General features: G+C 48.2%; 213 protein-coding genes and 3 tRNA genes. 125 read left to right on the plus strand and 91 right to left on the minus strand.

What is annotated here, in order from left to right:
• A partial coding sequence (locus J3999_RS06795) for an immunoglobulin-like domain-containing protein (protein ID WP_208127166.1) occupies nucleotides 1-2,788 on the plus strand: 2,788 nt, incomplete at its 5' end.
• A gap of 478 nt (nucleotides 2,789-3,266) precedes the next feature.
• On the opposite strand, the gene J3999_RS06800 is transcribed toward J3999_RS06795, so the two are convergent.
• Nucleotides 3,267-3,749 (minus strand): nucleoside deaminase, encoded by a 483-nt coding sequence (locus J3999_RS06800; protein ID WP_208127167.1) that lies wholly within the window; start codon nucleotides 3,747-3,749, stop codon nucleotides 3,267-3,269.
• Between the two features lie 290 nt (nucleotides 3,750-4,039).
• Between J3999_RS06800 and J3999_RS06805 the strand changes: the two genes are divergently transcribed.
• The 5 genes from J3999_RS06805 (at nucleotide 4,040) to J3999_RS06825 (ending at nucleotide 9,555) form a co-directional block, all read left to right on the plus strand.
• A tRNA-Arg gene (locus J3999_RS06805) sits at nucleotides 4,040-4,116 on the plus strand.
• A gap of 228 nt (nucleotides 4,117-4,344) precedes the next feature.
• Nucleotides 4,345-5,514, plus strand: coding sequence for a N(2)-acetyl-L-2,4-diaminobutanoate deacetylase DoeB2 (gene doeB2 / locus J3999_RS06810; protein WP_208127168.1), 1,170 nt, complete (start codon nucleotides 4,345-4,347; stop codon nucleotides 5,512-5,514).
• A gap of 87 nt (nucleotides 5,515-5,601) precedes the next feature.
• Complete coding sequence (locus J3999_RS06815) at nucleotides 5,602-6,858, plus strand: aspartate aminotransferase family protein (RefSeq protein ID WP_208127169.1); 1,257 nt, start codon at nucleotides 5,602-5,604, stop codon at nucleotides 6,856-6,858.
• An 18-nt stretch (nucleotides 6,859-6,876) separates the two neighbouring features.
• Entirely contained in the window at nucleotides 6,877-8,157 is a 1,281-nt protein-coding gene (gene doeA, locus J3999_RS06820; RefSeq protein WP_208127170.1) for an ectoine hydrolase, read from the plus strand.
• 9 nt (nucleotides 8,158-8,166) lie between these two features.
• Nucleotides 8,167-9,555, plus strand: coding sequence for an NAD-dependent succinate-semialdehyde dehydrogenase (locus tag J3999_RS06825; protein WP_208127171.1), 1,389 nt, complete (start codon nucleotides 8,167-8,169; stop codon nucleotides 9,553-9,555).
• A 42-nt stretch (nucleotides 9,556-9,597) separates the two neighbouring features.
• Here J3999_RS06825 and J3999_RS06830 read toward each other — a convergent pair whose 3' ends face one another.
• The 5 genes from J3999_RS06830 to J3999_RS06850 form a co-directional block, all read right to left on the minus strand.
• The gene (locus J3999_RS06830; RefSeq protein WP_208127172.1) at nucleotides 9,598-10,215 is read right to left on the minus strand and encodes a DUF2238 domain-containing protein; all 618 of its coding nucleotides are present in this window, start codon (nucleotides 10,213-10,215) and stop codon (nucleotides 9,598-9,600) included.
• A 96-nt stretch (nucleotides 10,216-10,311) separates the two neighbouring features.
• The gene (locus tag J3999_RS06835; protein ID WP_208127173.1) at nucleotides 10,312-11,109 is read right to left on the minus strand and encodes an anti-sigma factor domain-containing protein; all 798 of its coding nucleotides are present in this window, start codon (nucleotides 11,107-11,109) and stop codon (nucleotides 10,312-10,314) included.
• The gene (locus J3999_RS06840) at nucleotides 11,096-11,659 is read right to left on the minus strand and encodes a sigma-70 family RNA polymerase sigma factor (protein WP_208127174.1); all 564 of its coding nucleotides are present in this window, start codon (nucleotides 11,657-11,659) and stop codon (nucleotides 11,096-11,098) included. The genes J3999_RS06835 and J3999_RS06840 overlap by 14 nt, the downstream gene beginning before the upstream one ends.
• A gap of 236 nt (nucleotides 11,660-11,895) precedes the next feature.
• Entirely contained in the window at nucleotides 11,896-13,170 is a 1,275-nt protein-coding gene (locus tag J3999_RS06845; protein ID WP_208127175.1) for a 6-phosphofructokinase, read from the minus strand.
• Nucleotides 13,171-13,313: 143 nt separating this feature from the next.
• Nucleotides 13,314-14,525: a ribonuclease D gene (locus tag J3999_RS06850; protein ID WP_208127176.1), complete on the minus strand. Its 1,212-nt coding sequence runs from the start codon at nucleotides 14,523-14,525 to the stop codon at nucleotides 13,314-13,316.
• Between the two features lie 150 nt (nucleotides 14,526-14,675).
• Here J3999_RS06850 and mpl point away from each other — a divergent pair, with 150 nt between their 5' ends.
• The gene (mpl, locus tag J3999_RS06855) at nucleotides 14,676-16,037 is read left to right on the plus strand and encodes a UDP-N-acetylmuramate:L-alanyl-gamma-D-glutamyl-meso-diaminopimelate ligase (protein ID WP_208127177.1); all 1,362 of its coding nucleotides are present in this window, start codon (nucleotides 14,676-14,678) and stop codon (nucleotides 16,035-16,037) included.
• A gap of 84 nt (nucleotides 16,038-16,121) precedes the next feature.
• On the opposite strand, the gene J3999_RS06860 is transcribed toward mpl, so the two are convergent.
• The 4 genes from J3999_RS06860 to J3999_RS06875 all read right to left on the minus strand — a co-directional run bounded on the left by J3999_RS06860 (nucleotide 16,122) and on the right by J3999_RS06875 (nucleotide 19,021).
• The gene (locus J3999_RS06860; RefSeq protein WP_208127178.1) at nucleotides 16,122-16,418 is read right to left on the minus strand and encodes a hypothetical protein; all 297 of its coding nucleotides are present in this window, start codon (nucleotides 16,416-16,418) and stop codon (nucleotides 16,122-16,124) included.
• A gap of 249 nt (nucleotides 16,419-16,667) precedes the next feature.
• Nucleotides 16,668-17,201, minus strand: a complete 534-nt coding sequence (locus J3999_RS06865; RefSeq protein WP_208127179.1) for a DinB family protein — start codon at nucleotides 17,199-17,201, stop codon at nucleotides 16,668-16,670.
• 192 nt (nucleotides 17,202-17,393) lie between these two features.
• The gene (locus tag J3999_RS06870; protein WP_208127180.1) at nucleotides 17,394-17,927 is read right to left on the minus strand and encodes an elongation factor P hydroxylase; all 534 of its coding nucleotides are present in this window, start codon (nucleotides 17,925-17,927) and stop codon (nucleotides 17,394-17,396) included.
• Between the two features lie 212 nt (nucleotides 17,928-18,139).
• Complete coding sequence (locus tag J3999_RS06875) at nucleotides 18,140-19,021, minus strand: DUF6502 family protein (protein WP_208127181.1); 882 nt, start codon at nucleotides 19,019-19,021, stop codon at nucleotides 18,140-18,142.
• Nucleotides 19,022-19,332: 311 nt separating this feature from the next.
• On the opposite strand from J3999_RS06875, the gene hrpB reads away from it, so the two are divergent.
• Complete coding sequence (gene hrpB, locus J3999_RS06880; protein ID WP_208127182.1) at nucleotides 19,333-21,831, plus strand: ATP-dependent helicase HrpB; 2,499 nt, start codon at nucleotides 19,333-19,335, stop codon at nucleotides 21,829-21,831.
• A gap of 109 nt (nucleotides 21,832-21,940) precedes the next feature.
• On the opposite strand, the gene hemL is transcribed toward hrpB, so the two are convergent.
• From hemL to J3999_RS06915, 7 genes are all read right to left on the minus strand, one after another.
• The gene (gene hemL / locus J3999_RS06885; protein ID WP_208127183.1) at nucleotides 21,941-23,221 is read right to left on the minus strand and encodes a glutamate-1-semialdehyde 2,1-aminomutase; all 1,281 of its coding nucleotides are present in this window, start codon (nucleotides 23,219-23,221) and stop codon (nucleotides 21,941-21,943) included.
• 65 nt (nucleotides 23,222-23,286) lie between these two features.
• A complete protein-coding gene (thiE, locus tag J3999_RS06890) occupies nucleotides 23,287-23,934 on the minus strand; it encodes a thiamine phosphate synthase (protein WP_208127184.1) in 648 nt (215 codons plus the stop codon).
• Nucleotides 23,935-24,003: 69 nt separating this feature from the next.
• On the minus strand, nucleotides 24,004-24,507 hold the full coding sequence (locus tag J3999_RS06895) for a TlpA disulfide reductase family protein (RefSeq protein ID WP_173285369.1): 504 nt from the start codon (nucleotides 24,505-24,507) through the stop codon (nucleotides 24,004-24,006).
• Nucleotides 24,508-24,590: 83 nt separating this feature from the next.
• Complete coding sequence (gene rpiA, locus J3999_RS06900) at nucleotides 24,591-25,253, minus strand: ribose-5-phosphate isomerase RpiA (protein WP_208127185.1); 663 nt, start codon at nucleotides 25,251-25,253, stop codon at nucleotides 24,591-24,593.
• Between the two features lie 177 nt (nucleotides 25,254-25,430).
• Nucleotides 25,431-25,910, minus strand: a complete 480-nt coding sequence (locus J3999_RS06905; protein ID WP_208127186.1) for a hypothetical protein — start codon at nucleotides 25,908-25,910, stop codon at nucleotides 25,431-25,433.
• A gap of 91 nt (nucleotides 25,911-26,001) precedes the next feature.
• Nucleotides 26,002-26,502, minus strand: a complete 501-nt coding sequence (locus tag J3999_RS06910; RefSeq protein WP_208127187.1) for a copper chaperone PCu(A)C — start codon at nucleotides 26,500-26,502, stop codon at nucleotides 26,002-26,004.
• Between the two features lie 18 nt (nucleotides 26,503-26,520).
• Nucleotides 26,521-27,126, minus strand: coding sequence for an SCO family protein (locus tag J3999_RS06915; RefSeq protein ID WP_208127188.1), 606 nt, complete (start codon nucleotides 27,124-27,126; stop codon nucleotides 26,521-26,523).
• 539 nt (nucleotides 27,127-27,665) lie between these two features.
• Between J3999_RS06915 and ilvA the strand changes: the two genes are divergently transcribed.
• Nucleotides 27,666-29,195 (plus strand): threonine ammonia-lyase, biosynthetic, encoded by a 1,530-nt coding sequence (ilvA, locus tag J3999_RS06920; protein ID WP_208127189.1) that lies wholly within the window; start codon nucleotides 27,666-27,668, stop codon nucleotides 29,193-29,195.
• A 103-nt stretch (nucleotides 29,196-29,298) separates the two neighbouring features.
• Here the strand turns inward: ilvA and gshB are convergent, their stop codons facing one another.
• The 5 genes from gshB to purM form a co-directional block, all read right to left on the minus strand.
• Nucleotides 29,299-30,342, minus strand: a complete 1,044-nt coding sequence (gene gshB / locus J3999_RS06925; RefSeq protein ID WP_208127190.1) for a glutathione synthase — start codon at nucleotides 30,340-30,342, stop codon at nucleotides 29,299-29,301.
• A gap of 182 nt (nucleotides 30,343-30,524) precedes the next feature.
• Entirely contained in the window at nucleotides 30,525-31,151 is a 627-nt protein-coding gene (gene dcd, locus J3999_RS06930; RefSeq protein WP_208127191.1) for a dCTP deaminase, read from the minus strand.
• A 32-nt stretch (nucleotides 31,152-31,183) separates the two neighbouring features.
• Nucleotides 31,184-31,963 carry a DUF3108 domain-containing protein gene (locus J3999_RS06935; RefSeq protein ID WP_208127192.1) on the minus strand — a complete coding sequence of 260 codons (780 nt, stop codon included), beginning with the start codon at nucleotides 31,961-31,963 and terminating at the stop codon, nucleotides 31,184-31,186.
• A 27-nt stretch (nucleotides 31,964-31,990) separates the two neighbouring features.
• The gene (purN, locus tag J3999_RS06940) at nucleotides 31,991-32,671 is read right to left on the minus strand and encodes a phosphoribosylglycinamide formyltransferase (RefSeq protein ID WP_208127193.1); all 681 of its coding nucleotides are present in this window, start codon (nucleotides 32,669-32,671) and stop codon (nucleotides 31,991-31,993) included.
• 131 nt (nucleotides 32,672-32,802) lie between these two features.
• Nucleotides 32,803-33,852: a phosphoribosylformylglycinamidine cyclo-ligase gene (gene purM, locus J3999_RS06945; protein ID WP_208127194.1), complete on the minus strand. Its 1,050-nt coding sequence runs from the start codon at nucleotides 33,850-33,852 to the stop codon at nucleotides 32,803-32,805.
• Nucleotides 33,853-34,049: 197 nt separating this feature from the next.
• Between purM and J3999_RS06950 the strand changes: the two genes are divergently transcribed.
• The 8 genes from J3999_RS06950 to J3999_RS06985 all read left to right on the plus strand — a co-directional run bounded on the left by J3999_RS06950 (nucleotide 34,050) and on the right by J3999_RS06985 (nucleotide 40,630).
• Nucleotides 34,050-35,231: a DUF2066 domain-containing protein gene (locus J3999_RS06950; protein WP_208127195.1), complete on the plus strand. Its 1,182-nt coding sequence runs from the start codon at nucleotides 34,050-34,052 to the stop codon at nucleotides 35,229-35,231.
• A 77-nt stretch (nucleotides 35,232-35,308) separates the two neighbouring features.
• Nucleotides 35,309-36,022 carry a DnaA regulatory inactivator Hda gene (gene hda, locus J3999_RS06955; RefSeq protein WP_208127196.1) on the plus strand — a complete coding sequence of 238 codons (714 nt, stop codon included), beginning with the start codon at nucleotides 35,309-35,311 and terminating at the stop codon, nucleotides 36,020-36,022.
• A 208-nt stretch (nucleotides 36,023-36,230) separates the two neighbouring features.
• On the plus strand, nucleotides 36,231-36,749 hold the full coding sequence (locus J3999_RS06960; protein ID WP_208127197.1) for a TlpA disulfide reductase family protein: 519 nt from the start codon (nucleotides 36,231-36,233) through the stop codon (nucleotides 36,747-36,749).
• 166 nt (nucleotides 36,750-36,915) lie between these two features.
• Entirely contained in the window at nucleotides 36,916-37,452 is a 537-nt protein-coding gene (locus J3999_RS06965; protein ID WP_208127198.1) for a thioredoxin fold domain-containing protein, read from the plus strand.
• 19 nt (nucleotides 37,453-37,471) lie between these two features.
• Nucleotides 37,472-38,890, plus strand: coding sequence for a TolC family protein (locus tag J3999_RS06970; RefSeq protein WP_208127199.1), 1,419 nt, complete (start codon nucleotides 37,472-37,474; stop codon nucleotides 38,888-38,890).
• Nucleotides 38,891-38,926: 36 nt separating this feature from the next.
• Nucleotides 38,927-39,454, plus strand: coding sequence for an efflux RND transporter periplasmic adaptor subunit (locus tag J3999_RS06975; RefSeq protein WP_208127200.1), 528 nt, complete (start codon nucleotides 38,927-38,929; stop codon nucleotides 39,452-39,454).
• Between the two features lie 18 nt (nucleotides 39,455-39,472).
• Nucleotides 39,473-39,736, plus strand: coding sequence for a hypothetical protein (locus tag J3999_RS06980; RefSeq protein WP_208127201.1), 264 nt, complete (start codon nucleotides 39,473-39,475; stop codon nucleotides 39,734-39,736).
• Nucleotides 39,737-39,769: 33 nt separating this feature from the next.
• Nucleotides 39,770-40,630, plus strand: a complete 861-nt coding sequence (locus tag J3999_RS06985) for a PilZ domain-containing protein (RefSeq protein WP_208127202.1) — start codon at nucleotides 39,770-39,772, stop codon at nucleotides 40,628-40,630.
• 119 nt (nucleotides 40,631-40,749) lie between these two features.
• Here the strand turns inward: J3999_RS06985 and J3999_RS06990 are convergent, their stop codons facing one another.
• The 7 genes from J3999_RS06990 to J3999_RS07020 all read right to left on the minus strand — a co-directional run bounded on the left by J3999_RS06990 (nucleotide 40,750) and on the right by J3999_RS07020 (nucleotide 50,930).
• Nucleotides 40,750-42,054 (minus strand): OprD family outer membrane porin, encoded by a 1,305-nt coding sequence (locus tag J3999_RS06990; protein WP_208127203.1) that lies wholly within the window; start codon nucleotides 42,052-42,054, stop codon nucleotides 40,750-40,752.
• 270 nt (nucleotides 42,055-42,324) lie between these two features.
• The gene (locus J3999_RS06995) at nucleotides 42,325-43,242 is read right to left on the minus strand and encodes a helix-turn-helix domain-containing protein (protein ID WP_208127204.1); all 918 of its coding nucleotides are present in this window, start codon (nucleotides 43,240-43,242) and stop codon (nucleotides 42,325-42,327) included.
• Nucleotides 43,243-43,786: 544 nt separating this feature from the next.
• The gene (gene ylqF / locus J3999_RS07000; protein ID WP_208127205.1) at nucleotides 43,787-44,731 is read right to left on the minus strand and encodes a ribosome biogenesis GTPase YlqF; all 945 of its coding nucleotides are present in this window, start codon (nucleotides 44,729-44,731) and stop codon (nucleotides 43,787-43,789) included.
• Between the two features lie 149 nt (nucleotides 44,732-44,880).
• Nucleotides 44,881-45,594, minus strand: coding sequence for a DUF3581 domain-containing protein (locus tag J3999_RS07005; RefSeq protein ID WP_208127206.1), 714 nt, complete (start codon nucleotides 45,592-45,594; stop codon nucleotides 44,881-44,883).
• A gap of 35 nt (nucleotides 45,595-45,629) precedes the next feature.
• A complete protein-coding gene (locus tag J3999_RS07010) occupies nucleotides 45,630-47,345 on the minus strand; it encodes a proline--tRNA ligase (RefSeq protein WP_208127207.1) in 1,716 nt (571 codons plus the stop codon).
• Between the two features lie 253 nt (nucleotides 47,346-47,598).
• Complete coding sequence (locus J3999_RS07015; RefSeq protein ID WP_208127208.1) at nucleotides 47,599-48,120, minus strand: DUF2062 domain-containing protein; 522 nt, start codon at nucleotides 48,118-48,120, stop codon at nucleotides 47,599-47,601.
• 317 nt (nucleotides 48,121-48,437) lie between these two features.
• Nucleotides 48,438-50,930 (minus strand): AsmA family protein, encoded by a 2,493-nt coding sequence (locus J3999_RS07020; protein ID WP_208127209.1) that lies wholly within the window; start codon nucleotides 50,928-50,930, stop codon nucleotides 48,438-48,440.
• Nucleotides 50,931-51,270: 340 nt separating this feature from the next.
• Here J3999_RS07020 and J3999_RS07025 point away from each other — a divergent pair, with 340 nt between their 5' ends.
• A complete protein-coding gene (locus J3999_RS07025; protein WP_208127210.1) occupies nucleotides 51,271-52,629 on the plus strand; it encodes an anti-phage deoxyguanosine triphosphatase in 1,359 nt (452 codons plus the stop codon).
• Nucleotides 52,630-52,636: 7 nt separating this feature from the next.
• Here J3999_RS07025 and queG read toward each other — a convergent pair whose 3' ends face one another.
• Entirely contained in the window at nucleotides 52,637-53,860 is a 1,224-nt protein-coding gene (gene queG / locus J3999_RS07030; protein WP_208127211.1) for a tRNA epoxyqueuosine(34) reductase QueG, read from the minus strand.
• A gap of 107 nt (nucleotides 53,861-53,967) precedes the next feature.
• On the opposite strand from queG, the gene tsaE reads away from it, so the two are divergent.
• Nucleotides 53,968-54,480, plus strand: coding sequence for a tRNA (adenosine(37)-N6)-threonylcarbamoyltransferase complex ATPase subunit type 1 TsaE (tsaE, locus tag J3999_RS07035; RefSeq protein ID WP_208127212.1), 513 nt, complete (start codon nucleotides 53,968-53,970; stop codon nucleotides 54,478-54,480).
• Between the two features lie 149 nt (nucleotides 54,481-54,629).
• Nucleotides 54,630-56,240, plus strand: a complete 1,611-nt coding sequence (locus J3999_RS07040) for an N-acetylmuramoyl-L-alanine amidase (RefSeq protein ID WP_208127213.1) — start codon at nucleotides 54,630-54,632, stop codon at nucleotides 56,238-56,240.
• Between the two features lie 17 nt (nucleotides 56,241-56,257).
• On the opposite strand, the gene J3999_RS07045 is transcribed toward J3999_RS07040, so the two are convergent.
• Together J3999_RS07045 and J3999_RS07050 are read right to left on the minus strand one after the other, a co-directional pair.
• The gene (locus tag J3999_RS07045; RefSeq protein ID WP_208127214.1) at nucleotides 56,258-56,857 is read right to left on the minus strand and encodes a 5-formyltetrahydrofolate cyclo-ligase; all 600 of its coding nucleotides are present in this window, start codon (nucleotides 56,855-56,857) and stop codon (nucleotides 56,258-56,260) included.
• Nucleotides 56,858-57,344: 487 nt separating this feature from the next.
• Nucleotides 57,345-57,656: a cell division protein ZapA gene (locus J3999_RS07050; protein WP_208127215.1), complete on the minus strand. Its 312-nt coding sequence runs from the start codon at nucleotides 57,654-57,656 to the stop codon at nucleotides 57,345-57,347.
• A 231-nt stretch (nucleotides 57,657-57,887) separates the two neighbouring features.
• On the opposite strand from J3999_RS07050, the gene J3999_RS07055 reads away from it, so the two are divergent.
• The 6 genes from J3999_RS07055 to J3999_RS07080 all read left to right on the plus strand — a co-directional run bounded on the left by J3999_RS07055 (nucleotide 57,888) and on the right by J3999_RS07080 (nucleotide 64,634).
• Entirely contained in the window at nucleotides 57,888-58,478 is a 591-nt protein-coding gene (locus J3999_RS07055; RefSeq protein WP_173285337.1) for a UPF0149 family protein, read from the plus strand.
• 38 nt (nucleotides 58,479-58,516) lie between these two features.
• Complete coding sequence (locus tag J3999_RS07060) at nucleotides 58,517-59,836, plus strand: aminopeptidase P N-terminal domain-containing protein (RefSeq protein WP_208127216.1); 1,320 nt, start codon at nucleotides 58,517-58,519, stop codon at nucleotides 59,834-59,836.
• A gap of 37 nt (nucleotides 59,837-59,873) precedes the next feature.
• A complete protein-coding gene (locus tag J3999_RS07065; RefSeq protein ID WP_208127217.1) occupies nucleotides 59,874-61,109 on the plus strand; it encodes an FAD-dependent monooxygenase in 1,236 nt (411 codons plus the stop codon).
• Between the two features lie 56 nt (nucleotides 61,110-61,165).
• Entirely contained in the window at nucleotides 61,166-62,422 is a 1,257-nt protein-coding gene (locus tag J3999_RS07070) for a UbiH/UbiF/VisC/COQ6 family ubiquinone biosynthesis hydroxylase (protein ID WP_208127218.1), read from the plus strand.
• Between the two features lie 151 nt (nucleotides 62,423-62,573).
• Entirely contained in the window at nucleotides 62,574-63,548 is a 975-nt protein-coding gene (locus J3999_RS07075; protein WP_208127219.1) for a potassium channel family protein, read from the plus strand.
• 132 nt (nucleotides 63,549-63,680) lie between these two features.
• Nucleotides 63,681-64,634, plus strand: coding sequence for a LysR family transcriptional regulator (locus J3999_RS07080; protein WP_208127220.1), 954 nt, complete (start codon nucleotides 63,681-63,683; stop codon nucleotides 64,632-64,634).
• A 103-nt stretch (nucleotides 64,635-64,737) separates the two neighbouring features.
• Here the strand turns inward: J3999_RS07080 and J3999_RS07085 are convergent, their stop codons facing one another.
• Both J3999_RS07085 and J3999_RS07090 read right to left on the minus strand, forming a co-directional pair.
• Nucleotides 64,738-66,144 carry a PhoH family protein gene (locus J3999_RS07085; protein WP_208127221.1) on the minus strand — a complete coding sequence of 469 codons (1,407 nt, stop codon included), beginning with the start codon at nucleotides 66,142-66,144 and terminating at the stop codon, nucleotides 64,738-64,740.
• A 77-nt stretch (nucleotides 66,145-66,221) separates the two neighbouring features.
• On the minus strand, nucleotides 66,222-66,689 hold the full coding sequence (locus J3999_RS07090) for a peroxiredoxin (RefSeq protein WP_208127222.1): 468 nt from the start codon (nucleotides 66,687-66,689) through the stop codon (nucleotides 66,222-66,224).
• Between the two features lie 283 nt (nucleotides 66,690-66,972).
• Here J3999_RS07090 and dapA point away from each other — a divergent pair, with 283 nt between their 5' ends.
• The 5 genes from dapA (at nucleotide 66,973) to J3999_RS07115 (ending at nucleotide 75,988) form a co-directional block, all read left to right on the plus strand.
• A complete protein-coding gene (gene dapA, locus J3999_RS07095) occupies nucleotides 66,973-67,848 on the plus strand; it encodes a 4-hydroxy-tetrahydrodipicolinate synthase (RefSeq protein ID WP_208127223.1) in 876 nt (291 codons plus the stop codon).
• A gap of 88 nt (nucleotides 67,849-67,936) precedes the next feature.
• Nucleotides 67,937-69,055 carry an outer membrane protein assembly factor BamC gene (gene bamC, locus J3999_RS07100; protein WP_208127224.1) on the plus strand — a complete coding sequence of 373 codons (1,119 nt, stop codon included), beginning with the start codon at nucleotides 67,937-67,939 and terminating at the stop codon, nucleotides 69,053-69,055.
• Nucleotides 69,056-69,118: 63 nt separating this feature from the next.
• Entirely contained in the window at nucleotides 69,119-72,988 is a 3,870-nt protein-coding gene (gene purL / locus J3999_RS07105) for a phosphoribosylformylglycinamidine synthase (RefSeq protein ID WP_208127225.1), read from the plus strand.
• 298 nt (nucleotides 72,989-73,286) lie between these two features.
• On the plus strand, nucleotides 73,287-75,200 hold the full coding sequence (locus J3999_RS07110) for a 5'-nucleotidase C-terminal domain-containing protein (RefSeq protein ID WP_208127226.1): 1,914 nt from the start codon (nucleotides 73,287-73,289) through the stop codon (nucleotides 75,198-75,200).
• Between the two features lie 158 nt (nucleotides 75,201-75,358).
• The gene (locus J3999_RS07115) at nucleotides 75,359-75,988 is read left to right on the plus strand and encodes a hypothetical protein (RefSeq protein ID WP_208127227.1); all 630 of its coding nucleotides are present in this window, start codon (nucleotides 75,359-75,361) and stop codon (nucleotides 75,986-75,988) included.
• Between the two features lie 7 nt (nucleotides 75,989-75,995).
• On the opposite strand, the gene J3999_RS07120 is transcribed toward J3999_RS07115, so the two are convergent.
• Nucleotides 75,996-76,421, minus strand: a complete 426-nt coding sequence (locus J3999_RS07120; RefSeq protein ID WP_208127228.1) for a tautomerase family protein — start codon at nucleotides 76,419-76,421, stop codon at nucleotides 75,996-75,998.
• A gap of 512 nt (nucleotides 76,422-76,933) precedes the next feature.
• Here J3999_RS07120 and J3999_RS07125 point away from each other — a divergent pair.
• A complete protein-coding gene (locus J3999_RS07125) occupies nucleotides 76,934-78,991 on the plus strand; it encodes a hypothetical protein (RefSeq protein WP_208127229.1) in 2,058 nt (685 codons plus the stop codon).
• A 288-nt stretch (nucleotides 78,992-79,279) separates the two neighbouring features.
• Here J3999_RS07125 and J3999_RS07130 read toward each other — a convergent pair whose 3' ends face one another.
• From J3999_RS07130 to ettA, 3 genes are all read right to left on the minus strand, one after another.
• Complete coding sequence (locus J3999_RS07130; protein WP_208127230.1) at nucleotides 79,280-79,771, minus strand: DsrE family protein; 492 nt, start codon at nucleotides 79,769-79,771, stop codon at nucleotides 79,280-79,282.
• A 77-nt stretch (nucleotides 79,772-79,848) separates the two neighbouring features.
• Entirely contained in the window at nucleotides 79,849-80,763 is a 915-nt protein-coding gene (locus tag J3999_RS07135; RefSeq protein WP_173285322.1) for a GGDEF domain-containing protein, read from the minus strand.
• A gap of 80 nt (nucleotides 80,764-80,843) precedes the next feature.
• Entirely contained in the window at nucleotides 80,844-82,514 is a 1,671-nt protein-coding gene (gene ettA / locus J3999_RS07140; protein ID WP_208127231.1) for an energy-dependent translational throttle protein EttA, read from the minus strand.
• A gap of 267 nt (nucleotides 82,515-82,781) precedes the next feature.
• Between ettA and glyA the strand changes: the two genes are divergently transcribed.
• From glyA to thiL, 8 genes are all read left to right on the plus strand, one after another.
• Nucleotides 82,782-84,053: a serine hydroxymethyltransferase gene (glyA, locus tag J3999_RS07145; protein ID WP_208127232.1), complete on the plus strand. Its 1,272-nt coding sequence runs from the start codon at nucleotides 82,782-82,784 to the stop codon at nucleotides 84,051-84,053.
• A gap of 225 nt (nucleotides 84,054-84,278) precedes the next feature.
• Nucleotides 84,279-84,749: a transcriptional regulator NrdR gene (nrdR, locus tag J3999_RS07150; RefSeq protein WP_173285319.1), complete on the plus strand. Its 471-nt coding sequence runs from the start codon at nucleotides 84,279-84,281 to the stop codon at nucleotides 84,747-84,749.
• A 44-nt stretch (nucleotides 84,750-84,793) separates the two neighbouring features.
• Entirely contained in the window at nucleotides 84,794-85,954 is a 1,161-nt protein-coding gene (ribD, locus tag J3999_RS07155) for a bifunctional diaminohydroxyphosphoribosylaminopyrimidine deaminase/5-amino-6-(5-phosphoribosylamino)uracil reductase RibD (protein WP_208127233.1), read from the plus strand.
• 27 nt (nucleotides 85,955-85,981) lie between these two features.
• Nucleotides 85,982-86,632, plus strand: coding sequence for a riboflavin synthase (locus J3999_RS07160; protein WP_208127234.1), 651 nt, complete (start codon nucleotides 85,982-85,984; stop codon nucleotides 86,630-86,632).
• Nucleotide 86,633: 1 nt separating this feature from the next.
• Nucleotides 86,634-87,752, plus strand: a complete 1,119-nt coding sequence (gene ribBA, locus J3999_RS07165; RefSeq protein WP_208127235.1) for a bifunctional 3,4-dihydroxy-2-butanone-4-phosphate synthase/GTP cyclohydrolase II — start codon at nucleotides 86,634-86,636, stop codon at nucleotides 87,750-87,752.
• Between the two features lie 161 nt (nucleotides 87,753-87,913).
• On the plus strand, nucleotides 87,914-88,375 hold the full coding sequence (gene ribE / locus J3999_RS07170; RefSeq protein WP_173285315.1) for a 6,7-dimethyl-8-ribityllumazine synthase: 462 nt from the start codon (nucleotides 87,914-87,916) through the stop codon (nucleotides 88,373-88,375).
• A complete protein-coding gene (nusB, locus tag J3999_RS07175) occupies nucleotides 88,375-88,857 on the plus strand; it encodes a transcription antitermination factor NusB (RefSeq protein ID WP_208127236.1) in 483 nt (160 codons plus the stop codon). Before ribE ends, nusB begins: the two co-directional genes overlap by 1 nt.
• Nucleotides 88,858-88,960: 103 nt before the next feature.
• Complete coding sequence (thiL, locus tag J3999_RS07180) at nucleotides 88,961-89,971, plus strand: thiamine-phosphate kinase (RefSeq protein ID WP_208127237.1); 1,011 nt, start codon at nucleotides 88,961-88,963, stop codon at nucleotides 89,969-89,971.
• A 68-nt stretch (nucleotides 89,972-90,039) separates the two neighbouring features.
• On the opposite strand, the gene J3999_RS07185 is transcribed toward thiL, so the two are convergent.
• On the minus strand, nucleotides 90,040-91,110 hold the full coding sequence (locus J3999_RS07185; protein ID WP_208127238.1) for a 3-deoxy-7-phosphoheptulonate synthase: 1,071 nt from the start codon (nucleotides 91,108-91,110) through the stop codon (nucleotides 90,040-90,042).
• A 329-nt stretch (nucleotides 91,111-91,439) separates the two neighbouring features.
• Between J3999_RS07185 and J3999_RS07190 the strand changes: the two genes are divergently transcribed.
• Nucleotides 91,440-91,754: a DUF3579 domain-containing protein gene (locus tag J3999_RS07190; RefSeq protein ID WP_208127239.1), complete on the plus strand. Its 315-nt coding sequence runs from the start codon at nucleotides 91,440-91,442 to the stop codon at nucleotides 91,752-91,754.
• 76 nt (nucleotides 91,755-91,830) lie between these two features.
• Here the strand turns inward: J3999_RS07190 and J3999_RS07195 are convergent, their stop codons facing one another.
• The 3 genes from J3999_RS07195 to J3999_RS07205 all read right to left on the minus strand — a co-directional run bounded on the left by J3999_RS07195 (nucleotide 91,831) and on the right by J3999_RS07205 (nucleotide 94,198).
• Nucleotides 91,831-92,646 (minus strand): A24 family peptidase, encoded by an 816-nt coding sequence (locus tag J3999_RS07195; protein WP_243755363.1) that lies wholly within the window; start codon nucleotides 92,644-92,646, stop codon nucleotides 91,831-91,833.
• Between the two features lie 159 nt (nucleotides 92,647-92,805).
• A complete protein-coding gene (gene queD, locus J3999_RS07200) occupies nucleotides 92,806-93,189 on the minus strand; it encodes a 6-carboxytetrahydropterin synthase QueD (RefSeq protein ID WP_208127240.1) in 384 nt (127 codons plus the stop codon).
• A 127-nt stretch (nucleotides 93,190-93,316) separates the two neighbouring features.
• Complete coding sequence (locus tag J3999_RS07205; protein WP_208127241.1) at nucleotides 93,317-94,198, minus strand: polyprenyl synthetase family protein; 882 nt, start codon at nucleotides 94,196-94,198, stop codon at nucleotides 93,317-93,319.
• A 236-nt stretch (nucleotides 94,199-94,434) separates the two neighbouring features.
• Between J3999_RS07205 and J3999_RS07210 the strand changes: the two genes are divergently transcribed.
• From J3999_RS07210 to J3999_RS07290, 17 genes are all read left to right on the plus strand, one after another.
• Nucleotides 94,435-95,070 (plus strand): HPP family protein, encoded by a 636-nt coding sequence (locus J3999_RS07210; protein ID WP_208127242.1) that lies wholly within the window; start codon nucleotides 94,435-94,437, stop codon nucleotides 95,068-95,070.
• A 234-nt stretch (nucleotides 95,071-95,304) separates the two neighbouring features.
• Nucleotides 95,305-95,973 carry a DUF502 domain-containing protein gene (locus J3999_RS07215; protein ID WP_208127243.1) on the plus strand — a complete coding sequence of 223 codons (669 nt, stop codon included), beginning with the start codon at nucleotides 95,305-95,307 and terminating at the stop codon, nucleotides 95,971-95,973.
• A 133-nt stretch (nucleotides 95,974-96,106) separates the two neighbouring features.
• Nucleotides 96,107-97,891 (plus strand): aspartate--tRNA ligase, encoded by a 1,785-nt coding sequence (aspS, locus tag J3999_RS07220; RefSeq protein WP_208127244.1) that lies wholly within the window; start codon nucleotides 96,107-96,109, stop codon nucleotides 97,889-97,891.
• Between the two features lie 8 nt (nucleotides 97,892-97,899).
• Nucleotides 97,900-98,976 (plus strand): quinolinate synthase NadA, encoded by a 1,077-nt coding sequence (gene nadA / locus J3999_RS07225; RefSeq protein WP_208127245.1) that lies wholly within the window; start codon nucleotides 97,900-97,902, stop codon nucleotides 98,974-98,976.
• A 58-nt stretch (nucleotides 98,977-99,034) separates the two neighbouring features.
• Nucleotides 99,035-99,556, plus strand: a complete 522-nt coding sequence (gene ruvC, locus J3999_RS07230) for a crossover junction endodeoxyribonuclease RuvC (protein ID WP_208127246.1) — start codon at nucleotides 99,035-99,037, stop codon at nucleotides 99,554-99,556.
• Between the two features lie 24 nt (nucleotides 99,557-99,580).
• Complete coding sequence (gene ruvA / locus J3999_RS07235) at nucleotides 99,581-100,243, plus strand: Holliday junction branch migration protein RuvA (protein WP_208127247.1); 663 nt, start codon at nucleotides 99,581-99,583, stop codon at nucleotides 100,241-100,243.
• Nucleotides 100,244-101,257, plus strand: a complete 1,014-nt coding sequence (gene ruvB, locus J3999_RS07240) for a Holliday junction branch migration DNA helicase RuvB (protein WP_208127248.1) — start codon at nucleotides 100,244-100,246, stop codon at nucleotides 101,255-101,257.
• A gap of 153 nt (nucleotides 101,258-101,410) precedes the next feature.
• Entirely contained in the window at nucleotides 101,411-102,142 is a 732-nt protein-coding gene (gene tolQ, locus J3999_RS07245; RefSeq protein WP_208127249.1) for a protein TolQ, read from the plus strand.
• A gap of 12 nt (nucleotides 102,143-102,154) precedes the next feature.
• On the plus strand, nucleotides 102,155-102,616 hold the full coding sequence (locus J3999_RS07250) for an ExbD/TolR family protein (protein ID WP_243755364.1): 462 nt from the start codon (nucleotides 102,155-102,157) through the stop codon (nucleotides 102,614-102,616).
• Between the two features lie 3 nt (nucleotides 102,617-102,619).
• Complete coding sequence (gene tolA, locus J3999_RS07255) at nucleotides 102,620-103,825, plus strand: cell envelope integrity protein TolA (protein ID WP_208127250.1); 1,206 nt, start codon at nucleotides 102,620-102,622, stop codon at nucleotides 103,823-103,825.
• A gap of 16 nt (nucleotides 103,826-103,841) precedes the next feature.
• Entirely contained in the window at nucleotides 103,842-105,140 is a 1,299-nt protein-coding gene (tolB, locus tag J3999_RS07260) for a Tol-Pal system beta propeller repeat protein TolB (protein WP_208127251.1), read from the plus strand.
• Nucleotides 105,141-105,213: 73 nt separating this feature from the next.
• On the plus strand, nucleotides 105,214-105,834 hold the full coding sequence (locus J3999_RS07265) for an OmpA family protein (protein ID WP_208127252.1): 621 nt from the start codon (nucleotides 105,214-105,216) through the stop codon (nucleotides 105,832-105,834).
• A 36-nt stretch (nucleotides 105,835-105,870) separates the two neighbouring features.
• Complete coding sequence (gene ybgF, locus J3999_RS07270; protein ID WP_208127253.1) at nucleotides 105,871-106,794, plus strand: tol-pal system protein YbgF; 924 nt, start codon at nucleotides 105,871-105,873, stop codon at nucleotides 106,792-106,794.
• A gap of 125 nt (nucleotides 106,795-106,919) precedes the next feature.
• Nucleotides 106,920-107,612 carry a 7-cyano-7-deazaguanine synthase QueC gene (queC, locus tag J3999_RS07275; protein ID WP_208127254.1) on the plus strand — a complete coding sequence of 231 codons (693 nt, stop codon included), beginning with the start codon at nucleotides 106,920-106,922 and terminating at the stop codon, nucleotides 107,610-107,612.
• Nucleotides 107,613-107,795: 183 nt separating this feature from the next.
• Nucleotides 107,796-107,871: transfer RNA gene (locus tag J3999_RS07280), tRNA-Lys, on the plus strand.
• A 51-nt stretch (nucleotides 107,872-107,922) separates the two neighbouring features.
• Nucleotides 107,923-107,998 (plus strand) — tRNA-Lys (locus J3999_RS07285).
• 281 nt (nucleotides 107,999-108,279) lie between these two features.
• On the plus strand, nucleotides 108,280-110,937 hold the full coding sequence (locus tag J3999_RS07290) for an HD domain-containing phosphohydrolase (protein ID WP_208127255.1): 2,658 nt from the start codon (nucleotides 108,280-108,282) through the stop codon (nucleotides 110,935-110,937).
• Nucleotides 110,938-110,976: 39 nt separating this feature from the next.
• Here the strand turns inward: J3999_RS07290 and upp are convergent, their stop codons facing one another.
• Nucleotides 110,977-111,600 carry a uracil phosphoribosyltransferase gene (gene upp / locus J3999_RS07295; protein ID WP_208127256.1) on the minus strand — a complete coding sequence of 208 codons (624 nt, stop codon included), beginning with the start codon at nucleotides 111,598-111,600 and terminating at the stop codon, nucleotides 110,977-110,979.
• A gap of 224 nt (nucleotides 111,601-111,824) precedes the next feature.
• Entirely contained in the window at nucleotides 111,825-112,592 is a 768-nt protein-coding gene (locus tag J3999_RS07300) for a hypothetical protein (RefSeq protein WP_208127257.1), read from the minus strand.
• A 158-nt stretch (nucleotides 112,593-112,750) separates the two neighbouring features.
• On the opposite strand from J3999_RS07300, the gene J3999_RS07305 reads away from it, so the two are divergent.
• The 5 genes from J3999_RS07305 to J3999_RS07325 all read left to right on the plus strand — a co-directional run bounded on the left by J3999_RS07305 (nucleotide 112,751) and on the right by J3999_RS07325 (nucleotide 119,207).
• A complete protein-coding gene (locus J3999_RS07305) occupies nucleotides 112,751-113,005 on the plus strand; it encodes a hypothetical protein (protein WP_208127258.1) in 255 nt (84 codons plus the stop codon).
• Nucleotides 113,006-113,213: 208 nt separating this feature from the next.
• Nucleotides 113,214-114,299: a nitrogen regulation protein NR(II) gene (gene glnL / locus J3999_RS07310; protein WP_243755366.1), complete on the plus strand. Its 1,086-nt coding sequence runs from the start codon at nucleotides 113,214-113,216 to the stop codon at nucleotides 114,297-114,299.
• 3 nt (nucleotides 114,300-114,302) lie between these two features.
• Nucleotides 114,303-115,736, plus strand: coding sequence for a nitrogen regulation protein NR(I) (gene ntrC / locus J3999_RS07315; protein ID WP_208127259.1), 1,434 nt, complete (start codon nucleotides 114,303-114,305; stop codon nucleotides 115,734-115,736).
• A 14-nt stretch (nucleotides 115,737-115,750) separates the two neighbouring features.
• Nucleotides 115,751-116,521, plus strand: a complete 771-nt coding sequence (locus tag J3999_RS07320) for a class I SAM-dependent methyltransferase (protein ID WP_208127260.1) — start codon at nucleotides 115,751-115,753, stop codon at nucleotides 116,519-116,521.
• 214 nt (nucleotides 116,522-116,735) lie between these two features.
• Entirely contained in the window at nucleotides 116,736-119,207 is a 2,472-nt protein-coding gene (locus J3999_RS07325) for a Lon protease family protein (protein ID WP_208127261.1), read from the plus strand.
• Nucleotides 119,208-119,223: 16 nt separating this feature from the next.
• Here the strand turns inward: J3999_RS07325 and J3999_RS07330 are convergent, their stop codons facing one another.
• The 3 genes from J3999_RS07330 to asd form a co-directional block, all read right to left on the minus strand.
• On the minus strand, nucleotides 119,224-119,658 hold the full coding sequence (locus J3999_RS07330) for a YqaA family protein (protein WP_208127262.1): 435 nt from the start codon (nucleotides 119,656-119,658) through the stop codon (nucleotides 119,224-119,226).
• Between the two features lie 99 nt (nucleotides 119,659-119,757).
• Nucleotides 119,758-120,096, minus strand: coding sequence for a P-II family nitrogen regulator (locus J3999_RS07335; protein WP_208127263.1), 339 nt, complete (start codon nucleotides 120,094-120,096; stop codon nucleotides 119,758-119,760).
• A 70-nt stretch (nucleotides 120,097-120,166) separates the two neighbouring features.
• Nucleotides 120,167-121,039 carry an archaetidylserine decarboxylase gene (gene asd, locus J3999_RS07340; RefSeq protein ID WP_208127264.1) on the minus strand — a complete coding sequence of 291 codons (873 nt, stop codon included), beginning with the start codon at nucleotides 121,037-121,039 and terminating at the stop codon, nucleotides 120,167-120,169.
• A gap of 175 nt (nucleotides 121,040-121,214) precedes the next feature.
• On the opposite strand from asd, the gene J3999_RS07345 reads away from it, so the two are divergent.
• The 4 genes from J3999_RS07345 (at nucleotide 121,215) to J3999_RS07360 (ending at nucleotide 124,487) form a co-directional block, all read left to right on the plus strand.
• On the plus strand, nucleotides 121,215-122,426 hold the full coding sequence (locus J3999_RS07345) for an argininosuccinate synthase (protein WP_208127265.1): 1,212 nt from the start codon (nucleotides 121,215-121,217) through the stop codon (nucleotides 122,424-122,426).
• A 195-nt stretch (nucleotides 122,427-122,621) separates the two neighbouring features.
• Complete coding sequence (locus J3999_RS07350; protein WP_208127266.1) at nucleotides 122,622-123,452, plus strand: YitT family protein; 831 nt, start codon at nucleotides 122,622-122,624, stop codon at nucleotides 123,450-123,452.
• A gap of 142 nt (nucleotides 123,453-123,594) precedes the next feature.
• Nucleotides 123,595-123,648, plus strand: coding sequence for a hypothetical protein (locus tag J3999_RS11880; RefSeq protein WP_371811872.1), 54 nt, complete (start codon nucleotides 123,595-123,597; stop codon nucleotides 123,646-123,648).
• 257 nt (nucleotides 123,649-123,905) lie between these two features.
• Nucleotides 123,906-124,487: a carbonic anhydrase gene (locus J3999_RS07360; protein ID WP_208127267.1), complete on the plus strand. Its 582-nt coding sequence runs from the start codon at nucleotides 123,906-123,908 to the stop codon at nucleotides 124,485-124,487.
• 225 nt (nucleotides 124,488-124,712) lie between these two features.
• On the opposite strand, the gene J3999_RS07365 is transcribed toward J3999_RS07360, so the two are convergent.
• The 5 genes from J3999_RS07365 to J3999_RS07385 all read right to left on the minus strand — a co-directional run bounded on the left by J3999_RS07365 (nucleotide 124,713) and on the right by J3999_RS07385 (nucleotide 127,672).
• The gene (locus J3999_RS07365; protein WP_243755367.1) at nucleotides 124,713-124,907 is read right to left on the minus strand and encodes a zf-HC2 domain-containing protein; all 195 of its coding nucleotides are present in this window, start codon (nucleotides 124,905-124,907) and stop codon (nucleotides 124,713-124,715) included.
• The gene (locus J3999_RS07370; protein WP_208127268.1) at nucleotides 124,904-125,503 is read right to left on the minus strand and encodes a sigma-70 family RNA polymerase sigma factor; all 600 of its coding nucleotides are present in this window, start codon (nucleotides 125,501-125,503) and stop codon (nucleotides 124,904-124,906) included. The genes J3999_RS07365 and J3999_RS07370 overlap by 4 nt, the downstream gene beginning before the upstream one ends.
• Nucleotides 125,504-125,532: 29 nt before the next feature.
• Complete coding sequence (locus J3999_RS07375; RefSeq protein WP_371811870.1) at nucleotides 125,533-126,153, minus strand: DoxX family protein; 621 nt, start codon at nucleotides 126,151-126,153, stop codon at nucleotides 125,533-125,535.
• A 93-nt stretch (nucleotides 126,154-126,246) separates the two neighbouring features.
• Complete coding sequence (locus J3999_RS07380) at nucleotides 126,247-126,528, minus strand: low-complexity protein (protein WP_208127269.1); 282 nt, start codon at nucleotides 126,526-126,528, stop codon at nucleotides 126,247-126,249.
• 124 nt (nucleotides 126,529-126,652) lie between these two features.
• Complete coding sequence (locus tag J3999_RS07385; protein WP_208127270.1) at nucleotides 126,653-127,672, minus strand: hypothetical protein; 1,020 nt, start codon at nucleotides 127,670-127,672, stop codon at nucleotides 126,653-126,655.
• A 287-nt stretch (nucleotides 127,673-127,959) separates the two neighbouring features.
• On the opposite strand from J3999_RS07385, the gene J3999_RS07390 reads away from it, so the two are divergent.
• The 4 genes from J3999_RS07390 (at nucleotide 127,960) to J3999_RS07405 (ending at nucleotide 131,422) form a co-directional block, all read left to right on the plus strand.
• Nucleotides 127,960-128,892 (plus strand): HEAT repeat domain-containing protein, encoded by a 933-nt coding sequence (locus tag J3999_RS07390; protein WP_208127271.1) that lies wholly within the window; start codon nucleotides 127,960-127,962, stop codon nucleotides 128,890-128,892.
• Between the two features lie 154 nt (nucleotides 128,893-129,046).
• Nucleotides 129,047-129,550, plus strand: a complete 504-nt coding sequence (locus J3999_RS07395; RefSeq protein WP_208127272.1) for a phosphatidylglycerophosphatase A — start codon at nucleotides 129,047-129,049, stop codon at nucleotides 129,548-129,550.
• Nucleotides 129,551-129,785: 235 nt separating this feature from the next.
• Nucleotides 129,786-130,079, plus strand: a complete 294-nt coding sequence (locus J3999_RS07400; protein ID WP_173285278.1) for a rhodanese-like domain-containing protein — start codon at nucleotides 129,786-129,788, stop codon at nucleotides 130,077-130,079.
• Nucleotides 130,080-130,159: 80 nt separating this feature from the next.
• A complete protein-coding gene (locus J3999_RS07405) occupies nucleotides 130,160-131,422 on the plus strand; it encodes a dicarboxylate/amino acid:cation symporter (RefSeq protein ID WP_208127273.1) in 1,263 nt (420 codons plus the stop codon).
• Between the two features lie 119 nt (nucleotides 131,423-131,541).
• Here the strand turns inward: J3999_RS07405 and J3999_RS07410 are convergent, their stop codons facing one another.
• The 3 genes from J3999_RS07410 to J3999_RS07420 all read right to left on the minus strand — a co-directional run bounded on the left by J3999_RS07410 (nucleotide 131,542) and on the right by J3999_RS07420 (nucleotide 133,672).
• On the minus strand, nucleotides 131,542-132,288 hold the full coding sequence (locus J3999_RS07410; protein WP_208127274.1) for a UDP-2,3-diacylglucosamine diphosphatase: 747 nt from the start codon (nucleotides 132,286-132,288) through the stop codon (nucleotides 131,542-131,544).
• Nucleotides 132,289-132,544: 256 nt separating this feature from the next.
• Nucleotides 132,545-133,048 (minus strand): peptidylprolyl isomerase, encoded by a 504-nt coding sequence (locus tag J3999_RS07415; RefSeq protein WP_208127275.1) that lies wholly within the window; start codon nucleotides 133,046-133,048, stop codon nucleotides 132,545-132,547.
• A gap of 36 nt (nucleotides 133,049-133,084) precedes the next feature.
• Nucleotides 133,085-133,672 carry a peptidylprolyl isomerase gene (locus J3999_RS07420; protein ID WP_208127276.1) on the minus strand — a complete coding sequence of 196 codons (588 nt, stop codon included), beginning with the start codon at nucleotides 133,670-133,672 and terminating at the stop codon, nucleotides 133,085-133,087.
• 230 nt (nucleotides 133,673-133,902) lie between these two features.
• Between J3999_RS07420 and cysS the strand changes: the two genes are divergently transcribed.
• Nucleotides 133,903-135,270 (plus strand): cysteine--tRNA ligase, encoded by a 1,368-nt coding sequence (cysS, locus tag J3999_RS07425; protein WP_208127277.1) that lies wholly within the window; start codon nucleotides 133,903-133,905, stop codon nucleotides 135,268-135,270.
• 315 nt (nucleotides 135,271-135,585) lie between these two features.
• Here the strand turns inward: cysS and J3999_RS07430 are convergent, their stop codons facing one another.
• The 3 genes from J3999_RS07430 to gloB form a co-directional block, all read right to left on the minus strand.
• Complete coding sequence (locus J3999_RS07430; protein WP_208127278.1) at nucleotides 135,586-137,454, minus strand: transglycosylase SLT domain-containing protein; 1,869 nt, start codon at nucleotides 137,452-137,454, stop codon at nucleotides 135,586-135,588.
• A 264-nt stretch (nucleotides 137,455-137,718) separates the two neighbouring features.
• On the minus strand, nucleotides 137,719-139,626 hold the full coding sequence (locus J3999_RS07435; RefSeq protein WP_208127279.1) for a LysM peptidoglycan-binding domain-containing protein: 1,908 nt from the start codon (nucleotides 139,624-139,626) through the stop codon (nucleotides 137,719-137,721).
• Nucleotides 139,627-139,654: 28 nt separating this feature from the next.
• Nucleotides 139,655-140,452: a hydroxyacylglutathione hydrolase gene (gene gloB / locus J3999_RS07440; protein WP_208127280.1), complete on the minus strand. Its 798-nt coding sequence runs from the start codon at nucleotides 140,450-140,452 to the stop codon at nucleotides 139,655-139,657.
• Nucleotides 140,453-140,582: 130 nt separating this feature from the next.
• On the opposite strand from gloB, the gene J3999_RS07445 reads away from it, so the two are divergent.
• Both J3999_RS07445 and rnhA read left to right on the plus strand, forming a co-directional pair.
• Complete coding sequence (locus J3999_RS07445) at nucleotides 140,583-141,398, plus strand: bifunctional 2-polyprenyl-6-hydroxyphenol methylase/3-demethylubiquinol 3-O-methyltransferase UbiG (RefSeq protein WP_208127281.1); 816 nt, start codon at nucleotides 140,583-140,585, stop codon at nucleotides 141,396-141,398.
• Complete coding sequence (gene rnhA, locus J3999_RS07450) at nucleotides 141,395-141,856, plus strand: ribonuclease HI (protein ID WP_208127282.1); 462 nt, start codon at nucleotides 141,395-141,397, stop codon at nucleotides 141,854-141,856. The genes J3999_RS07445 and rnhA overlap by 4 nt, the downstream gene beginning before the upstream one ends.
• Nucleotides 141,857-141,874: 18 nt before the next feature.
• Here rnhA and dnaQ read toward each other — a convergent pair whose 3' ends face one another.
• Nucleotides 141,875-142,573, minus strand: coding sequence for a DNA polymerase III subunit epsilon (gene dnaQ / locus J3999_RS07455; RefSeq protein ID WP_208127283.1), 699 nt, complete (start codon nucleotides 142,571-142,573; stop codon nucleotides 141,875-141,877).
• A gap of 77 nt (nucleotides 142,574-142,650) precedes the next feature.
• Between dnaQ and J3999_RS07460 the strand changes: the two genes are divergently transcribed.
• Nucleotides 142,651-143,076 carry a peptidylprolyl isomerase gene (locus J3999_RS07460; RefSeq protein ID WP_208127284.1) on the plus strand — a complete coding sequence of 142 codons (426 nt, stop codon included), beginning with the start codon at nucleotides 142,651-142,653 and terminating at the stop codon, nucleotides 143,074-143,076.
• 168 nt (nucleotides 143,077-143,244) lie between these two features.
• Here the strand turns inward: J3999_RS07460 and J3999_RS07465 are convergent, their stop codons facing one another.
• The gene (locus J3999_RS07465; protein ID WP_208127285.1) at nucleotides 143,245-143,940 is read right to left on the minus strand and encodes an MBL fold metallo-hydrolase; all 696 of its coding nucleotides are present in this window, start codon (nucleotides 143,938-143,940) and stop codon (nucleotides 143,245-143,247) included.
• Nucleotides 143,941-144,148: 208 nt separating this feature from the next.
• Here J3999_RS07465 and hrpA point away from each other — a divergent pair, with 208 nt between their 5' ends.
• The 6 genes from hrpA to J3999_RS07495 all read left to right on the plus strand — a co-directional run bounded on the left by hrpA (nucleotide 144,149) and on the right by J3999_RS07495 (nucleotide 150,789).
• Nucleotides 144,149-148,126 (plus strand): ATP-dependent RNA helicase HrpA, encoded by a 3,978-nt coding sequence (gene hrpA, locus J3999_RS07470; RefSeq protein ID WP_208127286.1) that lies wholly within the window; start codon nucleotides 144,149-144,151, stop codon nucleotides 148,124-148,126.
• Nucleotides 148,127-148,313: 187 nt separating this feature from the next.
• The gene (locus J3999_RS11885) at nucleotides 148,314-148,883 is read left to right on the plus strand and encodes a c-type cytochrome (protein WP_243755369.1); all 570 of its coding nucleotides are present in this window, start codon (nucleotides 148,314-148,316) and stop codon (nucleotides 148,881-148,883) included.
• A 132-nt stretch (nucleotides 148,884-149,015) separates the two neighbouring features.
• A complete protein-coding gene (locus J3999_RS07480) occupies nucleotides 149,016-149,357 on the plus strand; it encodes a hypothetical protein (RefSeq protein WP_208127287.1) in 342 nt (113 codons plus the stop codon).
• Nucleotides 149,358-149,377: 20 nt separating this feature from the next.
• The gene (locus J3999_RS07485; RefSeq protein ID WP_243755371.1) at nucleotides 149,378-149,686 is read left to right on the plus strand and encodes a hypothetical protein; all 309 of its coding nucleotides are present in this window, start codon (nucleotides 149,378-149,380) and stop codon (nucleotides 149,684-149,686) included.
• Nucleotides 149,687-149,787: 101 nt separating this feature from the next.
• A complete protein-coding gene (locus tag J3999_RS07490; RefSeq protein ID WP_208127288.1) occupies nucleotides 149,788-150,222 on the plus strand; it encodes a hypothetical protein in 435 nt (144 codons plus the stop codon).
• Nucleotides 150,223-150,336: 114 nt separating this feature from the next.
• Nucleotides 150,337-150,789, plus strand: coding sequence for a peptidylprolyl isomerase (locus tag J3999_RS07495; protein ID WP_208127289.1), 453 nt, complete (start codon nucleotides 150,337-150,339; stop codon nucleotides 150,787-150,789).
• 15 nt (nucleotides 150,790-150,804) lie between these two features.
• Here J3999_RS07495 and J3999_RS07500 read toward each other — a convergent pair whose 3' ends face one another.
• Entirely contained in the window at nucleotides 150,805-151,047 is a 243-nt protein-coding gene (locus tag J3999_RS07500; RefSeq protein ID WP_208127290.1) for a PP0621 family protein, read from the minus strand.
• Between the two features lie 232 nt (nucleotides 151,048-151,279).
• Here J3999_RS07500 and sucC point away from each other — a divergent pair, with 232 nt between their 5' ends.
• From sucC to J3999_RS07515, 3 genes are all read left to right on the plus strand, one after another.
• Nucleotides 151,280-152,440: an ADP-forming succinate--CoA ligase subunit beta gene (gene sucC / locus J3999_RS07505; protein ID WP_208127291.1), complete on the plus strand. Its 1,161-nt coding sequence runs from the start codon at nucleotides 151,280-151,282 to the stop codon at nucleotides 152,438-152,440.
• A gap of 15 nt (nucleotides 152,441-152,455) precedes the next feature.
• On the plus strand, nucleotides 152,456-153,337 hold the full coding sequence (sucD, locus tag J3999_RS07510; protein ID WP_208127292.1) for a succinate--CoA ligase subunit alpha: 882 nt from the start codon (nucleotides 152,456-152,458) through the stop codon (nucleotides 153,335-153,337).
• 187 nt (nucleotides 153,338-153,524) lie between these two features.
• On the plus strand, nucleotides 153,525-155,150 hold the full coding sequence (locus J3999_RS07515; RefSeq protein ID WP_208127293.1) for an NAD+ synthase: 1,626 nt from the start codon (nucleotides 153,525-153,527) through the stop codon (nucleotides 155,148-155,150).
• Between the two features lie 104 nt (nucleotides 155,151-155,254).
• Here J3999_RS07515 and J3999_RS07520 read toward each other — a convergent pair whose 3' ends face one another.
• Complete coding sequence (locus tag J3999_RS07520; protein ID WP_243755372.1) at nucleotides 155,255-156,094, minus strand: outer membrane protein assembly factor BamD; 840 nt, start codon at nucleotides 156,092-156,094, stop codon at nucleotides 155,255-155,257.
• 200 nt (nucleotides 156,095-156,294) lie between these two features.
• Here J3999_RS07520 and rluD point away from each other — a divergent pair, with 200 nt between their 5' ends.
• Both rluD and pgeF read left to right on the plus strand, forming a co-directional pair.
• A complete protein-coding gene (gene rluD / locus J3999_RS07525; RefSeq protein ID WP_208127364.1) occupies nucleotides 156,295-157,329 on the plus strand; it encodes a 23S rRNA pseudouridine(1911/1915/1917) synthase RluD in 1,035 nt (344 codons plus the stop codon).
• Nucleotides 157,330-157,419: 90 nt separating this feature from the next.
• Nucleotides 157,420-158,151 (plus strand): peptidoglycan editing factor PgeF, encoded by a 732-nt coding sequence (pgeF, locus tag J3999_RS07530; protein WP_371811873.1) that lies wholly within the window; start codon nucleotides 157,420-157,422, stop codon nucleotides 158,149-158,151.
• Nucleotides 158,152-158,218: 67 nt separating this feature from the next.
• Here the strand turns inward: pgeF and J3999_RS07535 are convergent, their stop codons facing one another.
• Complete coding sequence (locus J3999_RS07535) at nucleotides 158,219-160,231, minus strand: monovalent cation:proton antiporter-2 (CPA2) family protein (protein WP_208127295.1); 2,013 nt, start codon at nucleotides 160,229-160,231, stop codon at nucleotides 158,219-158,221.
• 28 nt (nucleotides 160,232-160,259) lie between these two features.
• Entirely contained in the window at nucleotides 160,260-161,105 is an 846-nt protein-coding gene (gene nadC / locus J3999_RS07540; RefSeq protein WP_208127296.1) for a carboxylating nicotinate-nucleotide diphosphorylase, read from the minus strand.
• Nucleotides 161,106-161,314: 209 nt separating this feature from the next.
• On the opposite strand from nadC, the gene ampD reads away from it, so the two are divergent.
• On the plus strand, nucleotides 161,315-161,878 hold the full coding sequence (gene ampD, locus J3999_RS07545) for a 1,6-anhydro-N-acetylmuramyl-L-alanine amidase AmpD (RefSeq protein ID WP_208127297.1): 564 nt from the start codon (nucleotides 161,315-161,317) through the stop codon (nucleotides 161,876-161,878).
• A 96-nt stretch (nucleotides 161,879-161,974) separates the two neighbouring features.
• Here ampD and J3999_RS07550 read toward each other — a convergent pair whose 3' ends face one another.
• The gene (locus tag J3999_RS07550) at nucleotides 161,975-162,214 is read right to left on the minus strand and encodes a uracil-DNA glycosylase (protein WP_243755376.1); all 240 of its coding nucleotides are present in this window, start codon (nucleotides 162,212-162,214) and stop codon (nucleotides 161,975-161,977) included.
• A 156-nt stretch (nucleotides 162,215-162,370) separates the two neighbouring features.
• On the opposite strand from J3999_RS07550, the gene J3999_RS07555 reads away from it, so the two are divergent.
• The gene (locus tag J3999_RS07555) at nucleotides 162,371-162,886 is read left to right on the plus strand and encodes a flavodoxin (protein ID WP_173285250.1); all 516 of its coding nucleotides are present in this window, start codon (nucleotides 162,371-162,373) and stop codon (nucleotides 162,884-162,886) included.
• Between the two features lie 99 nt (nucleotides 162,887-162,985).
• On the opposite strand, the gene J3999_RS07560 is transcribed toward J3999_RS07555, so the two are convergent.
• On the minus strand, nucleotides 162,986-163,642 hold the full coding sequence (locus J3999_RS07560) for an HAD family phosphatase (protein WP_208127298.1): 657 nt from the start codon (nucleotides 163,640-163,642) through the stop codon (nucleotides 162,986-162,988).
• Nucleotides 163,643-163,906: 264 nt separating this feature from the next.
• Between J3999_RS07560 and J3999_RS07565 the strand changes: the two genes are divergently transcribed.
• The 11 genes from J3999_RS07565 (at nucleotide 163,907) to J3999_RS07615 (ending at nucleotide 176,028) form a co-directional block, all read left to right on the plus strand.
• Nucleotides 163,907-164,389, plus strand: coding sequence for an RNA pyrophosphohydrolase (locus J3999_RS07565; RefSeq protein ID WP_208127299.1), 483 nt, complete (start codon nucleotides 163,907-163,909; stop codon nucleotides 164,387-164,389).
• 387 nt (nucleotides 164,390-164,776) lie between these two features.
• Nucleotides 164,777-167,437 (plus strand): pyruvate dehydrogenase (acetyl-transferring), homodimeric type, encoded by a 2,661-nt coding sequence (gene aceE / locus J3999_RS07570; RefSeq protein WP_208127300.1) that lies wholly within the window; start codon nucleotides 164,777-164,779, stop codon nucleotides 167,435-167,437.
• Between the two features lie 138 nt (nucleotides 167,438-167,575).
• Nucleotides 167,576-168,892 carry a dihydrolipoyllysine-residue acetyltransferase gene (gene aceF, locus J3999_RS07575; protein WP_208127301.1) on the plus strand — a complete coding sequence of 439 codons (1,317 nt, stop codon included), beginning with the start codon at nucleotides 167,576-167,578 and terminating at the stop codon, nucleotides 168,890-168,892.
• Nucleotides 168,893-168,901: 9 nt separating this feature from the next.
• Nucleotides 168,902-170,680: a dihydrolipoyl dehydrogenase gene (gene lpdA / locus J3999_RS07580; protein WP_208127302.1), complete on the plus strand. Its 1,779-nt coding sequence runs from the start codon at nucleotides 168,902-168,904 to the stop codon at nucleotides 170,678-170,680.
• Nucleotides 170,681-170,895: 215 nt separating this feature from the next.
• Complete coding sequence (locus J3999_RS07585; protein WP_208127303.1) at nucleotides 170,896-171,621, plus strand: hypothetical protein; 726 nt, start codon at nucleotides 170,896-170,898, stop codon at nucleotides 171,619-171,621.
• Complete coding sequence (locus tag J3999_RS07590; RefSeq protein WP_208127304.1) at nucleotides 171,611-171,973, plus strand: hypothetical protein; 363 nt, start codon at nucleotides 171,611-171,613, stop codon at nucleotides 171,971-171,973. The genes J3999_RS07585 and J3999_RS07590 overlap by 11 nt, the downstream gene beginning before the upstream one ends.
• Before the next feature lie 97 nt (nucleotides 171,974-172,070).
• Nucleotides 172,071-172,778 carry a transposase gene (locus J3999_RS07595; RefSeq protein ID WP_208127305.1) on the plus strand — a complete coding sequence of 236 codons (708 nt, stop codon included), beginning with the start codon at nucleotides 172,071-172,073 and terminating at the stop codon, nucleotides 172,776-172,778.
• Nucleotides 172,779-172,811: 33 nt separating this feature from the next.
• The gene (locus J3999_RS12035; RefSeq protein ID WP_208127306.1) at nucleotides 172,812-173,120 is read left to right on the plus strand and encodes a DUF3820 family protein; all 309 of its coding nucleotides are present in this window, start codon (nucleotides 172,812-172,814) and stop codon (nucleotides 173,118-173,120) included.
• 211 nt (nucleotides 173,121-173,331) lie between these two features.
• Nucleotides 173,332-174,366, plus strand: coding sequence for a ribosome small subunit-dependent GTPase A (rsgA, locus tag J3999_RS07605; protein ID WP_208127307.1), 1,035 nt, complete (start codon nucleotides 173,332-173,334; stop codon nucleotides 174,364-174,366).
• Nucleotides 174,367-174,495: 129 nt separating this feature from the next.
• Nucleotides 174,496-174,705 carry a DUF3820 family protein gene (locus J3999_RS07610; protein ID WP_208127308.1) on the plus strand — a complete coding sequence of 70 codons (210 nt, stop codon included), beginning with the start codon at nucleotides 174,496-174,498 and terminating at the stop codon, nucleotides 174,703-174,705.
• Between the two features lie 204 nt (nucleotides 174,706-174,909).
• Nucleotides 174,910-176,028 carry an ADP-ribosylglycohydrolase family protein gene (locus tag J3999_RS07615; RefSeq protein ID WP_243755377.1) on the plus strand — a complete coding sequence of 373 codons (1,119 nt, stop codon included), beginning with the start codon at nucleotides 174,910-174,912 and terminating at the stop codon, nucleotides 176,026-176,028.
• A 67-nt stretch (nucleotides 176,029-176,095) separates the two neighbouring features.
• Here J3999_RS07615 and J3999_RS07620 read toward each other — a convergent pair whose 3' ends face one another.
• On the minus strand, nucleotides 176,096-177,265 hold the full coding sequence (locus J3999_RS07620; protein ID WP_208127309.1) for a DEAD/DEAH box helicase: 1,170 nt from the start codon (nucleotides 177,263-177,265) through the stop codon (nucleotides 176,096-176,098).
• Nucleotides 177,266-177,663: 398 nt separating this feature from the next.
• A complete protein-coding gene (locus tag J3999_RS07625) occupies nucleotides 177,664-178,065 on the minus strand; it encodes a DUF3617 family protein (RefSeq protein ID WP_208127310.1) in 402 nt (133 codons plus the stop codon).
• 126 nt (nucleotides 178,066-178,191) lie between these two features.
• On the opposite strand from J3999_RS07625, the gene J3999_RS07630 reads away from it, so the two are divergent.
• A complete protein-coding gene (locus J3999_RS07630; protein ID WP_208127311.1) occupies nucleotides 178,192-179,253 on the plus strand; it encodes a hypothetical protein in 1,062 nt (353 codons plus the stop codon).
• Nucleotides 179,254-179,440: 187 nt separating this feature from the next.
• On the opposite strand, the gene J3999_RS07635 is transcribed toward J3999_RS07630, so the two are convergent.
• The 5 genes from J3999_RS07635 to J3999_RS07655 all read right to left on the minus strand — a co-directional run bounded on the left by J3999_RS07635 (nucleotide 179,441) and on the right by J3999_RS07655 (nucleotide 183,880).
• Nucleotides 179,441-180,331: an SMP-30/gluconolactonase/LRE family protein gene (locus J3999_RS07635; RefSeq protein WP_208127312.1), complete on the minus strand. Its 891-nt coding sequence runs from the start codon at nucleotides 180,329-180,331 to the stop codon at nucleotides 179,441-179,443.
• Between the two features lie 307 nt (nucleotides 180,332-180,638).
• A complete protein-coding gene (locus J3999_RS07640; RefSeq protein ID WP_208127313.1) occupies nucleotides 180,639-180,848 on the minus strand; it encodes a cold-shock protein in 210 nt (69 codons plus the stop codon).
• 323 nt (nucleotides 180,849-181,171) lie between these two features.
• The gene (locus tag J3999_RS07645) at nucleotides 181,172-181,834 is read right to left on the minus strand and encodes a methyltransferase (protein WP_208127314.1); all 663 of its coding nucleotides are present in this window, start codon (nucleotides 181,832-181,834) and stop codon (nucleotides 181,172-181,174) included.
• A gap of 184 nt (nucleotides 181,835-182,018) precedes the next feature.
• Entirely contained in the window at nucleotides 182,019-182,582 is a 564-nt protein-coding gene (locus J3999_RS07650; RefSeq protein WP_208127315.1) for a DUF2058 domain-containing protein, read from the minus strand.
• A 227-nt stretch (nucleotides 182,583-182,809) separates the two neighbouring features.
• Nucleotides 182,810-183,880, minus strand: coding sequence for an alkene reductase (locus J3999_RS07655; RefSeq protein ID WP_208127316.1), 1,071 nt, complete (start codon nucleotides 183,878-183,880; stop codon nucleotides 182,810-182,812).
• A 373-nt stretch (nucleotides 183,881-184,253) separates the two neighbouring features.
• On the opposite strand from J3999_RS07655, the gene J3999_RS07660 reads away from it, so the two are divergent.
• The gene (locus J3999_RS07660; RefSeq protein ID WP_208127317.1) at nucleotides 184,254-184,727 is read left to right on the plus strand and encodes an HAD family hydrolase; all 474 of its coding nucleotides are present in this window, start codon (nucleotides 184,254-184,256) and stop codon (nucleotides 184,725-184,727) included.
• Between the two features lie 346 nt (nucleotides 184,728-185,073).
• Nucleotides 185,074-185,733, plus strand: coding sequence for a rhodanese-like domain-containing protein (locus J3999_RS07665; protein WP_208127318.1), 660 nt, complete (start codon nucleotides 185,074-185,076; stop codon nucleotides 185,731-185,733).
• A 39-nt stretch (nucleotides 185,734-185,772) separates the two neighbouring features.
• Here the strand turns inward: J3999_RS07665 and J3999_RS12040 are convergent, their stop codons facing one another.
• Nucleotides 185,773-186,207: a thrombospondin type 3 repeat-containing protein gene (locus tag J3999_RS12040; protein WP_208127319.1), complete on the minus strand. Its 435-nt coding sequence runs from the start codon at nucleotides 186,205-186,207 to the stop codon at nucleotides 185,773-185,775.
• Between the two features lie 18 nt (nucleotides 186,208-186,225).
• Nucleotides 186,226-186,894: a DUF2202 domain-containing protein gene (locus J3999_RS07675; protein ID WP_208127320.1), complete on the minus strand. Its 669-nt coding sequence runs from the start codon at nucleotides 186,892-186,894 to the stop codon at nucleotides 186,226-186,228.
• 481 nt (nucleotides 186,895-187,375) lie between these two features.
• Here J3999_RS07675 and J3999_RS07680 point away from each other — a divergent pair, with 481 nt between their 5' ends.
• The 4 genes from J3999_RS07680 to J3999_RS07695 all read left to right on the plus strand — a co-directional run bounded on the left by J3999_RS07680 (nucleotide 187,376) and on the right by J3999_RS07695 (nucleotide 191,615).
• The gene (locus J3999_RS07680) at nucleotides 187,376-188,104 is read left to right on the plus strand and encodes an MBL fold metallo-hydrolase (RefSeq protein WP_208127321.1); all 729 of its coding nucleotides are present in this window, start codon (nucleotides 187,376-187,378) and stop codon (nucleotides 188,102-188,104) included.
• A gap of 104 nt (nucleotides 188,105-188,208) precedes the next feature.
• Entirely contained in the window at nucleotides 188,209-189,840 is a 1,632-nt protein-coding gene (locus J3999_RS07685) for a hypothetical protein (RefSeq protein WP_208127322.1), read from the plus strand.
• Nucleotides 189,841-190,099: 259 nt separating this feature from the next.
• Entirely contained in the window at nucleotides 190,100-190,738 is a 639-nt protein-coding gene (locus tag J3999_RS07690) for a hypothetical protein (RefSeq protein ID WP_208127323.1), read from the plus strand.
• Between the two features lie 91 nt (nucleotides 190,739-190,829).
• Entirely contained in the window at nucleotides 190,830-191,615 is a 786-nt protein-coding gene (locus J3999_RS07695; RefSeq protein ID WP_243755378.1) for a peptidyl-prolyl cis-trans isomerase, read from the plus strand.
• A 175-nt stretch (nucleotides 191,616-191,790) separates the two neighbouring features.
• Here the strand turns inward: J3999_RS07695 and J3999_RS07700 are convergent, their stop codons facing one another.
• Entirely contained in the window at nucleotides 191,791-191,976 is a 186-nt protein-coding gene (locus J3999_RS07700; protein ID WP_208127324.1) for a hypothetical protein, read from the minus strand.
• Between the two features lie 196 nt (nucleotides 191,977-192,172).
• Here J3999_RS07700 and J3999_RS07705 point away from each other — a divergent pair, with 196 nt between their 5' ends.
• The 3 genes from J3999_RS07705 (at nucleotide 192,173) to J3999_RS07715 (ending at nucleotide 194,616) form a co-directional block, all read left to right on the plus strand.
• Nucleotides 192,173-192,970: a class III extradiol ring-cleavage dioxygenase gene (locus J3999_RS07705; RefSeq protein ID WP_208127325.1), complete on the plus strand. Its 798-nt coding sequence runs from the start codon at nucleotides 192,173-192,175 to the stop codon at nucleotides 192,968-192,970.
• A gap of 142 nt (nucleotides 192,971-193,112) precedes the next feature.
• Complete coding sequence (locus tag J3999_RS07710; protein WP_208127326.1) at nucleotides 193,113-194,081, plus strand: AEC family transporter; 969 nt, start codon at nucleotides 193,113-193,115, stop codon at nucleotides 194,079-194,081.
• A 187-nt stretch (nucleotides 194,082-194,268) separates the two neighbouring features.
• Nucleotides 194,269-194,616 carry a carboxymuconolactone decarboxylase family protein gene (locus J3999_RS07715; RefSeq protein ID WP_208127327.1) on the plus strand — a complete coding sequence of 116 codons (348 nt, stop codon included), beginning with the start codon at nucleotides 194,269-194,271 and terminating at the stop codon, nucleotides 194,614-194,616.
• Nucleotides 194,617-194,708: 92 nt separating this feature from the next.
• Here the strand turns inward: J3999_RS07715 and J3999_RS07720 are convergent, their stop codons facing one another.
• Nucleotides 194,709-196,007: an FAD/NAD(P)-binding oxidoreductase gene (locus J3999_RS07720; RefSeq protein ID WP_208127328.1), complete on the minus strand. Its 1,299-nt coding sequence runs from the start codon at nucleotides 196,005-196,007 to the stop codon at nucleotides 194,709-194,711.
• 13 nt (nucleotides 196,008-196,020) lie between these two features.
• Nucleotides 196,021-196,353, minus strand: coding sequence for a c-type cytochrome (locus J3999_RS07725; RefSeq protein ID WP_208127329.1), 333 nt, complete (start codon nucleotides 196,351-196,353; stop codon nucleotides 196,021-196,023).
• A 650-nt stretch (nucleotides 196,354-197,003) separates the two neighbouring features.
• Here J3999_RS07725 and nfsB point away from each other — a divergent pair.
• Nucleotides 197,004-197,657: an oxygen-insensitive NAD(P)H nitroreductase gene (gene nfsB / locus J3999_RS07730; RefSeq protein WP_208127330.1), complete on the plus strand. Its 654-nt coding sequence runs from the start codon at nucleotides 197,004-197,006 to the stop codon at nucleotides 197,655-197,657.
• 157 nt (nucleotides 197,658-197,814) lie between these two features.
• On the opposite strand, the gene J3999_RS07735 is transcribed toward nfsB, so the two are convergent.
• A complete protein-coding gene (locus J3999_RS07735) occupies nucleotides 197,815-198,279 on the minus strand; it encodes a CopD family protein (RefSeq protein WP_208127331.1) in 465 nt (154 codons plus the stop codon).
• 378 nt (nucleotides 198,280-198,657) lie between these two features.
• On the opposite strand from J3999_RS07735, the gene J3999_RS07740 reads away from it, so the two are divergent.
• The gene (locus tag J3999_RS07740; RefSeq protein WP_208127332.1) at nucleotides 198,658-200,979 is read left to right on the plus strand and encodes a diguanylate cyclase; all 2,322 of its coding nucleotides are present in this window, start codon (nucleotides 198,658-198,660) and stop codon (nucleotides 200,977-200,979) included.
• Between the two features lie 298 nt (nucleotides 200,980-201,277).
• On the opposite strand, the gene J3999_RS07745 is transcribed toward J3999_RS07740, so the two are convergent.
• The 4 genes from J3999_RS07745 to J3999_RS07760 form a co-directional block, all read right to left on the minus strand.
• Nucleotides 201,278-202,477, minus strand: a complete 1,200-nt coding sequence (locus J3999_RS07745; protein ID WP_208127333.1) for a methyl-accepting chemotaxis protein — start codon at nucleotides 202,475-202,477, stop codon at nucleotides 201,278-201,280.
• Nucleotides 202,478-202,630: 153 nt separating this feature from the next.
• On the minus strand, nucleotides 202,631-203,242 hold the full coding sequence (locus J3999_RS07750) for a DUF938 domain-containing protein (RefSeq protein ID WP_208127334.1): 612 nt from the start codon (nucleotides 203,240-203,242) through the stop codon (nucleotides 202,631-202,633).
• Between the two features lie 13 nt (nucleotides 203,243-203,255).
• A complete protein-coding gene (locus tag J3999_RS07755; RefSeq protein ID WP_208127335.1) occupies nucleotides 203,256-204,680 on the minus strand; it encodes a DEAD/DEAH box helicase in 1,425 nt (474 codons plus the stop codon).
• 326 nt (nucleotides 204,681-205,006) lie between these two features.
• Nucleotides 205,007-206,326, minus strand: coding sequence for a patatin-like phospholipase family protein (locus J3999_RS07760; protein ID WP_208127336.1), 1,320 nt, complete (start codon nucleotides 206,324-206,326; stop codon nucleotides 205,007-205,009).
• A gap of 525 nt (nucleotides 206,327-206,851) precedes the next feature.
• Between J3999_RS07760 and J3999_RS07765 the strand changes: the two genes are divergently transcribed.
• On the plus strand, nucleotides 206,852-207,436 hold the full coding sequence (locus J3999_RS07765; protein ID WP_208127337.1) for a hypothetical protein: 585 nt from the start codon (nucleotides 206,852-206,854) through the stop codon (nucleotides 207,434-207,436).
• 94 nt (nucleotides 207,437-207,530) lie between these two features.
• Here the strand turns inward: J3999_RS07765 and J3999_RS07770 are convergent, their stop codons facing one another.
• From J3999_RS07770 to J3999_RS07790, 5 genes are all read right to left on the minus strand, one after another.
• The gene (locus tag J3999_RS07770) at nucleotides 207,531-208,808 is read right to left on the minus strand and encodes an O-acetylhomoserine aminocarboxypropyltransferase/cysteine synthase family protein (protein ID WP_208127338.1); all 1,278 of its coding nucleotides are present in this window, start codon (nucleotides 208,806-208,808) and stop codon (nucleotides 207,531-207,533) included.
• Nucleotides 208,809-208,943: 135 nt separating this feature from the next.
• Nucleotides 208,944-209,573, minus strand: coding sequence for a LysE family translocator (locus J3999_RS07775; protein WP_208127339.1), 630 nt, complete (start codon nucleotides 209,571-209,573; stop codon nucleotides 208,944-208,946).
• A gap of 54 nt (nucleotides 209,574-209,627) precedes the next feature.
• Entirely contained in the window at nucleotides 209,628-210,368 is a 741-nt protein-coding gene (locus J3999_RS11900) for a DUF4395 domain-containing protein (RefSeq protein WP_371811871.1), read from the minus strand.
• 310 nt (nucleotides 210,369-210,678) lie between these two features.
• Entirely contained in the window at nucleotides 210,679-211,116 is a 438-nt protein-coding gene (locus J3999_RS07785) for a host attachment protein (protein ID WP_208127340.1), read from the minus strand.
• Nucleotides 211,117-211,505: 389 nt separating this feature from the next.
• A complete protein-coding gene (locus tag J3999_RS07790; protein ID WP_208127341.1) occupies nucleotides 211,506-213,104 on the minus strand; it encodes a Na/Pi symporter in 1,599 nt (532 codons plus the stop codon).
• Nucleotides 213,105-213,285: 181 nt separating this feature from the next.
• On the opposite strand from J3999_RS07790, the gene J3999_RS07795 reads away from it, so the two are divergent.
• From J3999_RS07795 to J3999_RS07810, 4 genes are all read left to right on the plus strand, one after another.
• Entirely contained in the window at nucleotides 213,286-213,972 is a 687-nt protein-coding gene (locus J3999_RS07795; RefSeq protein WP_208127342.1) for a dUTP diphosphatase, read from the plus strand.
• Between the two features lie 5 nt (nucleotides 213,973-213,977).
• Complete coding sequence (hxpB, locus tag J3999_RS07800) at nucleotides 213,978-214,631, plus strand: hexitol phosphatase HxpB (RefSeq protein WP_208127343.1); 654 nt, start codon at nucleotides 213,978-213,980, stop codon at nucleotides 214,629-214,631.
• A gap of 179 nt (nucleotides 214,632-214,810) precedes the next feature.
• Nucleotides 214,811-215,977 (plus strand): PQQ-dependent sugar dehydrogenase, encoded by a 1,167-nt coding sequence (locus tag J3999_RS07805; RefSeq protein WP_243755380.1) that lies wholly within the window; start codon nucleotides 214,811-214,813, stop codon nucleotides 215,975-215,977.
• The gene (locus tag J3999_RS07810) at nucleotides 215,974-216,417 is read left to right on the plus strand and encodes a YaiI/YqxD family protein (RefSeq protein WP_208127344.1); all 444 of its coding nucleotides are present in this window, start codon (nucleotides 215,974-215,976) and stop codon (nucleotides 216,415-216,417) included. Before J3999_RS07805 ends, J3999_RS07810 begins: the two co-directional genes overlap by 4 nt.
• A 53-nt stretch (nucleotides 216,418-216,470) precedes the next feature.
• On the opposite strand, the gene J3999_RS07815 is transcribed toward J3999_RS07810, so the two are convergent.
• Together J3999_RS07815 and J3999_RS07820 are read right to left on the minus strand one after the other, a co-directional pair.
• Nucleotides 216,471-217,076: a flavin reductase family protein gene (locus J3999_RS07815; RefSeq protein ID WP_208127345.1), complete on the minus strand. Its 606-nt coding sequence runs from the start codon at nucleotides 217,074-217,076 to the stop codon at nucleotides 216,471-216,473.
• Between the two features lie 137 nt (nucleotides 217,077-217,213).
• Nucleotides 217,214-217,834 (minus strand): FKBP-type peptidyl-prolyl cis-trans isomerase, encoded by a 621-nt coding sequence (locus J3999_RS07820; RefSeq protein ID WP_208127346.1) that lies wholly within the window; start codon nucleotides 217,832-217,834, stop codon nucleotides 217,214-217,216.
• Between the two features lie 157 nt (nucleotides 217,835-217,991).
• On the opposite strand from J3999_RS07820, the gene J3999_RS07825 reads away from it, so the two are divergent.
• The 6 genes from J3999_RS07825 (at nucleotide 217,992) to J3999_RS07850 (ending at nucleotide 221,617) form a co-directional block, all read left to right on the plus strand.
• A complete protein-coding gene (locus tag J3999_RS07825) occupies nucleotides 217,992-218,204 on the plus strand; it encodes a hypothetical protein (protein ID WP_208127347.1) in 213 nt (70 codons plus the stop codon).
• Nucleotides 218,205-218,227: 23 nt separating this feature from the next.
• On the plus strand, nucleotides 218,228-218,923 hold the full coding sequence (locus J3999_RS07830; RefSeq protein ID WP_208127348.1) for a hypothetical protein: 696 nt from the start codon (nucleotides 218,228-218,230) through the stop codon (nucleotides 218,921-218,923).
• Between the two features lie 29 nt (nucleotides 218,924-218,952).
• The gene (locus tag J3999_RS07835; RefSeq protein WP_208127349.1) at nucleotides 218,953-219,357 is read left to right on the plus strand and encodes a hypothetical protein; all 405 of its coding nucleotides are present in this window, start codon (nucleotides 218,953-218,955) and stop codon (nucleotides 219,355-219,357) included.
• Nucleotides 219,358-219,484: 127 nt separating this feature from the next.
• Nucleotides 219,485-220,165, plus strand: coding sequence for a DUF4386 domain-containing protein (locus J3999_RS07840; RefSeq protein ID WP_208127350.1), 681 nt, complete (start codon nucleotides 219,485-219,487; stop codon nucleotides 220,163-220,165).
• 174 nt (nucleotides 220,166-220,339) lie between these two features.
• Complete coding sequence (locus J3999_RS07845) at nucleotides 220,340-220,816, plus strand: hypothetical protein (protein ID WP_208127351.1); 477 nt, start codon at nucleotides 220,340-220,342, stop codon at nucleotides 220,814-220,816.
• A gap of 84 nt (nucleotides 220,817-220,900) precedes the next feature.
• Nucleotides 220,901-221,617: a DNA alkylation repair protein gene (locus J3999_RS07850; RefSeq protein WP_208127352.1), complete on the plus strand. Its 717-nt coding sequence runs from the start codon at nucleotides 220,901-220,903 to the stop codon at nucleotides 221,615-221,617.
• Nucleotides 221,618-221,633: 16 nt separating this feature from the next.
• Here the strand turns inward: J3999_RS07850 and J3999_RS07855 are convergent, their stop codons facing one another.
• Nucleotides 221,634-222,011, minus strand: a complete 378-nt coding sequence (locus J3999_RS07855) for a SirB2 family protein (protein WP_208127353.1) — start codon at nucleotides 222,009-222,011, stop codon at nucleotides 221,634-221,636.
• 299 nt (nucleotides 222,012-222,310) lie between these two features.
• On the opposite strand from J3999_RS07855, the gene J3999_RS07860 reads away from it, so the two are divergent.
• The 3 genes from J3999_RS07860 to J3999_RS07870 all read left to right on the plus strand — a co-directional run.
• Nucleotides 222,311-223,204 carry a hypothetical protein gene (locus tag J3999_RS07860; RefSeq protein ID WP_208127354.1) on the plus strand — a complete coding sequence of 298 codons (894 nt, stop codon included), beginning with the start codon at nucleotides 222,311-222,313 and terminating at the stop codon, nucleotides 223,202-223,204.
• A gap of 141 nt (nucleotides 223,205-223,345) precedes the next feature.
• Nucleotides 223,346-223,690, plus strand: a complete 345-nt coding sequence (locus tag J3999_RS07865; protein ID WP_208127355.1) for a DUF4156 domain-containing protein — start codon at nucleotides 223,346-223,348, stop codon at nucleotides 223,688-223,690.
• A gap of 538 nt (nucleotides 223,691-224,228) precedes the next feature.
• A partial coding sequence (locus tag J3999_RS07870; protein ID WP_208127356.1) for a retention module-containing protein occupies nucleotides 224,229-225,541 on the plus strand: 1,313 nt, incomplete at its 3' end.

Genomic DNA, 225,541 nt, shown 5'->3' on the forward strand with positions numbered 1-225,541 from the left:
TATTCTGGCCAATCAGTTCTCTGGCAGTACCTCCGTTACTATTGATGAATCAGAGTTCGAAGATGTGTATGTGGACAGTGACAGTATTGATGTCAATGTAAGCGGCACGACTGGCGGTAATTATGAAAATGTTGATTACAGCGGTGCCAGTGCCTCAACGCTGATTGTTGATTCAATTGACACAACAACTGTGAGTATTTCCGGTCCTGCCTCTGTGGTAGAAGGTGAAGCAGCCGTCTATCATTTGAGCGTTGATAATCCTCCGGAAACAGACATGACGGTTACAGTGGTGAGCAGCCATATCGATACGGATTCAGGCGATCTTGTCACCGAATCTCAGAACTTTGTCATCAAAGCCGGCGATACCTATCCGACAGATGGAAATGGTGACGAGGTGACTTTCAGCGTACAGACGCTGGATGATCCGAATTCGGAAAATCCCGAAGACTTTATGGTGAGTATTTCGGATGCCTTTGGTGGTAATTTTGAAAATGTCTCCATCGGCAGCCCGGTTACGACAACCATATTGGATGATTCGGACAATCCATCCGTTACGGCTGAAGCTGTTTCTGTTGATGAAGATGATATTGGCACTATCGGTAATCCGGGTGGGGTTGGCGATATTATTCCGGATACAACGGGGTCACTGGCTTTCGTCTTGGGTAACGATACGCTAGGCAGTGTTGCTCTTTCAACAACTTACGCCAGTGAGCTAAATGCGACCGGCATTATGACGCTGGATGGTGCTCGTGTTCTGACTACTTGGGATGAAGTGAGCCATACTCTAATCGGTTATAAAGAGGGCGCCAGCCCGGGTGATGAAGGTTACCTGGTCTTTACGATTGAGTTGTACAACATTGATAACTCCGGCGCTGACTATGAGGTTTCACTCTATCAGGCGGTTCGTCATCATGATGTAAATCTGGCTGATGATACCGAAGAACTGAATCTACTTGTTCCTATTGATGTCTTGGTTGAAGATTCCGACGGTTCTCCGGCGACAACATCATTCGATCTGACGATTAATGATGATACACCAATTGATTTTATGCCGGAAATCTCCGTAGTAAGCCCAGGCGAAACGGTTGCAGACGTATCCTTGAACTTCTCAGCCGGTGCCGATAGAGCTGCTGTAAACGGCTATAACCTGGATATCAGTAACTACAGTGACGGTGGCCAGGTGACAACTGCGGATGGTCAGCTGCTATATTTTGGTAATGACTTTGATCCGGTAATGTGGAATCAGGTGAGTGCGACCGAGGTTCAAGGGATAGCTGACGGCTCGGTTGTGTTTACGCTCTCGATTGATTCAAGTGACGGTACTTATGATTTCTATGCAGTAGATGGCTTATTTGTGGTGCAGGATGACGATGTACCGTTTGAAAATAATCAGGATGTTTCCGGTGGTAACGCCGATTACTTCGGTCTAACCAATTTGGGTAGCACAGACACTGATCCTATCGGTTCTGGAGTCGATGTTATCGTCAGCGCGAGTTCGACAGTTAATACCGACTCACACGAGTTTGGTGCAGGTAGCGGTCAATCGTTAAATAGCGGCGAATGGCTGCAATTCGACTTCTATGAAAACTCCGGACTCAACGGTTCAAGCAATACGGTTATCGATGATCTTGGGGTTACCGTTGCGTCTCCTGCGGATTTGACAGAGAGTGTGATCAATAACTTTGCGTTCATCATTCCGGGCGGCCCTTCGATTGCAAGCGATCTGAACGGCGCAACCTTTACGGTTGAAGCCTATGATTTGGACGGCAATTTGGTAGATGTTGACGTTCGGATCGAAGATACTTTGGGGAATGTCTCGATTGATACCGACGGAGCAGGTATCTTGGTTGCAGCAGATTACATCTACACGGTAATAGGTGAAGATAACTACGCTTACGTTCGAGTAATCGCCGATACCGGTGTCGGTAATGTCACCGGTAAAAACTTCGGTATCGTCGTGGACGGCTTTAGTGCACTGTATCCGAGTGATGTCGCTTTGGGCTTCGATGCGACTGGAACGGATCAGGATGGCGATAGCGCCAGCGGTACGATATTGGTCGGTATTGACCAGGTCAATGAAGACAATGACGATACGATGTTCGAAGACATCGGTGAATCTGTTATTGTTGAAGAAGGTACTGTTTTGACGGGTAATCTACTGGACAATGTCATTGATAACGATAGTGACCAAACTCATGAAGTAAGTGACTTTACCGTTGAAGGAACCACCTATGATGCAGGCGATACTGCGGTAATGAGCGGTTACGGAACAGTGACGGTCGAGTCCGACGGTAACTACAGCTTTACGCCGGAAGCCGGCTATGTCGGCGATGTGCCTGAAATCAGCTACAGCGTGGTTGATGTGAATGATGCTTCGCCTCAAGACACGGATACTTCGATACTGAGCATCGAAGTCATTTCGAGTGCAGATGCAGCCATGATGGCGATGGATGAATCCTTTGATTTCGAAGCGCTTGCCGGGGCCGAAGCGATGATGGTTCCTCAGGCCAGTGTCAGAGTTGAAAGTGTTTCTATGGAAGATCTGGTTCAGGCTGAAGGCGAAGGAGATGTTTCGGTATCCGCTGAAGTTCCGGTTGAAGAAACGCCTGATGAAGCCGGTCAAGATCTTCTTGCCGAAGAGTCTGGCGGCAGTACGCCTGAGGCAACACCTGATGGTGTTACTGGGGAAAATGCTCCAGAGGGCGTCGTTGTCGAGTCTCCTGTACCAGATGAAACTCTGAAAGAGATTATCGAAAGCGAACTGGAAGATGACTTAACAAATAAATAACGGATTTTGCTTAAGTTATAACGTTTAAGCCTCGACGTAAGTCGGGGCTTTTTTGTGGACGCTTGAAATGCCCCGCAGAAAAATAAAAAGCCGCGCATAATAGCGCGGCGGTTGAGTAACGTTATTGTGATTGGCACAAAAAATATCGTTCGATCAGTGTGGCTTAACCATCTTGGTTGATCTTGATATTTTCAGCCCGGTGTAGATATGGCCGGAGCAGTTATTATTAAACTGTTTTCGGCAGCCTATTAAGGCTTAATTAGGGCTGAATTCGTGCCTCAATAACTTTGTAGCCAGCTTACCCATATATTGCTTTATTTGGATCAATTCCGTTGAAAGCGATCCTTTTAAATCACTATATTATGCGCGGCTTTTTAAAAGTAAAGGAATTTTACAAGTAAATTCTAATAATTTTTATATTAGGTGAATTTAGTATTTGCCTCCATGTGTTTTTAACTATGGAGAATGCTGAAGTTTTTTAATAAAGAACTTTATCCGGTTTGTTCTGCCACTCTTTAAAAGCTTCGAGTCCTTGTTCATGACCAATCTGTATACAAGGGATGCTTCTCTGTTCAATGGGCGTGCAAACCTCTTTATAAAAGTAGGCATCGTCAAAACCGATTTTCGCCGCGTCTTGTCGCGTATTGGCGTAGTAAATTTTGTTGAGACGAGCCCAATAGATTGCGCTTAAGCACATCGGGCAAGGCTCACAACTGGTATAGATTTCGCAGCCGGACAAGTCAAAGGTGTTTAATGCTTCGCACGCGCTGCGGATAGCCGTGATTTCGGCATGTGCGGTCGGATCCATTAGAGAGGTGACTTGATTGTAACCCTGCGCAATAATTTTATTGTCTTTGACTATAACAGCGCCAAAAGGCCCGCCAAATCCGGCATTCATTTTTTCAAGCGATAAATCGATCGCTTTCTGCATCCATTTATGGTGATTGCAATCTCGACACATTTTGATTCCATTGCTGATTGTTTCGCTGACTTACTCGCACTATCGCATTTTTACCTGAGTTTTGCCAATCGTACTGTCCGTTTTAATTTACAAAAGTTGTTCATAGCCGTCTAAGTAACTCTTGGTCGAAGGGTGATTGTACTGTGTTAGGCTTCTTGAGAATTGCTCTGACAGCGATAAAGTGCAGCTGGTTGGCCGTAATCAAGTGAAAGGGAGTGGCCGATCTTACTTTTCTGAGAAAAAAATTTTAAACCAACCGGCAAACCCTTATAATACTGGCTTCTTTATTCGCGCCCGTAGCTCAGCTGGATAGAGCGTCCCCCTCCGGAGGGGAAGGCCGGGAGTTCGAATCTTCTCGGGCGCGCCATTTTAGCTTTGCTTGTAAAGCTTCCTTTTCTTTTTTGAATCACTTTGCATCCTGCTTTCTATTTTTTCTCGGTTTCTGTATTAATCCGCCGCCGAAAGTTTTTCCTTTATCGCCTTTAAACTGAGGTTGTTAAAAGATAGGATGGGTTTAATATCTGGCTGTTATTTGGTGATTGATCACCCTCTTGTCTCCATTGGCAGTTCGTAACTCTATCGAAAGGAGGAATCTGTGGATTGGAAAGATGCTGTCCAACAAGCGGTTCAATTGCGTCACTGGTTTCATCAATACCCGGAATTGACCTGGGAAGAAGAACAGACTGCTGAAAAAATTCGCAGCTTTCTTGATGAGTGGGGGATAGCCTGGCGATCCTGCGCGACTTTAGGTACTGTCGCCACTCTAGGAATCGATTGTTCCGGTAAGCACATTGCGCTTCGAGCCGATATGGACGCCTTGCCGATCGCTGAACAAGCCGAGTCGGACTTCTGCTCAAGTCATCCGGGTAAAATGCATGCATGCGGTCATGATGGTCATATGGCGGCTCTGCTGGGAACGGCGCTCTGGTTGAAGAGCAAAGAAGCCGAGCTCAAAGGGCCGGTCAGCCTGATTTTCCAACCCGCCGAAGAGGGCGGGCACGGCGCCCAAAAAATGATCGAAGGCGGGGCTTTAGAGGGGGTCGACAAGATTTTCGGCTGGCATAATTGGCCGGCAATTCCTTTCGGCCGTGCAGTCTGCCCGGATGGCGCAGTGATGTCCGGTAATGGCAGTTTTCATATTAAGGTGCTGGGTGTCGGTGGACATGCATCTCAGCCGGAAGTGTGCCGAGATCCGGTTCTTGCCGCGGCGGCAATCACTTTAAACCTCCAGCAGATCGTCAGTCGACGATTGCCTCCGCAGGCCGCAGCGGTTGTCAGTGTTACCGGTTTAAACGCTGCTGAAGGCGGCGTAACAGTAATTCCTCAGACAGTACAACTTTCGGGAGGGATTCGGATTTCGGAGCCTAAATGGCGTCCGCTGATCAATCGCCTGATCCGGCAGATTGCTGAAGATACTGCGGCCGCTTATGGCGTTGCTGCCCAAGTTGAGATTTTCCCTCGCTATGAAGCCACCATTAACCATGCTCATGAAGCTGCTGAGTTTCGTCATGCGTTGAAGGAAGAGTTGGGAGAAGAGTTCGATCGCACCGATTTACTTGTCCCGATAATGGCTTCCGAAGACTTCAGTTACTATCTGCAGCAGTGTCCCGGTGCATTCGCTTTGATCGGTATGAGCGAAGATTTTAATGACCAGCAAAAGTATCATTTTCCCTGCCACAATCCGTATTACGAATTTAATGATCGCCTGATTGAAATGGTAATGCGTCTGTTCTCGAAAATCGTCGGAATCAATTCCGGCGTCTAATCTATATTTTTACCTGGTATGTAGCCTGCTTGTTTAAATTTATTCGCACTAAAGCGAATAAATTTTTCCAGAAAACTAGGGGGTTATATGGACTGGTTTGAAACCTACGAATCCGATATACGTGCCTACAGTCGCGCCTATCCATCAGTATTTGTCAAAGGAGACAATGCCCGTCAGATTGACGAAGAGGGTAAGGTCTATATTGATTTTTATGCTGGTGCAGGTGTGCTCAATTTTGGACACAACAATCCAAGAATGACGAAAGCTATGGTGGACTACTTACATGACGGAGGCGTGATTCACTCTTTGGATATGATGACGCCGCCAAAGCGAGATTTCATTCAAGCTTTTGTCGAAACGATTTTAAAGCCCAGAAAAATGGATTACAAACTCCAGTTTATGGGGCCGACAGGAACCAACGCTGTCGAGGCCGCGCTTAAGCTGGCGAGAAAGGTTACGGGTCGTGAGCTCGTGGTTGCTTTTACCCAGGGATTTCACGGTATGACCTTAGGCGCCTTGGCCTGCACGGCAAACCGTTATTTTCGCGATGCTGCGGGCGTTTCTTTGGAAAATGTCTTTCGCTGGCCTTTTGAGACGCATCCGGGTGGAGGCGAGGCGAGCCTTAAAACTTTGAAAGCCTTGTTCGACAACGCGTCCGGAGGTATCGGCATGCCGGCGGCTTTTGTTGTGGAAGTCGTACAGGCCGAGGGTGGGGTAAATGTTGCCAGTGCCGAATGGATGCAGTCTTTGCAGGCGATGGCGAAAGATCTCGGAGCCCTGTTGATTATTGATGAAATTCAGGCCGGTTGCGGACGAACAGGGCGTTATTTCAGTTTCGAAGACATGGATATTGAACCGGATATTGTCACCCTGGCGAAAGGAATAGGGGGAATCGGTACTCCTATGGCTATGAACCTGGTCAAGCCGGAACACGACTGCCATTGGCAACCCGGCGAGCACACCGGCACCTTTCGCGGTCAGAACCTCTCGTTTATTGCCGGACGCGAAGCCTTGCGCTATTTCGAGGATGAGTCTCTGCTTGAGGCGGCTCGTGAGAAAGGTGAAGTCATGCGCTCCGAACTGCAGCAGATTGCCGACGCCTATCCCGATCAGGAGTTTAGCGTCCGTGGAAAAGGCATGATGCAGGCTCTGGATATCGGAGACGGGCAACTGGCTAAAAAAATCGCAAAAGATTGTTATGAAAACGGCATGCTTCTCGGGCCCTGCGGCGTGGGCGGAGAAGTCTTGAAATTAATCCCGCCGCTGACCATTCCCAAGGAGGATTTAAATACCGGACTGACCATTCTCAAAGAATCGATCGAACGTCAATTAAAGGCCGCTTAAGCTGCCAAAGGAAGAACTATGCGAGAAAGAGATGATATGACATTTCCGTTTGCGGAATATCAGCGCCGGATTGGCGAACTGCGCACCCGAATGGCCGAGCGTCTGCTGGATGCGGTGATTATTTCCGATGCGGAAAATATTATGTATCTGACTGATTATCAGACGACCGGATACTCCTTTTTTCAGGCATTAGTGGTTCCGCTGGAAGGCGAGCCCTTTATGGTGACACGTAAACTTGAAGAATCGAATGTGATTCATCGTACCTGGGTGGAAGTCACCCGCCCGTATCCTGATACCGGCGATGCGATTCAGATGCTGATCAGTTCTCTGGTGGAGTTCGGGCTGGCCGGCGGAACCATCGGTTATGAACGAAACTCCTATTATTTCAATGCCTACCATCAGGACGTTTTCCGTACCTCCTTTGTGCGTAGCCGCTTAATGGATTGCTTCGGCATTGTTGAAGAGAGCCGTGTGTGCAAGTCCGAGTATGAGCTTGAAGCCATGAGAAAAGCGGCGGTTGCCACCAAAGCCGGGATGCAAGCTGGTCTAGACGCGGTACAGGCCGGCGTGACCGAAAATGAAATCGGCGGAGCGATCAGTCAGGCGATGTTTGCCGCTGGCGGGGAAATTCCAGCGGTAATGCCTTATGTCACATCCGGCCCGCGAACCATGATCGGTCATGCTTCCTGGGAAGGTAAAACCGTTCAGCCGGGTGAGCATGTTTTTCTGGAAGTCGGCGGCTGCTACCGCCGTTACCATACGGCGATGATGCGTACCGCAATCTGCGGTGAAATGTCCGATAGTATGTATCAGGCGCAAGAAGTGATGAAAAAAGCTTTGAGTTGGCTTCAGGCGGAACTGCGTCCGGGTATGACCGTGTCGGATGTGGATCGTATGGTGCGCAGCATTTTGCATGAAAACAAAGTCGGTGCACGTTTGATTACCCGTTCGGGTTATTCCATCGGTATCGCCTTTCCTCCGTCATGGGATGAAGGCTATATTCTCAGCCTGAATCAAGGGCAGGCGGATATTCTCAAGCCGGGAATGACGTTCCACATTATTCCATGGTTGTGGGGAATCGATGGCGATAAGACCTGCGGTATTTCCGACACTTTCTATATCACCGAAGACGGTTGCGGTTCTTTCTTTCATGATTTTGGCCGCGATTTTGTGGTCAAACCGGCTGGTGAAAAACCAAAGGAGAAAATCGTAACCCCGATTGTCGGCAGCAAAGCTAGCGGCAAGGAGCCCTCAAAGAGCGGTAAACAGAACGATACAAGTGCCAGCAAAGCCAAATAGGACTGTTTTATGTTAATTTCCACCAACCCTTTTAATGGCGAAGAAGCGTATCGATTTGATTCAATGAACGAGATGCAGGTTTACACTGCGATTGATCAATCCGTTGAGGCGTTTAAAACCTGGAAACAGACGGATTTTGCTCAGCGAGGCAAGCTGTTAAAACGCGTTGCTGAACGTATGCGCGAAGATAAAGAGCGCTTGGCGATGCTTATGACGATTGAAATGGGGAAACCCATCAATGAGTCTTACGGCGAATTGGAAAAAGCAGCCTGGTGCGCCGAACATTATGCCGAGCACGGCGAAAGTTATTTGTCTTCGGTTGATTTGCCTTCCGATGCGACTCATAGCTATGTTCAGCACCTTCCTCTGGGTACGATTCTGGGCATACTGCCATGGAATGCGCCTTTCTGGCTGGCGTTCCGTTTCGCCGCTCCGGCGATTATGGCCGGAAACACCTGTTTGATGAAACATGACGAGCATGTTCCGGCCTGTGCTCAGGCTATTGCCGATGTGTTCGCCGAAGCCTGTGAGGAATTGGGCGCGCCACAGGGATTGTTGCAAAATTTGCCGATTCACCGTGAGCAGGTTGAAGCGGTTATCAAGCATGATGCCGTGCAAGCGGTTTCACTGACCGGATCCAGTCGTGCCGGCAGCCAGGTCGCATCGCTTGCAGCCTCACTGATCAAGCCAGCCGTTCTTGAACTCGGCGGTTCCGACCCCAGTCTGGTATTTGCTGATGCCGATCTGGATGCCGCGGTCGAGGCCTTAAGCATTTCGCGGATTATTAATGCCGGACAATCCTGTATCGCGGCCAAGCGCTTGATTGTTATGCAGGAGGTTTATGACGAGTTTGTCGCGAAGCTGAAGTCCCGTCTTGCGAGTCTTAAAATGGGCGATCCGAGCGATCCGCAAACTCAGGTGGGGCCTATTGCTCGTCCCGATCTGCGTGATGGATTGCACCGACAGGTGCAAATGACCATCGAACAGGGCGGGAAGTGTCTGCTGGGCGGAGAGATGCCGGATGGCCCGGGATATTTTTATCCGGTCACGCTTTTGGTGGATATCACCTCGGAGATGCAGGCTTCCTGCGAAGAGACCTTTGGGCCGATTGCAGTGGTGATGAAAGCCTCTTCGGAAGAAGAAGCATTGGAAATCGCCAATGATACGCCCTATGGATTGGCAGCGTCTATCTGGACTGCGGATACCGATAAGGCGATCAGAATGGTCTCTCGGATTGAGGCGGGGCAGGTAACCATCAATGGCTTGGTGAAAACCGATCCGCGTCTGCCGAGCGGGGGGATTAAACGCTCCGGCTACGGCCGCGAACTCGGGCCGCACGGCATTATGGAGTTTGTTAATGTTCAGCAGATCTGGATAGGCCCTAAAGTTGGAGCTTGAGCAGAGCGTCATCTTCTGAAGATCGAACGATGGCGTTTCAATCTATTCTTTATCGTTTTTTAATAGTCTCTGTAACTGTCGGTCGTGGGGTTTGCCAAGTAAAACGAGTGCAATGATCGCTCCGATCAGTGCGTAAAACATGTCGGATTGGGTATCCCATACATAGCCCTGTGTACCCAAAAAGGACTCGGCGGCCTGTTCCGAGAGCAGGGCAACCCACCACTCGATCAGTTCGTAGAAGGCACTGATGGCCAGACAGACGCTGACGATCAGAAAATTACGCCAGGCATTTTTCAGAGGGTCGACGATTTCCAGGCGGATAAAGAGTTCGCGAGCGACCATCGCCGGCACAAACCCCTGTACAAAGTGCCCTACCTTGTCGTAATGATTGCGACTCCAGTCAAACCACTCCTGCATCCAGTTAAACAGCGGAACTTCGGCATAGGTGTAATGGCCGCCGATCATCAGAATAATGCAGTGCACCAGAATCAATTGGTAGATTAACGGCGTCAATGGAAAACGCCGGTAAGTGTATGCCAGTATCACCAGCGCAATGAGAGCCGGAGCAACTTCAAGCCACCATGTATAGCGATCGGCCGGATTGATCGCCGACCAGATCAGCACACTAAAAAAAATCGTCAGCCAGATAAGTTTGCCCATAAAAGCTCCAAGTTCGACCTGTGAATTCGTCATCACCAATAATAACGGTTTTCGGCCCTGCTAAGAAACTAAACGCTCCTGAGCGCTATGAATGGTTTAATGATCTTTTGCCGGGTGAATCAAATCACTTGGTAGCAGTTTCCCTAAAAAAATCGGGGCCGTTGAGGGGGCTCCGCTGGGGGAACCTCCGGCCGGCTCAATGGTGACGGATAAGTAGGTGGCATCATGCAACAGTTCGATTTCATACTGGCTTAAGGTTCGCTCATAATGCAGGGTTTCCGGCATAAACCCGAGAGATTTGAGTAATTGCCCAGAGTCAGTAAGAAGCCATAACTGATAGGTGTGGTTACTGTCCAGAGGGGCGGCTTGAAGCATATAGATTCGTAAACTGCGGTTAATTTCGCTCGTTTCCACCAGCCAGCCCGGTCCTTTGATTGTGGAGGAGAGTACGCAAAGAGAGTGATGATGAGGACTCGCTCCTTTTACTATGGCGTCCGAACCGACAGCAATATAGTGTTGGTAGAGGGTATACGGAAGCAGCGCGACCAGACTCAAAGTAGCGATCAGGCTCCATGCAATAAGCCAGCCTGCGGGTTTACGCGGCTGAGCTTCGGACAAGGAACCTAAATTATTTCTGAGGAAGGTAATCTCGTTCTGTTCGCTTTCTTCGAATAGGCGCTCGGAAACCCGCAACCAGACCATCTTGGGTGGAATTTCATCCGGCACGGCGAGACCTAGGTTGTTCCAGAGCGCTTCACTTTTTTGCAGGGCTTCTCTCAGCAAGGGGTCTGTATGCAGTCTTTTTTCAAAGTTTCGTCGGGTTGCCGCTGTCATTAGACCGATCACATAGTCGTCTGCTAGCCTTTGACGTAATTCGGGGTTATTGATCTGCATCGCACTCGCTCCGAACTCTTTTTATCCCGCGACGAATCCAGGCTCGAAGCGTACCGACGGGATGCTTGAGTTTATTGACCATCTCATATTGCGAGTAGCCGTAATAATAGGAGAGCAGGATAGCGTGTCTCTGCGAGGGTTCCAGCTCATCCAGGCATCCCTGTAACTCCCTTAAAAGCGGATTGCTCCTGGCCTGATATTCATCAAAAAAACGGTCATTGCGCATATAGACTTCCCGTTCGCCGAGCAGAGAGTGATGACGCTTTTGTTGCGAGGTTTCCAGACGCATCAGTCTTAATGCCTGATTGCGGACAATACTGGTCATCCAGGCAAAGGGCCTGCCTTGATCCGGAGTATATTCAAAGGCTCGATACCATATATAGACAAAGGCTTCTTGCAAAGCTTTAGCTGCCTGATGATGACTTTGCAGCAGGCGACGGGCGACACCGTAGAGTTTGGGAGAAGTCAGCGTATAGAGTTCACTTAAAGCGGCTTGGCGCTGTTCGGCGCATTCGAATAGAAGTTGCTGGAGTTTATTTTCATCAAGCATGATTTATCATTCCCGCGAGGTTTAGATATTCATTGTATGAATTTTTTACCAAAAAATAATGTCACATAATGACTATTTTAGTTACAAATTATCTAAGGGTAATATTTGCATACTGTTTTCGGGGTTTTTGCAGAGAATGCGGAAAAGGGGCGGGGCGGCGTTACGAGGTCGTTGCAGACGGGGTCGAGACACCGCAGGAGCGGTTATTCAATCCGCTCACAAATAGGTTCGTGGTTTTATTTGACTGCTTTAAACACAGACAGGCAAGGTTCGACAGGCGTAAAGTCAATCGGGCTGATTTCCGGAAGCCCGTTGCGGTAGTCGGGACGATGCTCTCCTTGAATCAGCGGGCGCAGGTAGTTCAACCCGGCTTCGCTGATATCCATACCATCTTCGCTGATAAACTCATCCGGCACTCTGAGTTCAAGGTTGGCAACCTCTTCCAGAGTCACCGACTCAAAAGTCCAGTTAAACGGGCTGTCGGAGGTTTTTACCACCACCGGCAAGGTGCCATGTTCGCCTTCAAGCGCAGCAAGTACGGCGGCTTCTCCCGCTCCGTATGCGATTTCCCAGTCGGTTAGAGAAACGCAGTGGCTGGCAGATCGCTGCAGATAATCCGGAATTGCGCAGTGGGTCTTACAGTCCAGATGATCGGCGGCAATTTGGGCGATTACTTGTCCGACGCCACCCAGTTGCGTGTAATCCTGTTCAATGGTGTGTTCCACGGCAGTGATATTGACATAGTTACCGTTTTCATCCTGTAAACCTTCGGAAACCATACAGACACAATAACCTTTCTCTTCGACTAACTGTTCAAGGCGCTTGAGAAAGGCTTCACGTCGGAAAGGACGTTCGGCTGGCAATAACAGCAAGGGCGCGTCCGGAATCACCTCTTTGACCAGTCCGGCGGCCAGCGTTAGCCAACCGACGTTGCGTCCCATCGCTTCCATGACGAAAAACTTGGTCGAGGTATCGTGCATCGAGAGAATGTCGATCGTTGCTTCGATGAAACTGGTTGCCAGGTATTTGGCGGCGCTTCCGTATCCGGGGCTGCAATGTGACAAGGCCAAGTCGTTATCAATGGTTTTGGCGACGCCGATACAGATCACTTCATGTCCCTGTTCGCAGCAGTAGTCGGAAACTTTTTGCGCAGTGACCATTGAGCCGTTGCCGCCGTTATAGAAAAAATAGCCTATGTCGTAGTGTTTGAAAATTTCCAGAACGCGCTGGTACTGCTGAGGGTTATGTTCCAGCGGATCGAGATCAAAGCGGCAGGCTTTGAAGGCGGCTCCCGGCTGATATTTCAATTTTTCCAGTGTCGCCAGATCGATTTCGCTCAGATCGACCAACTCCTCTTCAAGGACGCCTTTAATACCATTTATGGCGGCGTAGGTTTTGCCAAAGGTTTCGGGATGTTTCTGTACGGTTTCGATGACCGCTGCCGCACTGGCATTAATGACGGCGGTCACTCCGCCGGCTTGAGCATAAAGCACGTTTTTCGCTTTAGGCATGATTTTCAACTCCCGAAATTTAGCTGATCAATGATTAGAGATTACTTAAGTTCCATTCTAATGCAAAATCTTTATAAAAATATTAAATGGCGTTAATTAATAAAGAATTGGATACCGTTCTGTGAACGATTTTTGCAGAGAACTTATTGAATCCGGATTTCTTGGCCTTCAAGTTTCAGGACGGAGCGGCCCTCCAGAAGCTTTTGTAGTGGAATTCCGATAAGCAGATGGCGCCAACCTGACCACGGCGAGTGATGTGGGTTGCGAATCAGCGCCAGCAGTTCTTCTTTATTTGTCAGGTTCGAGAGTTGCACCTTGTACTGCAAGCTGATTTGCTGACAGACCGACTGGGTTAAGGCAAGCAGAATCTCTTCCTGTGGCGACGGGTGTTTATCGGCTTTTGGCAGAGTCGGGTAATTTTCCGGATGCTGTTCGAACACTCGGTCAATCAGAGCGATCCAGTTCTCGCCAAATTCTCGAACGCTGGAAGTTTTGATATTCGGTACCTTGTAGAGTGCCTGAACGGTTTTAGGCGGGCGCTTGGCAATCTGCAACAAAACCTCATCGCTAAGCGTCCACTTTTTAGGTTGATTATGTTTGATGGCGAACTCTTCCCGCCACTGAGCCAAAGCCTGCACGATGGCCAGCTGTTTCGGGTTGAAGCGTTTGAGGCCCTTGAGTTTCAGCCATGCCTGCTTCGGTTCGAGGTCGTACAGCTGAGGTTGCAGCAGTTGCTGACAGTCTTCCGTGACGGCGTGTAACTCGTCAGCGCTGAGTGTTTGCAGGCATTTTTGATAAAGAGAGGCCAGATAATCGACATCGTCCAGAGCATATTCGATCTGTTCTTCGCTGAGTGGACGGGCGTGCCAGTTGGTACGTGTCTGGCTCTTCGGCAACTTAATTTTCAGCTCTGCTTCGATAACTCTGGCGAAGCCGGCCAGATCGCCATGGCCCAGAAAAATCGCGGCGATCTGCGTATCGAAAAGATTTTCCGGCATGCGGTTTTCCAGCTGATAGAGCACTTCAATATCCTGTCGGGCGCTATGAAACACCTTGCAGATACGTTCGTTCTGCAAAAGGTCGACAAGCGGGCGGAGAGCGGAAGCTTGATTCGCGGAGGCGTCCTGATATGACGTTTCGATGGCGAGAGGGTCGATCAGATAGAAATCGCGCTCCTGGGTCGCAATCTGTACCAGACTGAGCTGCGGGTAATAAGTGTCGACGCGGACAAACTCGGTGTCGATCGCCAGCCAGGTGAGATCGCTCTGATTACTTAAACGGGAACAAAGCTCCATCAACTGTTGGTGGCTGTCGATATATCGATAGGCGCGGGATTTTCTGTCTTGATTTGTCATACAGCGAAGTTTAGCCAGAAGTCTGCTGCGGCGCAATTGCCTGATGCTGTTTTAATACGTATTTCATTCCACCGGTATCACTCTTTAACGGCTTTGCGTACAATAGCCCTTTGATTATTTTTCAGTATAAATGGATTAGGACGCACTCTGGTGAAGATTCATATTCTCGGAATTGCCGGTACTTTTATGGGCGGCATTGCGCAGCTGGCGAAAGCCAAAGGCGATCAGGTCAGCGGTTCGGATAAGGCGATTTATCCCCCGATGAGCACGCAGCTGGAACAGGCCGGTATCAACGTCGTCGATGACGAAGATACGGCATTTCTGCAGGAAGAACCGGATTGCGTCGTAATCGGTAATGCCAAAAGCCGTGGTCAAACAACGGTAGAAGCCACATTGAACGCTCAGCAGAAATACCTGTCAGGTCCGCAGTGGCTGGCGGAAAATATTCTGCAGGATCGCTGGGTTGTCGCCGTTGCTGGTACCCATGGCAAGACTTCAACTTCTTCGATGGTCGCCTGGATTTTGCAAGACGCGGGATTGGACCCGGGCTTTCTGATCGGCGGCGTTCCTGAAAATTTCGGTGTCTCGGCTCGACTGGGATCAAGTCCGTTTTTTGTGGTTGAAGCCGACGAATACGACACGGCTTTTTTTGATAAGCGTTCCAAGTTCGTTCATTACCATCCGCGAACCTGTGTGCTGAATAATCTGGAATTTGACCATGCGGATATTTTTGATTCGCTAAAAGATATCCAGAGACAATTCCACCATCTGGTCCGCACCGTTCCGCAGAACGGACTGATTGTCATGCCCAAAGAGGATCAGGCTTTGCAGGAAGTCATCGACCAGGGGTGCTGGACACCGATCGAGCGGCAGGGCGGTGGCGCCGAATGGAGCTTCCGGCTCTATCAGGAAGATGGCAGCGAATTCGAGGTTTTGTATAAAGGAAGCTGTCTCGGCAGCGTGAAATGGCCTTTAACCGGATTGCATAATGTCCGCAATGCTTTGAGTGCGATCGCGGCCGCTGTTCACTGCGGCGTGCCGGCACGTATTGCGGTTGAAGCGCTGTGTCGTTTCAAAGGTATCCGGCGTCGCATGACTCTGGTTGGGGAGACTTGTGGAATTCGCATCTACGATGACTTTGCGCATCACCCGACTGCGATTGAGACGACCCTTAAAGGGGCCAGGCAGTCGATGCTTAAGGAATCCGAAGATGGTCGTCTGATTGCGGTTTTCGAGCCGAGATCAAATACCATGCGTATGGGAATCCATGCTCAGACACTGCCAGATGCTTTTGCCGATGCCGATGCGGTGTTTGCATTTATCGATCCGCAGTGGAACTGGCAGCTTGCCGCAGAGAATTTTTCCCAGCCGTTACAGGTTGCCGACTCTTATCAAGCGCTGCTTCAGAAATTGCAGCGTTTTCTTGAGCCGGGTGACCGGGTGGTGATTATGAGTAACGGGGCTTTTGACGGTATTCACCAGAAACTGTTGGATGCACTCGGACAGTCCTGATGTGGGCCTTGCTTGAAGTTGGGCTGCTGGCGATACTGGTTATTGTGGTTTGGTGGCTGATTAAGCCACCAAAAACATAGATGTTTAACAGTCGTCGCTATAACCGGTGCCTCTATCCATAATGGTGAAGATCAGGTCTTTCTCGATCTGTTTGAGCATAATTTTGTTAATGCCGGTGATATCGAGCAAATCTCGCGGTTTTCGGCAGGTGATATATTGGCAGTGAATGGATATTCGTTCCGCCAGTCGTTGCTCGACGTGAAGGGATTCGGCAATTTCGTAGGAGGTTGCCAGATTGACGTTTACCGGAGTTGCCAATAAAACGCTTGAGAAGCTCAGCAGGCAGCTGCCAGCCAATGTTTGGAAAGAATGTTGGGACATATTCAACTCCTGATATCTAAAGCCCAAAGGCTGTAAATGAACCGGAATTGAAGGGGTTGATTCCTCCAACCAAGATAAGTGCCGTCGACACTGTTATCTGAATTCGTCCCTGAATAACGACAATTGCATAAAAATTCAGCTTACTGTAAGTTGGTGTTTTTTTAAAGGGTAAACTCTTTTGCTGTTACGGGAATGCCTTGCTCTGATGTGTTTCCACAGGCGAAATTTCTGCGATGCAGCCAGCCGCCCTCAACATTCAGCAATCAATTCAATCAGATCGGTTTCGCCAAAGTCGACACCACATTGCGACAGCAAAGTCGTCACTTGCCCCCGGTGATGCACTTGGTGCAGGAAGAGGTGGGTGATCAGGCATGGCAAAGGTTTTGAAAAACGCTCTCCTGCCATATTGGTATAGGAAATACATTCCCGCATTGCCTCTTCGTCCAGGTTGCCGATCCAATCAATAATGACGGCATCTATTTTTTTCCGCTCTTTATGAAGTTTACTTAAATCTGCAAACAAACAGCTGTCCAATGACGCTGGTTTAGCCAATTGATTGACGTAAGCGAGCGCTTTTTGCGAAGATGGATGGGCGCCGAAACGTTTTAACCAAATAATGTCACCGACGAGAATATGATTCAAAGTCCCCAGGATGGATTTGAAAAAAGCCCCTTGATCTTGCTTCAATTGCGCTGCGGATAAGTTTGCACAGGCTTCGTATTGACGTTGATTCATTAAACGGTTGTAGTCGGCCTGAAGGGCAAATTCGTTTAGTTGTGACATGAGGGAATCCTTGTAGGCAAGAGGTGAGCTCGTTGTTTTTGTCTAAAATGCCCTGACCTTGAGGTTTGCCATGTGGCGCTTAAAGAAGTTAAGAATCCATTCTAACAAGAGACGGTTGTGTATTTTGCAATCCCCGAAGGAATACTTTAATGGCAAGACTCCTTCATCTCTGGTCGCCAGATTTGGCAATGCTCAAAATTCGTTAAGCTGGAGAGTGCTGTTATGCGCACGATAGTGTTTGACGAGTGCATTTTTCCAGATTTCCGCATCACGCGGTAAGCCACCGGAAAGATAAGTTTCCACTTGTTTGCGAACGTTTGTCGTAAATTCTTCAGAAATCGCAAGACCGGCTTCCAAGTTGTCCGCACTGAAATGGAACTGATGATTGCTGGCAACCGAAAATATCCATTCCAAAGCTTGCGGTTTGACTTCTACGCGTTCAAATTCGGCCTGACGTTCGACTGTTCTTCCGTCCGGTTCGTACCAATAGCCGAAATCTTCTAATAACCGGCGTTCGTCCCCGGCAATGCACCAATGCGCTATTTCATGCAGCGCCGAAGAGAAGAATCCGTGGGCAAACACTATCCGGTGATGGGGATAGCTCTGATCCGCTGGTCGGTATATGGGTTCTGGCTCGCAGCAGACCAGTTCGGTGTTATGCGTCTCGAGAAAGGTTGTATTAAACAGTTTGATGAGCGTTTTGATATCGCTTGATGTGTTGTTCATAAGATAAGTTATAAAAAAAGAGAATTTAGATTAATCCGTTCAGCTTTGCCTGGGTTTTGGGTTCAGTTTATCCGCTTGTCCAGATATCGCTGTTTCAAGGCGTAATGGTCATCTTCTAACCGGGTAATCCATTCAAAGCGCGTAGACGTGCGGACTTCTGATAGGCCTCGACTCCTTCACGAGTCTTTCTCGACACCAGAACGGACGCTATTTTAGCGATCCGGTGTTTTGAGCTTACGGTAGAAATAGCTGCCGAAGTGCATTTGTGAAACGGCATCTTCCTGTCCCTGGTCTTTCTGCTGCAACTGGCTTGCCATCTGATTAATTTCCAGCAGGGTATTCAGGGCGCTTTCCTTGGCTTTGTTTTCGAGTATTTCCACCGATTTCGGGGTCAGATTTTTGTAATATACCGAACGATCGAACATTGGCGCCGCTGCTGCAGCTTGCAGAGGATCTATCGGTTCATTGCTGTTCAGGCGCTGCAGATGCAGGTTGTGGTTGATGATTTCGATGTGATAGTGGATATTGCGACCGGCGAAAAAGATTTTCTCATCTTCGTCCTTGTCCGGAATAAAACTTTCAACACACAGGCTGACCTGGTTGTTCTTATCCTGTGTTACCAGACCTTGATGGAGCCAGTCATCGAGAACGGAACGGAAGTGCTTATCCTTGGACACATCGTAAACCAGACTTTCAAAAGAGGGCTTGTCACCGCTGCGTGGCAGAACCCGCGGTTTATGGTTTTCATCGGTATAATCTTCGGATGCCTGCCACAATGCAATGATCGCCGCACTGACTCCGGCTTTGATTTCCGGTTCACTGAGTTCGTCGGAGAGATTTTCCCGCAGACGTTTGACTTCTTTACGGTGAATTCCGGTCAAGAGACTGATGCGACTGTCCGTTAAGCGTTTTTCTTCCAGCTTGAAGGACTCTTCTGCAACCTCAATATAGATCTGTTTGAGCGCCTCGAGCAATGACGTGTAGGTGATTCCTTTACTCAGAAGTAACTTGATTAAAGGCTTCAAAATGCTCTTTAGGGCGTGTTTAAAAGCACTGCTCAGTAAGGTTGGAGTTGCAGCTGTCTGTTGAGGCATATAGATTTCAAAAAAATGTAAAAATTATTCTTATTTTAGCGTGTTGTAGATCGGGTAAGGTTAAATAAAATCTTATTGTGATACAAGTTTTTTTAATGCCTGAAACTTAAGTACCTGTAATGGCTGAAGTTTGTTTCCGGAAACGGTGACGGCAATTTCGCCGATGACGCTAAAAAGTGGTTTTCAGGTTAATTAAGAGGGCTTTGAGATAACAAAAAATCGAAATCCTGACCCTCTTGAAGTCATTAAAAAGTAAAATCACCGCGCAGAAACAGCCAAATTTCCCATTTTACAGCGATTACCCGATTGTTATGAATCTACCGATTGACGCCATTATCCCAGATTTACTTGAACAGCTTAAAGGTGTTCAACAGCTTGTGTTGCAGGCCGAACCCGGGGCCGGTAAGTCGACTCAGGTGCCTTTGGCTCTGTTAGCGTCGCCGCTCTTCGAGAACAAGAAAATTCTGATGTTGGAACCGCGTCGTCTGGCGGCAAAACGACTGGCGGAATTTTTGGCTCAGCAGCTCGGTGAAGACGTCGGTCACAGAGTCGGCTATCGGATTCGCAACGAGAATAGGGTTTCAAAACAGACCCGTCTGGAAGTACTGACCGAAGGGGTGTTGACGCGTCTGATCCAAAAAGATCCTGAAATGGAAGGCGTCGGTCTGGTTATATTCGATGAATTCCACGAGCGAAATCTGCAGGCTGACTTGGGATTAAGTCTGTTATTGGAGATACAGCAGGGATTGCGCGATGATCTGAAATGCCTGATTATGTCGGCTACGCTGGATCAGGAAGAAATCGGGCGCTTCTTGCCGGTCGCCGGCTTCATTTCCTGTCCCGGGCGGACTTTTCCGGTGGACATCTTCTATCATCCCGCGCCATCGCAAACCCCATTGCATCGTTTTCCGCAGCTTCCAGGTGTGCTCTCGCGAGCATTACAGGAATCGGATGGAGACATATTGCTATTTCTGGCCGGGCAGGGCGAGATTCTCAAGGCGATACAGGAATGCGAATCGATCTGTAACCGGTTTGAAGCACTTGCTCTGCCTCTGTACGGGAGTCTGAACAGTAAACAGCAGGACGAGGTTTTTAAGAAGACCGCGCAACGAAAAGTGATTTTCAGCACTAATATTGCCGAAACATCAATTACCTTGGAAGGTATTACGGCAGTGATCGATTCTGGGTTGCAGAAAATAGTGAATTATGACCCGAACGTCGGCATGAGCCGTCTGCAATTACAGCGCGTCAGTAAAGCGTCGGCGACTCAGCGAATGGGACGCGCCGGGCGTGTTCGAGCAGGTCGCTGTTATCGTCTTTGGAGCGAAACCCAACAGCAGGGACTGAATGAGCACGATGCTCCGGAGATTTGTCGCGCGGATCTGGCGAGCCTGCGAATGGAATTGGCGCAATGGGGGGGGGCGACAGCTGAGGAAATCGACTGGCTAACCCCTCCTCCCAAAGCACATATTGCTGCGGCGGAGACGACTTTGCTGCAACTGCAATTACTGACCGAGCAGGGCCGGCTGACTGCACAAGGGGAGGCGGCAATAGCTCTGCACCCGGAACCGCGTTTGGCTAAATTACTGTTAGTAGCACGGGAAAAAGAGTGCCTCGCTTTAGGTTGCGATCTGGTGGCCCTGTTACAAGAGGGCGATCCTGCTCGGGATCGTAATCAAGCGGATACAGTAGATATTGAATTGCGATTGCATTGGCTGTGGCAGGCGATGAAAGATAAGACGGCTGCTAAGCGACTGCATTATGCCCGCTGGCAGAATTTTCAGCGCACCAGAAATCGTCTGTACCGTCGTTTTGATTTGGATGAGAACCTTTCCGGCGAAACACAGGTTGATCAGGCAGGTGTTCTGCTGGCGTTGGCATTTCCCGATCGAATCGGTAAGCAGAGAGGGCGAAGCGGTCATTACAAGCTGGCTAATGGGCGCGGTGTGGCTTTGCCGGAGAACGACGCTTTGCAGAGTGAGTATATTGTCGCTTTACAGGTCGATGCCGCCACTGATAGTAGAACTCAGCAAGGAAGAGTCTTCTCTGCCGCCGCATTAGATTGGCTGAGCGTTGCTCCTGAATTGCCGTTGCACGAAGAATGTTCGGTGTATTTTGATTCTCAAAAACAGCGGGTTGTCGCGCAGCAGGCGCTTTGGCTGGGTCAGCTGCTGGTTAAATCCCGCGAGTCCCGGGAGGTTCCAAACGATGCAGCGCAAGCCTGTTTATTACAGGCGGTGCAGAAAGATCTGAGTCTGCTTCCCTGGAAAAAATCGGCACAGTCGCTGCTCGAAAGAGCAGGGTGGCTGGCACAGTTTCCCGGATTTGAGTCGCTGGATGTATTAAGCGAGAAAGCGTTGAGCGAGTCGATGGAATGGCTCGAACCTTATACGCTAGGTATGAGCAGCGTGGCCGAATTGCAAAAACTCAATCTGGCGCAGATTTTACAATCGATTCTGGCGTACAGCGATTTGCAACTTTTGGAGAAGGAAGCGCCGGAGCACTATACTGCTCCCACGGGGCGTGATTACGTTATTGCTTATTCGCAATCTCAGGCCAAAGTCTCTTTACAACTGCAACAGTTATTCGGTGAACTGGCTTCGCCAAGGCTGGCCGACGGACAAGTCGGGCTGACGTTTGAACTGCTTTCTCCGGCGCAGAGACCGATTCAGACTACGGCGGATCTGGCCAATTTCTGGCAAACTTCCTACTTCGAGGTGGCTAAAGAGATGCGTGGCCGCTATCCGAAGCATCGCTGGCCGGATGAACCTTTAAAAGAAAAAGCGGGCGCTTCAATTAAAAGAAAGTAGGCGAGCCATTGCGGTTTGCAATGTCATTAAAGATGGGCAAAAAAAGAGCCGCTTCCCGGAGAGAGAAACGGCTCTTTGAGCATAATAGCGATTAACTTTTTAAGCGCAATTACAGCGTTTTCATTACTTTGGCTGCGGCATCGATGGTTGCCTGAATATCTTCTTCGCTGTGCGCCAGAGAGACGAATCCGGCTTCGAAAGCGGATGGTGCCAGATAAACGCCTTCGTTCAGCATGCCGTGATAGAACTTTTTAAAACGTTCCATATCACCCTGTGCAACCTGAGCGAAACGGGAAATGTTTTTCTCGTTGCTGAAGAAGTAACCGAACATGCCGCCAACCTGATTGGTTGTGAACGCAATGCCTGCATCATCTGCCGCCTTTTGCAGTCCTGCGCAAAGTTTGGCGGTTTTCGCGCTTAAATCTTCAAAGAAGCCTGGAGCGGAAATCAATTCCAGCGTTTTCAGGCCGGCCGCCATGGCCAGAGGGTTACCGGAAAGGGTTCCGGCCTGATAAACCGGGCCAAGCGGTGCGATGTGCGACATAATCTCTTTTTTACCGCCGAAGGAACCGACCGGCATTCCGCCGCCGATAACTTTACCGTAAGTGGTCAAGTCCGGAGTAATCCCGTAATAGCCTTGCGCACCTTGCAGGTGAACGCGGAAGCCGCACATAACTTCGTCGAAAATCAATACACTACCGTGCTCGTCGCATACCTCGCGCAAGGTCTGTAGAAACCCTTCTTCCGGTGGAATGCAGTTCATATTCCCGGCAACCGGCTCAACGATAATACAGGCGATCTGGTCGCCGATCTCGGAGAAGACTTTTCGGACTTCATCGGCGTCGTTATGGGTCAGCGTCAAGGTCGATTCTGCCAATGCTTTTGGCACGCCCGGCGAGGACGGAACGCCCAATGTCAGGGCTCCGGAACCTGCTTTTACCAATAGCGAGTCGGAGTGACCGTGGTAACAGCCTTCGAATTTAACGATTTTGTCACGCCCTGTATAACCACGCGCCAGACGGATTGCCGTCATGGTTGCCTCGGTTCCCGAGCTGACCATGCGCACCATGTCGATTGACGGAATCAGGTCGCAGACCAGATCCGCCATAGTGGTTTCGATTTTGGTCGGTGCGCCGAAGCTTAAACCGTCAACCGCGCGTTCCTGGACAGTCTGGATCACTTCCGGATGTGCGTGCCCCAGAATCGCCGGACCCCATGAGCCGACATAGTCGATGTATTGCTTGTCGTCTTCGTCGGTCAGATAGGCGCCTTTTGCCGCCTTGAAAAAGACCGGATCTCCGCCGACGCTCTTGAAAGCGCGAACCGGAGAGTTGACGCCGCCGGGAATATGTTTCTGGGCTGCAATAAACAGGTCGTGTGATTTGCTCATAAAAATATCCTTTGTTAGTTGCGCTGTCCGGAAGTCGGGCGCGGCAGATTTCTGAAGTGGCGCTATTATAACGTGAATTGTGCGCTGATTTGTCGGCTTGCCTCGGTAATCGCTGTTTGTGTGCCGTGTGCAAAGACAGCTTGAATAACGGCAACCGAATCGGCGCCGTTCCGGATTGCCTGACGAGCGTTATGCCGGTCGATACCGCCGATGGCGACAATCGGGATTGTCAGTAGTTCTCTGGCCTGGATTAAAGTGTCTAAGTCGGCCTGAGGGGCGCTGGGTTTGCTCTTGGAAGGAAAGAAACGGCCAAAAGCGACATAATCCGCACCGGCCAGCTGCATCTGTTGCGCGCGCTGCAGACTGTTGTAGCAGGAGATGCCGATAATGGCGTTTGGGCCGAGAATCTCTCTGGCCGATTCGATGGCCGAATCGTCTTTACCAAGATGAACACCGTCCGCCTGCACGGTTTTCGCCAACTGAATGTCATCGTTAATAATAAAACAGACGTTATGCTGCCGACACAGGGTGGCCAGACGGTTGGCCATTTTGATCTGAACTTCGGCACTTTGCGTTTTGTCGCGATATTGGAGGACTCTGGCTCCGCCCTCAATGGCGGCTTCAGCTTTGGCAAGCAGCAGGTTGTTCGGGCAGAGCGCCGGGTCGGTGATGGCATACAGCCCTTGAATTTGAGGTTTGCTATCTGTGTTCATGGAATTCTTTACAGAGACTTTAAATAAAAAAAGCCTCAGTTGCGAGGCTTTTCGGCGTTAAGCAGCAGCTTAAAACTGCGGGCTCATCTGTTTTATACGTTCGGTGACATCCGCAAAATGCAGCTCACCAACCTGTTTGTAGACGATTTTGCCGTTAGGGGCGATCAGAAAGCTGGTCGGAGTCAGAAGGACGTCACCAAAGGATTTGGCGATTTTACCGTCTTTATCCATCACGAAAACAAACGGGTAGGGGTTGGCCTGAACGAATTTCTGTACCTGCTCCTGCGGATCATACTCCATAGAGATGGCAATCAATTCGAAACGGTCGCCCAGCTCCTGTTTCATTTTTGCCATATCCGGCATTTCCTGAATACAGCTTGGACAAGAGGTCGCCCAGAAATTGACCAAAACCGGTTTTTTCGGTTTGTTAAGGGCAATCTCCTCGCCTTGGTTATTAGTGACCATGACTTCCGGGGCTTTTCCGAGACCGTCGGAAAAAACCGTGACGTAAACCAGAGTCGCTAAAAGGCCGATTACGACCACGCCAAATAGCTTACTACCAATATTCTGCATTTTTCACTCCTTAAAGCGGAAGGGACGCGAGTAATCCGCGGACCTCACTCTGGGTTGTACAGCTATTATATTTCTCTGCTCAATTAAGCGGTGATGGTTTCAACGCCGTCTTTGGTTCCGCATAGGAAAATATCCGCTTTGCGAGCGGCAAACAGTCCGTTGGTAACTACGCCGACGATGCTGTTCAGTTCGGTTTCCATTGCGACCGGGTCAACGATTTGCAGACCGTGGATGTCCAGAATGACATTGCCGTTGTCAGTGGTGAAACCGTCACGCAGAACCGGTTCGCCGCCGAAACGCTTGACGATTTCACGCGCAACATAGCTGCGAGCCATCGGAATAACTTCGACCGGAAGCGGGAATTTACCCAATACGTCGACTTTTTTCGAATCATCAGCGATACAGACAAATTTATCGGCTACCGCCAGCACGATCTTCTCGCGGGTCAGCGCGCCGCCACCACCTTTAACCAGGTGCAGGCCAGGATCGGCTTCGTCCGCGCCGTCGATGTATACCGACATTTGATCTACACTGTTCAGATCAAAAACCGGAATGCCATGACCTTTCAAGCGTTCAGCCGTTGCTTCCGAACTGGCAACCGTACCTTTGATTTGCCCTTTGATCTTGGCCAGCTCATCGATAAAGAAGTTGGCAGTTGAACCGGTACCGACGCCGATAATGGTGTCCGGAACGACATATTCAATGGCTGCCTGTGCGACTTTCAATTTCAATTCATCTTGTGTCATGGTCGAGAATCCTTCATCAAAGTTATTATTTTATTTTCGTGTTTTTTAAAGCTAACTGGCTATTGTAATCAAATCCGGATGCATTGTATAGCGCCTGATCGAGGTGCAATTTTTATCCGGATATAAAAAAAGCCGGTAATTTCAATGGATTACCGGCTTTATCGAAGCAAACGCAGTTTAATGGTGCTTCAGAGTCGGTGATGGCTCAACCTCAGGGGCTGCAACTTCCAGCTCAGGAGGCAAAGCGCCCGGCTTACGTTCGTAAGTGGCAACCACCATTCCGGATTGCGTTACAAGGTACATATCTTCGTAGACATGCACTGTTTTGAATGTCATCGGACGGATCTGGCGTGACTGTTCGGCCATCGGTTTACCTTTGGCCATATACATTCCGCACATGGTCATACTGTTTTCCACTTTGCCCTGTGATACCAGCTTATGATCTTTAACGCTTAGCTGTCCGCGGATTTCCAACTCTTTGAAATACGCCTGACGCTGTTCGTCATTTGCTAGTGTTGAATACTCTACGCAAAGATCAAGCGTTTTTTTCTGTGGCAGTTCGCCGCCGCGATTCATTGGCGAATTTCCTGAAGCCATTGCCGACCCCATCGTGAAAGAGCCGATTAAAAGGGCAGTTGAAAGAATGCCGTTTTTCATAATGCTTATCCTTGTTTTATGCAGGCAGTTGATTTTAAAGACTTTTAAAATATCAGTAAAGCCTTATTTAATTATCTCCCGATAATTCCGATTAATGCATGCCGCTACCGCAGCGGTGCTGGCCCTTTTGCTGATTCTGCATGCCCATTCCCATAAAAGATTTTACCGGCATATCGACCTTTTTATGACTGCCGTCGGCGAATTTCAGGTCGACTGTGACGGTCTGTCCGACCTTGATCGGATTGTGCGGACCGATCAGCATAATGTGCAGACCGCCGGGTTTGAGCTCAGCGGTGCCGTTTGCAGGGATGGTGATTTTGTCAATCTGACGCATACGCATGACACCATTATCGTTGGTGTGGGTATGCAGCTCTACCGCTCTTGCGACTTCCGAGTTCGCCTGTACCAGATTAATATCTTCCGCGGAACTGTTTTTCAGTGTCATAAAGCTGGCCGATGCAGGTGCCGTTGGCGGAACTTCACGGGCAAACGGGTTTTCGACAGTGATGTTATCCGCCTGTGAAGCCAGAGCGGCAAATGATGACAGGCTTGTGATAACACCGAAGGAGAGTGCGGCAAGTGTTTTTTTCATAAAAAGAGTTCTCGCTTTTTAGTTCAAATATTTTTCGATGGTTGCGACAAACTGCTGCGGAGATGTCGCGTGCGGCAATTGCTCCTGAAGCACGCCTTTCTGATCGACCACATAGGTAAATGCGCTGTGATCGACCGCGTAATTGGTACCGTTGTTCGGATCGTCCACCTTATGGTAGACCACTCCGTAACGCTTTGCTATCTCGCGCAAGGTTTCCGGTGAACCGGTCAGGCCGAGAATATTGGCTTCGAAATAGTTGGCATACTGTTGCAGACGTTCCGGTGTGTCGCGTTCAGGGTCAACCGAGACAAACAGAATCTGCAGCTGGTCTTTCTGCTCTTGAGTCAGGTTTCGGTAAGCAACGGAGAGATTTCCCAGATTAGTCGGGCAAATATCCGGACAGAAAGTGTAGCCGAAATAGACCAGTACCAGTTTGTTTTTAAACTCGCTGAGAGCGTGTTGCCCATCGTACGCGGTTAATGTAAAGTCACCGCCCTGCGGTTTGTCATCGAGTACCAGATGAGCCTGCGAATGGGTGCCGCTCTCTTGCATTGGCGTACTCAGGAGCACGAAGCCGAGAAGGGCGCCGATTAAAACAATAGCCAGTGTCAGTTTGTTGCTCATATTATTTCACGTCGTTTTTTGTATGATTTTTGAATCGGTTCACACTCGTTCAAAGTGCGCTCAAAATTTCTCTGGATGACTACAGACAGGCGAATGTAGGTCCGACGCGAGTATATTGACTCCGATAAGAGAACAGAGCGTTGAGATTTCCTTGAGAATTATATATTCAATACAAAACAGTGTTTTAAGTATTCTTAATCGTGATTTTTATGTAGTTGTTGATTTAAATTTTCAGGGTCTAATTTTCTGTTTTATATGATGTTATAAACGATGCTCCATTTCTCCGATAAACACCCTTAATTGAATCCTTGATGAAAAGCTCTATGCAAGAGGTGTGAAAACGGATTGCACTGGGATTTTCATTGCTGCCTTCTCTGCTAGCAGCGCAGGGGTTTTATTGCCGTAAAACAAGGAGGCTTTAGGAATGAGAATTTGCCAATACTTTGGCTTAATCGCTTGTCATTTCTATATTCGGGTATTGTGATGTTCTATAATGGTCGCTTGTTTGATTTTTTTAACCGTAACCCTAATGGATTCTCATGCCCGAACAGATTTTACGACGTGTTTTAAGTGCTCCGGTTTACGATGTGGCTCAGGAAACGCCCTTTGAACCGGCTCCGTTATTGAGCAAGCGCTTTCAAAACCAAGTATGGCTTAAACGCGAAGATTTACAGCCGGTTTTCTCTTTTAAGTTGCGTGGTGCTTACAATTGTATGATCCACCTGAGTGAAGAGCAGAAAGCGCGTGGTGTGATTGCAGCTTCGGCGGGAAACCATGCGCAGGGGGTGGCTCTGTCGGCAGCGAAACTTGGGGTCGAGGCGACGATTGTTATGCCAAATACGACACCGCCGATCAAATACAATGCGGTTGAGCGTCTTGGAGGAAAGGTTGTCCTGCACGGTGACTCTTTTGACGAAGCGTCCGCTTACGCTCAAGAACTGATGCAGGAAAAGGGGCTGACGTTTATTCACCCATACGATGATATGGATGTGATTGCCGGGCAGGGAACCATTGCCTTGGAAATTCTTCGTCAGCATCCGAAGCCTTTGGATGTGATTTTTGTAGCCGTTGGCGGAGGGGGGCTTATCGCAGGGGTTGCCGCTGTGATTAAACAGGTATGGCCGAAAACGCGAATCGTCGGGGTCGAGCCGGAAGATGCCGCTTGTCTGACTGCGGCCTTACAACATAACGAGCGTGTCACCCTTAAACAGGTTGGTTTATTTGCTGACGGTGTCGCGGTAGCTCGGGTCGGTGAAAAACCGTTTGAAATCGCCAAGAGCTGTGTCGATGAAATGATTAATGTCACCACGGATGAAATCTGCGCCGCGGTTAAGGATATTTTCGAAGATACCCGAGCCATTTCCGAGCCGGCCGGTGCTTTGGCGGTCGCGGGGATGAAGCGCTTTGTCGAGAAGTATAACTTCAGCGGCTTGAGTCTGGGGTGCATTGTGTCCGGAGCCAATATGAATTTCGATCGCCTGCGACATATTTCCGAAAGAACCGAGCTCGGAGAGAAGCGCGAAGCGATCTTTGCCGTTACGATCGACGAACGTCCCGGCAGCTTTAAGCAGTTCTGCGATATTCTTGGCGGTCGCCGTTCGATTACCGAATTCAATTACCGCTTTTCCGATGATAATCAGGCAGTGGTGTTTGTCGGTGTTCGCACCGAAGGCGGCAAGCCGGAGAGAGAAGCGATCGTTCAGGAACTTCGGGAACGGGGTTATCCGGTAGAGGATATGACCGATAACGAAATGGCCAAGCTGCATTTGCGGCATATGGTCGGCGGGCATGCCAACGGTTTGCCTGACGAGTTGTTATACCGTTTTGAATTCCCGGAACGACCAGGTGCGCTTCTGAATTTCCTGACGCATATGAGCGAAGAGTGGAATATCAGCCTGTTCCATTACCGGAATCACGGTGCGGCCTATGGCCGGGTTTTGGTCGGGATTCAGGTGCCTTCGCACGAGCAGCAGGATTTTGAAGTGTATCTGGAAAATCTGGGGTATCCTTATGCGAACGAGTCCGGAAATCCGGGTTATAAACTGTTTTTAAAACCGCTTAATGGCTAGCGGTGAGAAGATGCCGCTCTTTCGGAGACGTCGACCAGCGTTTTAAGCGGAAAATAAAAAAAGGGGCTCTTTCGAGCCCTTTTTATTTTGTCTGAGATCCGCGTTACTGGTCGTTTTGGCGCAGATCGCTTAGACGCTTAAGCAGGTATTCCAGTTCGGCGTGTTTTTCCTGCTTTTCATGAACTTTTTCTTCAATAAAATCAACAACCTGAATCTGTAATTTAGATTTGTCCAGTTTGTTGATATTGCTGATTCCACCCGGATTCAGAACATTCACTTCCAGAATCTTGTCGCCGATCATATCGACCCCGACAAAATACAGCCCGTCGGCAGCGAGACGGGGACCGATCTTACGGCACACCTTCATCTGGGATTCGGTCATAGTGTATTTATGCGCAGTACCGCCGACCTGAATATTCGCGCGGATATCGCCTTCCGGAGGGCGGCGGTTATAAGCGCCGAGGAATTTGCCGTTAAGCATCAGTACACGAACGTCGCCCTGTTCCGCACCTTCGATATATTCCTGAATAATGATGTAGTTACTGTCGCCTTTACCGGAAATATAGAAGTCCAGAATCGAGCTGATATTCGATTGGGCATTTTTCTCTAGTACGATTACACCATGCCCGCCGGAACCAACCAGCGGTTTGAGGATAACCTTGTCCCCCGGCATTTCGTTGATTGTCTGGCGAATATAGTCCTTGTCTTTGGAAACATGGGTGATCGGCAGATAGTCGTTGTTCGGGTCGCTGAAGGTAGTGGTGAACAGTTTATTGTTCGCTTTGCGAATGCCGTCGATTCCGTTAATGATGACGCATTCGTTTTTGATCGAATCCAGGAAGTTAAAGACAATCGGATCGATCGGTGGATCTTTACGAATCATCAGGCTGTCCAGACTGTGCAGTGGAGAGCTCAGCGTTTTGAATTCTACTTTTTTATAGAATTGGGTAATGTTTTCCGGAATCTTCTCCATCGTCTGAATGCGCAGAAGACTGCCGTAAACGACATTGTTTTTCACCCTTAGGTTCTCGGGATAAAGTATCGATACTTTATGTCCGCGGCGAAGACATTCCCGAATGACTAGGATTGTCGAATTTTTACTCGGAGTCAACTCCGACCAGTTTGCGATCATAAATCCGATATGCATGCTGACTCCTTAGGCAACCAGGGCAAAAAAAGGGTGGATAAACGCTTGGTACTTTTTCGTAACAGTGAACTTATTTATAAGCGCGAATTATCGATTTTTTCGCGTGCTTGGTAAAGGGAATTTTGTGCTTAAACGGCAAAAAAATGCGCATAAATAAATTATGCGCCTGTTGCGGGGATTCTTCAATCCGAAAGGAGGTCAAGTTGCGGGGAGTTGGTCTGTTCTTGCTGATCTTGATTGATTCGGCTGGCAGTAGGCCCTTTCTGATTGCGGTATTTGGCATCGAGACGCTTGTTGTATGGCGTGGTTGAAGCGCTGGAAAGGGTTTCAAAGTTGATTGCGCAGATATCCATGCCCGGACGCAGTGCCAAAGGTAATTTTCCGCTGTTGAATATTTCCAGAACGATCTGTCCCTGCCAGCCCGGATCAATACGGTGTGCGGTGACGTGAACCATCAGTCCGAGGCGGGCAAGGCTCGATCGGCCGTCAAGCCAGCCGACCAGATCATCCGGAATGGTTACCGATTCAAAAGTGGCGGCAAGAGCCAGTTCACCGGGATGCAGGAAAAAGGCTTCGCCTTCAGCGATCTCGATTTCATCGCCCATCACGGTATCCATTATGCGTTGAACTTCGTCTTTTGGTCCACTCAGGTCGATAAAAGGTGCAGTATGATCGTTGAATACGCGGAATTTATTGTCGAGGCGTAAATCGACGCTGATCCCTTTGATTTTGCTCTCGGGTGGCTGAGGATCAATACTGATCTTACCGGATTCAAGTTGTTTTTTTATATCGCGATCGCTTAATTTCATGTTGTTTGTCTTTGATAATTAAATAAGGCAAATTAGGAGGTCCGCAGTTTTGGCGCTTTTTCCAAAACAAGTACGATGGTTTTGTCTTCTTCCCGATCATAGATGCGAAGTTTGCCGGGGAAATAGTGTTTTTCCGGCAGCAGCCATAAGTCTATCTCAAAACGCTGATTACCAAAACGATATTTCTGGCTCGGCTCTTTGCCGTATTCCAGCTTGAGAGTTTCAGGGTGCGCCAGAATGCTGAATTTAATCGGGTACTGTTCCTTTGTGGTCTGCAGGATCAGTTGCGCGGTCGCCAAATCTTTGTGATTAAGCGCATACCATTGAATTGCATAAGCAATCGAAGTGGCGTCGAAAACGCCCGGATGCCACGGCCATTGGCGTTTTTTCTCAAGATAAACGATCTGTTGGCCGCTGGATTCCAGCTCGAAAGTGGTTGATTTGATTTTTGCATCGTCGCCTTTATGGCGAGTCGCCTGTTTTTGATAGCCTTGCCACAGGATGCTCTGCGCAGTCTGCTGTAATTGAATTTTTTCTTGAGCACTGTCTTTAAAAAAGATCTTTACCCAACCTTCCGGTTTGGAGAGCGTCTCCAAGACGCAATCCCGTTGTTCGCAATGCAACTGGTGCCGACTTTTGCCGAGGTCGACGCCATAAGCATGGACGAGAAAGGTTGCGTCGAAATCGGGGATCGGCTGTGCCTGTTCCGAGGCAAACGCCTTGTTTAGCAGAAGTGGGAGGCTAAGCAGTAGGGCACCAATAATATAGACGAACTTTCCTGCGCGGCTTTTTGGATAGAGTCGATGCTTCAAAGGTGCCTCCACAAACTTGTTTACGTTTTACTGGTCCCGGCTTTGATCAAGCTGGATCGGTTCCTGTAAAGTTTTGTTCTGATATTGCACGTGATTATCCTGCAGTGCTATTTTTCCTTCGCAGAACCAGCGCACCGCCAATGGGTAAGCGATATGTTCCCGCTGATGGATTTTCTGCTGCAGGCTCGCGGCGGATTCGCTCGGCTCGATATTGACCTTGTCCTGCAGAATTACCGGACCACCGTCCAGTTCCGGAGTGACAAAGTGAATGCTCAAGCCATGCTCCGAATCCCCTGCGTCAATCGCGCGCTGATGAGTGTTCAATCCGGTGTATTTCGGTAACAGCGAAGGATGGATATTGAGCATCTTACCAAGAAAATGCTGCGTAAAACCTTGAGTCAGAATGCGCATAAATCCGGCAAGAACGATCAAGTCGACGTCGCTTTGATCCAGCTGTCGCTGTAACTCGGCATCGAAACTTTCCCGATCGGTATAGTCGGTGTGGTCGATAACAAGCGTTGTGATGCCGGCCTGCTCGGCTCTTTTGAGGCCGTAAGCGTTTGGGCGGTTGCTGACGACCAGTGCAATCCGGTATAGCTGGGGGTGTTTTTGCTGATCATCGATGATCGCCTGTAAGTTTGAACCGTTGCCGGATATCAAAACGGCGATTTTTTTAGGTTGGTGTTCGGAAGGGGTCTTTAGGGTCATTTACAGAAATGCTCCAGAAAGCAAATTGGTCGGCTTGATAAGCCGGGTTTGAATATAGAGGGACTGAAGTTGTGTCTGCCGTAGCCGGGCCGGGCGGCCGGTTACGACATTATCGAATGCAAGAGGACTGCTTATTCCGCAGTCAGCTGAACGCTCGGTTCTTCCTGTTCAGAAGATTCGATGGTTCCGATTACCGAAACCGTTTCGCCTGCGGCTTCAAGCGATTGAATCGCTTTGTCTTTATCGTTGGCGTCTACAACGATTACCATCCCGATTCCGCAGTTTAGGGTACGGTGCATCTCTTCATAGTCAACGTTGCCTTTTTCGGCAATCCAGTCAAATACCGCCGGACGGTTCCAGGCGTTAGTGTTGATTTTCGCACGCGTATTGTTTGGCATAACGCGAGGCAGGTTTTCCAGAAGTCCGCCGCCGGTAATGTGCGACAGAGCGTGGATTTCAATCTCTTTCATCAGTTCAAGCAGAGGCTTGACATAGATGCGGGTCGGGGCCATCAGTGCGTCGATCAGCGGCTGACCGTCGATTTCCTGATTAATGTCGGCATTATTGACTTCAATGATTTTACGAATCAGCGAGTAGCCGTTCGAGTGAGGGCCGCTTGAGCTTAAACCCAGCATGACATCGCCGGCTTTTACTTTAGAGCCGTCAATCAGATCCGACTTTTCGACAATCCCGACGCAGAAACCGGCCAGATCGTAATCGCCTTGCGGATACATACCCGGCATTTCTGCGGTTTCTCCGCCGATCAGTGCGCATCCGGCCTGAAGGCAGCCGTCACCGATACCTTTAACGACGTCGGTCGCAACGTCCAGCTCCAGTTTTCCAGTGGCATAATAATCCAAGAAGAAAAGCGGTTCTGCGCCTTGGACAATCAGGTCGTTGACACACATTGCAACCAGATCAATTCCGACTTGGTCATGTTTTCCGCTGTCGATCGCCAGGCGAAGCTTGGTGCCGACACCATCGGTACCTGAAACCAGAATCGGGTTTTTGTACTTTGCCATGTCCAGTTCAAACAGCGCACCGAAACCGCCAAGAGAGGCAGGTACTTCAGGACGGGTTGTAGCTTTGGCAATCGGTTTGATTGCTTGGACAAGGGCGTTACCGGCGTCGATATCGACACCGGCGTCTTTATAACTAATCGATTGGTTGTTCGTGGTCATAACTTTTACTAACTCTAGATAGTCTGTTACCCGCTATAATTGCGGGAGGTAAATTGAGTTTTGAATTGGCGTTTTTATGTGCTGTGCTTCGGTGTATCACGTTTCCCGGAAACGGGGTGTCTACACTGCCGACAAAAAACGCCAAAGGCTTCCTAAAAAAATATTATGATATTGTAACGAAATTTTTAGGTCGCCATATGAGAAGTTTTCAGCAAATACTACTCTATTCCGCTATGGCTTTGTCAGCCAGCGGGCTTACGGCTCAGACTGCTTTAGCCGTTCCGGAAGATTCCACCCAGTCAAGCGTCTCAGATAATGTTGTTCCGACGGTTCTTGAAAAAGACCTCTATGCGGTAGAGTTGGATAATCCAAATCCGGAAGCCACCACTGAATATAAATTGTCCGAACCAGTTTTGAATCAGCTGGCCGAAGAGGGGATGCGTTTGTTGTTGGTACGTTTGACCGGCAAACGTTCGTTACTTTCGTCACCGCGTACAGAGTCGCTGTTGAGTAATTCCCGACGCTGGTTGAAGAGCTATGCCTATGTTCCTGTAATGCAGGAAGGGGTTAAGGTCGGTCTGAAAATCCGTCTTAAATACGATGAAGTATTACTGAAGCAGGCTCTGGCCGAAATGCAGATTAAAGTCTGGCCGCTGAACCTGCGTCCGAAACTGTTGGTCATGGGGACGCTTGTAGAGAGTAATACCATTACAAAACTCGATCAGGAAGCGCTCGGCTATCGCGTCGATATCAATTTGCAGGATTACGCGAAACAGTTAGCCTTGCCGGTTTCGTGGCCGCAGGAAACCATGCCGTGGATCTATCCGATCAACCCGGTAAACAATATCACTCCTTTGCAGGACGTGTTGGTACAGTCGGATCAGAACAATCTGCTGAGTTTCAAATTGGTTCGACGTGAGCAGGGGTATGAGTTGAGCTGGCATCTGTTTGCCGATAACGGTTCGATTCTGGCAAAAGGTAAAACGCTTGATGGCGAACGACAGGTGCTGTTGCACAATATGCTGGATATGGTGATGGCGCGGCTGGTAGAGATTAACCGGCAGATACTGGACAGTCGCGATCAAATCAGTATCAACCTGAGCAATATCGGCGATATTAAATCTCTGCAACAGGCAAAGACTCAGCTGCAACAGGCGTTGCCGACAGTGACTGAGATTCAGCTGGTAACGGTCGAGCAAGATTCTGCGCGTCTTGAAGTCGCCTATCGCGGGGATTACGCAAACTTTATCGGCTGGTTGGAACGCCTGTCGCAATTTTCCATTACTTCGTCTTCCGAAATGTTGCGCCAGATCGATATGCGTTTCCAATATGTCGAGCCGGTGGAAGAGGTTCCGGATTTGCCGGAAGTCGCACAATAAATGCAATGTTTAAGCATCTTAAACATTCCTCTCAATAATTAAAAAATGCCTGTAAAAAGCTTTAGGAGACAGTAAACGTGTATGTTCAAATGCCATTAAAAATGGGGTTGCGAGACGACGCCAGTTTTGAGACTTTTGTTGCCGAACAGGAGTCTGTTGCTTTGGCATTGAATGTGTTGCAGAAGAATCTTTCCCAGCCGCGCGGAAGTGCATTTTATCTGGGCGGAGAGCAGGGGGTTGGTAAGACGCACATCCTTCAGGCGGCTTGCCGTTATATGACTGAGCGCAATCAGGACAGTGTTTATCTGCCCTTGGGGGATGCCAGTCTTCCGCTGATTCCGGATGTCCTGTACGGATTGGAGCAAACTTCACTGGTCTGTTTGGATGATGTCGATTCGATTATCGGAAAAAAGGCTTGGGAAACCGCTTTAGCCAATCTGATTACCAAATCCAGCGTGCAAGGGAATACATTATTGTTCGCCGGCAATACGTCGATCGGAAAGTGGCAGATCGCTTTGCCGGAATTGGCTAAGGCTCTGGTGAGTGTTCTGCCGGTTGAACTGTTGCACTTGAGTGATAAAGACGAGCTGATTACGGCACTGCAGCGACACAGCGTCAAACGCGGATTCGAACTGCCGGACAATGTCGGCGAGTTTCTGGTTAAGAACGTTTCCGGCGAATTGCCACAGTTGATGAATGTTCTGCGTATACTCGAAGAGGCTTCGCTGGTGGAGAAACGACGTCTTACTCTGGCATTTGTGAAATCCATTCTGTCCGATGCCGGGGCGTAATCGCTTTTCGGAGTGACGGCGCTTGCCGCCGTCGCGATCCCTTTTTCCTCCCTTGTTAAGAAATCCTTTCCGTTAACTATGGCTAAACTCTGGCTTGATGGTTTAAGAGGTTCGTTTTGGGCCGTGATTTGGATACAATGCCGACAGTTTCGGCATAGTGTGGCATTAAATTGAACCTGCTTGAATCAATATTAATTTGGACTGAATTATGAAGTATTTACAAAATCGACTATTAAAACAACTGGTTACCGTTTTTTTGGCCTCGGCGGTATTTTTAGGCTTCAGTGCACCGGTGCAGGCCGAAGAGAGCAAAGAGATTACATTTATTGATCTGGACGGAAACAAAAGCAAATTATCCGACTATCGCGGTAAATGGGTAGTCGTTAACCTTTGGGCGACCTGGTGTCCGCCATGTTTGAAAGAGATTCCGGACCTGGTGATGTTCCATGAAGCGCATGCAGAGAAGGACGCAGTGGTTATCGGTGTGAACTATGAAGATATCGATCCGCAGAAAGTCAAAAACTTCGCCGAATCGCAAATGGTGAACTATCCGATCGTTCGTTTTGAAGGAAAACCGGATGGCAAGACCTCGCCGTTCGGTAACTTGCGCGGACTGCCGACGACTTATATGGTGACGCCGGAAGGACAGATTGTCGCCGCCCGTACCGGAATGGTTGACGGCGCAATGCTTGAGGATTTTATTAAAAACTTCAGTCAGTCCCGCTAAACGCCAGCTAATCGAGGGAGAATGGGTTTTGCCGGGAACGGAAAGTCCGTTCCACTCCCTTGGTTTTTAATACTACAGAGTACTTTTACTTAGTTTCAAAGCCTGCTATATTGCACCGGTCCTGTTACAAAAAATAGATACAAAAGGACTCTAAAGAGGAGGTATTATGCAGTTGTTCAGATCTGCCGCACTGCTGGCAGCCGTTTCCATTTTCAGTGTTTCTCTATTCAGCACTTCCGCTCAAGCGCAAGATCCGTTTTTTGACGAGTCCTTCGGTAACTATCAAGAAGATTTGGTTACTGCCGAAGAGGACGGCAAAAAAGGGATTTTCATGTTTTTCTATATGGATGAATGTCCGTTCTGTCATCGCATGCGAACCACAATTATGCAGGAACCGGATGTCATTAAGTTGTATCGGGATAATTTCCTGACTTTTATGCACGATATCGAAGGCAGTAACGAAGTGGTCGATTTCCAGGGGAATCGGATGACTGCGCAAGAACTGGCGGAAAAAGTCTTTCGGGTTCGCGCGACGCCGGTAATGATTATTTTCGGTTTGGACGGCAAGCCGATTGTACGTTATACCGGTCCGACCAGAACCAAAGAGGAGTTCAACTGGCTGGCGGAGTATGTTCTGGATGGAAGTTACCAGAAACAGTCTTTTACCGCCTATAAACGCGAACGCAAGAAAGCCGCCCGTTAATCAGCTTGAGGTGAAATGAATGAACAAGCCATTTAAGCTGAAACTGTATTCTTTATTTGCTGCTCTACCGTTGACTCTGGGATCGGTTGTCGCGGCACAGGATTCGGCTAATGAGTCCGTTCAAGGGCCGCAAAAACCGGCGGTTGAGAACTGGTCCGTGCACAGCCAGACTTTGCAGGAGCCGTTGCCGAATCCTTTGACTTTGCAATATCTATTGAATGATTTTCCACTGAAGTCGGGTGCCAATCTGCTGTCTGAAGCGCAAAGCAGAGTGGCTTTGGCGCAAGCGCAGACGCTGAATTCAACCAACGGTTTCAAACTCGATCTGGAAGGGCGTTTAACGCGTCGCGAATTTACAGAAGAGCCGCAAAACCACAACCTTCTGGCGTTGCACTTCGGGAAAGTTCTGTATGACGGCGACTTGAACCGAATTTATCAGGAAAGTTTGTATGCACTTTCCGATGCAGCACAGATCAAACAGCAGGCACAGCTGGAAAACCATAAACTTCAGGTGATGAGTGCTTTCTTCGATGCGTTGCTGGCCGATTTTCAATACCGCATCGACAACGAAGCGATGGCGGTTGAGTATATCGCTTTCGACAAAAGCAAGGATCAGCATAGCTTGAGTCGTCTTTCCGATGTACAGCTTCTCGAAGCGGAAAATACCTATCAAAAAGCGTTATTAAAACGTTCCCGATCCGAGCAGAATCTGTTGAAAATGCGTCTTTATCTGGCCAATATTATCGGCTATGCCGATGCTCGACCGGACAAACTGGCATTTCCCGACCTTTCCTCTTTTGATCAACGCGATCCAAAATCGCTTGCTTTGACCGAACTACAGCAACAGGTAGAGCAGCATCCTTTGCTGCGTGCGCTTAAGACTCAGTGGGACGGACAACTCAAGCAAGTTCAAGCGGCGCATCAATTGAATCGTCCAAAATTACGTGCAGACGCTTGGGTTGGCCAGCTTTCCAGTCATCCTGAGTTGCGCGAGGGTCGTTGGCGTGCCGATTTGAGTCTTGCGATGCCGCTTTACGATTCGGGTCTGCAGCAAGCCCGAGTCGAAGAGGAAAAGGCAAAGTTGATTTCTTATCAGGCGCAGTATGAAGAGCTCGCACAGGCATTGCGTCAAGAAGTGACCGATCTGTATTTCCAGATTCAAATGCTCGCCGCTGAGGAGAAATCCAATAATTTATTTGCCGACTATGCGGACCTTTATCTTGACTACAGCCGTGCCTTGTATGAAAACGAATCCGCTACGGATTTAGGGGATTCGATGGTGCGTCTTTCTCAGGCGAACTACAATCAGGTTGAGTGGCAGTTCCGAAAAGCGCTGCTGTGGGCGAAACTGGATTATCTGCTTGGTAAACCGCTTGAGTCCTTTAGCACCAAAGCGGCTAAGGGAAGTGATACCTTGTCTCAGGCGACGCAGATGTAAAGTGTTGCCTAAAGAATTTTAAAGAGAGTTTGTGTTATGAATCATTTTTCGAAAACCCCTTTCCGTTCTTTGTCGCCTTGGGTTCTGGGCGTCAGTCTGGGCCTGGTTTCTTGTGCGGGATGGGCGCAGAATGTTGTCATCGGTTCGCTGGTTAGCAGTCAGGTCAATAAGCTCTACGTCAGTGAAGGGCAGCAGGTGAAGGTCGGTCAGAAGCTGCTTGATCTGGATGCGAGTCGATATCACGCCAAATTGAAGTCGTTGCAGGCGCAGGTCGGCATGGCGCGAGCCAAACTGGCCGACGCTCAAATTGAATTGGATCAGGCACAGGATCTGTTTGATCGTACGGTAAGCACCCGTCGTGCTTTGGATGCGGCCAAGTTGGCGTTTGATCTTGCCAAGTCGGAAGTCGATTACGCCGCAGCTCAGGTTGCGATGCATCAGTCCTGGAGCAAGTACCTGTATATAAAGTCGCCGATAAACGGTAAAATCAGTAAAATCCACGCGCCGGTCGGCACGACGGTGTTTAAAGAAAACACGCCGATGATCGAACTGGCGCCAAACTAAACGCTTCGGGAGAATTTTATGTGGTCGACTCGCATAAAGTACGGGATGAAATATTGGCGTCTGGCCGTTCATCTGATTTTTAAGACCAAACACTTCGGCGTCAATAATCTTTGGTGGGCTTCTCAGCCTTCTTCGATCGGTTGGCATTGGTATCAGATTCTGTGGGGCGTCGTGACGATTCTGCCGATACTGCGAAATTATCAGTCACTTAAAGTCCGCAGTTGTCTGGGCTGGCTACCTGAAGCGGAATGTCTGGCATTAGGCTTCAAGCCTAAGTCCTGATGATTAGTTGACAATCCTTCTACAAGGAATCGCATGTTTCAACTGGAAATGGATCAACGCCAGTCCTGTCGTGTCGAACGACGTTTTCTGGTTACCGATTTCGACGATCTGGCGTTTTCCGAACCGTTTGACGGCCATGATGTTAATTTAACCGGGCTGGGTTTCTGGATAAACGATGCAGACTGGTTTCTGCCCGGGCAGGAAATCAGTCTGCGGGTGCGAAATCTGGACGACGGTGAAATCTATAGTCTGAACTCTGTAAAGGTCGTTCATATCCAGCAGGAAGGTGAGCGCTTTCTTTGTGGTTGTCATATTGTGCAGATAACCAGTTCTCAACTGCTCAGCCATCATCGTCTGGTGATAACCGATGCGGCTACGGCGGAATCTTCGCTTAACAGTAGCGAAATGGATGAATTCAATTTCATTGAAGAGGGTTCTCCTCTGTCAACTGATCCGTCCGATCTGCAGGAAGCCTCTTTGGCGTTGGATCTGGCTGTAGCGGAAATGCAGGCTCAGCAAAGCGATGGGGATCAAGTTGTCGCAGATCTGGTGCAGCAGCTCAAGTGGCGTCTGCAACCGCAAGCGGAACCTTTAAGTGCTTCACAACAGCAGGATTTATTGCGCTATATTATCGAGCAAATTGAAAGTTTCGGACTCTTTTTTAAGCATTCGGGCCAATCTGCAATGGCGCTAAGTATTCTGGCGAAACTCATTGCTCATACGCCGCTCAAAGTCGAGGACAGAGAGGACTGGAAAACAATGCTCAGTGATTTTGAGCGCCGTTTTATTTCCGAAAAAATGCAAGTGGCGTTTGATTTTATGCATCAGGGTGTTGCGCCGCACGATGCGATGCTGATGGCAGAAAAATATTTGCAGGATAAGAAGATAGACTAAATAAAATTTGGCTAAAGACAGCTTGTGTGGAAGGTGGTCAAAGAGACGGTTCAGGAATTCTGAACCAAATAAAAAAGGCAGAGAATTTCTCTGCCTTTTTTATTTGCACTGGATGCGGGTTAGAATTTAACCACGGCCGCCAGACGGGTATGGGCCTGAGTACGGTCATTGCTATCCGTGTCGTATTCGCTGGTACGGCTTGAATGGAATAGCTTGAAAAGGGTGTTTTTGTTCATTTTCCAAACCAGCGTGACGTTCGCTTCCGTTGCATCGGATGATGGCGTCAAAGTCGCCGTTGAAGTATCGGACTGACCGTAATCGGCATAGCTTGCAGACAGAATCCATTTCGGCGTGATTTTATACTGTGCGCCGATTTTATAGGCGGTCACGTTTTCACGATAAGCGTTGCGCGAGAAAATGCTACTGGTATAAGCCGGATCTCCGCCCCAAGCATTAAGCATTTTCGTATCGCCAAAGCTGTTGTTCGCTGCAACATAGGCAGACCATTTCGGCGTGATATAGGTCGCTTTGGCACCGGCAAGACTGTAGTCCAGATCACCGGCCAGATCGGCACCGACGTTTGTCTGGTTCAGATATTGCAACTCGACTTTGATCGCTCGCTTGTCAGCCAGCGGGAATTTATTATCGGCAGAAAGATAAACGTTGTTGCTGATATCTTCCGCATAGTAGTTCCAGACACTGATGTTCGCGTTTTTCCCAAGCTTGTAACTTGCGTTTAAAGTGGTGATGCCATTGGTACTTTCAGTGTTGTTAGTAATGGTTGCATCGGCAATATCAAGGAATTCGGCCTGTTTATCAAGCGGGTTGATTGCTGTGCCCGCGGTTCCGGTACCTTCCCCTATGAGACCCCATTCTGTCGCAGCACGTGCGCCAAAGGCGATTTGGGTGATTTGCGCCAGACCGACTTTAAAACTTTCGTTGACTTTAAAGGTGGCACCGGCCCCGGTATGGAAATTCGGCATGGTGCTGACTGCAGCGGTGGTCAATGGAGAATCGTAGATGACGCGACCGGCAAACCAGTCAAACGAACCGTGTTGACCTTTCAAGTGCAGTTCGCCCAGAAGTTGTTCTGCGGACTGATCGTTTGTGACATACATGCCTCGCGCCAGCTTCTGGTCGGCATCAAGAGTGTTGTCGTTCGTGCCCAGAAGGTCGCCGGTGATGTAGGATCCAGCAGAGAAGCGTACACCGTTAAAAGACGGAGTGGTGTACTTCATTTTCAATAATTCGGAGGTCCCGTAGTTCGGATCGAAACCGTTATCTTTACCATCGACAATCGTCATTACCTTGAACATCAGATCAAGGTTGCCTTTGTCCTCACCGTCAATTGTGATGTTTTTTGCATAGGCGATATTACTTACCAGGCCAAGTGCGACTGCCGCTATAACAGGTTTCAATTTCATCAATAAGTTCCTTGTTCAAAAGAGAAAGTTATCAGCAAAGTATAGAGTAAACCCTGTGCTTTTGCTCGGAAATGCGGTGTTTCCGCATTCAAAACTTTTGATATTCAAACTAAAAAATTGTTTATAACTATGTTTTATTTATGGATAAGTAAAAATAAGTCGTGCTTTGTTACGGTCGATGGGGGGTTGAATTTTTGACTGTCTAAATTACCGGAATGCGGCTCCCTTCACTTTTTTGTATAAGTCTCCTTGTTTGGCGTCCATTAGCGCTTAGCTTTGTTCCGGACAACTTTCCGGGTTGAACAGCATTTTGACGATGTTTTCGGTAATCAGCATCTGTGCCGGTGTCGCCTGAAAGCTGCTGATCGTTTGCCCGTCAACTTCGATACTGCAGGTGTTTTCGGTATTCATGTTCTTGGCGATGGTTTCGCCTTCTTTGGTGACGATGGTTGCGCCCAGGTTTCGGACCCGTTTTTGTTCTTTTATCAGATGGGTATAGAAGTTGATCCAGATAAGCGAGATGACTACTTCGCCGATACTAAAGAAGCCGAAATAGTAATAGCTGCCTACTTCATCCTGAGCAGCGATATCGTTCAATGTCAGCTGATCGATAGTGATCGAAAAGTTAATGACTTTTTCGAAGGCTGGCGCCGTGAGTTTCAAAGCAAAGAAGTGCCCGTAGTAGTCGCCCATGTAGTCGCAGATTGAAAAATAATTTGCGGGATGTTCAGCCAGCATCTGATGCTGCTGTTCGCTGAAATTGGAACCATAGAGTTCTTTAAGAATAAGGTAGTTTTTTCTGACGGCGGTCTGTTGATGGCAGGAGTCCTGAAAAAGCTGAATCCGAAAGAGGTTGATATCCATGCTCTGGGTCGGAAAATCCATGACCATTTTATGCCGACCAAGCAGTTTGGAGAAACCGATGGCACAGAAGCTTTTTTCGATTTTGATCGGCTCCGCTTCTTCCAGAAAGGGGTAGACTCTTCCAAAGTAGTTGGAAAAGTATTTGATGATTAAGGTTTGCTTGCTTAAGGCAGGCTTTGATACACCGCGTTCCCAGCGACTTAATGTCGTGGCGTCCAGGGAATGGAAAACTGAATCTGCTGCGATTAATTCGTCCACTAATTCAGTTTGCGTTACCCCTTTGTTTTCACGGCATATGCGTAGATAGTCACTAAATCTAAACACTCTGATTGCCCCGTCTTTTTGTAACTTGACTGAATTGTAGCTGTGGTACAGAACAACTCTGTGCCTTCTTATTTTGCCTGTTCAGTAGGAATATTACTATTTTTTGCACCCCGCTTAGAGCGGGTTGTCGGGTGATTAGGCATATTTTTTCAAAAAAAATTTTTTACATGCCCTTTCGTCCGAGGTGCGTACTTCCTACAATAGTTTGCGTAGTTAAGAAGGCTTCTTTTGCATGACAGAGTATGGCAAAAGCAGACATCTGGCTATGTCGAGAAGAGTAATTGAAAGATTAATCAACTCGAACTCGCTTTGATTAGTGAGTGACCCGGTTTCTCGTAAGCTAGTCTTATTGGCGTTTGAGTGGCTTAAGTGGGCTAGGTCGATCCAATTTGTTTATTTCCCAAAAGGCTTTGCGCCTGATTGATACCTGAGTATCACTTTTCTGATTTGGAAGAGTGACTCAGGTTTTTTTATGCCCGTGTTTTTTTATGTGATATTTATTTTAAGGACTTAAAGGGCGCATATAAAATTAAAACGGCAGTTACTAACGCTTATTTTTTTTGTGACGGGATCTACGCGCTTTCTTTTGCTCTTCTTTGGCTTTACGCTTTTCTTCCTTGATCTGGCGCTGGATTTCGACCTGTTTTAATTCTTCGAGCATCATTTCAGGTGTTTCCAGTGTGATGTCGCCGAAATAACGGTCACGATATTCCATAATGAACAGACGCGATACCTTTTCCAGGTCAACCATTCCTCCTGAGCGCAGGCAACCGCGTTTACGTCCGATAATTTCCAGCAGTTCGATATCGGTATGCGGTAATTCATCGAGTTCGAAACGATTCATAAGGGCATCCGGATAAGCCTGCATCAGGTACTCGCAGGCATAGGATGCAATATCCGGAAGCTCGAATGCAGTTTCCTTGATGCCGCCGGTAATCGCCAGACGATAGCCGCTGTTCTCATTTTCGATATTCGGCCACAGCATCCCCGGAGTGTCGATCAGAATAATATTCTCTTCCAGCTTGATTCGCTGTTGTTGTTTGGTGACGGCGGGTTCGTTACCGGTTTTAGCGATCGTTCGGCCCATAATGTTATTGATCAGGGTCGACTTACCGACGTTCGGTATACCGATAATTAAGGCATGAATGGTTTTGATGGTATCGGCTTTAGTTGGCGCCATTTTCTTGATCAACTGGATGATCTGTTCGCGCTTATCGGATTGCTGGGCGTTAAAAGCCAGAGTTTTTACGCTCTGTTCCTGCTCAAGGTATTCCTGCCATTGTTCGGTTTTTTGCGGGTCGGCCAAGTCGGTTTTATTGAGAATTTTGATGGTCGGCTTGTCACTGCGGATCTGTTCGATAAGCGGGTTTTGGCTGCTGAAGGGAATTCGCGCATCGAGCACTTCGATAAAGACATCAACCTGATTGAAAATCTCACGGACTTCTTTTTGTGCCTTATGCATATGGCCCGGATACCATTGAATACCCATAAATTTCTCCCTAATCGAATGCAGGGCTGATTATAGCTGTTTTCGTGCTGGTTTGCCTTATGAAGGGTGAGGAAGGGAGGTGGTTTTGAGAAGGGGGTACAGAGGGTAGAAGGTCCGTAGAGGCACGGACCAGCTTTTAGATGAAGGAATCAGGCGACTTCAAGGTAATCCTGTTTGGATTGCTCATAAAGATCGATCAAACTCTGCATCTTGACCTTGTCATACTCGCGAAGCCCGCCAAGCGTCATAGTTTTTCGGCCCGTACCGACTAGAATGTCGTTTTCCAGAATGTCGAAGCTGAGTGTGACCAGACCGCGTTTGCCGTCTACCTGAAGACTGCTGTCGGTCAATTTAAGCTGTGGCTTGTCCAGATTCAGATCATGCAGCTCAAATGCCATGCTTTCATAAATCACCATCGGACGCTCCGGATTGATCATGACCTTGTTTTTTTCCATCAGCGGCACAAGGATGTGCGGGAAGCTGAGTCCGGAAAAAGCGACATAAGCGCGTGCGAAATTTTCAATCAGCGTTTGATCGTCCGAGGTTGCGCCGGAACAGCTGACTTCAAGATAGCTTTTGTCGTTCAGGTCGCAGATGGCAAATTCGCCGTCTCCGGCTTGCGGAAATTTTAAAGCGGCGCCTTTGCCGACCATTCCGGTATATTTGAAGGTCATGTTCTGCGATAAGCCCATGGTGCTTAAAACCAGAGAGAAAAGCAGATCGCCGGGCACGCAGAAACGTTTGGCATCCGGATTGTGCAATGGATTGAAGTCATTGGCGACTTCTTTAGCAAAGCGACTTCCTTGTTCCGGTGTAATGGTAATCAAGCCCTGATCCATTTGATAAAAACTGTCTAAAAACATATTTGTTGTCTCGTCTTTTTCTTCTATTTCGGGGCTTAGTTTTTTAACTGCGCTAGCAGGAAGTCCATGAATTCAGCTTGCGCGATGTCCTGCGCCTTCTCGTCACGACGGTATTTATATTCAATCATGCCATTATCCAAACCGCGTTCGCCAATCACGACACGGTGCGGGATACCGATCAGATCCATATCGGAGAACATTACACCCGGACGTTCCGGGCGATCATCAAGCAGCACGTCGATGCCTTTGGCCATTAAATCGTCATACAGCGCCTGTGCCGCTTCGGCGACGCGTGGCGATTTATGCATCTGCATCGGAACAATACAGACTTGGAACGGGGCAATCGAATCTGGCCAGATGATTCCGCGATCATCGTGATTCTGCTCGATGGCTGCGGCCACAACACGAGTGACGCCGATACCGTAACATCCCATCTCCAATACCTGAGAGCGGCTGTTCTCGTCCTGGACGGTTGCATTCAATGCTTTTGAGTATTTATTGCCGAGCTGGAAGATATGACCGACCTCGATTCCTTTGAAGATTTCCAGTTTGCCTTGACCACATGGGCTAGGGTCGCCTTTTACCACGTTGCGCAAGTCAATGACTTCGCTGATTTGAGCGTCGCGTTCCCAGTTGGCGCCTTTATAGTGATAGCCGTCTTCGTTTGCACCACAGATAAAGTCGGCACTGGCCGCGGCAGTGCGGTCAACCAATACCGGAATTTGCAATCCGACCGGTCCTATTGAACCAGCATTACAACCCGCAGCAGCCTGGATCTCTTCATCGGTTGCCAGAGTGAAAGGCGTTGCAATCAGAGGGTGTTTTTCGGCTTTAAGTTCATTTAATTCATGGTCTCCGCGAACCACAAGTGCAATAACCGGTTGCTCTTCGGTTGCACCCTTGACCAGCATGGTTTTAACGGTTTTCTTGCGTTTGACCTGCAGATAGTCGCTGACTTCTTCAATCGAGTGCTGGTTCGGCGTGGCGACTTTTTCCAGTGCTTCGCTTGCCTCTGCACGAGGTTTTCCTGGCGCAACCGCTTCGGCCAATTCGACATTGGCGGCATAGCCGGATTCTTTACAGATGGCAATATCATCTTCACCCGAATCAGCCAATACGTGGAATTCATGCGATCCTTCTCCGCCGATGGCTCCGGTATCCGCCTGTACCGGACGGTACTCAAAACCGATGCGGCTAAAGATACGGTTATAGGCCTCGAACATGGTGTCGTAAGTTTCTTGCAGAGATTCCTGCGACAGATGGAAAGAGTATGCGTCTTTCATAATGAACTCGCGCGAACGCATTACGCCGAAACGTGGTCGGCGTTCATCGCGGAATTTAGTCTGTACCTGATAAAAATTAGCCGGTAGCTGTTTGTAGCTGCGAATTTCGCGACGTACCAGATCGGTGATAATCTCTTCATGCGTCGGACCGAGTACGAAAGGGCGGTCGTGGCGGTCAGTAAAACGCAGCATCTCCTGTCCCATATCTTCGTCGCGCCCTGACTCTTCCCATAGTTCCATCGGTTGCACTACCGGCATCAGCAATTCTTGTGCGCCGGCGCGATTCATTTCGTCCCGTACAATCGCTTCCACTTTGCGCAAAACTCTAAGCCCCATCGGCAGCCAGTTATAGAGTCCTCCGGCCAGAGAGCGGATCATGCCGGCACGGATCATTAGCTGATGGCTGGCGACTACGGCGTCAGAAGGGGTTTCACGCGTTGTTGCAAGAAGTAGATTAGAGGTTCTCATCTTGGGCAGTTACCTTCAAAATTCATGGTTCAAATCGGCGTATTTTAGCATGACACTGAACGAAGTTGCCGAGGAAGTTAGCTAGCAGATTAAGCATTGTGCAGCAGGGCGCTTGTCTGACATCGGAAAAGCCGCGATTCCGCTTGTGATCGAGAGTCCGTAGCTTGTTTACGGTTGGGGGGAGTTTGCGGGGGCGGCCCGTTTCGCTTGTTATGGGCCGCCTGACTTAAGGTGTTGTTAAAGTGCCGTTGGCTTAGGCGCGGTTTTTCTTGCTGAAGAGGTTGCGCAGGTAATGCCAGTTAAAGTGACCGATAATGACATATAGAGTTGTTCCGAAAATCAGGCCCAGCGTCGAATTACCGATAAAGAACGGTTGCCAGATATACGGAAAGACGTTTTCAAACCATTCCGTAGAGCCGATGACAATTCCCTGAGAAGCGTGGAAAAGATCCGGTGTGCCAAGTATCCAGGTTCCGAAAATGTAGCCGCCATACCAGATTGGCCACATGGTTAAAGGGTTGGTAATCCACGCCAGGGCCGTTGCCAAAGGGATATTGGCTCTGGCGTAATAGGCGAAAATGGAGCCGAGCACCATTTGAAAAGGCACCGGAAGCATCATGCAGAAAGCGCCGATAAATCCGGCGCGGGCAAAAGAGGCCCGGTCCCCGGCCCAATAGACGCGATCGCGGAAACGGGGGAAGTATTTATTTAGAAACGTCGAGCGTTTCGTGGCGCGACCGATCTGATGTAGTTTTAATCGAAGATAACGAATCATTTCTTCCTGGAAACCTCGGTAGTTTATCCGGAAATCAATATAGTGGAGTTGAGTATTTTTTCCGGTTTTATGCGATCTATCTTACGAAACGATCTAATGAAATCGCAAAGCGATTATTGCAATAACGCAATAAAACGATATTTTATAACGAATTGATAATATTAGCGTATTTTGATTTTCTGTGTCTGTTTTTCCTCAGGCGTGCGAGTACATACGTAAGTCAGGGACAGTGGCTAAAGAAAGGACGGAGTGACTGCAGAGATAAAAAAGCCCCGGCATTGCAATACACGGGGCTTTTGAGGAGGGGATAGTTTGTTTTAGAAGCCGAAGCCTTTAAGCGCGTCTTTCAGCTTGTCTTCAACTTTTTTCTTGGTGTCTTCAATGACTTCTTCTTTTTTCTCCTCGACTTGCGCCTTAGCTTTCTCTACCGCTTCGGCTTTTTTCTTTTCCAGCTCCATTTTGGCTTTCTCTTCAAACAGCGATTTCAGATCCAGTGAAATATTCGGATCAAGCCAATTTCCCTTGAGGCGGACCGGAATCGTCAGACCCTTCAAGTCGTCGAGCTCTTTCCCTCCCTGACCCTTATCGGTGCCGACAATTTTGGTATTGACCAAATAGTCGAGCTGTTCCTTGCCGAGGTTGATGGTACCTTCGCCGTTGATGCGCATATAAGGCGCCAGCGCACTCAGCGTTTCAGTGGTCACCAAACCGTTGACAATATTGGCTTTGGCGATCAGCGAGCTGAAATCGGTTTGTTTCGGTTCGTTGCTTTCAGGCAAGGTTTCGCCTTTAAGTTTTGCGCGTGCTTCACGGATGCTTTGCGCCAGGTTAAAACCTTTAACAGCTCCGTCGGTCAAATCAACATCGGAGCGTCCGTTGAGATTAGCCATAAACTGTTTGATGGTTTTTCCCTGCGTATTCAGATCGAGATTTACGCTTCCCAGACCACTCAGTTTGTCGTCGCCGGTAAAGGCCAGAAGGACATCGCCGACCGGGACTTTAGGGGCTTGAGTCTGCAGGCTGTATTTAGGGGTATCTCCGGTGACATCCAATCCGGCTTTGGCATTTACGGTGGTTTTAAAGATGTCTGCTTTAAGCGGGGTGATATTGACCTTGCCGTCTTTCGCCGTGACGGTCACCAGAATATTTTTCGGATTCAGTTTATCGACGATCAGGTCTCCGACCTTAAGTGTGCCTTTGATATCCAGAGAACGGATCAGCTCGTTAGGCAGTTCGATAACCAGTTCTTCATCGCTTTGAGTACCACCTTCAGCGGTTTCGGTTTTAGGCGGAAGATAGGCGTTCAGATCGATTTTATCTAAAGCCAGATCGTAGCGGATCTGCGGTTTTTCAAAATTCGCCAGCGAACCGTTCCCTTTAATCGTGCTGTCGTCAAGGGTGAGGTTTTTCAGGTTAAGTCGAGCGGACTGTTTGCTCGCATCGAAGTTGACGTCCATAGCAGCGGCGACTTTTTGCAGACGGTCGCTTCCCGACATCGCCGGCAGTTCAACGCCCATCGCCGTCAAAAGCTGTTTTAGATTGAATTCCGCGATTTGCAGGCTGCTGCTGATAACCGGTTCGGCAAGGATCTGCTGTCCTTTAAGCTGTCCCGAAGCCTGCAACCCCATGGCCTGTAATTGCAGCTGCTCGATATTAAGTGTCTGTTGCAGAAGGTCGAGTTGGATCCGGCTGTTGAGTTTCGCTTGCTTGATGCCTTTTGGCAGGGCAGGGCCACTGGCGTCGGTGCTGCTATTTACGGATGCACTCAATTGTTGTTTGTTGATATCGAAGCTCAAGCCTTCAATCGTTTGCTGGCTGTTCAGATCGGCAATGGCAAAATCGGCTTGACCCTTCGCTTGGGTGGTAATGGCGATTTGCGGGATCTGCAGCAGCATGTCGTTCAGGTTGAGTTGCAGTTGGCCCATTTTGATCTGGTTGTTGATCGTTGCCAGAGGGAAGTCTTTGGCTCCGCTTGTTTCAACGTCAAGCGTCATATCGGACAGCTTGATCCGATTCTCCTGTAGCGCGAGATTCAGTGACGGGATATTGAGTTGTGCGATAACCTGCTGAACAGGCAGTTCCGAACTTTGCGTCTGGTTGTTCAGCTGCAGATTGCGTAACTCGTAGGAACCGTTTTTTTCGACTTTGGCTTCGATGCTCAGATCGACCGTGGTTTTCAACTGCGGTTGTTTCAGACTGGTCGAGGCGTGAACATTGATCGGGAAGTAGCTGCCGAAGCTGACTTCGCCCGTGGCAATATTGAGGTCCTGAACGGAAATATCCTGACCGGTTGTTGCATCCTGCCAGGTGATCTGCCCATTTTGAATATCCAGACCGCCGAAACTAAGTGCCGCCAGATCCATTGCGTGCTCGGAGTCGTGCTTTTCCTCATGCTGATCGTCTTGATCCTCGGTGCCAACCAGATCGTCCCAGTTAGTTTTACCGTTTTCGTCTTTCTGCAGATGCAGTTTTAAATCTTTCAGCGTAAGGGTGTCGATTTCAAGACGTTTCTGTAGCAGCGGCAGGATTTCCGCGCCGACACTGATAACTTCGGCCTGCAACATCTCTTTTTGCGAGAAGCCCGGTGCATTACTGAGTTTTGCCTGCTCGAGATTGATTCCGATATGCGGGTAGATCGAAAGGCTCATATTGCCAATGGTCAGTTCCCGTCCGGTCTGCTTTTTGACCAGTTCGGTGATCTCCTGGCGATAATCGTTGGGCTCGACTAAGACGAACAAGGCTCCGATGCCGATAACCAGCAGAAGTATCAAGGCTAAAAGGATTTTCAAGAGCGTTTTAATCAGGTGCATGCTACAACTCCAAGGGACAATCAGTGGGGGATGCGCGACAAGTGATCTCTTTGCCCGTTATAGGGGCAGGAGCAATTGACAGCGATTCAGATATTTTTCTGAAAGGTTAAGTATAAAACAGCATTCTGCAAATCGCGAAGTCTTGTCCTTCAAGAGGATAACTTTTTCGCCTTTATTTTGATTGATATCGGTTTTTGCTTCCTGTAGAAGGCTTGTTTTGTGGAAATAGTGACTTTTTTTACCTTTTTAGGGGGAAATAGTTGGAATATGTTTTAGAAAATTATTTAATATGTTTGATTTTAAAGAAGTTTCTAACCCTTTTACCAAGAGTGTGCCTCCGATGTTAGAGCAAATGGAATGGACTCAGCGTTACACCGATTTTCTTTCCGGAAAAGATTCCCGCCCGGCCAGAATCGTCTATCAACGAGATCGGGCCAGAGTGATTCACTCCGCTTCTTTTAGACGACTACAGGCGAAAACGCAGATATTCGGTCTGAATGAATCCGATTTTTTCCGCACACGTCTGACCCATTCCATGGAAGTAGCGCAGATCGGTTCCGGCCTGGTTGAGCAACTGATTACGGTTGGAACAGACGAGTCAGGCCGCGAAAAAGAGTATGTTCAGTGGCTGCCGTCAATGTATCTGATTGAAGGGATCTGCCTGGCGCATGATCTCGGTCATCCTCCGTACGGGCATGGCGGAGAGGTTGCGCTAAATTATATGATGCGCCATTACGGTGGTTTTGAAGGTAATGCGCAGACTTTGCGGATACTGTCCAAGCTGGGTGAATACACGCGGGAAAACGGTCTGGATCTTTCGCGCAGAGCGACATTGGGGGTAATGAAGTACCCGGCGGTCTATGAAGATGTCCTCTCGAAACATGCGGACTATCAGAAAAAATTGCAAAGTCCCGAAACCAGCGATTTCCGGGTTCTGGACTTCAATAGCTGGCTGCCTCCGAAAAGCATTTACAAAGAGGAACTGCCGATTCTGGAATGGGCTCTGGAGCCTTTCAACGAATCGGATCGAACGCTGTTTACCAGAGCGATCGAGAGTGACGGCGGGCATAGCCGAACGCAATATAAAGCGCTGGATACCACGATTATGGAGTTGGCAGACGATATCGCTTACGGCATCCATGACCTGGAAGATGCTGTGGCGATGAAGATGGTCGGTCGCGAAATCTGGCAAAAGGAAGTTATGGATAGTGACGAGTTGAAGCGCTACCCTTTGTGGGGTGATGAAATGACTGAAAGACTGTTCAGTAACTCTTCCAAAGGACGTAAACACGCGGTCAGCCAAATGGTGGGGATCATGGTCGAAGCCATTTATATGGATGAAAATCCGAATTTCAGTCACCCGCTGCTTGCTTATCAGGCTCGACTTGAAGAGGGCGCGATGGCGGTTCTGGAATTGCTTAAGCGATTTGTCTTTAAAAACGTGATTACTATCGCGGAGGTTAAGCAGATGGAGTACAAAGGGCAATTGATTGTTCTTGAACTGTTTAAATCTTTGCGTGCAAATCCGGGCGCGCTTCTGCCGGCCAAACATTTTGCCAAGTATCAGGCACAGAAAACCGAGCAGGAGAGGCAAAGGGTGATTTCCGATTATATCGCAGGTATGACCAATACCTATGCCTCGCGACTTTATGCCAAGCTATTTACCGCGACGCAGGGATCGATTTTCGACATGTTGTAAACCTTGGTCAGTTTGATTTGCGGTTTTGCGGGTAGTGGTATTTACGGACTTTGAAAGGACGGATATCTTCGGCGGGCTTGAGTTCGACGGCAATCGACTCCAGTGGTTGTTTTTCGGCGAGACGTTGTTGTAGACCGATACGGAGACGCTCGGAGGCCCAGCGCAGGTGAATATCGACTGTCTCGTTGAGTAGGCCGATTTTACCGTCGACCGCTTGTTGGGCGTTTTGCAGAACTTGTGTCGAGACGGCGTTATGATGCGTCTGCACCAGATTGCCAAGGGCGATGGCGAGGTTGCGAGTCCATTTTGCATAACCGATACGCCGGATCGGAGAGCCCTCGAAATGCTTTAGAAATTGGGCTTCGCTCCAGGAAAAAAGCGGTAGTAGTTCGCTGTTGTCCAAAGGAGCTCGATGGGCAAAAGCCGCTTCATCGGTAAAGGTGCTGAAACGGTTCCATGGACAGACCAGTTGACAGTCGTCGCAGCCGTAGATGCGATTGCCGATCAGTGGGCGTAGCGATTCGTCGATAACGCCGTCGTACTCAATGGTCAGATAGGAGATGCAGCGCTGCGCATCGACCTGATTGTTGTCTATGATCGCCTGGGTCGGGCATTCACGGATACAGGCGTCGCAAGGGCCGCAGCCTTGCTTTTCGAAAGGGGCGTCAACGGGAAGAGGCAGATTGACATAAAGTTCGCCGAGAAAGAACCAGGAACCTGCACGTGGATGAATGATCAAACTGTTTTTGCCGATGAAGCCCAGACCGGATTTTTCGGCAATCGCCTGTTCAAGAACTGGAGCGCTGTCGGTAAAAGCTCTGAATTGTAAATCGGGTACCTGGAGACGAATTTTTTCGGCCAGCTGCTGCAGTCGCTTACGAAGGAGTTTGTGGTAGTCCTTGCCGAGTGCATAGCGGGATATATAGGCCCGTTCAGGCGCGTGAAGCTGTTGCAGGGCATTGGCGGCCGTACCGTCGAAATAATTCATGCGGACTGAAATCAAACGGAGAGTGCCCGGTACCAGTTCCTGAGGGCGAGTGCGCTTGGTTCCATGAGCCTGCATATAGTCCATTTCGCCGTGAAAGTGCTTGTCCAGCCAGCTAAAATAGCCGCCTTCGTAGGCGCTTAGATCGCAGTCGGTAATGCCGACATCGGCAAAACCGAGTTCGGTTCCCCAGGTTTTGATCTTCCTGGCGAGTTGTTCAGGGTCGTAAGCGGTCAAATTATTCATTGCGAGACATAAAAGCGATTAGGGCGTTTTGGTTTTGGGCCGATGAGAAATCGGGTACGTAACCGATATTCTATCAGAGACGTCCTGGTGCAGATAAAGGAGTTGGTATGACGCAGAGCGCGAATCTCGTGCAGCGGTTTTTAGAGGATGAGGCGGCTTCCGTCTCTTTTGCCCAAAAGTTGGCGCAAGCGCTCAAGGATGTGCTTGGCTGCGAGAAAGAAAACGGAATTGTCGTTTATTTGAATGGCGATCTTGGGGCCGGAAAATCTTTCCTTTCCCGAGCGTTGATTCAATCTTATGATTCGCGGTTAAAGGTTAAGAGCCCGACCTATACGCTGGTCGAAAGTTATGAGGTGGATTTGGGACTTTGGCCCGCGCAGGTTCATCATTTTGACCTTTACCGTTTATGTGATCCGGAGGAGCTGGAGTTTCTTGCTATCCGGGATCTGTTTCAGGGGCGTTATATCGCTTTGGTCGAATGGCCGGAAAAAGGTCAGCCAGTTCTTCCGGCTGCCGATATTGTCATTGACCTGCAACATCAGGAATCCGGTAGGAACCTGAATTTGCAAGCCTATACGGCAATTGGTCGCGAAATCGTTAAGCACCTTAGATCAGCATAGGTCAAAAACTGGCAAGCAGTTTGCTTAAGCTTTTTTAATCGGCTTTTAAAACCCGAAAAGCCGGGTGCATTGAAATGCAATGGAGTGACGATTGACGGGTTGCTGTTATTCGGAGGTCGAAAATGATACCGACATCAGGAGTTTGCGAAATGTTATTTAGATCGATAAAGCAGGTAAAGCGACAGGCGGAGTTACTGACTTCCGCTGTTTTGCTGTGCGCGCTTTTAGGATCTTCTTCGGTCTGGGCCAAGGGGGCCATCGATAAGATTCGCGTCGGTCAGGATTCGCATAAAACCCGTGTGGTTTTTGATCTTAAGGATCGTGTCGATTACAAAGTCATGCGTCTGAGCAACCCGTCCCGTGTAGAAGTGGTGTTTAAGCAGGCCGAAAGCCGGATTAGTTTCGAAAACAAAACTCTGAATGATCCTCGGTTGTATCAGCTGAATGTCGATTCGAACCCGCAGGTGACGAAGGTTACCTTGAAATTGCACCGATCTTTGGATGTTTCCAGTTTTCATTTGGCTGAAAATGCGCAGGGCTTTGAACGTCTGGTGGTCGACTTGCGCGAGGCAAAACCAAATAAACAGCCTTCTTTGGAAGTGGCTGAGAAAAGTGTCAAAAAAACGACAGGCTCTTCGGGGCAAGTCGCCAAGCAAAGTGAAGCGCGTGGTGATGTGAGTGAATTTGCAGCGCAAAGCGTGAAATCTTCACCAAAGAGCGTTAAATCCAACGAAGTGACACAGAAAAAAGCGAGCGTTGTCGAACGTAAGACGTCCGATACGGTGGCAGAAAAAACGCTGCAGCAATTAGCCCGAGAGCTGTCCGATCAGTTGACAAATCCGCTTCACCTTCCTGAAAAAGGCGTTAAAGAAGTGGTGATCGCTCTGGATGCCGGTCATGGTGGTAAGGATTCCGGTGCGATAAATCGTCAGAAAAAAATAATGGAAAAAGACGTTACCTTACAGCTGGCGAAGCAACTGAAAAAGAAAATTGATGCCGAGCCGCATATGCGTGCCGTTTTAACGCGTGATCGAGATGTTTTTATTCCTTTGCATGAACGGGTTAAGATTGCCAAAGAGCAAGGGGCCGATATTTTCATTTCCATTCATGCCGATGCTTTCAGTGATCACCGCGTTCGTGGCGGTTCTATCTACGTCCTGTCCCGCCGGGGAGCAAGCAGTACCATGGCGCGACTTTTGGCAAAGCGGGAAAACGCTTACCTGCAGGATGTCAGTTTGAAAGGGTTCGATAATGATGTTGCTTACGCTTTGAGCGACTTGTCGCGTCAGGCAAATGTTGAACACAGCCGAAAACTGGCGAATTCCGTATTGGCGGAGATGAAAGGGCGAGTGTCGCTGCATAAAGAGCAAGTTCAATCGGCTGGATTCGCAGTGCTTAAATCGATTGATATTCCGTCCATGCTGATCGAAACCGCTTTTATTTCCAATCCGCATGAAGCGCGAAATCTGGTAAATCCCAAGTTCCAGAAAAAAATGGCTTCGGCGATTGTGAAAGGCTTGAACCGTTATGTTGTCGACAACATCAATAATTCGCCGGACACTATGCCTGATACGCTGTTTGTACGCTACAAAGTCCAGTCAGGCGACACGCTGAGCGGTATTGCACGCCGTTTTAACGCCGAGGTTTCCCGTATCAAACAGGTAAACCGAATTAAAAATGCCGATCACCTTTATCGCGGTAAGGTGTTGCGTATTCCGGTTACAGAGCAGCTGTTAGCTCGTCTGGATAATATGACCTGATATGACAGGTGAGACGCTTAAAACCACAGGGTTTCTTTTTCGCTAATAATTGCATTGAGAGGCACGTCCCACGGTTGACTGTCTAGGCGGTCAACCTCCTGACAGGCGTGTGCCCAGCCGATCAGATAAGGTGATTCTTCTTTGTATTCGTGTTTGAACGCGAAGGTTCGATCATAAAAACCTCCTCCCATACCCATACGGTTCCCGCAACGGTCAAAACCGACTAAAGGTGTTAGAACCCAATCCAGCTCATTTGCGCATATAACCGTTTCATTTACCGGTTCCGGAATCCGGAAACGATTGTCCTGAAGTTCGGTTTCAGGGCGGTATTCACCGAAAAGCATATGATTGTCCTCGTCCAGAATCGGCAAGAAAACTTTGTGTTCGGTTTGCGACCACAGGTACTCGATTACTTTCCCTGTGCCAAGTTCACCATCCTGACTAAGAAAAAGTCCTATATTGAGCGGTGTTTGCAAGGCTTTCTGCGCCAGAAGTTTTTGAACCTGAAGCAAAGCTTTCTCTTCGTTCTGTTTCTGTTGTTGGTGTGAAAGACGATTGCGACGCTCTCGCAGAGAGGTTCGTATAAGTTTTGCAGGGGCTGCGGTTAAATCACTCATGGTTTTCGGAAGCAAAGCTGATAAGTCGGAAAGTCATTATACGAGTGAAGGAGGGGAAAGAGAAAGCATGCAGTCCGGGCTAAAATCCCTGAACCGTGAAGTTCAGGTGGCAGCCTCCTTAAGAAACTTAGGCTTCTCGGGCTAGCAGAGCTAGCGAGATGCGCACCGTTTCAAATATCTGGCCCCAAAGTCGTAATTATCGGAACGGGGTTTGAGCCCGTGACCACATGCCGTAGGTACATTATAGCAAAATAAGACTTTGGTGAAATGAGGTTTAAGGCGTGATTGTGAAAAATTGTCCGATAAGACGAAGGCGCGGATTGAAAAGTGATTAGATGGTAATGAAAATCTCAATATAACTACGCGTTTAAAGGCGTTGAGCACTATTTACGGCAATTTTATTTAATTGAGTTATACCGTCGGATAAAAAGAATTTTGAGGATAAGGGCAACCAATGATTGAATCCCGGCGAATTCGCCGCAGCAGTCTAATTTTGACTTGAAGAGGCTTTGTTCTGCCCGTCAGATTCTTTTTCCTGAATGGCGTTGGTCAGAATCTTGTGGATAGCTTCAACCTTGGTTTTCAAATCGGAGCTGTTATGCATGGCTTCTTCTTTCAGCTGCAATAAGTCATAGGCGATATTGATCGATACCATGATCAGGTGGCGTTCGTTGCGACTTCCTTTAGGCAGTTCATTCATCTTCTGCTCAATCAGATTGGCGGCTTCTTGCAGACGCTTTCGTTCATCATCTTCGCATTGAAAGTTAAACCGATGCCCCATCACGTTGATTTCAACCATGGGTGTAGCTCCTAAATGTTCTCGAACGCAAAATCCCTTGTCTCCAAAATCTGTTGAGAAAGGGGGTGGAATAGCTTGTGCTGCGGGGCCGGAGGCGTGTCCGGCTTCGATTTGCCCAGGCTTCGAGTATTTTATCTTGCCGAGCGTTTTTATTTAAATAGATGGCGTTTTGTATAACAGCAGATATGGTATTATTCCCCAATTAACCCGCTTTAACAAGAGATATTAAGTATGGATTTTCAAAGCATCAATGAAGCCGTCGCGCCGTATCCCGAGTTGGAATCGCCCTCGTTTTTGCAGGGGATGCTGATCGGCTTGCTGTGTGTTGATAACGAAATTCAGGAAACCGTTTGGATTAAAAAATTGCTTGAAGAGGCGCAGGTTAAATCGATCAAGGAATCTTTTCTGATCGCCTTGCACGAAATGTATAACGAGACTAATAAAGGATTGAACGGGTCCGGTTTTGAATTGTCTTTGTGCTTACCTGACGATAATGAAGACATGGTATTGCGTGCCGCTATGCTGGGGCAACTGTGCGAAGGTATTCTGTACGGTATCGGCTTGGCCGGCGGGCTTAACGAGATGGAAAAAACGCTTGGCGAAGAAGTCCGTGAGGTCATTAACGACCTGAGTGAAATCGCGCGCATTGACGTCAGTACACTTATCGACTTGGAAAAGGAAACGACCGAGCAGGTCGAGCAGGATTTGACGGAACTTTACGAGTTTGTCAAAGTCGGTGTGATTATGCTCAATGAAGAGCTGAATCCGACGCAGGCCGCACCGATTATGGATCCACCGCAAGGACAGCATCAGATTCATTGATTCCGAATTCATGTGCACAAATTTAATATGGAGTTTAAATGCACGAACCTCTACACGGACCTTTAGAAAATCGTCAGAAACTGTTTGCCCAGCTGCCTGATAACAGTGCCGCTTTGGTTTTTTCCGGGGAAGAACAGATTCGCAACCGTGATGTCGAATTCCCGTTCCGTACGCACAGTGATTTCTGGTATCTGAGCGGCTTTGCCGAGCCTGACGCAGTTCTACTGTTGCTTAAGAATAACGGTAAAGAGGAAACCGCTATTTTTCTGCGCCCTAAAGATCTCGAGCAGGAAATCTGGCAGGGACGACGCCTTGGTGTTGAAGTCGCCGCAGAAAAATTGGGGCTGGATCAGGCATTCGAAATCGAGTCGTTGTTGGAACACTTGCCTGAACTGATTGGCGGCGTTGAAACCATTCTGGTCAGCTTTTCGGATTTTGCTCACTGGACAGAGGTTCTTACACCTTTGCTGGCGAGTCTCAAGGCTCAAGTCCGTAAAGGCATTGCCAGTCCGGCCGCAATTGCCGATCTCGATCAACTGTTGCACGAGCAGAGACTGATTAAAAGTGAGTCGGAAATAGAGGTAATGCGTCAAGCGGCGCAAATCAGCGTTAAAGGTCATCTGGCGGCAATGCGTGCGGCGGCGCTCTATACCACGGAGTCGGCGGTTCAGGCGGATCTTGAAGCGGAGTTTATTCGTCAGGGCGCGCAGCGAGTTTCCTTTAATACCATTAGTGCCAGTGCGGAGAACGCCTGTATCCTGCACTATACCGAAAACAGTGATGAGCTGAATCGAGAGGCGTTATTGTTGGTCGATGCCGGAGCCGAGTATCAAGGCTACGCCGGCGACATTACACATACATTTCCTCCCGGCGGTAAATTTTCGCAGGAACAGGCCGTACTCTATCGCCTGGTTCTCAAGGCACAAAGACGTGTTATTGACGCAGTGAAGCCCGGCGTAACCTATGATGAACTACACCAGACCACCTTGCAGGTTTTGACCGAAGGCTTGGTTGAATTGCAGATTTTGCAGGGGGATGTGGACGACCTTGTAAAAAGTGAGGCTTATAAAGATTTCTTTATGCACGGCACCGGGCACTGGCTTGGGCTGGATGTACATGATGTCGGGCGTTACAAAATAGATGGCGAATGGCGTCCTTTGCAGCCGGGTATGGTGCTGACCGTGGAGCCGGGGCTTTATATCTCCAGTCGCCATGCTCATGTGGATGCCAAATGGCATAATATCGGGATTCGTATCGAAGACGATGTGCTCGTGACTGCGGAAGGACATGAAGTTCTTACCAAAGGCTTGCCGCGAACGGTCGAAGAGATCGAAGCCTGGTTTGCAGAGAACGCATAACATCGTTTCAGTGGCACTTTAACCTTAAGGAAAGCTAATGAAGAGTGATCAATCGGTTCAAGGCGCGTCGCAAATTATGATCGTAGGCGGTGGTCCGGTCGGACTTCTGCTGGCACTGGGGTTGGCTAGACAGGGAATTTCCGTTCAGTTACTGGAGTCTCAACCGCCCACACAGCAAAAAAACACCGACACGGAAAAAACTGAAAACGCATTCGACGGTCGCGTTCTGGCACTCTCTTTCGGGTCGATAGAAATTCTCCAGGATCTTGGCGTCTGGCAGGCGTTAAAACCGTTTGCGACTCCGATAGAGCATGTTCATGTTTCGCAGAAAGGGTTTATGGGAATTACCACGATCGATGCCGATGAAATGGATGTCAATGCGCTTGGCTTCAGTGTTCAGGGGCGTGATCTTGGTCAGATCCTGTGGCAGACGGTTCAGAATCACAAAGACCGGATTGAGGTTCTGGCGCCTGCGAAACTGGAAGATTTCACCGAGGATCAAGACGGAATTCAGGCTCAGGTAAGCATCGACGGAGAAGTTAAATCCTTTAAGGTTCAGTTACTGATTGGCGCCGACGGCACCGATTCTCAGGTTCGCAAGTCGCTCGGTCTGCCGTTGCAGAAAAAATCTTACGGCGCCCACGCGATTCTGGCGCAGATCGAAACGGCTGAACATCCTCGGGGATGGTCGTATGAACGCTTTACGACCGAAGGGCCGGTAGCGCTTTTACCGATGCAGGGGCATTTTCATAAGGCTGTAATGGTCTGTCCGGATGAAAAGCTTAAAGACGTTATGGCATTGGACGATCAGGCGTATTTACGACTTTTCAGTGAGAAAATGGGCGACCGTTTGGGTGGTTTTGTTTCGGTTTCCAAGCGTTTGGCTTATCCGTTGCAGGAAACCTATGTCGAAAACTTTACCCGAGGACGTGCATTGCTGTTGGGTAATGCGGCGCACACCCAACACCCGGTTGCCGCTCAGGGGTTGAATTTGGGGATTCGTGATATTGCGGTCTTTTTGGATGAGGTCGCTAAGCAAGGTGACGGAGCGAGTGCCGTAGAGAATATTTCCCGGCCGGAATTTTTGCAGCATTATGCCGAACTTCGTGAACCCGACCATAAGAAAGTCATGGGCATGACCGATAGTCTGATTGATATTTTTCAGCACAAATCTGCTTTGGTCGGTCACTTGAGAGGGTTGGGGCTTATGGCCATGCAGGCTCTTCCCGGCGCGAAGAAGCGTTTTTCACGATTTGCGATGGGAAAATCCTAGTTTTTCGGACCTTTCGAGATCTCATTATTCAGAATGCTAAAGTAGATTGTAAAGTTATGAGTACAGAATCAAAATTCTCTCCGCCTGTGAATGACGATGTTGTCTGGGACGCTATTATTGTCGGTGGAGGGATGGTCGGAGCCGCGGCTGCTATCGGCCTGGCTCGCAATGGTTTTGAAGTGTTGTTGCTGGAGCGTAAGGCGCCTCATTGGAGTGCGGATGAAGCATTGGGGATTCGGGTCAGTGCCTTGACGCGTGCTTCAGAGAATATTTTACGCAATCTCGGTGCCTGGGAGGCCATTTGTCAGCAGCGTTGTCATCCTTTTCGAGCCATGCGGGTATGGGATGAGTTTACCTCGGCCGAAGTGATATTTAATGCCGCCGATGTCGGCGAGGCAGATCTTGGGCATGTGATTGAGAATGATCTGATTCAATATGCACTTTGGCAGAATTTCGATTCCTGTGAAAGCCTTACGGTTCTGCTTGATCAAGAGATTACTGCTTTAAGTTTGCCTGCGGACGGGCAGCAGAATTCGAGTTTGACGCTCGCCGACGGAAGGGTTCTAAACGCCCGCATGATTATCGCTGCCGATGGCGGGCGTTCCCTGATTAGACAGTTGGCAAAGATCGGTTTAAGTACGCAAGACTATGACCAGTGTGCCGTAGTTGGTACAGTGAAAACCGAATTGTCGCATCAGGATTGCTGCTGGCAGAGATACACGAAAGACGGACCTTTTGCTTTTTTGGCCATGCAGGAAAATTACAGTTCGATCGCCTGGTATCTGCCGAAAGAGAAATGCGATTGGGCCTTGTCCTTGGATGATCGACAGTTTGCTGCGGAAGTCGGAAAAGCTTCCGATTACCGTCTCGGACAGGTGGTCGAAGTTGGTGGCCGTGGTGCTTTTCCCTTAGTTCGTCAGCACGCAAATCACTATGTCAAACAAGGGTTGGCACTGGTCGGAGATGCTGCGCATACCATTCACCCGCAAGCGGGTCAGGGTGTCAACCTCGGATTGCTGGACGCTGCCGCGCTGGTCGAAACGCTGTGTCAGGCCAAATCCGCAGGACGTAACTTCGCCTCTATGCCGGTATTGCGGCAATATGAACGCTGGCGCCGAGGCGACAATGCGATTGTGCAACGCTCAATGGAATGGTTTGCCTGGCTGTATCAGGATAATCCGCTCAAAAACGGTTTTAGACAAACGCTGCTTCCGCTTGCAGAACGCCTTAAACCCGGCAAGAATTGGTTGATGGAGCAGGCCTTGAATGGACGTGAAGCACTTCCCGAAATGGCCAGAAAGTATTCGCTCTAGCTAAGACAGTAGTTAATTGCGTTCGAGCAAGTCTGTCGAAAATTTTCAATCGAGCACTGTTTTCCCGTGCGTACCTTAGGTAAGCTTTCTCTAATAAAGTCGATATTTGGGCTCTGGACCCAGTAATTCAAGCGAAATTTTAGGATGCCGAATGAAGATTAAAGCGCTTTTGGGTGTTGCGGGCGTACATGAAAGAGAAAATAGCCGTGCGCTTAGGGTCGGGAAAATTTTTGAATACCTGGTCGCTTTTGCGCTTCTTCTGGTCTTTGTCCAACTTATCCTTGCATTAAGTGATTATCCGATCGATTCCCCTTGGTTGAATGCGGTTCTGTGGAGTGTTTTCTTCTGCGAACTGGTCGTCAATCTTTCTCTGGTAGACAAGAAACGTCGCTACCTTGCTGAAAACTGGTTAAATCTTCTGATCGTGATGCTGGCGGTGCCATGGGTCAATTGGCAGGGGGATTGGGCGATGATTTTCCGTTCACTGCGTCTTGTCCTGCTGTTGCGTTTTATAACCAGTTTTTTTCAGGATGCGATGCTGCTGCTCGGCCGGAATCGTTTTGGACAGATTCTGATCGGTTTCGTGTTTCTGATAATCGGTGCCGGCAGTATATTTTCCTATATCGAAGATCGGCCGTTTATTGACGGGATCTGGTATGCGATTGTCACTATCACCACGGTCGGCTATGGCGATGTGGTGCCATATACGGAAGAGGGGCGAATTTTCGGTACCGTCCTGATTGTTTTCGGAGTGCTGTTTTTCTCGCTGGTTACGGCAAACTTCTCGGCGTTTCTGATCGGTTCGGATCAGCGAAAGCTGGAAAAAGATATTCTGAACTATGTGCGCCAGACCGAAAAACGTCTGATCAAGCAGAGTATGGATATCGAAAAGCATGTGGAAAGCATTATGTTGCATTCGACTCAGGAAGTTGATCGTTTGCAGAAAGAGTTACAGCGTTATCAGCTTCTCGAGGAACACTTGCAGCGACTGCAGAAGGAGAAGGATTCGGAAGAAGCGCTCTTTATGCATAAGCAGAGCAAAGAGTTAAGTGCCGGCGATAAAAACAGCGAGTCGGATAAAAAACAGGAAGACGCCGTTTCTTCGGCTAAGCAGGATGATCTTTAGCTTAGAACGCCCATTTCAGTTTCAAGGTTGATTTAAAGTATATTTATCCTACGATTAATAGGATTGACTTTTTCCGATTAAAAGCCTATATTCACCGCTAATTTATAAAAATATGACAAAAGGACAGAGCGCATGGCAGATAGACGTCTTCAGGTATTTCATACCGTTGCTAAGGTAATGAGTTTTACCAAAGCTGCAGAGACACTCCATATGACTCAACCGGCTGTTACCTTTCAGGTAAAGCAGCTTGAAGATTTCTTCAATACCCGTCTTTTCGACCGAACTCACAATAAAATCACCCTCACTGAAGCCGGTAAGGTTGTTTATGACTATGCCGATCAGATTCTTGAATTGTACGAAAAAATGAATTCGGAAGTTCGAGAGCTAACGGGTGAAGTGACCGGGACTCTGGTGATTGGTGCCAGTACCACCATCGCTGAATATATGCTTCCTAGTCTTCTTGGAGCTTTCAAAAAACAGTACGAAGATGTCAATATCCGTCTTCAGGTTGGTAATACCGATGCGATCGTCTCGATGGTTGAGAATAATATGATCGATCTGGGACTGGTGGAAGCGCCGGTACAGAATAAGAACCTTGAAGTGGATGTGTGTCGTATCGATGAGATGCAGTTGATTTGTCCTTTGGATCACCCGCTTGCCAAGCGCGATAAGGTGACGGTCGAAGATTTCCGTAAATACGGCTATATCTCTCGTGAAGAAGGTTCCGGTTCGCGTCAGGTTATCGATTCTTATATTCGTGAGCAGGGCTTCAGCTATAGCGACCTTAATGTTGTTATGGAATTGGGTAGCCCGGAAGCAGTTAAAATGGCTGTAGAGTCGGATGTAGGGGTTGCAGTGGTTTCCCGTACGACTATCGTTAAAGAATTGAAGTTGAACACGCTTAAAGCGATTCCGCTTGATCCGCCAATTCTACGTCCGTTCTCGCACGTGCGCCAGAAACACAAATTCCGTCACCGTGCGGTTGGTGAGCTGCTTGAATTCGCTATTAACTACTGTCGCGCTCGTGCGCAGGAGTTGGGCTTCCGTATTCCGACCGAGGAAGAACAGAAGACCATGGGTCGCTAAGCGAACCGAAAGCGTTTTCAGACGTGATAAAAAAACCGGGCAATGCCCGGTTTTTTTATGTGTATTGCCAGTAAAAAGCCCCGCATGAACGGGGCTTGATTGTTTACAGATTGTCCGAAGCGAATTCTGCCAGACGGGAACGTTCACCTTGTTGCAAGGTGATATGTGCGCTGTGTTCCCAGGATTTAAAACGGTCGACGATATAAGTCAAACCGGTGGTGGTTTCAGTCAGATAAGGCGAGTCAATCTGGCTGATATTCCCCAGACAGATGACCTTGGTGCCTTCGCCGGCACGGGTGACCAGAGTTTTCATCTGCTTCGGCGTCAGGTTCTGCGCCTCATCGATGATAATGAATTTTTTCTGGAAGGTTCGGCCGCGCATAAAGTTCATTGATTTGATTTTGATGCGTTTGCTCAGCAGTTCCTGCGTACTCTCTTTTTCCCAGTCGGTATAGCCGTCGGATTCGGTCAGTACTTCGAGGTTATCCATCAAGGCGCCCATCCACGGAGTCATTTTTTCTTCTTCCGTCCCCGGAAGGAAGCCGATGTCTTCACCGACCGGAATGGTGGCTCGAGTCATAATGATTTCGTTGTACAGGTTTTGATCCAAAGTCTGTTCCAGTGCGGCAGCAAGGGTCAGAAGGGTTTTCCCCGTTCCGGCCACACCCAGAAGAGAAACGAAATCGACATTCGGATCCATTAGGTGGTTCAAAGCGATGTTCTGTTCGCTGTTTCGAGCCGTAATGCCCCAAATACTGTGCGTCGGCGAGGTATAGTCACGCATGTATTCCAGAGTGGCGACGCCATTGCTGATTTTGCGGATAATTGCGCTGAATCCGGAATCATTTGCACTGACCAGTGCTTCATTGGGTTGCCATTTACAGTCATGGCCGACCTCAAGTTCATAGAAAGTGCTGCCGTCTTCCTGCCATGAACGCATGTTTTGCCCGTGCGTTTCGAAAAAATTCTCTTCCAATTCCTCCCAGCCGGTATACAGAAGATCGGCATCTTCCAGTACGCGGTCGTTATAGTAGTCTTCCGAATGCAGGCCGACAGCGGAAGATTTGATACGCATGTTAATGTCTTTGGTGACCAATGTAACATTGCGGCTTGGGTACTGTTCCTTAAGCGCGAGACCGGTTTGCAGAATGTGGTTGTCCGCTTTATGGCTCGGCAGATGCGCCGGAAGTTTGGCGACCATCGGTTCGGTTTCGAAAAACAGTTTTCCTAAATGCAGCTGTTCAAGACCGCTATTCGGGTGGATGCGTTCCAGGCTGAGGCCGTTTTGAATTTCTTCGAAAGAAGCGTTGTTGATTATCTGGTCGATCAGTCGGTTGGTTTCTCGAACATTTCGGGAGACTTCCGACATCCCTTTTTTACCGGCATCCAGTTCTTCGAGAACCGTCATCGGTAAATAGATATCGTGTTCTTCGAATTGGAAGAGCGCCATAGGGTCGTGCATCAGCACGTTGGTGTCTAAGATAAACAGGCGGCGTGGTTCATCGGTCATGGCAATTTCCTTTATGTCAGGCTGTTGTATATCGGCCTTGAATGGGGGTTACCCCTTTGCTGGCGTAGTGTGTGAATTTAAAGCATCTGTTTCAGTGTCTGCAGTACCTCTTCCGCGTGACCCTTAACTTTGACCGGGCTCCAGAGAGCGGCAACTTTTCCTTCCGGGTCGATCAAAAAAGTTGAACGGACAATGCCCATGTATTCCTTGCCGAAGTTTTTCTTGAGTTGATAGACGCCAAGCGCCTGACACAGTTCGGCTTCAGGGTCGGAAATCAGGTCGAAGGTGAACCCTTGCTTGTCTTTGAAATTATCATGACGGCGCATGGAGTCCATGGAAACACCGAAGATTTGAGCATTAAGCGCATCAAATTCAGTGTGCAGTGCGGTGAAGTCGAGGCCTTCGGTGGTACAGCCGGGAGTCGAGTCTTTGGGGTAGAAGTATAAGACGCTGTAGCGGCCGATGAAGTCTTGTTCGGAAAGGGTTCTTTCGTTGGTGGCTTGAAGTGAAAATTGTGGCAGGCTATCGCCGATTTTTGCCATCATTCTCGATCCTTTATTTTTTTAGATTCGCTGAAGTTGGTATAGGCCAAGGGCGCAGTTTTGCTTTTTTACGTTACAAGGCCTCCGAAATTCCAGTATGCCATTTTTAAAAAAACAGGCAACCGAAAAAAAGCAAAAAAACTTGCGCTTGGCTAAGCGTTGATCAAGCAGTTGCAGTCAGCCCGGAGAGAGCGGGTTAAAGGGGATGAATTTGGTTGAAGTGTCTGGGGGGAAAGGGTAATATTACCTTTTTAAAATTTGCGTTATAGGATTGGGGAGTTTTACTGTGTACACAGGCAGTATGGTGGCTTTAGTTACGCCCATGTTAGAAGATGAATCTGTCGATTATGCCGCTTTGGAAAAGTTGATTGAATTCCATATAGAATCGCAAACGGATGCGATTGTTGCAGTAGGAACTACCGGAGAATCCGCGACTCTGGATTTTGATGAGCACTGTGAAGTCGTGCGTTTTGTCGTTCAGAAGGTTGCCGGTCGCATTCCTGTTATTGCCGGTACCGGTGCCAACTCGACCCGTGAAGCGATCGAGCTGACGCAGTGTGCTAAAGATGCCGGAGCTGATGCCTGTCTGCTGGTTTCCCCATACTACAACAAGCCGACTCAGGAAGGTCTTTTCCTGCATCACAAGAAAGTGGCCGAAACGGTCGATATCCCGCAAATTCTCTATAATGTACCGGGGCGTACCGCTGTTGATATGCTTCCGGAAACCGTTATTCGTCTTTCAACGATTGAAAATATTATCGGTGTTAAGGAAGCGACCGGTGATATCAGCCGTGTTGCTCAAATCAAAGCCGGTGTAAGTGAGGACTTTGCGCTTTATACCGGTGACGATGCGACCGCGGTCGATTTTATTCTTGCCGGTGGCCATGGCGGTATCTCGGTTACCGCGAACGTCGCTCCGAAAGCCGTTCATGATGTTTATGCCGCTGCTCTGGCGGGGGATGAAGCGACTGCTCGTGCAGTGGACGCTCCTTTGACTGCGCTGCATAAAGATCTGTTTATCGAAGCCAATCCGATTCCGGTAAAATGGGCGCTGGCGGAAATGGGATTGATCGGTCATACGATTCGTCTGCCTTTAACGATCTTGTCCGAATCTGCTCAGCCGACCGTTCGTCAGGCAATGCAGAGTGCCGGAATTCGTTAAATATTTTATCTGGTTGCCCGTGAAAGCTGGTCACGGGCAGATATCCAAAAAACTTTTCAGCAAACTAAAATTTAAGGTTTAAAAGTTTATGCGCTTTGCGAAAAAAACGCTGGTAGCTTCTACCCTTGTGATGACATTCGGCCTGAGCGGGTGCTCAACCATCTCAAATCTCTTCGGCTCAGATGAGTCTTACCGCGACGGTGAAGCGAAAACGGTTAAATCTCTAGAAATTCCTCCTAATCTGTTTGATCCGGGCAGAAAAGAAAATCAGTTGGCGCCTGCATTGCGTCAAGCTGAGAGTGCAATTGCCCAAGAGCAGATGAAGAATGATTACATTCCGACTTTTAAGGCCGATGGCGTGTCGATCAAGTTTAATCTTTCCGAGCGCTGGCTTGAACTTGCCACGATCGATAGCGATCAGGTCTGGGCCGGGCTGCAACGCTTTTTCAGTAATCAGGGCTTTAAGATTGCTGAAGCACGTAAAGATATCGGTATTCTGAAAACAGATTATGTCAGCCGTAAAGAATTGGCACCGACCGATCGTTATGAAAGTGCGATCAGTAAACTTTTAAACAGCTGGCGTCCGGAGTTAGCCGACGGGGCGTTTGATAAGTACGTTGCCCGCGTGGAAACGGATATGCAGAACGGGGTAACCCGTGTGTTTATCAATCACCACGAAATGGTCGAGCCGGGTGAGCGCAATGACACGCTAACTTCTGCGGCTTGGCAGATGCGTCCATACAGCCCGGTGCTTGAAGCTCAGGAACTGTATCAGGCAATGTTGTTCTTCGGATCGACCGAAGAGGTTGCTTTGGCGCAACTTAAAGCCAGTGTTCAACAGGTGGAAACGGTTGACGGTGAGGAGTTTGAAGGTCTGCGCATGAAAGCGTCCATCGAGGCGTCGTGGGATTACCTGCAGTCTACGATCTATCGCGCTAACTGGAATATTCATAAGAGCAACGGCGAGACTAAGCGCATGGAAGTGGATGTTCCTGAGTCGGTTCGCGAAGAGACCGGGTTCTTTGACACTCTTGCTTTCTGGAAGAAAAGATCCAAAACCGATCTGCCGGAACGTGTCAAGTTGACGCTGACGGAAAACGACGACCAGACCAGTCTGCTGAAAGTTTCGGCCTTGGAGGGCGACACGCCGCTTAACGCCGAGCAGAGACGTTACGTATTTGAAAGCCTCGGATTATTGGCAAAATAATCCGACTTAAAGATTTGCCCTCATTATTTGAGGGCTTTGTTTTTTTCGAAAGGACAAAAAACTATGCAAATTATTTGGGGAAATCCCGCACATTCCGCTTATCGTTTAAATCAGTTGTTAACAAAGCTGCAAGCTGCCGCACCCATTCGTGCGCTACAGTCTCAGTTTGTCTATTTTGTTGACCTTTCCTCGGAACTTTCCGCTGAAGAAAAAGCGCATCTGAATGTTTTGCTGAATAAAGACGCTGCAGATCAAAACGGTAATCTGGGTGATGACAGCTGTATTGTGACACCTCGAATCGGAACGATTTCTCCATGGTCATCAAAAGCGACCGATATTACTCACACCTGTGGTATTGATAAAGTTCTGCGTATCGAACGCGGGATTGTTTATCACTTTGAAGGGGTTAAGGCAGAAGATAAAGCGGCGCTTGAAGCGCTGGTGCATGACCGCATGGTTGAAGTTGTCAACCATGATTTTGTCGCGCTGGAAAACCTGTTCTCGCATCAGTCTCCTAAACCGATGACCACTGTCGATGTGCTGGGCGGCGGACGTGATGCCCTTGCGATTGCGAACAAAGAAATGGGGCTGGCGCTTTCGGAAGATGAAATTGATTATTTGGTAGATGCTTTTAACGGCCTGGGCCGTAACCCTGTCGATGCCGAATTGATGATGTTTGCTCAGGCGAACTCCGAGCACTGCCGTCATAAAATCTTTAATGCCGACTGGACGATTGACGGTCAAGATAAAGACAAGTCGTTGTTTGGAATGATCCGCAATACTTATCAGTGTAACTCGGAGGGTGTGCTTTCGGCGTACAGCGACAACGCTGCGGTAATCGAAGGACCTATGGCGACGCGTTTCTTCCCGAACCCGCAAACCCGTCAGTATCAGTTCTCTGAAGAACCGGTGCACTTCCAGATTAAAGTCGAAACACACAATCACCCGACGGCGATTTCGCCTTGGCCGGGTGCAGCGACCGGTTCAGGTGGAGAAATCCGCGATGAAGGTGCGACCGGACGTGGTTCCAAGCCAAAGGCTGGACTGACCGGTTTTACCGTTTCCAATCTGAATATTCCTGGGTTTGAACAGCCTTGGGAGAAACCTTACGGTAAGCCGGGGCGCATTGTTACGCCGATGGATATTATGATTGAAGGCCCTCTGGGTGCAGCCGGATTCAATAACGAATTCGGTCGTCCGGCAATCAATGGTTATTTCCGTACCTATGAAAATGCTTTGATTACTCACGACGGTGAAGAGATCCGCGGTTACCACAAGCCGATTATGCTGGCCGGTGGTCTGGGAAGTATTCGTGAAATGCATATTCAGAAAGGGGATATCCCGGTAGGCGCGAAACTGGTTATTTTGGGTGGTCCAGCGATGTTGATCGGTCTCGGCGGTGGTGCCGCGTCATCGGTTGAAACCGGTTCCGGTGCGGAAAATCTGGATTTCGCTTCTGTGCAGCGTGAAAACCCTGAAATGGAACGTCGTGCACAAGAAGTTATCGATCGTTGTACTTATCTGGGCGAAGATTCGCCGATTGCCTCTATTCATGACGTAGGTGCCGGTGGTATCTCGAACGCTTTCCCTGAGTTGGTCAATGATGCCGGTCGCGGCGGTAAGATTGATCTTCGCAAAGTGCCGAACGACGAACCGGGCATGTCGCCGATGGAAATCTGGTCGAACGAATCCCAGGAGCGTTACGTTATTGCCGTTTATCCGGACAAGATTGATCAGTTCATCGAAATCTGTGAGCGTGAGCGAGCCATTTATGCGATCGTCGGTGAAGCGACCAAAGAGCAAGAGCTGGTTGTAAACGATACCGTATTTGAAAACAATCCGGTTGATATGCCTCTGAACGTTCTTCTGGGCAAGCCGCCTAAGATGCACCGTACGGCAGAAACCCGCAAGATTCCGCAGGCCGGATTTGAGACCGCTAATCTGGATTTGAACGACGTGGCCGAACGTTTGATGAAGTTGCCGACCATTGCGTCGAAGAACTTCCTGATCACTATTGGCGACCGTACCATTACCGGTATGGTGACACGCGATCAGATGGTCGGGCCGTGGCAGGTTCCTGTGGCGAATGCCGGTGTCACCTGTTCCGACTATAACGGATACACCGGTGAAGCGATGGCTTCCGGTGAGCGTCCTCCGGTCGCACTGATCAATCCGAAAGCTTCTGCGCGTCTGTCGATCGCCGAAGCGATTACTAATATTGCCTGCGCTAAGATTAATAAGATGTCGGACATTAAGATCTCTGCTAACTGGATGGCCGCTGCAGGGCATCCGGGTGAAGATTCGGCACTTTATGATGCGGTGGAAACCGTTGGTATGGAATTGTGTCCGGCATTGGGCATTGCGGTTCCGGTCGGTAAGGATTCCATGTCGATGAAGACCGTCTGGAAGGACGGCGATCAAGACAAGGCGGTTATCTCTCCGATGTCTTTGAATATCACGACTTTCGCGCCGGTTGAAGATGTACGTAAAACCGTTACGCCGCAGTTGCGTACCGATTTGGGTGATACCGAACTGCTGGTTATCGACCTTGGTAAAGGTCAAAACCGTATCGGTGCAAGCTGTCTGGCGCAGGTGTACGGTCAGGTTGGTGAAACTTCAGCCGATTTGGATTCTGCGGACGATCTATTGAACCTGTTCAATGCGACTCAGGCGTTGTTGGCCGACGATAAGATTGTGGCCTATCATGACCGCGCCGACGGTGGTCTATTGGTAACTCTGCTTGAGATGGCGTTTGCCGGTCATACTGGTCTGAACGTCGATATCTCTGCTTTGGGCGCTGAGCCGGTGGCTGCATTGTGTGCCGAAGAGGTCGGTGTTGTTGTGCAGATTAAATCTGCTGATAAAGCAGCCGTTGAAGCGGTATTGGCTGAATACGGTCTTTCTGCCATGAGCCACTTTATCGGTACGCTTGCAGCTGACGATAAGATCGCAATTGCGGCGAATGGTTCAGAAATCTTCAATATGCCGCGTAAACAGTTGCAGACGTGGTGGTCCGAGACCTCTTACCGTATGCAGGCGATTCGTGATAATGAAGAGTGTGCGAAGCAGGAATTTGCAGCGATCGAGAACGATGCGAACACCGAAATTAATCCGTTGGTTACTTTTGATATTAATGACGATATTACGGCTGAATTTGCCGGACAAGCTCGTCCGAAAGTAGCTATCCTGCGTGAACAGGGTGTTAACGGACAGCAGGAAATGGCCGCCGCTTTCACTAAAGCCGGCTTCGATGCGATCGATGTGCATATGAGCGACGTGCTTTCCGGTGAAGTGCAGTTTGACGATTTCCGCGGTCTGGTTGCCTGTGGCGGTTTCTCTTACGGTGACGTTTTGGGAGCCGGTCGCGGTTGGGCGAATTCGATTCTGTTCAATGATACGGCGCGCAGCACTTTTGAAAGCTTCTTCCAGCGTGAAGATACCTTTACCCTTGGGGTCTGTAATGGTTGTCAGATGTTGTCGAACCTGAAAGAAATTATTCCGGGTGCGGAAAGCTGGCCGGCGTTTGTACGCAACACCTCCGAGCAATTCGAAGCGCGCTTCTCTCAGGTTCAGATTGAAGAGTCGCCATCTATCCTGTTAAAAGGCATGGAAGGTACGCGTATTCCGGTTGCGGTTGCGCACGGTGAAGGCCGTATGGATTTCGGTGCCGGTGATTCATCGCAGGTCGAAGGTCTGGTCGGGGTACGTTATGTCGATGCTGCCGGTAATCCGACCGAAGCTTATCCGTTTAACCCGAACGGATCCGCTCAGGGTATGACAGGTCTGACAACTCCGGACGGGCGCGTGACGATTATGATGCCGCACCCTGAACGTGTGTTCCGTACCGTGCAGAATTCATGGCATCCGGATGAGTGGCTGGAAGATGCTCCTTGGATGCGTCTGTTCCGCAACGCCCGTAAATGGGTCGGCTGATTGCCGTCGAATCATTGATTCAATAATTGAAAACCCGGGGTAACCGGGTTTTTACGTAACAGGATCGGAGTAAATTAAGTTCTCATATAAGAGGAAAAATTTATTAGTAAATCCTAATAAATAAATTCTAATAATGAATAACATTCATTTATTTGACTTTGATTTGCCGAACCCTTAAATTTGACAGAATTTTTTGGGCCGGGTTAAATGTTGCCGGTCAGGAAGGTTGGAAACTTCGACCTTTTAAGAGAAATATTCGCGTTAGCGATGTAATTTAAAATAACAACGGAGAGACCTGATGTCTTTAAATCGCCGAGAATTTCTACATGTAATGTCTATGGCTGCTGCGGCAGGTATGTTGCCAGGTACGGCTTCTGCAATGTCTGGTGGTGCTGATAAAGCAGCTGCTGCGAAAGCGTCTGCAGAAATCTACAACCGCCCAATGAAAGGTAAGGTTCGTCTGCTACACATTACAGATACGCATGCTCAGTTGAAGCCAATCTACTTCCGTGAGCCAAACGTAAACTTGGGTACAGGTCCAGCTTTCGGTAAATTGCCGCACGTTGTTGGTGAAAAACTTCTTAAAGAAGTAGGTGTTGAAGCAGGTACTCCTCTTGCTCACGCATTCTCTTACCTGAACTTCCAAGACGCTTCTGAAACCTACGGTAAAGTTGGTGGTTTCGCACACCTTAAAACTGTTCTAGATATGCTTCGCGATCAAGCTGGCGGTCAGCAAAACACGATCACTATGGATGGTGGTGACCTTTGGCACGGTTCCGGTACTGCGCTATGGACTCGTGGTGCGGACATGGTTGAAGCGTCAAACCAGATCGGTGTTGATATTATGACTGGTCACTGGGAATTCACTTACAAAGAAGAAGAAGTTCTTAAAAACCTGAACAACTTCAAAGGTGAGTTCGTTGCACAGAACATCCGTGTTAAAGAAGATTCTCTATTCGGTGACGCTTACCGTGAAATGGTTGAAGCGAACAACGGCATCGGTCTATACGACGAAGACGAAGCTCGCGCATTCAAACCATATGTAATCAAAGTTGTTAACGGCGAGCGTGTTGCGGTTGTCGGTCAGGCGTTCCCACGTACTGCTAACGCGAACCCTCAGTCTAACTTCCCGGATTGGTCTTTCGGTCTACGTGAAGACGCGCTTCAGGAAACTGTTGATCACATCCGTGAAAACGAAAAACCTGCTGCGATCGTTATGATCTCTCACAACGGTATGGACGTTGATATCAAGATGGCTTCTCGCGTTTCCGGTATCGATGCAATCTTCGGTGGTCACACGCATGACGGTGTTCCTAAAACTATCAATGTTAAAACTCCTGAAGGCGGTGTTTGTTACGTTACTAACGCTGGTTCTAACGGTAAGTTCGTTGGTTGTATGGACCTTGATATCCAGAACGGTAAGCTTAAAGGTGTTAATTACTCGCTTCTACCAGTATTCTCTAACGTTGTTGAAGCGGATGCAGGCGTTCAGAAATTCATCGATGACCTATACAACACCAAGTATGACAACAACGTTATCGAATCACGTCGTGAAAGCGCTTACGTAAACAAAGATCGTCTAGGTAAAACTTACGGTGAGATCCTTGGTGAAGAGCTAGCGGTAGCGGAAGACACTCTATACCGTCGTGGTAACTTCATGGGTACTTGGGACCAGATCATCGTTAACGCACTACGTGAAGAGCACGATACGCAAATCGCAATGTCTGCCGGTGTTCGCTGGGGTACTTCTGTTCTTGCAGGTGAAACCATCACTATGGAACGCGTAATGGATGAAACTTCTATGACTTACGGTGAAACCTACAAGTCTGAAGTGACTGGTGCGCAAATGAAAGATATCCTTGAAGGTATCTGTGAGAACCTATTCCAGAAAGACCCATACCTACAGTCTGGTGGTGATATGGTTCGTCTTGGTGGTATGGACTACACTTGTGAGCCAAACGCAGCACTTGGTAGCCGTATCTCTGATATGCGTCTTGATGACGGTACTCCGCTTGAAGCGAACAAAACTTATACTGTTGCCGGTTGGGCGCAGGTTGAGGCAATCGGTGAAGGCCGCCTAATGTGGGATGTTACTGCTGATTACCTACGTCGTCACAAAAACGACATGAAGCTTAAGAAAGTTAACCATCCTAAGCTTAAAGGTGTTTCTGACAACCCAGGTATCGAAGCATACCCAGGTGAAATGGCTTAATTTTCAATTAAGTTATAACACGCAAAAGAACCCGGCCCAGTTTATCTGCGCCGGGTTTTTTTATGTCTGTGGATTATTGCCGACGATGTGTTAATTTAAAAAGCGTCGATTGTCGATGTTTGAGTGAATTGAGTCTGATTGATGCATATAGGTGTTTGATGATTTATTTAATTCGTCTTACTTTTCCGGCTATTTATGGCTTCGGTATTCGCCAGCTTGGCTTGCTGTTACTGCTTTCGATTCAAGGATGTGTTTGGGTTGCCACACCGGATATTGCACATCTACGTGAAGATGCCGCAGTAAATCGAGTAATGGTCTGTCACGAATACGCTTGCAAACAGCTGGATGAAGTTAACTTGAGCGTAGCCGAAAAGATGCAGATTCAACAACTGTTTCAGGAAGCGTCAACTAAACCGGAAAGAGAGCGTGTCGTTATTGCCAAAGCGGTAGCGCTGATGGAGCAACTGACTGGCCAAAAAGTAGGAACCTGGCGAGATCAGGCTGAAAATAACGGAACCGGTGAACGCGGGCAGATGGATTGCATCGATGAATCGGTTAATACGACGACGTACCTCAAATTTTTTTCTGCAAACGGCTGGTTAAAGCATCATCAGGTTATGTCGAGGGTTGTGCGCAATCCTTTCTTCTTTGATGTCCATTGGACTGCGGTCATTCGGGAAATGGCAAACGGTCAGCTGTACGCTGTAGATTCCTGGTTCAGGCAAAACGGTGAGGAACCGGTGATTTTGCCTTTGGCGGATTGGAAGGCAAAGAAAGAAGCCTTTTAACTGTTTTTTAGCGCATCATTTTCATTAAATCCTGAATGCGATAGATTTTCCCTGCTCCGCCCCAGTTTCCGTCGGGAACTTCATTAATCATGACCCAGACTCGGGCGGCATTAAGTAAATTATGGTCGGTTTCTTCAACCTGCAAGATCAGATCGGTAAGCTGTGCGGTAAGCTGTTCTTTTTTATCGCCGGCCATTGTGCCTTGGAATACGCTGACATCCAGTCGGTAATGCGGTTTATCAACCTTATGACCCGCCATGTAAAAATCGTCTCGTTTAAATTCGCAGAACTGAACCCAGCTGAGGTTTTGCGCCTTGGGGTGCCCGGCCATGCCTTCAAGAGCAAGAAGGGTGTCGGTTGCCTGTTTGGCAAATTGGTGCTTTTGTTCGGCAGAAAAGGTTTTTTCCGGAAGATGTACAGTAATAAGTGGCATGGGTTGAACCTTAAGTTGGTGAACTTCAGTTTATTCTAATATCCAGTTTACCTTGGCAGATGTAATTTTTTGGATTTTTCGTAATCTCTGATTAATGGGCTCTCCAGCTGTTTAATCGTGGTCTAATCCGCTTGCCTAAGATCATAAAGAAAGAGGTTTATCCCTGATGGTTTGGTTTTGTATGAATGTTTAGGATTTTTCTATCTGAATAAGGGGCGTTATTTAAGACGGTTAGCAATTTGCTCTGGAATAAGTTTTATTAATTTTTCATGGATTTGGATCAACTATGAGACATATGTCCAATGTAAATTTTGAGGCTGTTCGAATAATAAATAATACTTAAGGTAGTCAGCTATCTGATATCAATTATATAAATTATGTTTATTTGTTTAAAACCTACAGGTTCTCATTTTTAGGTTTTTATCAATCGACCAGTTTGAATGATTATTAAATTAGTTTAGTTAATCGTGTATTCGTTTAAGTCTTTTAGCTTTTCCAAAAAGGTGAATTCTATGAAAAAAACAGTTTTAAACTCAGCTATAGCTGCGGCGATGTTGGCATTAACCGCTTGTGGCGGATCGAGTAGTGATTCGGATGGAACAATCACAACATCAATCAGCGGGACTGCAAGCGCACCGGGCGGTTCTGTTGCCTATTTAAAAACATCCGATCGAATTATGATGGCCTTAGGAGAATTCTTCCTGCCGTCAGCCCATGCTGGTTTTACCGGTTTAGAGCCGGTAACCGGTGCTACCGTTGAATTAATTCGTATCGATGATGACGGAAATCAAGTAGGGGATGTTCTGGCATCAACGACAACTTCTGTAACCGGTGAGTATACTTTGGCCTTGCCGGAAGGAGTTTCTTTGGCAGGTAATTTGGTCGTAAGAATAACCGGAACCACCGATACGCTCGAAGCGATGGTCGTTGATCAGCAAGTTGATATTAACCCTATTTCCAAGTATGTATTAGATAAATTCGTTGATGACGACACGGTCGTATTGGCGGATTTGGATGTTAACGACATAGTCACCTTGAGTGGAAAAGTTGATGAATTTGATTTAACGGCCGCTCCTGACGCCAGTCTGACTGAATTATTGGCACAGTTGGAAGCGGAAGTCGGGGAGTTTGTCGAAAGCGAGATTGAAGTCATTGAATCTGAACCGGCGGATGCAACCCAAATTGCGTCTGTCTCCGGAACATGGGCCCTGATGCAAGGGTCCGTCGCTCAGCATGATTCTGAAGCGGGGGATTATGGGACTACGGCTTCAGAAATAAGCCTTGAGAAAATCAATGTTGCAAGCGGTGTGGAGAGTGGAGAAGTTGAAATTTCTTCGAATAGTCTGTTCTTGGATGCAGAAGCGCAAATGGGCGTCTATAACGGCGGTCAGTCGCTAACAACCTATACAGAAACCCAGGGAGACACGTTTTCTTTTACAGCCGATCTTGATAGCAACGGAAATTTAGTTATTGAAGAGCCGTTTAGTGAGGAGTTAGAGGCCGTAGCCGCTGAAGATTTGGATGGGCCGGATTTTGGTTGGCGATATCCGCCGTCAACTATTTTAATCAACAGTTCCGGGAACGATAATCTTAAGCTTGTTTTCAATAAAAGTGCCGCAGTACGTTACGAAACGGTTGATACTAATAGTGACGGAATTAAAGACGCCATTAATCCGGATGCCAAGTCCGGGGATGAGGTTTTTGTTGATTATACGGTGATTCTGAAACAGGCGGAAACTCCGCCAACCCAGCTAACCGGTGATTACGGTTACCTTACTTATCAGCAGGAGATGGATGAGGGTGGTTATTCATACTATAGCGTTGAATCAGGTAAGGCTTCCTTTACCGGCGCGACTACCTTTGATATCAATTATGCGACAAGTGAGATAGAGCGAATTAGAAATCTGTCGACAGGGGACGTGTCGGTCAGCATGGCAGCCGATCAGCTTGGGTCAGGTGCTTCGGTATCTTATTCGATTGATTCATCAACGGGTATCATTTCTCTGTCTAACGGATACCTTCAAGGTGTGATTACTGCGGATAACAGCTTTATGGCTATGTTAGGGGTTGAAAATACCGGTCCCGATACAGGATTTATCCATAGAAGCTTTGTGGCGACCAAGTTACCTGCCTCTGTTATGCCAGATCTTAGTAATGCGCAATACAAGCTTTATGCGGTGATTTCCGGATTAGATTCGTCGGGTCGAATTGTAGCCAAAACACAGACCAGCGATTCAACTCTGGCGTTCAACGGAGATGGCACATTGGCCAGCCTTTTTGTTGAAGATAGTGGTATTGAAAGAGCTAATGATACAGCTCAAATAGAGACCCTTATCGGCCAGTCTGCTACGCTGGATAATTTAGCCGTGACTGTCGGATCCGGTGACAATCTGGGGCGTGTAAAAGTGTCTTTAGGCGATTTGTCTGATAACGGTGTTCAGGATGAATCGTTTATGGACGGCTTTGTTTCGGAAGATGGAAATTTGATGTTGTTCAAGCTGAAAACCGACTTTTCGACAACAACAGTTAATGAATATGAGGTTGGATTTGTGATTGCAGTCAAAAAATAATTAACCTTGGTTCAACTCAAAAAACCCAATCCTTGTGGTTGGGTTTTTTTATTTCTGATGGTGTGAAACGAATGCGGTTAATTCGATTGTCGTATTTATTTAATCTTGTCTGATGAAAAGCATGAGGTTTAAGGGCTAACCTCGAATAATATTCTGATGTTTGAGTCGCTCGCGACTATGCGCATAAGCTAGGGTTGAAGGGGGGAGGGGTTTTGCGGGCAGAGTAAAAGGCAGGGTTTGAATGGCTGGCCCCTGTGCAGATTAGCGCAGGGAATTCGGTTTCTCGGTTTACTGAATTTTCAGATAAGCAAAACCTTCGCTTTGCAGGATTGCGATCTTGGCGACACCGGACGGGGCGAACTGAATGCCTTTATAAACCTTGTCCTGCGGTAGGCCGACTTCGTCACGGGTTTTGTCGCACAGGTGGACTTTAACGCCGCGCACATTGATCAATGCATCCAGACGACCTTTTAATTCGTCACGACGCTCGAGAAGAGCGGCATCATGTTCGTAAGGAGTGCCTTTTAAGGCGTCGTCCGTGGTAAAGCGCAGGCCGTAACCGACAAACACCAGGTGGACTTCAGGCTCCATTAGTTCGGATTCGTAGAAGTTCATAATATTGTTAATGGAAGTCAGAGTTGCCGAATAACGGGTCGGATCGGCAAAATCGACATGATAAACCACTTTGGCGCCGTCATCGGCGGCCTGCGCCTGGGCGTTCAATCCGAAGAACGTCAGGGCGATCAGCAGGATTTGGGTCATCTTTTTGAATAGGTGCATAGAGTTACTCCTCGTTTTATTGTTTTTTAGGGACAAAAAAAGCGACTTTCCAATTGAAGAGTCGCTTTTTGAACGGATTACATAATGCGGATAATTTCGCGCGTGCTGGCTAGGCTTTGAATGGCTTCGTTGACGCGTTTGAAGAGGATTTGACTGTCTTCGTCCGGGCTGCGTAACTCGGTAACGCCGGCATGGCTGGTCAGACAGGTAGTCTGGCCGTCATCCAGTTTGAATTTATGCCCCGAGATTTTTTCCTGAATCAGTTTGCCGATGCGCAGAGCGTCGACAGCTTTGACTTCCGGTAAGGCAACCATAAATTGATCGCAGCTCAAGCGACCGATTGGCCCCATATCCTTGATGACCGATTGAATGGCGTGAGCCGCACCTAAAATCGCTTTGTCGCCCATTTCATGACCATAGCCGTCGGTAATGTTTTTGAAGCAATCCAGATTGATCTTAATCAGGGATAGTGGCTGATTATTCATCTTGGCGCGATTGAGTTCTTCGTTGAGCAGGTCAAGGAAGAAGTCGCGGTTATACAGATTAGTCAAAGGGTCATTGGAAGAGAGATGCTCGATCTGTTCTTCCATATGCTTTCGGCTGGTAATATTAATCGCCAGCCAGATCGCAGCCGGTTGTCCGTAGCTTTCGCTGTCAACCGGATAAACCCGCGCTTCATACCATTGCCCGCCGGAAGGGCCTTCAGAAACGCCGTTGACTTCGTCATTCGCCAGCTGGTATTCGATCTCTTGCAGCGTATTGGATGCGATTGCCTTCTGCACGACTTTCAGGAAACGGTCAGCCATCTTTTCCGGCAGCACCTGATGATAGGTTTTACCGATAAGGCTGGAACCGTCGGCATAGAGCGTACGCTCTTGACCGCCGACAATGTCCAGATAGGTGCCGTCCCGGCCCATAATGAAGATCGGGTCGGGCATCGCATTGGCTATCGCCTCAAGGTGAGAGTAAGTGTGTTTCAGCGCGTCGCTCATTTAGTTGTCTCCACACGAAAAAAATTGTTGAGTAGGGAATACAAAAAACGGCTGTATAAAAACAGCCGTTTACAGTTATTTTAGCCTTTTGAAATCGGCTTGTACTTGATGCGGTGCGGTTGTGCTGCATCCGCACCTTTACGGCGTTTAAGGTCGGCTTCATAATCGGTGAAGTTTCCTTCAAACCACTCTACATGAGAGTCGCCTTCAAAGGCAAGCATATGCGTCGCAATTCGGTCCAGGAACCAACGGTCGTGGGAGATAACCACCGCACAGCCGGCAAATTCCAGTAGGGCCTCTTCCAAGGCTCGCAATGTTTCAACGTCAAGGTCATTGGTTGGTTCATCGAGTAACAGGACATTGCCGCCGCTACGCAGGGTTTTTGCCAAGTGGACACGGTTGCGTTCACCACCGGAAAGCTGGCCGATTTTCTTCTGCTGGTCGCCGCCTTTGAAATTGAATCTCGAGCAGTAGGCGCGCGAGTTCACTTCAATATTGCCGACCATAAAGATGTCGTCACCTTCGGAGATCTCTTCCCAGACCGATTTATTGTCGTCCAGTGCATCACGGCTTTGGTCAACATAGGATAATTTCACCGTTTCACCGAATTCAACGGAGCCCGAATCCGGCTGTTCCTGTCCAGTCAGCATGCGGAACAGGGTTGATTTACCGGCACCGTTCGCACCGATAATCCCGACAATTCCACCCTGTGGCAGGTTGAAAGAGAGGTCGTCAATCAACAGGCGGTCGCCGAAAGATTTTGAAAGGTTATTCACTTCAATGACTTTTTCACCAAGGCGTTCAGCAACCGGAATAAAGATTTCGCTGGTTTCGTTGCGCTTCTGCTGTTCTTGCGAACTCAGCTCATCAAAACGGGCCAGACGCGCTTTGGATTTAGCGTGACGTCCTTTCGCACCTTGGCGAACCCATTCCAATTCGCTTTTGATGGTTTTCATGCGTGCCGCTTCGGATTTGGCTTCCTGTTCAAGACGCTTCTCTTTCTGTTCCAACCATGAAGAGTAGTTTCCTTCGAATGGTATGCCTTCACCACGGTCAAGCTCCAGAATCCATTGCGCGGCATTATCCAAGAAGTAACGGTCGTGGGTGATCGCCACTACGGTTCCCGGGAATTCAAGTAGGAAGCGTTCCAGCCAGGCGATCGATTCCGCATCCAGGTGGTTGGTTGGTTCGTCAAGCAGAAGCATGTCCGGTTTTTCCAGCAATAGCTTGCACAGGGCAACACGGCGTTTTTCACCACCGGATAGCTTGGATACATCGGCGTCCCAAGGCGGCAGACGCAGGGCGTCGGCGGCAATTTCCAGAGTGCGGTCGATATTGTGCCCGTCTTTAGCCTGAATAATGTCTTCGATCTCGGCCTGTTTTTTGGCCAGAGCGTCGAAATCGGCATCCGGTTCAGCATAGGCGGCGTAAACAGCATCCAGTTCAGCCAGGGCGTCTTTGACCTCTTTAACCGCTTCTTCAATGTTGCCACGCACATCTTTAGATTCGTCCAGTTGCGGTTCCTGTGGCAGATAGCCGACTTTGATCCCCGGTTGCGGACGTGCTTCACCGACGATATCGGTGTCGATACCGGCCATGATTCTCAAAAGTGTCGATTTACCGGCACCGTTGAGACCAAGAACACCGATTTTGGCGCCGGGAAAGAAGGACAGAGAGATATCTTTTAAGATGTGACGATTCGGTGGGACAACTTTCCCCACGCGGTTCATGGTGTAAACAAATTGCGCCATGGAAGTTCCTAAATTTCTGAATAGATTAGAGGCTAATCTGTATTGGATTAAATATGAATGACGGCAAGTTTACCGAGAATCGAAAAACAGTTAAAGACTATTAGTTTCTGTTTTCATGATTATTGATAAAAATTAGCCCTTTAATTTGCCGTGTCAGGCCAAAAAGATTAAAATTCTGGCTTTGGATTCTAATGAGACGGTTGTGGGTTGCGAATTCCAAAAGCCGCGATAGACCGCCTCTTTTCTACTTTAACGGAGAGCTTAACAATGTTTACAAAAGACATGACGATTGCTGGATATGATGATCTGATTGCCGATGCGATTAAAAATGAAGAGAATCGTCAAGAAACTCACATTGAGCTGATTGCGTCTGAGAACTACACCAGTCCGCGCGTAATGGAAGCGCAAGGGTCTTACTTCACGAATAAATATGCGGAAGGTTACCCTGGCAAGCGTTACTACGGCGGTTGTGAGTTTGCTGATATTGTTGAGCAGGCTGCGATTGATCGCGCGAAAGAGTTGTTCGGTGCGGATTATGCGAACGTTCAGCCGCACTCCGGTTCTCAGGCGAATGCGGCAGTATACATGGCGCTGTGCGAGCCGGGCGATACCGTTCTGGGTATGAGCTTGGCACACGGTGGGCATCTGACGCACGGTTCTCACGTTAGCTTCTCCGGTAAAATCTACAATGCGGTTCAGTACGGTATCGATCCGGTTAGCGGTCAAATCGATTATGACGAAGTTCAGAAGCTGGCTGACGAGCACAAGCCGAAAATGATCGTGGCAGGTTTCTCTGCCTACTCTCAGGTTATCGACTGGTCGAAGTTCCGTGCGATTGCCGATTCTGTCGGTGCTTACCTGTTTGTCGATATGGCGCACGTTGCCGGTCTGATTGCCGGTGGTCAATATCCGAACCCGGTTCCGTTTGCAGACGTTGTTACCACTACAACTCACAAGACGCTTCGCGGTCCGCGCGGTGGTCTGATTCTTTGTAAGTCGAACCCGGATCTTGAAAAGAAACTGAACTCGGCGATTTTCCCGGGCGGTCAGGGGGGGCCTCTGGTTCACGTTATGGCGGCTAAAGCGGTCGCCTTCAAAGAGTGTCTGGAACCTTCATGGAAAGACTACTGTGTTAACGTAATCAAAAATGCCAAGGCAATGGCGGAAGTCTTTAAGGCACGCGGTTGCGATGTGGTTTCCGGCGGGACTGAAAACCACCTGTTCCTGGTTAGCCTGATTGAAAAAGGTTTGACCGGTAAGCTGGTTGATGCGGCTCTGGATGCGGCGCATATCACTATTAACAAAAACTCGGTTCCTAACGATCCGATGTCTCCGTTTGTTACGTCAGGTATCCGTGTCGGTACAGCGGCGGCAACCACTCGTGGTTTCGATGTTGAAGACTGCACCAATCTTGCAACCTGGATGTGTGATGTCATCGACGCTTGCGATCAGTCAAGCGAGAGTTGGGATGAAGCTGTAGTTGCTGAGGTGCGTGAAAAAGTTTCTGCACTTTGCGCAGCCAAGCCGGTTTATAAATAAGGTCGTATGCATCTAGAGAGCGTCATGCAACGCCGTGCGAAAAGTTCGCGTTGGGCTTTCTCTTGTGTTATAAACTTGTTTTAAACAGAAAAAACCACCAAATCTGGTGGTTTTTTCAATTCTGGGCTCAAGATAAATAAGTAAAATCTTAATTTAGCGATAACTTATTTTTGCTTATTTATGTTCGGCCGGGAACGCCGATTTAAAAAAAGACTAGGAAACACTATGCACTGTCCATTTTGTAATGCCCCGGATACCAAAGTTGTTGATTCCCGCTTGGCGACCGAAGGGGTTCAGGTTCGCCGCCGCCGCGAGTGTATTCAGTGCGGAGAACGCTTTACCACCTACGAGTCCGCCGAGCTTTCACTGCCGCGCGTTGTTAAAAGCGACGGCAATCGTGAACGTTTTGATGAAGAGAAAATTCGTCGCGGTTTGATAAAGGCGCTTGAGAAACGTCCGGTGGCCAGTGAATCGATTGATCAGGTGGTCAATTCAATCATGAAGCGCGCCATGACCGAAGGGGTTAGAGAAATTTCTTCAAGTCAAATCGGTGAATGGTTGATGGATGAACTGAGTGAGCTGGATCAGGTCGCTTATGTCCGGTTCGCTTCGGTGTATCGTTCTTTTCAGGATGTTAATGCGTTTCGAGAAGAGATTGAACGCTTGATGGTTTCGACAACGGCAAAGTCAAAATAACTTTGCAGAGCGATAACGAAAGCTCACCGAAAGGAGTTGGTGTCATGTGGCAGAGCGAAGATCAGGCTTATATGCAGCAGGCGATTGCGCTGGCGTATAAAGGGTTTTATTCAACCAAGCCGAATCCGGCGGTAGGATGCGTTCTGGTTAAGGACGGTAAGGTGATCGGGCAAGGGTGGCATCATAAAGCCGGCCAGCCGCACGCGGAAAAAGAAGCGCTGGCGGATGCGTTGAACAACGCTCAGAATGTTTCGGGTTCGACTGCCTACGTTACGCTTGAGCCCTGTTCGCATCATGGACGTACGCCGCCGTGCAGCGATGCACTCATTGATGCGGGTGTCAGTCGTGTGGTCGTGGCGATGCAAGATCCGAACCCATTGGTAGGAGGGAATGGAATTAAACGCCTGCAAAATGCCGGAATCGCGGTGCAGGTCGGACTCCTTGAAAAAGAGGCTCATGAGCTGAATCATGGTTTTTTGCATCGCATGCGCACCGGTTTGCCTTATGTCCGTCTGAAAATGGCGAGTAGTCTGGATGGACGCACGGCTATGGCAAACGGAGAGAGTCAATGGATTACTGGTCCGGATTCACGTGTTGAAGTGCACAAGATGCGCGCTCATGCCGGTGCGGTGATTATCGGAATCGGTACGATATTGGCGGATGATCCGAGTATGACCGTACGACTGGATCCAGCGCATTTGGCTGAAATGAATCTGGATGTGACAGACGCAAATCCGATAAGAGTGGTACTTGATCCGAATTTAAGCCTACCTATGGAAGCAAAAATGCTTGCCCTTCCCGGCAGAACGATTGTCATGACCTCCAAAGAGACCGTTGAAAACAGTTCGGAGCGGGTTGAAGAATTTCACCGCCACGGTGTCGAATTGGTCGCAGTCGCCGCTCAGGACGATAAACTGGATATCGAGTCTGTCCTGCATTATCTGGCGGATGAAGAGCAGGTCAACGATGTGATGGTCGAGAGCGGTGCGATTGTCGCCGGAGCTTTTGTCGAATCCGGTTTTGTTAATGAAATCCACGCCTTTGTCGCTCCGGTACTGATGGGTGATCAGGCCAAGCCGATGTTTGTCTTGCCGTCGGTTACCAGCATGAATGATAAATTACAGTTTTCAATCACCGATATCGACACCTTTGGTGAAGATGTCCGTATGATTCTAAAACCTAAGAGTCATCTGAAAAGCAATTAATAGCAAAACAATAAAGCAATCATAATTATGTTTACGGGTATTATCCAAGCTGAAGGAAAAATCAGTAAAATCGAGCCGCGTGATGGAGACTGGAAAGTCACGATTCACACCGGAAAACTTGATATGAGCGACGTGGCGCAAGGAGATTCCATTGCCGCCAACGGGATCTGTCTTACCGCAATTGAATTCGGCAAAGATTTCTATGTCGCCGATGTGTCTTCTGAAACCTTAAGTGTTACTACGGCCGCGGAATGGTCGCCGGGAACTCCGGTCAATCTGGAAAAAGCGCTGCGCTTGCAGGATCGTCTTGGCGGGCACCTGGTGAGCGGTCATGTGGATGGAGTGGGAGAGGTCAGGACTATTTCCCAGGATGCCCGGTCATGGCGATATCAGATCGAAGCACCGCAGACAATCTGTAAATACATTGCGGCTAAAGGCTCGATCTGTATTAACGGTATCAGCTTGACGGTCAATAAAGTCGACGGGTGCGTTTTTGATGTTAATATCGTGCCGCATACCCGTCAGGAAACGACCATTAAATATTTCGAGGTCGGTACTAAGGTCAATCTTGAGGTTGATCTTCTGGCGAGATATCTGGAGCGGATGCTGAATGCACCGCAGGCAGAAGCGCAGTCCAATATTACTGAAAACTTTTTGGCGGAACACGGATTTAAATAAGATGGCATTAAATACAATAGAAGAGCTGATTGAAGATTATAAGCAGGGCAAAATGGTCATCCTGATGGATGACGAAGATCGTGAAAACGAGGGTGACCTGCTGGTTCCGGCCGAGACGGTAACCGCCGAAGATATTAATTTCATGGCCCGTTACGGTCGTGGCCTGATCTGTCTGACCATGACACGCGATCGTTGCAATCAGTTACACCTGCCGCTGATGGTGCGTGACAATACAGACCCGCACGGTACTAACTTTACCGTCTCGATTGAGGCGGCCAAAGGCGTGACCACAGGGATTTCCGCTGCGGATCGCGCGGTTACGGTACGTACTGCAGTTGCTCAGGATGCCGGTCCGCAGGATATTGTTACGCCGGGGCATATTTTCCCGCTGATGGCGCAGCCGGGTGGAGTCCTGACGCGTGCGGGACATACCGAGGCGGGTTGCGATCTGGCGCGTCTAGCCGGTTTTGAACCGTCCTCGGTTATTGTCGAAATTATGAACGAAGACGGCTCAATGGCGCGTCGCGATGATCTTGAAACCTATGCTGAAGAACATGGAATAAAAATCGGAACCATTGCCGATCTGATCGAATACCGTTTGAAGAATGAGAAAACCATCGAGCGCGTTTCAGAGTGTCTTTTACCGACCGAATTCGGCGAGTTCAAATTGATCGGCTATCAGGACGTGCTCGATCAGAAAGCGCATTTTGCACTGGTTTACGGTCAGATCTCTTCGGATCAGCCGACAGCGGTACGCGTCCATATGCTGGATACGCTATGTGATGTTTTTGGCTCTAAACGTCCGGAATGTGGTTGGTCGCTGCAGGCGGCAATGAAGCAGATTTCCGAAGAGGGAAGCGGGGCGATTGTCGTTCTGCGCAAGAACGAAGAAGCCGGCGCTTTGCTGGATAAGATTCAGCATTACCAGATGCAGGATCGCGGTATTAAGGTGCCGGAAACGCAGAATCCCGACGATACCAAAACTTTTGGACTTGGTGCGCAGATCATTGCCGATCTGGGAATGAAGAAACTGAAGATCGTTGGTTCTGCAATGAAAATGAATGCGTTGAGCGGTTTCGGTTTGGAAGTCGTTGAAGTTATGCCGAAAAAGGATGGCTGAGGGTTGCACAATCAAGGCACTATTTTCAGAGTGCAGTGGATTTTTACCCTTCAGGCGGCGCTTTTTATGGCAAAATATGCGGCTATGCCTAAGGTCGCTGAATCAGCGTCATAGAAAATAATCACAAGATTGAAGATCAAAAATAAGAGGCTCAGGAATACATGAAAACAGTTGAAGGAAATCTAACCGCACAAGGAATGAAAATCGGTCTGGTTGTAGGCCGTTTTAACAGTTTTGTCGTCGATCATCTGGTTGCAGGTGCGGTCGATACCATTGTTCGTCACGGCGGTTCCGAAGACAATATTACGAAAGTCATGGTTCCTGGCGCTTTTGAAATTCCGGTTGCCGCCAATAAAATGGCGCAGTCGGGCGATTATGATGCGATTGTAGCGATAGGCGCGGTTATTCGCGGCGGAACACCGCACTTTGATTATGTTGCCGGTGAATGCGTGAAAGGCATCGGACAGATTCAGTTGCAGACCGGGGTGCCGGTTTCGTTCGGTGTTCTGACGGTGGATACCATCGAACAGGCGATTGAGCGTGCCGGAACCAAGGCGGGTAACAAGGGTGAAGAATGCACTCTTGCGGCAATTGAAATGGTTAATGTATTGAAGCAGATTTAATGAAAATTACCGATTCGATTCAGCCTGGACAGGGCGAAGAAATTATAGAAAAAGAGCCGCAAGTTTCGCCGCGCAGTCAGTCGCGTCGAGTCGCTTTACAGGCTCTTTACCAGTGGCAGTTGACGAACGCTTCTGTACTGGAGATTATGAAGCAGTTCAGTGAAGACGGTTTTCTGGAGCAGCTGGATTTCGATCTTTTCAAAGAGCTGTTGAACCAGGTTACTGAAGAAGCCGACGTTTTGGATCAGATGTATGTTGATTTTATCGATCGTGACATTAAGCGTCTGGATCCGGTTGAACGTGCCATTCTGCGTATCGGCAGTTATGAGTTGCGCAGTAAGTTGGAAACGCCATACAAGGTTGTCATCAACGAAGCGGTTGAGCTTGCTAAGCGCTTCGGGGCTGAAGAGAGTCATAAGTTTGTCAATGGCGTTCTTGATAAGGTTGCCAAGCAGGTTCGAAGCCTGGAAGTCAATGCCTAGCCTTATTGCGGTTTGCTCGATGTAGCGGCCGCTTTTGTCAATTTTGACTCATTACAGGAAAGCCCTCGTCTGAGGGCTTTTTTGCATTTTGCCAGAGAGATTTATGGAATTTGATCTGATTGAGCGTTATTTCACTCCTCTAAGTCTGGGGTTGCCGGAAGGAGATTTGAGTATCGGTGACGACGGTGCGCTGATAACAATCCCTACGCAGCATCAATTGGTCGTGGTCACGGATACTCTGGTCAGCGGTGTGCATTTTCCGCATGATACCAGTGCTTATGACATAGCCTGGAAGGCTTTGGCGGTTAATTTAAGTGATCTGGCTGCGATGGGGGCGAAGCCGATCGGTTTTTCTCTGGGGTTGAGTTTGCCGAAAGCCTGTGCTGAGTCGGAGCAATGGATGGCTGATTTCAGTCAAGGTTTTCATGATCTGGTTGCGTCAACCGGTATGACGATTCCGCTGGTTGGTGGCGATACGACGCGCAGTGATGTTCTGACTCTGACCGTCAGCGCTAAAGGCGTTGTTCGCAAAGGGAATGCGATCTTGCGATCAGGGGCCGAAGCAGGGGATATTATTGCGGTCACCGGCGTTCTCGGCGAGGGGGCTTTGGGGCTGGCACTGGCGCTGGATACCTTATCGATCGAATTAAAATCGGGGTTGAATGAGCAAGATCAACGGCACGCTTTGAATCACTTGAATCGACCGATCCCCCAGTTGGCTATGGGGCAATGTTTGTATCCTCTGGCCAATAGCGCGATCGATATTTCCGATGGCTTGTTGCAAGATTTGGGGCACATTCTTGAGCGCTCCTCGATGTCCATCGGGAAAAGCCTTGGAGCACGGGTTGAATTGAACGATCTACCGCTCTCTTCCGGTGTGCGTAAACTTATTGCTCAAGAAGCTTTGTGGCAGATGCCGCTCAGCGGTGGGGATGAGTATCAGCTTTGCCTGACGGTGAAGCCGGAGAACTGGCCTGCTTTGCGGGCATTGGCTGCTGAACATGACGTTGTCCTCTCCAAGATCGGCGAAATTACCGGGCATGCCGGAATCGAGTTGACGCTGTGCGCAGAGGGTTATGCTGTACCGGATTCTGCAGGTTTTCAGCATTTTTAAAGTTTCAAGGTAATAAAAAAGCCGTCGATTGACGGCTTTTTTATTGTCTCTATCAGGCATGATGGTGATTACGCTTTTGACTTTTCTCGTCTCTGGCGTACACCTTCTGCCAGCATGTCGAGCAATTCGGTGCTGCTTTCCCAGTCGATACACGCATCGGTGATGCTCTGCCCGTAGGTGAGTTGTTTGCCTGGCTGAACATCCTGTCTTCCGCCAACCAGATGGCTTTCCACCATGACCCCCATAATCGCATCCGAACCGTCTTTTAGCTGATCGGCAATCGATTGGGCGACAATCATTTGGCGGGTGTGGTCTTTGTTGCTGTTCGCGTGGCTGCAATCGACCATCAGTTTGCTTTGTACACCCGCTTCGCTCAGTTGCTGCACGGCTTCGGAAACATAAGGCGCTTCATAGTTCGGGCCCTGGTTGCCCCCGCGTAAAATAACGTGGCAATCTTCATTCCCGGTCGTTTCGAAAATCGCCGAGTGACCTTCTTTTGTCAAAGACATGAAAATATGCGGATTGTTGGCCGCGCGGATAGCGTCAACCGCGATGCGTACACTGCCGTCGGTACCATTTTTGAAACCGACCGGGCAGGAAAGGCCGGAGGCCAGTTCGCGGTGTCCCTGACTTTCGGTGGTTCGTGCGCCGATAGCGCCCCAAGAGATCAGATCGGCAACATACTGCGGCGAGATCAAATCCAGAAATTCGGTAGCGGCCGGTACGCCCATGTTGTTGACGTCAGACAGTAATTTACGCGCCAGACCAAGTCCTTTGTTGATCTCGAAAGACTCATCCAGATTCGGGTCGTTAATCAGTCCTTTCCAGCCGACGGTGGTACGAGGCTTTTCAAAATAGACACGCATGACGATCAGGAGGTCGTCTTTATGTTTTTCAATCTGCCCTTTAAGCTGAGCGGCATAATCTCTGGCCGCGCCCGGATCATGTATGGAGCATGGGCCGATTACCACTAGGATACGGTCGTCACGTCCAGCCAGAATGTTATGGATCTGCTGGCGAGTATCATACACCGTTTGCGACGCTAACTCGGTGATAGGGTAAAGCTCATGCAGGTCCTGCGGGGAGCGAACTTCGGTAATGTTTTTAATCCGTAAATCGTCAGTCTGATACGTGCTCATGGTTACTACTTTTTATGTGATTAAGTGTGCGCTTTCGTCTGTGCGCATCCGCGAATTGCCAGGGATTGGAGAGCGCCTCGACGCCTCTCGCCTTCTCTTAGGGGGTTCATAAATGAAAGCCGCGCCAAACCGCTTATTATGCCATTTTTTGGATTCTAGTTTACAACGAATTTAATGATTTCATAAGCTTATTCTTATGCCGTGTTCTATGCTGCAGGATTTGCGGCTTTTTATGTATTTAAAATGCTTATTAACTTGATAGTTAAAAATAATCTACTGAAGACTCGGAATTTTAACTAGTTATGATAAAATCCTCGCAGTTTTAAGAAATGCAAATAGGCAAGAGAATAGTGCATTGTAAATACGTTATTCAAGGTGTGACCGAGGACGGTCGAAAATTTAGGCCAAGTGATTGGATTGATCGGATTTCTTCAATGGGTGCTTCCTTTGGTGAATCGCATCGACTGGTGTATTCCGATTTACTGCATCCTGAATTGTATGAAGGGCAGAAGTGTTTGATTATCGATACCGAGCTGGAGATCAAGAATCCGGTGATGTATCAGTATGTCATGAATTTTGTACGCAGTAACGGTCTGAAGATGACCGAAGTCTGTGATGTCGATGAGGAAAAGCTGGGAAGCTGAACCGAGCGATTGTTATGCGCCCGTTAATAAAAAGCCGGAATCTTTCCGGCTTTTTTTATCTGTCTGTTTTGCAGCTTTAAATAAGGTTGCTTCCGGCAAATAGGGTAATCCAGCCGGCCAGTGCCAGAAACGGGCCGAAAGCAAAAGGCGCGTCGTGTTTTTGCAGTTTGATCAGGCTTAGAAGCAATGTGATCAGAATGCTGCTCACGGCAGCAATCAGGACGATTTGCGCCAGAGCCATGACGCCGAACCACGCCCCCAGTGCCGCCAACATTTTGAAATCTCCATAGCCCATTCCTTCTTTGCCGGTGGCCAGCCGAAAGCTGTGGAAAACCAGCCATAAAAGCAGATAGCCCAGTGCGGCTCCCCAGACGGCCATCTCTAGACTGGTAAAAACTTCCTGAGTATTCAAAAGTAGACCGAGCCAGAGCAAAGGCAGACTCAGATTGTCTAGAATCAGCTGGTGTTCGATATCAATAACGGTAATGGCGAGCAAATACCAGGTGAAAATCAGCGCGATAAGCCCTAAGGGGGAGAGGCCGAAGTGAATGATGACTGCGGTTGTCGCCAAAGCACTGCTGAGTTCGATCAGGGGGTAGCGTTTGGAAATCGGCTCGTGGCAGTTATGACATTTGCCTTTGCTGTAAAGCCAGCTAAAGAGTGGGATAAGTCGGTACCAGGGCAGGGCGACGTGGCAATGCGGACAATGTGAACGATCCATACTCATTATTTTGTAATGCGGGGTATTTTCGTCCGCTTCGAATAAAAAGCGCGGCATGCGCCAGGTCAACATGCTTAAAAAGCTGCCGATTATCAGGCCGAGAAGAAGGGCGAATACAATCGTTAAAAAGAAAGGCAGCTCCAAAATTGGCGTCATTAGGTGTGTTTGCATGAATTGAGTCTCAATCGATATTCTGCACAAATCCTAAAAGTAAGGATCGAAAAGGTCAAGCTGAAACGGGTTTCGGGAAAATATCGGGTGTTTTTCCGATATAAAAAAGCCGGGTTTTGCTTTCCCGGCTTTTTGATAATTGAAAACATGTGGAGTCGTTTATTCGTCTTCCGAATAGATGACGCAGTTGCGATCATTTTCCCAGACGGTAATACTGTGCATGGCAACCCGTTCGTCACTGATGCGTTCGGCGATCTGGCGATACAGGAACGCGGCGATGTTTTCAGCCGTCGGATTGACTTGAGTAAAGTGCGGGTGGTCGTTCAGATAGGTGTGATCAAGCTCTTTGATCACCTCTTTAGCGTGACGCTTGATTTCCTTGAAGTCAACGACCATTCCGATTTCATTCAGTTGACTGCCGACAATCTGGACTTCAATTTTCCAGTTGTGTCCGTGCAGTTTCGAGCAGTCGCCGGGGTAGCCTTGCAGAGTGTGAGCCGCGGCAAAATCAAGAACGGTTTTTAATACAAATTTTTGCGCCATTTACGCTTACCCTGAAAATTCAAATTAAGCAAATAATTATATATTAAATTGCTCGGCGATTAAAAGATAAGTCTCTGAAATTGGTTGGATTTTATCGGGTTTATGCGGATTTATGCGGATTTTGTCTTTAATGCTCGCGCAACGCAATATAGTCCGTCAAATCCCATAAAAACTCGCTTTTGAACGGCAGGCGTTGCAGCGCTTTTTTGGCTTCAATGACCAGATTGTCACGATAGGCTTGTGCTTTGCGCAATCCAAGCAGTTTCGGGTAAGTGGATTTGTCCGATTTAAGATCCGATCCTTGCGGTTTACCAAGCGTTTCGGTATCGGAAGTGATGTCCAGAATATCGTCCTGTACCTGAAACGCCAGTCCGACTGCTTTGGCGTAAATGATAAGGTCTTCCTTGATTTGCGGATAAGCAGGATGCTGGCAGGCGCCAAGGAGCAGGGACGACTGAATCAATGCACCGGTTTTAAGTTGATGCATCCGTTCCAGTGCCGATTGCTCCGGGAGTTTACCGGCAGAATCGATATCGATTTGCTGACCGCCGATCATGCCATTCAAGCCGGCAGCATGTGTAAGCACTTTGATCATCTCGACTTTATTGTGATCGTTGATGTGCCCATCGGTCGCAATCAGCTGGAATGCCAGCGTCTGCTGGGCATCACCAACCAGAATGGCGGTTGCTTCGTCGTATTGAATATGCGTTGTCGGCTTTCCTCTCCTAAGCTCGTCGTCGTCCATTGCCGGCAGATCGTCGTGTACCAGCGAGTAGCAATGAATCAATTCAACGGCAGCCGCAGGCGTGTCCAGTATTTCCAGGGGCATATTCAACGCTTCTCCGCAGGCGTAAACCAATGCAGGTCGAAGTCGTTTGCCCTGATCCAGGGTCGCATAGGCAATCGCTTCCTGAAGTTTTTGCGGACAAGTTGTCTGTTTAAGCTGACTTACTTTTAGTGACAAGTATTGATTGATGCGCTGTTGGTAGAGGTTTAGTTGAGTATGCAAACGTCAATTCCTGAAGTTGTCGGAGATGAAGAATTACGCCCGTTAGCGGCGAAAAAGAATTATTCTAATGAATTAGCGTAGCGCTGTACAAAATTTGTTTGCAAGCTTGAGGGGGTATAAAAATTACAATAGCCGCTGTTATTGGCGTTAAGTTACTGAAATTCAAGCCGATATAATTGTATATGTACCGGGCGATTGTTCCCGGGGTGTGTTTTCGAATTTACCGAGAGTCGGATATGTTTATTGTTTATAGCCCGGAAGGCCAGTCGTTAGCTTTGACCGTGCAGCAGCTTCCCGTTCTGAGGGTTGACCCTGCCACTCGGGTAAATAAAGTGGAAGACACCGGGCTTGAGCAGTTGAAACCGGACGAGGGTAAACAACAGTCGGTTTTAGCCGGGCAAAGCAAAGCGTTGCGAGCCTATCAGCAGAGCGCTAAGGAGCAGCCGCAGAGACGCGTTGCGGTTCAGGTGGCCGAAATTATGTCCGAGCCGCTGATTACCATTAACCAGGAGGCGACTTTGGCTCAGGCGTTCGACCGGATGACCCGCTTGAAAATCGATTATCTTCCTGTTGTAGACGAAACAACGCTTGTCGGTCTGCTTAGTCGGGAACGTTTACTGCATAAGATATTGCTGGACGACAACGGTGAAATCGAGCTCGGTGGAGAAAAGCAGGTTTTTGATGTTATGCAGAAACAGGTGATTACCACCAGCCGGGACACGGATATCCGTCAGGTTGCCCAGGTTTTCAGCGAGTATCGTGTCGGTGCCTTGGTCATTATGAACTCCGTCGAGCAGCCTATCGGCATGGTGACGCGCGGAGATCTGATCAAGCGGCTCGCTAAAGAGCCGCCGATTGAAATCTATATCTGAAGGATTGCGCCCGATTTTTATCCCGTCTTATTTGGCTTTGCGTACGCTGAATCGCTCTGTCGCAGGCGGTTTTATGTCTTTAATTCTTTCTGTAATAATCCGTCTTGAAGTAGGTTAGGGATTGAATCTAGCCTTATTCTCCTGTCGCCGAAGAAAAGCGCCGGTTTCCTTTTCAAATCTGAGTATTATTCCTTTATAATAAGCGGCTAAGTTTTTTCAACGGTGTATAAGGCCATGTCCTTTTTAAAGCGTTATTTGATTGCCGGTCTTCTGGTGTGGCTCCCACTTGGTGTGACCCTCGCCGTCATCAAGTTCCTGGTTGATCTGTTTGATCGCAGTCTGTTATTGCTGCCGTTGGAATACCGACCTGAAACCCTTTTGGGATTCAATATTCCGGGGTTGGGGATTCTTCTGTCCTTCCTGCTGATTTTGATCACCGGTATTCTGGCCGCGAACCTTCTTGGCAGCAAGCTGGTGGGTATTTGGGAATCGATTCTGTCGAGAATTCCGCTGGTCCGAAGCATCTACAAGGCGGTTAAGCAGATCGCCGAGGCGGTTTTCGGTTCGGGCGAGCAGACATTTCAGAATGTCTTTTTGATCGAGTATCCACGTAAAGGGTTGTGGACGCTGGCTTTCCAGACCGGAAAAAATATCTCGGAACCGCAGCGAAAAACCGGATTCGATGAAGTCGTTAATTTGTTTGTGCCGACGACGCCGAATCCAACCTCCGGCTTCTTTATCATGGCCGACCGTAAAGAGGTGATTAAGTTGGATATTGAGGTCGATGACGCTTTGAAAATGGTGATTTCCGGAGGTGTTGTTGCACCGGACTCACTGCCGCAGGCTGTAGAAGAATCGAATAAACCGGAAGCGGCTCGCGAGGAAAAGAATTCCGGCAATTAGTATTACGGTTAATCGGGCGTTGAAATTGATATTGCCGCCCGTTTGCCAGTTCCCTTCGAGGGGGCAAGGTAAGATGGCTTACCAATAGATTTGAAATTTTTTAAAAGACTTTTAGCAAAAGGGTTAAATGAATATGCGTACGCATTATTGTGGACAAGTAACAGAAACTTTAATCGACCAGACGGTACAGGTTGCCGGTTGGGTACACCGTCGTCGCGATCACGGTGGCGTAATCTTTATCGATCTGCGCGATCGTGAAGGACTTGTCCAAGTTGTCGTTAATCCTGATGCTGCCGAAAATTTCAGCAAAGCCGAAAAATTGCGTGCCGAATGTGTTCTGAGCATTACCGGAAAGGTTATTCCGCGTACTGAAGGAACAGTTAACCCTAATATGGCGACCGGTAAGATCGAGATCGTTGCCGAGAAACTGGATGTGCTGAGCATGGCAGAGCCGATTCCGTTCCAGTTGGACGAGAAGAATGTCGGTGAAGAGACGCGCTTGAAATACCGTTATATCGACTTGCGTCGCGACGAAATGCAGAACAACCTGAGATTGCGTTACGGCATTACGCGCGCTATGCGCCGTTACCTTGACGACAACGGCTTTATGGATATGGAAACGCCGATTCTGACCAAATCGACACCGGAAGGTGCGCGTGATTATCTGGTTCCAAGCCGAACTCATCCGAATAAATTCTTTGCGTTGCCGCAGTCGCCACAGCTGTTCAAACAGCTGCTGATGATGTCCGGTTTCGATCGCTATTATCAGATTACGCGCTGCTTCCGTGACGAAGATCTGCGTGCCGACCGTCAGCCGGAATTTACCCAGCTGGATATCGAAACCTCTTTTATGAGCGAAGAGCAGGTTATGCAGACAATGGAAGGTCTGACTAAAACCATCTTTAAAGAGGCGATCGGTTATGAGTTCGACGGGGATTTCCCGCGTATGACTTATGCCGAAGCGATCGAGAAATACGGGATTGACCGCCCTGATCTGCGTATCGACATGCAGTTGGTGGACATTGCCGACCTTCTGCAAGATATCGAATTCAAAGTCTTTGCCGGTCCGGCGAAAGATCCGAAAGGGCGAGTGGTCGCTCTGCGCGTTCCGGGGGCGGGTTCTATGTCGCGTAAAGAGATCGACGAATATACCAAGTTTGTCGGCATTTACGGCGCCAAAGGCCTTGCCTATATTAAGGTCAACGATATGGCGGCCGGTATCGACGGCTTGCAGTCGCCGATTATCAAATTCTTCCCGGATCAGGTAATGCAGATTATGGAACGTGTTGGCGCACAGGATGGCGATATCGTCTTCTTCGGTGCGGACAGTGCGAAAGTCGTTAATGATGCGATCGGTGCGCTGCGTGTTAAACTGGGTGAAGATCTTGGAATGCTGGAAGGGCGTTTCAAACCAGTTTGGGTTGTTGATTTCCCGATGTTCGAAGAAGACGAAGAGACAGCGCGTATGGTGGCGATTCACCATCCGTTCACCCAGCCGAAAGCGACTACCGAAGAGATTCTTAGCCATGATGCACCGCACCAGATGCTGTCGCGCGCCTATGACCTGGTTATCAACGGTCTGGAAGTCGGTGGTGGTTCGGTGCGTATTCACGACAGCAAAATGCAAGCAGCGGTCTTTAAATTGCTAGGAATCAGCGATGAAGAAGCGCAAGACAAGTTCGGCTTCCTGCTGGATGCTCTGAAGTACGGTTGTCCTCCGCATGCGGGTATGGCGTTCGGATTGGATCGTCTGGTCATGATTCTGGGGGATATTCCTTCGATTCGCGATGTTATTGCCTTCCCGAAAACACAGTCAGCAGCTTGTCCTTTGACCGAAGCACCGGGAATGGTCGATAACGCACAGTTGCAAGAGTTGTTGCTGCGTTTCCGTAAGCCGGTACGATCTGCGGATAAATAGGAGTTTTGATGTCAGAGTCCCACGCCAAGCAGATTCCTGTTCAGCTTGAGTCGCGTATCCAGAAGCTTGCTTCGGATGCGCCGACTCAGCCGTGGTTGAACAAGCAGCAGAAGCAGGCACTTAAGGACGAAATCAAGCAGCTTCTGAAACAGCATAATGCCCAGTTAGTGGCGCATTATTATGTTGATGATGAGTTGCAGGCTCTGGCGGAAGAAACCAGCGGCGTTGTCGCGGACTCGCTTGAAATGGCCAATTTCGGCGCGCAGTCCGCAGCGGACGTTCTGGTCGTTTGCGGCGTACGTTTCATGGGCGAAACAGCCAAAATGCTCAGCCCGGAAAAAACCGTTCTGATGCCGGATCTTGAGGCTACCTGTTCTCTCGATGTCGGTTGTCCCGCCAAAGAATTTGCCGAATTTTGCGCCCAGCACCCGGATCATACGGTTGTGGTGTATGCCAATACCAGTGCCGAAGTCAAAGCGATTGCCGACTGGGTCGTGACCTCCGGGAATGCGTTGCAGATCGTGCGTCATCTGAAAGATAAGGGTGAAAAAATTATCTGGGCACCGGATCGACATCTCGGCAACTGGATCGAAAAAGAGACCGGTATCGAGATGATCCGTTGGCAGGGCCACTGCATTGTGCACGATGAGTTCAAGAGTTTTGAGCTGGATGATTTGTGTAAAAAACATCCGCAGGCTAAGGTTCTGGTTCACCCCGAGTCACCGGCTTCGGTGGTCGACCAGGCCGATGTGGTCGGTTCCACCAAAGTACTGCTCAATGCCGTACAGACTATGCCGGACAAAGAGTTTATTGTCGCTACGGATTACAATATCTTTTACAAAATGCAGCAATTGGCACCGGATAAACAGCTGTATGTGGCACCTACCGGCGGGCATGGCGCAACCTGCAAAAGTTGTGCGCATTGTCCGTGGATGGCGATGAACGGTTTGGAAAACCTGCGCGATTGTTTACGTAATATGGCGCCGGAAATTGTGCTTGACGAAGAGGTGCGTAAAAAGGCCTTGAACTCTGTACAGAGGATGCTCGAATTTTCCCGTCAGGCGGGGCTGGTTCAGACTAAATAGTCTTGCTCCGTTTAATCATTTATCTTTAATCTCACTGGGTTAACGGCAGGAGAAGCTCTTGCAAAAAGCGAAAAAACGGATTTTAGGTGTTGACCCAGGTTCTCGCAAAACCGGATTCGGTATTATCGAATCCGGTCGCTTTAATCCCAACTATGTTGTCAGTGGTGTGATCCGGGTTGAAAAATTTTCCGGATCGCAACGTCTCAAAAATATCTTTGAATCAATCTGCCAGATTATCGACCAGTATCAGCCGGATGTGGTTGTGGTCGAGAAAGTATTTGTCTATAAAAACCCCAAATCGGCGATTACCCTGGGACAGGCTCGCGGGGTGATTTTATGCGCCGCAGCAATCAAAGACGTTCCGATTATGGAATACACTCCCACTCAGGTTAAAAGCACGATCGTCGGCAAAGGGCATGCCGGAAAAACCCAAGTGCAATATATGGTGCAGAATCTTTTGAAGCTGACCGAGTGCCCGCAGGAAGATGCGGCGGACGCTTTGGCCTGTGCCTTGTGTCATGATCGTTATATGTCTTTGGGATTGGATGCGGAAACCATTTCTAAGGGGACAAAGTTTTAATTTATCTTTTGGAATCAATAATCTATGATCGGTTTTTTAAAAGGAATTTTGGTTAAAAAGCAGCCGCCTCTACTGTGGCTTGACGTTCGCGGCGTCGGCTATGAGGTGGAAGCGCCCATGTCGACTTTCTATCAGTTGCAAAGCGGTGATGAGGAATCCGAGGTACTGTTGCTGACGCATATGCATGTACGTGAAGATCTGATTCAACTATACGGTTTTGCTTCGGAAGCGGAGCGTACCCTGTTCAAAACCTTATTGAAGGTTAACGGTGTCGGGGCCAAGATGGCGTTGGGGATTCTTTCGTCGATGTCGGTGAATGAATTTTGTCAGTCGGTTGAGCAGGGCGATGTCACGGCTTTGACCAGAATTCCCGGTGTCGGCAAGAAAACCGCCGAACGTCTGCAGATCGAGATCCGTGATCGCCTGAAACCTCTGGTCGAAGCCGGGCTGCTTAACTATGCTTCGGAAGATTTTGCTCTGCAACCTTCAGGGGATATGGGCGGAGAAGCTAAAAATTCTCTTAACAATCTTAAGGGTGAAGTCATGGTTGTTAATAAGGCGGTTGAGGCATTATTGGCTTTGGGCTACAAATCGACGCAGGCGGAAAAAATGGTCAAACAGGCGTATCAGGACGGAATGCTGCTAGAAGAGGTGATTAAAGCCGCACTGCAAGGGGTGAAAATCTAAATGATTGAAACAGATCGTATTGTCGGTGCCCAAGAGACCGAAGATGATATTTACAATGTGCCGTCTGTACGTCCGCAGCAGCTTTTCGAATATATCGGACAGGGTGCGGTTCGCGAGCAGTTGAGTCTGTCGATGCAGGCGGCGAAAATGCGCGCGGAACCATTAGATCATGTTTTGCTGTATGGCCCTCCGGGGCTGGGGAAGACCACCTTGTCGAATATTATCGCCCAGGAGATGGGCGTGACCTTACGCCAGACTTCCGGGCCGGTGATTGAAAAGCCGGGTGATCTGGCTGCTATTCTGACGCGTCTTGAACCTCATGATGTTCTTTTTGTTGATGAAATTCATAGGCTTAGCCCGGTTGTTGAAGAAGTTCTCTATCCTGCGATGGAAGATTTTCAGATCGATATTGTTATCGGAGAAGGGCCGGCTGCACAGAGCGTCAAGATTGATTTGCCTCCATTTACTCTGGTAGGCGCGACGACGCGGGCGGGCCTTTTGACTTCGCCACTGCGTGATCGTTTCGGTCTTGTGCAGCGCCTGGAATTCTATTCACATGACGAGTTGTGCCAGATCGTTACCCGTTCGGCAAATATACTCGGACTGGAAGCGCATCTTGAAGGGGCGATGGAAGTTGCCAGACGATCACGCGGAACGCCGCGAATCGCCAACCGACTTCTGCGCCGGGTTCGAGATTATGCTCAGGTTCGCGGAGATGGGATTATTACCCAGGAGATCGCCAATGCTGCGCTAAACCTGTTGGAAGTCGATCAGCTCGGTCTGGATAAGATGGATCTGCGTTTTCTGGATGCATTGATTAACAAATTCGATGGCGGGCCGGTCGGCATCGACAGCCTGTCTGCCGCAATGGGTGAAGAGCGGGGTACCATCGAGGATGTGATTGAACCGTTTCTGGTTCAGCAAGGGTTTGTCGTACGTACATCGCGCGGACGTCTGGCAACCAATCAGGCCTATCAGCATTTGGGTGTTGAAAAACCGCAAACGAATGGGTAAAGTGCATTGCGGCATTTTGAAATAAGTTGCAGCTAATATAAAGACTTATTGACTGTGTGGGTATTCAATACGCTGTGCAGTCGGATATTAAACGCCAATAAAAATAATACAATTTTCTTTTGACAGATATATTTTAGAGTAGGGTTAACAAATATGGATAGCGGTATCTTAGATCTCATTTTAATGGCCAGTCCGGTCGTTCAAATCGTTATGTTAATTTTGGCCGTGATGTCTATTGCCGCTTGGACCGTTGCCATTGCCAAATCCTACCAGTTGAAAAAATCTCTGCAAACTGCGCGTAACTTCGAAAACGACTTTTGGGAAGCGCAGGATCTTACCAATCTCTACTATAAAGTCGAAGCTACCCGCGATACTTCCGAAGGGATGGCGGTTATCTTTGCCGATGGCTTCAAGGAGTTTATGCGTTTGCAGAAACAGGGCGTGGCCAACTCCAACGATTTGCTGGCGGGAGCTCAAAGAGCGATGAAAATCGCGTTCAGCCGACAGGCGGACGAACTGGAACTGCGTTTGCCGTTATTGGCGACCGTCGGTTCTTCCGCGCCTTATATCGGACTGTTCGGGACAGTATGGGGTGTTATGCACGCTTTCCAATCGCTGGGTGATGTGCAAAACGCGACCCTTTCCACGGTTGCGCCGGGGATTTCGGAAGCTCTGATTGCTACGGCAATCGGTTTGTTCGCCGCTATTCCGGCGGTTATCGCCTATAACCGTTTGAGCACAAAAGTGGATCGCCTTTTGAGTGATTATGAAAACTTTGCCGAAGGGTTTATGAGTATTCTTCAGCGTCAGGCGCATCATCTGCAGGCCGGCAACAAAAAACAAACGGAATCTCAGCCAAGCGTTCAAAACGTGTCCGAAGCTTAAGAGGAATTTGCCATGTTCAGACAAGGTATGCGCAGTTCCAGACAAAAACGCCGCCTGATGGCGGAGATCAATGTCGTTCCCTATATCGACGTTACGCTTGTTCTGTTAATTATCTTTATGGTGACGGCTCCGATTGTTCAGCAGGCGGTCAGTGTGGATCTCCCGAAAACACCGGAAGTCGAAAAGCGAACCGTCGAGCAGCTGGAAGTAGCGCCTCCGTTTGTAATCACCATTACCCGCGACGGTTTATACCGCACTTCGGCTCAGCCGGATATTATCATCAGTGATCGTGAAGTCCAGAATCTGGTCGCAGAAGTCGTGGCACGTTCCCAGGTCAATCAGGAACAGCAATTCTATATCCAGGGGGATAGTTCCGCGCCCTATGGTAAAGTGATTCAAATCTTTACGCTGTTGCAGGCCAACGGGGTCAACAATGTGTCGTTAATTACGCAACCTGAAATTCAGGAGCGCTAAGCGATGCTGGATTTTTTGAAGCAATATCCGAAATCTTTTGCTTTTGCGGTTTTGCTGCACCTGAGCATTTTTACGCTGTTGGCGATCAAGTGGGAGTTGTTCAGCGATCCGGTTAAAATCGAGATCGGTTCGGAGGCCGGTCAGGAACCTCAGAATCCACAGCCGAATCTTGTGCAACCGATGCAGACCCGTACCGTCGATGCCAAACAGGTTCAGGAACAGATTAAATTAATCGAACAGCAGCAACAAGCACGCATTCAGGAGAAAGAACGTCTGGTGCAAGAGGCGCAGCAGGAACAGCAGCGTCTAGAGGAAGCAAAACGTCAGGCTGCCGAAGAAAAGCGTAAGGCTGAGGAAGCTGAACGTCAGGCAGAAGCGCAGCGTCTTAAAGCCGAAGAAGAAAAGCGTAAAGCGGCCGAAGCGCAGAAACAGGCTGAAGAACAGAAACAGAAAGAACTGCAGGCAAAACGTAAAGCGGAAGAAGAAAAACGTAAGGCTGAGGAAGCCAAGCGGGTTGCTGAAGAACAGCGCAAGCAAGCTGAACTGGAAAAACGTAAAGCTGAAGAAGAGCGTAAACGCGCGGCCGAAGAAAAGCGCAAAGCCGAAGAGGCGAAACGTTTGGCCGAAGAAGCCCGTCAGAAAGAACTGGAAGCGAAGCGTTTAGCGGAAGAGGAAAAACGCAAGGCCGAAGAAGAGCGCAAACGTGCCGAAGCGGAAAAACAGAAGCGCTTGGAAGCTCAGCGTAAAGCGGCAGAGGCCGAGAAAAAACGCTTGGCGGAAGAACAGCGCAAACGTGAGCTGGAAGCAGAAATCAAGCGTAAAGAGCTGGAACGCCAGCGTGCTGAGCAGGCTGCACGCGAAGCCGAACTGCAACGTCAGTTGAAAGCCGAAGAGAGTGCGCGTCTGGAAGCGGAACGTAACCGACAGATTCAAAGTCTGAAAGTTCGCTATGTCACCGAAATCGCCGCCAAAGTAAAAAACAACTGGCGTACACCGGCAAATGTATCGCCTGAGGCGCAATGTGATTTGCATATTCTGCAGCGTCGCGACGGCTCGATTATTTCGGCGCGAGTGCTGAACTGTAACTCTCTGGCATCCAAGCAGTTTCAGGATGCTGCCGTAAACGCGGTCTACCGCGCGTCGCCGCTGCCGCAGGCTCCGGTACCGGAAGTGTATGAAAAAGAGATTCTGTTTACCTTTAAACCTTAAAATGTAGGAAATCAAAATGCATTATCGAAACTTGTGGGCGCTAAGTTTAAGTCTGATTTTGATGTTGTTTTCGGCGCAGTCGAAAGCCGCTTTGACGATCGAGATCAGTGAGGGTTTTGATAATGCATTACCGATCGCCGTCGTGCCTTTTCAAAGCTCCGATCGCCGAGTTCAGGATCTGGCCCAGGTGGTTTCGGCCGACCTGAAACGCAGCGGTCGCTTTAAGCCGTTGTCCAGCGGACAGATGCCGGCGCTGCCGAGCGAACTGAACGAAATCGATTATGCCCAGTGGCGTCCGATGAATATCGACAATATGGTGATCGGTAAGGTCATCCGTCTGAGCAATGGTTTCTATCAGGTGGATATGCGTCTGGTCAATGTATTGCGCAAAGAACAGGTAATGGGCAAGCGCTGGAGCAACGTTCCGGAAGCGAGTCTGCGTCAGGTCGCGCACCAGATCAGTGATGCGGTCTATGAAGAGCTGACCGGTATCCGCGGTGCTTTCAATACTCAAATCGCCTATGTGACTATGTTGCGTGGTGCCAAACAGCGTTTTTACACCTTGGAAGTGGCTGATGCGGACGGTTACAACCCGCAACCGATCCTAAAATCGAGCAAACCGATTATGTCGCCAAGCTGGTCGCCCGACGGTAGCAAACTGGCGTATGTCTCTTTCGAGGAAAACCGTTCACAGGTCTATGTACAGAGTCTGGACGGAACTTATCGTAAAAAGATTGCCGGTTATCGCGGGATTAACAGTTCTCCGGCCTGGTCTCCGGACGGCACTCAATTGGCGTTGACCTTATCCAAAGGTGGTAATGCGGATATCTATATTATGGATGTCGCCAGCGGAAGTTTGAAGCAAGTGACTCGTGATCGTGCAATCGAGACCGAAGCGACCTGGGCGCCGGATGGTAAATCGTTATTCTTTAACTCGGATCGTCGTGGTCAGCCGCAGGTTTTTCAGGTTTTCCTGGATAGCATGAATGTCCAGCGCATTACCTTTGAAGGCAAATACAACTCAAACCCTGAAGTCTCGCCGGACGGACGCTATGTCGCCGTGGTTCACGGTGGCGGCGGTTACCATATCGGTTTGCTTGATCAGCAAACCAAAAAGTTCGAGGTGATTACCGACACTTTCCTTGACGAGTCACCGAGCTTTTCTCCGAATGGTGAGATGATTCTGTATGCGATGAATAAGGGCGGACGCGGTCAATTGGCTGTGGTCACGGTCGACGGTAAAACTTCGCAGACCCTGCAGGTTAAAAATGCCGAAGTGCGTGAGCCGGCGTGGGGGCCTTACCTTAATCGCTAGAAGTGTATGCCAAGGTGTTTGTAAACGAATTCTAGATCAGTAGCCCGTTTAAAACGGTGCATAAGGAGACAAAATGAAAACTTTTTCCAAAGTGCTACTCTTGGCACTGAGCGCTTCTCTGGCGGCTTGTAGTACGCCACCGCAAAAAGATGTCGATCAGGCTTTGGACGGTTCTGATGGCGACACGGCTCCGGGATTGGATGGTTTCCGACTTAAGAACGAAGACTTGAACTCACCACAAATTCAGGGGGTTGAAGTGATCAGTGCGGACGGTCAATCGATGGGCAGCGTCGATCCGTTGGACGGCATGGATAATGTTGATCTGTTGGACCCGAATCTTCCGACTTACGAACTGGAAAATGCACTTTATGAACCGGTTATCTATTTCGGTTTTGATCAGTATGACCTTGATCCAAAGTCGATGGAAACCGTCAACTATTATGCTGAAGTGCTTCTGGCTAACCCGGAACGACGTGCCATTTTGCGAGGCCATACCGATGAACGCGGCTCGCCGGAATACAATCTGGCATTGGGCGAAAAACGTGCCGCTGCGGTTAAGAAGGCGATGATTGTTTTAGGCATCGCTCCGGAGCGTTTGGAAGCGGTCAGTATGGGAGAAGAGTTTCCGGCTGCTCTGGGAAGTAATGAAGCGGCCTGGGCAAAAAATCGCCGTGTGGAAATTGAATTGAAGTAATTCTTTAATCGGTGCACTCATTGAACAGGGACAGGAATGAATCCAAAAAATGTATCAGTTAAAAAGGTTTGGCTTGCGGCATCGCTCTCACTGCTTTTTGTAACCTCTTCGGCTCAGGCTCAGAGTATCGAGCAGCGCCTTGAGCGTCTGGAACGTATGGCCAGTAATCCGGTCATGCTGGAGATGACTCGCAAGATCAACGATCAGGAGCGTGAAATTCAAGGGCTTCAGGATCAGTTGGATCGTATTCAGCGTGATATGCCACAGTCTGCGGCGGTGAGCGGTAATGCCAATACGCCACAGAACTCGGACTTGCAGAAAGCACTCGCGGATCTGCAGGCAAGGCTCGATGAAATGAACGAAAAGCTTACGGTGCAAGGGGCGCGAATCATCGTTCTGGAAGATGAGTTGCGTACCCTTAAATCGGTACCGGTTCAAACTCAGACACCTGTTGCCGAAGCGCATAAGCAGGCAGATTCAGCGGTTAGCGCAGTAGCGCAAACGACAACCGCAACGGCACAGCAATCTCAGAGTGAAGAGACTGCAAAACCAGCCTCCGTATTGCCGATCAAGACCCGTCCGGCAACCACCGAAGAGAAAAAGGCTTATCAGGACGCTTTCGGTCTGATGCGCAGTTCAGATTACGACGGTTCAATTAAGGCTTTTTCCGGATTTATCGAAAATTCTGCTGAAAGTGATCTGGCTGCCAATGCCTACTACTGGATGGGCGAGGGTTACTTTATCAAAGGCCAGTTTGCTAAGGCGTATGAGGCTTTTCAAGCAGTTTATCTACGTTACCCGGATTCTGTGAAAACTTCCGATTCCATGCTTCGATCAGCGGATGCGCTGGAAAAGCTTGAGCGTCTCGACGAGGCAAAACAGGTCTATCAGGAGGTGGTAAACCTCTTCCCTGAAAGCCGTGCGGCGAATAACGCCCAGAAGCGTCTGGAAAAAATGTAAAAGCCGATGCTTCTGTTGATACCCAACCCGCTGTGAATCTTCGGTTCATCGCGGGTTTTTTTGTTTTCGCCCGTTATAATAGTCGGCAAGAAACCCAAATTTCCGAATGAATAAGCGAGTAGAGAATGCAAGAGAGCAAAAAAGCCGTCATTTTACTTTCCGGCGGATTGGATTCGGCCACCGTCCTGGCGATCGCCAAAGATCGTGGTTTTGAATGCCATACGATGAGCTTCGACTACGGGCAGCGCCACAGGGCTGAACTGCATGCGGCCGAGCGCCTGGCTAAAAGCATGGGCGCTCAGACACATCGTGTGATGAATGTCGATATGCGCCAGATCGGTGGATCGGCTTTAACCGATGATTCGATGGCGGTTCCGGTTGGCGGGGTGGAAAAAGATACCATTCCGGTAACCTATGTTCCGGCTCGAAATACCGTGTTTTTATCCTATGCTTTAGCACTTGCGGAGGTGATCGGTGCCGATGATATTTTTATCGGCGTCAATGCCGTTGATTATTCCGGTTATCCCGATTGCCGCCCGGAATTTATCGAAGCTTATGAGAAAATGGCCAATCTGGCAACCAAGGCTGGCGTTGAAGGACATCACCTAAGTGTTCAGACTCCGTTAATCGATTTATCCAAAGCCGAAATCATCCAGACCGGCCACCAATTGGGGGTTGATTACGCTTTGACCGTTTCCTGTTATCAGGCCGATGATCAGGGGCGGGCATGCGGCGTTTGCGATTCCTGTCGTTTAAGAAAGCAAGGCTTTAAAGAAGCCGGAGTCGAGGATCCAACCTTATACCAAAATGGTGCATAAAACTGTATGTCACGCAAAAGAAATGGAATTAACTGCTAAGCGTTTGATTTTACAGAAGCATTTATCTGAGGCTTGACCAGCATGGCGAAAACCGGCATTTGAATTGAAAAAAAAGTTGTAAAAAAATGCGTAAAAGGACTTGCGCGAAAGCTTCAGGCTTGTATAATACGCCGCATTCCGAACGGGTCGTTAGCTCAGTTGGTAGAGCAGTTGACTTTTAATCAATTGGTCGCGCGTTCGAGCCGCGCACGACCCACCACGGAATAAACCTTTAACTTTAATCATTAAGTTATTGGACACCATACAATATGGGTCGTTAGCTCAGTTGGTAGAGCAGTTGACTTTTAATCAATTGGTCGCGCGTTCGAGCCGCGCACGACCCACCATATTTTGAAACCCCGTCAAATCTCTGATTTGGCGGGGTTTTTTATTTCCCGGATAGTCACAGCGTCAAAAGCTATCTCGTCAATGCAGGCAACTCAAGCTCGTCTTTATCTCTTGTGTCGTTTATTTTAGGGTTATTGTATTTTTACCCTATCCATCTCGTGGATTATTTTATACTCTCTATTAACGAGAATTAATGATTAATGAGTATTTCATGTATATTCTGTAGCGGAATTTGTTTGAAATCGAACCGACCAAGTATTCTCGAACGAGAGGATTCGATATGCCGCAACGGCTTTTACAAAGAACACTGATTGTTGTTTTTTGCTTGTTGGGATGGAATGCTTCTGCCGCGGAAGTTCGTATCGGCGTACTCGCTCTTCGCGGTGAAGAAAAAGCCATGCTCGATTGGCAACCGCTTGCCGAAAAACTCAATCAGCAGATTCCCGAGCACCATTTCTCCATTCTTCCATTGGATTTTAAAGAAACCCGTTTACTGGTTCGCCAGCATAGGGTGGATTTTATTATTGCCAATCCCGCCTTCTATGTTGAATTGGAAAAAAACGACGGCATTACTCCAGTCGCAACCATGCGAACCAAAGGTGTCAACGGCAGCGAGTTAAAGCGTTACGGCGGTGTAATTTTTACGCGAGCCGATAGAGAGGATATACAAACACTCAGAGACCTCAAGGGACTGAATCTGGCGGCAGTGGATCCGGCGTCTTTCGGTGGCTGGCAGATCGGTTGGCGAGAACTGAAGAATCACGCGATAGATGTCGATCGTGATCTTGAGAGCGTCAAGTTTATCGGCACTCATGATGCCGTGGTGTATGCGGTTGCTCAAGGGAAGGCTGATGTCGGGATCGTACGGACCGGAACTCTGGAGAAGATGGCCGCCGAAGGCGGGATTTCGCTGAACGAATTTGTTGTTCTGGCGCCAAGGCATATTGCCGGTTTTCCTTATATGCTCAGTACGGACCTCTATCCCGAGTGGCCGATTGCTAAAGTTTCCGGAGTCAGTGAGGCTCTGGCGATTAAGGTCGCCGTCGCTTTAATGCAGATTTCATCGCAGGACCCGTCTTTTCAAAATTCCAATCTGGCAGGCTGGACCTTGCCTCTGAATTATCAGAGCGTGCACGATGCGCTGAAAGAATTGGAGGTCGGCCCTTACGCCTATTTGCGTGAGGTAAGCTGGCAGCAGGTTTTCGAGCACTACTGGTATTGGCTGGTCATCCTTACTCTGTCGATGATTTTGCTTCTGTCTATGGCTTTTTATGTATTGAGCATGAACCAGCGTCTTAAGAAACATCATGCGGAATTGCGCAATCTGAATGCCAGTCTGGAAAACCGGGTGGCCGAACGTACCGAAGAGATCGAAGGGCTTATGCTGCATGAACGGTTGCTGCGCGGAGTGGTGGAAACGGTTGCTGACGTTAATCAGATTATTATTACCTCCGATGCGGAGCAACAGATGCTCAAAGCAGCCTGCGACCGATTGATCGTTCATCCTGACTACCGTTTCGCCTGGGTTGGAAAATTAGAGGGCATTGCGGATGAGGCTCCTGTCGCAAGGCAGGATGGGCTGCAACAGGAATTACAAATTGTCGCCAGATCTTTCGGTTCGGCCGAACAGATGCGAGCGCTGCTCGATACAGATGAAGACAGTCTGGCGTTACGCAGTATCTCTGCAAATCAAAGTCTTCAGGAGCAATTGCCATCCGTTCTCTTGGGATGTCGCAGTGTGGTCGCACTGCCACTTCGCCAGGATGCATTCAATCTGCCGTTTGGTGTTCTGGTGGTTTTCAGCGAGCGTGAAGAAGGGTTTGATTATGAAGAGATGCGTATGCTGGAGCAGTTGGCGGGCGATCTGGGCTTTGCCGTACATGCCTTTGAGCAGCGTAATGAGCGTATTCGCCTGCAGCAGGATCGTATCAGTAATTACGAAGAAACCATTCTTTCAATGGTCGATTTGATCGAACAGCGCGACTCTTATACTGCCGGGCATACCCAGCGAGTAGCAGAGTATTCTGCTTTGATTGCGCGTCAGATGGAATTACCGGAAGAGAGCGTAGAGAGGCTATATCGGGCGGCGGTTTTACATGATGTAGGTAAAATTGTTATTCCGGACTCGGTACTGCTGAAGCCCGGTAAACTGACGCCGTTGGAATATAAGTTGATCCAGCAGCACGTTACCGCGGGCTATCAGACGCTTTCCAAAATTAAAATGTATCAGGATCTGGCGGAAATCATGCGCCACCACCATGAGTGGGTTGACGGAAGCGGTTACCCCCAAGGTCTTAAAGGCGAACAGATTCCTCTGGAAGGGCGCATTATGGCGGTTGCCGATTCGTTCGATGCCATGACGTCCTATCGAATCTATAAGCCGCGTAAATCGGTGGAAACCGCTTTGCTGGAGTTGAACGAGCTGGCCGGCCGCCATTACGACGAGGAGGTGGTTGCGGCCGCGCAAATAGTGCTGCGTAACGTGATTGTAGATGAAGAAGCCAAGCAGTTGCCGAAAACGGAAATTGAACAGCAACGCTTCGCGTATTTCTTCAACGACCAGTTGACCGGGGCTTATAACGAAAATTATCTGGAATTTATGCTGATTAACGGCCTGGACCCTCAATTCAAACATGCGAAGCTGGTCTGTCTGCACGGCTTTGCCGAACTGAACCAGCATGCCGGCTGGCTCAAGGGGAATGAGGTGCTGAAATCGGTTGCGGAGTATTTGATGGGGCTTGAGGACGAAGCCATTGTTTTCCGTGTTATGGGGGATGATTTCGTTATTCTAAGTCCTGCTGATCTGCATTTGGACACTGAAGAGCTGGTTGCCAATACCGCTATGCAAACGGTCGCTATTTCGGTGGATTTTGCCAGTCTCAGTGTGCACAAAGAGGAAGGCGTTCAGCAGCTTAAAAAATTGGCCGGATTGGGGTAGCTAAACTCCATCCGACCACTGACAAGGAAGGCGTCGTGCTTATTCCGGCGTGTTAAAAGCGCGGTCGCCGGCATCACCCAGACCGGGGTCGATAAATTTGTTTTCATCCAGGCGCTCGTCGATTTGGGCAATATATATGTCCAGTTCCGGATGACGTTCGCGAACGCGTTGAATGCCTTCCGGAGCCCCGATAATATTCAAAGAGATGACTTTTTTCGGACTGCGTTCGCGAATTACCGCGACGGCATCGTTTAGTGATCCGCCTGTGGCAACCATCGGATCCAGAAGAATCACGGTTTTGTCGGTACAGTCCGGGATTCTATCGTAGTAAAGTTTGGCTTCATGAGTTACTTCGTCTCGGCGCATCGCCATAAAACCGTTTGGCGCGTGCGGAAGTAAGGCGTAAAGCCCGTCGAGCATCGGAAGCCCGGCACGCATGATCGGTATGAGGACTATGTCTTGCTGGTTGATTCGCGGGTACTCGGATTCGCCGCGCCAGGTTTGGGTCTTTTTCGGCTGTAAATCGATCTCTTCCAGAGCACGGTAAATCAGGATCCGGCTCAGTTCTTCGATAATTTCCTTGAATGCAGATGCTTCCGTCCGAGTCGAGCGCAGTCGATTAACCAAGTCTTTGGCAAGAGGGTGGGTGAGTTCAACAAGCATGGCGTTACTCATAGTAAAAAGTGAATATTAGACCCGTATTCTAGCAAATACTTGGTGTATGAATAGTTTTCCGGAAAGGAAGGCGGTTGCAATGAGGCAGGGCATTACTCGACCGAATGGGCGGATTTGTCGTGCTGAAATATACCGGTAGACATTTCAACGATGTGCTTGCTTAGCGCAAGGAAGAATACAGCTGCCGGACGGCAGCTGTTGGTTTGCCTTGTTTACAAGGCGTTGCGGGCGATTTCTCGCAGCTTAGGCACTTCAAGATTGGCGTGGTCGGCAAAACTCAAAGCGCGTTTCAGTCGAGCCGGAGCGGAGCGTCCCATGCAACCGTGTTGCGGATCACCGTCAAATGCTTCCAGCATCCCTGCAATCAATCGTTCGACATCGTGGGTCTGTCCACTCAGATAGGATTGAACCTCCAGAACATCGTGCGCGACAGCCTGCATTACGTCGACGTGTTCGTTTTTAAGCTGTTCGACATTTCCGCCGACTTCCAGTCCTGCGATATTGGTGGTCAGAATATAAAGGTTCTTGCGTACCAGTTCATACAGCAGCTCCTCTTCACTGTCGACAATATAAGCCGGCAGATCGACTTTAGCCAGGGCGTCAAAAACCAGTTTGGCTTTCTCGCCGAAAATAGGTGAGGGCAGTACCACTTTTGAATCCATGCCTTTTTTCTTTTCGAACCAGACGGAAATAACCGTCGGCGTCGGCAGATCAGCGGCTTTCCAATCGCGTGGAAGCAGTTCGTTTTGCAGCAGAATCAGTTTGTTTTTCCAGCTGTCGGGAATTTCCGAAAGCACCTGATGGATGTCGGCTTCACCAACTGAAATTAACACGGCTTCCGGGTTTGGTATATCATTCGCTAGCTGGGTCATATTTTGATCACGATTGACACCTTGAACCGGGTAACCAAGACGGAGAAATCCACGAGCGAAAACGCTGCCCAGTTCGCCTAGCCCAACGACAACAATAGGGTTTTTCATACTGCTTCCTATAACCTTTTATTTGAGAAAATATTTTGGTGCAAGCATGCACTAAAACAGTTAATTAGAGTAAGTAATCTGTTTCTTTTTCGAGTAAAATGAGCGCATCATGCGCTTGGCCACTTACGGCTGAATCTGATTTAGCAAGGATATTAGCAATGAATCAACAAAAAGCAAAGTTTACTTGGCACTACTACATGATGGCGCTTGGTGCCCTCTTGGCAATGCTGGCGGCGACACTGGGCGCAGTTGGCGGGATAGTCTCCGGCCTTGCGATTGCGGTAATCAGTCACCCCAGACTTCAGTTTCAAGGGCTGGGACGCTTTGTCTTTTATGTCCTTTTTCTGGTTATTTACATCTTCGCATTTCCCGATCCGGAGGTGGTTCGGGAAATGATGGCGCAAACGAAATAATTGGGTTCTCGAAGCTTTATTAGCCACTTTTATCGTTTTTGGAACATTATTTGGTAGGGGACTCTCGAAACCGGCTGGTTTTACATTCCAGGCCGGGGAGTTATGCAGAGATCTTGCCTGCAAACCTTCTTGAAATTAATCAGACGGAGCTTGCTTGCAAGCGCCGAAAATGACTGGGCTCTTCAGAGTCTCTAAATGGTGGAGTTGAATGGTCGAAAAAAGTAAACAGAACCTTATGTCGACTGGACAGACAGAATTTTTTCGTGAAGTTCTGGAAGGGCTGACGACAGCGGTAATCTGGGTTAACGAAAGCGAAGAGATCGCCTTTATGAATGTTGCCGCCGGGGAGATTTTTCAACTCAGTCCGAACCGGGTGCTAGGCACCAGATGGCAGATGCTGATGCCTGATTTAATCGACTCCCTGAGTCTGGCGAACGAGAAAAAAATCACCATTCACGAATATGTTGTAGAACAGAGCGACCTGTTTAAGGTTCGTGTCAGTTGTACCATTTCGCCTTACGAACTGGGCGACGAAAAAGGCTGGCTGTTTGAACTTTACAACACCGAACGTCACCATCGAATCGTAGAAGAGGACGAACGTTGGCACCAGTACGAAGCGGGCAACCTGCTGATCAGAACGCTGGCGCACGAAGTAAAAAATCCTCTGGCCGGTATTCTCGGCGCAACTCAGCTTTTGCAACGACGCTATGAACCGGAAGACAAAGCGAATGACTTTCTGGAAATTATTTCCCGTGAAGTGCAGCGTCTTAAAAACCTTGTCGATCGGATGCTGGGGCCGAAACAGTCGGCGCATAAAGAGGCGCATAATATCCACGAGATTATCCGCTATGTGCTGCAGATTATCGAAGGGGAAAAGCCGGCAAATGTTTATATCAAACTGGACTATGACCCGTCGATTCCCGAAGTAACGGTTGATTTTGAAGCCATGGTGCAGGCCTTGCTGAATTTGATCAAGAACGCGATCCAGGCGATGGAACAGTTCGGCGGACTCTTGACGATCAAAACACGGGTCGAGCATAAGTTCACCCTTGGAACCCAGACCTATCCTCTGGTCGCCATGATCAGCATTACCGACGAAGGCGAAGGCATTCCTCCGGAAGTATTCGATTCGATTTTTTACCCGATGGTCAGTTCGAAAAAAGAGGGATCGGGTCTGGGATTGCCGGTGGCGCAGAATGTCCTGCGGCAGCATGAAGGTTTGATCGTAGCGGAAAGCGAGCCGGGTAAAACCACATTTAATGTTTATCTTCCACTGAAGCAGAAGGAACGCTAGAAAATGAGTGAGGAAATGGAAGTAATGCCAATTGTTTGGGTGGTGGATGATGACGCCTCTATCCGCTGGGTATTGGAAGCCGCTTTAGAGGACAAACCGTATATTGTTAAGGTGTTTGATTCTCCTCTGATGGCTCTTAAAAGCATAGAGGATTTTCCTCCCTCGGCAGTTCTTTCCGATGTTCGCATGCCGGACATGGATGGCTTGACCTTTATGGAAGCGATCCATGAGAAAGATAAGCAGATTCCGGTCATTATTATGACCGCTCACGCCGACTTGGATACGGCGGTGAAATCCTATCAGAGCGAAGCGTTTGAATATCTTCCGAAACCGTTCGATATAGATGAGGCGACTTCTCTGATCGAACGTGCCGTAAAACGCTATCTTTCCGGCGGCATGGTCAAGTCGCGACGCAGCAACAAGGCCAGTAAGCAACCGTTGAACATCATCGGTGGCGCACCGGCGATGCAGGAAGTTTTCCGTGTTTTGGGGCGCGTCTCCAAACTGGATGTAACCGTACTGATTAACGGGGAAACGGGGACGGGTAAAGAACTGGTGGCCAGAGCGCTGCATGAGTTGAGCCCGCGTTCCGAAGGTCCTTTTGTCGCCTTGAACACCGCGGCGATTCCGCGGGAACTGCTTGAATCGGAACTGTTCGGGCATGAGAAAGGTGCCTTTACCGGAGCACATTCGCAGCGCATCGGGCGTTTCGAACAGGCCGATGGCGGTACGCTGTTCCTGGATGAAATCGGGGATATGCCGGTTGACTTGCAGACGCGACTGCTGCGCGTTCTCAACGACGGCAGTTTCTATCGCGTCGGTGGCCGTAATCCGATTCACACCAACGTGCGAATTGTGGCCGCAACTCACCAGAATATGGAAAAACTGGTACGCGAAGGCCGCTTCCGTGAAGATTTGCTGTACCGCTTGAATATTATCCGCATCAAGGTGCCGGCCTTGCGTGAAAGACGTGAAGATATTCCGCTGCTGGCCCGTTATTACCTGGAGCAGGAAGCCAAGGCGCTTGGTCTGGAAGAGAAAACGCTCAGTAAAGAGGTCGAGAAATTTCTTTCTGCGCAGCAATGGCCGGGGAACGTCCGCCAACTGCGCAGCCTCTGTACCTGGTTGACGATTATGGCACCGGACAAGACGGTCTATATCGAAGATCTTCCGCTGGAACTTCAGGAACCGAGCGAAGATCTTTCCGGTGAGCTGGAAAACGATAACTGGGAAACACCTTTAAGACGCTGGGCGCAGCAGTTCTTGTCCACCGGGAAAGAAGGATTGCATACCTCGGCTGAGCCGAAATTCGAAACGGTGCTGATTCAGGAATCTCTCAAGGCGAGCGGTCAGCACAAACAGAAAGCGGCAGCGCTGCTTGGTTGGGGGCGCAATACCCTGACCCGCAAGATGCAGGCTTTGGGATTAGAAGATTAAGAGGGCTCAGGCCTGTGATACGGGAAATCTGGCAATACCTTACGACACCGGTTGCATTTTCTTATGTTCGCAACAAGGGGTTTCTGAAAGAAGCTATTGCCATGGCCGCCCGTGCCAGACGTTGTCGCAGACAGTGGGATAAACATTACCGTTATTGTGAACAAACGATTGTCAATGCCGCCAAGGATCTTGATCATCGGCACACGGTATTGATTATCGGAGCCGGTTCCCTGCGCGATGTTCCTTTAGACTATCTGGCGCGGCATTTTGAGCAGGTATTGCTGGTCGATTTGGTGTTTCTCAAAGCGGCCCGCAGGCAGGCTGCTGTGTATACTAATGTTCAACTCATCGAGCATGATGTCACCGAATCCCTGGAGGATATCTTTGACGGTGATCCGAGTATTCATAAGCCGTCACGCTGGCTGGACGACGAGCAGGTCGACCTGGTGGTTTCTTTAAACCTGATTACCCAGTTGCCACTGATTCCAGTGCGCCAGCTGATTGTTAACAACCGCATCTCGGAACATCAGGCGGATGAGATAGGCAGAAAGCTGATTCGTGCACATCTTGATTACCTGCAACGTTTTCCGGGTCGGGTTTGCCTGATTGCCGACCGAGAATCGGTTGAATATAACGTCTATGACGAAGAGACCGACCGCTTGGATACCTGGTGGGAAGTCGAAGCGCCGTCGGAGGAAGAAAGCTGGGATTGGGAATTGATCCCTTTTGGCGAAGGCCGAGCCAACAGACGGCAGATCAACCGTGTTGCCGTCTCCATTCTGTAAAACCGTGTCATCCAGTCTATTCATGTAACGCTTAAACTCGCCGCGTGATTCGGGATTCCGTCGTAGATGGTTTACCTCTTGATCTCTCTATAGTTTTGCGTATTTATTCGTAAAAAGCGATCCATTTCCGATGAACAGCGTGCTATCCTCAGGGCATTGCAGTTAATTATTACAGGTAGTCGACCTGTTAAAAATGCCTATTAGGGATGGTGTTATGCAAAGCCTGTCGAGAAACTCTCAATCCATTGCCGATCAATTATCAGTCAAGCAGTCAGAGCTGTACCATGCTTGCGATCTAAGCCGATTCCCCTTCGCGACGACAGCCGAACTTGAGCCGCTGGAAGAGCATTTAGGCCAGTCACGGGCGATGCAGGCGCTGAAGTTCGGCATCGGCATCAAACAAGAGGGTTATAACCTGTTTGTTCTCGGTTCAAGCGGGCTGGGCAAGCAGACGACGATTCGCGAACTGCTGAGCGAACAGGCCGAAGAGACGGCCGTGCCGAGCGACTGGTGTTATGTCAATAATTTTGAACAGGCGCATAAGCCATTGATTCTGTCTTTACCTAAGGGAATGGGGCGCCAGCTTCAGCAGGATATGCTACGTTTCATCGATGATTTGCTGATCGCCTTGCCGGCCGCATTTGAAAGTGATGAATATCACGCCGCACTGCAGACGATCAATGAAGAGTATTTGCGTCGCGAAGAGCAGAGTCTGGACGAAGCGGCCGCCAAGGCGGAAAAGAATAATATCATGATGATGCGTACACCGAGCGGCTGGAATCTCGGGCCCAAGCAGGGCGATAAGGTCATGTCGCCGGAGGAATTCTCGCAGCTTCCGGACGAAGAACAGCAGGCGGTCACTCAGGTTGTCGAAGAGGTCCGCGACGAGCTTAAGCGCATTCTGCGGCAGATTCCTAAATGGCAGAAAGAGAGTCGGGCCAAGGTAAAACAGCTTAACCGCGAAGTTTCGCAAGGCACAGTAAAACAGTATGCCGAAGACCTGAAGCAGAAATATCTTGAACTAGATTCGGTGATTCATTTTGTCGATAAAGTGACCGAAGACGTCATTGAAAATACCGATCTGTTCCGCAAGTATGCAGCGGAAATGAAAGATTCCAGTCAGACCGGAATCAACAAACTGCCGCCGGAGTTTAACGCTTATCAGGTCAATGTTCTGGTCGACCACACCGCTACTCAGGGGGCGCCGGTTGTATTCGAAGATCATCCCAGTTATCAGAATCTGATTGGCCGTATCGAACACATTGCCCATTTCGGCTCTCTGATTACCGATTTTTCGCTGATAAAACCGGGAGTGCTGCATCAGGCGAACGGCGGCTATCTGGTTTTGGATGTACGTAAAATTCTCAGTTCTCCTTATGCATGGGAGGGGTTGAAACGCGCGCTGTCGTCGCGTGAAATCAAAATCGAATCGCTTGAACAGTTAATGAGTCTGGCCAGCACAACGTCTCTGCAGCCGGAGCCGATTCCGCTGGATATCAAAGTGGTTCTGACCGGGAGCCGTCTTTTGTACTATCTATTGAAGCACTACGATCCCGAGTTCAGTCGTCTGTTTAAGGTCTCGGCGGATTTCTCGGAAGACATGATTCGCGATGACGATAACATTGAACTCTATGTCCGTCTTATTGCTGGAATTCAACAGCGAAACCATTTATTGCCTTTGGATCGGAATGCGGTGGAAAAAGTGATTGAACAGAGTTCACGTATGGCGCAGGACGCTTTCAGGATTTCGTTGCATATGGGAAATCTCAGCGATTTGTTGGTCGAGGCAGATCATTGGGCGCGTAAGCAGCGGCGCGAATCGATTGCCAAACAAGATGTCCGACAGGCGATCGAGATGCGATTGTTTATGATGGGGCAGATCAAGGAGCGCTTACAGGAAGCGGTTATCCGCGGTATTTATAAGATTGCGACCTCCGGAGAAGCCGTAGCCCAGGTCAATGGTTTGAGCGTGATGGAGTTGGACGGCTACGCTTTTGGTCGGCCTTCACGGATTACGGCAACAGCTCGTCTTGGCAGCGGAAAAGTGATTGATATTGAACGCGAAGTCGAACTGGGCGGAGCGATTCACTCCAAAGGCGTGATGATTCTCTCTTCCTATCTCGCTTCCCATTATGCACGAGAACGACCTCTGGCGCTGTCCGCGACCTTGGTTTTCGAACAGTCTTACGGTTCACTGGAAGGTGACAGTGCATCCGCAGCCGAACTGTGTACTTTGCTGTCGGCGATTGCTGAAGTGCCGCTTAAACAGAGTCTGGCAATTACCGGATCGGTGAATCAGCATGGTGAAATTCAGGCGATCGGTGGGGTCAACGAAAAGGTCGAAGGCTTTTTCGATATTTGTCGCGAGCGCGGTCTCAGCGGAGAGCAAGGAGTTATCATTCCGCACTCCAATATCCAGCATCTGATGCTTAAGGAGGAAATCGTTCAGGCAGTCGAGAAAGGTAAATTCCATTTGTATGCGGTATCGAAGATTGATGAAGCAATGACCTTATTGACCGGTGTTGAGATGGGAATGCGCGAGGACGATGGAAAATACCCGACCGGAACCCTGAATGCATTGATCGATAAAAAGCTGGTGCACTTCGCTGCACTTCAGCAGCAGTTTGCCAAAAGCGATCATGGAGAAAACCGATTGTCGAAGAGAAGAAGCAGTAAAGACAGCTGAAGGCCCGGGGCGTTTTTTAAAGTAATACGATGCCCTGAGCTACTCCGAGAACCAAGGCGTAGCGAACTGCTTTACCGGTAAAGACCAAAAGCAAAAAAAGAATAAATTTCAGGCGCATAATGCCAGCCAGCAAGGTTAGCGCATCGCCGAACAACGGTGCCCATGCCAGAAGCAGTGACCAGTAACCGTAGCGGTTAAACCATTTCTGTCCTCTGTTCAGCTGGGCTGGAGAGACTGGAAACCATTTTCGATCCTGCCAATGCAGCAGATAGCGACCAAGCAGGTAATTGATTGCCGAGCCAAGGGTGTTACCGATAGTTGCGATCAGCCAGAGAAGCCAGATTACGGATTGCGGTTCCTGTGCGAGAGTCAGCAGATAGACTTCCGAGCCGCCGGGCAGTAAGGTAGCCGACAGTAAAGCCAAGATAAAAAGGGTTAGATAGTCGAACAAGTTAAGAGAGAGGCAGGCATCAAGAAAGCGGCTTTGCTTTGACCTAGCATTTGAGAAAATTGATTGGGTGCTAAGTTGCGCAAAGCCGTATGGTCGATTTTAAAGCGCTTCGGCTCCGCTTTCACCGGTACGGATACGAACGGTCTGTTCGATATTGGTGACAAAGATTTTACCGTCACCGATTTTCCCGGTTTGCGCAGATTGGATGATGGCTTCAACCGCCGCTTCGACAACGTCTGCACTGATGGCGATTTCCAGTTTCAGTTTCGGCAGGAAGTCGACAACGTATTCCGCGCCACGGTACATCTCTGTGTGACCTTTCTGGCGGCCGTAACCTTTTACTTCGGTTACCGTCATACCGTGAATGTCGATATTATGAAGGGCATCACGAACATCATCTAATTTAAAAGGCTTGATAATAGCTGTAATCAGTTTCATTGTTTTCCTCAATTAACTTGGTCTTTGCGCGGATTTTTCTACTTGGTTTATTTTTGGTCTTATATGATCTTTACGCCAATGTATCTGGATAGTCTGCCAGATGTTGCCCCATTTGAATAGGGGTATTCGCAGGGATTTTTCCTAAATCGGGCATTTGATTTTCCGGAGTCATCAGAACAACGGTCGATCCCATATTAAAACGGCCGATTTCATCCCCTTTTGTATAATGCAAATCCTGATCCGAATAATCCCAATATTCGATGGTCGGGCGGTATTCCGGCGTAATTTTGCCCTGGAAAACGGTTTCCATCGAGCCGACAAAAATTGCGCCCACCATAACCAGGCAGAAAGGCCCTTGTTCGTTTTCGAAGCGCAGAACCAGACGTTCGTTACGTGCGAACAGGCCTTCGACGTTTCTGACCGTAGCCGGATTGACCGCAAAAAGATCGCCCGGAACATACGTCATGGAAATCAATTTGGCATCACATGGCATGTGAATGCGGTGGTAGTCCTTCGGCGACAGATAGATAACTGCCGCATCACCGTTATGAAACTGTTTGGCATATTCGATGTCGCCGCCAACCAAAGCTTCGACCGAATAGTAGTGGCATTTGGCCTGAAGGATTTTACCTTGTTCGATTTTGCATGACTGGCTGACCAGACCGTCAACCGGGGAACACCAGGAATTCGGAGTTTCATCGATTAAGCGGGCGTCTTTTTTCAATTCACGGGTGAAAAAAGCGTTGAAGTGCGGGTAGTCGTTCGGGTCGCTGCTGGCGGCCTCGTCGAGGTTGATTCCGTACAGTCGGGTCAACAGCCTGATAATGCCGTTCTTGATCCACTTCACCTCGACATGCATAAACCAGTGCATCAGGCTCGACAGCAGGTGCTGCGGAATAAGATATTGAGGAGTGACTTTAAAAAAGTCGAGTAACTTGGTCATAGTGTCGTCCCGCCTTGAGAGGGCTGTAAAATCATCATTTAAGCAGAGACCGGCAGATAAAAAAATCCACCTAAAATCCCTTTGTTTATTTCTCTAAGATGTGGATTTTAAGGTATAATCCGCGCAATTCATAGAAGACACAAAATTTTTAAGAAACCGGGAAAGGAAATCAGCAATGTCCGAAGTTAAAAAAGTCGTTTTAGCCTACTCTGGCGGCCTTGATACCTCAATTATCGCTAAGTGGTTGCAAGAAGAGTATAACTGCGAAGTCGTTACATTCACTGCCGATATCGGTCAGGGTGAAGAGATTGAGCCGGCTCGAGCTAAAGCGCAGGCGATGGGCATTAAAGAGATCTATATTGAAGATCTGCGTGAAGAGTTTGCGCGTGATTTCGTTTTCCCGATGATGCGTGCGAATGCGATCTACGAAGGTGAGTACCGTCTTGGAACTTCAATCGCGCGTCCGCTTATCTCCAAGCGTCTGGTTGAAATCGCGCAGGAAACCGGTGCGGACGCGATCTCCCACGGCGCGACCGGTAAAGGGAACGATCAAGTCCGTTTCGAACTTAATGCTTACTCGCTGATGCCGGACGTTAAAGTTATCGCTCCTTGGCGTGAGTGGGATCTGATGTCTCGTGAAAAACTGATGGCGTATGCCGAAGAACACGGAATTTCCATCGAGAAGAAAAAAGGTAAAAAATCGCCTTACTCCATGGACGCCAACCTGCTGCACATCTCTTATGAAGGCGGCATTATCGAAGATCCTGCGAATGAGCCGGAAGAAGATATGTGGCTGTGGACCGTTTCTCCGGAAAATGCACCGGATCAGCCGACCTATCTGGACATCTCTTATGAGAAAGGCGATATCGTGGCGATTAACGGTGAAGCCATGTCTCCTGCAACGGTTATGGAATACCTGAACAAAGTTGGTGGCGAAAACGGTATTGGCCGTGACGATATCGTCGAAAACCGTTTTGTCGGTATGAAGGCGCGTGGTTGTTACGAAACGCCAGCAGGAACCATTATGTTGAAAGCGCACCGCGCAATGGAATCACTGACGCTTGACCGTAACGCAGCGCACTTGAAAGACGAGTTGATGCCGAAATACGCTGAAATGATCTATAACGGATTCTGGTTCGCGCCGGAGCGTGAAATGCTACAGGCGTTGATCGATAAGTCTCAGGAAAATGTTTCCGGTACGGTACGCGTTAAATTGTACAAAGGGAACGTGGTTGTAGTTGGTCGTACTTCGGACAACAGTTTGTTTGATGAAGCGATCGCGACCTTTGAAGAGGACGGTGGTGCCTACAACCATAAAGACGCAGAAGGCTTTATCAAACTGAATGCTCTGCGTCTGCGTACTGCGGCGAAAAAACGCGGAAAATAAAACACGTTCTTAATTAACAGAACGCAGTTGAAAGAAAGGCGCGGGTTGTCACCCGCGCCTTTTTTGTTTCAGGTGCGTTCGGCATCGATTGATGCCTGGTTATTATGTGACAATGAAAATGACGGCACTTCCGGTATATTGGACGTTCTATCTTATAGTCGCTCGTGCCTTGTCTGCACTTTAAAAAGGGAAATCATGCAAACGAAATACAAAAAAGAGTTGAGTCGTTACCTGCTGATCCTTATTGGCGGGATGATTCTGGCTAGCGGGGTGAGCCTGCTATTGGTTCCGAATGAGATTACCTCCGGAGGGACTCCGGGGATGGCGATTCTGATCAACTATTTCACAGGCTTTTCCGTCGGAATGATTATGTTAGCGATTAATATTCCTCTGATTCTGATCAGCATGAAGTTTATTGGACGGGGTTATGCGTTTCGAACCGTCTTTGCGGTTCTTGTTATCGCGCTCTCCACGGATATTTTATTGGAGTTTTTCAAGCTTCCCGCCTTGACGCATGAACCTTTACTTGCGGCAGTATTTGGCGGAATGTTTATCGGTCTGGGGGTAGGGCTCATTCTGCATTCCAGTGCCTCTCCGGGCGGCCCGTCAATCATTGTCGGCATCATTGCTCGCAAAACGCATTGGAAAGAGGGGAATATGGTTGTCCTTGTCGATGCTTTGATCGTCTTTTCGGCAGGCTTTGTTTTCCCAGAACTCGACAGCATGCTCTGGAGTTTATTGGGTGTCTACGTCAGTGGGCGAGGCATCAACCTTATTCTCTCCGGACGTCCATCCAAGAAAGTCGTGCATATCTCTTCGGACAATGCCGAAACCATTAAGACGCAGTTGATACATAAATTAGGACACGAAGGCGGCATGATTCTAGAGGGTGAAATGCTGCACACCGGCAACGAGCGACGACTGCTGATGCTCATTATTGATAATAATAAAGTACAGAGCGTCCGCCAGATCGTTAAGGAATTCGATCCTTCGGGTGTCGTGGTGGTGATGGAGGCGTCGGAGTAATTACAAATAGAAAAGATATGCATGACGGCAAGTAATAATCGGGGTTAGAGTTAAATTAAAGTTTTACCTTTTGCTCTTTTGAGCTGGAAGGGAAAAGATGTAGGTGGCGATCGACAAGTCGCAAAAATACGTTTCCGCTAATGTGCGTGTAAAGCTGTATAAAGGTAATGTTATTGTTGTCGGCCGGTACTTCTAAATACAGTCTGACTAAGCGACTGTAACTTCGAAGAATGGAAAAGGGCATGAAGGTTTAACTTTTATGCCCTTTTTTATTAAAAATACTTTTTAAGAGTGCAAAATAACAGCATTAACTAATAGGTATTGCAATGCTATCTTCAATCCAGTTCAATAGAATGCACCCAGGAAATAACGCTTTGTACTAAATGTTAGGTTCCATTATCGTCGCTGTGGGGCTTTAACTAATTAAAAGCGACGCCATAGAGGTGTGTGAAGATGGGTAAAATAGTTAATGAGATAACAGCTGCTAATTCTGAATATGTCGCAAGCTTTGGCGAAAAAGGAAACCTGCCCATGCCGCCCGGGAGGCAGTTTGCGATTTTAACTTGTATGGATGCTCGCTTAGATCCGGCAAAATATGCAGGTCTTGCTGAAGGAGATGCCCATGTGATTAGAAATGCGGGTGGCAGGGCAAGCGATGATGCCATCCGTTCTTTAGTGATTTCTTACAAATTGTTAGGGACAAAAGAGTGGTTTGTTATTCATCATACCGATTGCGGTATGGAAACATTCACCAACGAAATAATGGGGGATTTATTATCTGGCAGTCTGAAAACGGCAAGTGTAGACGAAACTGGCTGGCATGATAGTAATGCCGGTGGAGGAACGGCAGATGGGAAGTATATCAACTGGCTGACTATCAAAGACAATGCAAAAAGTGTTGTTGAAGATGTGCAACGAATCCGCAATAACTCAATGGTGCCATCCGATATACCAATTTACGGCTATATCTACAATTGCAAAACTGGTGAATTAGTTGAAATACCTGAGGCAACAGAAGCAGGCAGGGTAAATTAAAACCATACAATCTTACCAACCTGGACTGCCCTGAACAGCTTCGTCATATGGTTGGGGCAGCCGGTTATGTGTTATGTAATAATTGAGGTCAGAGTTAAATTAATGAGTATTACCTGACTCTGCCCATTGATAAATATAAGTTTCCCTCTCGTTCAAAAAAGCAAAAGGGAAACTATTTAGCCGAAAGACACGCTGCCACGATTAAAAATTATTAATCGGCCTTTTTTAGCTCTTCTCGAATTCTTCTCTTCGCTGTTCACAGGCCTTTTCCAGTAGCTCAAACTGTTTGTTGCAGCGGCGGCAGTTGTGGCACAAGGTCAGGTGAGTTATCAGCCAGGATTGTTCTTTAAAGGTCAGTTTTCGGTCTTGTTTTTGCGACATCAGTTCGGTGGCGTGTTTACAGGAGCTCATCTTTTTCATTGTCTATTCTCCTCAGCGGTAAACCAGTTTTGTTCCAGGCAGGCGCGCAGTCTTAGCCGTGCGCGGTGCAGAATGGTCCAGCAGTTGTGTTCGCTAATGTGCAGAGATTCGCAGATTTGTGCGGTTTCAAATCCCATAAACTCGCGTAGCGTAAATACGCGTGATGTCTGCTCCGGCAGGTGAAAGACGCAGATATCAAAAACCTGCCAAAAATGTTCGTTTTCCAAAGTCTGATAAGGGCTGCTCCAGTTCGAAGGCGCATGTTCGTTGTGCCAGTGTTCGTCTTTTTGAAACCAGCCGTCGGTATCGGGCAGCTTTGATTCGTTATATTCGAAAGTCCGGATTTTTGAGTGATGACGATAGAGGTCAATCAATTTGTGTCGCAAAATGCCAAATACCCAGGTTTCCAGAGACGACTTGCCGGCAAACTTTTCCAATTGTTTCCAAGCGCTAATTAAACATTCCTGAACTGCGTCTTCGGCATCTGCTTCGAATTTCAGATGCAATTTCGCAAAGGCAATCAGCCTGGGACGTAGAGGATCTATGCGTTGTTCGAATTCTGTTTGGCTGCAATTTTGACATGGTTCCGCTGGCATTGATTATTTAGCCTTCCTTGTATTGACTCTTATCGGTTTGCCGCGCCTCCTTGAATCCAACGATGAATCCAATAGTCGGCACTGACATAACGACCGCCGCCGGTAAACAGCAAGCTTAATAGCATTATGAAGTAGGTAGCGGCAAATTCAATCCCGTTATTGAGAATAACAATCTGTCCATTACTGGTCAGCCATTCAAAATTACCGTGCGTTTGCAGGATTTGCTGGCTCATCGCCAGCTGCTGCTGTGCATCGAATACCTGTTGATTAGCGAGCCAACTTGAAGCATCTGAAATAGCCAGCCAGCCGTTAGGCCAGTGTACAGTGACAGCGGCAACGATCATGGTGATCATTAAGGGGATCGAGAACCAGCGCACTGCCAAGCCGACAATCAAAGCGATACCGCCAAGAAATTCCGAGCCGCCGGCGAGTAGGGTCATCAGTTCGGGAAAGGGCAGTCCGAGCCCCCATTCAGGGTTACCAAACCAGGCGGAGGTGTCCGAAAAGTTAGCCAGTTTATTCCAGCCAGCCTGCATAAAGATCGGGGCAAGATAGAGGCGCAGTAATAGTGGCGCCAAGCCGTCAAAATGCATTAATCCTGAAAGAGCCGTCTGATAGAGGTTGGCAGATTTTATGATAAGCGTGTTCATGATCTTTCTCCTTTGAATTGAGGAGAGAAAGGAAGACCTGAGCATAGAATCTAGATCATCGTATGCCCAGGACGGTTAGACAAAGTAATGAGTTTATTTACCGGCCCCGCATTTAGATGGTTCTTGAGCAGGTTTAGCAGCCCCACATTTAGAAGGTTCTGGAGCGGGTTGAACGGCTCCGCACTTTGTTGCCTCTTTCTGTTGACCGCCACACTTGGCTGTACCGCATTTGCCTTCCGATGTTTCGGTCTGTGCAATTACTGTAAAGCCGTTCTGAATAGTGGCAAAAGGATTATCTGCAGCAGCGCTGGCATTCATCGATACCGACAAAAGCATTGCGGAAAGAATCGAGTAAAAAAATGTTTTGGTTTTCATGATAGCGACCTCTGATTTATAAAAAGCTGAACTTAAATAACTGGGCGATTAAAGCCCGGGTTTTGAGTTGTTCACTACTTAGTCGCAGTTGATTTGAATTCCTTACACTCTTTTATGAAAAAAATTACCAGAGTTTTCCTGTATCGCAGTCTCTCCAACGTCCAGTGGCGTGATCTTTTGTAGCGCATTTTTCCAGAGAGCCGTCTGGATTATAGTAATAAATTTTTTCACTAACACCGTTAAACCAAATAGTCTCGATTCGTTTACCGGAAACCTTATAATCAACGCTGTGCCCCACTTTTTGCCCTTGGCTATATTGGTCAACCGAAGTTAAAAAAGGCCCATTTACTGCCGGCATCCAAGTGTAGGTTTCAAAAATGCCGTCAAGTTTGCCGTTTTTCCAGTTTTTTCGTTTGGCAAAATAGAAGCTGTTTGAATGCTTTGTCCATTGAAGTTCGGTGCCATCTTTTTTTCCGTGAAGATAGGGGGTTTCAGAAATGATATGGCTGCCGGCACCTGAATAATAGCAACACTGGGTATAGGTGTTACCACCCGTTACGCCGTTTGTATAGGCCGGCCAGCAACGCTTGTTTTGGGTGTTGAATTTAGGACAGGACGCATAGTACGGTTCGCTGTTATCGGATGGGGACGGGTTTGAGCCGGCTGAATAGTCTGGAGCGGGGATAGACTCTAAAAAATCAAAGTTGCTTAACTCTCCGGTACGGGTGTCGCTATGTTGCCAGCGAGTGTTGTTTTGTTGCTGGGATTCCAGTCGCTTGATATCGGCTGCCAGCTGAGGAAGCAGCGTCTGTTTAGCATGTTGCTTTGATAAATTGGACAGCTCGATAGTCTGTCTGACCGAGGTTCGGATATATTGCTCAAGAAACGCTCGAGAGGTGTGGATATTGAACTGGGGATTGGAAAGAAGGTTTGTGGTGATATTTCGTTTGACCTGATCAATGGTGACAAACTGCACATCGTTCATAAAGATGGAGGTAGGCAACCAGAGAATATTGGGATCATTAACCATCTGGTTAAGTTCGTTGTACCACTGTTTCTTTTCAGCCAGACTCTCTGCTTTTGCAGTCTGTAAGGTAAAAGAAATGAGCAGGAAGCTCATCACGATAATACTGATTTTTTTCATTCTCGTCCTCCGGGTTTTCTGAAAAAGCTTGAGAGTCATGGCTTACCTAGTATGATTTTCATAAATTGAATTTTCAACAGGGTCTAAAGTATTTTTTTAAATACGAATAAAACAGAAAAAATTTTCTATTCAACTTTACCTAGTCATCATTTCAGGGGTTACGGCATCTGTTCGAGCACAGGGTATGCCTTTACAGGTTTTTTAGCTGCGTTGTATGATGCTGTAAATTTTTTGCAGTTTTTTCGCTGTAACCCTATCCTCCACTTAGACTTGCCGGGATGTCTCGTATGACCGATAAATTTCACTACCTGTTTATTTTCTTTGTGCTGCTGCAGGTTCCTTTGCAGGCATTAGCGGATAATTTAACCAGCAAGCATCCACAAACGATAGCGGATCCTGTGGTCAGAGATTCTTTGCAGGAAAACCGGCACGCATTCGATGAAATACAGGAGTTTGCGCTGCAAAACTGCCTGAACCAGTGCCAAAGGCGCCATCAGAATGTTGCAATGGGGGTGGAGGCAATAATGGCTGAGTGCCATCGTCAATGTGAAAAAGAACAGGCCTTGCAGCTGATCCAGTCAAACGACCTTGACGATAAAAGCCGCGGCATTCGCCAATTCTGCCTGCTTGCAGAAAAATCTGATGTCCCTGAATTGCTAAGTTTACTTAAAGAAGATCTTAATCAAAGGACTGGGATCTGGGCGGAAATTATTCCGACTCTTGGCCAGCTAAAAGATGTAAGAGCGATTCCACTGCTTACGGATTTGCTGCAACTCGCTGATGAAGATTGGCTTGGCAGGGAAATGGCTGCGCGGGCACTAGGGGAGATCGGTGATTCCCGAGCGGTACCGGTTCTTATTCAGGCTGCCTGGAGAGCCGAAACTCGTGACGAAGCTATAGCCGCTTTGGCGCAGGTGGTTGATGTCCGGGCAGCTCCTGTACTGGTTTCAGCAATTCAACCGGGCGAAGAACAGCAAACTCAAAAAAATGCCGCAAATGGGCTTGTCCGTCTCGGTTCCGCTGCGATTGCCGATATAACGCAAGAATTGAATAACTACTCGCGTGAAAACCTGCAAACTCAAAAGCGAGTACAGCTCTGCCAAATTTTAGGTGCCATGCACAATGCACCGGCTGACAGCGCTATTCGAAAATTAGCCAAGGATTTAGATCCAGCTGTTCGCCAGTGTGCGCAGAAGATATTGCAAGACAAAACGGAATAGAGTTCTTTATATTTCCCCTGCATTGAGTAATAAATGAATCGACGGGGCAGAACGTATTCATCGGTTCATAAAAAGAAGCGCTAAATTTTCTGTCCAGTCACTTTTTCCGTAAAATACACCTCAGTTATCCTTATGAAATCTCTATCCTATAATTATGTCTAATCTCAAAAATAAAATTCCTGCTCCTGCATTCAGTCAAATCGCTAAAGATCCTGCCCAGTTCTTAGGCTATGGTCTCGGTTCCGGGTTAATTACCCCGGCACCGGGTACCTGGGGAACCTTGGCCGGGCTGATTCTATTTCTGCCGATTTTATTGTGGTCGGAAACCGCGGCCTGGATTGTTCTCTTAATCGGGTTGTTTGCCGGCAGCTGGATTTGTCAGAAATCGGCCGATGCGATCGGTGTGCATGATCACGGCGGGATTGTCTGGGATGAGTTTGTCGGTATCTGGATTGTGATGATTCTGTTGCCGGAACAAAGCTGGTTTGCATGGCTGGCGGCGTTTATCGCCTTTCGTTTTTTCGATATTGTGAAGCCTTGGCCGATCAAGTGGCTGGATACGCATTTGGAAGGTGGTTTCGGCATTATGGTCGATGATGTTATTGCCGCAGTCTTTGCCGCTGTGTCAATCTGGCTGCTATACGCGCTTGTCTGGTAAAACTGACAAGGCAAAGGATTTCAGTGTTTACTGAAATAAGGGCGGTTTAATTGGTCGTGTCGGTCAAAATGAGAAGTGAGCGATTTTGATAGTGATTGATCGACTTTTCGTTTTTGGGCGTGTTTCGCGATAAAATTTATTTATCAAAATGGATTTGTTGATATTGAGATTATCGAATAATTCTGTATTATTACCTGCAAATTAAAAAATAAACAGTAGTTTGGAGATAGATGTCATGTTTATCGCATGTGAAGAAGCGAAACAATTAGTCAAAAACAAAAATGCCCAACTTGTTGATGTTCGTACTCCTGAAGAGTACGAGGCAAGCAAAATTCCTGAAGCAACCAATCTTCCTTTGCAGGAATTGGATCGACTGGCGGCGCAGCTGGATAAATCTCGTCCGGTAGTCGTTTTCTGTCGTTCAGGTCAGCGTTCGCAAATGGCGATGCAGATGCTTCTGTCTATGGGCTTTGCAGAAGTATATAATCTAGGGCCTTATATGGCTTGGCATCAATGCCCGGACGCTTAATTAAGCCGTCTTGTTGAATAAAAAGCGCTGTATAAGGCGCTTTTTTTATAGCTGAAAAAAATACACAACTGGAGATTGTTATGAGATTGGCCTTGCACTGGCAAATTCTGATCGCCTTGGTACTGGCGGTGGTAATGGGAACCTGGAGCGGTGAAGAAGGGACCATTCTGGGGGTGCACTGGTTGGCTGTGTATACCTTTATCGGAACGCTTTTCCTGAATGCGTTGAAAATGATTGTTGTCCCGCTGGTGGTTTCCGCGATCATTACCGGCGTTTCGGGCATCGGCGCAGACGGCGGTTTCGGCCGTTTGGGGCTTAAAACAATCTCTTATTATCTGTTTACCAGTTTAATCGCGGTCATCATCGGTCTGACGATGGTGAATATTATTCAGCCCGGTGTCAGCGATCAACCTCCGCCGCAGCTTGAGGCACAAGAACATATCAGCGAAGTAATCGAAGGGCGTTCGGCCGGTGATGCCGTCGACGTATTCCTGCGCATGATTCCGACCAATGTGGTGGAAGCTGCCGCTGAAGGGCAGATGTTGGGACTGATCTTCTTCAGTTTGTTATTCGGTTTTTTTATGACTCAGATCAAAGGCGCTGCTCAGGAAACGCTTAAGAATTTCTGGCAAGGGGTCTTCGATGTCATGATGCTGATGACGGCACTGATTATGAAGTTCGCGCCAATCGGGGTATTCGGTTTGGTTGCCGCCTCGGTCGCCAAAAACGGTTTTGCACAGTTCGATAATCTGGCACTGTTCTTTGTGACGGTTGTCTCCGCGCTGCTGATCCATTTCGCGATTGTCATGCCGATGATACTGCGTTTTATCGGCGGCGTGAAAAATCCGTGGCTGCATTATCAGGCGATGCTTCCGGCACTTTTGACCGCTTTTTCCACCAGTTCATCGTCGTCGACTCTTCCGGTGACGATGAACTCTCTGGAGCACCGGGCCGGGGTTTCCAACCGAGTCACCAGTTTTGTCCTTCCTTTGGGGGCGACGATCAATATGGATGGTACGGCTCTGTATGAGTGTGTCGCGGCGATCTTTATTGCTCAACTGTTTGGTGTGTCGTTGGATTTAAGTACACAGGTATTGATCGTATTTATCGCTCTAACGACTTCCATTGGCGTGGCGGGAATCCCGTCAGCGAGTCTGGTGGCGATTTCGATTATTCTGGTCGCGGTCGGCTTACCTGCAGAGGCGATAGGGCTGCTTATGGTGGTTGATCGTCTTTTGGATATGATGCGTACCACGGTTAACGTCTTCAGCGATTCGGTCGGAGCCGCCGTCATTGCCAAATCCGAAGGCGAAAAACATGTTCTGGTCAGTAAAATCTTTTAAGAGCGGATTGTCCAAAACGGTTCTGCTTAACCCGGCCTGAAAGCCGGGTTTTTTATTGCCGGTGTAATGATGCGAAGCGTTGAATAGCGACAGATATTCAGTGCGAGAAGCAGTGTGCTTTATTCGAATTCGTGGATTCTAATTCCGTCGGCGTTCAACGATAAATATTGTGTGGCCGGGCGCCAATCGCTCAGAACATAACGCCGGTAATCGTGACCGTTGAAGTGGTGTGTATGTTGCGCCGGTTTGTGTGTATGGCCATGAATGACTGTTGCACAGCCCGGGTGGCGTTCGAGCAGTTTCTGTAGCGCGTCTTCCGTGATATCCATGATCTCTGCATTTTTGTCTTTTCCTGCCTGCATCGACTCCTGACGCATCTTCTCGCCGATTTTGATCCGTCTGCTTTTGGGAAGGTGCAGAAATAACCATTGAATCACTGGGTTACGGAAAATACGACGCATTTTCTGATAGGCGATATCGCCGGTACAGAGCTGGTCGCCATGTAGCATCAGGATTTCCTGGGCTCCGATTTGCAGTGTGTATTCATCAGGCAGCAGGCGGACGCCGCTGGTCTGTTGGAAGTGCTTACGCATCAAAAAATCGCGGTTGCCGTACTGCAGATAGAGTTCGATGCCGGAATCGCTTAGTGCTTTGAGAGCTTGTATTTCTGTCGGGTATTGCTGCAGGCCGATATCGTCGCCAAGCCAGACTTCAAACAGGTCGCCGAGAATATACAGCCGTTGTGCATGAATCGCCTTTTGCTGCAGGAAGCGCAGAAACGTTTGGTTGATAGGGTGCTGCGGCTGATTGGGTTGCAGATGGATATCAGCAATAACAAGACTGGTTTGTAGCGTTTGATTGGGCATCGGTTCGGGTATTTTTACTCATTCTGGGAAATCTTAATGTAAAAACCGATCAATAGCGAATGGGAATTATCCATTAAGGCACTGTTTACGCGAATCAAGGGCACTTGAATATATCGCTTTTTGAGACTGTTCTGAACAAACGATGCCATCTTCGTTGATTGAATAAAGTGAACAACAAAAAAGCCGGGAAAGAGCTCCCGGCTTTTTTACTTGGATCGTTTTCAAACGAGCCTGATTCACACAGGTGAATGATCGTTTAGTCTTCGATTAGTGTGGTTTTGGTGATCAGAATGTCTTCAACCGGAACGTCCTGATGACCGCGACGACTGGTGGTTTCGACCTGTGCCATCGCATCGACAACATCCATTCCGTCAACGACCTGAGCGAATACCGCGTAACCCCAGCCCTGCATATCTTTGCTGGTGTGATCCAGGAAGCTGTTGTCTTTGAGGTTAATGAAGAATTGTGTCGTCGCTGAATGCGGGTCCATGGTGCGAGCGTAGGCGACGCTGCCGCGAACGTTTTTCAAGCCGTTATCCGCTTCGTTTTCAATCGGCTCGCCGGCAGGCTTGTCTTCCATTCCCGGAAGCATTCCACCGCCCTGAACCATGAAGTTAGGAATGATGCGGTGGAAAAGCGTGCCGTTGAAGAAGCCTTCCATAACATAGTGGATAAAGTTTTCTGCTCCGATCGGCGCTTTCTCTTCATCCAGCTGAATGGTGATGTCGCCCATAGTGGTGCTGATAATGACTTTAGACATAATTAAACCTTTATAGAATTAAATCTAGAATTGAACTTATTTAATTTGACGTGCTTTGATGATCTCGACGGTTTCCGCAGGAACATCGCCCATGCCGTCTTTGAATCCGGTGCGAACGTGACTGATTTCGTTAACGATACGCATACCTTTAATGACGCGTCCAAAAACGGTATAACCCCAGGCACGCGACGATGATTTTTCGCGATGATCCAGGAAGCTGTTCTGATTGGTGTTAATGAAAAATTGTGAACTGGCTGAATGCGGGTCGTTGGTTCGTGCCATCGCCAGAGTACCGATTCGGTTACGCAGACCGTTGTCCGCTTCGTTCTGAACCGGTGCGTGCGTCGGTTTGCGGTTCATGTACTTATCGAAGCCGCCACCCTGAACCATGAAGTCTTTAATGACTCGGTGAAAGATGGTGCCGTCATAGAATTTTTCATTTACGTAGGTCAAAAAGTTTTCGACGGTTTTAGGGGCTTTTTCAGGGTAAAGTTCGACCAGAATATTGCCTTTATTGGTTTCGATTAGAACCTGAGGATTTTCCGCTGCCTGCGCTGTAAAAGCGTGGCTCAGTAGTAAGCTTAAAAAAGCGGCTTTAAGGGCTAAAAATAAACGTCTTGACATGATTCACTCCAAAAAAAATTCAGCCAGTAAGATACAATAGGCGCATTCTAACACCTGGGGCGCCGATGATTAAGACAGAATTGGTGTCCTTGGGCGCCAAGGTTGATTTTTAGTGTCGCAGATTCGCTTTTTCGGACCTTGAATAGAGTCTGACAAAGTGCTTGCGAGGCTTGCAGTTCCGACTGCGCCCGATTGAATTCCGTTTAGTTGCAATTTTCACAGGAAATCCTATGAGCTTACAGATTTTTAATACCGAAACCCGTCAAAAAGAGATCTTTAAACCGATCCATGAAAATAAAGTGGGCATCTATGTCTGCGGCGTTACGGTATACGATCTGTGTCATATCGGCCATGCCCGCGTCATGGTGGTTTTCGATACGGTGGTACGTCATCTGCGTGCTTTGGGTTATGAGGTGACTTACGTCCGCAACATTACCGATATCGACGATAAAATCATTAAACGCGCTTTGGAAAATAACGAGTCGATCCAGTCTCTGACCAGTCGCATGATTGACGAGATGCATACCGACGAATCGGCAATGAATGTTCTGCGTCCGGATATGGAACCGAAAGCAACTGAATATATGGATGAAATCCAACATATGATTCAGACCTTGATTGATAAGGGCTTTGCCTATCCGGCCAGCAATGGCGATGTCTACTTTAAGGTTAATGCTTTTGAGCGTTACGGACGTCTGTCCGGTAAAAACCTTGAAGACCTGGAAGCCGGCGCGCGTGTCGATGTTAATGAAGTCAAGCAGGACCCGATGGATTTTGTTCTGTGGAAAGCGTCCAAAGAAAATGAACCTTCGTGGGATTCAAACTGGGGCGGCGGTCGCCCGGGATGGCATATCGAATGTTCGGCGATGTCGACCAAGTGTCTGGGGAATCATTTCGATATTCACGGCGGCGGTATGGATCTGTCTTTCCCGCATCATGAAAATGAAATTGCCCAGTCGGAATGCGCCACCGGAGAGCATTACGTCAATACCTGGATGCACTGCGGTTTTGTCCGTGTGGACGATGAGAAGATGTCCAAGTCGTTGAACAACTTCTTTACCATTCGTGAAGTATTGAAACTGTACCACCCGGAAGTGATTCGTTACTTCCTGCTGGCCAGTCATTATCGCAGCCCGGTGAACTATACCGAGGAAAATCTGGAAGTTGCCAAAGCCAGTGTCGGCCGTCTGTATTCTGCATTGCAGAACGTCGAGATTGGCGCTCCACTGGCAGATTCGCAATATGAAACCGACTTTATGGCGGTAATGAATGACGACTTCAATACACCGAAAGCGATGGCGGTGCTGTTTGAACTGGCAAAAGAAGTGAATAAAACCAAGGATGCCGCTCTGGCAGGATTGCTGGTTAAACTGGCCAACCAGATCGGTCTTCTGGAAGAGGATATCGAGGCTTTCTTCAAATCCCAGCCTTCGGATTCGGAATTGGACGAGGCGCAGATTGAAGCCTTGATCGAAGAACGCAAACAAGCGCGTGCCGATAAAGACTTTGCCCGTTCCGATGAGATTCGAGATCAATTGAAAGAGCAGGGAATCGAGTTGTTGGACAGCCCTCAGGGAACTACTTGGCGAAAAATCTAACTGCTTTGTTGCTAATGCTAAACAGGGTGTAAACATTTTGTTTAGCAATTTCAATTTATTAGGACTATTGAGGAAGAATTAAAGACCCTTTAATTTATGGGTATAAAATCATTTAATTTGAGTCTGAGTTTTATTAATGCTTGACAGAATAAGTATTTGCTAATAAACTAAGCCCATTCATGTTTCTTCATGAGTATCCTCCTCTGATTATTTCTAATGAGATAAGTTATTTGAAGCCGCGGTTAGATACCGCGGCTTTTTTTTGCTCTGAATTTAACGAATAGTCGTGCTTAAGAGAGAAAGTCTCTGCGTAGCTTATTTCTGCGCCAGCTTCTTGTTTCCGATGCGCGGCATATTATCGCTCAGACGGTTGTATTTGCCGTGCAGCAAAGAGTTGAATACCGTTGTATATTCCATAACCGCCTTCACGTAATTGCGGGTTTCGGTGAAAGGAATGGCATCGACCCATTGGTCGGCTTCGATTTCCGGAAGATTTTCCGTCCATTGTCGAACTCGGTGCGGCCCGGCATTATAAGCGGCGGTCGCAAGCACCTTATTGCCGTTATATTTATCGGAAAGGTAGCGCATATAGGCGCTGCCGAGCTGAATATTGTTTTTGGCTTCAGTCAGCGCGTGCACCGAAGTGTTTTTAACCCCTATCTGTTTACCGATGTATTTGGCGGTTTTCGGCATAATCTGCATTAAACCAACCGCTCCGGCAGAAGAACGGATGGTCGGATTGAAAGCACTTTCCCTGCGGATAATTCCATAGATCCAAGCCGCTTCAATTTCATTTTTTTCGGCATTCTGCATCACTGGCGTTTTATGCGGCGTCGGAAAACGCAGATCGACCTGATCCCATTCCTTCGCCAGTGCCAGACTACGAATCGCATGCGGGTATTGTTTCCATTGATCGGCTAAAACGGCAATTGATCCCAGTTCATTGGCGTTCGCTTTCGGCAGGAAGTGATACCACTCTACCTGTGCCGTGCGGATCCAGTCGATGGCAATCAATTCTTTGATACGTTGCAGCGATGGGTATTTTTTCAACAGTACCTTGGGATCGGTTTTCTTGGTTGGTTTCGGATTGAATTTGTAGTCGGTGCCGATGCGGTCGGCGGAAAGAAACCCGTAATAGTTGCGTTTTGTCGCCAGACGACTGTAAATCTGCTTGGCGGTTGCTTTGTCACCACGAGCTTCCAGCGCGCGCGCTTTCCAATACTGCCACTGACGGTCGTTCTGTTCCGATTTCGGCATCATGTCGATGGTGTCGAGCAGGTCGATCCATTTGGATTCGCGAATGGCGATCTGTGCCTGCCAGCGCAGAGTTTCTTCGGTGCGGCTGCCGTTTTTATTAACATCCAGAAGCAGTGATTTAGCTTCGTCTTTATAACGGTAAGCGCTGCGCAGGGCGATGCGTCTTTCAAGATCGTGGTACTGGGCTCGATTCAGGCCGTATTGTTCGGCAAACCGGTCCAGCGATTGTTTGGCCTGTGTCGGGTCGGAACTGGCCAGATAACGCGTGGCCTGCATAAAGGCTTCTTTGCGAACCACTCCGCTGATTTCAAGTATGGGTTGAGTCGCCAGTTTCGGGTTTTTTACAATCTTTATCCAATGGGCGACCGCTTTACGGTCTTTTGTCGAAAGATCTTTCGATAGGGCTTCCGCCTGCTTGAATCGTTTTTTATGGATCAGCAGCGTGATGCGTTTCCAAACCATTGCGGCGGTAAACTGCTTATGGTTGCGCAGGTAGCGTTCGACGGGCTCACAAGCCTTCGGAGTCGAATTCAGACCTTGCCAGACACTTTGCGCCTGCTTGACGGCTTCGGATTTGAGTTTATCGCTGCCGTGCTTGAAGGCGGCTGTGAAGTAGTGGCATTGCAGGCTGGTACTCTGTTGTGCCTTATAGTTGGCCAGATAGGTTTTCCAGTGTTCTTTTTTAGCCAGATGTTTCAACCAGTGCGTGCGCAACTTTTCGGAAAGGTACAGATCCGGATTGTCATTGATGAAGTGGCGAATGACCCGTGGTGGTGTGTGCTCTATATTGACGCGGTAGTCGTGATAGAGGACATAAGGGTAGAGAATGTAATTTTTTAACTGTTTCTTGTATTTGGCGATGCTCTGGCGGTCGTTACGTTTGATCGCTTCATAGGCGTCAATATAAGCCTGTTGTTCGACAGTCAAGTTGCTCTCTTTGCTCTGTGCAGGCACTGGCGTTAAAAGAAACGCAAAGAGACTGACCAGCAGTACGGCGATTAAGTTGGGGGATTTGCAGTTATAAAAGGGCATAGACGTCTTGGCTTTTTGCAGGATTTAAAAAATCGACAGCCATTCTTTGTCGCGTCGATTGAATGTTAATTTTAGCAAATGCTGCAAGGTTGGCGTGGCTGAGCATAAATCATATATTTTTATGCTCACCACTAAGAGAGTTTATCTGATTGCTATCGGTTAGATATTGAAAGGAATTTTCAGGATTTGACCGGGTTGCAACATACTTTTAACCGGAAGTCGGTTGTATTGCGCCAGACTTTTAACCGACAGTTTAAACTCTTTGGCGATATCCCATAGATTATCGCCGTTTTTGACGGTGTATTTGGCGTGTTTGCTGGTTTTCGGTCCTTGCCAGATGGTGAGTTGCTCGCCGGGCTGAATAGTTTTGGCCGATTGAATACGGTTCCATTGCATCAGCTGGCTTACCGACACGCCATGATCGGAAGCGATCTTACTCAGCGTCTCACCGGATTTGACTTTATAGCTCAGCTGCTGGCCCTGAATTTTGTTTTCGACCAAAACCAATTTTTGACCGACTTTCAGAAGCGAATTTTTGGAAAGCTTGTTCCATTTAAGCAGGTCATCCGTGCTTACAGCAAAGCGTTCGGCAATTTCCGACAGCGTATCGCCACTCTGAACTCGGTAGATAAACTGGTTTTGCGGAGCGCGGTTTTTGACGTTTTCCGGTTTACGTACCTTTTGGGCGGCTGCCGGTTTGGTCGCAGTCAGGTTGCTCTGTGCCAGTTGAGTTGAAGTGCTGACAACAGGGATAAGCAGCGTTTGCCCGACGCGGATGAAGCTGCCGCGCATATTGTTGAGTTTACGAATTGCCGATACGTTCGTGCCGTAACGACTGGCGATCTTGCCTAGATAATCGCCGGATCGGACTTTGTGTTTTTGCCAGTTAACGCGGAAAAGAGCGGCATTTTGCTGGTAACTTCTATTGAAAACGTCATCTTTACCGACCGGCAGCAATAGGTGGTGCGGGCCTTGCGGAGGTGTCGCTTTACGGATATAGCCTGGGTTCAGCATGGCGAGAAGTTCCCGCGGTGTTTGGGTATTGCTGGCAACGGCGTACAGGGAGACCTGCTTATCCAGTTCGACGACGTCGAAAAACGGCTCGTTGGCAATCGGTTCAAGGGCGAGCTGATAGCGGTCATTATGTTCGATCAGGTAAGCCAGTGACAGCAATGCCGGAACATAGTTCTGGGTTTCTTTCGGCAAATATTTTTTGATCTGCCAGAAACTCGGAAGTTGCTCGCTCTGTCCATGTTTTTTCTGATAGCGCTTGATCGCCTTGAGAACATTGCCGTACCCGGCGTTATAGGAAGCCAGCGACAGCAGCCAGTCATGCGTGTTGTCGTAGTGACGCTGCAGGTAGGTCAAAGCCGCTTGAGTGCTCTGTACAACGTCCCTACGGCCGTCATACCACCAGTTTCGTTCAAGGCCGAGCATTTCCGCCGTTCCGGGCATAAACTGCCACAATCCCAGTGCTTTGCGGTGCGACTTGGCATGTGGTTGGAAGCCGCTTTCGACCATCGGCAGCAGCGCGATTTCCAACGGCATATTACGGTTTTTGACTTCTTCGACAATGTAGTACAGGTAGGGTTTGGCGCGAGCGGAGACCGAGACGATGTGTTTTTGACGCTTTTTATAGTACGAGATCGAGTGATCGAAATGGCCCTGATTGGATTCGACCAGTTTAAATTCACCCTTGAAATGATCCCAGAGGTTGTTGCTGGCCGGTTTCGCTTTCTCTTGCGCTAGATACTGCGCTTCGATCTCTTTTTTGATTTCCGGCTTGTCGCCAAGGTGAAGAATTTCGCGTTGAGCCGTCTGTTTCGCAGGTACCACAGCGGGGGGTATTTCAGGTGTCTGCGGTTTGATCAATTTCTGTTCGTAATGATCGCCGGAAGATTTGGACAGCAGCGGCAGATTACAGCCGCTAAGTTGCAGGGTTGCCAGCCCCAATCCCAATAAGCTCAGGGATTTCGTCAGCGTGTTCGGGAAAGCGAGACGAGGGAAGGTGCTTAAAGTCGTTTTTTCGGTTTTTTTCTGGGCTGTAGCGTCAAAGTGATTATTCATTTTTTTATCATGTTTAGTATTATTGTGCTCAGTCGATGGACTCAAGACCTTGATCGATGCGGTCTTTCCACTCTCTAAGGGTCGCAAAGAGCATTTCGGGCGAATCGTCGCTGCCCTGCGACTTGAGTTTTTCCTTAATCGGTGCCTGATCAAAACGCAAAAAAGGGTTGGTTTCTTTTTCCAAGCCAAGAGTCGAGACCTGTCCATTGTGTATTTGCGGGTAATGGATGTCCAGATTTTCGATGCGTTTTTTCAGGGCGGCGTTGTCCTCGTCGACATAGGCGGCGAAGCGCAAATTATCTTCGGTGTATTCGTGCGCGCAATAGAAGGCGAGATGATCGGGCAGGTCGCGGAGTTTGATCAGCGATTTGGCAAACTCTTGCGGGGTTCCGCCGAGCAGTCGTCCACAGCCGCCGGTAAACAGCGTATCGGCACAGAATAATGCATTATCGTTGTAATAGCTGATATGGTCTTCAGTGTGCCCAGGCGTGTCCAGAACCTTGAAACTCAATTCGTCACTGAGTTTGATCTCGTCACCTTCCTGAAGCCGTTTTTCAATTAATGGATTTTGCGTTTTCAGCGGACCATATACGATCGCATCGGGATAAGCTTGTTTCAATCCGGGGATGCCGTCGACATGATCAAAGTGACGGTGAGTGATTAAAATGCTTTCAAGTTGTAGTTGATGAGCTTTTAAATAGTCGAGCACTTGCGCCGATTCACCCGGATCGAAAACCCAGGCTTTGCGTTTGCTGGTATCATGAAGAACCCAAATATAATTGTCGTAAGTGCCCACCAGGGCCGGTATGCCCGCAATCTGTATCATGTCGAATCTTAGAATTTTGAATTAAGATAAGGATTTTACTGATTAATAACAGTTTTTTCTATGGGGATAATTGCGATTTAACGGCAAAAGTATTGAAATACCGCGAGAAACACGACTTAAGGTGGGTTCCATGTCAACCAGTTTTCAGCAGTTATTGAAGCGGCAATACGCCTCTTCGGGACGATGTTCGGTCTATGAGCATGAAAAACAGCTGATCGACAGCGCTTTAAATAAGCTGTTCGGTTATTTTCTATTACAGATCGGATCGATTTCACACGAGGATATGCTGCAACACAGTCGGGTCAATGCCAAGGTGTTGCTCGACTCCGTTTATCCGCCGGCATCGGTTCTGGAAAACTCGGTGCATTTCGTTCTGGCCGATTTGGATTTTCTGCCGATCGGTCACGATAAAGTGGATGTGATTTTGTTACCGCATACGCTTGAGACCGCCGAAGACCCGCACTACCTTCTACGTCAGCTGGATGCAATGCTGTTGCCAGAAGGGCATATTGTCATCACTGGCTTTAATCCAAAAGGCTGTTGGGTGTGGCGGAATAAATGGTTACACGCCGACCGACTGTTCGAGCAGGCGCACTTGTTCGCCCCGTCCAAATTAAAGGATTGGCTATCGGTTCTGGGGTATGAAATAACGCTTGAAAACTACAGTCCGATACAATGCGCATCCTGCGCCAGAAAAGAAGGCTTTTGGGGACGCGTTACCGCCGGCTTCGAGAAAGTCTTGTGCCGTTTGGGTTTTCAATTCGGCAATGTGTACTGTCTGGTTGCCAAAAAGAAAGTCGATGCACCGACGCTGGTTGGATTGAAGTGGCATATGCCACGCTGGCAATCGATTCGCGGCGGCGCTCTGAATTCGAATAAAATAGCCGGGGCGAAATGCTGTCGGCACACCAATACCGTAAAAAACAATATCAAGGAATTATCATGACACAATCCAAGCAGCCAATAGTGGAAGTCTATACCGACGGTGGTTGTCGCGGTAACCCGGGGTTGGGAGGCTGGGGGGCGCTGCTTAAATATGGCGAGCATCTTAAGGAACTTAAGGGCGCGCAAGCCGAAGCGACGAATAATCAGATGGAACTGATGGCGGCGATTCAGGCTTTCGAAGCACTGAAAAAGCCGTGTCATGTTGTTATTACCACAGACTCCCAGTATGTCAAAAACGGTATCACTACCTGGATGGCGAACTGGAAAAAGAAAAACTGGCGCACTGCGGCCAATAAACCGGTTAAAAACCAGGAACTATGGCAACGGCTGGATGCGGCAATAGCGCCGCATAAGGTGGAGTGGCACTGGGTGAAAGGCCATTCCGGCCATCCGGAAAACGAGAGAGTGGATGAGCTGGCAAATCTCGCAATGGATGAATTTGTACAGAAAAGTGCCTGAGTGGGGCGGCACTCTCCGTTACCAGTTAAGCTCCTTGCCCGATTTCTTGGCGATTTCCGCCAGTTTATCCTGATGACGCGCCAGCTCTTCGCTGCTGGCGTGAATCACCTTTAAAGGCGCACGGTCCTGTGTCTGAATGTTGATGTCCAGATTGTTGGCGATGGAGCCATTGTCACTGTCCAGTGAAAGTGCTGTCTGGCCGCCGGTCATGGCCAGATAAACGTCGGCGAGAATTTCCGAATCCAGCAAAGCTCCGTGGTAGGTACGACTCGAGTTGTCAATATAGAGGCGGCGGCACAGCGCATCCAGGTTATTGCGTTGTCCGGGATACATTTTGCTGGCCATTCTCAGACTGTCGGTAATCTGGCAGTGATCCTCGATACGCCCCCAGCGGTTGTTCGGTAACATCGACAGTTCGTGATTGATGAATCCGACATCGAAAGGCGCGTTGTGAATGATCAGTTCGGCACCTTCGACAAACTGCATAAAAGCATCCACGATTTCAGCGAATTTCGGTTCATCTTTAACGCGTTCATCGGTGATGCCGTGAACCTGAATGGCTTCGGCCGGAATGCTTCTTTCCGGGTTGATGTACTGATGGTAGTTATTTCCGGTCAGTCGTCGTTTAATCAGCTCGACCGCGCCGATTTCGATGATCCGGTCACCCTCTTCAGGGTTGAAACCGGTGGTTTCGGTATCCAGAAATATTTGCCGCATGTGTTGTCTCTTTTCAGGTTAAAATACGCCGGTTATTTTAAAGCATTCAAGCGCTTATTTGCAGCAAAGGGGATTTAATGAAAATTAAAAAGGGCAGTCGCGTCTCTTTTCATTATGAATTGAGAGATGAAGAAGGAAACCTGATTGATTCCACGTTCGATTCCGATCCGGTGATCTACATCCAGGGTGAAGGCGAGATTATTCCGGGATTGGAAGAATTTATGGAAGGCGAGGAGCCGGGGTTTGAAGCCAAGCTGACTTTGCCGCCGGAGAAAGCGTATGGACCGGTCAACGATGAATTAATCGTCTATGCCGGTCCTGATAATTTTGACGATAATGTCGAGATTGAAGTCGGTTCTAGCGTCGAAACGGAAGATCCGGACGGCAATACAGTGACTTTCCGTATTATCGAAATCGATGAAGATAAAGTCTTTCTGGACGGAAATCACCCCCTGGCTGGAAAAACGCTTAACTACAAGGTTGAGGTTCTCGAAGTCCACTGAGTTTCGAGAAGCGGAGCAAACTTTTCTTCTAAAGAAAGGGTTGGCTCCGGCGGCGTAAAATAAAAAAGGCTCTGCATAATGACAATGCAGAGCCTTTTTGCTTTAGGAGAGAGAGGATCTTCGAAGCCCTTTTAACCTGGTTCAGGTCGCGCAGGGCTTGATCAAATCTTACTCTTCGTCCAGATTACCGCATTTCAGGTTACCCGGAACTGCAATGTCGATGCGACGCGGACGCGGAAGGTTCAGGTTATCCATGATCGTCGAGAAATCCTGATAGGATTTGCCTTCGCCGGCGCGAACATTGTATTTCTTCTCTTCACCGATTGTGGACTGGGTAAAGCCTTTGTAATCGTGGCCAGGGAAAACCATGGTGTCTTCCGGAAGGCTGAACAGTTTGTTGGTCAGAGAGTTATACATCTCTTCATTGCTTCCCAGTTGGAAGTCAGTACGACCGCAGTCGCGCACCAGTAGAGTGTCGCCGGTGAAAGCGGCACCGTCAATCAGATAGGTGATGTCGGTATTGGTGTGGCCAGGTGTATGTAGAATACGGATTTCCTGTTCACCCAGTTTGAAAACATCGCCTTCTTCGGCAAGGATGTCGGCGCACTGAGATTCGGAATTTTTGTGGACGACAATTTCCGCCCCGGTACGTTTACGCAAAGGCCCTGCACCGGTAATGTGGTCTGCGTGGATGTGCGTTTCCATCAGGTATTTTACGTTTAATCCAAGCTCTTCGATATGTTGCATGTCGCGTTCGACCTGCTCGATTACCGTGTCGATAACCGCCGCTTCTTTGGTTTCTTCGTCCCACAACAGATAGGTGTAGGTCCAAGTGTCATAATCAAATAATTGGCGAATTTTCATAGTTTCGGAGCCTTTTTTTTGAGTTTGGTATAATGCCGGTTTCTTGAAATATGCAGTACAAATAACTTGAAACCGTCCTGACTGTCACCCAAACAATTTTTTGTATATCTCAATGCCTTAAAAAAATTTTGGGCTTGTCATAAATTTAGCTAATAAGCATATTAGAATTTACTAATTATTATGCGGATTAAAATGCAGTAGTCAACCTATGTTATTGAATTTACCTAACAAAAAAGAAGAGTTAATTGATCTTATCAATCAAAGGACGCTGCTTGCAGATAGACATAAATTGCTCAGGGCGCTTAAAGATCAGCCCGAATCCATTGATAATCCTGAAAAAGTTTGTGGATCGGGATGGATTAACCGATTAAAAAAATCTATTGAAAAAGTCGAAGAAAAATTAAAAAAATTTCCGGAAATTTCTTATCCGGACAATTTACCCGTTTCTGCCAGAAAAGATGAACTGGTCGATTTAATCAAAAATCATCAGGTCGTGGTGATTGCCGGGGAAACCGGTTCCGGGAAAACCACGCAGATTCCCAAAATCTGTCTCGAGGCCGGTCAAGGGGTTTTCGGGAAAATCGGCTGTACACAGCCGCGACGTCTTGCGGCGCGCAGTGTTGCCGAACGGATTGCGGAAGAACTAGGATCGCATATCGGTGATCTGGTCGGTTATCAGGTGCGCTTTTTGGATCAGGTCAAAGAACAGAGTCTGCTGAAGGTGATGACCGACGGGATCCTGCTGGCCGAGGTACAGAATGACCCGTACCTGAATCGCTACGACACGATTATTATTGATGAGGCGCACGAGCGCAGTATTAATATCGACTTTCTGTTGGGGATTCTCAAGCAGCTGATTCAGAAACGTAAGGATCTTAAGGTTGTCATTACCTCGGCGACGATTAATACCGAACGTTTCGCCGATCATTTTACCGTCGGGGGCAAACGCCCGCCGATCGTCGAAGTGTCGGGGCGAACATATCCGGTGGAAGTCCGCTATCGTCCGTTGGTGTCCTATGAGGACGATGCCGGAAACGAGATCGAGCAGGACATGGGCACGGCGATTGCCGATGCGGTCGAGGAACTGGGGCACGAAGACCCGTTTGGCGATATTCTGGTGTTTCAGGTTGGTGAACGAGACATCAAGGAAACTGCTGAAATTTTACGTAAACGAAGCTTGAAAAATACTGAAATCGTTCCGCTGTATGCACGACTTTCCATGGCCGAACAGAATAAGGTCTTCCAGACTTCGCAGAAACGACGCATTATCTTGAGTACCAACGTTGCCGAGACGTCTTTGACGGTTCCGGGGATTAAATATGTGATTGATCCGGGGCAGGTTCGAATCAGTCGTTATAGTGTGCGTTCCAAGGTACAGCGCCTGCCGGTCGAAAAAATTTCCCAGGCATCCGCTAACCAGAGAAAAGGGCGTTGCGGTCGTGTCAGCGAAGGGATCTGTATTCGTTTGTATGATGAAGAAGATTTTCGCAGCCGACCGGAGTTTACCGATCCGGAGATCCATCGTACTTCACTGGCGTCGATTATTCTGACAATGGCGCAACTGCGTCTCGGATCGGTGAAGAATTTTCCTTTTATCGAGCCGCCGAACGATAAAGCGGTCAATGACGGTTATCGTCAGCTGTTCGAATTGGGCGCTTTGGATGAAAAGCGCCGCCTGACGGATGAGGGGCGTAAAATCGCCAAGTTGCCGATTGATCCGTCCGTGGCCAAGATGGTGATGGAAGCGGAAAAAAACGGTGTGCTGGCCGAGGTGATTATTATCGCCAGTGCTTTGAGCATTCAGGATCCGCGCGATATAAACGAAGCCAATATGCAGGCGGCCAGGCAGGCACATAAACGCTGGGAAGACGAGCGTTCCGATTTCCTTTTTTTCCTGAACTTGTGGCGCTTCTACGAACATCAACGACGTCATCTGTCGCAGAGCAAACTGCGCAAACTGTGTAAAACCAATTTTCTTTCCTACCTGAGAATGAAAGAGTGGCACGAACTGGCAATGCAGCTCGAGCAGAGTCTCAAACGCATCGGGCTTAAGATCGGCGAGTTGCACCTGTATGAAGAAGTAAAAAAAGGCAATGAAGTCGTCGAACGTCTCAGTGATCTGCACTCGATTGCAATCCACCGTTCATTAATGGCCGGCTTGCTCGGTAATATCTCGACTCGTGATGAAGACAAGTCCTATCTCGGGGCGCGAAACACCAAGCTGTTTATCCACCCGAGTTCCGTTCTCTTTAAACGCCGTCCGAAATGGATGTTGTCGGCCGAGCTGGTGGAAACCTCGAAACTGTTCGCGCGCACCAATGCCGAAATTGACGTGCGTTGGGTTGAAAGCCTTGCCAAGCATCTGATCAAACAGAGCTATGCCGATCCGCATTGGCAGAAAAAAGCCGGGCAGGTCGGGGCCTACGAGTCGATCACTTTGTTCGGTCTACCGATTATTAATCGCCGCCATTGCAATTACGGTCCGATCAACCCGAAAGAAGCGCACAAAATATTTTTGCGACATGCTCTGGTCGAAGGCGAACTTTTCTCGAAGGTCGAGTTTTTTGTACACAACCAGAATCTCGTTGCAGAGATCGAGAAGATGGAGTCCAAGCTGCGTCGCCCGGAGTTACTGGTAGATGACGAACAGATTTATCAGTTTTATGCTGAACGCATTCCAAGTCATATTTACAGTAAGCCGGCTTTTGAAAAATGGGTCCGTAAAGTCGAGAAGAGCGATCCGCAGCGCTTGAAAGATCTCTTTCTCGATAAAGATCAGTTAATGAAGCAGCAGGCGGATGAGCGTCTGCAGTTCGAATTTCCCGATCAGATGGCCTTGCCGAATAATATCCGCATTGATGTCGACTACCATTTCGAACCTGGTAAAAAGCAGGATGGGGTCGTTTTTAAATTACCTTTGGGCAAGTTGAATCTATTCCTGGCGGAGGAATTTGAGTGGTTGACCCCTGGCTTGCTGAAAGAGAAAGTCGCTTTTTATATCAAGGCTTTGCCAAAGAATCTTCGCAAGCAGTTTATTCCCGCGCCGCAATATGCCGATTTGGTTCTGCAGGAGATGTCGCCGCAACGTATGGAGCAGGGGAAACCGGTCACGTTTTTAGCGCAACTGGTGTGGGCGTTGAATCGCCGCGGGACGCTAAAGGTGAAAAGTGAGGACTTCGATGCACTTGAACTGCCGGATCATTTAAAACCGTATTTTATTCTGCAGGATCGCAAAGGCAAGAAGCTGGCAGAAGGCGATGATCTGCAACAGTTGAAAGAAGGTTATCAGCATCTGGTCGAAGCGCAGATCGAACGTCATCAGGCGAAACAGGATTCACAGGTTCGTATTGTCGAGCACTGGGATTTCGGCGATCTTGAGCCGAGTCAAACGATTAAGGAAGGTGGGGTGCAGATGACGGCTTACCCGGCGTTGCAGTCGGTTGACGGCGAGATAACCTTGAAGCTCTTCGGTGAACAGGCGCAGGCTCTGAAAGAACACCGTTTAGCCGTGCTGGCGCTCCTGCGGCGCGAGCTGAATGATAAAGATAAGTATCTGCAGAAAAAGCTGCCGTTGCAGAAGGCGTGCCTGTGTTACGCACCTTATGGAACCTGTGTTGATTTAACCGAGGAAATCATTCATCGGGCTTTGCTCGATCTGGTGCCGTCGGCGGAAAAAATCCGTACGCAGACGCTGTATGAAGAGACCTTGGAACGGGTTCGTTCGCATTGGGTCGAGCAAGCGCAAGGGCTGGCGAAACTGGTTACGCAGATTCTGACAGAGCATCAGAAAATCGCCAAGCAAGTCAGAGGAACCATTAATCCGCGCTGGCTGGCTTCACTTGCCGATATAAGAACCCAGTTGGATAGTCTGATTTCATCCGGTTTTGTACTTAAAACGCCGCCAAAGTGGTTCCAGCAACTGCCGCGTTATTTGCAGGCGTTGCAGAAACGACTTGAAAAAATCGATCAGGATCCCAGTAAAGATCAGCAGGCGATTCGCAAAATCGCGCCTTTGCTGGAAACCTATCGGACTTTGGCGGAAGACCCTGTGTATGCCGAGCATGCGGAGCTGACTGAAATTCGCTGGTTACTGGAAGAATTGAGGATTTCACTGTTTTCCCAGCCGTTGAAAACCATAGAGCCGGTTTCGATTCAGCGCTTGGAGAAACGCCTCAAAGCATTATGATGTTGCGGACTGTGATTGAAGCAGGTTCCAGTTTCTTGTCAGACTTTGCCGGGTGGACTGAGCGAGAATGAATTCAGGCTTCTAATTAAGGCGGCGGGTAATGATTGTCATAGTCGCTCTGCTTGGTTATAGTGGCATCTCTACCGGATTTAAATAACTTCGCCTGTGGCGGTAAAGGTTGATTGATATGTATACAAAAACATCTCTAATTTCAAAAAAGTTCCTGGCTCTATTGATGATGGCGGGCGCATTGAGTTTAACGGCCTGCTCAGATAGTTCGGATGGCAGTGCCGAGGAAGCGGCGGCGCCGAAAGAGTCTACTCAGATGACGAACGCCATGGATGTCAAACAGCCTGAGCCGTCGGCTGAAACGAAAGCGCCTCTGGCAGAAGAAAGCGATATGCCTAAAGTTGTCGAAGCGGCAAAAGAGGCTGCTGAGCAAGAAGTGGCCGCACAAGTTGAAAAGGCCAGCGAGCAAGTCAAAGAGGTTGTGAGTGCTCCTGCTCCAGCACCTGAACCGGCCGCTGTTTCCGGTGATAAAGTTTATGCGACCTGCGTCGGCTGTCACGGAGCTCAGGGTGAAGGCGGCGTCGGACCTAAGCTAGCGGGTCAGGCTGTGGACGCTATTGTCGACAAGTTGCAACGCTATAAGGCAGGCGAGCAGGTCGGTCCTTTGACAGGTATGATGGCACCGATGGCTTCGGGTCTTTCCGATGCGGATATGCAGGCAGTCGCCGAGTACGTCAATCAGCTGTAACTGCCCGCGTCTGGATAATCTCGAAGCGGCTGTTGATTGTTTGGCAAATCCGAGATGAATGCCGGTTTGCCGAGTTAATTATGTAAAGCACCTGACCTTACAATCAGGTGCTTTTTAAATAAGGGGATGTAGATGAATAAAAGTGCTCTATTACTGGCGAGTTGTTTACTGTTCTCACCTGTGATCGCGCAGGCTGACTGGTGGCAGGATACCAAAGAAGCTGCGAGTGATGCTTGGACAACAAGCAAGGAAAAGGTGTCGGAGTGGACTCAGGATGCAAAAGAGTCAGAGACCATGCAGTCGGTTAAGGAAGGCGCAAAGGGTGTGGTTGATACCGTAAGCGATAAGCAGACTTATGTGAATGCCTGGGAATCGACTAAAGAAGCTGCCTCCGGAGCTGCCGATACGGTAACCGACGCGTTTCATAAGGTGCATGAAGAGAACGTGCATGATGAAATCGGACCGGAAAAATAGTCCGATTAAAAGGTGACTCTATGAAGAAAATTTTCGCAAAACTCTTGCTGCTCACCTCACTGGCTGCAACTCCTTTCTTTATCGGAGGTTGTGACAAGGTGGCCAACAGTGCCAAAAATCTGCAGTCGGATTGGGTTGGTCTGGATCGTCGCATTGAGATTTACAGCTGTATGAGCGGTAAACTGCTGAAAGTGTTTGAAGGTGATGTAAGAATTAATCCGGAAGATACCTTGGGAACTTCATTGCTCGTCGACGGTAAGAAGGTGAATACCAATATGTGTTACATCATCACCGAAAAAGGGACTAAGGCGCAAATATTGCCGCAATAGACGCGTAAATTTGCTAAGATGCGTTAATTCAAAAATGCCCGGTCCAACACTAATTGTCTACGTCGGGTTTGAGAGCGATTTTCAAATTAATGAACACTAAAATGGCATCTACTCCTTCAAAAAATCTGAGACGCGGTATCGGGTCTCTTTCCCTGCTTGTCGTCGTCTCGTTTTTGGCGTCCGGCTGTTCGCTTCAAAGTGGCGCCGCGAAAATCGAACAGGGGCTATCGGCAATCGGTCATTCGCTTCAAAAACTGGAAGAGGATGTTCACAGCAAGCAGTTAGCGGAAAACGAATATCTGATCTGGCAGTCTTCGCACGAGAGTTTCAAATCTTTTGATTCCTCGCATTTTCGGATGGTAGCCAAGCAGGTTTGTCCGATCGGTTATGTCCCGCTGTCCCGTCAGGCGAGAAAAGACGGCGAGCTGGCGGTATCCGATGCATTATGCGACGGTGAGTGTGGTTATACGCTGGAGTGGCATATCCGTTGTCAGGATGTACCTGAAGAGCCATTCAGTTTGTTTGGAAAAACCTGATCGGGTCTCCCGAATCGGTCAAAGCGCTTAGAGATTGAGGTTTTACAACCGATCCGGGCGCTTTTTTTTTGTCTGCGGGTTTTATATAAATTCTTATTGATGGAAAACAAAAAAATGAGTGAAGTGAAGTCACCTTTACCGACTGTCAAAGAAGACAGCGAAATCAGTCTGAGTTTTAAATTGGAGTTGCTGGACGGCACATTGATTGAAGAGGCGAGTAAAGAGGCCCCGATGCGTTTCAAACTGGGTCAAGGCGAGTTTCTGGATAAGATTGAAGAGTTATTGGTCGGATTGGAACTGGGTACCACGGCAAAACTGACATTGTCGCCGGATCGTGCTTTCGGTCGTTCCAACCCGGATAATATCCATAAAATGCCGCGGGAAAGTTTTTCCGCCGATCTTCCGCCCGAGGAAGGATTGGTGATCGGCTTTAATACGCCTACCGGACAGGAGATTCCCGGCACCATTCTGGAGGTGAACGAGGAAACGGTTACGGTTGACTTCAATCACCCTCTGGCCGATACCGATGTCCGTTTTACAGCAACCATCGAGGCGATACACGACTAGCGATCAGATAGCTGTTCAGTCGTTTTCGTATTGACGAAGATGTTTCTCACCGCAGAAGCATTTTCCGTCACGGCAGATCGCGTCTTTTTCTGGCAGATAGGTGTGACATACCTCGCATGAAATCATTTTCTGCTTCGTGTCTTTGCTGTTTTGTTCCTGTTGTTCTTTAGCGAATCGACGCTCCTGACGACCACGGATAATGGTCATAACCAGCAGAAAAACGATAATGACGATTAAAAAAAGAAATATAGCGCGCAAAAGATTCCCCAAAATGTGTTTTTGAATTACGCCTATTCTACCATTCTCGGAGACGGGCAAATTCGAGTATGGGAATTTTGTTGCGGAATCCATGGCGCGACAGAGTAAATACGCCTTTAAAAGGCGCTTAACAGCGGATTGGTGGATGCAAAATGCCGCTAAAAATCTTACAATAATCGGCAATTTTTGAATTGCTCCCGGTCATGTCTGGGAATTTTGGAGAAGAGAATTAATGAACCTACATGAGTATCAGGCCAAGGCGCTCTTCGCGCAGTATGGCATAGGCATCCCGAAAGGGGAGTTGATTGAAGACCTTACGCAGCTGGATGCGGCTATGCAGAAAGTCGGTTCTCAGGCATGGGTGGTCAAGGCACAGATTCACGCCGGTGCTCGTGGTAAGGCTGGTGGGGTTAAGCTGGTCAAAACGGCAGAGGAAGCCAGAGAAGTTGCAGCAACGCTGCTGGGCTCTAAGCTGGCAACGATTCAGACAGCCGGTAAAGAACTGCCGATCAACAGCTTGCTGATTGAAGAAACCTTGGATATCGAAGAAGAGCTGTATCTCAGTCTTCTGGTCGATCGTGTCGAACGCAAACATACGTTTGTCATTTCTGCGGCCGGCGGTATGGATATAGAAGAAGTGGCCGCAACTTCTCCAGAGAAAATTTTCACTGTCCACATCGATCCGACCGTCGGCGTTATGCCGTATCAGTGTCGTGAAGTCGGTTTCGCTCTGGGATTGACCGGTGATGCCTTTAAACAGCTCGGACAGTTGATGAATAAGTTCTACCAGCTGGCATTGGACAAAGATGTTTCCCAGTTGGAGATTAACCCTTTGATCCGTACGGCAGAGAATAATCTGGTCGCGCTGGATGCGAAAGTGAATATAGATTCCAACGCTCTGTACCGCCAGCCGGATCTGGTAGCGATGCGCGATTTCTCTCAGGAAGACGAGCGTGAAGCCAAAGCTTCGGAGCACCAGCTGAATTATATCGCGCTGGATGGTGATATCGGCTGTATGGTCAATGGTGCCGGTCTGGCGATGGCAACCATGGATTTGATCAAACTGAATGGCGGCTCGCCTGCAAACTTTCTCGATGTCGGGGGCGGGGCCACGCCTGAGCGTGTTGCAGAAGCCTTTAAACTGATTCTGTCTTCGAAAGAGGTCAAGTCGATTCTGGTGAATATTTTCGGTGGTATCGTACGTTGTGATCTGATTGCCGATGGGATTATTCAGGCGGTACAGGAAGTCGGTTTGGAAATTCCTGTGGTGGTCCGTTTGGAAGGAACCAATGTTGAGCTGGGTAAAGAGAAGCTGGCGCAAAGCGGTCTGAGTATTGTCAGTGCCGACGGTCTGGCGGATGCAGCGAAGAAAGTGGTTGAACTGGCAAAATAAGGCAGAGCGGAAAAGATGAGTATTTTAATTAATAAAGACACCAAAGTTATTTGTCAGGGGTTCACCGGTAAACAGGGGACTTTCCACTCGGAACAGGCGATCGCTTACGGAACCAAAATGGTCGGTGGCGTGACGCCGGGAAAAGGCGGTCAGACCCACCTTGGTCTGCCGGTTTTCAACACGGTTCGCGAAGCGGTAGAACAGGCCGGTGCTGAAGCGTCTATGATCTATGTGCCGCCGGCATTTGCTGCGGATTCGATTATCGAGGCGATCGACGCCGGGATTAAGGTGATTACCTGTATTACCGAGGGAATTCCGGTTGCGGACATGCTGAAGGTTCGTGCGGTGCTGGAAAAATCCGATGCCTATCTGATCGGTCCGAACTGCCCGGGTCTGATTACTCCGGCCGACAATGGCGATGGCTGTAAAATCGGTATTATGCCGGGTCATATTCACCAGCCAGGAAAAATCGGCATTGTTTCGCGCTCGGGAACGCTGACTTATGAAGCGGTTCACCAAACAACGACTAACGGACTGGGTCAATCGACCTGCGTCGGTATCGGGGGCGATCCGATTCAGGGGATGAATTTCATCGACTGCCTGCGTCTGTTCCAGGACGACCCGCAGACGGAAGGGATTATCATGGTCGGTGAAATCGGCGGTCAGGCCGAAGAAGATGCTGCCGAGTATATCGCAGCCAACGTAACAAAGCCGGTAGTGGCTTATATTGCCGGTGTTACCGCGCCTCCAGGTAAACGCATGGGGCATGCGGGAGCGATTGTCTCCGGTGGCAAGGGAACGGCGGAAGCAAAATTTGCCGCCTTACGCGCAGCCAATGTGACGGTTGTCGATTCGCCGGCTGATTTGGGCGCGGCGATGCTGAAACATTTCCAGTGATTTGATTTCTGTGCGGCCAATTTTAGTGGCCGCACAGAAATTACGGCAGACGCCGAGCGTTCCTGAGCTGGTACGCTGAATCCATATTTTCCTCCCGACCCTGTCTCGAACGGCAGAGTCGGATCAGCCCGAAACCGGGTTTGAAAGGCCAAAGCCTCCTTAATCCTGCTAAGCAAAAGGAACTACCATGACCGATACCGTTAAATTGTTTATGGCCCAGATCAATCCTGTTGTCGGTGACGTTCGCGGCAATGTCGCTATGATTACCGATCAGCTTGAACAGGCAAGATCATTGGGTGCGGATCTGGTCGTTTTTCCGGAAATGACCATTACCGGCTATCCTCCCGAAGACCTGCTGCTTAGAGAAGGGCTTTATCCTCAAGTTGAAGAAGCGCTTATGCAGGTTGCCCAGTCCGCTCTCGATATTGCTTGCGTGGTCGGTTATCCGATGGTGGATGAGCTTGGCGAGCGTTTCAATATGGCGGCGTTTATTGCCGACGGTCAGATTCAAGCCAGTTACATTAAGCAAAATCTGCCGAATTACAGTGTTTTTGACGAACAGCGTTATTTCCAGTCGGGCAATCAGGCATGCGTTGTCGAATTCAAAGGGATTAAGTTCGGAATTCTGATTTGCGAAGATATCTGGAAAATCTCTCCGGCGGCTCAGGCCAAACAGGCCGGGGCGGAGATTCTGTTAACCTTGAATGCATCGCCGTTTTCGCAGGAAAAGCATCAGGATCGAATTGAAACCCTGTCGCACCGCGTTAACGAAACCGGTCTGCCGATTGTGTATGTCAATCAGGTTGGCGGACAGGATGAACTGGTTTTCGACGGCGGCTCTTTTGTCATGAGTGCTGACGGCGATGTCTGTGTGCAGAGTGCTGAATTCAGTAGTCAGCTGACCGAAGTGACTCTGCTTAAGCAGAACGGCTCGACCGTTGTGGTTCCCGGTGCCAAGTCGGAGCTGTATGAAGATGAAGCGCGGGTCTATCAGGCATTGATTACCGGAGTGCGCGATTATGTCTCTAAGAACGGTTTCCCCGGGGTTTTACTGGGGCTTTCTGGGGGTATTGATTCGGCACTGACGCTGGCGGTTGCAGTTGATGCTTTGGGGGCCGACCGGGTTGAGGCTGTTATGATGCCGTTCCGTTATACCGCTCAGATCAGCCAGGAAGACGCTGCCGAACAGGCCAGTGTTATGGGGGTTAAGTATCAGTCTATTCCGATCGAGCCGATGTATCAGGCTTTCGAATCGTCTTTGCAGGCGACACTGGCCGGAACCGAAGCGGATATCACCGAAGAGAATCTACAGGCACGAATTCGCGGCACGCTGCTAATGGCGATTTCCAATAAAACCGGAAAAATGGTGCTGGCAACCAGTAATAAATCGGAAGTCGCCGTCGGTTATTCAACGCTGTACGGGGATATGGTCGGAGGCTTCTCGCCGCTGAAAGATGTACCGAAAACGCTGGTTTACCGCTTGGCGCAATATCGCAACACGCTCTGTCCGGTCATTCCCGAGCGCGTCATTATCCGTCCGCCGTCTGCGGAATTGCGCCCGGATCAGAAGGATCAGGATTCCTTGCCGGATTATGATACGTTGGATGCGATCATCAAGGCCTACGTGAAACTGGATAAAACGCCGCAGGAGATTGTCGCCATGGGTTATCCGGAAGATGAGGTACGTCGTGTTATCCGCATGATAGACCGTAGTGAATACAAACGTCGTCAGGCGGCACCGGGCGTTAAAATTACCCATCGTGCTTTCGGTCGCGATCGTCGTTATCCGATTACCAGCGGCTATAAAGAATAATGTTCAATTATTGGTTATTCAGAAAACAAAAAACCGGAGTCAGCGAGCTGAACTCCGGTTTTTTGTTATTGATCGTATTGAGTCGTCAATAACCGAGATTACGCCTAAAACAGATCTTTGAAACCTTCCCAGGCGGAGTCAAAGGTCGAGCGATTCGGCTCGGCGAGACTGTCCATCTGGTGGCTGGTTGCTGTTTTGACGCCCAGTGCGTCGCGGTTCAGTTCGTAAACTTTAAGTACGTCGTCACGGTTCTGGATCATGCCCAGTTTATCGTATGAGAATGCCAGGATTTTCAGTGCTTCGCCGGTGACCGCGGCATTCGGATATTGTTCCAATACACGTTTGGCACGGTTGGCGGCAGCGAGATAAGCTTCGCGCTTCATGTAGAAGTTAGCAACCTGAATTTCATGACGTGCCATCTGGTTGCGCAGTACCAGAAGACGTTTTGCAGCCTGCTGGGCATATTTACTGTTCGGGAAACGGTTGATCAGTTCGACATAGTAGCCATAAGCGCGATCCGCCGATTTCGTATCACGGCTTGCCGGGTCGGTAATGAAGGAATCCAGCCAGCTTCGGGTGATCGAGTCTGCTGCCAGAGCACGCAGGTAGAAGGAATACGCCAATTCGCTATGCCGCGGATAGAGTCGGATGAATTCTTCCAGCTCACGAATAGCGGATTCCGGCTCGTCGTAACGGTAATAAGAGTACGCGAGTTCCAGATAACTCTGTTCGGCGTAGGAACCATACGGGAAGTAGGCTTTGAGTTTTTCATAGTTCTCTATGGCAACATCCCATTGCTGATTCTCGAATGCCTCAGTTGCGTCTTCATAGAAATCTTCGACCTTTTTCTCTTCGTCCGGTTTCTCGACCAGGCTCGAAATGGTCGAGCATCCGCTGAGGGAAAGGCTGCCTATAAGAAAGGCGGATAGCAACGTTTTTTTCATCATTCTTTTGTACAATACGGCATAATCAAAATTGCCGTTGAGTATATCACAAAATATTCCGGGAACATTGTCATATCAAGGCGATTCAAAGCTTTTGTCAGGCCTCTCATTCGGAGCCAATTTTAGGCTGAAAAGAGGGGGGATCTTGATAGGTGAAATGGCCCGCGGCGTACTTCAAGGAGAGACTTTTGTCCAGAGAAATGATTCAAATTCAAATTCCAGACGGTGCAATGGGGCAGCGTCTGGATGCCATCCTGTCGCAGCAACTGCCGGACTATTCGCGAAACCGTATCCAGCAGTGGATTAAAGATGGCCGGGTAACGATTGACGGAGCGGTTTGTAAGAAGCCGCGCCAAGCGCTTTTGGGGGGAGAAAAGGCGGAAATCGACGCAGTGCTTGAAGACAGTACTCAGGTCGAGGCGCAACAGATTTCCCTGAATATCGTCTATGAAGACGATGCGATTATGATCATCAATAAACCGGTCGGTCTGGTCGTGCATCCGGGAGCGGGGAATCCGGACGGTACTTTAATGAACGCCTTGCTTTTTCATAATCCGGCTTTGCGGGAAGTTCCGCGAGCGGGTATTGTTCACCGTCTCGATAAGGATACTTCGGGCTTGATGGTCGTCGCCAAAACAATCGGTGCTCAGACCCATCTTGTGGAGCAGTTACAACGGCATGCGGTAGAACGTATTTATGACGCGGTCGTGGTTGGCAATCTTAATCAGGGTGGCACGATCGATAAGCCGATCGGGCGCAGTCCGGGCGACCGTAAAAAGATGGCGGTGCGCGCCGCCGGCGGTAAACCGGCCGTCACGCACTATCGCGTTCTGGAGCATTTCCGTGCGCACACGCGAATCCGTGTCAAGCTGGAAACCGGGCGTACGCATCAGATACGTGTGCACATGTCGAATCTGGGATATCCGTTGGTTGGCGATCCAGTCTACGGCAAGCGTTTCCGTATCCCGAAAAGAATGGATCCCGAGTTTGTTGAATACCTGCGTCACTTCCATCGTCAGGCGTTGCATGCCGGAGCCTTAAGTCTGACTCATCCTGTGAGCGGAAAGGTGATGAAATGGAAGGCGCCGATGCCGGACGATATGCTGGAACTGGTCGATATCCTGCGCGAAGACATCGAGCTGTTCCATGAGCAGCAACTCGGCTATGACGAGTACGATTACGATAATGGCGTCGAAGTCGAGTGGGTTACCGACGATGATATTCCGGACTATTAAGAAGCCTGACAAAGGAGTCGTGTCATTCTGACCTTAATCGAACCCGACTGGCCGGCTCCGGATAATGTCCGGGCGCTGAGTACCACGCGAATCGGCGGAATCAGTCGTACGCCTTATGATTCGCTTAATCTGGCGCTGCATGTCGGTGACGATGCGCAGAAGGTTCTGGCCAACCGGCAAACTCTGGTTGCGGATTTAGGGCTGAGGCACGAACCCTTGTGGCTCAATCAGCAGCATACGACCGAGTTAGTTTATTTTGGCGAAACCTGTCTTGAAAAAGAACAAGTGCCGCCGGTTGCCGACGCCTGCTGGAGTGACCGACAGGATCGAGCCTGTGTCGTGATGACCGCCGATTGTATGCCGATTTTGCTCTGTGATCGGGCAGGTACCTGGGTAGCCGCGATTCATGCCGGTTGGAAAGGGTTGTTGGACGGAATCGTCGAAAGTAGTTTGCAGCAGATTCTCAAGCAGAAAAAGACCGCGCCGAACAACGTTTTAGCGTGGGTCGGCCCATCGATTTCTCAAGCCAATTTCGAAGTCGGCGTTGAAGTTCGGGAGGCGTTTGTCGGCAAACACGCTTTCGCAGCAGATTACTTTCAGGCCGAAACGGGCAAAGAGGGGAAATATCTGGCCGATTTAGGTGGCATCGTACAGCGCATTTTGCAACTTCACGGAGTGGAGCAGATTACGCAGAGCGGTCTGTGTACTTATGCCGAACCGCAACGGTTTTATTCGTATCGTTACGCCTGCCATTACCCGGCATCCGAAAACGACTTCGGACGCACCGGGCGAATCGCGTCTCTTATCTGGCTGGCCGATTAAAACCTAAACGACCGCTTTCCATCGACAGTAAATCAGTCACCTTCCGAAAGGGAAGGTGTTTCAAGCGCTAATCCTGATTACCGGTCCGGATATAGGCTTCGGCTTTGGCGACATCTTCGGGCAATCCACTGAGTACGATGTGGTCGTCGATCCGCAGTTTGGTTTCACCGGAAGGATTTTCACCACGTACATGACCGCGTTTAATCGCTTCCGCCGTGACCTGCCAGCTTTCCAGAGGTATCTCTTTCAATAGCTTGTTGACGGCAAAGTCGCTTTCATTCAACGGCACACTGTGGATAATCCCTTTCATCAGCTGGTGCGACTGCAGGGGATTGGACGGGTCGTCGTCGACACCTGGGTAGAAGTTCTCCAGCAGTCGATAGCGGTCGCGTCTTATCAGGCGCGTTTCGCGCAAAACCTTGCTTGGCGGATGCCCGATCATCAGCAGCAGGTGCGATGAAAGCATAATACTGGATTCAAAGGTATCCGGAATGACTTCGTTGGCACCGGCTTCGATAAAGTCATTGACGTGTGAGTCATCAAGGGTACGTACCAGAATCGGAATGTTGGCGTCGATCTGGCGGATACGCAGCAGAATCTTCATCGAGGCATGGTAGTCGCTGAAGGTGATAATTACGATTTTGGCGCGTTCAATCCCCGCGGCTCTAAGAATACTTTCCTTGGTTGCATCACCGTAAAACACGCTTTCACCGGCGGAACTGGCTTCGTTAACCCGCTTGATGTCCATGTCCAGTGCGGTAAAGATTTCGTTCGAATTGTGCAGGAAGCGACCGACGGTCTGACCGACACGCCCGAACCCGCACAAAATGACATGGTTGCTGATGTGTTTGTTCTGATCGGCAATCGATTCCGCCAGTGTCTCATGACTCTGCGCATAGGTTCCTCTATGCAGGAATTTGGCGATATGACCGTTGAACTTGACCATGAAAGGGGCGATCGCCATGCTCAGAACCGCCGCTGTCAAAAGGATATTGCCTTCTTCCTGCGGCATTAGGTTGTAAGTGAAAGCCAGGGTCATCAATACCAGACCGAACTCACCGACCTGCGCCAGCGATAGGGAGATACGTGCCGATACGCCCGGTTCCTTGTTAAACAGCCGCGAAGCGAAATAGATAATGACGCCTTTGACTATGATAATGGCGAGGGTGATTCCGATGACCTCAAGGAAGTATTGGGAGAGGATGTCGGTGGAAATGATCATACCAACCGTAACGAAAAACAGACCGAGCAGAATGTCCTGGAACGGGCGGATATCGGATTCAATCTGGTGACGGTATTCGGTTTCCGATAACATCATTCCGGCCAGGAAAGCCCCCAGTGTCATGGACAGCCCCATCTCTTCCGTGAAGGCGGCAGCCCCCAGGGCGACGGTCAATACGGTCAGCGTGAACAGCTCCTGAGACTTGGCCGAAGCAACCTCATGAAACAGAGGTCGCAGCAGATAGCGTCCGATCAGGTGCATAATCACGACCACGAAAATCCCTTTGAGGAAAGCTATGGTCATGGCCATTGCCAGAGCGCCGTCTTCGTTGCTGCTCATTGCCAGAGTCGGAATTAAAATCAGCAACGGAATCGCCATGATATCCTGGAAAATAAGTATGCCCAGAACCGAGCGGCCGTGACGCGATTGTATTTCGGATTGTTCGACCAGCTGTTTGATCACAATCGCCGTGGACGAGAGAGCGAAAGCGCTGGCAATAACGATATTGGTGTTGGTGTCGAGGCCGGCGAGGTGGCCGATAAAGAAGACCACCACGGCTGTGGTCAGTACCTGAACACTGCCCATGCCGAAAACCAGTTTGCGCATCGCCATCATCTGATTGATGGAAAACTCCAGTCCTATGGCGAACAGCAGGAAGACGATTCCGAGTTCGGCGAGAAGCGCAATGTTTTCCTCGTTTTCGATGAGACTGAAACCGTGCGGGCCGACAATCATCCCGACGGCAATGTAACCCAGAATCGGCGGGAAAGAGAGGCGGCGCGAAAAGGCGACTGCAATAACTGCAATAGCCAACAGGAAGACGGCATTAAACAGTAGGTGGTCTTCGTGTGAGTTCAAACTGGTAATCCTTTAAAAAAACAGAAGGTTATTGATTCATTTTAAAACGCATGGACAAGTCGATGGCGCGTAGGTGCTTGGTGATTGCTCCGGTCGAAATGTAATCAACGCCGGTCGCAGCCAGTTCGGCCAGGTGCTGAATTTCGACATTGCCCGAGACTTCCAGTTTGGCTCTGTGGTCAACCATCTCTACCGCCTGATGCATCATCTCTATACTGAAGTTATCCAGCATAATGATATCGGCACCGGCTTCAAGGGCTTGTTGCACTTCATCGAGGTTTTCCGTTTCGACCTCGACTTTGACCGTAGGGTAGAGCTGTTTAGCATTTGTGACCGCGGCATTGATTCCGCCGGCCGCCATAATGTGGTTTTCCTTGATCAAAATTGCATCGTACAAGCCGATACGGTGATTTTGCGCTCCGCCGCAGGCAACCGCGTATTTCTGCGCCATGCGCAGACCGGGAAGTGTCTTACGGGTGTCCAGCAGCGTCGTTGTGCTGCCGGTCAGGTATTTCATATAGGCCGAGGTGGTGGTTGCGGTCGCCATGAGTGTTTGCAGAAAGTTCAGTGCGGTACGTTCCGCCGTCAAAATATGCCGCGCGGAACCGGAAATCTCGCATAAGATGTCATTTGCATGCACCGGTTCGCCTTCTTCTTTAAGCCAGTTGATCTTGATGCTGTCATCAACCTGACGAAACACTTCATCAAACCAGGGGCGACCGCACAAAACCGCTTCTTCACGGCAAATAATAGCGGCATCGGCCTGGGTTTCCTGCGGAATCAGGCTGGCGGTCAGATCGCCGCCTTTAATGTCTTCCTCAAGCGCTTTCTGGACGGTGTTTTCAATATCTTCAAAGTAGTTAATGTCAGTCATTGTCTTTTACTTACTTGGGCTTAGGGGCCACTTTTCTGCCGTACGGCCGGGCAAATGGCTTGCTGCTGATTTTAGTGTCATTAAGGTGCGGTGTTTGATCGTTACTTTTCGTAGTCTGTCGATTATTTTGCGCACTTTTTAAATAGGAATCATTATACAGAATTGACGTTATACTATCGGGCATTGATACAAGGGAATTGATTTTAATTATGCAGGTTTTGCCAGATTTACAGCTTCTCGATCAGGCGCAATTTGTGCCAAGTCCGAATTACGATGAAAGGCCGGAAAATGCGTCGCTTGATCTGATTGTTGTCCACGGGATTTCACTTCCGCCGAATCAGTTCGGAGGCGAGGGCGTCACCGAGCTTTTCACTAATCAGCTGAATCCGCAAACAGACCCTTACTACGCCAAGATTGACGGTTTGCGCGTCTCTTCGCATCTGTTTATCCGTCGCGACGGCTCGGTCATTCAGTATGTCCCTTTTGACAAACGGGCCTGGCATGCGGGTTTGTCGAGCTATCACGGGCGGCAGAGTTGTAACGATTTTTCGATTGGTATCGAGCTTGAAGGGACGGACTTCACGCCCTATACGGCGACGCAATATCAGAGTCTGGCGCAGTCGATCCATGCGATCTGGCAAGCTTATCCGCAAATGCCGACCGAGGCGGTAACCGGACATAGCGACATCGCTCCGGGCCGTAAAACCGATCCGGGCGTCTATTTTGTCTGGGAAGCGCTTGAAAGATTGTTGCAACAACGATTTTTGCGTTAAGGGTTCAAGCGTGTAATATTTGATTTTAAACAGGTCGTTCGGACGAGGCTTGTTTTAAGATGTACCTATTCTTGGATGTTAAGAATGGAAAAATGATCAGGCGATCCAGCTGTTGCCGTTGTTGCGATTACCCGGTTTCTGATTGCCGCCGGTTTTCTCCGGTTCTTTGGGAACGAATTTCAGACAGATTTCACCGGATGTTTCCAGCACAACCTGACTGGGCATTTTGGCGGTTTTGAAGCCGAAAGCCTTGCATCCTCTAGGGTTGGAAGGCTCCCAGGTGATATAGAAATGTTTGCATTTGAAGCAGTCGACCGAATTAGTTTTTTTCATCATTAACAATAAAATTTAATAAATAAGGCGTTAATCTGACTATGCTATGATTGCGCCCAATTTTGCTTGAGTCAATAGTTGATGAAATTACCGCCTTTTATCAAGGTGGCTCAGGCCGTAGCAGTAAACAGACAAACTAGCAGTTTAAAGGATCACAGCATGAGTAAAGTTGGCCTATTTTACGGAACGGATACCGGAAATACCGAACGTGTCGCAGATTTAATCAAGCAGAAGATGGGAGAAGATCTGGTTGATGTTTACGATATTGCCACAGCCAGTGCCGACGATTTTGCCAAATACGATAAAATCATTCTTGGTCAGCCAACCTGGTATTACGGTGAATTGCAGAGTAGCTGGGACGATTTCTGGGAAGATTTCAAAGGAATCGATTTCACCGGTAAGACGGTTGCCTGTTTCGGACTGGGCGATCAGGCGGATTATTCCGAGTACTTCCTTGATGCCATGGGAATGATGCACGACATCGCCGTGGAAAACGGAGCTACGCCTGCGGGTTATACTTCAACCGACGGTTTTGAATTCGACGAGTCGAAAGCGGTTACCGAAGACGAAGAGTTTTTTGTCGGACTGGGTATTGATGAAGATCAGCAGCCGGAGTTGACCGATGAACGTGTCGATAACTGGGTTGAGCAGATCAAGGAAGAATTCGAACTGTAATTATCTGTTTCGAATACTTGGCAAAAAGCCGTGGTAATGCATTGTCTTACCACGGCTTTTTTTGTTTTAGAAGGTGTTGGTTGAGGGCTGGACGGTCGCTTAGTCGCGCAATGAAATGCACGGCCAGCCGTGTTCTTGAGCATAAGTGGTCAACTTCTCATCACCGTCGACAACGATCGGATGATCGACCAGTTTTAGCAGCGGCAGATCATTGTGTGAATCGGAATAGAAGTAACTGCCTTCAAGATTTTTATCGTTCTGTTGCATCCATTCCTGCAGACGAACAACTTTGCCCTCCTGATAGGTTGGAGTGCCTTCGACCTCGCCGGTATAACGACCGGCCTTGATTTCTCCTTCCGTGCCGAGCAGCGTTTCGATTCCGTAACGCAATCCGATCGGGCGGGTAATAAAAGTGTTGGTAGCGGTAACGATCAAAACATCGTCGCCTTGCTGTTTGTGTTTCTCGACCAGCGCCAACGCTTTGGGCAGAACGATCGGTTCGATAAACTCGTTCATGAATTGGCGGTGCCATTCGGCCAGTGTTTCCATGCTCTGTTCGCTTAAAGGTTGTAGAGCGAATCGCTGATAGGCGTAAATATCCAGCGTGCCGTTTTTATAGTCTTCATAGAACTGCGCGTTGGTTTTGGCGAAGGCTTCGCCGTCAACGTAACCTTTCTGAACCAGAAACTCGCCCCACAGATAATCACTGTCGTTGGCAATCAAAGTATTATCAAGATCGAAAATCGCTAAAGCCATGACTTTAAAGCCTTATATACAAAATGAATTGATGCGCATCCTAGCGGATAACGCATTTTTGTCAACCGATTCGACGTCTGAGAATCGTTCCCTCTGCATGAGATTAAACCCCGTAAAATGTTCCAAAGTGCAGAAAAATCAGGCTTGCCAAATATTAAACATTTCTTGTCAGACGTGAACTAAGCGACAATTTTAAATTGAAAAATCCGCGCATTTTAGGCACTATTATCCGAATTAAATGATTTTGAGTGTTTTTAGTTTTTCATGATAGATGAACATGGATATCGACAGAATGTCGGAATAATAATAGTAAATAAAGATGGCAAGCTGTTTTGGGGGAAGAGGGTTCATCAGGAAGCCTGGCAATTCCCGCAAGGGGGAATTCGTGAACACGAAACTCCGCAGCAGGCCGCTTTTCGCGAATTGAAAGAAGAGGTCGGTCTGGAGCCTTCGGATGTCCGTGTGCTCGGGCGTACCAATGGCTGGCTTAGCTATGATCTGCCCAAACACCTGATCCGGCACAACAGTCAGCCTTTGTGCGTCGGGCAGAAACAGGTCTGGTTTCTGCTGGGCTTGGAAAGCGATGCCAGTCGAATCGATCTTAACCGGCACGATACGCCGGAGTTCGAAGATTGGGATTGGGTCGATTACTGGCGCCCGGTTCAGGAAGTAGTTAACTTCAAGCAGGCCGTGTACCACAAAGCGCTGACCGAACTCGAGCACGCTCTGAATAAATTCTGGATGTGATTTAACGCCTTTTACGAAACCCCGCCGCGAGCGGGGTTTTTGTTTTAATTTCCCCGGAAATGCTATTTATGAATGCAATAGAAGAGTTTTAAAAACAAAAGCTTAGCTTCTTTGAATGCCTGCAAAGCCCCTCGACATAAGCTTATCACTGAAAACTTAAATAAAAAATGGTATGATGCCCCAACTTTTAATAAACCTGCAATTGCGAGAAATGTCCCTCTGGTCGGCATTCTCGGGCAGGTTTGCGTCAGGGAAAACTAAGTAGCTGGAAACCTTGGCGTTAAAAAAATGTTGGCGCTAGCGATAAGAACTATCCATAGCGAAAAGTCACTTCAGGCTTACCCAGCTCCTGAAGACAAATATCCAACCCATTGAGGAAAACTTATTATGAGCGAACAGTTTGTAGATCAGGATCCACAGGAGACTCAAGAGTGGATCGATGCGCTGGAAGCGGTGGTCGAATTTGAAGGTTCCGACAAGGCTCAGCACATTATTGCCAGTCTAATCGAAAAAGCGCGTGTTCACGGCATTGATATTCCATACTCTGCCAATACACCTTATATCAATACCATTTCCGTTGAAGAACAGGTTAACTATCCTGGCGATATGGGGCTTGAAACCCGTATTCGTTCGCTATTGCGCTGGAATGCGATGGCGATGGTATCACGCGCAAATAAAACCACCAGTGTTGGTGGGCACATCGCTTCTTACGCTTCAAGCTGTACGCTGTATGAGGTGGGGATGAACCACTTCTTTAAAGGACCTAAGCACGCGCAGGGCGCGGATATGGTGTTCTTCCAGGGGCACACGGCTCCGGGTATGTACTCGCGTTCTTTTATGGAAGGCCGTTTCGAAGCGGATCGCCTGCGTAACTTCCGTCAGGAAGTGGATCAGGAAGGTCTGTCTTCTTATCCTCACCCATGGTTGATGCCGGATTACTGGCAGTTCCCGACCGTATCTATGGGTCTGGGGCCTCTAATGGCAATCTACCAGGCGCGTTTCATGAAATATATGCAGGCTCGCGGCCTGGCACAGACCGAAGGACGTAAAGTCTGGGCATTCCTGGGCGACGGTGAGATGGATGAACCGGAATCACGTGGTGCGATCCAGTTGGCGAAACGCGAAAAACTGGATAACCTGATTTTCGTAATCAACTGTAACCTGCAGCGTCTTGACGGTCCGGTTCGTGGTAACGACAAGATCATTCAGGAATTGGAAGGCGTCTTCCGTGGTGCCGGTTGGCAGGTTCTGAAAGTCATCTGGGGTTCAGGCTGGGATCGTCTGCTGCAGAAAGACGAAACCGGTAAGCTGATCGAGCGCATGGGTGAAGTCGTTGATGGTGAATACCAGGCTTATAAAGCGAAAGACGGTGCATTCGTTCGCGAACACTTCTTCGGTAAGTACCCTGAAACCGCAGCGCTGGTTGCGGATATGACCGACGACGAAATCTTCAAACTGACTCGTGGTGGTCACTCGCCGCGTAAGATCTACAACGCTTATAAGCGTGCAACCGAATCGCAAGGTCAACCGACGGTTATCCTGGCGAAAACCGTTAAAGGTTACGGTATGGGCGCTTACGGTGAAGCGGCGAATACCGCTCACCAACAGAAGAAACTGGATAAAGACGGCCTGAAATATTTCCGTGACCGTTTCTCTGTTCCGATTTCAGACGAAGAGTTGGAAAAAGACATTCCGTTCTACCGTCCGGACGAAGATTCCGACATCATGAAATACATGAAAGAGCGCCGTGATGCGCTGGGTGGACCGATTCCTGCACGTCATGACGACGCAGAACCGCTACCGGTGCCTGCTTTGGATGCATTTAAGATGCTGACCGACGGTACCGGCGATCGTGAAATGTCGACTACTATGGCATTCGTGCGTATTATCTCGATCCTGTTGCGTGACAAGGCGCTTGGACCGCGTGTTGTTCCGATTATCCCGGATGAAGCGCGTACGTTCGGTATGGAAGGTCTGTTCCGTCAGGTCGGTATCTACGATCCGGCAGGTCAGTTGTATGAGCCGATGGATGCCGATCAGTTGATGTGGTACAAAGAGTCCGCCAACGGTCAGGTATTCGAAGAGGGGATCAACGAAGCCGGTTCCATGGCGAACTGGGTTGCTGCGGCGACCGCTTATGCGAACTACGGCGTAAGCATGATTCCGTTCTATATCTACTACTCGATGTTCGGTTTCCAGCGTATCGGTGACCTGGCCTGGGCGGCCGGTGACTCGCGTGCGCGTGGTTTCCTGATCGGTGGTACTGCCGGTCGTACGACGCTTGAAGGTGAAGGTCTGCAGCACCAGGACGGTCACAACCTGATCCAGTTCGACCACGTTCCGAACTGTCTGTCCTACGATCCGACGTTCGCTTACGAAATGGCGGTGATTATCCGTGACGGTATTAAACGCATGTTCCACGATAAGGAAGACGTTTATTACTACATCACCGGTATGAACGAAAATTACAGCCATCCTGCGATGCCGGAAGGTTCCGAGGAAGGCATTCTGAAAGGGATGTACTCCTTCAAGAAATCCGCTGCCAAGCATAAGAACAAAGTTCAGCTTATGGGGTCGGGTACGATCTTCCGTGAAGTGATTGAAGCGGCTGAGATGCTGGAAAGCGATTGGAACGTAGCGGCCGATATCTGGGGTGTACCAAGCTTTAACCTGGTTCGCCGCGACGGTATCGAAGTCACTCGCTGGAATACGCTGCACCCTGAAGCGGAAGCGAAAGTGCCTTATGCAACTGAACTGCTTTCCGGTTCCGAAGGGCCGTTCATTGCGGCGACGGATTACATCCGTGACTATCCTGAACGTATCCGTGACTATGTTCCGGGTGAATACTATGTGTTGGGTACCGACGGCTTCGGTCGTTCCGATACCCGTGAACAGCTACGTAAATTCTTTGAAGTCGATCGCCACTATGTGGTGGTTACGGCGCTTAAAGCGTTGGCTGATGCAGGCTCTATCGATGCTAAGGTTGTTTCCGAAGCGATCGCTAAATACGGCCTGGAAGCGGATAAAGTCTATCCGGTTCACGCCTGATGTTAAAAGCCACACTGTTTTGGCAGTGTGGCTTTTTTTACGCGAAAGAATTAACGTATGATGCATCATACATAGTATTTTCGAGACACTGCCGCAGCAGAATTTTGCGGCGGTGGCTCTACAGGAAGGAAAATTCCAATGGCTATTACACAAGTTAATGTTCCTGATATCGGGGATTTTGATTCGGTCGAAGTTATCGAAGTTCTAGTCGCAGAAGGTGACGAAGTTGCCCTGGACGACTCTCTAATTACCCTTGAATCCGATAAAGCGACGATGGAGATTCCATCGCCGTTTGCCGGTAAAATCACCAAAATTTCTGTCTCCGTAGGCGATAAGGTCTCCGAAGGCGATTACATTCTGGATATCGAAGCGGCTGAAGGTGCAGCAGAAGCGCCGGCAGAACCGGCTAAGGCCGAAAGCGCTGCGGCTCCGGAACAAGCGCCTGCTCAAGCGAAACCAGAGCCGACACCGGCGCCGCAAGTGGTTAAACAGCCTGCGCACAATGTGCCTGCGGCTGCCAAGCCGGTTAATCCTCAGGCGATGGGCGCGGCCTTCCACGCTTCGCCTTCGGTGCGTGCTTTTGCCCGTAAACTGGGTGTTGATCTGACTTCGGTTTCCGGTTCCGGTCCGAAAGGTCGTATCCAGCAAAACGATGTTGAAGCGGCGATTAAAGCGGTTATGTCCGGTCAGGCTGCGGCTCCGGGACAAACTGCCGGTTCCGGCATTCCACCGATTCCGGGTATCGATTTCAGCCAGTTCGGCGAAACCACCACCGAAGAGCTGGGACGCATCAAGAAAATCTCCGGTAAATTCCTGCATGCAAGCTGGTTGAACGTTCCGCACGTTACTCAGTTCGACGAATGCGACATTACCGAAATGGATCAGTTCCGTAAGGATCAGAAAGCGGCCGCCGAGAAGCAAGGTATCAAACTGACTCCACTGGTCTTCGTTATGAAGGCGGTGGTCAAAGCGCTGCAGGATTTCCCAAGCTTCAATGCGTCTCTGTCCGAAGATGCGCAATCTATTATCTATAAGCACTACTACAACATCGGTATCGCGGTAGATACGCCGAACGGTCTAGTGGTACCTGTGGTTAAGGATGTCGATAAGAAAGGCATCTACGAGCTGTCTCAGGATCTGATGGAAATCTCCGCTAAAGCGCGTGATGGCAAGTTAGGGCCGAAAGATATGCAGGGCGGTTGTTTCACCATTTCCAGCCTGGGCGGTATCGGCGGTACTCAGTTTACGCCGATCGTTAATGCGCCTGAAGTAGCAATCATGGGTCTGTCAAAAGCGAAAATGCAGCCGGTTTGGAACGGTAGCGACTTCGAACCGCGTCTGATCATGCCGTTCAGCGTTTCTTACGACCACCGTGCAGTTGACGGTGCCGAAGGGGTTCGCTTTACGACGACCGTAGCGAAATATCTGTCTGATCTGCGTCAGCTAATTCTATAAGGAAGACTCATGAGTAAGATTGTTGATATTGTTGTTCCGGACATTGGCGATTTCGCAGAAGTAGACGTGATCGAAGTGCTGGTTTCTGCCGGCGACGAAGTTGCACAGGATGATTCATTAGTTACTCTGGAATCGGATAAGGCGACCATGGAAATTCCGGCGCCTTTCGCCGGTAAAATCGCTTCCTTCTCGGCTGAAGTCGGCGACAAGGTTTCCGAAGGCTCTATTCTTGGCACCATGGAAATTGCCGATACCGATACGGTTTCCGCAAATGTGGAAGAGTCGGTGAAAGCGTCTGCCGCTCCGGCTAAAGAAGAAGCGGCCGCCGAAGCACAAGCGCCAAAAGCGGTTTCTGCTGACGGTATCGAAGTCGATATGCACTGCGAAGTCTTGGTTCTGGGTTCAGGACCGGGCGGTTATACCGCCGCTTTCCGTGCTGCCGACCTTGGTAAGAAAGTCGCTATGGTTGAGCGTTATGACAACATCGGTGGTGTTTGTTTGAACGTCGGTTGTATTCCGTCAAAAGCACTGCTGCATATGTCAGTAGTTCTTAACGAAACTCGCGAAATGGGGGCACACGGGATCACTTTCCAGGAACCGGAAATCGACACCAATAAAATGCGTGCTTACAAAGACTCGGTTATCGGTAAATTGACCGGCGGTCTGGCGGGTCTGGCCAAAGCACGTAAAGTTGAAGTGGTCACCGGTTACGGTAAATTCAGCTCGTCAAATACGGTAACGGTTGAAGCGGGCGACGGCACGACTAAAACCATCGCATTTGAACAGGCGATTATCGCCGCCGGTTCGCGTGTTGTTAAACTGCCGTTTATTCCGCATGACGACCCTCGTGTAATGGATTCAACCGATGCACTGGAACTGGAAGAAGTGCCGAAGCGTATGCTGGTTATCGGTGGCGGGATCATCGGTCTGGAAATGGCGCAGGTTTACGACTCACTGGGCGCAAGCATTACCGTTGTCGAGTTGGGCGACACCATTATTCCGGGTGCCGACAAAGATATCTCCAAGCCATTGCTGAAGAAAATTCAGAAGAAATACGAGAATATCTACCTGAATTCCAAAGTCACCAATGTCGAAGCCAAAGACGAAGGGCTGGAAGTCACTTTTGAAGGCAAGAAATGTCCGGAAAAAGACACCTTCGACCGCATCCTGGTTGCAGTAGGCCGTACGCCGAACGGTAAACTGATCGATGCGGACAAAGCCGGTGTGATGGTTAACGACTGGGGCTTCATCGAAGTCGATGAACGTCAGAAAACTAATGTCGATCACATCTACGCGATCGGTGATATCGTCGGTCAGCCGATGCTGGCGCACAAAGCGGTTCACGAAGGTAAAGTGGCTGCAGAAGTGATTGCCGGTATGCCGTCCGCCTTTACGCCTATGGGTATTCCGTCGGTTGCCTATACCGATCCTGAAGTGGCTTGGGCGGGTAAAACCGAACAGGAGCTTAAAGACGAAGGTGTTGAGTACGAGAAGGGCGCATTCCCTTGGGCGGCTTCCGGACGCAGCTTGAGTCTGGGGCGTGACGAAGGGATGACCAAAGCGTTGTTCTGCGCTAAGACTCACCGTCTGCTAGGTTGCGGTATTGTCGGCCCTAACGCCGGTGAACTGGTTGCCGAAGCGATGCTGGCCATCGAGATGGGCGCGGATATGCAAGACATCGGTCTGACTATTCACCCACACCCAACGCTAAGTGAAACGATTTGTTTCGCGGCAGAGATGGCGGAAGGGACGATTACGGATCTGATGCCACCTAAGAAAAAGAAATAGGGTCTAAAACACTCAACTTCTTTGTTGAAGAAATGGTCACATGCTACAGCATGCTCAACATTTCCCCGCCTCGAATTTGAGCGTTTTACCTTCCTATTTGATAATTCTGAGAAACCCGCTTTATGCGGGTTTTTTTGTGTCTAAATGTAGTATTTATTACTTATTTTTGCTTAAATTGTTGAACGTTGGATTTTCTTATTTTCTAAGAGGATAGAATGAAAAAATACATAACTGCTATATTGCAATTTATTACGCTTCTACCTGCCCTAATCACTTCCAAATTTTTAACTGAAATAGAAAGTACATTTACGAATTCCTTGTCGTCAACCTCTAAGTCAGTTTTCAGTTCTGTGCAAAGACTTAATGACTTGCTAAACAAATCTTCAAGTGTGCTCTTGGTCTTCGAAAATAGAGCTATTAAAGTTAGATTTAAATCTAAAAACATATATTTTATTTTTTATAAAATGGTTCTCAAAAATTTGATTATTGCTGTTACGGAGTTAATCTCTAAAAATATTAATGGTGGAACTAGTGAGCAGGTTCTAAAAAATGCGATAGTCGGGTTACTCGTTTTAAACAAAGGGAAAGAGATACTAAATTCTTATCTATCAATTGTATTAGCAGTAATTGTGTATTTTGTTTACTTGGTTATATTTCAAAAAGAGATTTCATTAGTTTTTTCATTTTTCATTATTGGGCTTTTTATTAGTTTGTATATTAACCAAAGAGCATTAACTTTTCGTATTAATAAAGGTGTCTATGGTAATAATAAATATGAAGCTAAGGAATTGATGGCGTTTATTGAAGAGAATTTTGAAAATGATGATTTTACAGACGGTTCAGGTCATCTTTTGAAAATCTATCCGTCTATTAAAAAAAGTAATTCTGCTAATGCAAAAGAAAGCTTGGGTTTATCTGGAGTAGGCAATAATGGATATTAGTTTATTTTTAAAGTGGGCTACAGATTTACTTTTACTAAAAAATCCAAAGGGAACTTCTCTTGGAGTAATTTTTGGCTTTTTAGCCCATGAGTTATTTTCTAAGTTTTACAAAGACTATTTCACGATTCAGTTCAATATCTTACTTGGAGTCTTCATATTTAACCTTATCCCATATTTTAAAAATAATGGAAGAGAGTTAAGTCGTGAAGCGGAAGAAAAATTAGACTTTATAGAAGTTGCTGTTAAGAGAGGCGGTTTATCATCAGCGCAAGCAAAGCTTCTATATATAGAAGCCGTCCAAGACTTTATAAAAGAGAAAACTGAAAAACTGGATGAGCCTAAGAAAGAATAATTGGAGTAATAATTGGGGTCATAATAATTGGAATAATTGGGGTCAGAGTAAAATTAAATTGTTAAACTAGGTTCATCTATTTGATTTAGGAGGGGATATGGCTCGTTTAGAACGTATTACTCCGGCTGGTGTTCCGGTTTATTTGATTCAGCGCGGCAATAATCGTCAGGTGATTTTTGCAGATGAATCGGACTTCAAAGCTTATCTCCATTGGCTCCAGGAATATTCTGAAAAGTTTTCGGTTTCTATTCATGCTTGGTGTTTAATGACCAATCATGTACATCTTCTTTGTACTGGCGATGCTGATGATTCGATTAGCAAAATGATGCAGTCGATTGGTCGCCAGTATGTCCGTTATTTCAATCATAAGTATCAACGTACAGGCACTTTATGGGAAGGTCGTTTTCGTTCTTGTCTGGTTGATGCTGATTCCTATCTCTTTGAATTGTATCGTTATATTGAACTGAATCCTGTTCGTGCTTCAATGGTTGAATCGCCTGATGAATATCCGTGGTCAAGCTATCGAATCAATGCACTGGGTGTTGAATCGGACTTATGTACACCGCATGAGCGATATTTAGCTTTGGGGAATAGCGGCTACGAACGTCAGAAAAGTTATAGAGATGTTTTTCAAATTTTGACTTCGAAACCATTGATTGAGGATATTCGTCAATCGACCAATAAAGGTATGGCGATTGGTTCTGAAAAATTTAAAACTGAAATTGAACTTTTAACCGGAAGACGTGTGCATGCCAGTAAGGCAGGGCGTCCAATCGGTTGGCGTAAAGATAAAAATGAAGTTTAATTTTACTCTGACCCCAATTAGAGTTTTATATTTATGAATCCAGAGAACTTAAAAAAGCTTGTTGAAGTCTCTATGCCTTATGGGAAATATATGGGGCGAGTGATTGCGGCTTTGCCGGTAAATTACCTTAATTGGTTTTCCGCCAAAGGTTTTCCTTCTGGAAATTTAGGGAAATTGTTGGCTCTGATGCATGAGCTAGACCACAATGGTTTTTATTTAGTCCCCCGCAGGGAATTTGTCTTAGTAAACCAGCCTTTGTGCTGGTTTTTTTTAAATAATCAGGGTGGTATATGGATACGTCCCTTTTCATATAACCCTGATTACCAGAACCTAACAGGCTAAGTCAGTTGTTAAATTTTACTCAAGCAGCGAGTTGAGTATTCATTATAATAATCTCGTTTCAATACCCAATGATTACCGGAGGAAAAGAATGATTGTTTTTAGAACCTGCCGGGTAGACTTCTCTTAAGATTTTTCTACCCGGCTTGAGTGCCGGGGTGTATTCGCCCCCTAAATATGATTTTGAAGCGCAGAACTATGCGCAGGGGTTCTTATGGAAACAACATATTCTTTATCTCAGTTAGGTTGGAAAGGCTATTTTCAACATCAGTTATCATTAGACGATTTAACGCATTTCACGCCCGCGCGGGTTGCGGTTGCTGAACGCAGCGAGTTGGTTTTACTGACTGAAAACGGGCAGCAAACTCTACTCTTAACTCCTTCTATGCCTGCAATGACGGTAGGCGATTGGTTGTTACTTGATTCCGATAATCACTTTGTTCGCTTATTGGAGCGATCCAGCTGGCTGGCACGTAAGGCTGCTGGGCGCGACAGTTATCGCCAATTGACTGCCGCTAACATCGATACCGCGTTTATTGTCAGTTCTTTAAACCAAGACTTTAATCTGAATCGCATCGAAAGGTATTTGGCTTTAGTTCATGAAGCGGGTATTGAGCCTGTAGTGGTATTAACCAAGCTGGATTTATGTGACTCAGCGGCCGAATACATTAATCAGGTACAAGCATTGGATTCGATGCTGATGGTGGTTACCGTGAATGCGACGGATCCAAATAGTGTTTCTCAGTTAAATCCATGGATAGGATCGGGCAATACGGTGGCCTTCATTGGTTCTTCCGGAGTGGGGAAATCCACGCTAATTAATTCTGCTTTGGGCGACGCCATTCAGCAAACATCGGCAATTCGTACAGATGATGCCAAAGGACGGCATACCACGACGTCACGAACTTTGCATCTGTTGAGCTCTGGCGGTGTGCTGTTGGATACACCGGGTATGCGGGAACTTCAGTTGGTTGACTGTGAGCAAGGGGTGAACGAAACCTTCAACGATATTATCGACTTAGCGGCACAGTGTAAGTTTTCGGATTGTCAGCATCAGAATGAGCCGGGTTGCGCGGTACGGGCCGCAGTCGATTCAGGGCAACTTGATGAACGTCGTTTGCACAATTATCAAAAGCTGATCAAGGAACAGGCGTTTAATACCGCTACCTTGTCCGAGCGTAGGGCACAAGATAAGAGTTTTGGCAAAATGGTGAAAGCAACGATGAAACTGAAAAAAACGAAACGGTAGGAGAGTGAGTGCAAAGAAGTCTGCCAGGCCAATTGGTTGGAGAAAGCCGCGTGCAGGCGATGAAAAACAGTAGAATTGGTTCTGGCAGCTTTTGTTAAACCATTAAACACTTATTAAATACCCTAAATTATGAATCCAGAGAATTTAAAAAAGCTTGTTGAAGTCACTATGCCTTACGGAAAATACAAGGGGCGTATCATTGCCGATTTGCCGGGAAATTACCTTAATTGGTTTGCCAGTAAAGGCTTTCCATCTGGAAATTTAGGGCAATTATTGGCGCTAATGCATGAGCTGGATCACAACGGTTTAAAGCATCTTCTTGATCCGCTAAGAAAATAAGCATTCGATTAAAAATCAACGGAAGCAGAATCGACTGATTTTCCATTAAAATCATAAAACCTACCTGGCTGGGGTAGAGTTACTCTTTATCATGCCTCGCATTGCGAGGCTTTTTTGTTTTTTAAAACAATGTGTTATAAAGGATGTGGTTGAGTTTTATTGCGTACACCAATGTCAGACTATAAACGGCATAAAGGAGGAATGATGAATCCTTTAGAAATTCAAGATCGTGCGGCGGGAGCCATTATGGGCGCTTTTATCGGCGATGCGCTTGCACTGGGGCCGCATTGGTATTATGACCTGTCGCAACTGCATCGAGATTATGGGGAGTGGATAGACGATTACACGGACCCAAAACCGGGTCGATATCATGACGGTTTGAAAGCCGGTCAACAATCTCAAGCAGGGTTTATTCTGGAACTTTTGTTGCGTTCTTTGCTTGCAAACAAAGGGTACGATCAACAAGATTTTTGTCGTCGAATGGACGAGGAACTTTTTCCTCTGATTGATGGTACGCCGATCAGCGGGCCTGGAAACTATACCAGCCAATCCATCCGCGATGCTTGGCGCAAGCGGGTGCAGCAAAAGCTGCCTTGGGGTGAAGTCGGTGGACATGCGGATACAACCGAAGCGATTGAGCGTACCCTCGCCATTGCGGTTCGTTATGCCTTTCAGCCAGACAAACTGGCCGCTGCCATCTCTGATAACACGATGCTGACGCAGAATGACGATACGATCATTTCCATGAGCGTTGCTTTTGGCGCGGTATTAGCGCAGCTTGTTCAGGGTAACCGCTTAGATAAGGATATCTCCGCAAAATTGATGAAGTTGGTGAAAAGGGGTGAGTTGCCGTTTCACGCCGTGACGAATGATGATTTGCAACCGCCGAAGAAAGGCGATCCCGATCCGCCTCGCGCAGGCCGTTTTGCTTCTCCGGATGCGTTACTGTCACCGTCTTATATGGCGGAAGCGGCCTTTGATCCTGATATTCGAATTGATCCGCCCTGGAAAGTCTCAATCGTTTACGGCATGCCATGCGCCATTTACCATCAACTGCCCGCGGCTTATTATCTGTCCGCTTTATTTCATAATGATTTTGAGTCTGCGGTGTTACATGCCGTAAACGGCGGCGGCCAAAATCAGGCACGTGCCATTCTGACCGGTGCACTTACGGGAGCTCAAGTGGGTTTGAGTGGTATCCCTAAGCGGTTTCTTGAAGGGCTCGACAATGCAGAAGAGCTGATGACATTGGCTGAAAGCCTGGCTTCTCATATTGACTTAGCTAAGCTTCTGAATCAAACCGGCCTGGCTTGCTTAGTTTGAAGCAATGAGGGTCAGACTTGATTGTTTTAGAATGATTTAAGCCTGCAAATGCAGGCTTTTTTGTTTTCTATCGTTTGTGGTAATTAAGAATTGAAATCGGTACCGCTTTGCGTACCGGGAATTCGGCAACTTCTCTGCGTTCAAGCAGGTGGTTGAGCAGGCTTTCGATCATACAGAGGTTTTTAAAGTCGTCTTTGGAGACTAATGAAATGGCTTGGCCTTTTTGCCCCGCACGTCCTGTTCGACCGATGCGGTGAATATATTCTTCTGCCGGGTATGGCAGGTCGTAGTTGACGACACGGCTCAGGTTTTGCATATCCAGTCCGCGAGCAGCAACACCGGTGGCGACCAGAAATTGCAGCTTACCGGTTTTAAATTCATTCCAGACTTTTTCGCGCTGTGCCTGACTGCGCCCGGCATGGATCGAGTCGGCAATAATGCCGCGTTTGCCGAGTTGCTCGACCAGTTTTGCGGCGGAGTGTTTTTTCTCGACAAATATCAGCGCTTGATCCCAGTTGTTCTCTTTAATCAAGTGGCTCAGCAGAGCCGATTTGGTGTCTTTGTCGACGGCAATCATCCACTGTTCAATATTCGGTGTTTTGCCTTTTGGCGCAATCTTAAGCTCAACCGCATCGTCATAAACCGTATCCGCCAGATAACGGACTTTGTCATTCAGGGTTGCCGAGAACAGCATGCTTTGACGGTTGCCTGGCAGACGTTCAATGATTTTATTGAGGTCTTCAATAAAGCCCATATCGAGCATTTTATCGGCTTCGTCGAGCACAAAGAATTCTAAGTCATTAAAATACAGAGCGCGCTGGTAGGCCATATCCAATAGTCTGCCGGGTGTCGTGACCAGAATATCGACACCTTGCGCCAGAGTCTCTTTGTCAGACTCTATGTCGGTACCACCGTAGATGGCGAGCGAACTTAAATTTAGGTATTTACCATAGTTTTTAATGCTGGTTTCGACCTGTTTAGCCAGCTCCCGGGTCGGAACCAGAATCAACGCACGGATTGAGCGTCCGCGGACAGTTTCGCCATTATCGAGTTGTTCTAGAATCGGCAAGACAAAACTGGCGGTTTTTCCGGTTCCGGTTTGTGCCGAAGCAATAATATCTTCGCCTTTCAGAAGTAATGGAATCGCTTTTTTCTGAATCTCAGTCGGTTGCTGGTAGTTCGCATCCTTAAGCGCTTTAAGAATCAGGCTGGATAATCCGAGTTTGGCGAAAGACATTATGGCCTCGTGTCCGTTTTGAAGTTATGGGCTGAATTTTACGCGATTGTCTTGACCGAGATCGACGAAAATCCCTTTTAATTTATTATTCCTACGTCGTTAGATCAAATCAGAAAGAGTTAATTAAGATCGCCTGTCAATAGGCCTGTGATTCTGAGCAGTTAAGTTCTTGAAGTGGGTTTTCAAGGCTACTGTTTGTGTCGATATTCCTGACGGCAGGGGGGAGGAGTTTAGCGTGGGTTTCGTTTCTGTCGTTTCTATAAACATTGATGGAAGAGCTGTTCTAATCAAGTTTTCTCAACTGGTCACAGCGACGTTACCGTCCTTAAATTTCACTTTACGCATTAATTAATTAAAAAAGGGGATGTTTATAAACGATCCCCTTTTTCTGTCAGCGCTTAATCACAAGGCCCGATGTAGGTGCCTTTGATTGTAGAATTCATTTTCATACCGGCGGCGGTTGTGGTCATCTTGCCGTTCATGCTTTTACCGTTGTAGGTAATCTCTCCGCTTCCGGAAGAATCGTTACATTTGAATTGCCACGTGACGGTATTGCCGTTGATATCATGTTGCATCATTTCACATTCCGAACCGTCCTGATTTTTCTGTTCGGGAACCAGATCCTGTTCAGTTATACACTGCTCGACGGTGACAGGTGGAATCATCATTGGCATGCCTTCCATTTCGATAGTCGTCTGGATTCGCCATTTACCTTCTTCCATGTTTATTTCACTTGTATCCGCCGAACAGCCGGAAACCAATAATGACAGGAGAAGGAGTAACGCTCTGCTGCTTTTCATATAAACCTCTTTTATCTATTTATTTTTCTCTGGTGGCAATTGATCAAAATCAATCTGTCTTTTCAACGACTAAAAACAATTGTGATATCTTTAGTTGGCAATATCAATAAAAAAAAGGATAAAACGATGTACAAGATGTCACAGGTCATAAAAATGCTTTTAGCATTTGCGGTCGCGATCGGAAGTACTAATCTGTATGCCGCTATAGAGAAGAATGAAGGACTGCTTCATCAGGATCTGGTGCTTTACAACGGCAAGAAAGGTGATCCTTATACTATGTTTTATCCATTTGAAGTGACCAAGCCGGGCAGGGTCAATATCGAAGTAAAAGTGAACAACTATAAGCCTGAAAGATTCAGAGATGCGAATCGCCCGGTGCGTATGATGCTGGTGGATTCCCGTTTCTTCTCAGCTGAGAAAAAGCCGATGAATCAGAGTCAGTTCCAAAAGATCGTTAACGATATTAATAAATATAATCCGGCCGAGTATATCGCCGGTGATCAGATTCGAGGAATTACCAGAGCGCTCAAAAAAACACTCGATGGGCTGATGGGCAAAAAACGTAAGCCTAAACCTTTACCTGGATACATCCATGTTTACTCAAATACGGTACGTTTTGCCTCCACTCCGGATAACCAGGTCACCGTCGGGAGACGACATTATGATATCGATGCGGTGGAATTGTCGTTGACTCAAGGGATGTACTTTGTGGTATTGGAGAATGTAAGCCGCAGCCTGGCACCGGAGATCGAACTGAAAGTCGATTTCCCTGGCGAGCAGTATGCAGTGGCTGACAACCTGATGCCTCCCCGTGACCTTGGGATCCGTATGATACGGTTAAGCGGTGATAAAGTTCATGTGCAGGTCAGAAACAATGGCGAAGGTCGTTTGAGCGACGACTTGTATGAGCGCAGAGGTAAGGATGCTTTCGCACTGAACATCAAAGTGAATGGGAAACACTGGGGCGGCGTTACTCTAAAGGGACTTGACCCGGATCGCGTGTTAAAGACGCCGGGAAGTCGTGTCGGTTATACATTTGATAAGCTGAAAATCGATAAGACGACTGAGATTACAGCGACATTGACAATGCCGAAATTCAAAGACGCCAATCGGAAGAACAACAGCAAAAGCGTGACATTTGAAGTCGATAAACCGTCTGCACAGATGCCTATGATGCAGGTACGTTAAGCTTTCACCTATGTTTTAAAATTTACTTGCTGACTTAAGGCAAACCGAAATTAATGAAACCGGGATTGCTTTAGTTGCAAGATTAAAAAAGCCTGCAATTGCAGGCTTTTCTGTATTAAGGATGTGTTTGCTATGGCCTGATTGGCAATAGCCTTGATCCCTAAAGAGAGTCGTTTCCGCTTGTGTTTTACAGCGGTAAAATCAACACCTTGTCTTCATTAAAGAGCGGAATCAGTAAACGGTTACGTTTTGTATCGACATCCATATCGGCAGGGGAGTTAAGGAACTCGGCAATGGTCTCGTATTCGCCGTTTCTATAAACATCGATGGATGAGCTTTCCCAGCTGGACATAGCGAGGCTACCATCCTTTAACTTCACCAGACCGTCCAATCGCGCACCGTAGGGCTCAGGCATTTCCGTGATCTCGCCTTGCTCGTTCATCTTGACCATTTTCGCGCTGCTGAAAAAGACCACGTAAATATCGCCATTATCATTCAGAATGCCGTTCGGTCTGCCCATGTCGGGATCTTTCAGAATGGTTTCAATCTTGCCGTTTGTCCAAACTTTATAGATGGCATCGGTACCGGAAGATTCAAACCCCGGTTTCATGCCGGTATCGGTGACATAGACGGAGTCGCCATCGGCGGGGGTAATGCCGTTCAAAAAGCTGCTGCCCTTAACGTCAATCGAAGACAGCTGTTTGCCGCTTGGCAGTTCAAATACACGTATTTGAGTGATATCGGCGACAAAGAGTTTATTGCCTATAATCGTCATACCTTTAGGAGCGTGTAATTCAACGTTGCTATCTGCGCCATCAATCCATTTCAGGTCAACGACTTTACCGTCCGGACTCAGTTTTGAGATAAAACCGTTGTCGTCGGCATCGAATGGACTGCCGTTGATATTCGTGACCAGATATAGATCTTCGGCGGCATAATATTCGACCGATTCCGGCGTTGCAAAACCGACATCGCTTACCATGATTCTTGAGGTTTCCGGGTTTGCAGCGCTGTTCATAGACCACAGTGCGGTCAGTGAAGCGAAGAAAAACGTTTTAATACTTCGGGTAGATTTCATAATCAACTCCTGAAAAGGTGGATACTCTGGTTGGACACTGGTCGCAGTGTTTTGCCTGTTTATTGTAGCGCGCCTGATTGTCATTAGGGCTAACCGCAATGACCTGCTATTGTACGGGAAATGACTACGTAGTTTTACGATTTGCCTCTTAGCGAGAAAATGCTGTTGGGCCTAATCTGTCGTCTCAATTATCTTTGATTCGAAAATTTTCCGGATCGCAAAAACAAAAAAGCCGAGTCATTGCGGACTCGGCTTTTTTATCTGATTTTCAAGCTCGAAGTGCCGTTTGCACCGAGCGGAAAAAATCTTAGATTACGGTAATGTTTTCAGCTTGTGGGCCTTTTGGTCCTGGCTTAACAACAAATTCTACCGCCTGGCCTTCAGCCAAAGTTTTAAAACCTGAACTGACAATCGCGCTGAAGTGAGCGAAAACATCCGGGCCAGACTGCTGTTCGATAAATCCGAAACCTTTGGTTTCATTGAACCACTTAACGGTTCCTGTAACTGTATTAGACATAATAACATCCTAAAATTTTAATAAATAATGTTGCCTGCAATAGGCGTGACTTGCTAGAGATAAATACTGGTGGAACTTAGATACTGCAGGACGAGGTGTTACGGAAATAATACAGCGAAATGTAGAATGTAAATCTTTATAGAATTTTTCAAGCCCGTGAAGTATACGGGGGAATTCGTTAAATAGCCAGAAATAATGCAATTATTTGATAAAAAAGTGAAAAAATATCGAGTTCGATTGAACGCAGGCTGTTGCATGAGGCGTGATGGAAGCGGTTTTTGGGCGAGTTTGCGAATTCTAAGCGGCGGTATTCAAGCGCCTATTCACTTGTGCTTTTTTTTGCGCAGATAGGTCAACACAACCCCTTTAAAGGCCGGTGCGTCGTCATTGGGTTCCGGTTTGTATTGCTGGTGACTGAAACCCAGTTCGATCATTTTTTTGCTGAATTTGGCATGATTGCCGCGCCCGGGATCAACAATAATGACTTCGCATTCATCCTCGGCATGTTGCTCGATAAATTCCGAAAGCAGGGCAATATGATTCTGTTCGTACAGTAAATCGGAGCCGATAATCACATCAAAGGTGCCGAGCTGGTTATGCTGATCATGCCATCCGGTGCGCAGGAAAGGAATAGCCTTACCGTGGTTCAGATCGGTGTTTTTAGCCAAAAAGTTACCGGCTTCAGGGTGGTAATCTGTAGCAGTGATATCGGCATGACGCGCATTCAACAGCAAACTGGACAAACCGATGCCGCAGCCGACTTCGAGAATACGTTTGCCTTGAATATCAAAATCCTGCATTTTGTCGGCCAGTATTCGGCTCGATTCCCAAACGACTCCGAACAAAGACCACTGCGCATCGGAAATCCCCAGGGCTTCGGCTTCGCCGAAAGGATCGGAAAATTGGTTTTTATCGCGCAGACAGCGCAGATGGATATCAAATTCTTTGAATTCAATGGTTTGGTACAGAATACGAAATGGAAACATAGCGAGCAGCGCTCCAGAAATTGTTGACGGGTAATCGCAACAAGTCCGGCTAAAAATTCGCTACGTCGAATAAGTTACTATACGCGCAATTGGCTGTGGCTGCTGGTTTTAATAGGTTAATAGCCACTGACTCAGTGATGAATCGGGCCTCTCATCAAGACGAGAGGCATATGTTATTCGTGAATTACCAGACCAGATCGTCCGGAATCTCGAATTTGGCGTAGTAGTCTTCGTCTTCCTTGGAGAGTTTGGTTTCCAGGCTTTCGTTTTTAACGATCACGGATGCATCACGCTGCTCGATTTTTTCCTGCAGTTCGGCTTTGATCAGAGCGTAACCTTTGCCGAAACGGACGATCAGGATTTTTTCGCTGGCGAGTCCTTTTTGGGTTTTTTCATTTACATTCAGCGTTTTGACCGCTGTGCCGTCGGAAAAGTTATAAACGATATCGCCTTCGTAGCCTTTGAGCTGATTGCTTTGAATAATCTGTCTCAGTTCGGCTTGCTTGGCCTTCTCAGCCTGCTCCTGCTGGCGTTTCTGATTCAACTCGCGATCGCGTTGTGCTTTTTCTTCGGCCGCTTTGGCGGCGAGCAGAGCGGCTTCGTTCTGTGGATCGCCGTTTTGACCTTTTTTGCTCTTATTGGCTTTTTTCTGTTTGTTTTGCTGCTGCTTTTCACGTTGAACTTTTTTGGCTCTTTTATCATCGACTAAGCCGGATTTTTTCAGTTGGTCAAAGAGTGAACCCGCCATGACTGCATTCCCGAAGTTATTTTTAAAGGCGCTTATTTTACGCTAAATTCTGCGCAGCTTAAGGCTTGTTTACGCGGGCGTATGGAAAAGGTTTTGACTGGTGAAACGGGGGTGAATAAAGCGCAAGAGTGCTGCTTTGTAATTCGAGATTGAAAGACAGAGGACAGAAAATATCGAAACTGAGCAGAAGCGGCTAGCAGCGATTTGCTGCTTGGCCGCATGGATGACTAACTTTGCATAAACGGATAGTCGGTGTAGCCTTCCGCACCAGAGGTGTAGAAGGTGTCGGGATCCGGATTATTCAAAGCTGCCCCCGCCTGGACACGCGCCGGAAGATCCGGATTGGCCAGGAAGCCGGTTCCAAAGGCGACCGAGTCGGCCATGTTGTTGTCGATGGTCTGCGCTGCTTCTTCTGCGGAATAGCCCATATTGACCATCAGGTGGCCTTTATAGTGTTCGCGGGCGATAGGAATGACATCGGCTTTCTGTATGCCGAAAAAGTCGGCACGCATGACATGCAGATAAGCTAAATCAAATTGATTCAGGTGCTGTGACAAATAACGAATCCACGCTTCCGGATCGCTGTCTTGCATGCTATTGAAGCTGTTGAGCGGTGAAAGACGCAAGCCGACGCGTTCACCGCCGATCTCGTTGGTGACGGCGGTAAGGATTTCGCTCAAAAAGCGTGCGCGGTTTTCCAGAGAGCCGCCGTATTCATCGCTGCGCTGGTTGCAGCCGTCACGCAGAAACTGGTCGATAAGGTAACCGTTGGCTCCGTGTACTTCGACGCCGTCGAAACCGGCGGCAATGGCATTTGCGGCACCTTGGCGGAAATCGTCGACAATTGCCGCGATTTCTTCCTGCGTGAGTTCATGGGGAACTGTATAGGGTTTTTTGCCTTCCGGCGTATGGGTTTCGTCGTCAATGGCGACGGCGCTTGAACTGACCGCCTCTTTGCCGTTGTTGAGCAGAGGATGGGCGGCGCGGCCAGCATGCCAGATTTGCAGATAAATACGTCCGCCGGCATTATGCACGGAGTCGGTTACTTTCTTCCAGCCGTCGATCTGTTCCTGAGAATAGATGCCGGGATCGTTACCGAATGCCGACGTTTGCGGTGTGACCATACTGCATTCGGTAATGATTAATCCCGCGCTGGCGCGTTGAGTATAGTACTCGGCCATCAGCTCGTTGGGGATATGGTTTATCGCCCGGCAACGGGTAAGCGGAGCCATGACAAAGCGGTTGTCGAGAGTGAGGTTTCCTAGCTGTACAGGTTGAAAAAGTGTATCTGTCGACATGGTAACGTTCCTTCCTTATGGAAAAGTCCTGTGGATGTTGCTGCTGTAAAGTCAGTATTCGCTTGCCGGCTCACGGTCATACGGCGCACTCAATAATTTGAACCGAACAACTTGATGCGTAGGTGAGCGTGCATGATTGTGGAAGTCCGACTCTGGCAACGGGCTCGAATAAATCATTATATTCATTGTTGTCGATTGATTGGTTTTTTTGCGTAGCAATCTTGAAAACGGCGCTGCAAATAGACCTATATTCGAATTGACTCGATTGTAGTGCGCTTTGTTTTGTCTGATTCGATCCGATCGACTTATGCGATCTGAGGTGCCAGATCCGGTCTATAATCTTCGTTTATGAATCAGACTCTTAGGAAGAAAAATGCTGCAGATAGAAATTCCCGGTAATCAAACGCTGGCTTTGGCGCATCTGGTATTGGACTACAACGGGACAATTGCCTGTGACGGCGCCATCAAAAACGGTGTGATCGATAAATTGCGTGATCTTTCGCAGTATTTGCAGGTGCATGTTATTACCGCGGATACGCACGGCTCGGTGCATAAAGCCTGTGCGCAAACCTTTATCACCATTCATGTGATTGCCAAAAACGATCAGGATCGTCAGAAACTGGAATATATCAGACAACTGGGGGCGCAAAACTGTGTCGCCGCAGGAAACGGTGTTAACGATGCTTTGATGTTGCATGAGGCTGGTCTCGGGATTGCGGTGATGCAGGAAGAGGGCTGCGCAACCAAAACGCTGATGGCCAGCGATCTGCTTTTCGGTTCGATTGACGATTTGCTGGATTCTCTGCTGCAACCGAAACGACTGATCGCTTCGTTACGCAATGGATAACGGTTTAAGCAGGTGGGGTCTACTTGCGAGTGTCTGCTGTAAGCGCAGATCGGACTATGCTTGTTTGCTGATGTGAAACAGGTTCAGCGGCCGTGAGCGAATGCCCGGATACCCGCTGATTCCATTACTGAACAGTAAAATTTAAGTACTTGATTTAGTAGAGAGTAATTTTTATTTAATTCCTTATTTTGTCTTTTAACTACGTATTTATAGGTATATGATGGATATGCGCCTCCTGTAAATTACGGCTTCGCTGATGAAGCCGTATTTGTTGGAGATTCATAGGCCTTGCCTTAAAAGTTTTGTATGTATTTAACAAATTTGAGTCATGGCAAAGGAGTTAATCATGTTCAGCAAAACATTTCCCGTAACGGTTTTAATCAGTTTGTTGTTGCTATCGACCTCGGCGTTTGCCACCGAAGAGGTCAAAGTCAAAATTACCGACAAACTGGCGGAAATTCAGGTCGATCACAACGGCAAATCCGTCACCATCAAGCGTAATCAGGATCAAACCAATACCATTGATGAAGATTATGCGCTTACCTCCCGCGTCTGCCCGCCGTTTTGTCTGCAGCCGATCAAACTGCTTCCGGGCGTGCAAACCATCGGCGAGTTGGAAATGCTGGATTTCCTGAAGCGCAAGGCGAAGGGAGATCAATCTATTGTCATCATTGATTCGCGAACTCCGGACTGGGTAGCGAAAGGAACGATTCCGAGCGCGATCAATATTCCATGGACGAAACTGTTTCCGCAGTCTTCTTCCTACGAACCACTCGAGGTCGAGGATATTCTCACACTGAGATTCGGCGCGGTTGCAGTGGATGGTCTCTGGGATTTCTCGAATGCGAAAACGCTGGTGATGTACTGCAACGGTCCCTGGTGCGGACAGTCGCCGACTAATATCAAAGCGCTGGTGAATCTTGGCTATCCCGCGCACAAGATATTTTGGTATCGCGGCGGGATGCAGGCTTGGCATGCGGCCGGTTTGACGACCGTAACGCCTTAGCAGTCTGTTTTCGGACAGGAGTCGTAAAAATACACGACTTTAAGGCGTCTGAACAGGGCAACCGAAGCGGTCGGATTTTTGATCCGCTCCGGTGCCGGGACACTTGTCACGATAGTCCGGAACGCCATCCAGATCGGAATGCAGTGGACAGCCGTTTGCCGAAATTCCTTTGGACAGTTCCTGCGGCGTATTTTCCGGACAGTAATCCTTGCTGTTGACCACGCCATCCTGATCGTCATCCAATTCGCATCCTTCGGCATCAACCGGGTAGGCTTGAATGCCATCATCAAGCCGCTCAGGATTGATCACCATTCGGTAACGGAAGTCTTGGCTTACCTTTTTTAATTGTGCTGTATCGGGACACTTGTCCACCGCATCTTCGACACCGTCAAAATCGGCATCCGCCGCGAATGCGGCAAAGGAAATGGGTACGGAAGCTAGGATCGATAGAGATAAAATTAAACGAATTTTCACTGACAGTCGCCCCGGTTGTTATCGGCCAAGAATGGTGTCAACTTCATCCTGCGACAGGTATTGGGCTTGGTAATTGCCTTCGCCGATTACCGCTTCAATCTGTCCGACATAGGCGCGCAGATGGTATTCCGAACCATCGACAAGCGAGCTGTAGGCATTGATCAGAGCACTTTCATCGGTATATTCAAGACCGCAAACCTTAGGGTAATTGCTCTCGCGCATCACTTCCGGGCAGACAACGATATCGTTCATGTCCAATTCTTCGATAAAAGCGCCGACATAAAGTGCGCTCAGTTCGCTTTCCGTCGCTTTGGAGATCAGCGCGTCGAATTTTTCTGTGAAATACCAGCCCCATTCTTCACCGTAGAACTTGCCGATCTCTTCCGGTAGGTTATTGGCGTCCGGGTTCGGGTCGGTTAAGTTAAATTGCTCCAGTTTATCGCGCATGGTATCGGTATGGGTTTGTTCGGATTGCGTGGCGATCTGGTTGAAGACTGATTGTTCTGGATACATTTCGGCCAGTGTTAAATAAACATCGCGGGCCAGCTTTTCTTCCTCGCGCATAAAAGTCAGATGCGAAGCTTCCACTCTATCCAAGCCGGACGAAGTGGCGTTCTTGTCGGCATAGGCTTCCACGGAATTGAATGATAGTGCGGTAAGCAGGGCAGTGTATAAAACCTTTTTCATGATTTTTCTCTATTGTTTAGTGGCAAGTAATATCTATTTTTGTTTTTGCAGCAGTCTAGCAAAAGACATTAGAGGATTATGAAATTAGAGTGGGGAGTTGACTGAAGTCATGAACTTTTTTGCGGGAAGATCACAGAGGATTTTGCAGACGGTGTTTTATGGCCTTTTCTATTGATTAATGTACTGCACGTTGCCTGTTTGGCATTTCGAAAGGGGGTGCATCGCTAATCAGGCACCGACATTTGCGGCAAAGGGTTTAGAAAGTCGGTAGCGCAAAGGCAATTTTCTTAAAGCTGATGGTTAACGATGGCAAAAAAAAACGATCAAAAAGACCTTGTTCATGTTGCTAAGTCCCTTTGCTGGCAGGAAAAGAAAGAGGAGAAAGCTATAGGTAATGGGGTTTGATTATGCTTGTGAAATATCAGCACCGATTAGCGCATTTATGGTTAAATGCCTGCTGATTTTGTTGTTTTAGATGCATATGACTGAATTTGAATTGCAGATTTTAGGGACCGGCGCCGGCGCGTCTCAAGTTTATGACGGTTTGCCGAGTAGCAGCTTTATGCTGTTACAGAATGAAACGCCAGTTTGTCTGATCGATTTAGGGCTGGGCGTCGGGCACGAAGTCATCAAATCTTTTGGTGGTTTTCCTAAAGACATTATCGTTACCCATAACCATTCCGATCATGCCGGCGACCTGCCGGTTGTTTTGCGCGTCGAACAGGCAAAAGGAAGGAAATGCCGGGTAATCTGCCAACAGCAGATTGCCGAGCGTCTTCAACAGCACCGTCTGGCAGAACACCTTGAACGGATTGCTGCGAAGGATTTGGCCGAATGGCTGACGCCGCCGCAACAGGTACGCACGGCACTGAACGAATATTTCTCAATCGAATTTTTCCAGGGTCGGCATTCCGAGTTGAGTTTTGCCTTTATTCTCTATTATCAAGAGCGAGCATTATTGGCTTATACAGGCGATTCGACCTTGGAAAGCGAGTTGTATCGGACGCTAAGTCAGGCAGATACCTTTATCATCGACGCCCGTCCCGATTCAAACACCTGGCACGCCAGCTTCTCAGAAGTTGGGCCCTGGCTGAAACCGGGCTGCTATATTATCGGTCACGGACTAAATAATGAGCAGATTGAACACTACCCTCATCTGCCGCTGTTAAAGCAAGGTCAAAAGCTTTCACTGTCGCTTGGACAGTTATAATTACGAATATTACCGAATTTTAGTAAAAATTGCTTTTATTCAAATCCTTTTGAAGGATGCGTGATTTAGACGTTTAAAAATTTAAAAGAGTGATGCTGCGCATTATGAATTTATTTGAAAAAAATGATTATTTATATCCATTATTTATTGGGTTTGTTTTCTTTATTGCTAGTTTGCTAATCATGCATAACGGGCACTTTCATGAAGATGCGTATATATTATTCATTTATGTGGAAAATTTTGTTAATGGAAACGGGATTACCTATTTCCCCGGAGCCCCGCCGATTGAAGGGGCAACAGATTTTCTCTGGATGATCCTGATCTCCATACTCGTCTTTTTAGGAATTGATAGCGGCACAGCGGTCCTCATCCTCAATTCAGTCGGTGTGTTTATCGTATCCCTTTTGATATCCAAAATATTACTCGAATCGAAAGAAGAGAGTTTCAGGTTCAAGTTTTTCTACTTTGTTCTGCCTTTGCTATGGATTCCTCAGTCTTTTCTTTTGGCCGGTATCGGCGGTTTTAGTGTTTATCTTTATCTGGGTCTGATTTCTCTGGCGGTTTACTTTATTTATCATGGAGAGAAGTGCTATTTGATTCCTCTGGTAGGTATTGCACTGTCGCTATTCAGACCGGATGGAGTCATTCTGGCGATCGGTTTCTGGCTTGTCTCTTTGTATCTTTGTTCGCAAAACAAAGAGTTTAAGAAATTTGCCATTTATACCTTGATCGCTTTTGTTATCGGTGTCGTCTATTTTCTGTGGCGTTATAACTATTTTGGCAACCTGTTGCCTTTGCCGCTGTATGTGAAGAGCAGTGAGGGCGGCTTGGCCGGTCTGGGTAGGAACATGAAATGGATCAATCATGACTGGACATCCGTTTACCTTCTGGCGATTGTTTTTCTATCAATTGTTTTCAAAAAACTAAGAGTGGTCGCATTATATTCGGTACCGGCTGTTTTGCTTTATGTTGCTCTTATGTTTGCGACGCAGAGTCAGAATATAGGTTATCGGTTTCAGGCACCGTTGTTTATTATCAGTTTCTTGATCTTTGTGGTGCTTGTAGGGATCTATTTAAGAACGGAAAAGGACGTTAGATTTTCCAAGTTTTTAATTACCTTGCCTGTCATCGTTCTAACCGTTTCCTCTTATAAAAACGTATCCGATCTTTCCGAAATTACCGCGTTTAATTATATAAATGAGTTTCCTAAGAAAATAAATGAATTGATTTTGTCGTCCAACAATAACGACGTCACGATTGCTTTGACCGAAGCGGGGCGGCTGGCGTACTGGAATCAATCAGCAAAAATAAAAATCATCGATCTGGTCGGTTTGAACACGCCTTACACGGCAAAAAATCAGCTTTCAATCGAATATATGGAATCGATCTCTCCAGATATCATTATGTTTCATCATGCAAGAACCATTGATATCGGAAACAAAGATAAAGTCAATTCTAACCATTTGGTATTAAGCGATCGGGCCAGCTTTGATCCTGCCGGTTTTAAAAATCCGAAGCGGGTCGATAAAGTCATTGTTGCTGCAAATGTGGCATCCGAATATTTATTCCAGCATTTTGATCGCTATGATGTTATCGCAGTCGATTATCGTGAGGATGGCGGTTTCTATCATATCTATGCATTAAAGAAAAAACTGGGCATAAAGGCAGGGTTTTTAGCCGCTCTGGATGATGTTTTTTTGCAAAGACGCGATCTTTCGTATTACCAAATGAAATGATTCTCTTGAGGGAAGTCTGGAATTGATCTATTTCAGAGCGTCGCACGTAAGCATTATGCTCAGCTGGAATTTGTACGGCATACGGGACCAAGATTGAGAGTGCTGTAACAGAGGCTTAGTCTGGCAGGAAAGAGCGATGATTTAAGCGGAACAGCGCAATAGCAGATTAGGAATGCTTAAAAGATCGCATTAGTATTTGCCGTTAAGAGACGTCCGCAAAAGCTTTCACTGTCGTTTACAGTCGTTTAAGAAGGTTTATATGAATATTGCCGAGCTGGTTAAAAGGTTGATTCAACTGATCTATTACTTTTCGCCCTATTTCTGGGTTGACCGCTACTACAAACTCCGCGAACTGGATTTTGCAGCGGATTCGCATGAATGGCAGGCTCTTCGCAACCGGCGTTTGTTCCTGTCCGAGTTTTACATTGTCGGCTGGCTGGTGCTGTCATTTGCTTTAATGCTGGTTTCCGTTTTTTATCCTCTGACACTCTGGCTTATTCCATTTCTGTTTTTGCGCATTGTCGGTATCGTTAATAAAGAACTTGGGGTGATTCTCTTCGGGGTATGCAAAATTACCGAAGGGACGGCAGTTTCCGCGACCGGCAGGGTTATCGTTCTGGCAATGGTCAACTATCTGACCGCGATGTTTCTGTTTGCAACCATTTATCAGATCAATGGTTTTTTCGAAGAAGTTCCGGCCTATCTTGTTCAGGCGATGCCGCTTGGCGGTATCATTCAGGCCTTGCAGATTCACTTTACTATGAGCGGGGCTTTTGCGCCGGCCGATCTGTTTACCTGGGCGATTACCGTCTCGCAAGGCGTCTTCTGTTTTATGTTCGGAACGATTGTGATTTCGTTATTTGTCTCCTTGCTGAATGTAAAACCCTTAAACAAATAAAGCATTTTGGTGAATAATAGCCCTGTTCATCCATCGTTCCATTTATAAAAATATGTGGATATGGATGCTGACTGGAATCAAAGGAATCGATATGTTTAAAAGCAGACCATTTATTTATGCCCTTTTTGCCGTGACGGCATTTGCCGGAGCAAACGCCGCTACTGCCGCTGATATTGCCTCGGTGAACGGTAAGAATATTACCGAGCAGGATTATGAACTGTTCGTTCAGGAAAACAAGAAGCCTCAGTCCGCCAGTATCGACCGTCAGCAGGTAATTGATGAGTTGATTAACCGTGAATTGATTTTTCAGGATGCGATGAGTAACGGGCTTGATAAAAACCCTGAATTGCTTAAAAAACTGGAAATGATCAAGTTGAATCTGCTGATTGGTGCGGCGCTTGAGAAAGCGGTAGATACCCCGGAAATTACTGACAGCGATTTAAAAAAACTGTACACAGAAAAGCTCGCCAACTTTGCTCAGAGAGAATACAAAGCACGGCATATTCTTGTAAATAGCAAGGCGGAAGCCGAAGCGGTGATTCGCGAGCTGGATAAGGGAGCGGATTTTGCCGAGCTGGCGAAAAGCAAGTCGGTTGGTCCGACGGGCAAAAAAGGCGGAGAGCTGGGGTGGTTTGCACCAAACCAGATGGTAGCGGAATTCAGTACAGCTGTGACTGCTATGAATAAAAATCAATATACGAAAGAGCCGGTGCAGACGCAGTTCGGCTATCATGTGATTTTGCTTGAAGATAGCCGCGAGGCAAAAGCGCCCAGTTTCGATTCGGTAAAAGCACAACTGAAACAGTTGCTTCGGCAGCAACGTGCCACTGCCTATCTGGAGTCGTTAAGAAAAAAAGCGAACATTACGGTTAAGTAATTAACTGTTCTGCGGTTGCGGGCTTCTACGCTGATAGCGTATTGAATCTAAGTCTGCTTCCGATTCCGTTCCAGTCCAGTTTGAACACTATTTATGCAGCCTGTGAATAGAGTCTGGGAGTTTTTAATCCGGCTTGGGAGGGAACGGAGTTACCCGCCAAGCCGTTTGGTAAGGATTATTCTTTTTCTCGATATTTCAATTCTTTATGCAAGTGACGGTGTTGCCTGTCGCGCTGGAGTTTCATTTCCCGTTCATATTTACTCTGTTCTTTATCCAGACCACCTCGTGCATCCGGCGCTTCGGCCATAGCCGTTTGGCTTAACATCATTGCTGAACCTAAAATCAAAGCTAACTTACGCATTATTGAATTCCTCCTAGGGTGTGTGCCAAGCCATCTTAGCAAGGCGGTAAGGGCTTCTAAAAGAGGTAACTACTGACTAAAACTCTAAGAAAGTCTGACAAGAGTGTGTGTGGTGAATAAGTATTAAGACGAGTGCTTTCTTTCGTTGTTTGATGTCGCTAAAATCGAATTGATTATGTCTTTCAAGGAAATAACGATGGCGACCACACAGATCTGTTTTATTTCTCATGGCGGCGGCCCATTGCCGCTTCTGGATCCTCAGGATAATCGCGAGATGATCGAGACGCTGTTGCAGATAAGTGCTGAAATACGCCGTCCTAAGGCGATTCTGGTCATCAGTGCTCACTGGGAAGAAGCGGTTCCGACACTGATTTCTGGAGAGCAGCCCGGTTTGATTTATGACTATTCAGGGTTCCCGCCAGAGGCCTATCAAATTCAATATCCCTGTTCGGGTGATCCTGAATTGGCCGACAGGGTTTATCAGGCGCTTGCCGACAGCGGAATTGATGCTGTTAAGGATCGTGATCGTGGTTTTGATCACGGCCTGTATGTGCCTCTGAAGATAATGTACCCGGAGGCGGATATCCCGTGTGTCGAACTATCGATGTTGAGAAACCTGGATCCTGAACAGCATATACGCCTCGGTGAGGCGCTGGCGGCGTTGAACGATCCGGACTTGCTGATTCTTGGCTCCGGTTTTTCGTTTCATAATATGCGTGCATTCTTTAGTCACCCAAGTGCAGTTGAAGTGCAGCAGAATGTGGATTTTGAGGATTGGCTGCAAGAGACTTGCTGTGATGTTTCGCTGGACGAAGAGCAGCGGCGATCGCGTCTGGTGAATTGGCTACAGCAGTCACCTGCGGCACGTTATAATCATCCGCGGGAAGAACATCTGTTGCCATTGCATGTCTGTTACGGAGCGGCGCAAAGTGCGTGCAGGAAATCCTATCGTCTGGAAATTCTTGGAAAACAGACCAGCATGTACCTCTGGTAGTATATTCTCTTCAAATCCATCCCGACTTTATCTGAGTGATCGTGTTTTTATCTTTTAGCGTTCACTCGGATAGGTTTCTTGTTTGCTATCCATACCGCTTTGAACGGATAATCAATGCGGCTTGCTTTTCGGTTCTCTGTCAGTGTTACAAACTTTATCGATTTTATTACCTGTTTTTGCGTTAATTGCCGCCGGCTTTGCAAGCCGAAAACTGAATCTGTTAGGCCCGAATTCGGCGAGTGAATTAAGCCGTTTTGTCATTTGGCTGGCTCTGCCGGCTCTTTTGTTTGACATTATGGCCCATACCTCTTGGCAGAATTTATGGCATGTCGAATTTATCATCGCTTATCTGATCGGAACTCTGGGCGTTTTCTTGGCTGTTATTCTGTGGCGGCGCTGGCAGGGAGCGCCTTTGACCTGTGCCAGTATTGACGGTGTTGCCGGAGCCTATTCCAATACCGGCTATGTCGGTTTCCCGTTGTTGTTTCTGATTTTCGGTGCATCCAGCCAAGTGCCGACGATTATTGCGACCATTATTGTGGTCTGTATTCTGTTTGCGCTGGCTTTGGTTCTGATCGAGAGTGATTTAAAAGCGGATACGATTTTGCCGGTGCGCATTGTTCATGCACTGATCGCGGTATTGAAGAATCCGTTGGTATTTGCCCCGGTTTTCGGTTTTCTGTTTTCTTTGACCGGCTGGAGTTTACCGCAAGGGGGCGAAACCTTTTTGGATCTGCTCGGGGCCGCGGCCAGTCCGGCTGCTTTGATCAGTTTAGGCCTGTTTTTGGCCGATGCGATGCAAAGAAGCGCTCAATCCAGTCGAGCAGTGCGTCGGATCGCCTGGCAGCTGACGTTTTTGAAATTAATTGTTCAACCCTTGATTGTTGCCTGGCTGGTTCTGGGCGTTTTCGAGATGGATGTCGAATGGGCTTATATGGCAATTTTACTGGCGGCGCTGCCGACCGGGACTGGACCTTATATGCTTGCCGAATTCTATAAACGCGACGCCTTGATTACGGCGCAAACGATTCTGTTTACAACCGTTCTGTCGCTGTTCAGTCTGACAATCATACTGCTGTTAATGGGCCATCAACCGCCAAGCCTCGCATAATTCCCGGGTCAAGCACTTTGCGGCGGATTTCTTTGACACGATACGTATTTATCATTAGTTTTATTTCCGCCCCATAAAAAGTTTGAATTATCTTCAATGCTTACTATCCGCTAACAATAAAGCATGGTTTAACAACTACTTAGCGTTTTACCTGATGATTATTGGCAAGTAAGTATGGGAGAGATGAATGAAGGATTTTCCGGCACATTTAAAAGAATTAAATACCTGGATGGAAAAGTTGGGTGCTGCATCACCAAAGGTGATGCAGGGATTTGGCGCTTTGCATGCGGCAAGTCTTAAATCCGGGGCTTTGGATACGAAAACTAAAGAACTGATCGCGTTGGGGATTGCAATTACCGTGCGCTGTGATGGCTGTATTTCATTTCATGTGCATGATGCGATGCAGGCCGGCGCCAGTGAAAAAGAGGTGGCGGAAACGGTTTCGGTTGCGATTCTGATGGGGGGCGGTCCGTCGGTAGTGTACGGTATTGAGGCGATGCAGGCTTTCAGCCAGTATCAGGAACAGGGACTGTAATGATTTAAGATAAGGTAGTTTCGGATCTATCCGCTATCCAAATAAAAACCCGCGTGTGAGGACGCGGGTTTTTATTTTCGGCGATCGCTTGATCAGCTGTGCCAGATATCCTTGGTAATAGATTGATACCAGCTTCTGGCGTAGTCGGCTTCCATTTTTCGCTCTTGATGAGACGCACCGGCTTTACTGACGCCACCGGCACCTGGAATTCCGCTCAGACGGCCGTCTTTGTTTTCATAAACGCCTACGACACTGATGCCGTAATCGCCGGCAACCAGACTGTAGCAGGTGTTGACATTACGGGTCGGCGGCATTGGCAGATTGTTCAGGCTCGAAACAACCGCTGCGGCGCACATTTTGCCCTGACTGGACGCGGAGTGTCCGGATTTCGGCATGGCTCCGGCAATGCTGGCGTCACCAACCACATAAACGTCTTTGTGGATTTTCGATTCAAACGTATCCTGATCGACCGGACACCAGCCGGAGTCGTCTGTCAGCCCTGCGGTAAAGGCAATTTTTCCAGCTTTTTGCGCTGGAATGACATTGATCACATCGGCACTGACTTCATCGAAATCGCTGTAAACGGTTTTGCTGGCAACATCAATTTTGGTAACGGTTGCACCGTCCTGCGCGCCGTACCATTCAATCATCTGACCGTAAACATCGCGCCAGCCTTCACCGAATAGCGCCTGTTTGGAGAATTTCGTCTTCGGATCAAGCACCATAATGGTTGCGGTCGGATTATGTTTCTTAAAATATTCGGCAATCATCGAAACACGCTCGTAAGGGCCCGGTGAGCAACGATATGGGTTTGGTGGCGCAACCATCAGAAAACGACCGCCTTGCGGCATTTCCTGAATCTGTTTGGCAAGCAGCTCGGTCTGCGGACCGGCTTTCCAGGCATGAGGGAAAATTTCAGCCACTTCTTCAGAGTAGCCTTCGATCGCGTCATAGATGAAATCGATTCCCGGAGAGACGACCAAGCGGTCGTATTCCAGCACTTCGCCGTTGTCCAGGGTTACGGTTTTCGCCGCAGCATCAACACCGGTTGCCATCTGATGAAGAACTTTGACACCGTGCTTGGTTTTCAAGGTTTCATAGTCGTGTGTCAGGTAATCAATATCGACCAGACCAGCCAGATACCAGTTTGAACCCGGGCAGGTTATATAAGTGGTTTTCGGTTCGATCAAGGTGACCTCGGTCGAGGAATCGAAACGTTTGATGTATTTGGCAACCGTTGATCCACCGAAACCGCCGCCGATGATAAGAACGCGTTTACCGTTAGCTTGCGACTTATCGTTGCTTGAACAGGCTTGTAAGCCGAATGTTGAAGAGGCAATTCCCGCTGCGGCTAAAGCCTTTACTAAAGTTCTTCTTTGTAGTTTTTGCATGTTGCTTCCTCCGTTACGGTTTCAGGGTGGCAAGATAGTCGGCAATCGCTTCAAGTTCAGCATCGGAGTAACCTTTAACGTGGCGATCCATTATGGTCGACGGACGTTTACCCGACTTGAAGTCCTTCAGTTGTTGAAGCATCAGATCGCGCGGATATCCGGCCAGAGGCGGAATGGCGCCTCCAGTGTGTTGACCTTCCGGTCCATGGCATTGGAAACAGGTGGTGGCAAAGGCTTCACCCATGGAAATTGCTTGAACAGGCTCGGCAGCAGCGAGGCTTGGCAGCAGCGAAAGATTACCGGCGAGCAGAGTGCTCGCAGCTAACGCAGGAATTCTCTTCAACATAATGGTTTTCCTTTGTGGATCCTTGGTTTGTATTTTGTACCCGGCCATGCTCTATCCGGTTTTAAACCGTGACAGGCAGATGGCAATATAAATTATTAATATGTATGCATAAGCAGTAGTAGGGTATTTTGCGGTTATGCTATTTGTTAGATGATAATAATTTTCTATATAAGGTTATAAGAATTAGTAATAGCGTGTTTATGGCGTGATTTTGCGAATTTGAGAAATGAAATGGATAAAAAAGTACTCTTAATAACGGTGAATCTGTTACAAAAGATAAAAAGTATTAATTTAATGATTAAAAAAATGAATTGCACGGGGTGATGATGTTTGGCAAAAACGAAATTTAAAGTGCTTATCTTAAGCGCTACAGAATAAACGCAACCTTAAGATTTATCCGATCAGTCGCTTTGCGTTAAGCAAAAGGTGAATGGGATAGATGGTTTCGGGGCGCTATCCATGCTAGTAATCAAGGCAGGAATTTTCGCGGATGATTCTGCAATCGGTCCGGCGAACGCATGTTGAAACGGATACTCAGCGCGCCATAAATCCTTTTCTGTTCGGGTGCTTTTCTCTTCTCCTATCTCATGGTGTCGATTATGATAATGGCCTTCAATCGAGAAAAGAATATGCAACAAGGGAGTGATTTTATGAATATTGCAGAGGTTGCCAAAACCCGTTATGCCACTAAAAAGTTCGATGCCGATAAGCGGATTCCGGATGAAGTCTTTGCGCAAATCAAAGAGTTATTGCGCTTTAGCCCCTCAAGCGTCAATTCTCAGCCATGGCATTTTGTCATCGCCGACTCGGCTGAAGCGAAACAACGTCTGGCCAAAGGAACACAAGGGCAATATGGCGCCAATGAATCCAAGGTATTGGATGCATCGCATGTGATTCTGCTTTGCGCCAAAACGCAGATCGATGATGATTATGTACGTCATCTGATGTCGGTCGAAGAACAAGATGGCCGTTTTGCCGATGAAGCCGCGAAAGACGGCGCCTATAAAGTCCGTTCATTCTATGTCAATATGCACCGACTGGAATTGCAGGATACGCAATGCTGGATGCAAAAGCAGGTGTATCTGAATATGGGGACGATTTTATTGGGTGCCGGGGTACTGGGCGTGGATGCAGTTCCGATTGAAGGGGTGGATACTGATATTCTGAATGCGGAATTCGACCTGCCAAGTCGCGGGTACAGTGCACTGGCACTGATTGCTCTGGGTTATCGGGATGAGCAGGATTTTAACGCTAGCTTGCCAAAGTCGAGACTGAGCGAAGATGAGATTATGACTTTTATTTAGTCAGACGAGATGGTGGCAGCCTGTGTCCGTTTAAACACGTGCGGCTACTTCTCATCTTATGGATTCTTTTTAAAAGCCTGACTCTTCAGGCTTTTTTATTGATCCCGCTTTTAGCAGTATGCAGGAAATACCGCTTTCTCTGATCGGTATACCTGTGTTACCAGTATATGCCGCTTGCGCCAATGAGGACTTCCAGCGTGCCGAGCGTTAGGTTGATCGCGATAATCGGACGCATCTGCTTTTGCATAATCGCTCCGGCATCAGGAAAGCGCTGCTCTTGAACGGCTTTTTTGAAAGCCTGGAAAGGTTTGAAATACAGCCAGCTGAAAAAGGCGATCATTAACCAGCCTAGCCATTGCATGATTTCAATATACAGAGTGGATGTTTCCGCTGCGAAACGGGCTGACCAATCCCAATAACCGGTGATGACGATCAGAAAAATAGCCAGCCAGACCCATTTAAAGAAGCGACTGAACACGCCTAGCCAGAGGGTTAATCTATACGGCGGGTCAATTTCCATTGCCGCAGGGCGCAGTACGCGATAGGCTAAAAACATCCCGCCGACCCAAACGACGGCAGCGAGCATATGGACGGCGATCATAGTCACATCAATTATATTCATAAGTCTTCCTAAGTTGGTTTAGATGCTGATTTCGTAAGTAATCGATTTATTTTATCTCTTGGCATAATCTATCATCTCAAACGAAAATACGGCATTTTTTTCCGCTGCAGAAAACTTTCTTACTCTTAATAACAACAGGGTTTCGGCAATAAATTGCGAAACCGTCCTGTAAATCAAAGTAAATAATTGGATTTCATAGAAATTTTTTAGGTGAGCTGTATAATTTCCTAGCAAAATTTTAGGTTTGAATTTTCTGTTTTATGAAGCGTGCAATCCCTTGTCGATACGCGGCGTCTTAAGTCTCAGATGAATACAGATCTTGCGACGGTTGGATTTTTCCAATTCCGTCTCTTAAGTTAGTTTCTCAGGTTCCTGATTTTGTTCAAGCTTATGTTACGTATTCTGTCTTTTGTTTTTTTGGGGTTGCTCTCGCTGGTGTGGCAGACAACGGCCATGGCAGAGGAAAAACCGGCAAAGAGTTTTGATAAGGTTGTACTGCAGTTGAAGTGGCTGCACCAGTTCCAGTTTGCCGGCTATTATGCTGCGCAGAAAAAAGGCTATTTTGCCGAGCAGGGACTGGATGTCGAAATTCGCGAAAGGGATCTGTCGAAAAATAATATTCAACAAGTGTTGAGCGGCGAAGCGCAATACGGGATTGCCGATTCGATTCTGATGCTTTATCAGGCGAAAGGCGATCCTCTGGTTATAGTGACGCCGGTTTTTCAGCATTCGCCGCAAACCCTGATTACACTCAAATCTTCCGGAATCGACAGCCCATATCAGCTTGGGGGCAAAAGTGTCGCTTTCTATCAGAAAGATACCGACGGATTTGCGGTACTGGCGATGGCGAAGCATTTAGGCATCGAGCTGAATCTGCAGCGGCTACATCATAAAACCGATCCGGGCGTTCTGGTTCGCGGTGAAGTGGATGTTTATGCCGGCTATCTGACAAATGAACCTTATTATCTCTATCAGCAGGGGATTGAGGTTAACCTCATCAAGCCGATGAATTACGGGATCGATCTCTACGGAGATATGCTTTTCACCTCTCGAAAAGAACTTCAGGAGCATCCGGAAAGAGTTGCGGCGATGCGCAAAGCGGTCATCAAAGGGTGGCAATACGCTCTGCAGAATAAGCGTGAGATCGCCCAGTATATTCTTGACACTTACCAGCCGAAAAACAAAACTTTGGATCACCTGATTTTCGAAGCCAAGGCGATCGAAGAGATGATGGCGGTCAACAGCACTCCGATCGGAACCATGGATCGCGGGCGGCTTGAATTTACCAAGAAGCTGTTTCATAAACACAATCTGGTGCAGAACGACTGGGATCTTTCCGAAGGCATTTATCAGCCGCAGATCAGCAAGCTGAGCTTTACTGCGCAGGAAGAAGCCTGGATCAAGGCTCATCCGGTATTGAAACTTGGTATCGATCCGGAGTGGTTTCCGATCGATTTTGTCGATGAGAACGGTCAGTTCAGCGGGATCTCATCGGAGCTGTTCCACTATATCGAAGATAAAACCGGTCTGAAATTCGAGGTTAGCCCGAAATACACTTGGGCGCAGACAATCGATATGATCAAAAATAAGCACTTGGATTTACTCTCGGCTCTGACGATTACCGAAGAACGCAAGACTTACCTGAAATTTACCCGTCCTTACCTGAACTTTCCAACCGTGGTCGCGACTCGAACCGGTACGCCTTATTTATCCAACCTTAAAACCCTGGATAGCATGAAACTGGCTGTGGTCAGAGGTTATGCGGCTCAGGAGTTTATCGAATTGAATTTTCCGGCGGCACAACTGCTTCTGGTTGATTCGCCGTTAGAAGGCTTAAAATCTGTTTCCAAAGGCGATGTTGACGGTTATGTCGATAATGTCGCCGTTATCGGGCATTACATCCGTACCAGCGGCTTAGCTAATCTCCAAGTCGGCGGGGAATTGCCGTTCAGTAAAGCGATTTCAATCGGCGTCCGCAATGATTGGCCGGAATTGCAGGGAATTCTGGATAAGGTGCTGGCGCAGTTGAATCCTAAGGAACTGAGTGAAATGCAGAACCGTTATCTGATGGTGCAATACCAGAGTTCATTTGACTGGAAGACGCTTCTGAGTCTGTTGATCCCACTACTGATAATTATCGCTGTGATTGCTTTCTATACGCTGCAATTGCGCAAAGCGCGGCAGGATTTGCAGGAAAAGAACCAGATACTGCACAAACTTTCTTCTACCGACTATCTGACCGGTGTCTACAACCGTTCATATATTGATAAGCGACTGCTTTCCGAGATTGCGCGTGCAAAACGTTATCATACCCCCTTAAGCATTCTGCTGTTTGATCTGGACCACTTTAAAGCGATCAATGATACCTACGGTCACGATATGGGTGACGAAGTGCTACAGACCTTTACCGAGGTGATTACAAGCAGTATTCGGGAGATTGATGTCTTCGGTCGCTGGGGTGGTGAAGAGTTTCTGCTGATTTCGCCGAATACCGACATCGAGCAGGCCTATTTTCTGGCGGAAAGGATCCGCCATGAAGTCAATAATGTGCATTTCAGACAGAAAATCCGTCTGGCTTCCAGTATCGGCGTGGCCCAGCTTAGAGTGGACGAAAATCTGAGCGAAATTATTAAGCGTGCCGACGAAGCGGTGTACAGCGCCAAGGAGCAGGGGCGGGATCAGACAGTGATTGCCAAATAGTTATTGCGCTTGAGCAGTCACGCGATAGGAGTCGTACGAAAATTCTCGCTTTGTGCGGCTATGAGCCGTAGCTGTCTTGAACAGTGGGATTGGTAATGAGTAGATGAGCTGATCCGATCCGAGTTACTGAGTATGCTTGTGTATTGCACGAAACCGTTTTATCACCTTATTCGGCAGCGAGTTCTGCATGCTGTTTGAGCTGAGGGTAATGGCTGTAACTGCCGTTGGAAACTTGGAGGGTAAAATCGACAGGATGCCTGCCGCCATCAGAAAAGCGGCAGGTGAGAAGTGATCACAATCAGTGCGTTTTGAACTGCTGCACCAGTTGTTGAAGTTCGGCGGCGTGTGCGCTGACTTTTTGACAGGCGTCGGCGGTATGATCGGCACCGTCGGCAACATTATGACTGACCTGTTGAATTTCCAGCATATTGGCCTTAACAAATTCCGACTGCTGTTTCTGCTGCTCTGCAGAGGCTTCGATTTTCAAATTTTTCTGAGTAATGGTTTTGACCGCTTCGGCAATCATAGAAAGCGCTTTTCCGGCGTTATTGGCCTGAGTAACGCTGTTCAGTGCCTGTTTCTGCCCGTTTTGCATAACCTGAACCGCTTCGTCGGCGACGCTCTGTAGCTGTTCGATAATCGATTCGATCTGTACCGCGGAAGCCTGGGTTTTTGCCGCCAGTTCACGTACTTCGTCGGCAACGACGGCAAAGCCGCGACCGTGTTCACCGGCACGTGCCGCTTCGATGGCCGCATTCAGGGCCAGCAGGTTGGTCTGTTCCGAGATGTCTTTGATGACGGAAAGAACCGAAGTTACGTTTTCGCTGTCGGTTTTCAGGTTACGGATTACAGTCGCCGTTTGCTCCACTTCCTGAGCCAGAATCTGAATCGAATCGATTGCCTGGTTGACAACCTGCGAACCGGAGTCGGTAGCTTTTTCAGCCTGCTGAGCGGCAGCGGTTGCCGCCAGTGTATTGTTCGACATCTCGGCGGCAATTTCTGTCATATTGGTAATCGACTCGGCAACTTTTTCCGTTCCGGATTTCTGCGCATTGACCCCTTCGTGGGTGTTTTTGGAGACTGTCATCATCCCCTCGGAGGCCTGATTCAGCTCGTCGGTTACCTGTTTGATGCGGTTGACCATACGACTGAGATTCTCGGCCATCAGGTTGAAACTGTTGGCCATATCGCCGATAAAGTCATGGCTTTTCAGGCTGCATTTCAGGGAAATATCATTTTGACTGATGGCGTTCGCCACTTCGCCGATGCGCATCATGCGTTTAAGCAGGCGCTCTTTAAGAAGCCAGTAGTTGAAGATACCGATGGATATCCCGGCCAGAATACAAGCGATAACGAACCAGATCAGCATGCCTTCTTTGAAGTTGACAAACAGACTGGCGAACAGCGGGAAAACTACGCCCATGCCAAGCCCCGCACCGATATAGGTGAGGAACATATTGCGTAGAATACTGGGTTGACTGAAATTAAACGAGACCATAATTCCTATCTTCTATTTTTATGACTGTCGGAGTTGAACAGTCTCAAAGCACGAAGTAAGCCAAATTTAGGATGGGGGCGGTCGGTCTGAGACAAAATAGCGGGAATTGTTTATTCTGCACGCTGTTTAGGTGTTTGCAGGCGCCGTTAGCGATTAATTACGCCATACCAGAATTCGGTTGTTTTGCGGCATTTCGATGTCCTTCAACAGTTTCAGTCCGGATTGTTCGGCTAGACGGTTACACCATTCGAAATCCTTGATGCCGCTTGCAGGATTGCGTTCCTTAAGCCATTGATCAAAGCGTGCGTTACTTTCGCTGGTATAGTCCCCGTTATAGTTGAACGGGCCGTAAATCATTACGATTGCATTAGGATTCAATACCTTGGGAAGATGTTTGAAAAAATCCTCGACATGATTTCGACCCATAATATGGAAGCTGTTGGCACTAAAAACCGCATCGAAGGTTGTGTCCGGCCAATGAAGCTCCTCGGAGACGTTGAGACAGATTGGCGCGGAGACGTTTTGCAGACCGGCTTCCTCAAGCCATTGGTTGATGCCAACATGACATTCCATCAGATCGGAGGTCTGCCATTTCAGATGCGGCAACTGAGCGGCAAAATAGACCGCATGCTGTCCCGTGCCGCTGGCAATTTCCAGTACCGAATGGCAATCTCGCAGTAATTTCCCAATTGCTTGCAGGATAACCTGTTTGTTTTCTTCGCTGGATTGGGCGAAGGGTTTCTGGCGCGGGTCTGGCATGTTCATTCGTTACCAACCTTTATACGGAAGCGGGTTTGTTCGAATTGTCGGCTTTCGGGTGACGCCGTGCTCTCTGCTGACCGGACGGATTGTTAGAACGATTATCAGCCGCTTTAGCGCCTGTGCTGTTACGTTGCGGTCTGCGTCTTGGACGACGTGGTTTAGTGTCATCTTTTTGGCTGCCGTCGTTACGGTTTCCCGGCTTGGCCTTAGAAGGGGTTCCAGGCTCTTGAATGGCCTGCAATGTTTTATTTTTCTTCGGTTTTTTAGGCTTTTTCTTTTTGATGCCCAGTTTGGATTCAGGCAGGGCTTTTTGCGGTTCGAATCCAGACATGATTTTACGCGGCAATATCTGGTTGATCAGGTTTTCAATGCCGACCAGCTCCTTATACTCTTCGGCGCAAACCAACGAGATCGCTTCCCCATCGCATCCGGCGCGACCGGTTCGTCCTATACGGTGAACATAATCTTCGGAAACATGCGGCAGGTCGAAATTGACCACATGCGGCAGCTGATCGATATCGATCCCGCGGGCGGCGATATCGGTTGCGACCAGAACCTGTAGTTTGTTTTCTTTAAACTCGTTTAAGGCGCGGATACGAGCATTCTGACTTTTATTGCCGTGGATCGCGGCGGCTTTGATACCGTGTTTGTCGAGCTGGGTCGCCAGTCGATTGGCGCCGTGTTTGGTACGGGTAAAGACCAGAAGCTGATACCAGGCATGTTCCTTGATAAGGTGAATCAGCAGGCGGGTTTTATCCGCTTTATCGACAGGGTAGATTGATTGCACTACGGTTTCCGCAGTCGAGTTTTCCGGGGTAACGGAAATTTCGACCGGATTGTGTACCAGACCTTTGGCAAGCGCGCGGATCTCGTTGGAGAAGGTGGCGGAGAACAGCAGATTCTGTCGTTTAGCCGGCAGTAAGGTCAGAATTTTTTTAATGTCGCGAATAAAGCCCATATCCAGCATGCGATCGGCCTCGTCCAGAACCAGGACTTCAAGGTCGTCGAAACGGATGGCGTTTTGCTGATAAAGGTCAAGCAGGCGCCCCGGTGTCGCGACCAGAATATCGACGCCTTTACGCAGTCGCTGCATCTGCGGGTTGATTTTGACACCGCCGTACACAACCGTTGAGCGCAAAGGCAGTTCCTTGCCGTAGGTTTCAACGCTTTCACTGACCTGAAGTGCCAGTTCCCGGGTAGGAGTCAGGACCAGGGCACGAGCCTGATTGGATTTGGCGATCCGTCCCTGTGACAGTTTTTCCAAAAGCGGCAGGGTAAAGCCGGCGGTTTTACCGGTTCCGGTTTGTGCTGCCGCCATAACATCGTGGCCTTCGATAATGGCCGGAATAGCTTGTGCCTGAATAGGGGTCGGGGTTGTGTATCCTGCGGCTTCGACCGCTTTGAGGATTTTGTCGTTAAGGTTTAGTTGGCTAAATTGCATAGATCATTTTTCTCTGACTGTTTACGAGCGGACTCGAAGATGGGTGCGCCCGTGATTTCAAGGTTTCGATCTACAAAGAAAGAGAAATAAGAGAAAACAAGCGCCAAACTAAACGCGGCATTGGCAGCGCCTAGAATAAAGGACGGCAAGCATACCTTAAATGCCGGTTAATAGCGATAACAATCGTGTGTTTACGCGCAATACCTCGGCCGATAATGCTTTGAATGTGCACGGGTTTTCGATGCCTGCTTTGCGTCGGGAAGAGCGGTAAGTTTGCGCCTGAATGCGTCTGTGGACGCTTTCTGAATGTTGAAATAACCACTGCTCTATAGCGCATTCAATAACTGCTGAAATTTGGGGTGCTGTTGCAGTAGTTTTCCGCCGGCTTCAATCAACTGCTGTTTTTGTTCTTCGCTCAGGTTAAACCCGGTTGGAATGGCGTTAAAAAATTGGCGCTCTTTTTCATCTGCCAGCTGTTTGAAGTTTAGTTCGATAAAGTACGGCGTAACCTGTTTTTGCGGCGTCGACAGACTGGTACTCCATGAGGCCATTGCACGTTCGAAGAGTTCCAGAGTGGTTGCATTGTAGCGGTGAATCTGAATATCGGTCATGGCATTCAGGCTGGTTTCAATTGACGGCGTGGCTCGGGTTTTGGCCAAGTCGAGCGACGATTGGGTTGACGCGTTGACGACAATGACAACCAGCTTGTCCGATGGTGTCCGCTTCAGGCGTTTATTCATGGCCTGCGGTCCGCCGGAAAGTTCCATAAAGTCGTAAATGGCACGAAGTCCCAGGTTATCGGTAATCCCGCCGTCTACCAGATGCAGATAACGATGTTTTTCCTTTTCATGCAGATAGGTGAGTAATCCTTGTCGCGTTTCTTCAAGCTGCAGACTGTTAAGCGGCGAATCCTTGATCAAAAGGTTGTTCGGCGAGCAGCCGCTGAAATTCTCCACGACAACCGGGTTGAATAGAACCGGTACCGAAGAAGAGGCGGTGACGGCGCGCGAAATCGGGTAGCGTGACAGATCGGAACAGAGTAAGTCGAAATATTCCTGAATGAAACTGAAGCGCACGCCATTGCTCAAATCGGATGCATTGATCATTAACAGCGGAGCATTTTTTCGTTTTCCCAGGTCGGCGAAAGTCGCTCCCTTAAAGACGGATTGCTCATACAGGTCGGCGGCGATATCGGTGCGTCCGAGATTGGAAAACCATTGCGACGGGTACAGCAGTTCGGTAATCAGATTTTCCTGAATGTTCTGGTTGAGAAAATCGTTTTCGAAATGTGCGAAAGTCCGCTCGCCGTGCAAGACATAATAGGCCGCGGTAAAACTGCCGCCGGAGACCGCGCTGATGACATCCACTTCCGAAAGCAGGCTGTCATTGCCTGACGGACTTGATGGTGTTTGACGTAATGCTTTAAGAACGCCGTAGGATAAGGCGGCAGCGCGCGACCCGCCTCCGGAAAAGCTCAGTACCAAAGTGATTTTACCGGGAGGTCTGCGATGAATCTGCGAGGCAATACCGTAACTGTCATTTGTAGAGGACGGTGTGATTTTCTTGTTGCTGATGACACTGTGAGTGGTGCACCCGCTTAAGAGCAGCATACAGATAATGCCTGTTGCCAGTAGATACGGTTTCATAATACTTTACCTGTCCTTATATAACAGCGTTTGCAGGCTCTGATTATAGAAGAGTTATCCGGATTTGCGTACTCGCTGCCATAAGCATTTCGCGTCCGTATGAATCATTGGTCAAAAGGTTTCCCCTGAAAAGAATCGATAAGTGCATAAAGGCGTGCATTATGTCAATATAGATAGACAGCGGTATGGGGGGTTAAAGATGGGATTCGATTTTTCACTCGTTTTGGTTTTTGTCTTTGTGGCGATGATTGCCATTATTATGTTTCTGACAAAGAATAAATAAAGAGCAGATAAGCGTTGATAAGCCGCCGATGTCAGCGTTATAGAGTATTTTGATGTAGCAACCATTAAGATTATATGAAACGCGCTACTGTCGCGTTTGCGTCATGGTCTGCGGTATGGTAGCGTGGTGGCTTTAAATTTATTGCCAGGCGGTAATGCCTGTTTCGACTATAGAAATCTGTGAATTTATCCTGCTTGAGGGCGCGGTTGATTTTAAGGTTTCGCAACTAAAGGATTTTTCGTATGCGGTTATTTTCCGGCAAATTGCTTTTCGCACTGTTTTTAGCGAGCGCGTCATTGACTTCACAAGCTCAACCGCCGATGGCACAGCAAGGTCAGATGCAAATTTCTGAAGAGCAGAAAAATCTGATGGTGCAGATGCGACAGGCGCAAATGGCTTTGCAGCAGAACCAACAGAAGTTGCAGGTTATGCAGTCAGACGTGATCGATAATTCCGCTGAATTGCAGAAGCAGCGCGATTCCCTTCGAGCCAAAGTGACTGAGAAAATGAATGTCGACGGCTATGATTCCGATGCCGAAATGAAAGCTTTGGGCGATATTATCCAGAAGTATCAGGCCAGCGGCGAAAAGCCGAGTCAGGAAGTGATTATGGATTTCCAGAAGCGTCAGAGAGTTTTTCAGCAGAAGCAGATGCAGGTTCTGCAGGATAAAGAAGTTCAGTCCATGGCTCAGAAGTTCGAAGACTCTGTTATGCAGGCCGTTGAAAAGAAAAATCCCGACAGCGCTGATTTAATCAAGACGATTCAGCAGCAGACTGACCAGGTTAGACAATTGCAGCAGCAGTTCCAGGCGGCAATGGCTAAATAAATAGATTGTTATCTACTGTCTCTAAAAAGAAAACCCGCGCTTTGCATGGCGCGGGTTTTTTATTGGCCGTTGTAAAACTGTGAAGGTTTAACGGTTACGCTGAGACCTGTTCAAGCGCCTGTTCAATATCGGCAATAATGTCGTCGATGTGTTCGATCCCGATCGAAAGTCGGATCAGATCTTCGGAGACACCGGCTTTGGCCAGTTCTTCGGCATTCAGTTGACGGTGGGTTGTCGTTGCCGGGTGGCAGGCAAGCGATTTCGCATCGCCGATATTCACAAGACGTAGAATCATCTGCAGTGCGTCGATGAATTGTCCGCCGGCGTCGCGTCCGCCTTTGACACCGAAACTAAGAATGCCGGACGAACGTCCGCCGGTGATTTCCTGGCATAGGGCATGATATTTATCGTCTTCCAGCGCAGCGTAGTTTACCCAGGAAACTTTCGGGTGATTCTTCAGATAGCGGGCTACCTGCAAGGTGTTTTCACAATGTCTGTCCATACGCAGGCCTAAGGTTTCCAGGCCTTGCATAATCAGGAAGGCGCTGTGCGCAGCCAGGGCGCCTCCGGTATTGCGCAAAGGAATCACTCGGCAACGCGCGATAAAGGCGGCCTGACCGATATCTTTGGTGTAGCTGACCCCGTGGTAAGAAGGATCCGGCTCGTTTAACATCGGGAAGCGTTCGGCATGTGCCGCCCAGTCAAAGTTTCCAGAATCGATAATCGCGCCCCCCAGAGTCGTTCCGTGACCGCCGATATACTTGGTCAGCGAGTGGATGACAATATCCGCGCCAAGCTCGAAAGGACGACAGAGATAAGGAGTGGCAACGGTATTATCGACCATTAGTGGAATACCGTGTTTATGGGCGATTTCGGCAAGCTTTGCGATGTTAACGATATTTCCGGCCGGGTTTCCGATGGATTCGCAGAAGATCGCCTTGGTGTCTCTGTCGATTGCCGCTTCGAATGCGGCAAAGTCGTCGGCTTTTACCATGCGCACTTCGATTCCCTGACGGGGAAAGGTATGGGCAAACAGATTATAGGTTCCGCCGTAGAGCTGGCTGGTACTGACGATGTTGTCGCCGGCCTGGGCGATGGCTTGAATCGCGTAGGTTATTGCCGTCATGCCGGAAGCGACTGCCAACGCTGCAATACCGCCTTCCATTGCGGCAACGCGTTCTTCCAAAACGGCATTGGTCGGGTTCATGATCCGTGAATAGATATTCCCGGGGATCTTCAGATCGAACAGATCCGCGCCATACTGGGTATTGTCAAAGGTATAGGATGTCGTCTGGTAGATTGGAACCGCAGCGGATCGGGTTGTCGGCTCCGATGTATAACCGGCGTGGAGAGCAATCGAGTCAAGTTTCATGCAAAGTCCTTAGTGCGAGTAGTAAAACGGTCGGGTTTCGATTAAAGAAATTCATCTTAACAATCTGAAACCCGATGAAGATAAAAAAAATTCATCTCAGAATGAAGAATTCTGAATCAGGCGGCAGGCCGATCTTCAGGGTTGGCGGTTTTCGAGAAAAGCCATTTTGATTCCGGTATAGATTAAAGCGCTACCGGCGGTTTTATTCACCAGATTGATGGCCCAGGCCTTAAGTTGCTGGCGGGCAAGATGTGCTCCCAGATAGGCGTATAGGCTATATACCAGGACGTCGGCCAAAAAGCAGGTGAGTCCCATAATCAGAATTTGTGTTAAAAGCGGCTCCGTCGGATCAATAAACTGTGGCAAGAGTGCTGAAAAATACATCAGTGCTTTTGGGTTGGCCAACTGAACGATCAGACCGTGGCTGTATAGCTTCGTCGGGCGTGCATCGGTTTTTCCGCCCTCGAAGCGGATTGCCGATCCTTTACTGAAAAAAACACTGAGCCCCAAGTAGAGCAGGAACAGCACGCCGAGCCATTTAATAATTGCAAACAGCGTGCTGGAGGCAATAATCAGCGTAGCAATCCCTGTTGCAGACAGTGCAAAAAAAATAACGTCCGCCGAGGCAATACCAAGAACGCCGATAAACGCTTTTTTGGACTGTAACGATGCCCCTTGCGCCGAGGCAACCATGGCCGACGGCCCCGGAACCATAATCAGCAGGAGGGTAGTAACCAAAAAGATCGAGTAGAGTTCAATGTTCATTGCAAAGAGAGGGCTCCAAAGGTTCAATTGATCGGCGGCGGTGTCGATCGCACACTATTTTTTAAGGGACTCTTCAATACGCTTGCGCTCTTCGATCCAGGATTTCTGGTCGAAATCGACGTTCATGCAGTCGTAGCAATGTTCTTTGAAAATTCCGATTTTGGCCAGCAGCCAGTGAACTTTGCAGCCCAGACAGAAGCCGAATACAGCCTCTAGCCACATCAAGATGAAACACAATCCGACCAGTAGAGGGATAAAGTCCGGCATATAGTTGCTATCGGTCGGTAAAATCGTCTCTGAGAAGAGGGCATTAACCATTCGCGCCAGAGTATCCGGATTAAAGAATACCAGACAAGAAATAATCAAGGTCGTACCGATGACCCAGGCAAAGCGCTTAGGCTTGAGTGGTTCCCATTTCGGACGGACATTGCGTGTCAGGAAGGTGGCGAGATGAATTGTCGGCGACAGATAAGCGGTTTTGACAAACATTCCGCTGATCATTTCAAACAGTCCATAGAGTAACACCAGACTGGGAATCGTATAATCGAATACGGTTTTAAAGGCTTGAACATTGAAGATAACACGCCAATCTTGAGTCATTTCAAAGGTTTCTTCAACAAACGTATTCGGTACAACCGTCCAGGTTGGCGCCAGAACTGTGGTAAACAGAACGATGACCATATAGATTGGCAATAGCAGTAACAGCCCGGCTCTGAGTTGAACGGCGTATTTATTGATGAAAAGTATCTCTTCAGATTTATCTCTGAACCAAAGGTTTTTGAAATGGTATCTCACGATGCGAAACTCCGTTGACTGATGTTCTTTGTATTGTTATTGCTTTATATTTATAAGCATTTGCTTATATGTAAAAATGTTCAAAAATGTAATGCTAACTACTGTTAGTTAGGATAAGTGAAAATTACCAAGCGTCAAGAGCGCTGAAACTAAAAAATTTTCAGGGGTTATAGAAATAAATGATTGTCTTAAGAGGATGGGAACGCAGTGCGTGACAGGCGTTAATTCGGTTACCAAGGATTGACTGTTGTTGCAGTATGTCGGCAGACGTCGGTAAAAGCACGTCTGCCGGTATCGTGACGATGGAGATTTAGGCTAGGCCGAAGGCTCCGATGACTTTATCTGTGTTTTGTTTCGTCAAATCTTTGGATAGAAATTTGCAGATTTTTTCTTTGGTTTGACTGCTTAATTTGCCCGCCACTTTTGTATGAATCGGTGCGGATGCGGCAAGGTAGAGTTTACCTTTGTGGTTATTGGCAAATTCGTTGATAAACTCGCCGAGATGGTCGATCGAGCGGTTTTTTATTTCAATATCGCTTTTGTTTTCGTAGGAACTCCCAACATCGCTTACGGAGTTGGAAAAGTCTCCGGCTTTATCTGTATAGATTTGGGAGATTTTGGCTAGGCTCTCAAAGTTTTCTTCTAGTTGGTATGTCTGCAGAGAAATGCTGCTTTGCGTACTTTTATTGATTGAAAAAACTTTCATGTTCCCTAAATCAACCAATATTGCATAACCAATTGTGCTCATAGATATCCACCTCGATAATAACTAACGCGTCTGTTTGCGTAATCGACAAACTTGAATGAGACGTTAACTTTATAAACAACAGCCGGATTTACTGGCGTTACAACCACGGCTCCGGTAAATCCGAGTTTCAGGATCAGTTGCGCCTGCTATAGATTATGGGTTTTACAAATACGTTTTTTAGCGCAGCTGATTTTTCAGTCTATCGCGTAAGCCATGCCGAATTCAAAAAAAATCATATAAAAATCAAATATTTCACGTTTTCTTTTTTTCGAATAACTTATTGAATGATTTGCATTGAGTGTGAATTAAAATGCTTTATTTAGTGTATTTAATGAGTTTTTAGGGGCGGGGGAATGGTGGGAATTCGGCCCCCAAAAAGGGGGCGAAGGTCATTTCCCGGATTGCAAAATCATCTGCTGCAGGTGCAGGCTTAGGCGGGCAAGATGGTGACTGACTCTTTGCATCCAGCGAATCGCTTCCAGTGAATCCCAGCACTGATCGGCATTAATTTCGCCCTGTCCCATACGTTCGACCATTTCGTGGCGGTAGGTTTCCGCATCCTGATTGATGAAGCGGCTTAATTCCTCCGTTAATACGACGTTCTGTTGCCATTCTTTGCGTGCAAGCGCGTTCCGGAAGCGTTCGATATCTTCGGCCATGCGTTGAGAGGATTGATGCAGGGTTGGAAATTGTTTGCTTGCTTCGGCGCGGTCGGATTCTTCCTCGCAGCGTTCGTGCAGACGTTGCAGGTGGTCAAGAATATGAATCATCTCAACCAGACGTTGCCACTGGAGGTGATCGCTGTGGCTGAGGTGAATTTCATCCAGGTAGTATTGTGTCTGATCCAGATTCTGCTGAAGTTGCTGTAGTTTGGACGCAGCGTGCTGCGTTGCAGGGGGGCTGACAATCAGCTTAAGTTCGCCGATCAGTTCTTCGCTTAAGGTCAGCAAACTCTGTTGCACTGCGTTCAGCGCCAGATCCGGAGTGTTAAGCAGTTGTGGATCCAAGGCGTCCATATAGAGATTTTCTTGCGGAAACATGCGAATAATCAGACGTGCAAATTGTTTGGTGGAAGGCAGGATCAGTATGACGCCGAGCAGATTGAACAGGGTATGAAAGCCGACGACGGCGATTTCCGCATTTTCGTATAACGCGTCAGGCGAAAACCATTCCCATAGTGAGACATAGGGGATGATTAAAAAGAGCGCGAGTACGGCGGTTAAAAGATTGTAAACAACATGCGACAGGCCGGTTCGTTTGGCTCCGGTTGTGCCGCCGATAACCGCTACCAGAGATTTGACAGTGGTGCCGATATCCATCCCGATAACCAGAGCGATTGCCTGTTCGAAAGTAAGCAGTCCGCTGAAAAGGGCCGTCAGAGTTAAAGCCACACCGGCACTGGAGGATTGCGTGATGGCGGTAAAGAGCAAACCGATCAACAACAGTTGCAGAATGCCGCTCAGATTGTTTGCCGGCAAATTGCTGAAGTCGACAAATTCCACCAGCCCGGCCATCGCATGCTGCATGGTATCTATGCCGATAAAAAGCAGGCCGAAGCCAGCGATTGCCATGCCGCCATGTTTCAGTTTTTGCGAACCGAACAGATACAGTAAGGTTCCGCCAAGAAGGATCAGTGAAGCAATAGACGCTATGGAAAACTTGAAGCCGAGCAGCGCGACCATCCAGCCGGTAATGGTCGTGCCGATATTGGCGCCGAAAATAATTCCCAGAGAGTTGCTGAAACTCATCAATCCGGCTCCGACAAAGCCAATGGCCGCCAGAGTCGTGGCGCTTGAGGATTGAACAATGGCGGTACTGATCGCACCGGTCACGGCGCCGGTTGTCGGGGTTCGGGTAAAGCGCAACAGGGCGGAACGGATTTTATCGCCGGCCAGTTTCTTCAGGCTGTCGGTCATAATGACCATCCCCAGAAGGAATATTCCAAGACCGCCTCCGGCAAGCAATAGGTTGTGAACTTCCTGTATCACGGCTCGGTATCCCTTGTTTGAATCGTACAGGCCATTATAAGCCCGCCTGAACAAGCCCGGCAAACCTTAAGACTGCTCGCCTGTTTGCCTCCGAGTTGTCGCTACTGGTAAGGGTTCGTCTGTTAATTATTCGTGCGATCTGCTAAAGTCTGGCCATTGCTATTTAATGGATTGAATAACTATGAAAAGAGACGATTTCAGTGTCGCTTTGCGCGAAATGCTGCAGATGCAAAATGAACTGAATAATGCCACCAACGGAGATCAGTGGCGTTCCGGTAAGACTCAACTGGGTAAAACGATTGATTGGCGTCGCTGCATCGTGATGGAAACCGCCGAGTTGATCGACAGTTATCCATGGAAGCACTGGAAGAGTGTCGATGCCGAGACCGATATCGAAAACGTCCGGATCGAGTTGGTCGATATCTGGCATTTTCTGTTGAGTCTGGCGCTGGAAAACTTTGAATTGGATCAGGCGCAGGCATGCATTTTACAGGCTATGCAAAACGATCAGCCGATGGATCTGTCCGAAGATGTGATTGAACAGGTTCGCGTACATGAACAGATGATGGCTGTAGCGCTTGAATCCACGACGCTATCCGAAGCTTATCTTGAAAAGCTTTCAGCCTGTTTTTTACGCTCTTGTCGGACAGCCGGTTTGGACTTTGCCCGGTTATATCAGATCTATATGGCCAAGAATGTCCTTAACCAGTTCCGGCAGGATCACGGTTATAAAGAGGGGACCTATCGTAAACACTGGGACGGCAGGGAAGACAATGTGGTGATGTTCGAAATCATCGAAGAAATGTCCAGCTTCTCCGGCGAAACGTTGTACCAGTCTCTCAAGATCGCCTATAGCAGACTGGATTAAGGTTTATGCATACTATCAAAGCGGTCATTTTCGATATGGACGGTCTGATTGTCGATTCGGAGCCTTATTGGAAACAGGCGGAAAAACAGGTTTTTACTTCTTTGGGGTGCGAGGTGACGGTTGAAGATCAGCTGCATACTGCGTGCCTGACAACGCGCGCTGTAACCGACTACTGGTATGAGAAATCACCGTGGTCGATTTTAACCAAGCAGCAAGCGGAAAACGCTGTCGTTGAGGAAGTGAACGAACTTTTGCGTAAGCAGTGCCAGGCCAAACCGGGCTTTTTCGATGCTTTAGAGGTTTGTCGCAGTGCCGATGCTAAAGTCGGACTGGCGTCGAATGCTCCGTTGCGACTTTGTCACACGGTTGTTTCATCATTGTCCTGTCAGGACGTTTTTGAGTGCGTTTTGTCAGCGGAAATGGTTTCGGCCGGCAAGCCGCAACCGCATATTTATCATCGGGCGCTCGAAACTTTACAGGTTACAGGTTCTCATGCTCTGGCTCTGGAAGACTCGCCAACCGGCGCTATGGCTGCCAGGACGGCCGGTATGAGAGTAATCGGGGTGCCGTCCGAACCTCGATATCGTCGTCCTATGCAGGGATTGGCCGATAAGGTGCTGCACTCGCTGGACCAATTCAGTCTGGAACATTTGCGCTAAGGAAAAGCGTTTGGCCAACCTTTGATGGTGGGGGCTAGAGAGATGTTTTCTTTGTTTGCGCTTTTGCTGTAGCGTCTTCGGTTTGAGTGTGTCGGTGATTTTCTTGCATAACCTGTCATCGCTTGCACATGAGTCTCTACAGACTGGGTCTTTTTGTTTGTTCGGCCTTTCGGCGTAGAATGAAAAGACGCTTTCTATCGCAGACAGGTGTTTTTATGTTCATTATGCGTTCTCTAATCTTATGCGGGCTGATGTTTACTTTTGCAGTACAGGCTGGGGATCGGCCAAGGGATCTGTCAGAGGAAAACCCTTTTGCAATTGAAACAATGGCCGAAAATCTCGGGGTTGTCTGGGCGATGGACGCCCTCGATAAAGAGACCTTTATTTTTACCGTGCGTTCCGGGAAAGCGGGCTTGCTTGAGCTTAATACGGGTAAGGTAATCTGGTTGTCAGGTTTGCCTGAGGTACATGCGCAGAGCCAGGGGGGATTGCTGGATGTTGCGGTGCCTCCTGACTATGTATCAGGCGGCTGGATCTACTTTACCTACAGCAAGCCGGGGCTGTTACAGGCTAAAACGACTCTGGCCAGAGCCAAGCTCAAAAATCATTCGCTAACGACTTGGCAGGATCTACTGGTCAGCGACTCGGCCAGCTTGCGAAATATCCATTTCGGTAGTCGTATTGCTTTTGATGGGAAAGGGCATCTGTTCTTTTCGATCGGCGACCGCGGTATGCGTTCACCGGCTCAGGATCTGAGCAATCATATGGGATCGATTCTGCGTCTTAAAATGGATGGTTCGGTTCCGAAAGATAACCCGTTTGTAAGCCGTCGGAACGCAATGAATGAAATCTGGAGTTACGGCCATCGTAATCCGCAGGGGCTGTATTACGACCCCGCTAGCGACAGGCTTTGGGAAATTGAACACGGGCCTCGTGGCGGAGATGAAATCAATCTGATCGAAAAGGGTCAAAACTATGGCTGGCCGGAGGTTTCGCGGGGGAAAGAGTACTTTGCGGATATTGATGTCGGCGTCAAGTACCAAGCCGGTATGCAGGAACCTCGGAAAGTGTATATTCCGTCGATTGCGCCGAGCGATCTGCTTGTGTATTCGGGACGTGAATTTCCGCAATGGAACGGCGATCTGTTGACCGGAGCGTTAAAATTAAGGCATCTTAATCATGTCGTACTCGACAGCGACGGCAATCCGTTGAGCGAGAATCGCTATCTGCAAGGGCTCAATCAGCGTATTCGCAGCCTGGCGCTGGATCATGATGGGCGGATTTTTATCAGTACCGATTTAGGGACGATTTATCGCTTAACAAATAATAAAAGAGAGAATAAATGAAGCAGATTTGGGTGGATGCCGACGCGTGTCCGGTGGTGATTAAAGAGATTCTTTTCAAGGCGGCGCAAAGAACGCACACTTCGGTGACGCTTGTGGCTAACCACTTTATGCGTATTCCCAGTTCGAAATACATTCATCTGCGTCAGGTTCCCAGTGGATTTGATGTCGCCGATAACTGGATAGTGCAGCACTGTGCTGCTCAGGATCTTGTAGTGACCGCGGATATTCCGCTCGCATCGGAAGTGATTGCCAAAGGTGCATTGGCGCTGAATCCGCGCGGGGAACTTTATACCGAAAGCAATATCCGCGCACGTCTCAATATGCGTGACTTTATGGAATCGTTGCGTTCCAGCGGTATTCAGACCGGCGGCCCGGCTGCTTTGAACCAGCAGGACCGCCAAGCCTTTGCCAATCAGTTGGATCGCTGGCTGGTCAAGTAGGCATTGTGTCGGCGAATGCGGTTCGGCAAGTTAGCCTTAGCCGCTTTGCATTCTTAACCCGCTTTTATTAGGTTGCCCAGCCCGGCATAGTCTCCGCCCAAGCGAGACAGAGGATCCAACGCCAACGGATCAATACGCTGTTGTGCATCCAGTATCTTGTCGTCAATATGCATCGCGATGACTTCACCGTATATGACCGCCTGCGGCGCCTTGCCAATTTCATCGACCCGGTGGAGTTTGCAGTACAGTGCAACGGGGCACTCGGCAAGCCGTGGCAGTTGTGAACCGGTAAACGGTATGGTTGCCAGTCCCAAGGTTTCTACTTCCGATTCGCCGTGACGAGTGATGGCCGCGGATTGATGCACCGCGTCGGCCTGTTGACTGGTCGGGATGTGAATAACAAATTCGTTATTTTCGAGAATATTGCGGGCAGTGTCTTTCGGCTGACCTTTTTCCGCATCGTCGGTTTTTTTGCCGGCCGAGAAAAGCACCAGCGGCGGATTGCTGCAGATTGCGGTAAAGAAAGAATAGGGGGCGAGATTATAGCTCTCACGATCGCCGTTTTGGCTAAGCACCCAGGCAATCGGACGGGGAATAATCGCCTGAGTCATCGCATGATAACGTTCTGTAGGCGTGAGCTGTGAAAAGTCCAAATCCATTTTTAACCTCCGTGTTTATTGTGCTTTATAGTGTTTTAGTAACGTTCTGTTATGAATTTAGACGTGAAGTACTCGTATCTAAAAACAAAAAAGCGGGAGAAGTTTCCCGCTTTGATCGAATGTTTGGATAAGGTGCCTTAGGAGACGATTTCCAACAATTCCACATCAAAAATCAATGCCGAATAAGGTGGGATTTTACCGCCGGAACCTTGTGGTCCGTAGGCCAGATCGTGTGGGATATAAAGACGCCATTTGGAACCTGTCGGCATTTTCTGCAGCGCTTCAGTCCAACCTGCGATGACACGATTGACCGGGAATTGTGCCGGTTGACCGCGTTCCACTGAACTGTCAAAAACCGTACCGTCGATTAGCGTACCGTGGTAGTGGGTGGAAACAACCGATTCTGCCGACGGCTTTTCGCCGTTCCCTTCAATCAGAATTTCATACTGTAGACCGGACTCGGTCACGATAATGCCGTCTTTCTGGGCATTTTCTTCAAGGAACGCTTCGCCCGCTGCCATAGCTTGTTTGGCCATACTTTCCTGCTTGGCCTGCATCATTTCGTTGATTTCCTGAAATGCTTTGGCGAAACCGTCGTTGTCGATCGGACTTGGTTTACGCAGCAGTGCATCCAAAAGGCCTTCCGCGACAGCTTGAGGGTTCATGCCGTCAAAAGGATCGCCGGCCAGTTGGTCGCCCATTTGACGTCCAAGACCATAGCTGACAATATCCGGTGAAGTCGTGTATTTTTCAGACATTTACGTCATCCTTATTTGATCTCAATAAAGCTGCAAATCATAGCACATAATCGCGCATGACCGATTATTATGACTTTTCGAAGTATTTTTTCAGTGGTTTAATGCTGATATGTATTTTAATAATGCCGTCAGCAATAGCTTTTCGAGAGGATGTTAAATGCAGAATACGAATACAGAACAGTCCGGAACAACGCTTGAGTCACAAGTCGTCATTACGGATATCAAAATGCCATTCTGGTCAATGGTGTGGTTTCTGGTGAAACTGAGTTTTGCAGCGATTCCCGCTGTGATGATTGTCTGGTTGGTTTTTGCCTTAATCGGTGCCGTTTTCGGTGGCGTGGTCGGAGCGCTCGGATTAAATCTCCACTGAGTGGTATTTGAGTAGATTTGACGATGGAGTTAATTGCCATCCCGACCGAACAGACCACGGCGGCGACGAATGCGCTTCTCGCGCTCGTTGCGCTGCTGTCTGGTTTCTTTATGAGCCGTTTGCGGTATCTGCACCCGTGGAAACTTCTGGTCTGGCGTGGTGTTTTCTTTCTTCTTGCCGCAGCGGCTGCGCTCGGAACGCTCGTTCACGGTCTGGTATTCGATCCGGCGATATTAAAGCTGATCTGGCATCCGTTGTATTTATGTCTGGATCTTTTGGTCGCTCTGGTTTTTCTTGCTGCCGCATTTGATCTTTGGGGGTATCGGGTCGCACGCAAACTGATGCCGGCGATTTTGATTATTGCTTTGTTGGCCTTTGCGGCAACGGTTTTCAAAGATAATTTCCGTTTTTTCATCGCTTTTGAAGTAGTCGGAATGCTGTTTGCCTTGAGCGTCTATCTCTGGCTCAGCTGGAAAGGTCGAGCGGGAGCCTCCTTTATGACGGCTGGCATTATTCTGTCGTTACTGGCGGCGGCTGTGCAGACACTGGATTTTCTGTCGTTTAACTTCCTGTGGCGTTTCGATCATAACGGTATTTACCATCTTATTCAGATTCCCGGGGTATTGCTGCTAATCAAGGGGATTAAGGATGCCAACCAGGATCGGGCAAAAAGGCTTAAAAAGTTTGCGAAAACTGTTTCCGGAAGTAACCGGGGCTGAATTTATCGAGTTTGATGAGGTTATGGTCAATGAGTGATTTGGAAATCGCTTTTCGGTTAAACGATCAGATTTTGACGTTCTGGCAATTCTATGTCGCCTGGTCGGCCGGAGTGATCGGTTGGGTTTTTTCCAGAAGCCGTCCCTGGAGTTTGCAGAAATGTCTCGGCGTTGCAGCCGGCGTCATGATATTTAACGTTTTTAATCTGGTCGGACTTTATAAAACGGTTTCAAGTCTGTCTCTGATTCTGACGGCCATGCGGGATCAGGCATATCAGGTTCCAGCGGGACTCACGGATGCGGTTTTTTATGCAACCCTTCAGCGGCTTGAGGTTGGGCATTGGTATATGAATATCGGACCGCATCTTGTGGCGGATGCCATTGTTTTATTCTTTATTCTGGTCGTTGCACGACGCGTACCGCGTGCGCCGACGTGATTCTGCTTCCATTCGGTGTTGTCGGTTGTTTCTGGATAGGGTATAAGCTTATAGGTCAGGAAAGCTATCAATCTAAGTCATTGATGTTAAGTTAGATTTCTGATTGTTGTTGTGGAGGGTGAGACTGATGGAACCGCATGCATTTCACGCCAGACTGGCTGGTTTTTTGTATCTGCTGATTATCTTTTTCGGTATTTCCAGTGAAATTTTGGTTCGTTCGAGTCTGATTGTTAATGGCGATGCGGTGCTGACGGCTGAAAATATCCTTGAGCAGCAAAACCTGTTCCGTTACGGTTTTTTTGCCGATGCATTGATGCTGTTTTCCGATGTTGCACTTGCGGTGCTGCTTTATATCATTCTTAAACCAATTAACGCTCTGCTTTCCCTGATGGCGATGGTTTTCAGGCTGATGCAGGCATCGATTTTGGGATTGAATCTACTCTTTTATTTTGCGGTCCTGATGGTTCTGCAGACTCCCGCCTTGAATGCTTTTGACAGCTCCGAAGTTCAGGGGATGGCGTTGTTTTTCAGTGAACTGCATGGCTACGGTTACGATCTGGGCCTGCTTTTTTTCGCATGTAGTAATTTCCTTCTGGGCTATCTGCTGATCAAATCCGACTATTTTCCGTCTCTGCTGGGATACGGTCTTATGGCCGCCGCTGCGGTGTATTTATTCGGCAGTTTCAGTCGTTTCCTGTTACCTGAGTTACACGCTGTGCTTCTGCCGCTGTACCTGATACCGTTGATTGCTGAATTGACTTTCGCATTCTGGTTGCTTGTTAAAGGAGCAAGCGTCAGAACACGCTAGTGGCAGTTGAATCTTATTGGCACCTCTGCGTTTTTCTAATTGATCTGAATACTTTTCTTACCTGTAAAGGTCTGCTAGCCTGTTAAGGGTACTGTTTAAAATGCTTTGCAAACAGTGCATTAATGTTTTCATTTGGTAAGCAGTCAGCCATCTATTTGGCGAGGAGGGGAAGCGATGTCCGAAATTATTCAAGAGATGACGAAAGAGGAATTCCGTTCAGTATTGGACGATTATTTTGCACCAACAGAACAAAGACGCCAGATGACGGATCAGGAGGTAAAAGACCTGGCCGACCGGCTGAATCAGCGAATTGACGTTCCTTTATTGAAAGAGATGGGCGAACGTAAGGTTCTGATTAAGATGGTGTTGAAAATTGATCATTTTCTGTACAACTATTTGCCGAATGAAATTTACGATCTGGTGCGTTCGATCGATCATGGTATTTCCGACAGTGAAGCGAAACATCTGATTACGCGGATATCGAAACTGGCCAACAAGGAAATCAACCTCGTTTATTTGCCGGAAGCAGCGGAATATATTGTGATTCGCTTTGTGATCAGTGTCATCATGAATGCCGCGCGCCGGGATTGGGATTTTAATTTTGCCAAAGACCGCAGTGACCTGGAACTTGAAGATATTCTGTCAGACTGAATAGGATTATTTCCGGTTTGCGTTTCAATCCGATTGCTATTGCAATACGATAACGATTTTTATGGATATCAAGTTGAGTGACAGATGAAGCATCGGCGGATTATCGAAACACTTGAGGCTTTAGGCGACTCTGATACCGCCTCTAGAACCCAGAGTTTTTTTAAAACCGCTCGTGGCGACTATGGCTACGGGGACCGTTTTCTAGGCATCCGCGTGCCGGTTCTGAGAAAATTCCTGCCGGATTACCGCACGCTTGCACTGCAGGAGGTGGAACAACTCTTGTCTTCTCACTGGCATGAAGTTCGGCTGTTCGCTCTGCTGCTGTTAGTTGACCGCTTTCAACGTGGTGACGAGAGCATACAGGAACAGATTTACCGGATTTATCTAAGCCATAGGTCCAGTATCAATAACTGGGATCTGGTCGATTCGTCTGCTCCGCAGATTGTCGGTGCTTATCTGTACCAGAGGAAAAACGCTGTCGATGTTCTTTATCGGTTGGCGCAGTCGGAATCCTTGTGGGACAGGCGTATCGCCATTGTTGCCTGTTTATACTTTATCAGGCAGGGCGAGTTTGAAGAGGCTTTGTCTTTATCCGAACGATTACTGGATGACTCGCATGATCTTATCCATAAAGCGGTTGGCTGGATGCTTAGAGAAATCGGTAAACAGAATCTTGCCGTCGAACAGGCATTTCTGGCGCGGCATTATCGGAAAATGCCGCGAACCATGTTGCGTTATGCAATAGAGAAATTTCCCGAAGAAACTCGTCAGGCGTATCTAAAGGGAAAAATCGGCAATTGAAGTACAGTCATAGCGCCTACATCGACATGAACGGTAACACCGAGTGGGTTTTTGAGACTGCGACCAGATAGAAAATAACGGCCAGCGCAAGCATCCAGTAGAGGGCTTTTTGCAAACGGGTTTTGGCAAAGCGGAAAGCCATCAGGCCCAACAAAATATAAAGTACCAAGCCCGCGATTTTAATCTGAATCCAGTGCTCAGACAGCCCCCATGGACCTAAAGCTAATAAGGTCAGAGCACTGATTAAAAGTGCCGTATCGATAATGTGTGGTAAAACTTTAGCGGCTTTACCGTTAATCCAGGACATTTCGAAGATGTGTCCCAATCCTCGGGCAAAAAAACCGATAATGCTCAAAAATACGCTGATCTGGTGGATGAGTAGGGCTAATGCCATAAACGGAGACTCCTGCTGTTTGCTATGATTCGTTTTTCAGGGCTTTATTTTAGCGTTTTTTGAATTTTTCGTGCTTCTTCTCATAGCCTCCGCCTCTTCCATTAAGACGCTACGCATGGTTTTAGTGCGTTCCAGGTTCCGACTTGTGCGAAAAAATCCCCAAAATAGGCTCTAAACGCGTCCAGTTTTTTAGCGATTTTTATAAGTAATTGCTAATTAAGAGCAAAATCGATATGGATTTACTATTGCTTATAATGGCTTATAAAATAGTGCGCTTTAAATGATAAGAGGGGGCGACAATGCAAGAGGCGATTCATATTTACGATATGCATAAGGAGCAGATCGAAAAGTTTCTGATTGAAACCATCAATCACAACGCGGATCATTTTAAATCCGACCTTCCGGGCCTGAAAAGTCTCTACAACATTCTTCCCAGTCTTGAGTTGATCTATGTTACCGATGAGGATTTCATTCAGATCACGCCGAACCTGACCCGACGCAAAGAGATTACTTCGGCAAATGGCCGCGATCGCCGCTATCTTGTCGATAGAGTTCATCCCATGGGGGCGGATATTTCGATCAGCGATCCATACATCAGTTCGGCTACCAGCGAATCCTGCATCACTTTAATGTTCAAGATCGAGGGACACTATGTCTTTCTCGATTTCAATCTCTTGACGTTGCTGACACGGTTCGGGCTGCTCGAGCGCCATGAGGTATTTAACCGTGTGACCCTGGCGTTCTATTTCCTGGTAGGAGCCTCTTTAATGTTCTTCTCGCTGATGTCGATCGGTTATGCGTTTTTCGATTATATAAAGCAATTGCTCGATCCCACTGATTACACCCTTGAAGCGGTATTTAAACCGATTATCGCTTTAACCATGGGGTTGGCGATATTTGATTTGGCGAAGACGCTGATGGAGAGGGAAGTCTTTTTTAAAGCCTATGCGGACAAACAGGACGATGCTAAGCTGCTGAGCAAATTCATGACGGCAATCATTATCGCCCTGTCGATAGAGGCCTTGATGGTTGTGTTCAAGATCGCGTTGAATGACACCTCACAGTTGCTCAATGCGCTTTACTTGATTATTGGTGTTGCGCTGATTATCTTCTCTTTGGCGCTGTACTCTAAATGGGTCATTGATAAAAATGTTAAAAAGCAGCAGAAAGTGGATCTGATTAAATATAAATAAACGCTTGCATTGACCTCTGTAAACAACTGCGCGGTTGGCCATGTAATGGGGTTTTGTGTCTCGTTGCCGTTTATTGTATGGTGATTGACGGTTCACTAGATGAACGATTATTTAAGGTGTGGTGCAAAGGAGGATACCCGAATGAAAAGCGTTATCGGAGGACGGTGGCAATTTACAAAACCTTTTCTTGTGGCGGTTTTTCTGTCCCTTGCCGCCAGTGGCTGTAGCTGGATAAAGCCGATACAGGGTGCCGAACAGATTGAGCTGGTTACGGTTCAGGAAATCATTTCCTGCCAGAAAATCGGCGCGGTCAATACATCTGTCTTGTCTAATGTCGGATTTATCGAGCGCAGTTCCGAAGCCGTAACCGAAAATTCGGTTGCGCTGGCGAAAAATGAGGCTGTCAGAATGGGCGGCAACCGTATCGTTGCAGTACAACCGCCTGAAGACGGTCATATGCGTTTTGATATTTATCTGTGTAAATAATACAAATACATTTCCAATAGCGCCTGCTTGTCCAGCAGGCATACATCTCAATACCTCATCACTTGGGTTTTACGCCGACTCCATACTCGGACAGAATACTCAGACTCAGATATTTCTTTGCAAGTACCGTGCTGAAACGGATGCACTCAAAATCTCCTTTCTAAAACGCCGACTGTAGCTCGGACGCATAGCCTGACGGATTTTTTCTCAAAAAGTGGAACCGATTAGCGGTATTTCCTGGCTTTGTAAAAGAAATTCACTGTAATTTTTAAAAAAAATAAATTTTTTTTACTTTTTTTAAAATTTAACTGGTAAAAAAAACTGACTTGGAAAAACCGTTTAAAATACTTTAAGTATATATATATGTATATATAACTACTTATAGCTGGGTACTTTAATTTGTTAAGCAATATTTACAGTAACGAAACTATACAGAGTAAGAAAAAGTTACTGGGCCGTGCGGGCAATTATGTGGGGTAAAGAAAATTTTTAATATAGGCTCCGTAAAACAAATTTACTCAGCTTGGAGGCAGTCAAAATGGCACAGGTAATCGGTACTATCCGCTCAGTTATTGGTGAAGTTAAAGTAAAAAATCCTCTTACCGGTGAAGAGAGAATTCTTGGTGAAGGTGATCAGGTGTTTCAAGGCGAATTGCTTCTGACTGGTCCTATAGGAAGTGTCTCTCTTGAGCTTGCAAATGGTGAGACCTTGTCTTTAGGCCGTGCAAGCAGTCTTAATCTGTCGGACGAGCTGATCTCTACAGCTGACAGTCCTTTGCAAGCCGAAACTGTTACAAGCATCGAAGCTTTGCGTCAGGCGATCTTCGAAAGCAACGGACCGATTGAAGTCGAAGCAACGGCTGCCGGTGATGATGAGAGTTCTCTTCAGGCGGCAGTGGTTATTGACCGTCTTGGACTTGAAGGACAAGTTGATACCGCATTTGATACCTCTGCAACCAACACTCTAAGCACTGCACCAATCACTCAGTTGATCGGCGGTTTGACAGACCAGGTTGGTGGAATTCTGGATTCGATTGTCAATCTTCCAGGTCAAGACGGTGATGATACCGGTCTGGAAGACATTATTAAGGATCTAATTGACGATTTGATTAATATTGTCGACAGCGTGATCGACGATGTGCTTGATCTGCTTGATGACCTGATCGGTCAGATTGAAGACCTGATCGATAATGGTATCGATCTGCTTGAAGACTTGATTGATATTGTTGTTGAGTTGGTTCAGGATCTGGTCGATGTGGTAACTGAAATCGTTAATGACCTGGTCGATGGAATTGAGAACATCGTTGATCAGGTAATTGAAACGGTTAGTGATCTTATCGATGATGCTTCCGGAATTATCGACCAGGTTGTTGGAAGTGTTGATGGTCTTCTGGAAAACCTGAATGAACTATTGACCGATGTAACCGATACGGCTGGAAACGTTCTGGACAACGTAGGTGGTCTCCTAGAAACCCTATTGGGCGGGGAGCCTGAAGAAGGAACGGCTGGTACCGTTGATCAGATTGTCGATCTTATCACCGATCAGGTGGACGGATTACTTGGTACGGACACGGGATCTTTGGATGATGGTTTAAATTCAGTGACTACCGATGTTCAAGAACTGTTGACCGGCGATCAGACATTGACCGAAGTGGTTGACAGCCTACTGGGTGGAGAGCCTGAAGCAGGGACTGCTGGTTCAGTAGACCAGGTAGTTGACGGAGCTACTGACCTTGTTGATCAGCTGATTGGTACTGATACCGAAAACCTTGACGACGGTCTGAACGCTTTGACTACAGATGTTCAAGAGCTGTTGACCGGTGATCAGACATTGACCGAAGTTGTTGACAG

This window comes from Thiomicrorhabdus sp. 6S3-12, from assembly GCF_017571475.1.
Taxonomy (GTDB): domain Bacteria; phylum Pseudomonadota; class Gammaproteobacteria; order Thiomicrospirales; family Thiomicrospiraceae; genus Thiomicrorhabdus.

What these genes read in the sequence shown, in the direction of transcription:
- J3999_RS07215 (WP_208127243.1), top strand. Translation starts at nt 95,305, where the DNA reads ATGTCCTTTTTAAAGCGTTATTTGATTGCCGGTCTTCTGGTGTGGCTC.
- ybgF (WP_208127253.1), top strand. Translation starts at nt 105,871, where the DNA reads ATGAATCCAAAAAATGTATCAGTTAAAAAGGTTTGGCTTGCGGCATCG.
- J3999_RS07090 (WP_208127222.1), bottom strand. Translation starts at nt 66,689, where the DNA reads ATGATGGCAAAAATCGGCGATAGCCTGCCACAATTTTCACTTCAAGCC.
- glyA (WP_208127232.1), top strand. Translation starts at nt 82,782, where the DNA reads ATGTTTACAAAAGACATGACGATTGCTGGATATGATGATCTGATTGCC.
- purN (WP_208127193.1), bottom strand. Translation starts at nt 32,671, where the DNA reads ATGACCCTAAAGACCCCTTCCGAACACCAACCTAAAAAAATCGCCGTT.
- J3999_RS07250 (WP_243755364.1), top strand. Translation starts at nt 102,155, where the DNA reads ATGTTCAGACAAGGTATGCGCAGTTCCAGACAAAAACGCCGCCTGATG.
- J3999_RS07645 (WP_208127314.1), bottom strand. Translation starts at nt 181,834, where the DNA reads ATGTTTCCATTTCGTATTCTGTACCAAACCATTGAATTCAAAGAATTT.
- J3999_RS07465 (WP_208127285.1), bottom strand. Translation starts at nt 143,940, where the DNA reads ATGAAAATTCGCCAATTATTTGATTATGACACTTGGACCTACACCTAT.
- glnL (WP_243755366.1), top strand. Translation starts at nt 113,214, where the DNA reads ATGGTCGAAAAAAGTAAACAGAACCTTATGTCGACTGGACAGACAGAA.
- J3999_RS07375 (WP_371811870.1), bottom strand. Translation starts at nt 126,153, where the DNA reads ATGAACACGCTTATCATAAAATCTGCCAACCTCTATCAGACGGCTCTT.
- J3999_RS07615 (WP_243755377.1), top strand. Translation starts at nt 174,910, where the DNA reads ATGAATCCTTTAGAAATTCAAGATCGTGCGGCGGGAGCCATTATGGGC.
- nfsB (WP_208127330.1), top strand. Translation starts at nt 197,004, where the DNA reads ATGAATATTGCAGAGGTTGCCAAAACCCGTTATGCCACTAAAAAGTTC.
- J3999_RS07715 (WP_208127327.1), top strand. Translation starts at nt 194,269, where the DNA reads ATGAAGGATTTTCCGGCACATTTAAAAGAATTAAATACCTGGATGGAA.
- J3999_RS07705 (WP_208127325.1), top strand. Translation starts at nt 192,173, where the DNA reads ATGGCGACCACACAGATCTGTTTTATTTCTCATGGCGGCGGCCCATTG.
- J3999_RS06870 (WP_208127180.1), bottom strand. Translation starts at nt 17,927, where the DNA reads ATGAACAACACATCAAGCGATATCAAAACGCTCATCAAACTGTTTAAT.
- J3999_RS07395 (WP_208127272.1), top strand. Translation starts at nt 129,047, where the DNA reads ATGTCTAATCTCAAAAATAAAATTCCTGCTCCTGCATTCAGTCAAATC.
- J3999_RS07300 (WP_208127257.1), bottom strand. Translation starts at nt 112,592, where the DNA reads ATGAAAAACCCTATTGTTGTCGTTGGGCTAGGCGAACTGGGCAGCGTT.
- J3999_RS06975 (WP_208127200.1), top strand. Translation starts at nt 38,927, where the DNA reads ATGAATCATTTTTCGAAAACCCCTTTCCGTTCTTTGTCGCCTTGGGTT.
- J3999_RS07750 (WP_208127334.1), bottom strand. Translation starts at nt 203,242, where the DNA reads ATGAACATGCCAGACCCGCGCCAGAAACCCTTCGCCCAATCCAGCGAA.
- thiE (WP_208127184.1), bottom strand. Translation starts at nt 23,934, where the DNA reads ATGAACACAGATAGCAAACCTCAAATTCAAGGGCTGTATGCCATCACC.
- J3999_RS07590 (WP_208127304.1), top strand. Translation starts at nt 171,611, where the DNA reads ATGGATATTAGTTTATTTTTAAAGTGGGCTACAGATTTACTTTTACTA.
- J3999_RS07125 (WP_208127229.1), top strand. Translation starts at nt 76,934, where the DNA reads ATGAAAAAAACAGTTTTAAACTCAGCTATAGCTGCGGCGATGTTGGCA.
- queC (WP_208127254.1), top strand. Translation starts at nt 106,920, where the DNA reads ATGCAAGAGAGCAAAAAAGCCGTCATTTTACTTTCCGGCGGATTGGAT.
- tolQ (WP_208127249.1), top strand. Translation starts at nt 101,411, where the DNA reads ATGGATAGCGGTATCTTAGATCTCATTTTAATGGCCAGTCCGGTCGTT.
- J3999_RS07345 (WP_208127265.1), top strand. Translation starts at nt 121,215, where the DNA reads ATGTCCGAAGTTAAAAAAGTCGTTTTAGCCTACTCTGGCGGCCTTGAT.
- J3999_RS07490 (WP_208127288.1), top strand. Translation starts at nt 149,788, where the DNA reads ATGGCATCTACTCCTTCAAAAAATCTGAGACGCGGTATCGGGTCTCTT.
- hemL (WP_208127183.1), bottom strand. Translation starts at nt 23,221, where the DNA reads ATGAGCAAATCACACGACCTGTTTATTGCAGCCCAGAAACATATTCCC.
- J3999_RS06910 (WP_208127187.1), bottom strand. Translation starts at nt 26,502, where the DNA reads ATGAAAAAAACACTTGCCGCACTCTCCTTCGGTGTTATCACAAGCCTG.
- J3999_RS06915 (WP_208127188.1), bottom strand. Translation starts at nt 27,126, where the DNA reads ATGAGCAACAAACTGACACTGGCTATTGTTTTAATCGGCGCCCTTCTC.
- J3999_RS07070 (WP_208127218.1), top strand. Translation starts at nt 61,166, where the DNA reads ATGAGTACAGAATCAAAATTCTCTCCGCCTGTGAATGACGATGTTGTC.
- J3999_RS07555 (WP_173285250.1), top strand. Translation starts at nt 162,371, where the DNA reads ATGAGTAAAGTTGGCCTATTTTACGGAACGGATACCGGAAATACCGAA.
- J3999_RS07665 (WP_208127318.1), top strand. Translation starts at nt 185,074, where the DNA reads ATGTTCAGCAAAACATTTCCCGTAACGGTTTTAATCAGTTTGTTGTTG.
- J3999_RS07480 (WP_208127287.1), top strand. Translation starts at nt 149,016, where the DNA reads ATGAATAAAAGTGCTCTATTACTGGCGAGTTGTTTACTGTTCTCACCT.
- J3999_RS07640 (WP_208127313.1), bottom strand. Translation starts at nt 180,848, where the DNA reads ATGTCTAATACAGTTACAGGAACCGTTAAGTGGTTCAATGAAACCAAA.
- J3999_RS07560 (WP_208127298.1), bottom strand. Translation starts at nt 163,642, where the DNA reads ATGGCTTTAGCGATTTTCGATCTTGATAATACTTTGATTGCCAACGAC.
- J3999_RS07745 (WP_208127333.1), bottom strand. Translation starts at nt 202,477, where the DNA reads ATGGTCTCGTTTAATTTCAGTCAACCCAGTATTCTACGCAATATGTTC.
- J3999_RS07830 (WP_208127348.1), top strand. Translation starts at nt 218,228, where the DNA reads ATGGAGTTAATTGCCATCCCGACCGAACAGACCACGGCGGCGACGAAT.
- J3999_RS07120 (WP_208127228.1), bottom strand. Translation starts at nt 76,421, where the DNA reads ATGCCACTTATTACTGTACATCTTCCGGAAAAAACCTTTTCTGCCGAA.
- J3999_RS06970 (WP_208127199.1), top strand. Translation starts at nt 37,472, where the DNA reads ATGAACAAGCCATTTAAGCTGAAACTGTATTCTTTATTTGCTGCTCTA.
- J3999_RS07770 (WP_208127338.1), bottom strand. Translation starts at nt 208,808, where the DNA reads ATGAAACTTGACTCGATTGCTCTCCACGCCGGTTATACATCGGAGCCG.
- J3999_RS07840 (WP_208127350.1), top strand. Translation starts at nt 219,485, where the DNA reads ATGGAACCGCATGCATTTCACGCCAGACTGGCTGGTTTTTTGTATCTG.
- J3999_RS07055 (WP_173285337.1), top strand. Translation starts at nt 57,888, where the DNA reads ATGGATTTTCAAAGCATCAATGAAGCCGTCGCGCCGTATCCCGAGTTG.
- J3999_RS07420 (WP_208127276.1), bottom strand. Translation starts at nt 133,672, where the DNA reads ATGTCAAGACGTTTATTTTTAGCCCTTAAAGCCGCTTTTTTAAGCTTA.
- queG (WP_208127211.1), bottom strand. Translation starts at nt 53,860, where the DNA reads ATGAATAATTTGACCGCTTACGACCCTGAACAACTCGCCAGGAAGATC.
- J3999_RS06985 (WP_208127202.1), top strand. Translation starts at nt 39,770, where the DNA reads ATGTTTCAACTGGAAATGGATCAACGCCAGTCCTGTCGTGTCGAACGA.
- J3999_RS07390 (WP_208127271.1), top strand. Translation starts at nt 127,960, where the DNA reads ATGACCGATAAATTTCACTACCTGTTTATTTTCTTTGTGCTGCTGCAG.
- J3999_RS07650 (WP_208127315.1), bottom strand. Translation starts at nt 182,582, where the DNA reads ATGGCGGGTTCACTCTTTGACCAACTGAAAAAATCCGGCTTAGTCGAT.
- J3999_RS07370 (WP_208127268.1), bottom strand. Translation starts at nt 125,503, where the DNA reads ATGCCAGCGGAACCATGTCAAAATTGCAGCCAAACAGAATTCGAACAA.
- J3999_RS07325 (WP_208127261.1), top strand. Translation starts at nt 116,736, where the DNA reads ATGCAAAGCCTGTCGAGAAACTCTCAATCCATTGCCGATCAATTATCA.
- J3999_RS07115 (WP_208127227.1), top strand. Translation starts at nt 75,359, where the DNA reads ATGATTTATTTAATTCGTCTTACTTTTCCGGCTATTTATGGCTTCGGT.
- J3999_RS07080 (WP_208127220.1), top strand. Translation starts at nt 63,681, where the DNA reads ATGGCAGATAGACGTCTTCAGGTATTTCATACCGTTGCTAAGGTAATG.
- J3999_RS06950 (WP_208127195.1), top strand. Translation starts at nt 34,050, where the DNA reads ATGAGAAGTTTTCAGCAAATACTACTCTATTCCGCTATGGCTTTGTCA.
- J3999_RS07725 (WP_208127329.1), bottom strand. Translation starts at nt 196,353, where the DNA reads ATGTTGAAGAGAATTCCTGCGTTAGCTGCGAGCACTCTGCTCGCCGGT.
- ettA (WP_208127231.1), bottom strand. Translation starts at nt 82,514, where the DNA reads ATGGCGCAATTTGTTTACACCATGAACCGCGTGGGGAAAGTTGTCCCA.
- ribE (WP_173285315.1), top strand. Translation starts at nt 87,914, where the DNA reads ATGAAAACAGTTGAAGGAAATCTAACCGCACAAGGAATGAAAATCGGT.
- dnaQ (WP_208127283.1), bottom strand. Translation starts at nt 142,573, where the DNA reads ATGCGGCAAATATTTCTGGATACCGAAACCACCGGTTTCAACCCTGAA.
- aspS (WP_208127244.1), top strand. Translation starts at nt 96,107, where the DNA reads ATGCGTACGCATTATTGTGGACAAGTAACAGAAACTTTAATCGACCAG.
- aceF (WP_208127301.1), top strand. Translation starts at nt 167,576, where the DNA reads ATGGCTATTACACAAGTTAATGTTCCTGATATCGGGGATTTTGATTCG.
- J3999_RS07695 (WP_243755378.1), top strand. Translation starts at nt 190,830, where the DNA reads ATGTTTAAAAGCAGACCATTTATTTATGCCCTTTTTGCCGTGACGGCA.
- J3999_RS07195 (WP_243755363.1), bottom strand. Translation starts at nt 92,646, where the DNA reads ATGCAAACACACCTAATGACGCCAATTTTGGAGCTGCCTTTCTTTTTA.
- J3999_RS07685 (WP_208127322.1), top strand. Translation starts at nt 188,209, where the DNA reads ATGAATTTATTTGAAAAAAATGATTATTTATATCCATTATTTATTGGG.
- J3999_RS07660 (WP_208127317.1), top strand. Translation starts at nt 184,254, where the DNA reads ATGCTGCAGATAGAAATTCCCGGTAATCAAACGCTGGCTTTGGCGCAT.
- J3999_RS07620 (WP_208127309.1), bottom strand. Translation starts at nt 177,265, where the DNA reads ATGTCTTTCGCCAAACTCGGATTATCCAGCCTGATTCTTAAAGCGCTT.
- gloB (WP_208127280.1), bottom strand. Translation starts at nt 140,452, where the DNA reads ATGATACAGATTGCGGGCATACCGGCCCTGGTGGGCACTTACGACAAT.
- hrpB (WP_208127182.1), top strand. Translation starts at nt 19,333, where the DNA reads ATGAATCTACCGATTGACGCCATTATCCCAGATTTACTTGAACAGCTT.
- sucC (WP_208127291.1), top strand. Translation starts at nt 151,280, where the DNA reads ATGAACCTACATGAGTATCAGGCCAAGGCGCTCTTCGCGCAGTATGGC.
- J3999_RS07045 (WP_208127214.1), bottom strand. Translation starts at nt 56,857, where the DNA reads ATGAGTGATTTAACCGCAGCCCCTGCAAAACTTATACGAACCTCTCTG.
- rsgA (WP_208127307.1), top strand. Translation starts at nt 173,332, where the DNA reads ATGGAAACAACATATTCTTTATCTCAGTTAGGTTGGAAAGGCTATTTT.
- J3999_RS07365 (WP_243755367.1), bottom strand. Translation starts at nt 124,907, where the DNA reads ATGAAAAAGATGAGCTCCTGTAAACACGCCACCGAACTGATGTCGCAA.
- ruvB (WP_208127248.1), top strand. Translation starts at nt 100,244, where the DNA reads ATGATTGAAACAGATCGTATTGTCGGTGCCCAAGAGACCGAAGATGAT.
- J3999_RS07410 (WP_208127274.1), bottom strand. Translation starts at nt 132,288, where the DNA reads ATGCCCAATCAAACGCTACAAACCAGTCTTGTTATTGCTGATATCCAT.
- J3999_RS07360 (WP_208127267.1), top strand. Translation starts at nt 123,906, where the DNA reads ATGGGTAAAATAGTTAATGAGATAACAGCTGCTAATTCTGAATATGTC.
- J3999_RS06825 (WP_208127171.1), top strand. Translation starts at nt 8,167, where the DNA reads ATGTTAATTTCCACCAACCCTTTTAATGGCGAAGAAGCGTATCGATTT.
- J3999_RS06830 (WP_208127172.1), bottom strand. Translation starts at nt 10,215, where the DNA reads ATGGGCAAACTTATCTGGCTGACGATTTTTTTTAGTGTGCTGATCTGG.
- J3999_RS06835 (WP_208127173.1), bottom strand. Translation starts at nt 11,109, where the DNA reads ATGCAGATCAATAACCCCGAATTACGTCAAAGGCTAGCAGACGACTAT.
- gshB (WP_208127190.1), bottom strand. Translation starts at nt 30,342, where the DNA reads ATGCATATCGGATTTATGATCGCAAACTGGTCGGAGTTGACTCCGAGT.
- J3999_RS07820 (WP_208127346.1), bottom strand. Translation starts at nt 217,834, where the DNA reads ATGTCTGAAAAATACACGACTTCACCGGATATTGTCAGCTATGGTCTT.
- J3999_RS07135 (WP_173285322.1), bottom strand. Translation starts at nt 80,763, where the DNA reads ATGAGCGACGCGCTGAAACACACTTACTCTCACCTTGAGGCGATAGCC.
- J3999_RS07680 (WP_208127321.1), top strand. Translation starts at nt 187,376, where the DNA reads ATGACTGAATTTGAATTGCAGATTTTAGGGACCGGCGCCGGCGCGTCT.
- thiL (WP_208127237.1), top strand. Translation starts at nt 88,961, where the DNA reads ATGGAATTTGATCTGATTGAGCGTTATTTCACTCCTCTAAGTCTGGGG.
- J3999_RS06845 (WP_208127175.1), bottom strand. Translation starts at nt 13,170, where the DNA reads ATGCCTAAAGCGAAAAACGTGCTTTATGCTCAAGCCGGCGGAGTGACC.
- J3999_RS07735 (WP_208127331.1), bottom strand. Translation starts at nt 198,279, where the DNA reads ATGAATATAATTGATGTGACTATGATCGCCGTCCATATGCTCGCTGCC.
- J3999_RS07160 (WP_208127234.1), top strand. Translation starts at nt 85,982, where the DNA reads ATGTTTACGGGTATTATCCAAGCTGAAGGAAAAATCAGTAAAATCGAG.
- J3999_RS11885 (WP_243755369.1), top strand. Translation starts at nt 148,314, where the DNA reads ATGTATACAAAAACATCTCTAATTTCAAAAAAGTTCCTGGCTCTATTG.
- J3999_RS07495 (WP_208127289.1), top strand. Translation starts at nt 150,337, where the DNA reads ATGAGTGAAGTGAAGTCACCTTTACCGACTGTCAAAGAAGACAGCGAA.
- J3999_RS07020 (WP_208127209.1), bottom strand. Translation starts at nt 50,930, where the DNA reads ATGCACCTGATTAAAACGCTCTTGAAAATCCTTTTAGCCTTGATACTT.
- J3999_RS07855 (WP_208127353.1), bottom strand. Translation starts at nt 222,011, where the DNA reads ATGGCATTAGCCCTACTCATCCACCAGATCAGCGTATTTTTGAGCATT.
- J3999_RS07775 (WP_208127339.1), bottom strand. Translation starts at nt 209,573, where the DNA reads ATGAACATTGAACTCTACTCGATCTTTTTGGTTACTACCCTCCTGCTG.
- J3999_RS07400 (WP_173285278.1), top strand. Translation starts at nt 129,786, where the DNA reads ATGTTTATCGCATGTGAAGAAGCGAAACAATTAGTCAAAAACAAAAAT.
- J3999_RS07385 (WP_208127270.1), bottom strand. Translation starts at nt 127,672, where the DNA reads ATGAAAAAAATCAGTATTATCGTGATGAGCTTCCTGCTCATTTCTTTT.
- J3999_RS06980 (WP_208127201.1), top strand. Translation starts at nt 39,473, where the DNA reads ATGTGGTCGACTCGCATAAAGTACGGGATGAAATATTGGCGTCTGGCC.
- aceE (WP_208127300.1), top strand. Translation starts at nt 164,777, where the DNA reads ATGAGCGAACAGTTTGTAGATCAGGATCCACAGGAGACTCAAGAGTGG.
- J3999_RS07025 (WP_208127210.1), top strand. Translation starts at nt 51,271, where the DNA reads ATGTTAGAGCAAATGGAATGGACTCAGCGTTACACCGATTTTCTTTCC.
- J3999_RS06895 (WP_173285369.1), bottom strand. Translation starts at nt 24,507, where the DNA reads ATGCAGAATATTGGTAGTAAGCTATTTGGCGTGGTCGTAATCGGCCTT.
- J3999_RS07785 (WP_208127340.1), bottom strand. Translation starts at nt 211,116, where the DNA reads ATGAGCACAATTGGTTATGCAATATTGGTTGATTTAGGGAACATGAAA.
- J3999_RS07585 (WP_208127303.1), top strand. Translation starts at nt 170,896, where the DNA reads ATGAAAAAATACATAACTGCTATATTGCAATTTATTACGCTTCTACCT.
- J3999_RS07130 (WP_208127230.1), bottom strand. Translation starts at nt 79,771, where the DNA reads ATGCACCTATTCAAAAAGATGACCCAAATCCTGCTGATCGCCCTGACG.
- nadC (WP_208127296.1), bottom strand. Translation starts at nt 161,105, where the DNA reads ATGACTGACATTAACTACTTTGAAGATATTGAAAACACCGTCCAGAAA.
- J3999_RS07860 (WP_208127354.1), top strand. Translation starts at nt 222,311, where the DNA reads ATGCAAGAGGCGATTCATATTTACGATATGCATAAGGAGCAGATCGAA.
- J3999_RS07005 (WP_208127206.1), bottom strand. Translation starts at nt 45,594, where the DNA reads ATGTTTTTAGACAGTTTTTATCAAATGGATCAGGGCTTGATTACCATT.
- J3999_RS07625 (WP_208127310.1), bottom strand. Translation starts at nt 178,065, where the DNA reads ATGAAAAGCAGCAGAGCGTTACTCCTTCTCCTGTCATTATTGGTTTCC.
- J3999_RS06990 (WP_208127203.1), bottom strand. Translation starts at nt 42,054, where the DNA reads ATGAAATTGAAACCTGTTATAGCGGCAGTCGCACTTGGCCTGGTAAGT.
- J3999_RS06815 (WP_208127169.1), top strand. Translation starts at nt 5,602, where the DNA reads ATGGACTGGTTTGAAACCTACGAATCCGATATACGTGCCTACAGTCGC.
- J3999_RS06860 (WP_208127178.1), bottom strand. Translation starts at nt 16,418, where the DNA reads ATGTCCCAACATTCTTTCCAAACATTGGCTGGCAGCTGCCTGCTGAGC.
- sucD (WP_208127292.1), top strand. Translation starts at nt 152,456, where the DNA reads ATGAGTATTTTAATTAATAAAGACACCAAAGTTATTTGTCAGGGGTTC.
- J3999_RS07565 (WP_208127299.1), top strand. Translation starts at nt 163,907, where the DNA reads ATGATAGATGAACATGGATATCGACAGAATGTCGGAATAATAATAGTA.
- J3999_RS07445 (WP_208127281.1), top strand. Translation starts at nt 140,583, where the DNA reads ATGTCAACCAGTTTTCAGCAGTTATTGAAGCGGCAATACGCCTCTTCG.
- J3999_RS07010 (WP_208127207.1), bottom strand. Translation starts at nt 47,345, where the DNA reads ATGAGAACCTCTAATCTACTTCTTGCAACAACGCGTGAAACCCCTTCT.
- upp (WP_208127256.1), bottom strand. Translation starts at nt 111,600, where the DNA reads ATGCTTGTTGAACTCACCCACCCTCTTGCCAAAGACTTGGTTAATCGA.
- purL (WP_208127225.1), top strand. Translation starts at nt 69,119, where the DNA reads ATGCAAATTATTTGGGGAAATCCCGCACATTCCGCTTATCGTTTAAAT.
- purM (WP_208127194.1), bottom strand. Translation starts at nt 33,852, where the DNA reads ATGACCACGAACAACCAATCGATTAGTTATAAAGACGCCGGTGTCGAT.
- rnhA (WP_208127282.1), top strand. Translation starts at nt 141,395, where the DNA reads ATGACACAATCCAAGCAGCCAATAGTGGAAGTCTATACCGACGGTGGT.
- J3999_RS07305 (WP_208127258.1), top strand. Translation starts at nt 112,751, where the DNA reads ATGAATCAACAAAAAGCAAAGTTTACTTGGCACTACTACATGATGGCG.
- J3999_RS07690 (WP_208127323.1), top strand. Translation starts at nt 190,100, where the DNA reads ATGAATATTGCCGAGCTGGTTAAAAGGTTGATTCAACTGATCTATTAC.
- J3999_RS07075 (WP_208127219.1), top strand. Translation starts at nt 62,574, where the DNA reads ATGAAGATTAAAGCGCTTTTGGGTGTTGCGGGCGTACATGAAAGAGAA.
- J3999_RS07815 (WP_208127345.1), bottom strand. Translation starts at nt 217,076, where the DNA reads ATGGATTTGGACTTTTCACAGCTCACGCCTACAGAACGTTATCATGCG.
- J3999_RS07795 (WP_208127342.1), top strand. Translation starts at nt 213,286, where the DNA reads ATGAAAAGAGACGATTTCAGTGTCGCTTTGCGCGAAATGCTGCAGATG.
- ylqF (WP_208127205.1), bottom strand. Translation starts at nt 44,731, where the DNA reads ATGGGTATTCAATGGTATCCGGGCCATATGCATAAGGCACAAAAAGAA.
- J3999_RS12035 (WP_208127306.1), top strand. Translation starts at nt 172,812, where the DNA reads ATGAATCCAGAGAACTTAAAAAAGCTTGTTGAAGTCTCTATGCCTTAT.
- cysS (WP_208127277.1), top strand. Translation starts at nt 133,903, where the DNA reads ATGAGCTTACAGATTTTTAATACCGAAACCCGTCAAAAAGAGATCTTT.
- J3999_RS07060 (WP_208127216.1), top strand. Translation starts at nt 58,517, where the DNA reads ATGCACGAACCTCTACACGGACCTTTAGAAAATCGTCAGAAACTGTTT.
- J3999_RS07635 (WP_208127312.1), bottom strand. Translation starts at nt 180,331, where the DNA reads ATGAAATCTACCCGAAGTATTAAAACGTTTTTCTTCGCTTCACTGACC.
- ntrC (WP_208127259.1), top strand. Translation starts at nt 114,303, where the DNA reads ATGAGTGAGGAAATGGAAGTAATGCCAATTGTTTGGGTGGTGGATGAT.
- J3999_RS07380 (WP_208127269.1), bottom strand. Translation starts at nt 126,528, where the DNA reads ATGAAAACCAAAACATTTTTTTACTCGATTCTTTCCGCAATGCTTTTG.
- ribBA (WP_208127235.1), top strand. Translation starts at nt 86,634, where the DNA reads ATGGCATTAAATACAATAGAAGAGCTGATTGAAGATTATAAGCAGGGC.
- ruvA (WP_208127247.1), top strand. Translation starts at nt 99,581, where the DNA reads ATGATCGGTTTTTTAAAAGGAATTTTGGTTAAAAAGCAGCCGCCTCTA.
- J3999_RS06850 (WP_208127176.1), bottom strand. Translation starts at nt 14,525, where the DNA reads ATGACAAATCAAGACAGAAAATCCCGCGCCTATCGATATATCGACAGC.
- hxpB (WP_208127343.1), top strand. Translation starts at nt 213,978, where the DNA reads ATGCATACTATCAAAGCGGTCATTTTCGATATGGACGGTCTGATTGTC.
- bamC (WP_208127224.1), top strand. Translation starts at nt 67,937, where the DNA reads ATGCGCTTTGCGAAAAAAACGCTGGTAGCTTCTACCCTTGTGATGACA.
- J3999_RS07755 (WP_208127335.1), bottom strand. Translation starts at nt 204,680, where the DNA reads ATGCAATTTAGCCAACTAAACCTTAACGACAAAATCCTCAAAGCGGTC.
- J3999_RS07335 (WP_208127263.1), bottom strand. Translation starts at nt 120,096, where the DNA reads ATGAAACTGATTACAGCTATTATCAAGCCTTTTAAATTAGATGATGTT.
- J3999_RS07185 (WP_208127238.1), bottom strand. Translation starts at nt 91,110, where the DNA reads ATGAGCACGTATCAGACTGACGATTTACGGATTAAAAACATTACCGAA.
- J3999_RS07015 (WP_208127208.1), bottom strand. Translation starts at nt 48,120, where the DNA reads ATGATTCGTTATCTTCGATTAAAACTACATCAGATCGGTCGCGCCACG.
- J3999_RS07720 (WP_208127328.1), bottom strand. Translation starts at nt 196,007, where the DNA reads ATGCAAAAACTACAAAGAAGAACTTTAGTAAAGGCTTTAGCCGCAGCG.
- J3999_RS07350 (WP_208127266.1), top strand. Translation starts at nt 122,622, where the DNA reads ATGCAAACGAAATACAAAAAAGAGTTGAGTCGTTACCTGCTGATCCTT.
- J3999_RS07805 (WP_243755380.1), top strand. Translation starts at nt 214,811, where the DNA reads ATGAAAAGACGCTTTCTATCGCAGACAGGTGTTTTTATGTTCATTATG.
- rluD (WP_208127364.1), top strand. Translation starts at nt 156,295, where the DNA reads ATGATTCAAATTCAAATTCCAGACGGTGCAATGGGGCAGCGTCTGGAT.
- J3999_RS07190 (WP_208127239.1), top strand. Translation starts at nt 91,440, where the DNA reads ATGCAAATAGGCAAGAGAATAGTGCATTGTAAATACGTTATTCAAGGT.
- J3999_RS07065 (WP_208127217.1), top strand. Translation starts at nt 59,874, where the DNA reads ATGAAGAGTGATCAATCGGTTCAAGGCGCGTCGCAAATTATGATCGTA.
- J3999_RS07700 (WP_208127324.1), bottom strand. Translation starts at nt 191,976, where the DNA reads ATGCGTAAGTTAGCTTTGATTTTAGGTTCAGCAATGATGTTAAGCCAA.
- tsaE (WP_208127212.1), top strand. Translation starts at nt 53,968, where the DNA reads ATGACGCAGAGCGCGAATCTCGTGCAGCGGTTTTTAGAGGATGAGGCG.
- J3999_RS07210 (WP_208127242.1), top strand. Translation starts at nt 94,435, where the DNA reads ATGTTTATTGTTTATAGCCCGGAAGGCCAGTCGTTAGCTTTGACCGTG.
- J3999_RS07630 (WP_208127311.1), top strand. Translation starts at nt 178,192, where the DNA reads ATGTACAAGATGTCACAGGTCATAAAAATGCTTTTAGCATTTGCGGTC.
- J3999_RS07405 (WP_208127273.1), top strand. Translation starts at nt 130,160, where the DNA reads ATGAGATTGGCCTTGCACTGGCAAATTCTGATCGCCTTGGTACTGGCG.
- J3999_RS07610 (WP_208127308.1), top strand. Translation starts at nt 174,496, where the DNA reads ATGAATCCAGAGAATTTAAAAAAGCTTGTTGAAGTCACTATGCCTTAC.
- J3999_RS07825 (WP_208127347.1), top strand. Translation starts at nt 217,992, where the DNA reads ATGCAGAATACGAATACAGAACAGTCCGGAACAACGCTTGAGTCACAA.
- nusB (WP_208127236.1), top strand. Translation starts at nt 88,375, where the DNA reads ATGAAAATTACCGATTCGATTCAGCCTGGACAGGGCGAAGAAATTATA.
- J3999_RS07760 (WP_208127336.1), bottom strand. Translation starts at nt 206,326, where the DNA reads ATGAAACCGTATCTACTGGCAACAGGCATTATCTGTATGCTGCTCTTA.
- ampD (WP_208127297.1), top strand. Translation starts at nt 161,315, where the DNA reads ATGCAGGTTTTGCCAGATTTACAGCTTCTCGATCAGGCGCAATTTGTG.
- J3999_RS07485 (WP_243755371.1), top strand. Translation starts at nt 149,378, where the DNA reads ATGAAGAAAATTTTCGCAAAACTCTTGCTGCTCACCTCACTGGCTGCA.
- nadA (WP_208127245.1), top strand. Translation starts at nt 97,900, where the DNA reads ATGTCAGAGTCCCACGCCAAGCAGATTCCTGTTCAGCTTGAGTCGCGT.
- J3999_RS07040 (WP_208127213.1), top strand. Translation starts at nt 54,630, where the DNA reads ATGTTATTTAGATCGATAAAGCAGGTAAAGCGACAGGCGGAGTTACTG.
- J3999_RS07110 (WP_208127226.1), top strand. Translation starts at nt 73,287, where the DNA reads ATGTCTTTAAATCGCCGAGAATTTCTACATGTAATGTCTATGGCTGCT.
- J3999_RS07675 (WP_208127320.1), bottom strand. Translation starts at nt 186,894, where the DNA reads ATGAAAAAGGTTTTATACACTGCCCTGCTTACCGCACTATCATTCAAT.
- J3999_RS06905 (WP_208127186.1), bottom strand. Translation starts at nt 25,910, where the DNA reads ATGAAAAACGGCATTCTTTCAACTGCCCTTTTAATCGGCTCTTTCACG.
- J3999_RS06865 (WP_208127179.1), bottom strand. Translation starts at nt 17,201, where the DNA reads ATGTCACAACTAAACGAATTTGCCCTTCAGGCCGACTACAACCGTTTA.
- J3999_RS07460 (WP_208127284.1), top strand. Translation starts at nt 142,651, where the DNA reads ATGAAAATTAAAAAGGGCAGTCGCGTCTCTTTTCATTATGAATTGAGA.
- rpiA (WP_208127185.1), bottom strand. Translation starts at nt 25,253, where the DNA reads ATGACACAAGATGAATTGAAATTGAAAGTCGCACAGGCAGCCATTGAA.
- tolB (WP_208127251.1), top strand. Translation starts at nt 103,842, where the DNA reads ATGCATTATCGAAACTTGTGGGCGCTAAGTTTAAGTCTGATTTTGATG.
- J3999_RS07435 (WP_208127279.1), bottom strand. Translation starts at nt 139,626, where the DNA reads ATGAATAATCACTTTGACGCTACAGCCCAGAAAAAAACCGAAAAAACG.
- J3999_RS07595 (WP_208127305.1), top strand. Translation starts at nt 172,071, where the DNA reads ATGGCTCGTTTAGAACGTATTACTCCGGCTGGTGTTCCGGTTTATTTG.
- J3999_RS07520 (WP_243755372.1), bottom strand. Translation starts at nt 156,094, where the DNA reads ATGAAAAAAACGTTGCTATCCGCCTTTCTTATAGGCAGCCTTTCCCTC.
- ribD (WP_208127233.1), top strand. Translation starts at nt 84,794, where the DNA reads ATGTGGCAGAGCGAAGATCAGGCTTATATGCAGCAGGCGATTGCGCTG.
- J3999_RS07550 (WP_243755376.1), bottom strand. Translation starts at nt 162,214, where the DNA reads ATGATGAAAAAAACTAATTCGGTCGACTGCTTCAAATGCAAACATTTC.
- tolA (WP_208127250.1), top strand. Translation starts at nt 102,620, where the DNA reads ATGCTGGATTTTTTGAAGCAATATCCGAAATCTTTTGCTTTTGCGGTT.
- J3999_RS06965 (WP_208127198.1), top strand. Translation starts at nt 36,916, where the DNA reads ATGCAGTTGTTCAGATCTGCCGCACTGCTGGCAGCCGTTTCCATTTTC.
- asd (WP_208127264.1), bottom strand. Translation starts at nt 121,039, where the DNA reads ATGACCAAGTTACTCGACTTTTTTAAAGTCACTCCTCAATATCTTATT.
- queD (WP_208127240.1), bottom strand. Translation starts at nt 93,189, where the DNA reads ATGGCGCAAAAATTTGTATTAAAAACCGTTCTTGATTTTGCCGCGGCT.
- J3999_RS07850 (WP_208127352.1), top strand. Translation starts at nt 220,901, where the DNA reads ATGAAGCATCGGCGGATTATCGAAACACTTGAGGCTTTAGGCGACTCT.
- doeA (WP_208127170.1), top strand. Translation starts at nt 6,877, where the DNA reads ATGCGAGAAAGAGATGATATGACATTTCCGTTTGCGGAATATCAGCGC.
- J3999_RS07415 (WP_208127275.1), bottom strand. Translation starts at nt 133,048, where the DNA reads ATGTCTAAAGTCATTATCAGCACCACTATGGGCGACATCACCATTCAG.
- J3999_RS07085 (WP_208127221.1), bottom strand. Translation starts at nt 66,144, where the DNA reads ATGACCGATGAACCACGCCGCCTGTTTATCTTAGACACCAACGTGCTG.
- J3999_RS07050 (WP_208127215.1), bottom strand. Translation starts at nt 57,656, where the DNA reads ATGGTTGAAATCAACGTGATGGGGCATCGGTTTAACTTTCAATGCGAA.
- J3999_RS07835 (WP_208127349.1), top strand. Translation starts at nt 218,953, where the DNA reads ATGAGTGATTTGGAAATCGCTTTTCGGTTAAACGATCAGATTTTGACG.
- ilvA (WP_208127189.1), top strand. Translation starts at nt 27,666, where the DNA reads ATGCCCGAACAGATTTTACGACGTGTTTTAAGTGCTCCGGTTTACGAT.
- J3999_RS06875 (WP_208127181.1), bottom strand. Translation starts at nt 19,021, where the DNA reads ATGCCTCAACAGACAGCTGCAACTCCAACCTTACTGAGCAGTGCTTTT.
- hrpA (WP_208127286.1), top strand. Translation starts at nt 144,149, where the DNA reads ATGTTATTGAATTTACCTAACAAAAAAGAAGAGTTAATTGATCTTATC.
- J3999_RS06840 (WP_208127174.1), bottom strand. Translation starts at nt 11,659, where the DNA reads ATGCTTGATGAAAATAAACTCCAGCAACTTCTATTCGAATGCGCCGAA.
- nrdR (WP_173285319.1), top strand. Translation starts at nt 84,279, where the DNA reads ATGCACTGTCCATTTTGTAATGCCCCGGATACCAAAGTTGTTGATTCC.
- J3999_RS07845 (WP_208127351.1), top strand. Translation starts at nt 220,340, where the DNA reads ATGTCCGAAATTATTCAAGAGATGACGAAAGAGGAATTCCGTTCAGTA.
- lpdA (WP_208127302.1), top strand. Translation starts at nt 168,902, where the DNA reads ATGAGTAAGATTGTTGATATTGTTGTTCCGGACATTGGCGATTTCGCA.
- J3999_RS07655 (WP_208127316.1), bottom strand. Translation starts at nt 183,880, where the DNA reads ATGTCGACAGATACACTTTTTCAACCTGTACAGCTAGGAAACCTCACT.
- J3999_RS07515 (WP_208127293.1), top strand. Translation starts at nt 153,525, where the DNA reads ATGACCGATACCGTTAAATTGTTTATGGCCCAGATCAATCCTGTTGTC.
- dcd (WP_208127191.1), bottom strand. Translation starts at nt 31,151, where the DNA reads ATGAAATTAAGCGATCGCGATATAAAAAAACAACTTGAATCCGGTAAG.
- J3999_RS07865 (WP_208127355.1), top strand. Translation starts at nt 223,346, where the DNA reads ATGAAAAGCGTTATCGGAGGACGGTGGCAATTTACAAAACCTTTTCTT.
- J3999_RS07265 (WP_208127252.1), top strand. Translation starts at nt 105,214, where the DNA reads ATGAAAACTTTTTCCAAAGTGCTACTCTTGGCACTGAGCGCTTCTCTG.
- J3999_RS07290 (WP_208127255.1), top strand. Translation starts at nt 108,280, where the DNA reads ATGCCGCAACGGCTTTTACAAAGAACACTGATTGTTGTTTTTTGCTTG.
- J3999_RS06800 (WP_208127167.1), bottom strand. Translation starts at nt 3,749, where the DNA reads ATGTGTCGAGATTGCAATCACCATAAATGGATGCAGAAAGCGATCGAT.
- J3999_RS07810 (WP_208127344.1), top strand. Translation starts at nt 215,974, where the DNA reads ATGAAGCAGATTTGGGTGGATGCCGACGCGTGTCCGGTGGTGATTAAA.
- J3999_RS07765 (WP_208127337.1), top strand. Translation starts at nt 206,852, where the DNA reads ATGCGGTTATTTTCCGGCAAATTGCTTTTCGCACTGTTTTTAGCGAGC.
- J3999_RS06960 (WP_208127197.1), top strand. Translation starts at nt 36,231, where the DNA reads ATGAAGTATTTACAAAATCGACTATTAAAACAACTGGTTACCGTTTTT.